Genomic DNA, 230,686 nt, shown 5'->3' with positions numbered 1-230,686 from the left:
CACATTGCGCCCGTGTGGTACTTCACTCCCTTCTACGCCATTTTGCGTGCGGTACCTGACAAGTTGCTGGGTGTCATCATGATGGGGCTCTCCATCGTAGTGCTGTTCCTGCTGCCCTGGCTGGATCGTTGCAAGGTGCGCTCCGTTCGCTATCGCAGCACGCTGCACAAGCTGAATATTGCCCAGTTCGTGGTCTGCTTCGTCATTCTCGGTATCCTCGGTGTCTTGCCATCGACCCCGACCTTGACCCTGGTTGCCCAGTTCTGCTCGCTGGGGTATTTCGGGTTCTTTGTTCTGCTGTTCTTCTACAGCAAGAATGAGCGTACCAAGCCGCTGCCGGAGAGGGTGACATTCAAATGAAAAGAATAATATTTGCAGTGCTGGCCCTGCTGCCCAGCCTGGCGCTTGCTGCAGGCGGTACTTTCCCGCTGGACAAGGCCGACTATGACCTGAGTGACAAGGCGTCTCTGCAGCGCGGTGCCACGACTTTCATGAACTACTGTGCCGGTTGTCACTCTACCCAGTACCAGCGCTACAACCGCGTTGCGCAAGACCTGGAGATTCCTGATGAGCTGATGAGGGAAAATCTTATCTTCACGGGAGCCAAAATCGGCGATCTGATGAAAATCTCCATGTCGGAGAAGGATGCGGCCAAGTGGTTTGGTGCACCGCCTCCCGATCTGACCCTGGTAGCGAGGGTGCGCGGGGCTGACTGGGTTTATACCTATTTGCGCTCTTTCTACGTGGATGAGACTCGTCCGTTTGGCGTGAACAACGCTGTTTTCCCGTCCGTGGGCATGCCTCACGTACTGGAGCCGCTGCAAGGCACACCCCGTGCCGAGTTTGCGACCCACACTGTGGATGGGGTGGACGTACAGCAGGTTGTCAGTGTCAAATCTGACGGCAACGGTGAAATGAATAACGAAGAGTATGATCAGACGGTACTGGATCTGGTAAACTTCTTGGTCTACTCGGCTGAACCGGTACAACAGGAGCGCGAACGCATGGGCTTCTGGGTACTTGGATTCATCGTAATCTTCTTCATCTTCACTGTGCTGTTGAAGAAGGAATTCTGGCGCGACGTTCACTAAGCGACCAGATCCGGGTAATATAATGCACGGCAATGAAGACCAAGATGCTTCATTGCCGTTTCTGCTTTTTAATGACGGGAGGGTTCAATGGCTGTAGCTGCCAATAAGCGTTCGGTAATGACGCTGTTTTCCGGTGCCAACGATATGTTCAGCCATCAGGTGCGTATTGTCCTGGCGGAGAAGGGTGTTAGCGTAGATATTTGCCAGGTTGACCCAAGCAACTTGCCGGATGAGCTGGCCGAGCTGAACCCGTACAACACTGTACCGACTCTGGTCGATCGTGAGCTGGCACTGTACACCTCACGCATCATCATGGAGTATCTGGACGAGCGCTTCCCGCACCCGCCCCTGATGCCGGTTTACCCGGTTGCCCGTGGTAACAGCCGTCTGATGATGCATCGCATCGAGCTGGACTGGTACTCCCTGGCCGACAAGATCATGGCAGGTACCGATGTCGATGCGGCGCGTGCCGAATTGCGTGACAACCTGCTGGCCATCGCGCCGATCTTCGGTGAAATGCCGTATTTCATGAGCGAAGAGTTCGGTCTGGTCGATTGCTACATGGCACCGCTGTTGTGGCGTCTGCCCAGTCTGGGGATCGATTTCGCCGGTCGTGGTGCCAAAGAGCTGAAAGCCTACATGGTTCGTCTGTTCGAGCGTGAATCTTTCCAGGCTTCATTGACTGAAGCTGAACGTGAGATCCGCGCTGGCGTATGAGCATGGAACCAACAATGACACCCAGTCGCCCGTATCTGTTACGGGCGTTCTTTGACTGGTTGCTGGATAACGAGCTGACACCGCATCTGGTGGTCAACGTCAATATCCCCCATGTGATGGTGCCGATGCAGTTTGTTCAGGATGGACAGATAGTCCTGAACATAGCGCCGCGTGCTGTGGGGCAGTTCCACATGGACAATGAAGCAGTCAGCTTCAGTGCCCGTTTTGGCGGTGTCTCCCAGCAGGTTTATATCCCTATGGCCGCCATACTGGCGATTCATGCCAGGGAGAACGGCGTGGGTACCATGTTCCCGCCCGAGCCAGGTTACGACCTCTGGCTGGAGCAGGCCGAAGCACCGGTGGAGCCCGAGCCGGAACCACCGCGGCCGACCGGTCGGCCGACGCTGAAAGTCATCAAATAAAAAAACGCAGCCAACTGGCTGCGTTTTTTTATATCTGTTTGCTACCTGCGTGTCAGTTCTGGGCGAACTCGAACGCTTTGATCACGCGCTTCACACCACTGACGTGACGGGCTATTTCAACGGCGTGGTCTCCTTCCTGGCGAGTCACCAGGCCAATCAGGAACACCTCGCCGTTCTCGGTGACCACCTTGACCTTGGCGCTGTCGAAGTTCTTGGCCCCCAGCATGTCTGCACGGACCTTGGAGGTGATCCAGGAGTCATTGCTGCGTACCCCTATGCTGACTGGCTGGCCGAGTCGCAGCTCATTGTAGACGTGCCGTACGCCATCGATGCGGGCAACTATTTTGCCAGCCTCGAGCTTGTAAGCGTCAGAAGGTGTCTGGCCGACCAGCAGTACGCGACCGTTGTTGCTGTAGACGCTGATCTTGCTGGCTGCACTCAAGGGTTTGTTGTCGGCCAACAGATTGGCAGCTTTCAGTTCGATGGCTTGATCATCCCACTGGGCACCCAGAGTGCGGCGATCGCCGGAAGCCTTGGCAGTGCCTGCGGCACCGCCTACCACCACGGCTGCGCAGCCTTGCAGCAGCAGGGTGCCAGCCAACAGGCCGAGCAGGAGAGTTTGCTTCTTCATGGTTTCAATCTTCCTGTTGCGGGAAAAGTGTCTGGTCGATGAGATCACACAGGCAGTGCAGGGTCAACAGGTTAACCTCCAGAATACGGGGGCGTCGAGCGGATGGTACCCGGATCTCCACATCGTTGGGACCGAGCAGTCCGGCGATTTCCCCACCGTCTCCCCCGCCGAGTACCACTATGGTCATATCCCGTGAAAGAGCGGCCTCTGCGGCCTTGATCAGGCTGCGGCTGTTGCCTGTCGTGGTGATGACCACCAGGATGTCGCCGGCTTGCCCCAGGGCTCTGATCTGTTTGGCATAGACCTCTTCGAAGCCATGATCGGTGGCGATGGCGCTGATGGTGGCCATGTCTGGGGTCAGTGCCATGCCCGGCAGGGAAGGGCGTTCGGTCTCGTAACAGTTGACCAGCTCGGAGATGAACAGCTGGGCCAACGCCGCAGAGGGACCATTACCGCATGCCATCACCTTGTGGCCATTGAGCAGACAGATGGTCAGCATCTGGGCCGCAGTATGGATAGCGTCCGGCAGTGCCTCGGCGGCGGCAATTTTGGTCTGGATGCTTTCGGTGTAGTTTTCTTTGATGCGGTCAGTCATAGGGTCCTCTTAAAATGCGTTCTGGATCCAGTTTGGCTGGTCATCCTCAAACGCGATCACATCGAATCGGCAGGCCTGACTGGCCTCGTTGATGGCATGTTGCGTTAAATAGTGGCGCGCTGCCAGCACGATCTTGTGCTGTTTGCGCCGGGTGACAGAGCTGGCGGCCCCGCCATGGCTGGCATGAGCGCGGTATCTGACCTCAACAAACACCAGGGTATTCCCCTGGCGCATGATGAGATCGATTTCGCCGCCGCGGCAGCGGTAGTTGCGCGTCACGGGTTGCAGGCCGCGAGCCTGCAACCAGCGTTCCGCTACTTGCTCAAAGTATTGTCCCTTGCTCGTCGGTGACGGAAACAGGTTCTGCCACTGCTGACTCATACGTGCCAATAGATCCTTCATTGGGGGCTCCCTCAAGCTGAGGTGCTGCACTGTCGCTGACCAGTGCACCATTCTGGTAGGTGGCCCAATCCAGTACCCGCACAATGTTGCCATTGGCATCCACGCTCAGCTGTCCGCTCATGCCTGGTTGCTGCATGACATTGACCTTGCGCATCTGCGGCAGGTTTTCTGCCAGGCTGACGGCATCGTAGCCCAGTGCGAACAGGCGCATCAGATCACCCTGGGTCTGCGGCCAGAGCAGTGCGATCTGCTCCCGTTGCTGCTCGTAGCCACCCAGCAGCAGCGGCATGTCTGAAATGTGCATACCATTGAGCTCGGAGGCGACCTCTGTGGTAGCGCTGTCGTAGCTGCGTGAGCTGCTGTAGATGGGCAGGCTGCCCATGGGATTGACCGAGATGTCCACGTAGGGCTTGATCATCCGGGTCTCCAGGCTATTGGCGACCACGTAGACCACATCTATGCTGCGTGGCGCGGCTGCCGATAGTTGTACCACCTCCCCGGCCCGTGTGGTCGAGCGACCACTCAGAGCATTCTTGACCATGCCCTGCACTTCGTTACGAGCACCAAAGGTGGCCACGACCGGCTTGTCCTGACTCACTGTGGCCCACGCCTGCTCGAATGCCTTGATACTGCTGTAGCCAATTCGGCCCTGGGCAGCGATCAGCAGCGGTTTTCGGTAACCCTGACCGTAGAGATATTGCGCGGCCTGGGCTGCATCGGCAGCGGCAGAGAGCGAGAAGTAGAAGGTGCTGTCGTTGACGATAGGTTTGTCCAACTCGTTCAGCGCCAGCACGGGCACGGTCGGATTGGCCTTGAGCAGCTCCTCGACTCTGTCCTTGAGCAGCGGGCCAATGATCATGTTGGCCCCTTCCTGAATGGCTTGCTTGTAGAGTTCGCCCATCGCCTTGGTCTGGGTGTCGTAGAAGTTCAGGGTAAATTGGCTCTGATTCTCCTTGTAAGACATCAACATACCGTTGCGAATGGCGGCGCCCTGCGGCTCGAGATTGCCCGAGAGCGGCAGGAACACGGCGATCTGCTGCAGCGCATTGATGTGGCTGGTGGCGAGATCCCCCAGACCGGCTGGCATGTCTTTCTGGGCCGGGTGGTCAGGGAAAGCCTGTTTCCATCCTGCCAGCTGACGGGCCAGCTGACTGGGCTGGGCACCGAACTCGTTAACCAGTGCCGCCAGTCGCAGCCAACCTGTGGTCACGTCAGGGGCCGGCGCCTCTTCCAGTGCCTGCAAGGTGGAGGGTGTCATGCTCTTTAGCAGAGACCAGATTTGCTGATGGTTGGTCGCCAGCTCATTCTGGGCCAGATAGGGCTCCATCAAGATCAGCGACTTGGCTGCACCAAACTTGTTGTTGATATCCAGCTGCAGCACTACCCGCTGGCGATACCAATTTTTCTGCGTATCGGCATCCAGCGGCACGTCCGGTTTACCCTCCAGCAGGATCAGCGCCTGGTTGGCGTTGCCCTGGGCGAGCAACAGATGTGCCTGCAACAGTTGCAGCTGCGCTTTCTGCTCCGCGCTCTGGGCCTGCTTCTGTAGTTGCTGGTATAGCGCCGATGCCGGCTTGGCCTGGCCGAGTGCCAAATAGCTGCGTGCCGCCATCACCTGCCAGGTAAAGGCTTCGGCAGGTTTGACAGGATCCACCTGCTCCAGATACCACTGGGCATTTTTGGTCAGATCCGAGAAGGCCGATGGCATACCTGGCTGCCCGGAAGGTTGATTGGGCCCCGACGCACAGGCGGCGAGCAGTGCTGCCGCGAGTATGATGCCGAAGAGTCGTGATACACTTAGCTGCTTTGTAACCCGGTTCAAGTTCATTCCCCGACCAGTGTTGAAGTTCCCCATAGTGTAAACGGGCCAATATGGCGACACAATTGTCGGGACACTCGGAGATCCCATGAGTGACATCCCAACCCTGTATATAGTCCCCACTCCGATCGGTAATCTGGCGGACATTACCCAGCGTGCATTGGACATTTTACGCCGTGTCGATCTGGTGGCTGCCGAGGATACGCGTCATACCGGTATCCTGCTGAGCCACTACCAAATCTCGGTACCCACCTTCGCGCTGCACGATCATAACGAGCAGCAGAAAGCCGATGTGCTGATCGGCCGGATCAAGGAAGGCAAGACCGTCGCTCTGGTCTCCGATGCGGGGACTCCGCTCATCAGCGACCCAGGCTACCACTTGGTCACCCGCTGTCGCGAAGCAGGCGTCAAGGTGGTACCACTGCCTGGTCCTTGTGCCGCCATCACGGCCCTGAGCGCAGCCGGTTTGCCGACCGACCGCTTCGCCTTCGAAGGATTTTTGCCCGCCAAAAGCAAAGGGCGTGATGATCGATTGCAGGCTGTGATCGAAGACACCCGCTCACTGGTATTTTATGAATCCCCACGTCGGGTGCAGGACACGGTAGAAGCGATTGCTCGCATTCTGGGGGAGCGTCAGGTGGTGGTGTGTCGCGAATTGACCAAGACCTTCGAATCCATCCATGGTCTGCCCGCGTCCGAGATGCTGACCTGGCTTGGTCAGGATGATAACCGCTGCCGTGGCGAGATAGTGCTGGTGGTAGCGGGAGCCAGCAAAACGGAAGAAGAGCTGCCCGCCGAGGCGATCCGTACCCTGGGGTTGCTGGTGACCGAGTTGCCACTGAAAAAAGCGGCTGCGCTCACCGCAGAAATCCATGGTGTGAAGAAAAATGCCCTCTACAAGTACGGATTAGAGCACTATTAATTGCTGTAAACGGGAATTGCCGGTTTACCCCGTGCGTATCGCAAGGCTATAATCCGCGCCTCGGAGTTGGCTGGGCAATCGCTGCTTCGTCGTTGTGTCCCTCGGGACAGACGGGCGGAGGGGAGGAAAGTCCGGGCTTCATAGGGCAGGGTGCCAGGTAACGCCTGGGGGGCGTGAGCCTACGACCAGTGCAACAGAGAGCAAACCGCCGATGGCCCGCAAGGGATCAGGTAAGGGTGAAAGGGTGCGGTAAGAGCGCACCGCGCGTCTGGTAACAGTTCGTGGCACGGTAAACTCCACCCGAAGCAAGACCAAATAGGCCCCTATTGGCGCGGCCCGCGTTGGGGGCGGGTAGGTTGCTTGAGCCAGCGAGCGATTGCTGGCCTAGAGGAATGATTGCTACCCGGGGCAACCCGGTACAGAACCCGGCTTACAGGCCGACTCCGACCTCATTCCGAAGAGCCCCGCGATTTATCGTGGGGCTCTTTTTTATTTTCGGAGAAATATTGCCCTGTTTGAGCCGTGATATTTGTTGATAAATGATTCTTCACCAAAATTGTTATTTATAAATCATATGGTTATGGTTCATCTGTGTGCAGCGTGAGCGTTGTTTGTCGTTGGGCCAACGAGAGATGACACTGGAGTGTCTTATTCGTTCGACTTGTTTATTTTTTAATTGATTTCAATTAATCATATCGCTGTTAACACAAATAACCTGTGGAAAATCAACTCATTTAATCCTTAGTGACCAAACGCTGCGTCAATATGTTCCCCATGCCCGATATCCTCGCTTGAAAAGCCCTCAGCACGTCCTTAAACTTCAAGGTGGGGAAAAGTGGATCAAAGTGGTTTTTATCGGGCGATTTGCCCCCTTAACTCATTTTCAGGGACTGCAATTTGTTGCGTGGTGCACATGCCATCAGCCTGGACAGTAAAGGGCGACTGGCGATTCCGACCAAGTACCGTGATTGGCTACGCGACGAAAGCGACGGCCAGCTGGTCTGCACCATAGATATTGCCCATCCTTGTCTGCTGCTTTACCCCCTGAACGAATGGGAAGAGATCGAGCGCAAGCTCAAGATGCTTTCCAGCATGAATCCCGTAGAACGCCGCTTGCAGCGGTTGTTGCTCGGCCATGCGACCGAATGCGAGCTGGACGGCAATGGCCGTCTGCTGCTGAGCCAGCCACTGCGCAGCCACGCAGGGCTGGACAAGAAGATCATGCTGGTGGGCCAGCTCAACAAGTTTGAGCTGTGGGATGAAGCCCGCTGGCAACAACAGGTCAATGATGACATTCAGGGCCTGCCTGAGGATGACTGGGCAAGCTCGCCACGACTACAGGATTTTTCTTTATAAATGACCCAAGCCGCTGAACACATCACAGTGCTGTTGCACGAAGCCGTTGAAGGGCTGGCCATCAAGCCGGACGGCATCTACGTGGACGGTACTTTTGGCCGGGGTGGTCACTCTCGTCTCATTCTCCAGCACCTTGGCCCCTACGGCCGGCTGATCGCCATCGATCGGGATCCCCAGGCCATTGCAGAGGCGGCCAAGATCCAGGATCCCCGTTTTGAAATCGTGCATGGTCCCTTCTCCGGTATCGTCTCCTATCTGGATGAGCGCGGTTTGCTGGGCAAAGTGGATGGCTTCCTGCTGGATCTCGGTGTCTCTTCACCCCAGCTGGATGATGCCGAACGTGGTTTCAGTTTCATGAAGGACGGCCCGCTCGACATGCGCATGGATCCCACCTCCGGCCAGAGTGCCGCGCAGTGGCTGGCCCGTGCCGATGTAGATGACATTGCCTGGGTCTTGAAGACCTTCGGTGAGGAGCGCTTTGCCAAGAAAATAGCCCGCGCCATCGTCCACGATCGGGTCACCGAGCCCTACGTACGCACCCGCCAGCTGGCTGAGATGATTGCCCGGGTCAATCCGAGCAAGGAGAAGGGCAAGCACGCTGCCACACGCAGCTTCCAGGCGATCCGTATCTATATCAACAGCGAACTGGACGAGATAGAGACAGCGCTGGACGGTGCACTGCAGGCGTTGGCGCCAGAAGGGCGCCTCTCCGTCATCAGCTTCCACTCGCTGGAAGACCGGCTGGTGAAACACTTTATCCGCAAACACGAGAAAGGCCCCGAAGTGCCGCGCGGTATCCCTTTGACCGAAGCTCAACTGGCCGGTGGTCGCAAATTGAAATCGGTCGGCAAGGCGCTCAAGCCTTCCGAGCATGAAGTCACCGAAAACAGCCGATCCCGCAGCTCTGTGCTGCGGGTCGCCCAGCGTCTGGCGGAGTAAGCCATGAGCGAGGTGCGTGTGCATCTGGCCAAAGAGATCCTCGCTGATCTCTGGCGGCACAAGTTGCCGGTTGTACTGGCCTTTGCCGTGCTGATCACCGCCTTTGGCGTGATCCTGGTGACCAACATGACTCGCGGTCTGACAGCCAAGCAGAACGATCTGATGGCCGAGGAGGATCGACTCAACATCGAATGGCGCCACCTGCTGCTAGAACAGGGCACCCTGGCTGAGCATTCCCGAGTGGCGAGTCTGGCCATGGACAAGTTGCAGATGGCTCGCCCGCTGGTGACCACCGAGAAGGTAATTACACAACCATGAAACGCAAGGCATCTGCCAAGACTCCACCCAAAGCCAAAGCGCCGTCACTCTATCCGTGGCGCTTTCGCACGCTGGTGTTCTTTATCGGCATTGCGTTTGCCGGCCTGATCCTGCGGCTGGCCTGGATCCAGGTAATTGATCCGGATCGACTGCGCCAGGAAGGGGATATGCGTTCCCTGCGAACCACCTCCACCCAGGCTGTGCGTGGCATGATCACGGATCGCAACGGCGAACAGCTGGCGGTGTCAGTACCGGTAGAAGCGGTCTGGGCCGACCCCAAAACCGTGCACGAATCTGGCGCCATCCATAATGAGCGCGCCTGGCTCGCGCTCTCTGCCGTGCTCAAGCTCGACATCAATACCCTCAAGCACCGCATCTCCAACCCGAGCAAGCGCTTCGTCTACCTGCAGCGGCAGGTGACACCGGCAGTGGCGGAATACATCAAGGGCCTCAAGCTGGGCGGCATTTATCTGCGTCCCGAGGCGCGTCGCTTCTATCCGACCGGCGAGATCAGCGCCCATCTGGTGGGGGTAACCAACATAGATGGCAGTGGCATCGAGGGGATCGAACGCAGCTACAACGAGTGGTTGACGGCGACGCCGGGCGAGATGCGGGTGCGCAAAGACCGCCAGGGCAGAGTCATAGAGCGACTCGGGCTGGTCAAAGAGGGCAAGAACGCCAACGATCTGCAGCTGAGCATCGATCAGCGGGTACAGGCGCTCGCCTATCGAGCCCTCAAGCATGCCACCGACGAGAACAAGGCGACGTCCGGCTCCATGGTGATGCTGGATATCAAGACCGGCGAGGTACTCGCCATGGTCAACACCCCCTCCTACAACCCGAACAACCGCGGTCAGTACCAGAGTTTTCGGGTGCGCAATCGGGTAGTGACAGATACCTATGAGCCGGGGTCGACCATCAAGCCCCTGATCCTGTTGAGCGCCCTGCAGGCGGGTGTCACCAGCTGGAAGGACATTATCCCGGGTGGGCCCCTGTTTATCGGGGCCAAGCAGATCCGCGACGTGAGTATCCACAAAGCGACCAACCTGTATGACATATTGCGCTACTCCTCCAACATCGGCATGTCGCGCATCGCGCTGCGGATGCCGGCGCAGGAGATGATCAATACCCTCAGCATGGTCGGCTTCGGCATGGACACGGGCAGTGGTCTGATGGGCGAGAGCAGCGGCATGCTGCCCCAGCGCCGCCGCTGGTCCGATATCGAGCGGGCAACCCTCTCTTTTGGCTATGGTCTGCGGGTCACCCCGCTGCAACTGGCGTCTGCCTATGCCACCCTGGCCAACAAGGGCAAGCGGGTGCCGCTTTCCATCGTCAAGGTAACCACGCCGCCCAAGGGTGAACAGGTCATCGACCACAACAATGCCACCGCCATGCTGCAGGCGCTGGAGTATGTGGTCAGCAATGCCATTCCGAAAGCACAGATCCCTGGCTATCGGGTTGGCGGCAAGAGTGGTACCGCCAAAGTCGCCGTCGCCGGCGGTTACGGCAAGGACTACATGGCCTGGTTTGCCGGTTTCGCCCCGGCCAGCAATCCCCGTTTTGTCATGGTGGTGGTGATCAACGAGCCAAAGGGCAGCGCTTACTATGGCGGTGCCGTGGCGACGCCACCGTTTGCCGAGGCCATGGGTGGTGTGCTGCAACTTTTCAATATTCGTCCCGATGCGATACCGCCTTCGGTACCGCCCAAGCTTGCCCGTACGGAGGCCACCCATGCTGCGCCACGTACTTGATCTGCTGCATTCCTTGTTTGTTCCTGTTGTTCTCGGGGCCTTTTCCATGTCGCTTTACCGTTTGAGCACCCGCCTTCTCGCCTGTACGGAGGCTTCCCATGTTGCACCGCGCACTTGATTCACTGCTGCGCCCCTTCGGCATCAGTGCTCCGGCGCTCAGCCTCACCGATATCCAGCTGGACAGTCGGCGGGTCGGGCCAGGCTGTCTCTTTATCGCTATCCGCGGGCATCAGATGGATGGCAGACGGTTTATCGAACAGGCGGTGGCTCAGGGAGCGACCGCCATCGTGTTTGAGGAGGACGGGGAATTTGTCGCGCCACTTCTGACCATTCCCTGCATCGGGATCCGTGATCTGCCTGCCAGGCTCTCCGAGCTGGCTGGCTATTTTTACGGGCAACCAGCCAGCAAGCTGGATCTGGTGGGCATCACTGGTACCAACGGCAAGAGCACCACTGCGCTGCTGGTTGCCAACTGGCGCACCCTGCTGGGTGGCAAGGCCGGCGTGATGGGCACCATAGGCAATGGTCTGTTCGGTGAGCTGGTTGAAGCAGAAAACACTACCGGCAGTGCAGTGCAGGTGCAGGCCAATCTTGCGAGCCTGCAACAGCAGGGCGCGGATCTAGTAGCGATGGAGGTGTCCAGCCATGGTCTGGTACAGCATCGCGTTGCGGCGCTGCCGTTTGCTGCCGCCGTTTTCACCAACCTGAGCCGGGATCATCTGGACTACCACGGCACAATGGAAGCCTATGGCGCCGCCAAGGAAGAGCTGCTCAAACTGGTCGATGAACCCTGCGCCGTCATCAATGCCGATGACCGGCTGGGGCGCCAGTGGCTGGCGGCCTATCCCGCTGCGGTGGCATTCAGCGTAAACGGCCCGATTGCAGACCATCCGGGTCGACAGCTGACGGCGCAGGATCCCCACTTCCACCAACAAGGTTTTCGCACACAGATTAACTCCAGTTGGGGGAATGGTGTATTATCCGCCCCCTTGCTCGGGCGCTTCAACGTCAGCAATGTGCTGGCCGCCATGGGTGCCATGCTGGTGCTCGGTTATGACTTCAACGTGCTGCTGGCAACCGCGCCTCAATTGCAGCCGGTGACCGGTCGCATGGAGTGCTTCGGTGGCGGCAATGCACCGCTCGCCGTGGTCGATTATGCCCATACCCCGGACGCGCTGGAGAAGGCGTTGCAGGCTCTGCGGGTGCACTGCGAAGGTCAGCTCTGGTGTCTGGTAGGGTGCGGTGGCGACCGGGATCGCGGCAAGCGCCCCATGATGGCTGCCATGGCAGAGCAGCATGCGGATCGCGTGATCCTCACCGACGACAACCCCCGTACCGAGGAGCCGGCCCAGATCATGGCGGACATGGTGGCGGGCCTTCGCGATCCTGCTGCCGTGCAGATTGAGCACGACAGGGTCAAGGCGATTGCACTGGCCCTCGGTCAGGCGAGCAAACAGGACATCATCCTGGTGGCCGGTAAGGGCCACGAGGATTATCAGATCATTGGAACCGACAAGCGGCACTACAGCGACCGGGAAACCGTCGCCGCCGCCTTGCACACATTATTGGAGTCATTCACATGATGACCCTCAGGCTTGCCGACCTGGCACAGGTGCTCGATGCGCGTCTGATCGGTGAAGACGGCGAGATCACGACTGTCAGTACCGACACCCGCACCTTGGGGAAGGGCGCCTTGTTTGTTGCGCTGCGCGGTGAGCGTTTTGATGCCCACGATTTTTGCGATCAGGCCGTTGCCGCAGGGGCGTCTGCCCTGCTGGTGGAGCGCGAGCTGCCATTGGCCATTCCACAGCTTGTCGTGACCGACAGTCTCAAGGGGCTGGGGCATATCGGCAAGCTGGTGCGTGAGCGCATCAATCCGAAAGTGCTGGCCATTACCGGTAGCTGTGGCAAGACAACGGTGAAAGAGATGGCGACCGCCATCTTGCGCCACGAAGGGGAAGTGCTGGCCACCGCCGGCAACTTCAACAATGAAGTGGGCGTGCCGCTGACCCTGTTGCGGCTCGAACCGCAGCACCAGTTTGCGGTGATGGAGCTGGGTGCGAACCACCCGGGCGAGATCGCCTGGACCACGTCGCTGGCCCGACCCGATGCCGCCCTCATCAATAACGTGGCGGCGGCCCATCTGGAGGGCTTCGGCTCCCTTGAGGGTGTCTTTCACGCCAAGAGCGAGATTTTTGAAGGTCTGAGCGAGCAGGGAACCGCCATCGTCAACGCCGATAGCGCCTTCTGGCCCAAGTGGCAGGCAGCCGGGATCCACTGTGCCTTCTCCATCGAGGATCAGAATCAGCCTTTCCATGCCCGTGGCATCGCGCTCAACGGGCAGGGCTGCGCCGAATTCGTGATGGTGACGCCGAACGGGGAATTGAGCCTGACTCTGGCCATTCCAGGTCGCCACAACGTGGCCAATGCCCTGGCTGCTGCCGCAGGCTGTCTGGCACTTGGTGCCTCGCTTGCCTCCGTCAAGGCGGGGCTGGAGCAGATGGCGCCGGTCAAGGGACGCTTTTGCGTACAGCGCTGGGGTGGGCTCACTCTGGTGGATGACACCTATAACGCCAGCGTGGAGTCCGTACTGGCGGGCATCGATGCCCTGACTGCCATGGGTGGCTACAAGGTGCTGGTATTCGGTGACATGAAGGAGTTGGGTGAGGAGTCTGCCGAGCAACACGCCCGGGTCGGACGCCATGCCAGTGAGTGCGGTCTGGACGCCGTGCTGACAGTAGGGGAACAGAGTCGCCACACCGCAGATGCCGCGGCTGGTCGACATTTCGATAACAAGGCGTCGTTGTTTGAAGTGCTTGCGCAAATGATAAATACACATCAAGAAATTTCGATTCTGGTCAAAGGTGCCCGCGGCTCCCGCATGGAAGATATCGTCAAGATGGTCGTTGACCGTCAGGAGTCAGCCACATGCTAGTCTGGCTGGCGGAACTGCTCACCCCGCACTTCACCTTCTTCAACGTCTTCTCCTACCTGACGTTTCGCGCCATTTTGTCGATCATCACGGGTCTGGTGGTGGCGCTCTGGATGGGGCCTCACCTCATCCGTCGTCTGCAGATCCTGAAATTCGGCCAGGTGATCCGCAACGACGGCCCCGAATCCCATCTGAGCAAACGGGGTACCCCGACCATGGGGGGGCTGATGATCATCGCAGCCATCTTCATCTCTGTGCTGCTCTGGAGCCGTCTCGACAACCCCTATGTCTGGCTGGTGCTGTTCGTGCTCGGTGCCTACGGTGCCATCGGCTTTGCCGATGACTACCTCAAGGTGGTGCGCAAGAATACCGACGGCCTGATCGCCCGCTGGAAGTACTTCTGGCAATCCGCCGTTGCGCTGTTGGTGGCTGTGTTCCTCTATACCACGGCCACCCATGACGGCCAGACCCAGCTGGTGGTGCCCTTCCTCAAGGATGTGATGCCGCAGCTGGGGCTGATGTTCATAGTGCTGACCTACTTCGTCATCGTCGGCACCTCCAACGCGGTTAACCTGACCGACGGTCTGGATGGTCTGGCCATCATGCCGACCGTGATGGTGGCAGGGGGCTTTGCCCTGATCGCCTGGGCGACCGGCAACGTCAACTTCGCCAACTACCTGCATATTCCCTACGTGCCCTATACCTCCGAGCTGGTGATCGTTTGCACCGCCATCGTCGGGGCGGGTCTGGGCTTTCTCTGGTTCAATACCTATCCGGCCCAGGTCTTCATGGGGGATGTCGGTTCCCTGGCCCTCGGCGGCGCGCTTGGCACCATAGCCGTGCTGGTGCGCCAGGAGTTTCTGCTGGTGATCATGGGGGGGGTCTTCGTGATGGAGACTGTCTCCGTGATCCTGCAGGTGGGATCCTACAAGTTGCGCGGCGTGCGCATCTTCCGCATGGCGCCAATCCATCACCATTATGAGAAGAAAGGCTGGCCGGAGCCGCGCGTTATCGTGCGTTTCTGGATCATCACTCTCATGCTGGTGCTGCTTGGCCTCGCCACACTGAAGGTGAGGTAAGCCATGGTCATCATCATAGGACTCGGTAAAACCGGACTCTCCTGCGTCGATTACTTCCTCGGCCGTGGCGTCACGCCTCTGGTGATGGATACCCGCGCCAATCCACCTGGCAAGGATCAACTGCCCGCCGAGGTAGAACTGATCCATGGGCTGGATGGCGATCTGCTCAAGCAGGCGCACATGATAGTGGCGAGCCCGGGCATTGCCCTGGCCACTCCCGAACTGAAAGCTGCGGCCGAGTTCGGGGTGAGTATCGTTGGCGATATCGAGCTGTTCGTGCGCGAGACCCAGGTGCCGGTGATCGCCATCACGGGTTCCAACGGCAAGAGCACAGTCACCACACTGGTCGGCGAGATGATTGCCGAGGCCGGCCTCAAGGTTGGCGTCGGTGGCAACATAGGCACGCCAGCGCTGGAGCTGCTCAAGCAGCCGATGGATCTCTGCGTGCTGGAGCTTTCCAGCTTCCAGCTGGAGACCACCCACAGCCTGCGTGCCGCCGCCTCCGTGGTGCTGAACCTGTCTGAAGATCATATGGATCGTTATCAGGGGATGGCCGATTACCGCGCCGCCAAGATGGAGATCCACCAGCATTCCAAACACATTCTGGTCAACCGGGACGATGCCCAGACCCAGCCCGACGTGGGTCAGGTATGGCAGAGCTTCGGTCTCGACTGCAACGGCTATGGCCGCTGCCTGCTGGATGGCCGCCACTGGTTGACCCTGCACGGTGAGCCGCTGCTCCCCGTGGACGAAATGAAGATCGTCGGTGCCCACAATCAGGCGAATGCTCTGGCCGCCATGGCCCTGTGCGATGCGGTGGGCATTCCCCGCGAGCCGCAACTCGCCGTGCTGCGCCGTTTTGAAGGCCTGCCCCACCGCGCCCGCTTCGTGCGGGAGGTGAACGGAGTGCGCTGGATCAACGATTCCAAGGCCACCAATGTGGGCGCCACTCTGGCTGCCGTGGCCGGTGTGCGGGAAGCGGTCAAGGGACGCCTGTTGCTGCTGGCCGGTGGTCAGGGCAAGGGACAGGATTTTGGTCCGCTGCAGGCACTACTTGGCCACCAGATCGATCACATGTATTGCTTCGGTCAGGATGCCGACATACTGCTCGCCCTCGGTGAGCAAACCGAGCGGGTATCTGACCTCGATGCCGCCGTGGCCAAGGCCGCGGCCGATGCCAGACCGGGTGACTGGGTGTTGCTGGCGCCCGCCTGCGCCAGCCTGGATCAATTCAAGTCGTTCGAAGCCCGTGGTGATCACTTCACCAAAATGGTGCTGGCACTATGAGCGCCCTTCGCTCCGTCGCAGGATTGCTGCAACGCTGGTTGTTACCGGCGCGCCCTGCGGGTCTCTACGATCGGCAGCTGGTGGTGCTGGCGCTGGCATTGATGGCGGTGGGGCTGGTGATAGTGGCCTCGGCCTCGATCCCGGAGGGGATCGCCATCAACAACGATCCCTTCATGTTCGTGAAGCGTCACGGCCTGTTTCTGGTGATGGCCCTTGGCATCTCCTGGTTTGTGCTGCAAGTGCCCATGGCACGCTGGCAGCATTACAACGGTCCCATGCTGGTACTCGCCATCCTGATGCTGGTGCTGGTGTTGCTGGTGGGGCGTAGCGTCAACGGTTCTATCCGCTGGCTGCCCCTTGGCCCCTTCAACCTGCAACCGGCGGAGTTTGGCAAGCTGGCGCTGTTTGTCTATCTGGCGGGCTACCTGGTGCGCCGCCAGAGCGAGGTGCGCGAGCGCTTCATCGGCTTCATGAAGCCGATGGCCGTGCTGTTCGTGGTCGCTATTCTGCTGCTGGCCCAGCCTGATCTGGGTTCTGTGGTCGTGATGTTTGTCACCTCTCTGGGGATGTTGTTTCTGGCGGGGGCGCGCCTGGGCCAGTTCATCGGTCTTATCCTGGTAGGGGTGAGCGCCGTAGTGACTCTGGTTATCGCCGAGCCGTACCGGATGCGGCGGGTGACCTCCTTCCTCGACCCTTGGGCCGATCCGTTCGGCAGCGGTTACCAGCTGACCCAGTCGTTGATGGCGTTTGGTCGTGGCAGCTGGTTTGGTGAGGGGCTTGGCAACTCCATCCAGAAGATGGAATACCTGCCGGAAGCCCACACTGACTTCGTGTTTGCGATCCTGGGTGAAGAGCTGGGTTATGCCGGCGTGCTGGGCGCGCTGTTTCTCATTTTTGCGCTCTCGTTCAAGGCGCTCAAGCTGGGTCACCAGGCTCTGGTTGCCGAGCGCTTGTATGAAGGCTATCTGGCCATTGGCATCGGTATCTGGTTCAGCTTCCAGACCTTCGTCAACGTCGGCGCCGCCAGCGGTATGATGCCCACCAAGGGGCTGACCCTGCCGCTGGTCAGTTATGGCGGTTCCAGTCTCATCATCATGATGGTGGCGGTGAGCATGCTGGTTCGTATCGATTTCGAGTTGCGTCAGGCCAGTGCCCAGGCGCGCGTGCGGGAGGTTTCGTGAGCAAGACACTGCTGGTGATGGCAGGCGGTACTGGGGGCCATGTGTTCCCTGGCCTGGCCGTGGCCGATCGCCTCAAGGCCCAGGGCTGGACCATCCACTGGCTCGGCACCGCCGACCGTATGGAGGCCGAGCTGGTGCCCGCCCACGGTTATCCCATCTCCTTCATCGACATTCAGGGAGTGCGTGGCAACGGCATCAAGCGTCTGCTGGCTGCACCCTATCGCATCGTCAAATCGGTGCTGCAGGCTCGCCGCGTGCTCAAGACCATACGGCCCGACGTTGTGCTCGGCATGGGCGGCTTTGCCTCAGGCCCTGGCGGCGTGGCGGCCTGGCTGTCCGGTATTCCTCTGCTGCTGCACGAACAGAATGCGGCGGCCGGCCTGACCAACAAACTGCTGGCGCGCCTCGCCAAACGGGTGCTGATGGCCTTCCCGGGGGCATTTGCGCCGAGTCGTCGCACCGCTGTGGTGGGCAACCCGGTTCGACCCGAAGTGGTCGCCTTGCCGGATCCGCAGCGAAGCAGCAGCACAGAGCCGCTGCATCTGCTGATCGTCGGTGGCAGCCTGGGAGCCCGGGTGCTCAACGAACAGGTGCCAGCGTCGGTTGCGGCTGCCGGCGTGCCGATTGAAGTGCGTCACCAGTGTGGCAAGGGCAACCGTGAATCTGTCGCACAGGCGTATGCCAAACAGGGCGTCGAGGCCGAGGTGAGCGAGTTTATCAAGGACATGGCCGATGCCTATGCCTGGGCCGATCTGGTGGTGTGTCGCGCGGGGGCCCTGACCGTCTCCGAAGTGGCCGCTGCCGGCGTCGCCGCCATTTTTGTGCCACTGCCCCATGCGGTGGATGATCACCAGACCCGCAACGCCCTGACCCTGGTCGATGGTGGCGCTGCTGAATTCCTGCCCCAATCCGAGCTGACCACTGCCTCTCTGGCTGCGCGTCTCTCCTGGCTTGCCGGGCGCAGGGAAACCCTATTGAACATGGCCCAGGCCGCCCGTCGTGTTGCCATTACCGATGCCGCCGAGCGGGTTGCCGATGAATGCAAACGACTTGCAGCCGGGCAGAATGAGAGAGAACTATGACCAAGGTTGAACTGGCAAAACTGCGTACCATGATCCCTGAAATGCGTCGGGTGCGTCGCATCCACTTTATCGGCATAGGTGGCGCCGGTATGGGCGGGATCGCCGAGGTGCTTGCCAATGAAGGGTATCAGGTGACCGGTTCTGATCTGGCCCGAAATGCGGTGACTGAGCGACTGGCGTCGCTGGGTGCCCATATCTTCGTGGGGCACAGTGCCGAACACGTGAGCGAGGCGAGCGTGGTGGTGGTCTCTACCGCCATCAAGCAGGATAACCCCGAGTTGCTGGCTGCCCGCGAGTTGCGCATACCCGTGGTGCGCCGCGCCGAGATGCTGGCCGAGCTGATGCGTTTTCGTCATGGTATCGCCATAGCGGGGACGCATGGCAAGACCACCACCACCAGTCTGGTGGCGAGCATCTATGCCGAAGCGGACCGGGATCCGACCTTCGTCATTGGCGGTCTGCTCAACAGTGCCGGTACCAATGCGCGTCTGGGCAGCAGCCGTTACCTGATTGCAGAAGCGGACGAGAGCGATGCCTCCTTCCTGCATCTGCAGCCCATGGTTTCCATCGTGACCAACATCGAAGCGGATCACATGGAAACCTACGGTGGCGACTTTTCCAAGCTGAAGGCCACCTTCATCGACTTTTTGCACAACCTGCCGTTTTACGGTCTGGCCGTGGTGTGTGTGGATGACCCCGTGATCCGTGGCATGTTGCCCGAGATCGCTCGCCCGACCATCACCTACGGTCTGAGCGACGACGCCGATGTGCAGGTACTGGACTTCGTGCAGACCAGCAATCGCAGCTGTTTCCGGGTACGTCGCAAGGATGCAGGCGAGCTGGCAGTGACCTTGAACCTGCCTGGCATCCACAATGCGCTCAATGCTGCCGCAGCGATTGCTGTCGCTACCGAAGACGGGATCGGCGATGATGCCATCATATGTGCGCTGGCCAAGTTTGAAGGGGTAGGACGCCGCTTCCAGCAATATGGTGAATTCGAGACAGGTCGTGGCAAGGCCATGCTGGTGGATGACTATGGTCACCACCCGAGCGAAGTCAAGGTGACCATCAATGCCGCACGCGCCGGTTGGCCGGACAAGCGCCTGGTCATGGTGTTCCAGCCACACCGCTATACCCGTACCCGCGATCTCTATGAAGACTTCTCGGACGTGCTCTCCAAGGTGGATGTGCTGGTGATGCTGGAAGTCTATGCCGCCGGCGAAGAGCCAATCCCCGGGGCCGATGGTCGAGCCTTGTGCCGCTCCATCCGTTCCCGTGGCAGCCTGGAACCCATCTTTGCCGCTACTCCGGACGATGTTCCTGCGATACTGGCGGACCTGATTGGCGAGGGGGATCTGGTGCTGACCCAGGGGGCCGGGAACGTAGGTGCCTTGTCCCGTCGGCTCAGTGAGATGAAATTGAGCATCGACAGCATGAAATCCGGCGCCTGAGGGCCCAATGAGTATTTTGACCGCCAAGCCGGCGCCTATATAATGGCGAGCCGGTCTGCAAAGGGCCAAAGTGGCGCGTTAAACGGGGAAAGATCGGGTGGAGGCAAGTGCACAAGTGCGCACCAAGGGTGGCTTCATTGCAGGGGTGGCATTTTTCATCCTGGTCATGTGGGGTCTCTACCAGACTGCGTTGGATGTTAAAGGTTGGCTGACGGATGCCAACCGGTTGCCCATGAGCGAGCTCTTGCTGCAGGGGCAACACCAGTATTTGCAAACCGACGAGTTGCGTAGCGCCGTGCTGGATGGTGCCGAGCTGCGTAACTTCTTCGAGTTGGACGTTAACGAATTACAGGCGCGGTTGAACGCCTTGCCTTGGGTGGCCCAGGTCTCTGTACGCAAGAAGTGGCCAAACAAGATCAAGGTCTATCTCACCGAACAGGCGGTAGCGGCACGCTGGAATGGTAACCGCTTCGTCAACACCAAGGGTGAGGTGTTCAGTGCGCCGGACAGGGTGAAGACCCCCCTGATGCAGCTATCCGGGCCTGAAGACCAGGCCGCAAAGGTGCTGGAAGCCAGCCGTCAGTACGAGGCGCAGCTGGCGGCCAGAGGATACAAGTTGCTGGGGGTGAATCTGACTCCCCGCCATGCCTGGGAATTGACCCTGGATGGCAACATTCAGCTGTTTTTGGGGCGCGCGGATATTGCGCTCCGACTGCAGCGGTTTATCGATGCTTTTCCGGTCATCGAACCCCGTGAGCGGGTTGCTTATGTGGATCTTCGATATGACACCGGAATGGCAGTTGGCTGGAAGAAGAACGAAGAGAAAGTGAATGACCAAAACCGCAGATAGAAATCTGATTGTCGGACTGGATATCGGCACAACCAAGGTGGCGGTTCTGGTCGGCGAAGTGCTGCCAGACGGTGAGCTCAATGTCATCGGCATGGGCAGTCACGCCTCGCGTGGCATGGATAAGGGCGGGGTCAACGATCTCGATTCCGTGGTCAAATCCCTGCGTCGTGCGGTGGAAGAGGCAGAGATGATGGCCGACTGCCAGATCAGCTCTGTGTATCTGGGGCTGTCCGGCAAGCATATCGATTGCCGCAACGAAACCGGCATGGTGCCCATCTCCGATGAGGAGGTGACCCAGGAGGACGTGGACAACGTCATCCACACCGCCAAGTCGGTACGGTTGTCCGATGAGCTGCGGGTGCTGCATGTGCTGCCCCAGGAGTTTGCCATCGACTACCAGGAAGGGATCAAGAACCCGGTTGGTCTGTCCGGTGTGCGGATGGCGGCCAAGGTGCACCTGATCACCTGCCACAACGACATGGCCCGCAACATTGAAAAATGTGTGGAGAAGGTCGGTTTGCGAGTGGATCAGCTGATCTTCTCCGCGCTTGCTTCCAGCTATGCCGTGCTGACCGAAGACGAGAAAGAGCTGGGTGTCTGCGTGGTGGACATAGGTGGCGGTACCATGGACATGTCGCTGTTTACCGGCGGTGCCCTGCGCCACACCAAGGTGATCCCGTACGCCGGCAGCACAGTGACCAGCGATATCGCCTACGCCTTCGGCACACCGCCGCTTGACGCAGAAGCGATCAAGGTGCGCTATGGCTGTGCCCTCGGCCGTCTAGTCAGCAAGGAAGACAATATTGAAGTACCCAGTGTCGGCGGTCGTCCGGCGCGTAGCCTGCAACGGCAGACACTGGCTGAAGTGATTGAACCCCGTTACACCGAGTTGCTCTCCATGGTGAATGATGAGCTGGTGCGGGTACAAAGCGAGTTGAAAGCGCAGGGGGTCAAGCATCAGCTGGCAGCCGGTGTGGTCTTGACCGGCGGCGCTGCCCAGATCGAAGGCATTGTGGAGTGCGCAGAGCAGATCTTCCAAAGCCAGGTCCGGGTGGGAGAGCCCATGAATATACGGGGATTGAGTGATTATGTGCAGGCACCTGTGTACTCGACCGCGGTCGGGTTGCTGCAGTATGGCCGCACCCATCAATCTTCAGGCAGTAGCAAGGAATATGCCGCCAAGGCAAGCGTAGGTGGGCTGGTCAAACGGGTCAGCAACTGGTTGCGTGGCGAGTTCTAAAAGATTTTGCTGAGTCAGGCAAATAAAGCGGAGAGACAACATGTTTGAATTTATGGATAGCCACACTGACGAAGCCGTCATTAAAGTGATTGGTGTGGGTGGCGGCGGCGGTAACGCAGTCGAGCACATGGTTCGTCAAAACATCGAAGGTGTCGAATTCATTACCGTCAACACCGACGCCCAGGCTCTGCGTAACTCCAGCGCCAACACAACTCTGCAGATCGGTGGTGGCATCACCAAGGGTCTAGGTGCCGGAGCCAATCCGGAAGTGGGTCGTGATGCGGCCATGGAAGACAGGGAAGCGCTGCGTGAGCTGCTGACCGGTTCCGACATGGTGTTCATCGCCGCCGGCATGGGCGGTGGTACCGGTACCGGTGCTGCACCGATCGTGGCCGAAGTGGCCCGCGAGATGGGTATACTGACAGTTGCTGTCGTAACCAAGCCGTTCTCCTTCGAAGGGAAAAAACGGATGGGCTTCGCCGCCCACGGCATAGAAGAGCTGTCCAAGAATGTCGACTCCCTGATCACGATCCCCAACGACAAGTTGCTGAAGGTGCTGGGTCGTGGCATCTCCTTGCTGGACGCCTTCAAGGCAGCCAACGATGTGCTGCTGGGTGCGGTACAGGGGATCGCCGAGCTGATCACCCGTCCGGGCCTGATCAACGTCGACTTCGCGGACGTGCGTACCGTGATGCGTGAAATGGGTACCGCCATGATGGGTACCGGTTCCGCCTCCGGTGATGATCGTGCCGAAGAAGCGGCCGAGAAAGCCATCTCCAGCCCGCTGCTGGAAGACGTGGATCTGGCCGGTGCCCGTGGCATCCTGGTCAACATCACCGCCGGCATGGACATGACCATTGAAGAGTTCGAAACCGTGGGTAACGCGGTCAAGGCCTTCGCTTCCGAGAACGCCACTGTGGTGGTGGGCACCGTAATCGACCCGGAAATGCACGACGAACTGCGTGTGACCGTGGTGGCTACCGGTATCGGTGCCGAGCGCAAGCCCGACATCACGCTGGTCAAAAACAACATGGTACAAGAGCGTCCGGCCCGTCAGCCCCTGATCAGCGAAGCCCTGCAGTCTCGCGTGATGGAAGAGGCCCCGGCCAAGGTGGTCAACGCCGAGCCGCAAGCTCGTCGTGAACCGGATTATCTCGATATTCCTGCGTTCCTGCGCAAGCAAGCTGACTAAGCCTCTAATGGCACTAGTTTGTTTGTTGCTTAAGGAATGTGCTAAGATGGCCTGCCAACGACCATCTGGTCCGGAATATGAGCTGTTAAGCGGATACGCCCATGATTAGACAAAGAACCTTGAAAACGAGTGTCCAGGCCACTGGTGTTGGCCTGCATTCGGGCCGGAAAGTCACAATGACGTTCCGTCCGGCGCCTGTTAACACAGGGATCGTTTACTTGCGTACCGATCTTGATCCTGTGGTAGCGCTGCCAGCCAATGCCGATCAGGTGCGCGATACTGTGCTTTGTACCGCTTTGGTCAACGAAGCCGGTGTCCGTGTCTCTACCATTGAGCACCTCTCTGCCGCGCTGGCCGGGATGGGGATCGACAACCTCTATGTCGAGGTTGACGCACCCGAGATCCCGGTGATGGACGGCAGTGCGCACCCCTTTATCTACCTGCTGCAAGAAGTCGGTATCCGTGAGCAAAATGCTGCCAAGCAGTTTGTGCGGATCAAGCAGAGCATCCGGGTTGAAGACGGCGACAAGTGGGCGGAATTCCACCCCTATCGCAACGGCTTCAAAATGGATCTCGAGATCGATTTCCAGCATCCGGTATTTGAAGGACGCAATCAGCGTTGCGTGCTGGACTTCTCAGGTGCTTCTTTCGTGAAAGAGATCAGTCGTGCCCGTACTTTTGGCTTCATGCGTGACATCGAGTACCTGCGTTCCCAGAACCTGGCATTGGGCGGAAGCCTGGAAAATGCTGTTGTGCTGGATGACTACCGGGTACTGAACGAAGATGGCTTGCGTTATGAAGATGAATTCGTCAAACACAAGATGTTGGATGCTATCGGTGACCTTTATATGTGTAACCGCAGCATTATCGGCGAATTCCGTGCCTACAAGACCGGCCATGCTCTGAACAACAAGCTGCTGCGTGCCTTGCTGGCCAAGCAGGAGGCCTGGGAACTGGTGACCTTCGAGGGTGAGGGTGCCAAAGCGCCTATCGCTTACTACGATAACGGTCTGGTTCTGGCCTGATAGCTGTGCAACAGGACGTCGGTCATCTCTCCGCACCGACGTCCTGTCATTCATTTTTCCATCCTGATACCGATACCGATACCGATACCGATTATCTCCCGGTTTTATTTCCCGTGCAGGCTCCTGGCCTCACCTGACCGAGCAGACAGATTTCTATGAGCATTACCCTGATCCTCAACGGCAAGCAGCGACGCAAGTTGCATTTGCCCAAACAACGTCTGGCCTGGGTCGGCGGAATCCTCTTCTCTGTATTGGCCCTGGGTGGCGGCTGGCTCTGGCAGAGCTGGCACCAGAAAATGGATGCGCTCGAAGTGGCGCTGGCCATGGCCGAACAACAGACATCCACTCAAGGGGCAGATGAAGCCCGCGAACAGCTTGCCATGCTGGCCGCCCAGGTGGGCACCATGCAGGGGCAGTTGGGTCGTATCAATGCGCTCGGTGAACGCTTGACCGAGCAGGCAGACCTCGATCCCGAGGAGTTCAATTTCAAGGAACTGCCCCCTATGGGCGGTCCTTCCTATGATGTGGATCTGGAAGTCAACCTGAATGAATTGCAGGATTCCATGAAGCATCTCAGCCAGCAGCTCAGCAGTCGTGAAGAGCAGCTGTCGGTACTTGAATCTTTCATCATGAATCACCATATAGCCGATGCCGGTTTTATTTCAGGCTCGCCTGTCAAACAGGAGCGGGTCTGGATCTCGTCGGGCTTTGGTGGTCGGGTCGACCCGTTCAACGGTCGCGCCAAGATGCATAAAGGGGTCGATTTCCGTGGCAAGCCCGGTACCCCTATTTTGGCGACGGGCCCGGGCATTATCAGCTGGGCAGGCCGCCATCCGGAATTTGGCAACATGGTGGAAGTGAACCATGGCAATGGTTTGGTGACCCGCTATGCCCACAACTCCAAGTTGCTGGTTGAAGTTGGCACGCTAGTCGATCAGGGTCAGAAGATTGCCTTGATGGGACGCACCGGTCGCGCGACCGGGGTCCATTTGCATTACGAAGTATTGAAAGACGGTCGTCAGGTCAACCCCGCACGCTTTCTCAACGCCAGACGGGGTTAGGTTTTTTTCTCCAGGTTCCAGTGACGGAACACTTATATAACCAGAAATAGTTGGTACCCATGATTAGCACACTGCTTACCAAGATTATCGGCAGCCGGAACGACAGAACGCTCAAGGCTTTGCGCAAAATTGTAAAACAGATCAATGCGATGGAGCCTCAGTTCGAGGCTTTGTCCGATAGCGAGTTGCAGGCCAAGACAGCTGAATATCGTCAGCGTCTGGAGCAGGGTGAGACGCTGGATCAGTTGCTGCCGGAAGCGTTCGCGACCGTGCGCGAGGCCTCCAAGCGGGTGTTTGGCATGCGTCACTTCGACGTCCAGCTGATTGGCGGCATGGTGCTTGACTCCAACCGCATCGCTGAGATGAAAACCGGTGAGGGCAAGACGCTGACTGCTACCTTGCCGGCCTATCTGAATGCCCTGAGCGGTCGTGGTGTGCACGTGGTGACGGTGAACGACTATCTGGCCAAGCGTGATGCCGAGGCTAACCGCCCCCTGTTCACCTTCCTCGGCATGACGGTCGATTGCAACGTGCCTGGCATGGATGCGTCCCAGAAGCGTGACGCTTATGCTGCAGATATTACCTACGGTACCAACAACGAATTCGGTTTTGATTACCTGCGTGACAACATGGCGTTCTCGCCCGAGCAGCGTGTCCAGCGTCCGCTTAACTACGCGCTGGTGGATGAAGTCGACTCCGTGCTCATCGATGAAGCCCGTACCCCGCTGATTATCTCAGGCCCGGCCGAAGACAGTTCCGCCCTCTACATCCAGGTCAACAAGCTGATCCCGCAACTGATCAAGCAGGACAAGGAAGATACCGAAGAGTACACAGGCGAAGGTCACTACACGGTAGACGAGAAGAACCGTCAGGCCCTGCTGACCGAAAATGGTCAGATTTTCGTGGAAGAGCTGCTCAAGCGAGAAGGGCTGCTGGCCGAAGAGGACTCTCTGTTCTCCGCGACCAACATCAGCCTGCTGCACCACGTCAACGCCGGTCTGCGTGCCCACACTCTGTTTGAGCGCAACGTCGACTACATAGTGCAAAAAGACGAGATCGTCATCGTTGACGAACACACCGGCCGTACCATGCCGGGTCGTCGCTGGTCTGATGGCCTGCACCAGGCCGTCGAGGCGAAGGAAGGGGTCAAGATCCAGAACGAGAACCAGACTCTGGCCTCTATCACCTTCCAGAACTACTTCCGTCTCTATGACAAGCTGGCGGGCATGACGGGCACGGCAGATACTGAAGCCTTTGAATTCCAGCAGATTTATGGCCTGGATACAGTGGTTATCCCGACCAACAAGCCGATGGTGCGCAAAGACATGGGCGATCTGGTCTATCTGACCGCCCAGGAGAAATATGCCGCCATCGTCGAAGACATTCGCGGTTGCGTCTCCCGTGGTCAGCCGGTGCTGGTGGGTACTGTCTCCATCGAAAACTCCGAGCTGCTCTCCGGCATCCTGACCAAGGAGAATATTCCGCACAAGGTACTGAACGCCAAGTTCCACGCCATGGAAGCGGAAATCGTGGCTCAGGCAGGTCAGCTTGGCGCCGTTACTATCGCCACCAACATGGCCGGTCGTGGTACCGACATAGTGCTGGGTGGCAACTGGCAGGCCGAGATTGCCCAGCTGGATAACCCGACTGACGAGCAAATCGCCGAGCTGAAAGCGGCCTGGCAGGTGCGTCACGATGAAGTGCTGGCCGCAGGTGGTCTGCACATTATCGGTACCGAGCGTCACGAATCCCGTCGTATCGACAACCAGCTGCGCGGCCGTTCCGGTCGTCAGGGTGACCCGGGTTCCTCCCGTTTCTATCTCTCCATGGAAGATACCCTGATGCGGATCTTCGCCTCCGATCGCGTGACCGGTATGATGAAGAAGCTGGGCATGGAAGAGGGCGAGGCCATCGAGCACCCTTGGGTGACCAAGGCCATCGAAAATGCCCAGCGCAAGGTGGAAGGTCGCAACTTCGATATCCGCAAGAGCTTGCTCGAGTTTGATGACGTGGCCAACGACCAGCGCAAGGTGGTCTATGAGCAGCGCAACGAGCTGCTGGATACCAACGATATCTCCGAGACCATCCACGTCATCCGTGACGACGTCTATGGCGCCGTGATCGACGAATACATTCCGCCCCAGTCTCTGGAAGAGATGTGGGATGTGCCGGGTCTGGAAGCGCGTCTGAAAGCCGATTTCGGGCTGGATCTGCCGTTGCAGCAGTGGCTGGCGGAAGATGACAAGCTGTATGAAGAGAAGCTGCGCGAGCGCATTCTGGACGAAGCCACCAAACTCTATGCCCACAAGCAGGAACTGGTCGGTGTCGAGGTGCTGCGCAACTTCGAGAAGGCGGTGATGCTGCAAACCCTGGATGGCTTGTGGAAGGAGCATCTGGCGGCTATGGATCACCTGCGTCAGGGTATCCATCTGCGCGGCTACGCCCAGAAGAACCCCAAGCAGGAGTACAAGCGCGAGTCTTTCGATCTGTTCACCCAGATGCTGGAAACCCTCAAACGCGACGTGGTCAGCATACTGAGCCGTGTTCAGGTGCAGGAGCGTGACGTGGAAGCCCTGGAAGAGCAGCAGCGCCAGCAGTCCGAAGCCGCTCCCCGCACTTACACCCATGCCACCGCAGAGAGCCAGTTGGCCGATGAAGAGGCCGCTGCCGAAGAGGGTCACACCACCTTCGTGCGGGATGAGCAGAAGATCGGTCGCAACGATCCCTGCCCCTGCGGCTCCGGCAAAAAATACAAGCATTGCCACGGTCAGTTGACCTGATTGGATCAGGCGATGACAAGGCGGGCCCGGTGCCCGCCTTGTTTTTATGAAACAGGTGAAGACGATGAGGCGTTAGCCTCGGTTTGCAGGTTCGATTGGCGAAGTGTCTTTGGATACCGGGCATCATCGAGTGGTCCGATCAAGCCGAGGGCGCAGAGGTAACAAGATGGAACAGAAAAAACGGATCTGGGTGGCGGTTGGCGTCATCGAGAATGAGCAGGGCGATATCTTCATCGCCAAGCGTTCTTCAGACCGCCATCAGGGCGATCGCTGGGAGTTCCCGGGTGGCAAGGTAGAGGCGGGGGAAGACCTGCTCACCGCGCTGGACAGGGAGCTGTGGGAAGAGATCGGTATCCGGGTGCTGGATTGCGCTCCCTTCATGGAGCTGCATCATGACTACCCCGAGAAGCAGGTGCTGCTGGATATCTGGAAGGTGACCCGTTTTAGCGGTGAGCCGTTTGGCAAGGAGGGGCAGGAGTGCCTGTGGGTGCCGCTGGCATCACTGCATGAATACCAGTTTCCGGATGCCAACGATCCTATCGTGGGGCGGCTGCAAGCCTCTCTGGCGATCTGATTGACCATGGCTAAGTCATTGCTACGGATTTGACAGCAATTAAAAAAGGGCCTTGTCGGCCCTTTTTTGTGTGCGGCTCACTGCCACTGCTCACCTTCATCCGGGTAAGGCAGCAGGTCCGGGTTGATGGGGCCCGGGATTCGCTTTTCTTCATCCGCCCATTCGCCAAGATCGATAAGCTGGCAGCGTTTGCTGCAGAAGGGGCGGAACGGGCTCTGCGGCCCCCATTCCAATTCGGTTTTACACGTCGGGCACTTTACTTTGGTGACCATGGTTACTCCTTAGCAGCAGGCGAGCTGGAAGGGAACGTCGCCAATCTGTTGATCTGTAGTGGGCAGGAAGCGCAGCGCGAAACGGTTCTTGTGGCCGCTCAGCGTCGGATAGCACTGCTGGGCATCGGGCAGGCGGATGCGGATCAGTTCCGCATTCTCGGCAGTATCCTGGAAGAAACCATTGGTAGCGATCTCGTCGCTGAAGTTGCCGGATTCACGCCATAGCCGCAGCAATAGGGTAATGGCATTCATCAGCAGATTGATGTCGCTGAGCCAAAGTTGCATCTGCTGGTTGCGAACCATCGTCGGCGTACCCAACCAGTGGTGCAGTTGCGGTACATCGAAGGCGCACAGACCGCCCGGAATGGAGAAGCGCTGACGGATGGAGCCGAGCAGTCTATCCTCTTTCAGCCGAGCGCCGGGGCGTGAGGCACTGAGCAGGTTGCGAGAGAGCTGGGTGCTCTCCTGCTGCATCTGTTTGATCTGTTCCAGATCGACATCCGGCAGACTGGCCCAGTGGCTCAGACGCTGGCCGAGACGCTCCAGATCCTTGATGAGATCGGCTCGCAGGTCTCCGCGCTCCAGCAATTCTTGCAGATCGAACAGCCCCTTGAAGAAGGCGATATGTGCCCAGGACTGGTCACTGTCCAGATTGTCGCGGATCTGGGAAAAGAGAGACTCCAGACGAAGATAGGTCCGGCTTTTTTCATTGAGGGGAAAATCGTAAATCATGCCTAATCCTGGCCAGCCATAAACCGGCCTAGTGTACTCACACTTGACTGGCTTGTTGAGAGGCAAATGCCATATATGTCTCGTGCAGCGCTAAAATCCGGCGCTTTATGGTCTCGGCTGCGTCACTTTGGTTGTCCAGCACGTCATCGGCTGCCGCGAGCCGCTCGGCACGGCTTGCCTGTGCAGCCAGAATGGCCTCTGCTTGCGCCCGGCTAACGCCATCCCGGCGACAGGTCCGCTCAATCTGGGTTGCCTCATCCACATCGATCACCAGCACCCGGTTGGCCAGCTGGGTAAGTCGGTTCTCGATCAGCAGCGGCACCACCAGCAGGCAATAGGGCGAGCGTGCGTTGGCGCACTGGCGCAGCATCTCCTGGCGGATCAGCGGATGGAGCAGGCCGTTGAGCCATGCCTTGGCGTCAGGATCGCTGAATACCCGCTCCCGCAGGCGGCGCCGATCGAGCTGCCCCTGCGGATCCAGCATCTCGGGGCCAAACTGGGCGGCGATGGCGGCCAGTGCCGGTGTGCCGGGCTCCACGACTTCGCGAGCGATGACGTCCGCATCCACTATGTCTATGCCAAGCTCGGCAAACTGGTTGGCAATGGTGGTTTTGCCGCTGCCAATACCGCCTGTGATTGCAACGATATACATGGGTCAGTGCACCCTTTTTTCAGAGGACAGTGGAGAGATACCAGCGGGTGATGCTATCGCCCCAGAGCAATGCGATCCAGCCTGCGATGGCGAGATAAGGGCCAAAGGGGATGGGTTTGCTCTGGTGATGGTTGCGCAGCAAAATGAGGCCAATGCCGAAGATGGCGCCGACCAGAGAAGAGAGCAGCAGTACGATGGGCAGCGCCTGCCAGCCAAGCCAGGCTCCCAGCGCCGCCAGCAGTTTGAAGTCCCCATAGCCCATGCCCTCCTTGCCGGTAAGCAGCTTGAAGGCCCAGTAGAGGCTCCACAGCACCAGATAGCCTGCCATGGCGCCGATGACCGCATCGCCGAGGGGCACGTATCCGCCAAGCAGGTTGAACAGCAGCCCACCCCACAGCAGCGGCAAGGTGAGCTGGTCCGGCAGCAGCATCTTGTCCAGATCGATAAAGGTGAGTGCCACCAGCACCCAGGTCAGCAGGAGGGCAGCCAGCGTGTCCCAGCCAGGGGTGAGCGTCATGGCAACCACCACAGAGAGCAGAGCGGTCAGCAGCTCCACCAGCGGATAGCGAGCCGAAATGGCGGTCTGGCAGCCCCGGCAGCGACCTTTGAGCCAGAGCCAGCTCAGCAGGGGAATGTTTTCCAGGGCCGTTATGGGGTGATTACAGTGAGGGCAGCAGGAGCGCGGCACCATCAGATTGTAGCGCTCGTCAGCTTCTGGCTGCGGCGTGTCTGAACTGAAATAGCTGCGATATTCGGCCTGCCACTCCCGTTCCAGCATGATGGGCAGGCGGTGGATCACCACGTTGAGAAAGCTGCCGATCATCAGGGAGAAGAGAAATACCAGCGAGAAGTAGAGCCATGGCAAGCCGTGTGCCAGCTCGAGAAGAAGTGTCATAACCAACCGTCAGTGTTGAAAAACCATATATGTAGCGGCCGCAGGATACTTGCGGCGCAGCCTCGTAGGTTCGATTAGCGCAGCGTAATCGGACATAGGCGCCATCAGAGAGGCGTCTTTTGCCTCCTTAACCTACCACGTCACCCAGCTTGAAGATGGGCAGGTACATGGCAACGACCATGCCGCCGACCAGTACACCCAGCACCACCATGATGAGAGGCTCCAGCAGGCTGGTGAGGCCGTCGACCAAGTCATCGACCTCTTGCTCGAAGATGGTCGCGACCTTGGAGAGCATATCATCGATGGCGCCTGACTCCTCACCGATCATCACCATCTGGATCACCATGTCGGGGAAGAGATCCACGGTGCGCATCGCCACGTTGATCTGCATGCCGGCTACCACCTCGTTGCGAATGGCCATGACGGCGGTGCGATAGACATAGTTACCTGAGGCGCCTGCGGCCGAGATCAGTGCATCCACCAGGGGTATGCCCGCCGAGAAGGTGGTGGAGAGGGTGCGGGCGAAGCGGGCCATGGCCGCCTTGTGCAGTATCATGCCCACCACGGGAATGGTGAGGATGAACTTGTCTGTGTTGTCTTTGACCTTTTGGGACGCGCGCCAGGCTCTTACATAAAGGAAAATGCCAAGCCCTATTCCGCCAAATATCACATACCACCAATCCTGCATGAAGCGGGAGATGCCGATGACAAACTGGGTGAAGATGGGCAGCTCGGCGCCAAAGCTCTTGAAGATGTCCTCGAACTGCGGGATGACGAACAGCAGCAGTATGGAGGTGACGACGATGGCGACCAGGATGACCATGGCCGGATAGAACATCGCCTTCTTGATCTTGGACTTGAGCGCTTCCGACTTTTCTCTGTAGGTGGCGATGCGATCGTAGATGGTTTCCAGGGCGCCGGATTGCTCGCCTGCTTCCACCAGATCGCAATAGAGCGCATCAAAATGGCGAGGGTGGCGGCGCAGGGCATCTGACATCGGGGTGCCTGTCTCCACATCGGCAGCGATCTGGCCCATCAGCTCGCGCATGGCGGCTTTTTCATGGCTGCGGGCTATGATCTGCAGGCTCTGCACCAGAGGTACCCCGGCGGAGAGCATTGTGGTGATCTGACGTGAAACGATGGCGATATCCATCGGTTTGATCCTGGCGCCACCTTTGGAAAAAAGCCCCTGGCTCTTTTTGCTCACTCTGGTGACATTGACCCCCTGCTTGCGCAGTTCGGCCTTGACCGTATTGATGCTGTCGGCCTGTAGCTCGCCGGATACCTTCTGACCCTTGCGATTTACCCCGCTCCAGCGGAAGGCAAAGACTTTCTTGGGGGCATTCTGTTTTTGCGTTAGCGTTGCCATCACTGCATCCTGCAATTGGGCGCTGGCATCCGACTCTCTTGTTGCCTGGATGCCCTGGCCTGATGGGAATCGTCAAGGATGCCGGTTCGGCATCACCTGGATCAGTCTGTCTGATTGAACATGGTCTGTCAGTTGGTGGTCACCCGGTTGATCTCTGCCAGGCTGGTCACTCCCAAGCGGGCCTTCTCCAGGCCCGAGACACGCAGGGTTCGCATCCCCTCTTTTTGAGCAATCGCTGCAATTTGCAGGGAGTTGGCCCCTTGCATGATCAATTTTGCAATGTTTTCAGACATTAGCATGATTTCGTAGATACCGACCCGACCCTTGTAGCCCCCCGAGCACTCTTTGCAGCCTACCGGTTTGAACAGGCGCAAGCCGGCGGCCAACTGCTGCTGGGTGAAGCCCAGCTCCAGCAATTCAGCCTCGGGTACCACTTCCGGCGCCTTGCAGTGATCGCAGAGCTTGCGAGCGAGGCGTTGGGCCATGATGAGGGTTACCGAAGAGGCGATGTTGAAGGCCGGAACCCCCATGTTCATCATCCGGGTCAGGGTTTCGGCAGCCGAGTTGGTGTGCAGGGTGGAGAGCACCAGGTGGCCGGTCTGGGCGGCTTTGATGGCAATCTCGGCGGTTTCCAGATCCCGGATTTCCCCCACCATCACCACATCGGGGTCCTGGCGAAGAAAAGAGCGCAGGGCGCTGGCGAAGGTCAGCCCCGCCTTGGGATTGACTTGTACCTGGTTGACACCGGGCAGGTTGATCTCCACTGGATCTTCGGCAGTGGAGATGTTCACCTCTGTGGTGTTGAGAATATTGAGGCCGGTATAGAGAGAGACCGTCTTGCCAGAGCCGGTCGGGCCTGTCACCAGTATCATGCCCTGGGGCTTGGAGAGGGCCCGCAGATACTGTGCCTTCTGCCGGTCGTCGAAGCCGAGCTGTTCGATATTGAGCCGCGCTGCGGAAGAGTCCAGCAGACGGATAACGATCTTCTCGCCCCACATTGTGGGCAGTGTGTTGACCCGCATATCCATGGATTTGTTGCGCGACAGCTTGAGCTTGATGCGACCGTCCTGGGGCAGTCGTCGCTCGGCGATATCGAGTCGCGCCATCACCTTGAGGCGTGCCGAAAAGCGGTTGGCCAGATTGACCGGCGGCGTCGCTATCTCGTGCAGTATGCCGTCGATACGAAAGCGGATACGGTACTTGGTCTCATAGGGTTCGAAGTGCAGATCCGAGGCCCCGCGCTTGATGGCATCCATCATGATTTTGTTGATGTATTTGACGATGGGGGCATCGTCATCTGCGGTATTGACGCTCTCATCGAGGCGGGAGTTTTCGTCCGAGACTTCCAGCTCGGAGATCTCCGACTCGTCGATCTCCTCCATGCCGAGGGCATCCTGTTCGCTTTCCAGCAGCTTGCCGATGGCGGCGGTGAGCTTGTTCTCTTCCACCAGCAGGGCTTCGCTATGGAGCCCGAAGCTGAAGCCAAAATCCTCCAGTGCCGACACATTGGTCGGATCCGACATGGCAATATAGAGGGTATGGCCCTGGGTGTAGATGGGCAGCACATGGTGTTTTTCAATCAGCTTCTGATTGAGGTACTTCTGCGGGATCTCGGCCAGGTCGAAGGCGGCAAGATCCAGCAGAGGTACCCCATATTCCAGCTCGCAAAAATCCGCCAGCGCCTTGCTGTCGAGGATCTCGTTTTCAATCAGAAATGTCACGAAGGGTTTGCGCTGGGCCTTGGCTTGGCTCAGGTAACGCTGTGAGTCGGACTCACTGAGCAGGGATGAGGCGGCCAGGCTTAACGCCAGGCCGCTATTGGGGCTAGAGGTCATGTGCAATTAGCAGAAATTAGCCGGGCTGCATGTCCCAGTCCATGAAACAACACCACCGCTAATTGCCCCTACCAAGCTGTATGCTCCAGAAGGTGAAGCCATTGAGGTTGTAACTGTAATGCTGGTACTGGCACTGGTATTACCACTAAGCGTTAAAGTTACTCCTGCCGGAACTGCAAAGTTACTTGCAGCAGATAGATTGGAACATCCGTAGTTACCGGTAGTTTGCGCACAGATTTCAGCTTCCGTTTTTACTGGTCCTGTTGCCGAAACAGCTGCGGTAAATTTGGCCTTATTTGTATAATTCTGATACGCCGGTAGCGCGATGGCGGCCAGGATGGCGACGATCGCGACCACGATCATCAGTTCGATAAGGGTAAAGCCTGATTGCTTCTTCATGTCAAATATCCTTTTGTCCTTGGTTCCTGAGACGTGCTGGTGGAAAACTATCCACACGTCAGTATCTTATCCGAGCTGTTCGACTTGGCAACAGAGCGCATCGCCTTTGTTAACTAGTTTCCTGTCATTTGCGAAGAACTTGATATAAATCATGGATGAAGAGCCTCTACTGGCTCTTTTTTACTGGCGGGATGGGGTCCATCATCACACTCCTTTGCTGAGGGATCCTGCATAAAGAAAAGGCGCCCGTGGCGCCTTTTGCAAGTCCTTCATCTTCTTATATGTCAGCCGAGCCATGATGAGATCGCGAGTATTTCTCAGTTGGCTTTATCCAGCTAAATAAAGCGCATGGAGAGATCTAGTGCCCGCACATGCTTGGTCAGTGCCCCTACCGAGATAAAGTCGACGCCGGTGGCGGCATATTCTGCCAGCGTGTCCAGCGTCACATTGCCGGAGACCTCCAGCTTGGCACGGCTCTGATTGAGGGCCACGGCTTCGCGCATCATGGGCACATCGAAGTTGTCCAGCATCACTATATCGGCGTTGGCGGCCAGTGCCTGTGCCAGCTCGGCCAGGGATTCGACCTCCACCTCCACCGGTTTGCCCGGATTGAGGCGGCGGGCTTCGGTGATGGCTTCGCTTATGCCGCCGCAGGCAAGGATATGGTTCTCCTTGATGAGGTAGGCGTCGAACAGGCCGATTCTGTGGTTCTTGCCACCGCCACAAGTGACGGCGTATTTCTGGGCGGTGCGCAGCCCCGGCAGGGTTTTGCGGGTATCGAGCAGACGGCAGTCGGTGCCCGCCAGTTCGGCCACGTAGCGGGCGGTGAGTGTGGCAACACCCGAAAGGGTCTGCACGAAGTTCAATGCGTTGCGCTCGCCGGTCAGCAAGACGCGGGCCGGGCCGTGCAGGCGAAACAGCTCCTGATTGGGGGAGAGCAGTTCGCCATCTTGCACTTTCCACTCCACCTTGACCTCGCCGCCGAGCTGGGCGAACACTTCATCCACCCAGGGTTGGCCACAGAAGACGCCCGCCTCCCGGGTGATGACACGGGCGCTGGCAATGCGATCCGCCGGGATCAGCTGGGCCGTGATATCGGCGCTGGCATCAGGTTGATCGAGCGTGGTGAGGGCCTGACCTAGGTCTTCGAGTAGCGCGGCGCACACGGCGCGGCTGATATCCTGTTGAAACATGCCTTTATTCCTGCAAGGGTCTGAGAAGCAACTGCCTGTCTTTTTGGCGCAATTCCAGCCGGCCGAGGGCATTCATGCCCACCAGGATCTCGTCCCCGCCGGCCGCTGGATTGATAAAGATGGGCAAATCGTACAAGGTCAGCGGACCCATCGCCAGGGTTTCGATCTGACCGGTCTGAACCTGGATGATGCCGGCTGCCGTGTTGACACGGCTATGGCCGCTGGGGGTCAGCCCGATGCGCTCGGCCACATGCAGCGGCACTGTGACCCGGGTTGCGCCCGTGTCCAGCAGCAGTTGCACCGGTTGGCCGTTGATGGCACCCTCCAGACGATAATGGCCGCTGGCATCGGCTTTGAGCCGCAGCTCACCGCTGGCGGTCACGGTCGGTTGCGAGCTGTGGTGGAAATAGAGGGTCAGCAGCCCCATCAAAGAGAGCCAGGCCAGCAACCAGAAGCGGCGTGCCATAGGGTGCATATCCTTTCCTGCGTTGGGCAACAGAGGGCTCAGCCTATCACAGTTGCCTGGCTGGATTCAGGCGATTGCGGCGACCGTGAGAGGCGAATCATCCTGCTGCCCAGTCGCTCCTTGTCAAGTGCGCCATTCCATTGCAGAACGAGTAGATGATGACCCAGCCTAAAGCAGTTTTTTCCATTGATTCAGACGGTTGGTGTGAGCAGGCGCGCAAGGTGCCGTCACCGCACCACAACGAGCGAGCCAGTGTGGACGATATCTCCCTGCTGGTGGTACACGGTATCAGCCTGCCGCCAGGGGAGTTCGGCGGTCCCTGGATTGACGATCTCTTTCTGGGCCGGCTCGATCCGACTGCGCATCCCTATTTCGCCAGCATTCATCAGCTGCGGGTCTCGGCCCACTGCCTGATCCGGCGGGACGGTGAGCTGGTGCAATACGTACCGTTTGGCGCACGCGCCTGGCATGCCGGTATATCGAGCTGGGAGGGGAGAGAGGCCTGCAACGACTTTTCCATCGGCATCGAGCTGGAGGGAACCGACGAGCAGCCCTACAGCGATGCGCAATATGAGGTGCTGTCAGGGCTCAGTCGAACCATATCTCGCCATTATCCTGCCATTACTGCGCAACGGATTGTCGGTCATTGTGATATTGCCCCCGGGCGCAAGACGGATCCGGGTGACAGTTTCGAATGGCAGCGCTATCTGCAAATGCTCAACTTTAAGTAAATATTCTAAAGATAAGTTAGTGTTTTTAAAATCAATGGCTTGCATTTATGGCAGGCCATTTTTTCCTGCTGTTGATCAAATGTTGCCTGTGAGCCAGCTCAAAAATATTGGTCAGACCAATTTCTATGAGCTAAATCATAAATCCCTCTTTTTACCCCTTAAGTGGCAAGGTTGAACCTTGATTCAGATCATCTTTTGGGTGGACTTTTTCCAAGCCCTCTGCTAATTTTCGCCCCATTCATGAAATTGGTAATACCAATTTAACAAAGTAGCCTCATGCCCTATCTCAAGATTACTCAACCCAAGCTGGCCGACGCCATTGTCGCCGAGTTGGAACAGATGATTCTGGAAGGCAGTTTGCAACCGGGCCAGAAGTTGCCGCCCGAGCGTGAACTCGCCATCCAGTTTCAGGTATCGCGCCCCTCCCTGCGCGAAGCCATCCAGCGCCTGGAAGCCAGAGGACTCTTGTATCGCCGTCAGGGCGGTGGCACTTACGTACAAAATGCCTTGAGCAAGGGGATCGCCGATCCCCTGTTCGAGCTGCTCAGCACCCACCCGGAAGCCCAGTATGACCTGCTGGAGTTTCGTCACGCGCTGGAAGGCATCTGTGCCTACTATGCTGCGTTGCGGGGAACCGATGCCGACTTCGAGCGGATACGCAATGCGCAGTCCGCCATCGAGGAAGCCGGTCAGCAAGGTTCGCTGGTCACCGAATCTGCCGCCGTTACCCAGTTTTATCTGGCGGTGGCCGAGGCGTCCCACAATGTGGTGCTGCTGCACCTGTTGCGGGCCATGGGCCCCATGCTTGAGCAGAACATTTTACGTAATAACGAAATTTTGAATCGCCGTCCGGGAGTGGTAGCCAAGATACGTCGCCATCGTGCGCATCTGATCGAGGCTATCCTGTCGGGGGCTCCGGAGCGGGCCAGGGCTGCTTGTCATGAGCACCTGGCCTTTATCGAGGACACCTTGTTGGATATGCAGAGGGAAGACAGCCGGATCCAGCGATCCATGCGTCGGATCCGTCAGCAGGAAAACTAATCCCACAAGGCTTTATTGTCGAATGCTTGCGCCCTTCGCCGTGCAATGCCGTGCAATCACAACAAAATAGGAACCAGCCATGTCTGATATCCTGAAGAACGATGTGGACCCGATAGAAACGCTGGAGTGGCTTGCCTCTCTGGAATCCCTGCTGCGTGAAGAGGGTCCGCAACGCGCTCAGTTCATTCTTGAACAACTGGCCGAGAAAGCCCGCGTGAGCGGTGTGGACGTGGCTGCCAAGGCGAATCGCGACTACATCAACACCATCCCGTCCAGTGACGAACCGGCTTACCCGGGCGATCTGGAGATGGAACGTCGCATCCGCGCCATCATCCGCTGGAATGCCATGATGATAGTGCTGCGCGCCTCCAAGAAAGACCTGGACCTCGGTGGTCACATGTCTTCCTTCGCTTCCTCTGCGACCATCTACGAAGTTTGCTACAACCACTTCTTCCGCGCTCGCAGCGAGAAGGACGGTGGCGATCTGGTTTACTTCCAGGGTCACATCTCCCCGGGCATCTACGCCCGTGCGTTCGCTGAAGGTCGTCTGACCGAAGATCAGCTGGACAACTTCCGTCAAGAAGTGGACGGCAAGGGTATCCCTTCCTATCCGCACCCGAAACTGATGCCGGACTTCTGGCAGTTCCCGACCGTTTCCATGGGTCTGGGCCCCATCGCCGCCATCTATCAGGCTCGCTTCCTGAAGTACCTGACCGACCGTGGCATCAAGGATTGCTCCGAGCAGACCGTTTACGCCTTCCTGGGTGACGGCGAGATGGACGAGCCGGAAGCCAAGGGTGCCCTGACCGTTGCCGTGCGTGAAAAGCTCGACAATCTGGTCTTCGTGGTCAACTGCAACCTGCAGCGTCTGGATGGTCCGGTCGTAGGTAACGGCAAGGTCATCAACGAGCTGGAAGGCCTGTTCGCAGGTGCCGGCTGGGATGTCACCAAGGTTATCTGGGGTCGCAAGTGGGATGAGCTGCTGAAGAAAGACACGTCCGGCAAGCTGATCCAGCTGATGAACGAAACCGTGGACGGCGACTATCAGACCATGAAGTCCCGCGATGGCGGCTACGTGCGTGAGCACTTCTTCAACCGTTACCCGGAAACCGCCGCGCTGGTCAAAGACATGACCGACGAGGAGATCTTCGCCCTGAACCGCGGTGGTCACGACCCCCGTAAACTGTTTGCCGCTTTCTCCAAAGCTGCAGCGACCAAGGGCAAGCCGACTGTCATCCTGGCCAAGACCATCAAGGGTTACGGCATGGGCGAAGCGGCCGAAGGCAAGAACATTGCCCACCAGGTCAAGAAGATGGATCTGGGCTCTGTGCGTCACCTGCGCGATCGTTTCAGCCTGCCGGTCACCGACGAGCAGCTGGAAAACCTGCCGTACCTGAAGATCGAAGAGGGTACCGAAGAGCACAAATACCTGCACGCCCGCCGTGCCGCGCTTAAGGGCTATGTACCGACCCGTCTGCGTGAGACCACCACCAAGCTGGACATCCCGGCGCTGGAGACCTTTGGTCCCCTGCTGGGCGAGCAGGCTCGCGAGATCTCCACCACAATGGCGTTCGTGCGTTCCCTGAATGTGCTGCTGAAAGACAAGTCCATCGGCAAGCGCATAGTCCCGATCCTGGCTGACGAAGCCCGTACCTTCGGTATGGAAGGCCTGTTCCGCCAGATCGGTATCTATAGCCCGCACGGTCAGCAGTACACCCCGCAAGACCGCGACATCGTCTCCTACTACAAGGAAGACAAGCAGGGTCAGGTTCTGCAAGACGGTATCAACGAGCTGGGCGCCATGTCCTCCTGGCTGGCTGCTGCGACCTCTTACAGCACCAACGATTGCCCGATGATCCCGTTCTACATCTACTACTCCATGTTCGGCTTCCAGCGCGTCGGCGACATGGCGTGGGCAGCCGGTGACCAGCAAGCCCGTGGCTTCCTGCTGGGCGCGACCTCGGGTCGTACCACCCTTAACGGTGAAGGTCTGCAGCACGAAGATGGTCACAGCCATATCCTGGCGAACACCATCCCGAACTGCATCTCCTATGACCCGTCCTACGCCTATGAAGTAGCGGTTATCGTCCAGGACGGCCTGCGTCGCATGTACGGTGAGAAGCCGGAGAACGTCTTCTACTACATCACTACCCTGAACGAAAACTATGCCATGCCGGCCATGCCGGAAGGTGCAGAAGAGGGTATTCGCAAGGGTATCTACAAGCTGGAAACCGTTGCCGGCACCAAGGGCAAGGTACAGCTGCTGGGTTGTGGTTCCATCCTGGGTCATGTGCGCACCGCCGCCCAGATCCTGGCCAGCGAATACGGCGTGGGTTCCGACGTGTTCAGCGTCACCTCCTTCAACGAACTGGCCCGTGACGGTCAGGACGTGGATCGCTGGAACATGCTGCACCCGACCGCCGAGGCTCGCGTACCCTACATCGCGACCGTACTGGGTTCCGAAGCCACCATAGCTGCGACCGACTACATGAAGTCCTTCGCTGATCAGGTGCGTGCCTTCGTACCGACCGAGCACTACCGTGTGCTGGGTACCGACGGTTACGGCCGTTCCGACAGCCGTGCCAACCTGCGTCGTCACTTCGAAGTGAACGAATTCTACGTGGTAGTTGCTGCCCTGACCGAACTGGCCAAGCGCGGCGAGATCGACAAGCAGGTTGTGGCTGACGCCATCGCCAAGTACGGCATCGATGCCGACAAGGTCAACCCGCTGTACGCGTAAGAGGATCGAGTGCAGTGCCGGGACACATTGCCCAGCACTGCCTTGCAAAGGTTAACGCGACAGACGCGTAAGAGGATAAAGCACTATGTCCAAACAGATTATGGTTCCGGATATCGGCGCCGATGAAGTTGAAGTCACCGAGATCATGGTGGCCGTGGGTGACAAGGTCGAACTCGACCAGTCCCTGATTGCTGTGGAAGGTGACAAAGCCTCCATGGAAGTACCGGCACCGGCTGCCGGTATCGTCAAAGAGATCCTGATCAAGGTGGGTGACAAGGTTGCCACCGGTTCCCAGATCATGATCTTCGAAGCGGAAGGCGCTGCTGCGCCGGCGCCTGCCCAGGCTGCCGCCCCGGTTGCTCCCGCCGCCCCTGCTGCTGCCGTGCGCAAAGATGTGCACGTACCGGACATAGGTGACGACGAAGTGGACGTGACCGAAATCATGGTTGCCGTGGGCGACATGGTTGAAGCCGACCAGTCCATCATTGCCGTGGAAGGTGACAAGGCCTCCATGGAAGTGCCGGCGCCGTTCGCGGGTCGCGTGGTCGAGATCAAGGTTGCTGCTGGCGCCAAGGTGTCTACCGGTTCTCTGGTGATGGTATTTGAAGTGGCGGGCGCTGCTCCTGCCGCCGTTGCTGCGCCGGTTGAGACTGCTGCTCCCGTGGCTGCTGCCCCTGTGGCCGCCGCTGCCAAAGAGGTCAATGTACCTGACATCGGCGGTGACGAAGTCGAAGTGACCGAGATCATGATCGCCGTGGGTGACAAGGTCGAAGCCGACCAGTCCCTGATCGCCGTGGAAGGTGACAAGGCCTCCATGGAAGTGCCTGCACCGTTCGCCGGCATCGTCAAAGAGATCAAGGTGAAGGCGGGTGACAAGGTCTCCACCGGTTCCCTGATCATGGTATTCGAAGTGGCTGGTGCTGCTCCGGCCGCTGCCGCTCCGGTTGCCCAGGCCGCCGCCCCGGTCACTGCTGCCCCTGTTGCCGCTGCTCCGGCTCCGGTTGCCCAGGCTGCTGCCGCTTCCGACTTCGTTGCCAACGACGCCTACGTACATGCCGCCCCGGCCGTACGTCGCCTGGCCCGTGAGTTCGGTATCAACCTGGCCAAGGTGAAAGCCTCCGGTCGCAAGGGTCGCATCGTCAAAGAAGACGTGCAGGCCTATGTGAAGGATGCAGTCAAGCGTGCCGAGTCTGCCCCGGCAGCCGGTACCGGCACTGGCAACGGCATGAGTGTCCTGCCATGGCCCAAGGTTGACTTCAGCAAGTTCGGTCCGGTCGAAGAGCTGGAATTGACCCGGATCCAGAAGATCTCCGGTCCTGCCCTGCATCGCAACTGGGCCATGATCCCGCACGTCACCCAGTTCGACGAAGCCGATACCACGGATCTGGAAGCGTTCCGCAAAGAGCAGAACCTGCTGGCCGAGAAGCAGAAGCTGGACGTGAAGATCACCCCGCTGGTGTTCATCCTGAAAGCCGCCGCCAAGGCCCTGGAAGCACACCCACGCTTCTGCAGCGCCCTGTCCGAAGACGGCAGCAAGCTGATCATGAAGAAGTACATTCATATCGGTGTGGCGGTAGATACTCCGGGGGGCCTGGTGGTTCCTGTGGTGCGTGACGTCAACAAGAAGGGCATCTACGAGCTGTCCCGCGATCTGGCCGAGATCTCCAAGAAGGCTCGTGCCGGCAAGCTGACCGCTGCCGACATGCAGGGCGGTTGCTTCACCATCTCCAGCCTGGGTGGCATCGGCGGTACCAGCTTTACCCCGATCGTCAACGCGCCGGAAGTGGCTATCCTCGGTGTTTCCAAGTCCGAGATGAAGCCGAAGTGGAATGGCAAGGAATTCGTGCCTCGCCTGATGCTGCCGCTTGCCCTGAGCTATGACCACAGGGTCATAGACGGTGCTGACGGAGCCCGCTTCGTCACCACCTTGAGTGGCGTGTTGTCCGACATTCGTCGATTGGTCCTGTAAGTGAGAGGGCGGGCCCAGAGCCTGCCCTTTTTACTTCTCATTTCATTAACAGGATTGTAAACTTGCCCCGTTTTTTCACGGTTGCAGCCGCCTTGTTTGGCATTGAGTTGGCATAAGACTGCGCCGTCCGGGGATATATAAGAACGACAAAGAGGTCATGATGAGTAAAGAAATCAAAACTCAGGTCGTAGTACTGGGTGCTGGCCCTGCCGGTTATTCCGCTGCTTTCCGTGCCGCCGATCTGGGTCTGGATACCATTATCGTCGAGCGTTACTCCACCCTGGGTGGCGTCTGCCTGAACGTGGGTTGTATCCCGTCCAAGGCACTGCTGCACGTCGCCAAAGTCATTGAAGAAGCCAAGGCGCTGTCCGAACACGGCATCATCTTCGGTGCCCCGCAGACCGACATCGACAAGGTTCGCCTGTGGAAAGAGAAGGTCATCAACCAGCTGACCGGCGGTCTGGCTGGCATGGCCAAGATGCGTAAAGTTCAGGTGGTCAACGGTTTCGGCAAGTTTACCGGCCCGAACACCCTCGAAGTAGACGGTGCTGACGGCAAGACGACAGTGACCTTCGACAACGCCATCATAGCGGCCGGCTCCCGTCCGGTGAAACTGCCCTTCATCCCCCATGATGACCCGCGCGTATGGGATTCAACCGATGCGCTGGAACTGACTTCCGTACCAGGCAAGCTGCTGGTGATCGGTGGTGGCATCATAGGTCTGGAGATGGGTACCGTTTACTCTTCCCTGGGTTCCGAGATCGACGTGGTGGAATTTGCCGACCAGCTGGTACCGGCTGCCGACAAAGACATCGTCAAGATCTACACCAAGCGCGTTGCCAAGAAATTCAACATCATGCTGGAGACCAAGGTCACCGCAGTTGAAGCCCGTGCAGATGGCCTGTACGTCTCTTACGAAGGCAAGCACGCTCCCGCCGAGCCGGTACGTTACGACAACGTGCTGGTTGCCGTAGGCCGTGTGCCGAATGGCAAGCTGATGGATGCCGAGAAGGCCGGCGTTGCCGTGACCGAGCGCGGTTTCATCGAGGTGGACAAGCAGCTGCGTACCAACGTCGCTCACATCCACGCCATCGGTGACATCGTGGGTCAGCCGATGCTGGCGCACAAAGGTGTTCACGAAGGTCACGTTGCCGCCGAAGTGATCGCCGGCAAGAAGCACTACTTCGACCCGAAAGTGATCCCGTCCATCGCCTATACCGAGCCAGAGATGGCCTGGGTTGGCCTGACCGAGAAGGAAGCCAAGCAACAGGGGCTGAACTTCGAAGTTGCCACCTTCCCGTGGGCTGCGTCCGGCCGTGCCATTGCGTCTGATTGCTCCGACGGCATGACCAAGCTGATCTTCGACAAGGAGAGCGGCCGCGTCATCGGTGGTGCCATCGTGGGTACTAACGGTGGTGAACTGCTGGGTGAAATCGGTCTGGCCATCGAAATGGGTGCTGACGCCGAAGACATCGCCCTGACCATCCACGCTCACCCGACTTTGCACGAGTCAGTGGGTCTGGCTGCCGAAGTGTTCGAAGGCTCCATCACCGATCTGCCGAACGCCAAGGCCAAGAAGAAAAAGTAATTTTCTTCCCCGCTTGCCTGAAAAAGCCGCTCGAATGAGCGGCTTTTTGTTTTTCTCCGTACCGCTTTGATTTTTCTAAAGCTACTTATGCTAAAGGTAGGTTTTGGCGCTAATGAGAGAGAACCATGTTAGAGGCACCCATTCCACCCGATGAGGCATTGCGACTGGACACCCTGAGGCGGCTCTCTTTGCTTGATTCAGAGGCCGAGGAGCGGTTTGACCGGCTGACCCGCATTGCCCGACGGGTGTTTGATGTACCGATCGCGCTGGTGAGCCTGGTAGATGAAGAGCGCCAGTGGTTTAAATCCTGTATCGGATTAGAGGTCAGTGAGACCGCACGGGATATTTCATTCTGTGGTCACGCAATCATGGGCAATGAGACCTTCATCGTGCCGGATGCCTCGCAGGATCCCCGTTTTGCCGACAATCCGCTGGTGATGGGCGGGCCCTGCATCCGCTTCTATGCCGGACAGCCACTGCAGATCGCCAACGGCTGCAAGCTGGGGACGCTCTGCATCATCGATACGGTGCCGCGGGTCTTGAGTGACGAAGATGTGGGTCTGCTCAAGGATCTGGCGGCGATGGTGGTGCGGGAACTCGAAGCGGTGCAATTGGCCACCATTGATGAGCTGACCCGGATCTCCAATCGGCGAGGGTTCGCGATGCTGGCAGAGAAGAGCCTCTCGCTGGCAAGCCGCTTGCAGATGCCACTGGCGTTGCTCTATCTGGATCTCAATGGTTTCAAGCAGATTAACGATCGGTGGGGACACGCTGAAGGGGATCGGGCCCTGATTGTCTTTGCCGGCCTGCTCAAACAGGCTTTTCGCGGCGCCGATGTGTTTGCCCGGATGGGGGGCGATGAGTTCGCCGTTTTGCTGCCCAATGTGGTGGAAGCGCAGGCGCTACTGGCCTATGAGCGTTTCAACGCCATCTTGGCCGAGCACAATCGGCGCAGTGGTTGCGGTTATGCGCTGACCTGTAGCAGCGGGATCGTCTGTTATGACGGGGGCGGCGGTGTGTCGCTGGCTGAACTGCTTACCCGCGCGGATGAGCTGATGTATCAGCGCAAGCGGGATGGGAAGCGCTGACGATGCCGCAATACAAGCAACCAGCAGAAACAACAGAGAGCGCCGCGGCGCTCTCTGTTGTTTCTGGCTCAATGCAAAATGCCGGTCAGAGCCGGAAATTGCCCACCAGCTTGTCGAGCTCGCCGGAGAGCTGTTGCAGGCCGCGGCTGGCGTCGGTCAATTGGTGGGCTATATCGGCAGTTTCCATGGTGAGCTGGTTGATGTCCTCCACGTTGCGATTGAGCTCGCCGACCACGCTCGACTGTTCTTCGGTGGCGGTGGCGACCTGGATATTCATGTCGTTGATCTGGGTGATGTAAGCGGTGATCTGACCGAGTGCGCCATTGGCCTCGTCGGCCTGGGTCACTACCGCCAGGCTCTGGCTGCGGCCCTGAGTCATGGCGCTGACAGCGCGGGCACTCTGATCCTGCAGCCGGTTGATCATGCCCTGAATTTCGGCGGTGGAGGCGGCGGAGCGGTTGGCGAGGTTGCGCACCTCGTCGGCCACCACGGCGAAGCCGCGGCCCTGTTCACCGGCGCGGGCCGCCTCGATGGCGGCGTTGAGGGCCAGCAGGTTGGTTTGCTCCGAGATGCTGCGAATGGTCTCCAGAATGCTGCCGATGGAGTCGGTCTGCGTCGCCAGCGACTCTATCACGCCCGCCACCTGTGCAATCTCGTCGGAGAGACCGACTATGCCGTGGCGGGCCTGGGCCACCACGTCAGCGCCCGCTTCAGCCTGGTCGTTGGCCTGTCTGGCCACCTCGGCGGCTTGCGAGGCGTTGCCTGCAATCTCGCTCACGGTTGCCCCCATTTCGTGGATGGCGGTAGCCACCTGCACTGTGCGGTCACGCTGGGCGGTGCAGTTTTGCTGGGTCAGCTGCGCCTTGTTGGCCACTTCGTCGGCGGTGGCGGCGAGCTGGTGGGAGTTTCTGGCGACCTGCTCGATGGCGCTGTGGATCTTGCTGACGAAGTGGTTGAAGCTCTCCGTGATCTCCGCCAGCTCGTCATTGCCAGTGAGCTTGGCGCGGGAGTCCAGCGCCAGATGCTCGGCGGCATAGCCGATGTACTGTTGCAGGAAGCCGACCCGACGCTTGAGGTTGATCAGGATGAGCACCGAGACCAGCAGCGAGATGAGGATGGCGCCGCTGATGATGGTGATCATCTGCATTCGTCCGCTGGCATAGCTCTGCTCACCGCGCTGATGGCGCTGCTGTGCCTGCTGGATCAGGCCGTCGAGCAGGGCGTTGGCATCCTTGCGCATGGTGCCATAGGTGACAGTATAGCGATCCCGATAGATGCCTCTCGCCGCCTCCATGTCCCCTTTTTCCAGCGCCTGCAGCATGGGGTTCAGCTCGTTGCTCTCCATTCCTTCAAACTGGCTCAGCAGTTTTTGCGCATCCGCTCTGGCCGCCGGATCCGTCTGGGCGGTTACCGCCTGCTGCATGGCCTGACGCATCTCGGGAATGTCCTCGTCACGGGCATCTTTGACCCGGCTGAGTACGCCCCGTTCATCCTTGAGGGAGGTATCTTGCAGCAGCATCATGTCGATCCCCACCCGCATGCGGGGGATGCGTGATACCACTTCCGCCATGGCGCGCATGGGGGTGGCCGTGTTCTGGTAGAGCTCGGTGGATTGCTGCTGGATGGAGCCCATGCTTCGCAGGCTGGCGCCACCCACGAGCAAGAGGGCAAGACAGGGCACTGTGACAGCCAGGATCAGCTGCAATTTGAGCGTCAGTTTACCTTCTAGCAAGGGAGTGCTCCTTCATGGCTGGCCATGATGTGGTCGATGAGGGTTGTTGCCAGTATAGATATGAATTGGCCGCCTCCTGGGCAAAGGCACGGGGAATGGGCCGCAAGCCGCATAAAAAAGGAGCGCCATGGCGCTCCTTTTTAGGTGTGACTCCCGACGCCGCTTACAGGCGGAAGTTGCCGACCAGCTTGTCCAGCTCGCCGGAGAGTTGTTGCAGGCTGCGGCTCGACTCGGTCAGTTGGTGGGCTATGTCGGCCGTCTCCATGGTGAGCTGGTTGATGTCTTCCACGTTGCGATTGATCTCGCCCACCACGCTGGATTGCTCCTCGGTAGCGGTGGCGACCTGGATGTTCATGTCACTGATCTGGGTGATGTGGGCCGTGATATGACCAAGGGCGGCATTGGCTTCGTCAGCCTGAGCCACCACTTCCAGACTCTGGCTGCGGCCCTGGGCCATGGCACTGACTGCGCGGGCGCTTTGCTCCTGCAGCCGGTTGATCATGCCCTGGATCTCGGCGGTGGAGGCGGCGGAGCGGCTCGCCAGATTGCGTACCTCGTCGGCTACCACGGCAAAGCCCCGGCCCTGTTCACCGGCCCGTGCCGCTTCAATGGCTGCGTTCAGTGCCAGCAGATTGGTCTGCTCCGAGATGCTGCGGATGGTGTCGAGTATGCTGCCGATGGAGTCGGTCTGGTTGGCCAGGGATTCAATGACACCGGCGACCTGCTCAATCTCGCTGGAGAGGCCGACGATGCCGTGGCGGGCCTGGGCGACGACGACAGCACCCGCATCCGCCTGCTCGTTGGCCTGTCTGGCGACGTCCGCCGCCAGGGAGGCGTTGCCGGCGATCTCGCCTACCGTCGCCCCCATCTCGTGAATGGCGGTCGCCACCTGGACGGTACGGTCGCGCTGGGCGGTACAGTTGTGCTGGGTCAGCTGCGCCTTGCTGGCCACCTCGTTGGCGGTAGTGGCCAGTTGGCGGGAGTTGCTGGCGACCTGCTCGATGGAGCCGTGGATCTTGGCGACGAAGTTGTTGAAGCCGGTGGCAACCTGGGTCAGCTCGTCGTGGCCTTCTACCTTGAGGCGCTGGGTGAGATCGCCATCGCCACTGCCCAGTTCACGGAACAGGCGGGCCAGCTCGTTGAGCGGGCGGCTGACGGAACCGGCCAGCAGCATGCCGAGCAAGCCCATGCCGGCGGCGATGGCCAGGCTCACCAGCACAATGTGCAGTCGCGCCTTGTCCAGCTCTGCATAGATCTCGGCTTCCGGCACCTGGGCCACCAGATACCAGTCGAGCATGGGGATGTAGCTGGTGGCCAGTATCACAGCCTGGCCATCGACCTCGGCCTGGGTGGCGGCGAACGCTTGCTTGGTCAGAAGGTTGGTTGTGGTGTCGCTGGCCAGTTGGGTCAGGTTGTCCCGATCGATGCGGGCGGCATCCGGGTGCAGCTTCACCTTGCCGCTGCCATCTGTCATGAACACGAAGCCGCTGTCACCGATCCGGAAGTTGGCGAGCATGCTGACCATGCTGTCGAGGGATTTGGCGAGCCCCGCCAGACCGCGGCCGTTGAGCTGCTGGAAGTTGACGAACAGCTTCACCTCGCCATTGGTCTCGCGAAAGATGCTGAGCATCAGGTCTTGCGGGCTCTTGGTATAGCCGTAGAACCAGGCGTCCTGCTCAGGGGTCAGGTTGCGCAGGAAGCCATCCTGGTTGTAGTAGGCCGCGCTCTGCCGATCGGCGAAGGAGGCGGTCACCAAACCATACTGGGCCGTCATGTCTTTGAGCTGATCGATGAGGATGGACTCCTGCTCCCTGGGCATGCCGCGAGCGACCCAGTCCAGCACGAAGCGGTCATTGGCCAGCTGTCTGGCGGCATTGGCGACCGAAGTCAGATCTTTCTCGATCTCCTTGCCGATACGCTGGGTCAGGTTGGGCAGCTCCTGCTCGAACATGCGGGTTTCGATCAGTTGTTGCGCGGAGCGCTGGCTGAAGTAACCCACCAGCAGGCAGGAGAGCACCACGGCCAGGGTGACGGTGGCCAGAATTTTCTGTTTGAGTGTCAGGCGTGCAAGCATGGGAGTGACTCAGAAGTGTGGAGATGGGATTGAGCACATATTAACGGCAGTGTGGTGATGCCCTTGAGGGGCTAACCGGTTTTATTGATGGATTGCGTTTGCGCTCACTGGGGCGCGCTGGTGCAGCTCCGGTTTATCAACGAACAGCGCCTCCATCGCAGCCCTATATTGCTGTCGTGGCTGTTGCGGTTAGCTTTTCGCACTTTATAGTAAGCGTCACTGCTTACTTGGCTCGTACTGGATTCAATGGAAAATCATATGCGCATCTTTCGTCGGGGATGGACCCACCTGTTTCTGATTTTGCTGGCCAGCTTGCCACTCATGGCGGCGGCCCAGTCCGAACGGCCCAGGATTGCCCTGGTGCTGAGCGGTGGCGGTGCCAAGGGGTCGGCCCATATCGGCATCCTCAAGGTGCTGGAGGAGAAATGCATTCCGGTGGATATCATAGTGGGCACCAGCATGGGCTCCTACGTGGCGGGCATGTACGCCATGGGGCTCAGCGCCGAGGAGGTGGAGCGCACCACCCTGGCCATCGACTGGAACAAGGGATATCAGGACAAGGTCGGTCGGGACGAGCTATCCCTGCGCAAGAAGCAGCAGAGTGAGAAGTATCAGCTGCGCACCGATATCGGTGTCAACGGTGATTCGGTTCAGTTCCCGGATGGATTCTTCCAGGGGCAATCCATGGCCAGCCTGCTGCGCCATGCTACCTCCAACCTGCCGGTGCAGAAGAGCTTTGACGACTTGCCTATTCCCTATCGCGCCGTTGCCACTGATATGGAGACTGTGACGCCCTTCGTACTGGAGGGGGGCAGCCTTGCCAAGGCGATGCAGGCATCCATGTCCATTCCTGGCGCCCTCAAACCGGTGGAGTGGGAGGGGCATATCCTGGCGGACGGCGGCACAGTCAATAACATGCCGGTCGATGTCGCCAAGGAGATGGGGGCTGATGTGGTGATAGCGGTGGACATAGGCGCCAGGTTGCGCACCCGGGAATCCCTCAAGTCCGGCCTCGCCATGATAGACCAGCTCACCACCTACATGACCCAAGTCGGCACCGACAAGCAGAAGGCACTGCTGGGGCCGAAAGACATATTGCTGACCCCTGAATTTGGCAACATGGGCATTGCCGACTTTGCCCTGATGCCGGAAGGGATCAAGCAGGGGGAGGCGGTAGCCTACCGTGCCGCTACCCAGCTCGATGCGCTCTCTCTCTCTCCCAGGGAGTACGCCGCTTATCGCAACCAGAAGCTGAGCCGCCGTGCCGAGCGCAGCGGTCAGTCCGCCTACTACATCGACAAGGTGGAGATCCTCAACAAGTCACGCCTTTCCGACGAGACGGTGCGCGCCATGTTGAAGGTGAAACCCGACAAGATACAGACCAACGAAAGCCTGGAGGCGGGCATTCGCCGCCTCTACGCACTGGAGTCGTTTGACCGCATCACCTATGAGGTGGAAGAGCGCGACGGAGAGAACGTGCTGGTGGTTGATGCCAGCGAGAAAAACTGGGGGCCGGGCTACCTCAACTTCCAGTTTGGCTTCTCCGACGACTTCGAGAGCAGCTCCAACTACAACGTCGGCATGTCCTACACACTCACCAACTTGAATGAGTGGGGCGCCGAGTGGCTGACTGAGGCCTCCCTGGGCACCGCCAAGCACCTCAAGACCAACTTCTATTCGCCGCTGGAGCCTTCCCAGACCTTCTACGGCGAGGCCAGCTTTGCTTATGACAAGACCCAGCGCCGGATCTTTCTGCCAGAAGATACTGAGAGCACTCAAGGTCTGAGTTATGTTGACTCTGAATACGGCTTCACCAGCGCCGATCTGGCGGTGGGCTGGAACCGGCAGCCATGGAGCCGGATCTCCCTGGGACTGGAGGGAAAAGTGGGAGGCATCGATGTGCGCAACATTAACGATGCGAGTGTGGACGCCTCTTCCTGGGGGCCTTACGTCCGCTTCGAGCACGATACCCTCGACAGCCGTTACTTCCCCTATGAGGGCGCCTACTGGGACATCAAGGGGGGATACTCCACCGTCCGGTTGGATAATAACGAAGACATAGATGATCGCTATGAAGGGATCAATTATCACCTCTCTATGATCAAGCCCTGGTCCTGGGACAGGCACAGCCTGAACCTGCTGCTGGAAGGGGGCGGCTCCACCTCCCAGGAAGAGTATCCACTGTTCGTGCAGGATCTGGGCGGGCTGTTCCGTATGTCCGGTTTCCAGCGCTACCAGCTCAGCGGTCGCTACAGTCTGTTTGGCGGGCTGCGCTACATCTACCGGGTGGTCGACAACGACTTTGGTGCGCTGCGGGCGCCGCTCTATCTGGGGGGCTCCCTCGAGCAAGGAGGGGTGTGGGACAAGGGGGAAGACATCAGTATCGAGAGCTCCTTCACCGGAGGATCCGTCTACGTGGGGATAGAGAGCTTCCTCGGTCCCATCTTCCTCGGCTACGGCATGGCGGAGGGGGGCAACAACATGTTCTATCTGCAATTGGGCACTACATTCGAATAACGGCCAAATGATGCCTTTTTGTTAACTTATTTCTTGCCCGGCTTTTATGTGGCGACAAAATGTGAGCAAGTTTAATTGGTTAGCCTGGCTTGTTGAATATCTGTACAGGGTTTGGATTTTAATTACTCGTTAAAACTTATATAGTGAGGGGCACCCTACGGGTGTCCCGCAAGGACGATCGCCGCGAGCCTGGGCGAACCCCAAAAAAAGACCAAAGAGGAATTAGTCGTGCTTGAAACATACCGTAAACACGTCGCAGAACGTGCCGCCGAGGGCGTGGTTGCCAAACCTCTGGATGCAGAGCAGGTCGCCGCCCTGGTTGAACTGATCAAGAACCCGCCCGCTGGCGAAGAAGACTTTCTGAAAGAGCTGTTATCCTCCCGAATTCCACCAGGTGTTGATGAAGCGGCTTATGTCAAAGCCGGTTTCCTCACCGCCATCGCCAAGGGCGAAGCCCACTCTCCCATCCTGACCGCCGCACAAGCCGTTGAGCTGCTGGGCACCATGCAGGGTGGTTACAACATTCAGCCGCTGATCGACCTGCTGGATCATGCCACCCTGGCGCCACTTGCCGCCAAGGGCCTCTCCCACACCCTGCTGATGTTTGACTCCTTCCACGACGTGGAAGAGAAGGCCAAGGCGGGCAATGCCCACGCCAAGCAGGTGATGCAATCCTGGGCCGATGCCGAGTGGTTCCTCTCTCGCCCCGAGCTGGCCGAGAAGATCACTGTGACCGTATTCAAGGTGACCGGTGAAACCAACACCGATGATTTGTCCCCTGCGCCGGACGCCTGGTCCCGTCCCGATATTCCGCTCCATGCCCTGGCCATGCTGAAAAATGCCCGTCCCGGCATCACTCCGGACAATGACGGCACCGTCGGCCCCATCAAGACCATCGATGCCCTGAAAGAGAAGGGTTTCCCGCTGGCGTATGTCGGCGACGTGGTCGGTACCGGCTCTTCCCGTAAATCCGCCACCAACTCTGTGCTCTGGTTCATGGGTGACGACATTCCGTTCGTGCCGAACAAGCGCGCCGGCGGTGTCTGCCTCGGCGGCAAGATTGCACCCATCTTCTTCAACACCATGGAAGATGCGGGCGCCCTGCCCATCGAAGTGGATGTCTCCAAGTTGGAGATGGGCGATGTCATCGACATCTACCCCTTTGCCGGCAAGATCTGCAAGCACGGCACCGATCAGGTGCTGGCCCAGTTTGAACTGAAAACCGAGGTGCTGATCGACGAAGTGCGTGCCGGTGGCCGTATTCCGCTGATCATCGGTCGTGGCCTGACCGACAAGGCCCGCGAAGCCATGGGTCTGCCGTTCTCCACCGTATTCCGTCGTCCTGTGCCTGTGGCCGATACCGGCAAGGGTTACACCTTGGCCCAGAAGATGGTGGGCAAGGCGTGTGGCGTGCAGGGCATTCGCCCTGGTACCTACTGCGAGCCCAGAATGACCACGGTCGGCTCCCAGGACACCACGGGCCCCATGACCCGCGATGAGCTCAAGGATCTGGCCTGCCTCGGCTTCTCCGCCGATCTGACCATGCAGTCCTTCTGCCACACAGCCGCCTATCCCAAGCCCATCGACGTGCAGACTCACCACACTCTGCCGGACTTCATCATGAATCGCGGTGGTGTGAGCTTGCGTCCGGGTGATGGCGTCATCCACTCCTGGCTGAACCGCATGTTGCTGCCGGATACCGTAGGTACCGGTGGTGACTCCCACACCCGTTTCCCCATCGGTATCTCCTTCCCGGCGGGCTCCGGTCTGGTGGCCTTTGCCGCCGCGACCGGCGTGATGCCGCTGGACATGCCGGAATCCGTGCTGGTGCGCTTCAAGGGTGAGTTGCAACCGGGCATCACCTTGCGTGACCTGGTCCATGCCATCCCTTATGCCGCCATCCAGAAAGGGCTGCTGACCGTCGAGAAAGCGGGCAAGAAGAACATCTTCTCCGGCCGTATCCTCGAGATTGAAGGTTTGCCGACCCTGAAGGTGGAGCAGGCGTTCGAGCTGGCTGACGCCAGTGCCGAGCGTTCCGCGGCCGGTTGCACCATCAAGCTGGATCAGGCGCCGATCACCGAGTACCTCAAGTCCAACATCGTCATGCTGAAATGGATGTTGTCCGAAGGCTACGGCGACCCGCGCACCATCACCCGCCGTATCCGGGGGATGGAGGAGTGGCTGGCTAACCCTGTGTTGATGGAAGCGGACAAGGATGCCGAGTACGCCGAAATCATCGAGATCGATCTGGCCACCATCAAGGAGCCCATCCTGTGTGCACCGAACGATCCGGACGATGCCCGTTTGTTGAGCGACGTGGCTGGCAGCCAGATCGACGAAGTCTTCATCGGTTCCTGCATGACCAACATCGGCCACTTCCGTGCCGCCGGTAAATTGCTCGAGAAGTATCAGGGCGAACTGCCGACTCGCATGTGGATCGCACCGCCCACCAAGATGGACAAGGATCAGCTGACCGAAGAGGGCTACTACGGCATTTTCGGTCGCGTCGGTGCGCGTATCGAGATCCCGGGTTGTTCCCTCTGCATGGGCAACCAGGCGCGCGTGGCGGAAGGGGCTTCTGTGGTCTCTACCTCCACCCGTAACTTCCCGAACCGTCTGGGCAAGGGTGCCAACGTCTACCTGGCCTCTGCCGAGCTGGCTGCCGTTGCCGCCATCCTTGGCAAGATCCCGACCGTTGCCGAGTATCTGCAGTACGCCAAGACCCTGGATGCCACTGCGGCCGATACCTATCGCTACCTCAACTTCAACGAGATCGCCTCCTACACCAAGAAGGCCGATGCGGTGATCCTGCAACAAGCGGTATAAGATTCCGGCATTCGCCGTCATCTGATGCAAAAGAGCCCCGGCAGTGCCGGGGCTCTTTTTTTATTGGGTAACAGGGCTGCATACGATGCATACAGACACAAATATTTATTCAGGATAAGTGGTTCGGATGGCAAGCTGAGGTAAGCTGCACCCCTCCTTTTGTCCTGCATTGCCAGAGAGAAGAGAGGGAGATCCCCGCGGCAGTCACTGCGGGAAAACAGGGGAAAGGCCCGGTCAGCGCAGACTGGTGGGGCTTGTCGTCATAACCACATTGCCGTTTGCCTGATGCTCACCTGATTCGGGCTGGCGGGCCGTTTCTTTGGATGAATCGGTTATGCATTTTTTTTATATCGATCTCTCCCGCCGCTGGCTTCGGCTCTGCTGCGCTTTCATGGTCTTCATCCTGCCGCTGCTGGTGGGAGGATGGGCAACGCACAAAAACTACATGCAGGAGCTGGAATTCGGTTCCGCCGCCGCCGCCCACAAGGCGATGACGCTCATGGAAAACATGCTGGATCACGCCGAGCGGGCCAATCGTCAGGTGCTGCCGCTGGTGGGCGCGCCTTGTGACGAGATAGATTTTCAGCTGCGTGAGCAGGTCGCACTGGTGCCTTTTGTTCGCTCGGTCAATCTGATCAAGGAGGGGATGCTGTACTGCACCTCCCTGTTTGGCTCCGTGCGTGAGGTCGATGATGCCAGCCCCTATATAGCGCGCAAGTTGCTACTGATGCGTGGCAATCAGGTGCGGGCCAATCATCCCTTGCTGATAGTGCGCAGTGAGCAGGGAGGGCATGCGGCCTTGAGCGCCATCGATGGGGAATACCTGAGCGTCATGCTGACCCTGAGCCATCACGCCGGCAATCTCTTCATGCGGGTGGGCAGCACCTGGTTTGATGAGGCAGGCCACTATCTGGACAAGGCTCCCGACCTGCATGCTCTGGCCAGAACCGAGCTGACTTCACCGCACTACCCCTTCTCCATTCATGCCGGTTACGTAACCCTGGCTTACTGGTATTCGCTGTGGGATCACAAATCTCTGATCCTCTCTCTGCTATGCGGTCTCTCGTTAGCCTTTGCACTACTGGTATGGTGGCTGCTGGGCCGCCCGGGTTCCCCGGTCGGCGAGTTGCGCAGAGCGCTGCGGGCCAAGGAGTTCGAACCCTATCTGCAACCTCTGGTTACCACGAGTGACACCAGGTTGATGGGGGTGGAAGTGCTGATGCGCTGGCAGCATCCCAATTCAGGTCTTATCCGTCCCGACCTCTTTATTCCCCAGGCGGAGGAGTCCGGGCTGATAGTGCCCATGACGACCCTGATCATGAAGAAGGTGGCCCAGGTGTTGAGCCGGGAGCAGGCACACCTGCCCGATGGCTTTCACATCAGTTTCAATATCAGCGCGGCCCACTGTCGCGACCTGGCTTTGCTGCAGGAGTGCCGCACTTTTCTGGCGCAGTTTGCCCCCGGCAAGATAGTGCTGGTGCTGGAGCTGACCGAACGTGAGCTGCTGGTAGTGGATCCGAATACCCTCTCCCTGTTCCGGCAACTGGATCAGATGGGGGTCAAGCTGGCTATCGATGACTTCGGAACGGGTCACTCCAGCCTCTTCTATGTGCAGCAGTTCCACGTGGATTATCTGAAGATCGACCAATCCTTTATCGGCCGTATCGGTACAGAGTCGCTCTCCGAGCACATAGTGGCGAATGTCATCGACCTGGGCGCCAGACTGGGCTTGTTACTGATAGCGGAAGGGGTCGAGAGCGAATTGCAGGCCGCCTATCTGAGAGCCAAGGGAGTCGACTACCTGCAAGGCTACCTGTTTGGTCGCCCCATGCCGTTGCGTCAATTCTGCGAGGAGCGGCTACCGGGAGAGGCGAAGGCCCGGTTGCCAGAATCTGTACGGGGTATATCGAACGCGATCTGACTATGGGTCTCTTCACTGAGTCAGGGATGGCAGCCACTGTGCCACTGGATTGACCGGGTGTTTGGCGGCCTGCTGGTGGGGTTCGGTATGCTGCTGGCACTGACCCAGCAATCGCGCTGAGGGAGTGGGGGAGTCATCCCCCTTATCCACCCCCCGACTGTAGGGGCTTGTTTTTCATGCCTTGTGGTCCGCTTTTCGGTAGAATTGCCGCTCATTTAGAAGTCAGATGAGGCGCGGTATGACGGTCAAGTTCCAGGCATTTCACAGCATCAAGGCGATCAACAATCGGGAGGTGCTGTTCAACTGGTCCAGGACCAATCCCCTCGGTGCCCTGGATCAGGTGTGGCGCCCGAAGAACCGCGACGAGCTGCAGGCGCTGCTGCGTGAATACCCGGAGCGCAAGCTGCGACTGATCGGTTCAGGCCTCTCCTTCGAACCCATTCACAGCGTCTATGCCGAGGGCAGTCAGGCGCTGCTGGTGGATTTGTACCTGCTGCGCGGCCAGCTGGCGAAAACCGCCGATACCGTCACCTATCAGGCGGGTACGCCGCTCGATACCATCTACGCCGATCTCATCGCCATGGAGCGGATGCTGCCGGCATCCCCGGGCGTCATCGGCATCCAGACGCTGGGCGGTGCGCTCAGCACAGGCACCCACGGCCAGGGGCTGCACCAGTCCGCCCTGTGCGATGCCGTGGAGGCGATGACTGTGATGCTGGCCAATGGCGACATCATCCGAGTGGATCGCACCGATCCGCGCTTCGGTGCCTTCGTGATGGGCATGGGCATGCTCGGCATACTGCTCGACGTGCGCCTTCGCACCGTACCGAACCGCATCATGCGTTGCACCAAGTTCACCACCGACTATCCCTTCCTGCTGGCGCACAACGAGCGGCTCAATCGCGAGCACGGTTTTGTGAAGAGCTGGTGGTTCGCCTGGACCGGCGAGAGCCACATCTGGCTGGTGGATCCCGCTTCCGAGGAAGAGGTGGCCCGTTACCGCGCCGCCGGCAGCGAGCCGCTGCTGCTGGAGGGCGATATCGACGCCCGTATGAATGCCACCATAGATGCCACCCTGCAGAAGATGGCGAAAGACACCAAGGATGAGGCGCTGGCAGGGGAGCACTTCGAGACGGTGCGCCGTTTCAAGGATGCCTCCGATCTGGTGGGCAACGTCTACCAGATCCTCTGCAAGGGGATCCCCGCACCCCAGATCAACTGCGAGGTGGCGGTGCCGCTGCATCGCATGAACGAGGCGCTGGAGACCCTGCAAGCGTGGCAGCAGGCCAATCCCGGCGTGCTGCACTACCCCTTTATCCTGCGCTGCACCGGCCCCTCCGAGGCCTGGCTCAGCGCCGCCTACGATAAATCGGTCTGCTGGGTCGGTTTCCTGGTCTATCTGGCGGCAGATGGCACCTTCGTCAACGGCTCCATGGAGCAGATGCGCGAGCTGCAGCAACTGCTGGTGCCCCTCGGTGGCATTCCCCATTTTGGCAAGCATCTGGCGATGGATCTCTACAACTTCCCGGCCCTGTTGCCACGCTGGAACGACTTCCTGGCCCTCAAGGGCGAGCTCGACCCTCACGGCCGCTTTGAGAACCGCTGGCTCAGTGATCTGTTCGCCAACCGGTAAGGATTGAAAATGACCCATATGCAAGATACCCGCGCGCTCATCACCCTGCCGACCAGAGGGGTGTCATCGATATGACAGATATGCAAGACACCCGGATCCCTGTGACCCTGCTGACCGGCTTTCTCGGCAGCGGCAAGACCACCTTGCTCAACCACTGGGTCAAGCAGCCCGAGCTTGGCGAGTGCGCCGTGCTCATCAACGAATTCGGCTCTGTCGGGCTGGATCACCATCTGGTGCAGCAGGTAGACGAGCAGGTGGTGCTGCTCGATTCCGGCTGCATCTGCTGCTCGGTGCAGGGCTCCCTGGTGGAGGCGCTGCAGGGGCTCTTCATGCGCGCCATCCAGCGCAAGATCAAGCCGTTCAAAAGGCTCATCATAGAAACAACCGGTCTGGCCGATCCGGCGCCCGTGCTGTTTACCCTGCGCGAAGAGGGCTTTATCGCCCAGCGCTACCGCTTCGACGGCACAGTCACAGTCGTGGATGCTGGTCATATCGAGCAGCAGCTTATCCAACAGTATGAAGCGGTGAAACAGGTGGCGCTGGCGGATCTGCTGGTGGTGAGCAAGGGGGATCTGGTGGAGGACGAACAGCTGGCGCGGGTTGAGGCCCAGCTGGCCGCCCTCAATCCGGCGGCCCCCATCGAGCGGGTCACCAACGGCGAGCTGTCGCCTGCGGTGCTGGAAAAGCTGGGTGCCTACAACGAGGCGGCGGGGCGTGACGTGCGCCAGCTGCTGGCCTGGCTGCGCACCGAATCCCCCAAGCAGGGACTGGCTTCGCCGATGCAGCCGAAGATGAAGCCGTTCGCCGCCAAGGTGGGCACTGCCGCGCCTACTCACTTCGAGCACGGTAACATAGAGAGCTTCTCCCTGCGTATCGGCGAGCCGCTCAAGCCATCCCGCCTGCTGGCCGCCATCGATGCGGTGCAGGTCCAATATGGCGATGCCCTGCTGCGGCTCAAGGGGATCTTGCAGCTGGAGGGAGAGAGCCAGCCCGTGGTGATCCACGGCGTTCATGGCCAGCTCTATCCGCTGCAGGCATTGGGAGATTGGCCGGAGGGCAAGGCCCAGTCCCGGCTGGTGTTTATCGTGAAAAGTCAGGACAAGGCGGGGATAGAGCGGTTGTTCCTGGATACGCTCAAGGCCCCCGAGCCCAGTCTGGAAGAGCAGCTCAGAGCCATGCTCGGCCAGCCGGATGCCTGACAGGCTGATATGACCCGCTTTCGTGCGGGTCTTTTTTTATCTGAAGAGGAGGTGGCTGCTCATGCCCGATAGCACACACATGGTTACGCCTGCCCAACGCAAGTGGCTGCCGCCGCTGGCGGCGGTCGGCTTCTTCATGCAAACCCTGGATGGCACCATCCTCAATACGGCCCTGCCCAGCATGGCCGAAACCCTGGGGGAGAGCCCGCTGCAGATGCAGTCGGTGATCATCGCCTACATGCTGACGGTGGCGTTGCTCATTCCCGCCTCTGGCTGGTTGGCGGACAGGTTCGGCACTCGCCGTATTTATCTGGCGGCTATCCTGCTGTTTACCGTGGGGTCTCTGGCCTGCGCTGCCGCCAATACGCTGCCCATGCTGGTGGCCGCACGGGTGTTGCAGGGCATAGGCGGCGCCCTGCTGATGCCGGTGGGGCGCCTCGCCGTGCTGAGGGTCTACAGCAAACATGAGTTGCTGCGGGTGATGTCGTTCGTCACCATCCCCGGGCTGGTGGGGCCGCTGATAGGCCCTGCGCTGGGGGGCTGGCTGGTGGAAGTGGCGAGCTGGCACTGGGTGTTTCTCATCAACCTGCCGGTGGGAATACTCGGCTTTATCGCCAGCTGGCACTTCATGCCCGACCTGCGTCAAGGCACGGCCAAGTTCGACTGGCAGGGCTTCGTGCTGTTCAGCGCCGGCATGGTGCTGGTGTCGGTGGGCTTGCAGGGGCTGGGGGAGCACAGCATCTCCACCGGTTGGGCGCTGTTTGCGTTGCTGTCCGGTCTGGCCGCCATGGCGAGCTACTGGCTCTATGCCGCCAATGCCGAGCAACCGCTGTTCAGTCTGGCGCTGTTCAAGACATCCACCTTCGCCATCGGTGTCTGGGGCAACCTGTTTGCCCGCCTCGGCAGTGGCGCCATGCCCTTCCTCACGCCGCTCTTTCTGCAACTGGGGCTGGGGTTCTCGCCGAGCAAGGCGGGGATGACCATGATCCCCACAGTGCTCGGCGCCATGCTGACCAAGACGCTGGTGAACAAGTTGATTCCACGCATCGGTTATCGCCGCATTCTGATCGGCAACACACTGGCGCTGGGTGCCATGATCGCCAGTTTTGCCCTCATCGATAACCAGCTTCCCTATGGGGTGCTGCTGGGCTGGCTGATGGTGTTTGGCGCCATCAACTCATTGCAGTTTTCCGCCATGAATACCCTGACCCTGCAGGATTTGAGTCCGGAGCACGCCAGCAGCGGCAATGGACTGCTGTCGGTGGTGATGCAGCTCTCCATGAGCTTGGGGGTCGCCATCGCCGCCAGCCTGCTGGGGCTTTTCTCCGCCGGTTCGTCAGCCTCGGGTGGGCAGTGGCTGGCCGGTTTCCACCTCACCTATCTGTGCATCGGTCTCATGTCCATGCTGGCGGCGCTCATCTTTGCCCAACTGGCGCGGGACAAGGGGTGAGCGGGTTGTGCCGTCGGCAGTCAGGCTTGAATCGTGGTGAGATAGCTGACCTGGCAGGGTAACTGGGCCAGTACTCGGGGCAGATGCTCGGTCGCCAGGATAAAGGTCTGCTCCGGGTGGCCCGGCGTCCAGGTGAAGGCATCATGGGCCAGCAGGGCCGAGTCCACCAGCAAGGGAATATCAGCCCTCGGCAGGAAGGGGCAGACGGCTCCCGGCAGGCAGCCAATCTCTGCCTGCATCTCCTCGGCGGTGCAGATAGACGGCTTGGCACCGAGCGCGGCCTTGACCGCCTTGTTGTCGAGTCGCCCCTCTTGATGGGTCAGCAGCAGGGCAAAGCGGCCATCCTTGAATTTGAGAAACAGCGTCTTGCTGAACACCGCCTGCCAGCCAAAGCGGGCCCTGACTCTTTCGTCGGTGGCGTAGTCGAGGATGGGCTCGTACTGATAGCGCTGGTGAGGCAATGGGGCCAGTAGCTGGCAGTTGAAGTCGTGAATGGTATCGAGCGGCATAGGGGTCTCCTGTGGCGAGCCCTATCCTGCCAGCCATGGCGGGCCGGGCCCAATCACACTTTCTTATGGCGGATAAGCCGCCTTGCAAGATGCAACAAGGGCACCCTAGGGTGCCCTTGTTGATTCAGTGATGCTGCAGCTCGCGCGCTTCCCAGTGAAAGGGAATGGGGCTGAGTCGCTGGGATGCCTTGTCGTAACCTTGCCACAGCTCGTCCAGCGTGCGGCCATCGACCGGGTGGCGCAGGCTCGGTGCCAGCTCGGCCAGCGGCCAGAGGACGAAGGCATTGGTGAGGATCTCGCCACGGGGTAGCGCGACCGGTACATCGCAGACCAGATCGCCATAGAGCAGCAGATCCAGATCCAGGGTACGCGGGGCAAACTTCTTGGCATCCGGCTCGCGGCCGTGGGCAAACTCCATGGCACGCAGCCGTTGGCACAGGGTGGCCAGCGGCATATCTGTGTCGGTGCCGACTACCAGGTTGTAGAAGGGGCGACCGGCAAAGCCAACCGCCTCGCTCTCGAATACCCGGGAGACGGTGAGCTCGCCCAATTCGGCATGCAGGGCATCAAGACCGGCGCGGATATGGTGCTCCCGCTCGATATTGGAACCCAGGCTGATGTAGATACGGGTCATGCAGTGCTCCCTGTTATCTGGTTGGAGCCCGGGCTGATATAGATGGTGGTCATCAGCAGGCGCTCGCAGCCGGAGTGCGATGGCGCAGTATCTCTACCCCGACGCCAGCCGCATTGGGGACAGCACCCGGTTTGGTCAGGGTGACCTTGACCCATTGCACCCGCTCGTCGGCCAGTACCAGCATGGCGACCTGCTCGGCCATGGTTTCGACCAGCTCCACCACCTTGCTGGAGGCGTGATCACAGATCTTGCGAGAGAGGGTGGCGTAATCCAGTGCCAGATTGATATCGTCGGTTGCAGCGGCGGGACGGTTGTCAAACCCCATTTCGAGGTCGAAACAGAGCTTCTGGCGAATGCCCTTCTCCCACTCATATACACCGATGGTGGTCAAAACCTCGAGTCCGCGAATAAACACCTTGTCCATGACAGTACTTCTTCTTTACTCTTGATGGGCTGTGATGACAGCGCAGGGATGCAGGCTCGGCAAGCAGTTTGCCGCGCGGTCGGTTTGGGCGACACGCCTTTGGGCAACCCCAAGCCAGAGAATGTGGCCCGCATCATACCCCATTCATATCGTGGTAAAAACGACCAAGATGACGGCCCTGACGATTTTGATGATTATTCTGGCCTACCTGGGCGGCTCGCTGTCCAGTGCCGTGCTGGTTTCCCGCATCACGGGTCTGCCGGATCCACGGGATCATGGCTCCCATAATCCGGGAGCGACCAATGTGTTGCGTCTCGGCGGTCGAGTGGCTGCACTGGTGGTCTTGCTGCTCGATGTGCTCAAGGGCACGGCGCCTGTCTATCTTGCCTGGTATCTGCAAATCAAGCCCGTCTACCTCGGCTTTATCGGGGTTGCTGCCTGCCTGGGTCACATGTACCCCATCTTCTTCCACTTTCGGGGGGGCAAGGGGGTGGCGACGGCACTCGGCACCATGATGCCCATTGGCTTCACCATGGGGGGAGCCGTGATCGGCACCTGGCTGCTGGTATTGCTGGTGAGCGGCTACTCCTCGCTGGCCTCCATCATTACCGTGTTGCTTAGCCCACTCTTTACCTATCTGATCAAGCCGGAATACACACTGCCGGTTTCCCTGCTCTCCTGCCTCATCCTTATCCGCCATCACGAGAACATAGCCCGTCTGTTGAAGGGTGAAGAACCCAGAGTCTGGGGCCGCCAGGCACAGCGCCGACAGGAAGAAGTAGGGGAAATGGATGATGTTGCGCAAAAAAGAGACGAACGAGACAAAAAGTGAAATTTCCCGTTGACCACCTGCCTTAAAATCCGTTTAATAGCGCCCACGCCCAGATAGCTCAGTCGGTAGAGCAGGGGATTGAAAATCCCCGTGTCGGCGGTTCGATTCCGTCTCTGGGCACCAAATTTGGTGCCATGAAGTAAAAATTAGTTCATGCACAGTGGTTTAAGTGTGCCGGCTTAGCTCAGTAGGCAGAGCAACTGACTTGTAATCAGTAGGTCACCAGTTCGATTCCGGTAGCCGGCACCATTTATATATTGCCCAGATAGCTCAGTCGGTAGAGCAGGGGATTGAAAATCCCCGTGTCGGCGGTTCGATTCCGTCTCTGGGCACCAAGTACAATTCCTCCTTAGTTCAGTCGGTAGAACGGCGGACTGTTAATCCGTATGTCGCTGGTTCAAGTCCAGCAGGAGGAGCCAACACAAAAGCCCAGCAGCAATGCTGGGCTTTTTCTTTGCCTGTTTTTTACGGCCATAACTGTGCTCGTCTCGCTATCAATCCCCATGGTCAGCCAACAGATAGTTTGCCGGTGCCGGATCATGGTGTCGTGCTCATCATGCTCGCTATAGTGCTCACATCTTCGGATATGTGTAGCCGTAATTCCGCTCCCGGTAACGGGGTGGGGACGAGGGTGGAGGAGAAGAACTATGGGGATCCCCCAAGACAAGGCCGAGCTGCTGCTCGCCATCGACACGAATTTTGGCAAGTTGCTCAAGGCCTTGCAGGCGGTACCCGAGAACCGGGCACAGGAGCTGGTGATGGAAGGGCACAGCAAGGGCACCAGCATGAGCGTGGCCAACCTCATCGGCTGGAATGAGCTGGTGATCAAGTGGATAGAGCGGGATGCGGCGGGCTTGCCGGTAGATTTTCCCGAGACGGGTTTTAAGTGGAACGAGCTGGGCAGGCTGGCCCAAAAGTTCTATCGGGATTATGAGGGGCTGGCCTATCCGGCACTGCTGGCCCGGCTGATGGCGGCCAGGACCCGCATCGTCGAGCTGATCGTGACGCGCAGTGACGATGAGCTGTATGGTCGCCCCTGGTATGAGCAGTGGACCCTGGGGCGGATGATCCAGTTCAATACCGCCTCTCCCTACCACAATGCCAACGGGCGATTGCGCAAGTGGTTGAAGGGGAACTGCATTCGGGTATGAATGTTCCCGGTGTTGTAGATGGCGATGCTGCCCATCTCTGTATTTTCACTACTCATTCCTGTACGCATAACAAGTTCCGGTCCATATCTGGTCCGCTTGGCAACGCTATGTTTGGGGTGAATGGTGTCACTCAGATGAGTAGATGACAGCGTTCGCCGTCAGGTCATTTCTCCGGTCGCCAGCTCCGGTCTTTGCCGCTGAGTGCATCGGTTATGGTAAGACCGGAAGAAGACCGGAGAGACGCAATCAGAGGGATTGGCAGGCAAGAGTGAGTGTGGGCTGTAAGCCTGATGTCAAAATTCACCCCAGCAGAGTTGACTGGATATGTTCAGCGGTGGTCTGGGGAATATCCGGTCGCTTCAATTTTATTTTGGCGGCACCAATCCTACTTCAAACTCCCCAACTTCTGCGCCATCAATTCGAGGGGTTCCTTTTAGGTGAATACGGTACCCTTTGTAAATGCCATAAAAAATCAACGCGGCTATCAATGTAGCAATGTAAGCGATCAGGCCAACGCTCCCAACGACTGAGGCACATTTTGCAGTGCATATAGGAGTAATTGAAGATGTTGGTACTTCACTAATGTTCGAGCAGTTTTTAAGGTGCTTCCACAGCTTCGAGTCCACCTCAAGCTTATGGTCAATGAAGCGCACAATAACTTTGTTCTTACCTTTAATTAGTTCATCCAACCGGTTGTAGAAAGCATCGGTTTCCGAGCCTGTAAATCCAATTGTGTAACCGCCCACGAATAAGTAACTTTTTCAAAAGGATACCTTCGTGGGTAAGCAAATGGACCAAGACAAACTCAAAGCACTGGCCGCTGAGCTGGCCAAAGACATCANTTTCTGGCCTTGTAGCGAATGAACGAACTACTAACTAATTCAGTGATAGCGAAGCCAACAGGCAACTCGTTATTCACGTCAGCTTTCTCAGATTGAAGTAATTTGCCTGGCGGCCATAGCGCCGTGGAACCACCTGATCCCATGCCGAACTCAGAAGTGAAACGCGGTAGCGCCGATGGTAGTGTGGCATTCGCCATGCGAGAGTAGGACACTGCCAGGCACCCAATACAAGAAACCCCGCTCTATGAGCGGGGTTTTTTATTTCCTGAAATTCAAGGGCTTGGCTGTAATGGCTAGGTGATGCTTTCCTTCTGCCCCCTTACTCGTTCATTTTCCCCGTTCTGTTCCGGATGGCTGGGCCATTCAGCGTTATATATCCCCGTCCATGTCGCTTGCTGGGGCTAACGAAAGCCAGGATGTGGACTCTGCTCAATACCATCTCAGCCCGGGTTCCAATTCACACTAATGTGCACCAGGCTTTTCTGCTATTCCCTCCGTTGATAATCACTATTGCTGCTATGGGGGATGACAAGAGGCACGGGATCCATAGACTGTCTCTTTCACGAGCAAGGAGCTGTGTATGTTGGGGATCCACGATCTGGCGTTGTTTATCGTATCTGGTTTGTTGTTGAACATGATGCCCGGGCCTGATTCTCTGCTCATCATGCTGCGCAGCGGCTCTCAGGGCTGGCGGGCGGGTTCCGTGGCTGCGCTGGGGATTGGGACGGGCACCATGGTGCATGTGTTGGCGGCTGCACTAGGGTTGTCGGCTTTGCTGAGCACCTCGGCCGAGCTGTTCACCGTCATCAAGTTGATGGGGGCACTCTATCTGGTCTACCTGGGGCTTTCCATGTTCTGGCAAGGGGCCAAGACGCCTTCTGCTACCAACGCGGCTGTGCCCTTGCCTGTACTCTCCTATGGCCGGATCTTTCGGCAGGGGTTGCTGACCAATGTGCTCAATCCCAAGGTCGCGCTCTTCTTTCTCGCCTTTGTGCCCCAGTTTATCGCCCCGGATGCGCCACAGAAGGCGCTGGCCTTCATTCTGCTGGGCTGTATCTTCAACCTCAATGGCATGCTCTGGTGCCACCTGCTGGCCTTCTCGACGGCCTATGCGAGCCGCAGGGTGAGCTTGCCTGCCCGGCTGGGGCGCTGGCTCAACCGTCTGATGGGGGGCTTGTTCGTGGGGCTGGGCATCAAGCTTGCCAGCGAGTAAATGGCAGCCATAGAAAAAGGCGTATCCCATTGCTGGAATACGCCTTCGTCTGCACTGCAGCAGATCTGACCGAGATCAGTTCATGCCGTAGCGCTTGAGTTTCTTGCGCAGGGTGCCACGGTTGATGCCCATCATCACAGCGGCGCGGGTTTGGTTACCGCGGGTATATTGCATGATCACGTCCAGCATGGGAGCTTCGACTTCGGAGAGGACCATATCGTACAGATCAATCACTTCCTGACCGTTCAACTGGGCCAGGTAGTTACGCAGGGCCTGTTGCACAGAGTCACGCAGGGGGCGCTGGGTCGGCTCGGCAGCGTGATTGTGAGTAGTTGTTACCAATGCATCAGAAGTCAGGGTTTGTTCGAACATATTCGGTCGGCTCTTTAGTTATGCGTTAACCTAATCCATCGAAATACGCTTCGAGTGCCTCTAGTTGTGCGTCTGCACAATCCAGGGCATTGAAGTGCTTACGGAATTCTCGGCCCGTCTCTTCTTCATCCAGATACCAGCCCACGTGTTTACGGGCAATGCGCGCTCCCAGATATGCACCATAAAACTGGTGCAGGTTGGTTACATGCTCGTTCATCAGGGTGCGAACCTCTTCCCTTTCGGGAGGCGGCAGCTTGGTGCCCGTCTCAAGAAAATGACGGATTTCCCGGAAAATCCAGGGTCGTCCTTGCGCTGCACGGCCGATCATCACGGCATCAACGCCGGTATAGTCGAGGACATACCGGGCCTTCTCCGGGCTGTCTATGTCGCCATTGGCGACAACAGGAATCGATACGGCCTGCTTAATCGCCTTAATCGTGTCGTACTCAGCGTGACCCCGGTAGAGGCAGGCACGGGTACGACCATGCACGGCGAGGGCCGCGATACCGCAATCTTCGGCGATTCGGGCGATCTCCTCGCCATTGCGGTTATCCGGATCCCATCCTGTGCGGATCTTCAAGGTAACAGGCACATCCACTGCATCCACTACGGCCCGGCAGATAGTTCTGACCAGATCGGGATGGCGCAGCAGGGCGGAACCTGCCAACTTCTTGTTCACTTTTTTTGCTGGGCAACCCATGTTGATGTCGACGATCTGAGCGCCCTGCTCCACGTTGTAGCGGGCGGCAAACGCCATCATCTCTGGGTCGGCTCCGGCAATCTGGACCGATCGCAAGCCACCTTCTGCAGAGTGATCCATTCTCATCCTGGTTTTCTGGGTATCCCAGACATCCGGGTTGGCCAGCAGCATCTCGGAAACGGCCATGCCGGCACCCAATCGCAAACAAAGTTCACGAAATGGTCGGTCTGTTACACCGGCCATGGGCGCCACAATCAAGGGTGTTTCAAGCGTGTGGGGACCTATCTGCATTCCACGGTTACCATCGGCTTAGGGCGGCGTATATTACGCATTTTTTAGTCAGGAGAAAAGGTTAGTATTTGAGCGTCAGCCATTTTTTTCTGAAAAAAACGTCGCGCCAAGGCTTGCAAATTCAGGAGTGCTTGAAAATCAGGCATATTGTCGGGGTGGATCTGCGGGGTCAAATGAGTGGGTAGCTCGACGATTTGGCTGTCCCCCTCCCGTACTGGTTTGCGCTATTATACCGGCCTTGAATCGAGCAAAGGCTCCAAACAATTTCATTACAAACAGATTGGGGATGTATGACGTCAAGGTTCATCAAATCTCTCTGCCCATGCCTGCTTGGGGCCATGCTGGGCTCAGCCCAGGCACAGACGGTCAGTTTCAGCGAAGCCTGGAGTCGGGTTATCCAGCAGGATGACGGATTGGCGGCAGAACAGGCCGGTGTGGATAGAGCCAAGCAACTGCGCGAGGCTGCCAAGGCCATGTATCTGCCCAAGGTGGATGTGGGGGCCAGCTATACCCACCTCGATCAGCCGATGGAGCTCGACATGATGGATCTCAATCCTATCGCCAACCATCCGGAATTTGGCAAGGTGCTGGCCCCTGTCATGCAGGCGCTCAATCTCTCCGCCAGTGATTTCGTGACTCCCCTGACCAAGCAGAATGTGGTGACCAGTTCGGTCAAGATGCTGTGGCCACTGTTTACCGGTGGTCGCATCGATGCGGCGCAGGATATCCGTCAGGCTCAGGTGAGCGAAGCGCAGCAGCTGCTGGTGCTCAAGCAGCAATCCACCTTCGAGAGCCTCTCCCAGACCTATTTCGGCGTAGTGCTGGCCGCGCAGGTGGTGCAGACCAAGCAGGAGATAGAGCAGGGGCTGGCCCATCATCTGGATCATGCCAAGAAACTCGAAGCCCAGGGCCAGATCGCCAAGGTCGAGCGCCTCTCTGCCCAATCTGCCTATGACAGGGCGCGCATCGACACCCAGAAATCCCGCCGCACTCTGGAGATAGCTCAGCTGGCGCTGGGCCACATGCTCAAACTCAAGCAGGCCGAGCCCAACACCCAGCTCTTCATCAATGAGGGTATGCCGCAACTGGATGCCTTCGTGCAGGAGACCCTGGCGGTCCACCCTGGCCTCAAGCTGCTGGCCGCCAAGAAGGAGCAGGCTCAGGGTCTGATCAAGCTTGAGAAGGGCAAATATGCCCCCGAGCTGTTCCTGTTCGGTAACTACAACCTCTATGAAGATGACTCGCTGGCCTCTAAAACCACGCCTGACTGGCTGGTTGGCGTCGGGGTCAGTATGCCGCTGGTAAGTCGGGATGGGCGCTCTGAAACGGTGCAGGCGGCCAAGAGCGCCGAGTTGCAGGTCAATCTGCTGCAGGCCAAGACCCGCCAGGATCTGGAGTTGCTGGTCGAGAAGACCTGGCGCGAGGCGGCGCAGGGGCTGGAGGAGTATCAGGCACTCTCCTCTTCCCAGGCCCTGGCCGAGGAGAACGTACTGCTGCGGGACAAGGCATTCGGTCAGGGGCTGTCCACGTCGCTGGATGTGGTCGATGCCCGTAACCAGCTGGCGGGGGTCAAGACCCAACGCGCCGCCGCTGCCTATCAATATGTGATTTCGCTGGCTCGCCTGTTGGCACTCTCCGGTCAGATGAATAGTTTCAATCAATATCAGCATGGTCAGGCAATAAAGGTGAATTCATGAGTCATTCCCCCATCAAGAAGAAGATGAGCCAAGGCAAGCCGCTGTTGTTGCCACTGGCATTGGTGTTGCTTGCTCTCTGGCTGGGCTGGCGCTTCTGGCTTGCCTATCAGCCTGAGCCGGTTCGCTTGCAGGGCCAGATAGAGGCGCAGCAGTATTCGGTTTCTTCCAAGGTGGCGGGCCGGATCGACGAGGTGCTGGTGAAGAAGGGTGACGTGCTGGCCAAGGATCAGCTGGTATTCACCCTGGCCAGCCCCGAGATTGAGGCCAAGCTGAGCCAGGCCAAGGCGGGTCAGGCTGCGGCCGGGGCCATGGCCGAAGAAGCCGAGAAAGGGGCGCGTGCCCAGCAAATCGCTGCAGCCAAGGATCAGTGGCAAAAAGCCAAGGCGGCCGCCCAGCTGCGTGGCAAGACTTACGAGCGTATCGCCAGTCTGCACCGTGATGGGGTCATGCCGCTGCAAAAGCGCGATGAAGCCTGGACTGCCTGGCAGGCGGCCAAGTACAGCGAAGGCATGGCCTGGCAGCAATATCAAATGACCCTGGAAGGGGCACGGGAAGAGACCAAGGTGGCGGCCCGTGAGCAGGCCAATATGGCGGCAGGCTCGGTGGCGGAAGTGGAGGCTTATCTGGCCGATACCCGCATCGCCAGCCCCCACTCAGGTGAAGTGTCCCAGGTGTTGTTGCGTAGTGGCGAGCTGGCGCCGCAGGGATTCCCCGTGGTGACGCTGCTCGACATGGGGGATGCCTGGGCCCAGTTCCATGTGCGTGAAGACTTGCTGCCCCGCTTTGCGTTGGGTACCGAGTTTGACGCCACCATTCCTGGTCTGGGTGAGCAGACGGTCCGCTTCAAGGTCACTCATGTGGCCGTGATGGGGGATTTTGCCACCTGGCGTGCTACCGATACCCGTCAGGGCTTCGACATGAAGAGCTTCCAAGTGGAGGCGCGCCCCTTGCAGCCGGTTGACGGTCTGCGAGTTGGCATGAGTGTGCTGGTCGAACTCTGATGAGACATGAATGGCGGCGATTGTGGCAGGACCCCTTCGGTCGTGCCCTGATGAGCTGGGTTCCCCTCTTGCTGATGAGTATCCTCTGCTGGATCTTCTCGGCCGGGTTGGCGCGTGATCTCAAGGTTGGTCTTGTGGATCTGGATCGGAGTGTCCTCTCCCGCCAGCTGGCATTTTCGCTGGATGGTTCCGCCGGCCTGCGCCTCACGGGTCAGTTTGATTCCATCGATGAGGGGGCTCGCGCCCTACGAGGGGGGGAGATCTACGCCCTGGTGGTGATCCCTCATCATCTGGAGCGGGATGCCCGCCAGGGGACCCAGCCCCAGGTGACAGTGTTCAACAATGGCCAGTTCATCCTGATTGCCAAGCTGGTCAACTCGGCGCTGGCCCAGGTGGTCGGCACTCTCAATGGTCAGGTAGGCGTGCTCGCAGCCATGGCCGATGGCAAGGTACTATCCGGCGCCGTGGGGCAATCCGTGCCTATCAGCAGCCAGGTGACGGCGCTTTACAACATCAATTCCAGCTATGCCCAGTTTCTGCTGAGCGCCCTGCTGCCTGCGGTATGGCAGATACTGGTGGTGCTCTACGGGATCAATGCCCTGGCTCGCACCGATCGATTGGGGCTGGACTGGACCACTCAAGGGGTTTGGTTCGGCCTCTGGCGCATTTTGTTGCCTCATGTATTGATTGGGTGGGCTTGGGGCCTGGTGTGGAGCCTGCTGCTGTTCAAGGCGTTTAGTTATCCCATGCAAGGCAGCTGGCTGGTGCTGACACTGGGTCTTGGGCTCGCCTCGGCCGCCTGCGTCAGCATGGGGGCCTTCTTTTACGGGATGATTCGGGATCCGGCCCGTGCCTTGTCGCTGGCGGGCGCCTATACAGCGCCGGGATTTGCCTTTATGGGGGTGACTTTCCCGGTCAGTGCCATGGGTGATTTTGCCCAGTTCTGGCGAAGTCTGTTGCCCATCTCCCACTATGTGGAGCTGCAGATAGGGCAGACCAACTACGGTCAGCCGCTCGGTGCCGCCTTGCCCCAGTTCGGCGCCCTGCTGCTGTTTTTACTGCCGTTGTTGCTGGTTGCTCGTCGTTACAAGCAACAGGCCGATCTTGCTCGTCAGACAGCCTATAAGGAGCCGGAACAATGCTAGGTTTCTGGGATCTGTTGCGGCTGGAGCTGCGCACCCTGCTGGCCGACAGGGCCATCATGCTGACCCTGTTTGGCGGGGTACTCTTCTACTCCTTCCTCTATCCGCAACCTTACCTGCACCAGTTGCCGCGGGAAGAGGCGGTGGTGGTGGTCAACGAAGATGGCAGTCAGCTCTCTCGCCAGCTGGAGTTCATGGCCGATGCCACCCCCCAGGTGAAACTGGTGGCGCGGGCGGCCAGTCTGGATGAGGCGCGTCATCTGCTGCTGACGGGCAAGGGCCGCGGTATCCTGCACATCCCTCGCCATTTTTATCGGGATCTGATGCAGGGCAAGAGCGTCACTCTGGGTTTCGCCGGTGATGCCTCCTACTTCCTGGTTTACGGCACCATCGCCGAGGGCCTTGCCCAGGCCGGTGGCTCGCTCGCTGCGCAGGTGAAGGTCGCTCGGCTGCTGAGCCATGGCGAGGCCTTGCCCCAGGCCGCCACGGGCTGGAATGCAGTGGCACTCAACGTGCTGCCCGTTTTCAATCCCACTATGGGTTATGTGAACTATGTGGTGCCGGCGGTGTTCGTGCTGATCCTGCACCAGGTGTTGCTGATGGGGACGGGGATCTTGGGGGCGACCCAGAATCAACGCAGTGGGCGCGGTGAGCATGGTTATTGGCAGAGTGCCCCTGTGCTGGCCCTATTGCTGGCCAGAACCCTGGTGGTGGGCGGGCTCTTCGTGCTGCCCGTGGCCTACTTTTTCGGCTTCTGCTTCGATCACTACAACATAGTGCGTACCGCAGAGCCGGCCGCGCTGTGGTTGTTCACCCTGCCGTTCTTGCTGGCGACTACCTGGCTGGGGGTGCTGCTGGGCGCCCTGTTTACACGGCGGGATTTGCCAACCCAGGTGGTGCTGCTCTCCTCCATGCCGCTGGTCTTCCTGGCGGGTTTCATCTGGCCGCTGGAGCTGATCCCGACCCCGCTCAACTGGCTGGCCCAGTGGGTGCCGAGTACTCCGGCCATCGAGGGCTTCTTGCGTCTCAACCAGATGGGCGCCGATTTTGACCAGGTTTCCCGCTACTGGTGGCAGTTGTGGGGACTGGCATTGCTCAACGGCGGCCTCGCTTGCTGGGTGCTGGCATGGCGCCAGCGGTCCGTGCCTGCCGTCAATTGAACCCTGCCCGATATGGAAACGGTCAGCTGAGGCTGACCGTTTTTTTAATTGGCTGGCAGGATTAACCGCGTTGCAGTGTGGGGTCACTGATGGCGTAGATATTCCCTTGCGCCGTCCCATCGACAAGCAGGCGCAATCCGTGTGCGGCCACATCCTGACGTCGTACTAGGCCGTGCATCTCTTTCCCCTGACTCAGTTCCGCCTGTCCAGTGGCGTCACCGTCCTGCAAGCCCGCCGGGCGCAATATGGTCCAGCTCAGTGCGCTGCTTTGCAGCCAGCTCTCGGCCAGACTCTTCAAGCGCACCTCATGACCGAAGGCAGCCCGCGCCCGCTCTGGCAGGTATTGCCAGCTGTCGCCGCAACCGAGCGAGGTGACCAGCAGCAAGCGTGTCAGCCCGGCTTGTTCCATCTCGTCGATCATATGGCGATTACCCAAATAGTCGACGGGTTCCGGTTGGCGGAAACTGCCGAGGGTCGAGACTACCCCGGCCTCGTGGCCAGCCAGCCTGCAAGCTTGCGCCACTGCCTCCTGATCGAGGGCGTCACCTTCAACGACCTCGACCCCCAATGTACTCAGCTCTGCTGCCATCTCCGGGTTACGGACCAAGGCCACGACTCTGTGACCCTGGCTCAAGGCACAATGGGTGAAGGCGCGGCCCAGCCCGCGGCTGGCTCCGAAGATAAGTGTGGTTGGCATGGTTCTGCTCCCTTTGGCGAAAGGGTTAGCCTAGAGGGTTGGCATTGCTCTGTAAATGAGAGTTGTTTTTATTTGGTGGCGGGTAAGCAGGGAGGCACTGCGAGCCCGGCCAGCTGGCACGGGCTCGCGTGGAGATCAGCCGTTGTAGTGGCCTATGTTGGGGCGACGACTGGGGCCATGCAATGGGACATCAACTGGGTTGAACGCCTTGATCGCTTCAAAGGCGAAGTCACCGATGGCATGGTGCAGGCTCTGGGGGCTGTGGTTGGTGATGATGACGATGCTTTTGGAGAGGTTGCGCCGGCGGCGCAGCAGGTGGCCGAGGAAGCTGGACTGGCTCTCCGCCATCTTGGCACGATTGGCCGCGACTTCGTCGATGATCAGCAGGTCGACCTCTTCCAGGGCGCGGCGGTACTGATTGCGCTCCTCCTGATCCTGGATCACGTTGAAGAAGAGGCGATCTACTATGGAGGCCCACTGTTGAAAGATTACCGACTTCTGATGGCGTTCGATTAGTTCATGAGCCACGGCGCCTGCAAGAGTAGATTTCCCTGTGCCGAAATCACCGTATATTAAGATGCAACTCCCACCTTTCGATTCCCAGTGCTCAAATCCTGCAATGAATTGTCGAGCGCTATTTACACCATCATTCATAGCTGGATCTAAGGTATCTATTTTGTCAAAAACCCAGTCTGTATTTAGGTCTGCTGCTGCGATGAGCTTCTTGATCCTATCTTGGCGAGCCACCTTTTGCAGTTCGCGTACCTCGGCGTTGGCCTTGGTATCGTACTCTTTGCGCAGCGTCTCATAGTCGTACTGGCCGCCACCGGTCTGGGCCTGCAGACGGCGAATGCGCTCAAGCAGGCCGCCCACGTGCTGGCTCAGCTCCGGATCGTGAATTCGGTGATCCTGTTTGGCCTTTGCGATCTTCTGGCGCTTGGCCTCGATCTCTTCCAGCTCCTGGCGCAGGGGATCGTTCGGGTCAGTCATTGTGCACTCCTTCGAGGATGCTGATGATGTGATTCAGTATTTCACATGTTTACTGGCTTTTATCACAAGATATCTATTCTTCGTCCGTCTGATTTTTTGCTTCAGTTAGGCGCTTTACCTCTTCCATCATTTCTACCGCTCTTTTGCTCGGTCCGGTGTATACGGTGGCTGACGTGACCTGCTGGTAGCCTTTCGCTTCCATGGGTTGGCGACGGACGTAGCGGCGGGTCTTGAGGGCGCGAATGAACTTGAGCATCCATTGATGCTGGGAGTCGAACACCTCGGGGCGGCCCAGCCAGTAGGCGATGAACTCCCCCAGATCCTCTTCGTTGTAGCTGGCATCGATCACCCCGCACAGGCGGGCGAGGGCGGGCAGCTCTTCATCCGGTCGCCATTGCAGGTGCATCTGGAAGGGGCGCTCCGGCAGCGGGCTGCGCACCTTCTGGGTCAGCAGCGGCAGCTGGAACGGACACTGATGGTAGTGCTCACTGTCAGCCTGCGCCTCGACCTGCAGCAGGCCGGCTTCCATCAGCTCGTCGAACAGTTCGGTCAGCTGGCGGGCGTTGACCTGAAAACAGAAGCCGCTGGGATCGCTTGGATCAACCACTGCCAATGAGCGCCCAAGCTCGGGATAGTTGAGTCGGGCCAGCTGATTTTCCAGCACCAGTCTGCGCAGCTGCAAGGTATAGAGGCTGCGAGCCGGATGGGTCAATCTGGGATGGGCGAGGGCGCTGTATTCGGCTGGTGTCATGATGTTCTTCAGGGGCTGGCGTGGGAGGCATTATCCCCCATGGCGGGGCCTCATACAATTCGCGGCTGGCAAGAGGGGGATGGCTTGCCTGAATGTACCACTTGGTGGGTAGTCATGGCCATGAACCATGATCCCCTTCACGGACTTTACCACCCTGTTGGGGCAAGCTTGCCCACAGACTGCCCCATCGCAGCGAATGGACTCTGACTATGCCTTTGAGCGCTAAATACTGGTTACCCCTCTTTGCACCCCTGCTGATCCTGATGTTGCCTACCGCCAGCTTCGGCCTGGCTGGCTTCACAGTGATAGAGCAGCGGATCCTCGCCATCTTTGTGATGGCTACCCTCTGCTGGGTGCTGGAGCCGATCCCCATCTTTGCGACTTCGGTACTGATCATTGTGCTGGAGTTGCTGTTGGTGTCGGACAGCGGGATCAAGTGGTGGCAGCCTGCCTCCCCTTCTGCGGAGTTTGGCACCCTGCTCAGCCACAAGGAGATAATGAGTACCTTCGCTTCGCCCATTATCATGTTGTTTCTTGGTGGTTTTTTTCTGGCGATCGCGGCGACCAAGTATCGGCTGGATATGAACCTGGCGCGCGTCATGCTCAGGCCGTTCGGCCAGAATCCCAATAGGGTGCTGCTGGGGTTGATGGGGATCACCGCCACCTTCTCCATGTTTATGAGCAATACCGCCACCACCGCCATGATGCTCTCCATTCTGACCCCCGTACTGGCCTTGCTGGGGCCGCGTGATCCCGGTCGTATCGCCTTCACCCTTGCCATCCCGGTGGCGGCCAACCTGGGGGGGATTGGCACTCCCATCGGCACGCCACCCAATGCGGTGGCCCTCAAGTATCTGGTAGGAGACGATGCCATCAGTTTCGCCGCCTGGATGAGCTTTGGCGTGCCCTTCGTGCTGCTGATGCTGGGGTTTGGCTGGTTGCTGCTGATCAGACTGTTTCCCTGTGAGCAGGGTCGCATCGATCTCGAGATCAAGGGCCATTTTCTCAAGACGCCCAAGGCGCTGCTGGTCTATGCCACCTTCATCCTCACCATTGGCCTCTGGCTGACTGGCGATTGGCACGGTATCAACTCCTATACGGTCGGTCTGGTGCCGGTGGCTATCTTCCTGATAGGCCAGGTACTCACCAAGGACGATTTGAAAAAGGTCTCCTGGGACGTGCTCTGGCTGGTTTCCGGCGGTATTGCACTGGGGATGGGGCTGGAGAAGTCGGGATTGGCGGCCAGTCTGGTGCAGGCCATTCCATTCAGTCAGTGGCCACCCATGCTGATCATGGTGGGGGCGACGGGGCTCTGTCTGCTGATGGCCAATTTCATGAGCAATACTGCCTGTGCCAACCTGTTGCTACCCATGGTGGCCGCTCTCGGCTCCTCGCTGGATCTCGGCTCGGTCGGTGGCAGCATGGGCTTGATCCTGAGCGTGACCTTTGCCGCCAGCCTCGGGATGGCGCTCCCCATCAGCACACCCCCCAATGCGCTGGCTCATGCCAGCGGCAATGTGGATACTCGTCATATGGCGCTGGTGGGGGTCAGTTGCGGCGGCGTTGGCTTCTTGCTCTGCCTGGCCATGATAGCGCTGCTCAATGCCATAGGGTTTGTGCAATGAGCGAGCCCCATCCCCTTCATTTGCGTTACTTCAGCGATCCGCTGCGCCAGCGCACCCTGGCGGCGGGGGAGCAGTTGCTGGAGCAGGGAGAGCATAACGATCGGCTCTATTTGCTGCGCAGCGGGCGGGTAGAAGGCACCATCATGGCTGAGAGCGAGCGCCAGCGAGTGCCAATCATGATAGTGGAGGCGGGCAACTACCTCGGGGTGCATAGCTATTTCTCCCGGGGGGCCAGTTATTGCAGGCTGGTGGCGCAGGAGCCGTGCGAGCTGGCCTGGCTCGATCGCAATACCCTGCCGGTCGAGCCCGAGCGGTTCGGCTCGCTGGCCGATCAGTTCATGCCGGTCATCATGGCCGAGCTGGCCCAGCGCCAGCGCAAGGTCAATCATGCCTATCTGGAGCGGACTCGCACCCAGCTGAGACTGCTGGAGGCGGAAAAACTGAGTCTGCTTGGCCAGCTGGCGGCAGGCTTGGCCCACGAGCTCAATAACGCCATCGGGGTGGTGACACGCAATGGCAGCGGTCTGGTCGATTTTCTCGGCGACATGCTGCGGCAATATTATCCCAGAGAGTTTCGTCTGTTTCGCCAGGGACTGGAGGCGGGACAACTGAGCTCCAGCGCCGAAGTGAGGCGGGATGCCCGGCGGCTGGAGGAGCAGTTCAGGCTGGCCCCGGAGCAGGCCAAGCTCCTGGCGCGGATCCTCAATGGGGAACAGCCCACTCGGGCACGGATGCGGGATCTGCTGGGGGTAGCCAACTACTGGCAGCTTGGTCGCGATTGTCACGACATGCAGCTGGCGGTGAACCATGCGGCGGCGATCGTGCGTTCAGTCAAGCAGTTGGGGGGCGCCGATGGTGAGCGTCGTCACGGCGTGAAGGTGCGCGATACGCTTGAGCAGGCGCTGGCGTTACTGCAGAGCTCGTTGCGCCAGGTTCAGGTTGAACCTGTGCTGGAGGGAGATCCCCGACTCTGTGCCAACGAGGCCGAGCTGGTGCAGGTATGGGCCAATATTCTGAAAAACGCGCTGGATGCCCTGCAAGCGACCGCAGATCCGAAGATCTGGCTCCACTGCCGGACCCATGACGAGTGGATCGAGGTGACCCTGGCCAACAATGGCCCCGTGATACCGCCCGAGTTGCAACCCCGCATCTTCAAGCCCAATGTCACCACCAAGCGTGGCGGGCTTTCGTTCGGATTGGGGCTGGGGCTGGCCATTGCCGAACGGGTAGTGACCAGCTATGGCGGCGAGATTTCGCTTGTCAGCGAACCTGGCCTGACGGCATTCAAGGTGAGATTACCGAGGGAATATGGACAAGATGAATCTGATATGTGTGGATGATCAGCGGGAGGTGCTCAACGCCATCAGCCGCGATCTGGCGCCGTTGGCCAGCTGGCTCAGGGTGGAAGAGTGCGAATCGGCACAGGAGTGTCTGACCCTGATGGAGGAGCTGGATGCCGCCGGGGAGCAGATTGCGCTGGTGGTGTCGGATCATGTGATGCCGGGCCTGAGCGGAGTGGAGCTGCTGACCCGGATCGGGCTGGATGGGCGCTTTCCTCATACTCGCAAGATCCTGCTGACCGGACAGGCGACCCACAAGGACACCATAGCGGCCGTCAATCTGGCCCGCATCGATCACTACCTTGAGAAACCCTGGCAGGGCGCCGAGCTGCTGCGGGTGTGCCGCTGCCTGCTGACCGAATTCGTGTTGGCTGCCGGAATTGACTACCAATCGTTTATCAAACAACTGGATGCGGAGACGCTCTATAAGAAATGGGAATGATTGTCATAAATTGACGTCTTGGTGCACATGTCTCTGTCGATTTGGTCTAGGCTTATTCTTTAAATAACCAGTTGACTAATAAGAGCTTTGTCAAGATGTCAAAAGCCGGATTACGGATCTTGGTGGTGGAGGATGAAGCCGTTTTTCGCCACTCTCTGGTAACTTATCTCGAGCATGACGGGGCGTGCGTATTTCAGGCCGAAGACGGGATAGAAGGCCTCTCTGCCGCCGCGATTTATCACCCCGATGTGGTGCTGTGCGATCTGAACATGCCCAACATGGATGGGCATGAGGTCATCGCCTGCCTCTCTGCCCGCTATCCCCATATTCCCGTCATCGTCATCTCGGCCCAGAGCAAGATGGAGGCGGTCGAGCGTGCGCTGCGCGCCGGTGCCCGTGATTATCTCATCAAGCCGGTGTCTGATTATGGCCTGGTGCGCCACAGCATAGAACAGTGTTTGACGGCCAACTATGGTTATGGGCAGCAGCTGGAACTGATGGATCACATCGACTTCTTTCGTGATCACGACAAAGCCGCCACCCGCTTGCTGGCTTGGCTGAGGCCGCCATCACTGCAGGAGTGGGGTCCATGGCAAGTCACCTTCAAGGGGATGGGCAACCTGTTTATCCCGGATACCTTCAAGGTGGATGACAAGCTGCTGGTACTGGTGATGGAGCTGCCGATCCTCGGGGTGGATGCGGCTTTCTGCGGCGCCCTGGTGCGTTCCCTGATGAATGCCCCCTATCGCCAGTTCCAGCACAAGGAGAGCCTGCTGCTGACCCAGCCGCACCGGCTGCTCGACTACCTCAATCTGCAACTTATCGAATCCGGTCTGCGTCACGCCTTTGCCATGGCGGCTCTGCTGTTTGATCAGGAGGACGGGCTGGTATTTGCCAATGCCGGGCTGACTTCACCGCACTGGCTTATGCGAGCTGGTGGTTTGCCGCTCGGTCTGATGCGCAGCAGCCACTACCCATTGCACAAGCGCAGCTGGCACGAACCCTTTGACCTGCAGTTTCACAACGATAGCGGCAGTGCTCTCCATATGCAGGTACGCCATCACTGATGGCTGGTTTGTGGCAGACAAAGACAAACGGGGCGCCCAATGGGCGCCCCGTTTGTTTCTCACAACCCTGACCGGTTAGGCGGTGGCGGACTGCAGTTTCTTGTCGTGCTCTTCGGGCTCTTCTGCCGGACCTTCGGCGCCGTGCATCCAGTAGACCAGACGGTTGGCCATGGTCAGCAGGATCAGGGCACTGATCACGGCAGCGATGGCAATGCCGCCGAAGATGGCGATGGGGCCTGCTTCACCAACGAAGGAACCAATCAAGCCTGCAACATAGTTGGCCACAGCGATGAAGCCGAGCCAGGCACCCATCATCAGGGAGGCCAGACGCAGCGGAGCCAGCTTGGTCACCATGGACATACCGATCGGGGAGAGGCATAGCTCACCCAGGGTGTGGAACAGGTAGGCCCCGACCAGCCAGAACATGGAGGTTTTGACGCTCTGATCACCACCCTGTTCCAGCACGGCACCGATCATGAACAGGAAGCCCACGGCCAGGAACAGCAGACCCATGGCGAACTTCACCGGTGAGTTCGGTTCTTTGTTGCCAAGCTTGATCCAGATGGCGGCGACTATGGGGGCCAGCGTGATGATGAAGAAAGGATTCAGAGTTTGGAACCAGGCGGTCGGCACTTCAAAGCTGCCGATCATGCGGTCGGTATACTGCTGAGCATACAGGTTCATCAGACCACCGGCCTGCTCGAAGCCTGCCCAGAAGATGATGGTGAACAGACCCAGCACCAGGATCACCTTGATGCGATCCATTTCCTGCTTGGTCAGCGGTGCTTTCTGTTCCTTGTTGCGTTGTTCCGCTGCGCGCTGGGCAGCGGGCACGCGACCTATGTCACCCAGGAAGCGTTGCGCCATGGTGGCCTGTACGACCAGAGAGAGCAGCATGCCGATACCGGCGCTGACGAAGGCGGCTTGCCAGCCATAGGCAGTGGCAGCGGCGCCACAAATCACGCCAGCCAGCAGGGAACCCAGGTTGATGCCCATGTAGAAGATGGTAAAGGCGCCGTCACGACGGTGGTCACCTTCCTTGTAAAGGTCACCCACCATGGTGGAGATGTTCGGCTTGAACAGACCGTTACCCAGGATCAGCAAGCCAAGACCCGCGTAGAAAACACTGACGACCATGTCAGGAAACATGGCGTGTGGCAGAGCCAGGGTGAACTGACCCGCAGCCATAAGGACAGCACCGATCAGGATGGCGCGACGCTGGCCGAGGAAGGTATCAGCCAACCAGCCTCCAATCAGCGGAGTGATATAAACCAGGCCGGTATAGATGCCGTAGAGCTTGAGGGCATCAGCCTGAGTCCAGCCCATACCGCCGTTGGCAGTCATGTCTGTCAGATAGAGCACGAGCACGGCCCGCATGCCGTAATAGGAGAATCTCTCCCACAGTTCGGTACTAAAGAGCAAAAAAAGCCCTTTAGGGTGACCTAAAAAGGTCCCTTTGGACGGATTATTCATTGGAACTTCCACCTGTGTCTTATATTTTTTTAGGAGTTTTATGCAAGGGCTAGGAACAAGCCTTAATCCTTATAGAACAAGCGTGATTAAATTACAATATTATGATTTAGATTGTTTATAAAATGAAAAAGGGCATCGAACGATGCCCAGTTTTTTATTCTGTAGATAGGTTAAATATTCAGCGTTTACAACTGTTTGACAAACTGCTTCAGCCAGGCGGTGAATTCACCGTTCAGTTCCGGATGGCGTACCGCGTATTCCACATTGGCTTTCATGAAACCCATCTTGCTGCCGCAGTCGTGGCTGCGTCCTTTCATGAAATAGGCGTTGACCTGCTCATGTTCCATCAGCATGGCGATGGCATCGGTCAGCTGGATCTCGTCACCTGCACCGACGGGGGTGCGCTCCAGCAGCGGCCAGATGTTGGCTGACAGCACGTAGCGGCCGACCACGGCCAGATTGGAAGGCGCTTCGTCACGGGGCGGCTTCTCGACAATGGCCTGCATCGGCAGGGACATGCCCTCGGTCAGATCTTCCCCCTTGATATCGGCGATGCCGTACTTGTCCACTTCACTCTCTGGAACCGCCTCCACCATGATCTGGCTGATCTGATCCCCTTCGAACATGTGTACCATTTCGGCCAGGTTATCGCGCTTGAGGTTGCTGGCCATGTCATCGATCAGCACGTCCGGCAGCAGCACGGCGAAGGGGTTGTCGCCGATCAGCGGACGGGCACACAAGATGGCATGACCCAGACCTTTGGCCTCGCCCTGGCGCACATGCATGATGGTGACATCTTTGGGGCAGATGTGTTGCACCTCCTCCAGCAGCTGCCGCTTGACCCGCTTCTCCAGGGTGGCTTCCAGTTCGAAGCTCTTGTCGAAGTGGTTCTCGATGGAGTTCTTGCTCGAGTGGGTCACCAGGATGATCTCCTTGATGCCGGCAGCGATGGCTTCACGCACCACATACTGGATCAGCGGTTTGTCGACCACGGGCAGCATCTCTTTGGGGATGGCCTTGGTGGCAGGCAGCATACGGGTGCCCAAACCGGCAACGGGAAGAACGGCCTTGCGTACAACGAGCTGTGTCTTTTTCATGGAGAGAGTCCAGAGATACAAAGTGGCCCCATGATACCCGAAGAAAAATAGGGCAGCCACAGGCTGCCCTCATGATGGAAGGTGTCCAAACCGGCTATTTGACGATGATCATGTCCCGATTTGCTTCCAGGGTTGCCGGCCCTATGCCGCTGACATCCGCCAGTTGTTCAACCGTGGTGAACTTGCCCTGCTTCTCACGAAAATCGACGATGGCCTGCGCCTTCTTCTCCCCGATCCCCTTGAGGGCAGTTAACTCATTGATACTGGCCGTATTCAGGTTCACCTTACCACTCTCCTTGGCGGTGGTGACCGTGGTGGCTGGCTTGGCAGCCGGCTTGTCGGCGGCCAGCAAAGGCTGGCTCAACAGGGGCAGGCAGCTCAGCAGCAGGGTGGCGGTCAGGGTCTTGTAGTTCATTGCTTCATGTCCTTATGTTGCGTCGAATGACTATTGAGAATTAGCCGAGTCGCGCCACTTTTTGTCTGTCAGAAGTGACAGGTAATAACTCAGCTAAATCAGCTATAAGCCATACCAATCCAAAATAGGTACACTGTGTTAACCATTTGACCAGGATGTCTTTTCTATGTTTTTCCCTGCAATTTCCGAGCTGGAGCCCATCGCCCGTGCTGCCGGTGACATCATCATGGCCATCTACAGCCAGCCCTTTACGGTGGAGTACAAGGGGGACGAAAGCCCGCTGACCGCCGCCGACAAGGGGGCGCATGAGGTGATAGTGCAGGCGTTGGCAGGGCTTACCCCCGATATTCCCGTGCTCTCGGAGGAGTCCGGCCCAGAGGTGATGGGGTTGCGCCATGGCTGGTCCCGTTACTGGCTGGTGGATCCGCTGGACGGCACCAAGGAGTTTGTCTCCCGCAACGGCGAGTTCACCGTCAATATCGCGCTGATCGAGGATGGCAAGCCGCTGTGGGGTCTGGTCTATGCCCCCGTGCTGGACCGGCTTTGGTATGGCGGCAAGGGGATGGGAGCCTGGCGTGTGGCCGATGGCAAACGTGAAGCCATCCAGACCTTGCCTCATCAGGAAGGGTCGCCATGGCGGGTGGTGGGCAGTCGTAACCACCTGTCCCGGGAGACCCTCGATTATCTGGCGCGCTTTGGTGACATAGAGCGGGGCGAGATTGAGCTGGTTTCCATGGGCAGCTCTCTCAAGTTCTGCATCATTGCCGAAGGGGGGGCCGAGCTCTATCCACGCCTCGCACCTACTTGCGAGTGGGATACGGCAGCGGCGCAGGCCGTGCTGGAAGGGGCCGGGGGCAGCGTGACCCGGCTCGATGGATCACCCCTTGCCTACAACAAGCCAGATATTCTCAACCCCTGGTTTGTCGCGCGGGCCTGAGCGACCTTTAAACAGGGGCAGCACAAATGTGAAAAGGCCGGACAGTGTCCGGCCTTTTGCATTTTCGCCCACCACCTGAGCTCAAAACACCTTTTTGTAGGGCTTGATGGTGACCTTGGCATAGACACCGGCTGCCACATAGGGATCGTCATCTGCCCAAGCCTTGGCATCGGCCTGGCTGGGAAATTCAGCGATGACGGTACTGCCGGAGAAACCCGCATCGGCCGGATCGTCGGCATCTATGGTCGGGTTGGGACCTGCAGTCAGCAGTCGTCCCTCATCCTGCAGCGCCTGCAGGCGGGCCAGGTGGGCAGGACGGGCCTGTTTGCGCAGGGGCAGGCTGTTGGGAACATCCTCGGAGTAGATGAGATACCACATGAGACAATCCTTCTTCTTGATGGCGATTATTTTTTCAGTTCGCCTTTCTGCTCGGCCGGCAGGTGGCGGTAAAGGTAGACACCGCTCAGCAGCGTAAACACCAGCGTCATGCCGAGCAAGCCGAACACTTTGAAATTGACCCACATCTCTTGCGGCAGGTTGAAGGCCACATAGAGGTTGAGCAGGCCGCAGACGGTAAAGAAACCAACCCAGGCAAGATTGACTCTATCCCAGATGGCATCGGGGGCTTGCAGCTCCTTGGCCAGCATCTGCTTGATGAGGTTCTTGCCAAAGCCGTAGCGGCTGATGAGCAGGCCCAGTGCGAACAAGATGTTGATGACGGTGACTTTCCACTTGATGAAGGCGTCGTCATGGAAGAAGACGGTGAGGCCGCCGAAGAAACCGACCAAGAGGAAGGTAAAGAGCTGCATCTTCTCGACTTTGCGGTAACGCACCCAGCTATAGATGAGTTGCAGACCGGTCACGACGACCAGGGCGCCGGTGGCCGTGTAGATGTCGTAGAACTTGTAGACCGCGAAGAAAACGATAAGTGGAATAAATTCAATAAATTGCTTCATGTCTGGCTCATAGCCCTCAAAAATAGACCTCAAAATTTTGTCCAGTCTACCTGCAAGGTAGACAACGGCAAATGAATAAGACCGCTCATTTGGCGTCCAGTTCCCTGCTGCTTGCCTGGCCGAATAATTGCCGGGCAATGTCGGCGCTGAGGCGTTGTTGATCCGCCAGCAGCTCGCGAATATGGCGCTCCTCAATCAGCGGGTTGAGCAGCACGGCGCGCAGCAGGGTGAGTGGCTGGGAACCATAGCGCCCTACCGCTCGCTGGGTGCGGGAGACAAAGCTGTGCCCCTCGGCCCGCTGGGCTTTTTGCAGGGCGACGTTGAACTGGTTGATCTGGCCGTTGGCCGCCTCGTCGAGCGCTTTGCCCTGCAGATGGGGCGGAATGCAGCGGTAGGAGAGCAGGTTCATCACCGGGGCCGACATCAGCTCGAAGGCGGGATCCTTGTTGATGAGATCCGCCATCAGTCTGGCTCTGTCGTAGTTGGCCTCGATAAGCCGTGCGTAACCCTGCTGGCCAAACAGCTGGAAGGCCGCGTCCAGATAGAGGGCATTGGCGGGACGGGTGCCTTCCAGGGTAAAGCGGCCCTGATCAAAGGAGCTGGCACGGATGGCATAGGGCGCTTCTCGCTTGACCGTCATCATGAGGTCCGGCTGGCGGCAGAGCAGCATGCCGGTACCGAGTGGTACCAGCAGTTGCTTGTGCCCATCTAGGGTCACAGTATCGGCCAGTTCAATTCCTGCAAGCAGCCCCTGATAGCGGTGCGAAAACAGGGTCGGGCCGCCCCAGGCGGCATCCACGTGGAAGTGGATCTGCTCGCGGGCCGCAATAGCCGCCAGCTCGGGCAGGGGATCGATGGAGCCAAAATCGGTACTGCCTGCTACCCCGACCAGTGCCAGCACTTTTAACTTCTGCTCCTTGCACTGGATGAGTGCCTGCTCCAGTTCGGCCATGTCGAGCCGGTTCTGGTCGTCGGTCGCGAGCCGCCAGACGCTGTGCGCGCCCAGCCCCAGTAGATCCATCCCCTTGTCGAAGGAGTAGTGCATCAGCCGGGATCCCAGGATCACGGCGCCCCGATAGCCCTGCTCATAGAGGGCGAACAGGTTGTCGCCACAGGCGCGGTTGCGGGCCAGCCAGAGGGCGGTGACGTTGGCGATGGTGCCGCCGCTGGTCATGACGCCGAGGGCGGCATCCTTGGCATGCATCTGCTCGCCATAAAAAGCATCATCGGCGCGATAGATGAGACGGTGCAACTTGGCCAGCACCTCCCGCTCCAGAAAGCTGAGCAGGCGGGAAGACTCCATTTTCATCGGATTCTGGTTGAGCATCACCAGCAGGCGTGACAACTCGGCGGTAAAGGCGGGCAGTGGCGCCGTCATGTGCCCCATGTAGCGTGGGGAGGTCAGATGGGAGGCCCCTGGCACCAGGGTTGCCAATCGCGCCAGATAGTCATCCATCGAGATGCCGACAGTGGGCATCCGGGATTGATCGAGCTGGTGGGTGAAGTGGTCGTGCTGGTAGGGGGCCTGACTGTCATCCGAGTGATGGAAGGTCTCCAGCAGGGCCGTCATGGCCTGACCGAAGGCCGGATCCGGTAGTGCAAACAGTTCAGTCAACTTCATCAGGTTCTCCAGACCAGGTTGCCAGGGTGTCACCGGGAGGTGAGCAACCGTAGCAGCGACAGCGACGTGGGCATCGGCCGCAGAGCATACACCAAAGGTAAACGGGTGACAGCCATGAGCGCATCATGGGGATGGGCCCAATCAGATGATGCTCCATTTAAGCTAACACTTGTACTCTGAAATGGCGGCAGCTAGAGTGAGCCCAGTTTGGGCAGGAGTATGTTATGAGCAGTGTGACGGATTATTCTCCCCGCGAGGAGTTGGCCAATCGCCTCAGCCACGGCTTGGGGCTGGTGTTCGGGATCCTGGGCTTGATCCTGCTGTTGAACAAGGGTTGGGGGCAGGGCACCCAGGCGCTTATCAGCTATAGCCTCTATGGCGGCAGCCTGGTGCTGCTCTATCTTGCCTCGACCCTCTATCACAGCATGGCGGAGGGAAGTGCCAGACGTTGGTGCAAGGTGTTTGATCACTGCGCCATTTATCTGTTGATCGCTGGCACTTATACCCCTTTCCTGCTGGTGGCGCTCGATACCCCGCTGGCGCAGGGGCTGATGGTGGTGATCTGGGGGCTGGCACTGGCGGGGGTGGTGTTCAAGCTGTTCTTCATCCACCGATTCGAAAAATTGTCGCTGTTTACCTACCTGATGCTGGGCTGGTTGTCGCTGGTGGTCATCTATCAGCTTTACCTCCATCTAGAGGGCGAGGGCTTGTTGCTGCTCGGGCTCGGTGGTCTCATCTACAGCCTGGGGGTCATCTTCTACGTGGCCAAGCGCATTCCTTACAACCACGCCATCTGGCATCTGTTCGTGCTGGGTGGCAGTGTTTGTCACTTTATGGCCATTTATGGTTACATCGCTTGACTAGCCATTAATTGGTATTTTTGCCGTTCAGAAGGATAAAATCGTGCGGTATCACACAGTTGGCATCAGCGTTTGCTGACAAGCTAGGGACAGTTCAATTCGCAAAGGATGCACACGATGAGTGATATCGCGCTTTCCATCAGCATGTTGTCGCTGGTGGCGGTGCTGGGGCTCTGGCTGGGAAACTGGCGGGTCTATGGCGTTGGCTTGGGAATAGGAGGTGTGCTGTTCGGTGGCATCATAGTGGGCCACTTCGCGGGAGTGTCTGATCTGGCGCTCGATGAGCAAACCCTGCACTTCATTCAAGAGTTCGGTCTCATCCTGTTTGTCTACACCATCGGCATCCAGGTCGGTCCCGGCTTCTTCTCCTCCCTGCGCAGTTCCGGCCTCAAGCTGAACGGATTCGCTGCCTTGCTGGTGATCCTTGGCTGTGTGGTCGCGGCAGGGCTGCATCAACTGTTCGATGTACCCTTGCCGGTGATCCTCGGGGTCTTCTCCGGCGCCGTGACCAATACGCCCTCCCTTGGTGCGGGTCAGCAGATCCTGGCCGAACTGGGGGCCGCTCCCGGCGCGACCGGCTTGATGGGCATGGGCTATGCCGTTGCCTATCCGTTTGGCATCTGCGGCATCCTGCTGACCATGTGGCTGGTTCGTCTGTTTTTTCGCATCAAAATCGACGAAGAAGCGGACCAGTTCGAGCAACATGCAGGCAAGACCAAGGAGAGTTTGCAGACCATCAATATTGCGGTGCGCAACCCCAATATGCATGGCCTGATGCTCTGCGAGATCCCGAGTCTCGACGAGTCGGATGTGATCTGCTCCCGCCTCAAACGCGGTGAGGAACTGATGGTGCCGCGGTCGGATTCGCGCATCGAGCTCGGTGATTTGCTGCACCTGGTGGGTGATCGGCATGCGCTGCACAAGGTACTGCTGGTGTTGGGGGAAGAAGTGGAGACCTCGCTCTCGACTCGCGGCACCGATCTGCGGGTAGAGCGGGTGGTGGTCACCAACGAGCAGGTACTTGGCAAGAAGATCCGCGATCTCGACATCAAGCAGAAATACGACGTTGTCATCTCGCGCCTCAACCGGGCCGGTATCGAGCTGGTACCGACCAGCCAGACCAGCCTGCAGTTTGGTGACATCCTCAATCTTGTGGGTCGACTGGACGCCATAGAGGCGGTGACCAATGTGGTGGGCAACGTGCAGCAGAAGCTGCAGCAGGTGCAGATGCTGCCAGTGTTCATCGGCATCGGCCTGGGTGTATTGCTCGGCTCCATCCCCTTCTATCTGCCCGGGTTCCCGGCGGCGCTCAAGCTGGGTCTGGCGGGCGGTCCGCTGGTGGTGGCGCTGATCCTGTCGCGGATTGGCAGCATCGGCAAGCTCTACTGGTTTATGCCGCCGAGTGCCAACCTGGCGCTGCGGGAGATTGGCATAGTACTGTTTCTGGCGGTGGTGGGCTTCAAGTCCGGTGCCGGCTTTGTCGATACCCTGATCAACGGTGATGGCCCGGCCTGGATGATGTACGGCATGGCTATTACCCTGATCCCGCTGCTGGTGGTCGGGGTGCTGGCCCGTCTGTATGGCAAGATGAACTACCTCACCCTGTGCGGCTTGCTGGCGGGTTCCATGACGGATCCCCCCGCCCTGGCATTTGCCAACGGTATGCACCCTACCAGTGGTGCCAGTGCCCTGTCATACGCCACCGTCTATCCCCTGGTAATGTTTCTGCGGATAATTTCCCCCCAGTTGCTCGCCATCCTGCTGTGGGCGGGTGTCTGACCATGACCCGGACGGGAGCACAGTGATGTGCTCCCGTCATCAAAATGCAACACATTGATCATCTTGATTTTATTTTTACCTCCTCCGTCATTGACCCTTCTGTTTAACCGGCCGGTTTAGCCTCAAATCAGTCTATCCATTCGAATTTTCTAACTGGTTTCTGGCGTCATTCACGGGCACATTAGACGGTGGAATATTGCATGCCAATAGAGATTCAGGAGAGAACATGAGCAGCCATAAAATCGCATTGGAACAGGACGTCGTTGTTACCCAGTTGAAAGGCAACATTTACCTGGTCGCCGCAGATGGCAGCCAGAAGCAGCTTGCCGAAGGCGATATCCTGCCCAGGGATGCGGTGCTGATCACTCCTGAGGGCGCCAGTTTCAACGGCGGCAACCAGACTTTCACCCTGAGCCCGACCAACGAGCAGCAGGCTGAGGATGAAACGTCTCAGGCACCTTTGCTGGCCCAGAACCAGGATGTGGCCACAGGCACTCCTGATGAGATATCGGCTTTGCAACAAGCCATTTTGGGCGGGGCCGACCCGACCCAGGCGTTTGAAGCGGCTGCAGCCGGCGGTGCTCCTGCCGCAGGCGGTGGCAACATAGGTGGTGTGGCCGGTGCCAGTGGCAATGGCGGCTTCGTCACCATAGATCGTACCGGCGATGCCACCATAGCGGCGGCGGGATTTGATACTGCTAACCAGACGGATGCCGGTGTGACAGGCGATGCGGTCGCGGGTGAAGATGATCCTTTCGACCTGGTGCCGCCGGTGATCACCGTCTCTGCGCCAGACAATACCAATGACACCACCCCGACCTTGACTGGTACCACGGATGCGCCGGCAGGCAGCACTGTGACCCTGCTGGTCACGGATGCCAATGGCAATCAACAGACCCTGACCACAACCGTCAACCCGGACGGAACCTTCAGTGTGGATGTTGTCACCCCGCTGGCAGATGGCGCCTATACGGTCACCGCCAATGTCACCGATCCTGCCGGCAACACAGGCACAGCTACCGATGATGGCAGTGTGGACAGCACGGCTCCATCCATCACAGTGGATGCGCCCGACAACACCAATGACACAACCCCGACCATCACAGGAACCACGGATGCTACCCCTGGCAGCACAGTGACTCTGGTGGTCACGGATGCCAATGGCAACCAGCAGACCCTGACTGCGACTGTTCAGCCGGATGGGACTTACAGCACGGATGTGATCTCTCCCCTGCCGGAGGGTGGTTATGACGTGATCGCCAGCGTGACCGACTCTGCTGGTAACACAGGCACTGCCACCGATGATGGCAGCGTGGACAGCACGGCTCCATCCATCACAGTGGATGCGCCCGACAACACCAATGACACCACCCCGACCATCACAGGGACCACAGATGCTACCCCTGGCAGCACAGTGACTCTGGTGGTCACGGATGCCAATGGAAACCAGCAAACCCTGACTGCGACTGTTCAGCCGGATGGGACTTACAGCACGGATGTGATCTCTCCGCTGCCGGACGGTGACTATGACGTAACCGCCAGCGTGACCGACCCTGCTGGTAACACAGGCACCGCCACTGATGATGGCAGTGTGGATGTGACAGCACCAACGCTGGCCATCACCCTTGATGCCAACATCACCGACGACGACGTCATCAACGCCGCCGAAGCGGGTCAGCAGATCCCGGTCAGCGGCACCGTGACGGGCGAGTTCAAGGCAGGGGACATCGTCACCCTGACCGGTCAGCGGCACCGTGACGGGCGAGTTCAAGGCAGGGGACATCGTCACCCTGACCGTCAACGGCAAGCCGTTCACCGGTCCGGTGGATGCCGATGGCCGCTTCACCATCCTGGTGGCGGGCAGCGACCTGGCGGCCGACACCGACCGCACCATCGAGGCCAGCGTGACCAGCACCGACGCGGCGGGCAACAGCGCCACCGCGACCGACAGCGAAGGCTACGGGGTCGACACCACGGCCACCGGTGCGCCGACCGTCGTCATAGTGGATGACTCCAACAACGACCAGCTGCTGACCAAAGGAGAGATCGGCAATGATCAGATCCAGGTGCGGGCCGAGGTCAGCAATAGTGACCTGGTTGCGGGTGGCAAGGTCACCTTGACCATCAACAACGGTGGCACCGAGAGTTCGGTCGAGCTGAAGCTGGTCAATGGTGTGCTGATGTTGGCAAGCGGGCAGCCGGCAAACGGCTTTGTTTACAACAATGGCACCATTGGCTGGACGGAGACGACCCCGGCCAATGGCAAGGCGTTGTCGGTGACCGCGACCCAGACCGACAAGGCTGGCAATGAATCCCTGCCGGGCAGCGACATGGCAACCATTTTGAATGAAGCCCCTGAGACGGCGGACAAGCAAGCCAGTGGTCTGGAGGATGCTGCCAGTATCGCCATACCTGCGCTCTCTGGCAGTGACATCGATGGTACTGTCGTGAGCTTTACCATCAAGAGCTTGCCGGCCAATGGTGTCTTGCTGCTCGATGGCGTGCCAGTGACGGAAAATCAGAGTATTCAGGCTGTGGATGCTGGCAAACTGACCTTTGTACCGAGTGCCGACTGGAATGGTGACACCAGCTTCAGTTATGTGGCCGTGGACAATGAAGGGCTGGCCGACGCAACTCCTGCTACCGTGACTATCAGGGTAGAGGCGGTCAACGATCTGCCGACTCTGGGGATTTCCAATGGTGCGATTGTATCCGAGGAAGGCTTGCCCAACGGGATCATCGACATCAACGGCAACCCGGATACCACGGATGCCAAGAGCATGTCCGGTACCATTTCAGTGGGTGATGTGGACAGCAGCACGCTGACTGTGTCACTGGGTGGACCCGCAGGGCTCACATCCGGCGGCTCCGAAGTCAAGTGGAGCTGGGATGCGGGCAGCAAGACGCTGGTCGGTTATACCGGCACCCCGGGTAGCGACGGCTACAAGGCTGTGGTCGAGGTCAAGCTCACTGCACCGAATGCCAGCGGCAAGGGTGATTGGGCCTATGATTTGACCCTCAAGGCGCCGCTCGACCATCCCGTCAAGGATCAGGAGGATTCCCTGTCGTTCCAGCTGGACGTCAAGGTCTCCGATGGCAAGGGCACAACCACGGGCAAACTGGATGTCACCGTTGAGGATGACGCGCCAGTCGCGGGTGATGCTGCTGCCGTCTCCGTTACCAAGACAAATATTCCAGATGTGTTGACCGGGGTATTTGATCTGACCAAGTTCAGTGGCAACAAGGCCCTGGTGGATTTGGCTGGCTTTACCATCACAGCCAAGGGGTTCACCTCCGCAACCAACTCAACTCTGATCGATGCCAGTGTCAATGGTTCCAATGCCGGGCTGGGGGTGTCCAGCGTGGCCGGGCCGTACCACAACATTGCCAACGAGATAGACTTCCGTCACTTCGCGAACGGAACCTCTGCCTCCGAGCAGTTAATTGTGAAGCTGGATCCGGGCACGGTTGCCTATGGTGCCAACATCAAGTTCAGCCAGATGTTCGGTGGTGAGCTGGAAAGTGGCGTGGTCGAGTTCTACCGTGCTGGCGTGCTGATCGGTACCCAGACCTTCAGCTCCAATGCGACCAGTGGCGACTACGCCGAGAACTTCCAGGTGCAGCAAGGCGGCTTCGACACCATGGTGATCAAGGCCACCAATAACGGCAACACCAATACCTCGGACAACAGCGACCTGACGGTGAAGAGCATAGAGTTCATCGGCTCCTCTACCGCCCAGGCTATCGCTTACGGTTCAGGCACGGTGACACCGCAGTGGGGGGCTGATGGCAAGGGCCATATGCAGCTGCTCGGCTCCAACGAAACCGGGCTGACCACGGCAACCGGCAAGCTGATCACCACCTCCATGGAATCGGCCAATACCTTGATAGGTAAAGCCAGTGATGGCTCCCTGGTGTTCCGTCTGGAATTTACCCCGGCCACCGGCAAGTGGGAGTTCTTCCAGTACCAGAACATGTCCAGACCGCTTGGCGACGGTGATATCGACTTCCAGATCAAGGTAGTGGATGCGGATGGTGATTCCAGCCTGGGATCCTTTGCAACCAAGCCACTGGTGACGCCAGTCGTACAATCTGTCTCGAGCGGCAGCGCGGAGGAAGGCGGCAATCTTTCCCATACGGTGACCCTGTCTGACCAGACCCATGAGGCGACCCAGTATGACTTCGCCATTCAGGGCAGCGGTGCCAATCCGGCATCCAGCTCTGATTGGGGAATTGCACAATTCAGCAACGGGGTGACCTACAACAGCGCCACAGGCAAGATCACTGTGCCGGCCGGGGTATCCGGCTTTACCGTGACGCTGCCGACCGTGAACGATCGACTGGTTGAAACGACCGAAACGCTGACGGTGACAGTGGGCGGTCAGAACGGCACGGGCACCATCATCGACAACGACCGCGCGCCTGTGACCACGGGTGGGCACGGTGTCGGGACGGAAGATACGCCACTGGTACTGAAGTGGTCCCAGTTTGGTGCCAGCGATGATCAGGCTGCGTCTGATCTGAGCGTCGTGATCGGCACGCTGCCGCAAAATGGCAAGCTGGAGTATCTCAATGCCGCGGGTCAGTGGATTGCCGTCAAGGTTGGTGACCTCGTCTCTTACGATGACATCAATACTGGCCATCTGCGCTTTGTGCCAGGGCTCAACGAGTCCAGCACCAGTGCCGCCAATGGCAACGGCACGTCCATGGGCAACCAGCAAGGGGACTACGCCAGCTTCGGCTACCAGATCAGCGACGGTGCCAACCTGAGCAACTCAGGCAAGCTGGTGATCGACATCGCTGCCGTGGCTGACAAGCCGGTGGTGGATATCAGCCTGACCGGCAATGGCATACCGCTTTATACCCAGTACCCGTCGTCCGGCATCTCGACAGGCGCGTTCCAGAGCGGCAACTTCAACAAGGGCAGCTTCGGCATCACCAACAGCCTGACCGACAGCACTACCAGTCAGGACTCTGTGGTGGGCGGCAATGGCAATGACTACATCGTCAGCGTGAAGGGCGGCGGCGACTATTTCGTCGGCGGTCTGGGCAATGACGTGCTGGTCGGTGGCAACTCTGTCTCGGGCGATACCCTCGACGGCGGCGTAGGTAACGACATTCTGGTTGCCGGACTGGGTGGTGACACCCTGTATGGTGGCGCAGGTACAGACCTTGCCGTGCTGATGGGGTCGCGTGCCAACTATGTCATCGAGCGCAGAAGTGATGGCGGCTTCAACTTCCTGGTGAAGGAGAACGGCACCACCATCAGCAAGTCGCTGTACGACATTGAACTGGTTCAGTTTGATGACGGCATTTACCAGTTCAATCAGACTGACGGAACCTTGACGGCGGTACAGCCCAGTGTGGTGGACTACCCCCTCGAGATCAGTGCATCCCTTACCGACAGGGATGGCAGTGAACAGCTCGACAGTCTGGAGCTGAGCGGCATGCCGAGTGGTGCGACCCTGTATCAGGGTGGCACAGTGCTGGGAACGGCAGGTGCCGATGGCAAGCTGACCCTCAGTGGTCTCTGGAATCAGGGCGCGCTGGACGTCAAGCTGACCGGTCTGACCCTGCGGGTGCCGGGCAGCAATGCCGGTCAGTTCGACCTCAAGGTGGAGGCCATCGCCAAGGAGGTGGTGACCGACCAGACCAGTAGCGCATCGGATCAGGATTCGATCCGCATGAGCTACTTCCTCTCCACCGAAGGGGAGCCGGGCGATCAGAACCGTACCTACGGCAGCGAACACAATATAGTGGTGGGCGATCTCGACGGCAGCGTGGTGTTGCCTGGCCAGAACTACAACATTGCCTTTATGGTCGACAGCTCGGGCAGTATCGGCACCAGCGCCATGAACACCATCAAGAGCCAGCTGGCCCAGGTGTTTGCAACCCTCAAGACCAGTGCCGGTACTGAGGGGGCGGGCAAGGTCAACATCTTCCTGGTGGACTTCGACAGTCAGGCCAACAAGTCCATCAGCGTAGACTTGAAGGATCCCAATGTCCTGACCAAGTTGCAGGCTGTGCTCGACAGCATGGACGGCAGTTACTGGAACGGTGGGGCGACCAACTACGAGGATGCGCTCAAGACAACCTCCAACTGGTTCAACAGCGACACCGCCAAGAACAACACCAATGCGAAGAACCTGGCGTACTTCATTACCGATGGGGCACCAAACACCTATTACGGCTATGAAGATACCAACCCGATCGTGAATACGAAGACCAGCGAGCGTCTCGATTCGTTTGTCAACGTCAACAACTATGTGCCGGGTGAAGCCTTCTACGCCTACATCGGCGGCGCCAACCGGGTACTGATCGACGCGAGCGGCAATGTTCAGAAGTGGTCGCAGGGCAATAACAACAAGTGGAGCTCAACCTCCATCGGGACCTTGAAGGCACAGGGGGATGGTACCTTCGAGATCTCCACCCCCTATGACAGCAACTACTGGGCATTGCAAAACGCGCTGGCTGTGCTGCCGCTTCTGCTGGCCAATAACGTGACGCTTGAAGCGATCGGTATCGGCAGCAGCGTCTCCATCGATACCCTGAAGCTGTTTGACAGCGATCAGGTAGTGCAGTCCAACGTGTCCGCCAACGATCTGGCCGGCGCCATTCTGGGGACCTCCATCAACAACAAGCCGGGAAGTGACCGGATCGATGGCGGTGCCGGCGACGATATCCTGTTCGGCGATGCGGTTCACTTCGCCGGTATCAACGGGGAAGGCTATGCGGCCATCAAGCAGTATGTAGCCGGTAAGGTGGGTGCAGGTTCGGTGACGGATGCCCAGGTCCATGACTACATCAGCAGTCATGCCAGCGAGTTCGATCAGTCCTCCGCCAACGACAAGGGCGATGTGCTGTTCGGCGGAGAAGGCAACGACATACTGTTCGGTCAGGGTGGTGACGACTTCCTGTTCGGTGGTGCCGGCAACGACATACTGTTCGGCGGTAGTGGCAACGATACCCTGTATGGCGAGAGCGGTAACGATACCCTGTACGGCGGCAGCGGCAACGACACCCTGTATGGCGGTGCCGGCAATGACACCCTGAGCGGCGGTCTGGGCAATGACATTCTGGTCGGTGGCCTGGGCAACGATATTCTCAAGGGGGATGCCGGGGCCGATACCTTTATCTGGCTGCAGGGCGACACCACTGGCGGCACCATCGCCAAGGATTATGTGGTCGACTTCTCCAGAGCTGAAGGTGACAAGCTGGATCTGAGGGATCTGCTGGATCACGATGGTTCTCACAACCAGAACGATCTGAAGGGCCTGCTCTCAGTGTTCCAGGACAGCGAAGGAGTTCACTTGCAGGTCAAGGAGAGCAGTACGGCGTCCGTGACTCAGGAGATAGTGCTGATGAACCACACGTTTGACAGCCTCACCGGCAGTGCGGCGTCCACCTCTTCCCAGGTGATCGACTACATGCTGAGCAACAACATGCTGGATATCGACAAGTAATCCGGTTTGAAGTCTGTAAAAAGCGGCAGAGTAATCTGCCGCTTTTTTATGTCTGACCAACGGAAAGTGCATCCACTGGCGGTGATGGCAGGGGATTTGGCTGCGCATCGCAAAGGTCTGGCCTACACCCGCGGCCGAAAGGGCTGCGGGTCAGCCATTTGGCTGCTGACAAGTGTGAGGAGAGACCGGCTTTGAGCCGATTCTCGCTTTTTTTCATCAAGTTCCGTCATCATCTGGCCGACATAGGATAAGAATACGGGTCGTGTTGGGATTCTGACCCTTCTATACTATGTCGAGACTCGGGCAACGGACGTAAGGGCTTTATATGGCGAGCATATTGGATTCAGTGGATCAACGTACCCAGCTGGTAGGGGAGAACCGTCTGGAGTTGTTGATGTTCCGTTTGGGATCCCGACAACTGTTTGCTATCAACGTCTTCAAGGTGCGGGAAGTGGTCAAGCTGCCCCATCTCAACAAGATGCCGGGGGCGCACCACAACATCAGCGGGGTGGCCAACATCCGTGGCACCTCTATCCCCGTGATCAACCTGCGCAGCGCCATTGGCATGCGCGCCATGCCCATCGACAGCGAGTCCAACCTCATCATCACCGAATACAACCGCACCATTCAGGGCTTTCTGGTGGGGCAGGTAGCCCACATCGTCAACATGACCTGGAAGGATATTCTGCCACCGCCGCGCTCCGCCGGGCGGGCGAACTATCTGACGGCCATTACCCGGATACCCGAAGATGGCGTCGACCAGATTGTCGAGATCATCGACGTGGAGAAGGTGCTGGCCGAGATCATCACCTACGACATCCGCATCTCGGAAGAAGTGCTGGACCTGGCCATATTGCCGCAGATGAATGGCCGCAAGGTGCTCATCGTCGATGACTCCAGCACGGCCCGCAATCTGGTGCGAGAAACCCTTGCCCAGCTTGGCCTGGAGGTAATCGAATGCCAGGATGGCCTGGAGGCGCTCAATCTGCTCAAGGGGTGGTGTGATGCGGGCAAGAAGGTGACTGACGAAATCTTGCTGATGATCACGGATGCCGAGATGCCGGAGATGGATGGCTATCGGCTGACCCACGAGATCCGCAGCGATGCCCGCATGTCGGATCTCTTCATCACGCTCAATACCTCCCTGAGCGGCAATTTCAACGAGGCCATGGTCAAGAAGGTGGGGTGTGACCGCTTTATCTCCAAATTCCAGCCGGACCTGCTGGTCGGGGTGGCACAGGAGCGGCTGCGCCAGATACTGAAACGCTGATGGTCATGAAAACAAAGATCCCGCTTCGGCGGGATCTTTGTTTTGGGCCAAGAGGGCCCGATAGTGCGTATAGGGGGATACTGGGGGCATTATTGAGTCAAGAGGGGCTCGATAAAGCTGGCCACACGGTCGCGGATCAACGGCTGCGCCGCCGCCGTGGGGTGGATGCCATCGTTCATCATGAGTTCAGGGCGCAACGCAATATCATCCATGAAGAAGGGCATCAGTGGCAGCGCATTGGCGGCGGCCAGCTCCGGAAAGATCTGCTCGAACTGGCGCAGGTAGCGGGCCCCGTAATTGCGGGGCAGCTGGATTTGGGTCAGCACAGTCTTGATCTGCAGCTCCTTGGTCAAGGCCACCATCCTGGCCAGATTGTCACGGGTGATGGCGGGGGCGAACCCTCGCAAACCGTCGTTGCCACCCAGCTCAATCAGTACCCAGTCCGGTTGATGCTCCTTGAGCAGAGCGGGCAGGCGGGCCAGGGCCCCTTGTGTTGTTTCACCACTGATGCTGGCATTGATAAGCTGATGCTCGCCCCCTTGCTGCTGCCATTTCTGGTTGAGCAGGGCAGGCCAGCTCTGGTCCGCCGGCATCTGATAACCTGCACTCAGGCTGTCACCCAATACCATCAGGGTCTGTGCCTGTACCGATGAAACCAGGCAACATAAGGCGAACAGGAAACGCGTCATGAATTCAACTCCCATTATTGTCGTCAAGGGCCTGGGCAAAACCGTTAGCCTGGGCCAGGAAAGCCTCACCATCCTTGAAGGGATCGACCTGCAAGTCAATACCGGCGAGACACTGGCGCTGGTCGGTGCCTCAGGCTCGGGCAAGTCTACCCTGCTGGGGCTGCTGGCCGGCCTGGATCTGCCGAGCGAGGGGGATATCGAGATCCTCGGGCAGTCGCTGGTGCAACTGGACGAGGAGGGCCGTGCCCGCCTGCGAGCCGAGCAGGTCGGCTTTATCTTCCAGTCCTTCCTGCTGTTGCCTACCCTGAGTGCGCTTGAGAATGTCATGTTGCCAGCCGAATTGCGTGGCGAGACCCGCTGCGAGCCCAGAGCCCGCGAGCTGCTGGCGGCGGTGGGGCTCAGCGAGCGCCTTCACCATCTGCCACCGCGCCTCTCTGGCGGTGAGCAGCAGCGGGTTGCCATAGCGCGCGCCTTCATGACCCGTCCCAGCCTGCTGCTGGCGGATGAACCTACCGGCAATCTCGACAGCAAGACCGGCGAGACAGTGATCGAACTCTTGTTCCAGCTCAATCGTGAATATGGCACCACCCTGGTGGTGGTCACCCATGATCACGACTTGGCCCAGCGTTGCCAGCGGCAACTGGTGATGGCGGCAGGACGACTGGAGGTCGAACAACATGAGGTGCAGCGTGCATAAGAGAATGCCTGGATATGACAGCAAGGTTGGCCGATTGAACGGGAGTGGTGACGCATGATGCAGTGGCGATTGGGATTGCGCCTGTTGCGGCGAGAAGGCTTCAACGGCGAGTTGCGCTGGTTCGTGCTGGCGCTGGCGCTGAGCGTGGCCTGCGTGCTGAGCGTGGCCCTGGTGGCGGACAGACTGGATGCCGGACTCAAGGCATCGGGACGCGACTTTATCGGTGCCGACCGGGCGCTGCGCTCGGCCACACCTGCGCCAGCTGACTGGCTCAAGCAGGCAGAGAAAGCGGGCCTCTCCGTGCAGACGACGGTCAGCTTCAACAGCATGCTGTTCCATGGCGATGCGCTGCAACTGGCCTCCATTCGCGCCGTGCCGAGCGAGTTTCCCTTCTATGGCAAGCTGGAGCTGATTCCCCAGCGTGCACCGGCCCCGGGCGAGATCTGGCTCTCGGCCCGGGTGATGCAATTGCTGGAGGCAAAAATTGGGGATGAGCTGGAGGTAGGCAATACCCTCCTCAAGGTGGCAGGTGTGCTGGGCCAGGAGCCGGATCAGGGCTTCAGCCCCTTCCTGCTGGCGCCAAGGGCGCTGATCCACAGTGATGATATCGAGGCGACCGGCGCCCTGCTGCCGGGCAGCCGCCAGCAGTGGCGTTACCTGTTCAAAGGGGCGCGCGAGGACGTAGCCAGCTATGAGCGCTGGCTCAAACCCAAACTGAAAGCGGGACAAAAACTGATCAAGCCGGACGATCAGGGTTCCCAGGTGGGTCGCTCGCTGGCCAATGCCGAGCGCTTTTTCCGGCTTGCCTCCCTGGCCGGCGTGCTGCTGGGGGCGCTGGCCATGGGCATAGCGGTGCGCCACTTCGCCGAGCGGCAGACCAATATGGTGGCACTGCTCAAGACGCTGGGGGCGTCCCGTCGTTCGCTCTGGCAACTGATGGGCTCGCTGCTGCTGTCACTGACCCTGGTCGGTGCCCTGCTCGGTCTGGTGGCGGGCAGTGCCATGCAGTGGCTGACCCTGCATCTGCTGGGCAACCTGCTGCCGGCCGATCTGCCACCGCCGTCCTGGCGACCCTTTGCTCTCGGTCTGGCGGTCGCCTTCTTCATCACACTGTTGCTGGCCTTCGTGCCCTTCCTGCGCCTGCTGAAGGTACCGCCGCTGCGGGTGCTACGTCGTGAGCTGGAGGCTGGGATCCCGCCCTGGCTGGCGTTGCCGGTCGGTTTGCTGGGGCTGTTTGGTCTGGTGTGGGGCTTTACCGCGGATGCGACCCTGGCGTTGGGGCTGATCGGTGGCATGGGCCTGCTGATGGGGCTGCTGGCGCTGATCGCTTCCCTGCTGCTGCGGCTTGGTCGTCGGGTCAAGGGGCCCCATGCGCTGCGCCTTGCCATCAATCACCTCTCCCGCGAGCGTGGCAGCGGCCTGTTCCAGCTGGCTGGCTTTGCGCTGGCGCTCATGCTGTTTGGCCTGCTGTGGGCGGCACGGGTTGACCTGCTCGATGAGTTTTCCGCCCGCTTGCCGGTGGATGCGCCCAACCGCTTCCTGGTCAACGTGGCCGATCACGAGCGGGAAGGGATCCTCGCCGAGTTGCGCCAGGCGGGTGCCCTGACCTCGGATTTCTATCCCATGGTACGGGGCCGGCTGGTCAGCATCGCCAGCGAGGCGGTGCGAGACAACGACGAGGATGGGCGGGAAGGGGTGAACCGTGAACTCAACTTCACCACCACTGCCAGCCTGCCGCCAGACAATCGTCTGACCGATGGACGCTGGCTGGATGGGCCCGGCCAGGTGTCGGTGGACCAGGACCTGGCCAAGCGACTCGACATAGCGCTCGGCGATACTCTGGGCTTCACCATAGAGGGGCGCAGCTTCAAGGCGCAGGTCACCAGTTTGCGGGCCATCAAGTGGGACAACATGCGGCCCAATTTCTACATGATCTTCTCCCCTGACATGCTGGCCTCTTTCTCCCAGACCTGGCTTGGCAGCTATCGCCTGCCGGAGCAAGGCAGAGCGGCAGAGGTGGAGATCATCCGTCGTCATCCCACCGTGAGTCTCATCGATGTAGACGATCTGATAGTGCGGCTGACGGCTGTGTCTGATCAGGTGAGCCGGGCGCTCGGTCTGATGCTGGGTCTGGTGACGGTGGCTGCCCTGCTGGTGTTGCTGACCCAGACCCAGGCCAGCATGGCCCACCGCCGTCGCGAGCTGTTGCTGATGCGCACTCTGGGGGCCAGCAGCGACCTGCTCAAGAAGATGCTGCGCTGGGAGCTGGTTGCCAGTGGCCTGCTGGCGGGGCTGTGCGCCGCCATGGTGGTCGAACTCTGCTCCTTTGGCCTGCAATGGTGGTGGTTCGAGGGGCAGTGGCAGTTCCACTGGGCCATCTGGGGCGGTTTGCCCTTGCTGGGCGCCCTGCTGGTGACGCTGGCGGGGCAGGGAATGCAGCGTCAATTGCTGGCGGGCACCCTGAGCGATCGTCTGCGCGGGCTCGGTCAGGGGCTGCTCTAGTCTCTTGCTTTTTGCGCAAATGCAACAAGCCCGGCCACATGGCCGGGCTTGTTATTTTCGGCAATCATCTTGCCGGAACAGGTTCAGCGTGGCCGGTGCAGCAGGTTGGTGAGGGCCTGGGGCAGTTCGGGAAAGGTGAAGTGAAAACCGGCTTCTAGCAGGCGGGCCGGCAGCACTTTCTGGCCGGTGAGCAGCAGGTCGGCCGCCTCTCCCATCAGCAGTCGCAACGCCAGTGCGGGGACGAAGAAAAGATGCGGTCGGTGCAGAGTAGTTGCAAGGGTTTGGCTGAACTCGCGATTGCTGACGGGGTGGGGGGCCGTACCGTTGAAGATGCCGTCATACTCGTCGTGCTCCAGCAGGAACAGCATGGCGCGCACCAGATCCTGAATGTGGATCCAGCTCATGATCTGCTGGCCTGATCCCATGGGGCCGCCGAGGCCGAGCTGATAGGGGGGCAGCATCTTGGGCAGGGCGCCACCATCGGCACCGAGCACCAGGCCGATACGCACTATGCAGACCCGGGTATGGGCGCTGCGAGCCTCTTGCGCCAGGGTTTCCCATTGCTGACAGAGTTGATGGGTAAATTCGTCGTGGGGAGTCTTGCACTCTTCATCCAGCGGCGTCTCCCCCTGCCGCCCATACCAGCCGATGGCGGAGGCGTTGATCAACACCTTGGGCGGCGTGCTGGAGAGCTTGATGAGGTCGACCAGCTGTTCGGTCAGCAGCCAGCGGCTGTCACACAGCAGCTGTTTGCGTTGCTCGCTCCAGCGCCCGGCGGCGATGGGCTCCCCCGCCAGATTGATAACAGCATCCACGTCGTTGAGGTCGTCGAGCCGATCCAGATTGTCGAGCAGCTTGATGTCATGGCCGAGCAGGTCGTAGGCGCGGCTCCCCTGACGGGTCAACACCACTACCTCGTGCTGCACCTTGAGATGTGCCACCAGGCGGCGGCCGATAAAGCCGGTTCCTCCCGTGATCAATATTTTCATATCCATACTCCCTGACTCTGTTGGCTCTACTTTAGTGGGCCAGCACAACATGAACAAGCAACTGTTTTTGCAAAGATTATAATCGTCACACCCGCTCTGGTTGCCGAGGCATCAGCTGGCTCGATATGAGCCAGGGCCAGATTGGGGGGATTGGGTTCGTTCCGGCCCGGATGCCTTGCTCTATGTGGCTGCGAGCCCTGTTTTGATGGCGTATGGTGTCAATCAGGCCAAACCTGATTGCAGCCAATCGTATCAGAAGAGCTTGCTAGGTGAGCGGAGACCAGTAGACTTGCCCGCTTTTTTGTCGTTGCCGTGAGGATGATTATGCCTTTTCGTCGTTTGAGGTTGCGCCAGTTCTATACGAGGCTGGGAGTGTCCCTGCTGGCAGGCTTTCTGTCTGTGTTGCTGGGGGTGTTGATCATCTCATGGCAGACGTTTTCGGGGGTGAAGCAGGATGCCGAGGAGCGTCTCTTGCATGCACGACACATGTTTGACCGTACGCTGGACAATGCCCAGCAGGCGGCGTCCATGGTGCGAAGCAGCATGGATCGGCCTTGCGACGAAGTGGTGCAGGGGCTGAGGGATCAGGTGGCGACCGTGCCGGACATACGTACCGTCAACCTGGCCAAGGGGGAGCATATTTACTGCACCTCCCTCTACGGTTCCTACAGCGGCCTCTTCTCCCTGGCCGATTACGCAGAGGGTCAGCTCGACCTGCTGAGAGGCAACCCTGTGACGCCGGATCGCCCCCTTGTCGTCTATCGGCAGGCGGTGGGGGATAACAGCGTGCTGGTCGGGGTAGACGGCTACTATCTGCACAACATTCTCGACATGCTGAGCCGCAACTCGCCGCTGGCGCTGGTCATCGGCAGCCGGACCATGCAGGCCAACGGCCAGGTCAGCGAGGAGGTGCCATCCCGCACGGGCGGCTATCTGGAACAGGTGTCATCGAAGTATCCATTCAGGGTGGTCACCGATCTGTCCCACAATGAGTACGGCAGCCATGTCTGGAGTTACTCCAGGGCCAGCCTCATCATCTATCCCGTGCTGGGCATACTGGTGGGGGGCGGCGTGTTCTGGCTGACCGGCCGCTCTACCTCTCCTTCACAAGAATTGCGGCGGGCGCTGGCCCAGCGGGAATTCATACCCTATCTGCAACCCGTGGTGACGGGGGACGATGGACACTGGTGCGGCTGCGAGGTGCTGATGCGCTGGCAGCATCCCCGTCAGGGCATGATATCGCCGGATCGCTTCATTCCGCTGGCGGAAGACAGCGGCCTCATAGTCCCCATGACCCGTCTGCTGATGGCACAGGTGCGGGATCAGTTTGCCGGCAAGGCCCATACCCTGCCGAGGGGATTTCACTTTGGCTTCAACATCTGTGCCAGCCACTGCAAGGATCTGAGCCTGGTGGAGGATTGTCGCGACTTCATCGATGGGTTCAAGGCCAACCCCATCAAGCTGGTGCTGGAGCTGACCGAGCGGGAGCTGATAGTGGCGGATGAGGTGACCGACCGCTTGTTCGCCGAGCTGCACCAGCTCGGGGTCTTCATCGCCATCGACGATTTTGGTACCGGCCACTCCAGCCTGACCTACTTGCAGCAGTTCCAGGTGGATTTTCTCAAGATTGACCAGAGCTTCGTCGGCATGATCGGCTCGGATGCGCTCTCCAGTCATATCGTCGAGAACGTCATCGATCTGGCGACCCGGCTCGGCCTGATGCTGGTTGCCGAAGGGGTGGAAAACGAGGTTCAGGCCGCCTACCTGAGGGCGCGTCAGGTGACCTTCCTGCAGGGCTATTTCTATGGCCGGCCCATGCCGATGAAGGAGTTTGCCAAGCAGCTGACAGCCTGACAGGCCCGGTTTCTCCTGCGTGAGAAATAAAAAAACCAGCGACCTGGACAGATCGCTGGTTTTTCTTTATTCAGTCAGCAGCGCAGTCAGAGCATGCGGGCCAGGGCGCGGGTCAAGCGTTTGACCCCTTCCTCTATGGTGGCTTCATCCACGCAGGAGAAGCTCAGCCGCAAGGTGTTCTTGATCTCGGGGCGCACATAGAAGGGGGCGCCGGGTACAAAGGCGACCTTCTCCTTGATGGCCTCGTCGAACAGTGCCATGGCGCTGACACTGGCAGGCAGGGTCAGCCAGAGGAACATGCCCCCTTCCGGTCTGGTGTAGCTCACGCCGGGCGGGCAGTGACGAGCCAGTGCGGCCTCCATGGCGGCGCGCTGGCGGCCATAGACCTCCTTGATCTTCTCCAGATGGGCATCCAGCGAGTTGTCGATCAGGAAACGATGCAGCACCTGCTGGCTGAAGGCGTTGCTGTGCAGGTCGGTGGCCTGCTTGGCGATGGTGACCTTCTGGCGCAGCCAGTCCGGCACCAGCATCCAGCCCAGACGGAAGGCGGGCACCACCGTCTTGGAGAAGGAGCCGAGCAGCACAGTATTGTTCGGAGCCAGCTTGGCGATGGGGGGCAGGTGCTCCCCTTCGAAGCGCAGCTCGCCATAGGGGTCGTCTTCCACCATCAGCAGCTCGTGGCTGACCAGTCGCTCGGCCAGTGCCTCGCGGTTGGCGCGGCTGTAGGAGACACCGCTCGGGTTCTGGAAGTTGGGCACGCCGTAGAGCAGTTTTGCGTTGGAGCCGCTGGCCAGCAGCGCATCCAGCGCCACCAGATCCAGACCCTCTTCCCCCAGCGTAATGGGCTGGAATGCCGGTTGATAGACGGAGAACGCCTGAATGGCGCCAAGGTAGCCGGGCTCTTCAATGATGAGATCCTGCCCCTCGTCGATCAGCACCTTGCCCAGCAGATCCAGCGCCTGCTGGGAGCCGCTGGTGATAAGGATATTGTCCGGGTTGACGCTCATGCCATGGCGCGCCAGATAGCGGTCTGCAATGTACTGGCGCAGCGGGGCGAAGCCCTCGGTGGCGGCATATTGCAGGGCGGCGGCGCCTTGCTCGCGCAGCACGTCCTGGCAGGCCTGATCGATGGCCTTGACCGGAAACAGGTGCGGATTGGGCAGGCCACCGGCAAAGGAGATGATCTCGGGATTGGCCGCGACCTTGAGGATCTCGCGGATAAATGAAGGCTCTACCTTCTCGAAGCGCTGGGCAAAAAACGGTTGCATAGGGTTCTCTCTGGCATGGTGAGCGGTCGCTCCATTCGACCGCCAAGTTATCCGTTTGTATCAGATTTAAAAAATGAGGCAATGGCTGCAACAAAAATCGATAAAAAAGGGCAGGTTTGGCACCTGCCCGAATTTTATCGGCCGGGGGCAGCCGTTGAGCGTAAAAAGCCCTGAATTGGTCCCAGGCCAACGCGCGTCATTGACGGCTTGTTGGCGTTACAGGCCCGGTTCCTTGAGGAAGCGGATCATCAGATCCGTGTTGGCGCTGAGCTGCTGCTCCACCCGGCCCGGGAACAGCTCGGCCATCTTGTCGAGACGGTCGTACTGGGTATGCCAGATCTTGCCCCACTGGGTCTCGCTGTCCCGATCGCAGGCGCTCTTGGTGGCATCGTCGTAGCAGTCCCACAGCGCCGGATTGGTGGTCTGGGAGTAGCCGTCATAGCCATCTGCCCCGTTGATGGTGAAGTTGGTGGCCTCCACGTAGGCGATGGGCACCCCCAGACAGGCGAAGGGTGCATGATCCGACCAGCTGCCGGTCTCCCCTTCCGGATAGCCGGCGTAGCTGGGGTGGATGGCGAACGGGGTATCAGTCTGTTTGGAGATGGCCAGCAGACGGTCACGGACCTTGGGATCGAAGCTGTAGCGGCTTGGCTCGGCACAGTTGTATTCGGCCACATCCGAGTGAGCAGAGTGAACATAGACGATGTCGCCGCCGGCTATGGTGTCGTAGTTCACCATGGCCACCAATTGGGCGATGGCGGCGCTGTCGAGGCTGGCGACATAGGCTTTGGAGCCGTTGAGGCCGTTCTCTTCCGCGCCGAAGAAGGCGAAGCGTACCGTGTAGGGCAGGGTCTGTCCCTTGAGCTCCTCGGCGACCGCCAGCAGCGCCGCGACACCGGCGCCGTTGTCGGTGGCGCCTTCAGAGCCATGCTTGTCACCCGTGCTGTCGTAGTGGGCGCCGATCAGGATCACCTTGTCGCTCTGGCCCTTCAGCTCGGCGACAAGATTCTGGGAGGCCTTGCTGGCCCCACTCTTGGTGTAGGTGAACGGCTGCTTCTGCACATCGTAACCCCAGCCTGTCAGATGATCCTGGATCCAGGCTGCGGCGCGGGTCTCGGCCTCAGTGCCTGTGGGTCTGGCTCCTATCCCCTCGGCGCTCGAGCTCAGTTGCACCAGATACTCATAGGCTTGCTCGGCGGCGCTGGGCGCCTGTGAATCATTGCTGGAGGTGTTGCACCCGGCCAGCAGGGCTGCGATGGCAAACGCCAATGCTGTGTGTTTCATACTGCAATCCTTTGTTGTGTATGGTTTTATTTTCGCAGGCAAGCATGCGCCCGGCGCCCGGCAGATTCTGTGAAGGGGGTGGCATTTGTCAATCGTGGTGGCGGAATTGGTCAGCGATGGGGGATTTGTTTCGCGAAACACTTGCGCCTTGGGCCTATCTTGGGATAATTCGCTACCCTGTTTCGCGGATTGATGAAATAACGCGCCATTCATCCATGTGATCCGTGACCCTGGGCAATGAAATAACGAGTAATCCATTCATGTCGTCTGTGACCCAGACCGATGCAATAACGAGCAATTTGATTATGTCTGTGACCCAAGATGTATTTAACGAAGACGGCAAGTTCATGCGCAAGATCCGCAGCTTTGTCCGTCGCGAAGGCCGCCTGACCAAAGGGCAGGAGAAGGCCCTGGAAGAACTCTGGCCGGTCATGGGTATCGATTTCGCGCCAGCACCGCTCGATCTGGTCACCCTGTTTGGCCGCGAGGCCCCTGTGGTGCTGGAAATCGGCTTTGGCATGGGCGCCTCCCTGGTGGAGATGGCCAAGAATGCCCCCGAGAAAAACTTCATCGGCATAGAGGTACACTCGCCGGGTGTGGGTGCCTGCCTCGGCACCGCCCAGGAAGCGGGCGTCACCAATCTCAAGGTCATCTGCCACGATGCGGTCGAGGTGCTGGAGCACATGATCCCGAACGGTTCGCTGGCCTGCCTGCAACTCTTCTTCCCGGATCCCTGGCACAAGAGTCGTCACCACAAACGCCGTATCGTGCAGCCGGCATTTGCCCAGGATATCCGCCAGAAGCTGGCCATAGGTGGCGTGTTCCACATGGCCACCGACTGGGAAAACTATGCCGAACACATGCTGGAAGTGATGAGCGTCGCCGAGGGTTACGAGAATACCTCCACCACCGGCAACTGGGTGCCTCGTCCCGACTGGCGTCCGCTGACCAAATTCGAACAACGGGGCCATCGTCTGGGCCACGGGGTTTGGGATCTGATTTTCAAACGCGTTAACTAATTTAACGAGTCAACTAACCTAAGGAGCTATCATGGCCAATCGTAGCCGCCGTCTGCGTAAGAAACTGCGAGTCGACGAATTCCAGGAAATGGGATTCGACATCAGTTTCAATTTCCCGGTCGGCACTGCCGAAGAGACCATCGATGCGGTAGTCGATGCGATGATCGATGAGGTTGTTGAACCCCGTAGACTGGCGTTCGCCGGTTCAGGCCACCTGGCCTGGGAAGGGATGATCTGCACTCAGCAACTGGGCAAATGTACCGAAGAAGACCGCGCCGTTCTCAAATCCTGGCTGGAAGGCAAGGGGATGGAAGCCGTGGTGGTCACCGAACTGTTTGACCTCTGGTACGGTGAACCGGCCTGATAACCGCTTGCCTGTTGCGGGCGACCTGTTATGGGTACCCTGTGTCGGGTACATAGACAAATCCCGCCATTGGCGGGATTTTTGTCAGTGGGGATGGGATCTCCACAGCCCCTAGTTATGGAATCGCTTATGGTGTTGTCATCCGAATTACTGGCCAGCATTCTGGCCGAGGTGCGCCCGCTGCTCGGGCAAGGCAAGGTGGCCGACTATATTCCGGCCCTGGCCCAGGTGCCGGCCGATCGGCTCGGCATGGCGGTCTGTACCGTGGAGGGGGAGCTGTTCACCGCCGGTGACGCCTTCGAGCCCTTCTCCATCCAGAGTATCTCCAAGGCTCTGAGCCTGACGCTGGCGCTCACTCTCTATCAGGAGGAGGAGATTTGGGCCCGGGTGGGTAAGGAGCCCTCCGGCCAGCCGTTCAACTCGCTGGTGCAGCTGGAGTTCGAGCAGGGCATACCTCGCAACCCCTTTATCAATGCCGGTGCCCTGGTGGTGAGCGATCTGCTTGAGACCCGGCTCACGGCCCCGCGCCAACGTACTCTGGAGCTGGTGCGGCGCCTCAGTGGCAACCCGGCCATCATGGCGGATCAGGTGGTGGCCCGCTCCGAATATCAGCACTCCGCCCGCAACGCCGCCATCGCCTATCTGATGAAGGCTTATGGCAACTTCGAAAACGAAGTGGACAAGGTGCTGCAAAGCTACTTCAATGCCTGCGCCATCCGCATGAGCTGTGTCGATCTGGCGCGGGCATTCATCTATCTGGCCAACCGCGGCGTGCCGCTGGGGGCCGGTGAACCGCTGCTGCCGGCCCGCACCACCAAGCAGGTCAATGCCCTGCTCGCCACCTGTGGTCTCTACGACGAGGCCGGTGATTTTGCCTATCGGGTCGGTATGCCGGGCAAATCCGGGGTCGGCGGTGGCATCATAGCCCTCATTCCGGGGGAGCTGTCTGTCTGCGTCTGGTCGCCCGAGCTCAACAAGGCTGGTAACTCGCTGGCGGGCACGGCGGCACTGGAGCTGCTGGCCGAGCGTCTGGGCCGCTCCATTTTTTAACCTTGTTTACCATGAATCGAGAAAACATCATGAAAGCATATATTGGTCTGTTGCGGACCAGTCTGACGGCCCTGTTGCTTTGGTGCGCGCTGCCCGCCTTTGCAGCCGAACTGCCACCCCTCTCACTGGCGGATGCCAAGGCCAAACATGCCGTGATTCTGGATACCCGTGCCAGCCACTTCTATCAGGGCTGGCCCATGGAAGGGGAGAAGCAGGGTGGCCACGTTGCTGGCGCCGAAAATCTCTCGGCCGACTGGAAATACAGTGATGACGAATGGCCCAAGGCACTGGAGATCAAGGGCTTGAAAGCCGATCGTCCGGTGGCGCTCTATGGCGAGCCGCGGGAAGTGGCCGAGGTGGCCCGTCTGCTGCGCAAGCAGGGCATCAAGCAGCTGTTCGAGCTGCAAGCGTGGAAAGCCGCCCCCCGCGAGTATCTGGCGCGCTGGCAGCAGCTGGTCTATCCGCGCTGGCTGGCGGACCTGCAGGAAGGCAAACCCGTGGTTGCCGCCCCCAAAGGGGAGTGGAAGCTGTTCGAAGTGGATTGGGGTTCACCCAAGGCCTATCTCATCAGTCACATACCCGGGGCTGGCTATATCGATACCAACCGCCTGGAAGAGGAGCCGTTGTGGAACAAGGTCTCTGACGAGGCGCTCAAGGCGCTGCTGCTGGAAAATGGCATCCGTCACGACACCACCGTCATCCTCTATGGTCGCAACACAATGGCGGCAGCCCGCGCGGCGCACCTGATGATGTATGCCGGCGTGGCCGATGTGCGCCTGCTGGATGGCGGCCTCGATGCCTGGTTCGTGCAGCACCTGCGCACCGAAACCGGCCTGCCCAACAAGTTCGAGCCGGTGAAAGAGTTTGGCGTGGCCATTCCGGCCCACCCCGAGTACTACACCACACTCGATCAGGCCAAGGCGTTGCTCAAGCAGCCCGACAGTGCCCTGGTCAGCGTGCGCACCTGGGACGAGTTTGTCGGCAATACCTCAGGTTACAGCTACATCAAGCCGAAAGGCGACATTCCGGGGGCCAAGTGGGGGCGTGGTGGCGTGGATGCCAACAGCATGAGTGACTTCCACAACCCGGACGGCACCATGAAACCGGCCCGCGAGATCCTCACCATGTGGGATGAGTGGAATATCGAGCCGACCCAGCAGGCCGCCTTCTACTGCGGTACCGGCTGGCGCGCCTCCGAAGCCTTCTTCTACGCCTGGTTGATGGACTGGAAGCGGATCAGTGTCTATGACGGTGGCTGGTACGAGTGGAGTGCAGACCCTGCGAACCCCACAGTGACCGGTGAGCGTCAGCCCGCCAAGTCATGAACAGGCAGTCACAAGAGGCCGGACAGATGTCCGGCCTTTTTCATATGTGCCGCTGGCATCAAGTTCAACGTCGATGCCAAGTCACTGATTTTTGATGTAGATCCCGTTCTGTCAATCCACTCTGTGGGGGCGGTGAGGTTGCGCTAGGCTTCAGTCACCACCCTCGTGGTGAGGGTGAAGAGGGAGACGAGACAGGCGATGAAACAACTGATGATGATCCTGGTGTGTGCACTGGGACTCGTGGCGTGCAGTTCCCAATACATCATGAGTACCAAGGATGGGAAGATGATCACCACCGACAGCAAGCCCAAGCTGGATGAGAGCACCGGCATGTACCGCTATTACGATGCCGAAGGGCGGGAGGTGATGATCAAGCAGGATGATGTCACCCAAATCATGGAGCGTTGAGGCTCCACCAAAGAGCAAGGGCTGCCTGCGGGCAGCCCTTGTTGTTTCTCGTGTCAGTTGATCTCGGCCACCTGGCGGTTGACCTGACCGACAAACAGCTGATGGAAGCGGGAGTGGGAGTTGGCCAGCAGGCTGACCGGCGAGCCCTGTTCCACCACGGTTCCCGCTTCCATTACCACCACCTTGTCCACCGACAGCAGCGGCTCCAGATGGTGGGCGATGACCAGATAAGTGGCCTCCGGCCGATAGCGATAGAGCAGCTCCGCCATCTTGCGCATGCCGCCGTGATCGAGATCCGAGGTGGCCTCGTCCAGCACTATGAGCGGGCGACGTGACAGCAGTATGCGGGCGATCACCAGCAGCTGGGTCTCGCCAGCCGAGAGTTGCAGCTTGTCGAGGTCCTCGTCCAGCCTGCCAGCGCAGCGCTCGGCCAGACCGACCCGGGCCAGTGCCAACTCCAGCGCCTCGTCATCCTGCTCGGTGAGCGGCGCCAGGTTGGCGCGCAAGGTACCGAAGAAGGTGAGGGGCGTCTGGGAGACGGTGTCGTAGAGATCCCGCACCGCCTCCGGTGCAAGCCGGGACAGCGGTTGATCGCCGTAGTAAATCTCTCCCTGTGAGACAGGATACATGGCTTGCAGCACACCGAGCAGCGAGCTCTTGCCCGCACCGGTACGACCGCAAACCCCCACCTTCTCGCCGGGGACCAACTCGAAGTTCACCTTGTGCAGGGCCCACTGGCTCGCCTCCGGATAGCGCAATCCCAGGTTGTCGAAGCGCACCCCGGGATGGGGCGTCACCAGCGCTTCCCCCTGCTGGCGCTCGCTCTCGATTTCGCTGTATTCGCGCACCCGCTCCACCGCATTCATCACCTGCTCCACTTCGGCGAAGGTGCGAATGAGGGAGTTGAGCATGGCCGAGGCGGTAAAGGCGTAGGTGATGGCGACGGCCCCCAGCAGCGAGCTGTTGCCAAAGGCCACCATCAACGCCACGGCGCCCACCAGCACGGCGGAGAGCAGGGTCTGGTGCATGCCGAGCCAGCGGTTGATGGAAGTGGTGGTGTACCAGCTGCGCAGGTTGTTGTCATAGTGCAGCAGCACCTGATCCAGCGCGAAGCGCTCGGCTCCGGCCAGACGCAGGGCGGGGGCTCCGCGAATGGTCTCGCTGATGCTGATGTAGAGCGGCGAGCGCAGCACGGATGCCTGACGCCGCAGCTTGAGCTGCACCGCCCGGTAGCGCCGTTGCAGCACATAGAGCGCCCAGCCCACCAGGGGGGCGATGAGCAGCAGCAGCGGCATGTTGACGCCTATCACCACCACCTGCAGCAGCACTGAGATGAGCATGCCGAACAGCCCCATCAGCATGGACAGCAGTATCTCTTGCGCCTCCCCCAGATCCCGGTCGAAGCGGTTGAGGATGCGTCCCTGCGGCACCTTGTCGAAGAAGGCCATGGGGGCGCGGCTGATGCGACTCAGCATGCCGTCGAACAGGGTCCAGGCCAGCTTGAGCCCCAGCTTGTAGTTGATGACCCGCACCACCATGATGCAGACCAGTGATCCTGCCCCCAGCAGCACATAGATGCCGAGCAGTGAACTCACCTCTGTGAGCCCGGCCTTGCCGCCGAGCCAGAGATCCGAGGCGATGCGCAGCCCCTCCTGCCCCAGGGTGAGCAGCAGGGCGATCAGGATGGCGCCCGGGGCGGCGAGACGCTGCCACATGAAACCAAACAGCCCCCAGTCCACCTTGCCTTCCACCACCTTCTCTTCGCTGAACTGTTCAGCCTCCTGCGGTGCCACCATGGGGGCGGGAAGCGGGTGCTGAATGAGATCCGCCAGCTGGCGGGCATCGAGCTCAACCAGTCGGCCCTGCTCGATGCGGATCACCCGATCGCAGTGGGCCAGCACGTCCGGGTCGTGGCTCACCAGCAGTCGGGTCGGGCCCGGTTTGAAGGCGAGCCCTTGCTCCAGCACCTGGGCCGAGACGATGGGGTCCAGTGCCGAGAGGGGGTTGTCCAGCAGCAGAATATCGGCCTGGGCATAGAGGGCGCGGGCCAGAGCGACTCGCTGCTGCTGACCGCCGGAGAGGCGGGTACCCAGCTCGCCCACCAGGGTCTGATCGCCATGGCTGAGCAGGCCGAGGTCGGCGCCGAGGGCGCAGGCTCCCAGCACCCAGCGATAGCGTTCACCGTGCCAGGGCTGACCGAACAAGATGTTGTTGCGAATGGTGTCGTTCATCAACCAGGGCTTGTGGCCCAGGTGGGCGACCCGGCCGTGACGGCGGATCTCCCCCTCGAAGCTGTCATCGAAGCCGGCGATGAGGTGCAGCAGGCAGCTCTTGCCTGAACCGGTGGGGCCCGTGATCCCCACCAGTTCCCCCGGCTGTATGATGAGGCTGGCCCCTTGCAGTACCGATTTCTGCTGGTGCAGGGCAGTGACCGCATCGACCCGCAGGCTGCCGACGGGCAGGCTGGCATCGGTGAGATCCCTGTGCTGCTCCGGGCTGTTGAGGAACTCGCACAGCCGGTTGAAGCCGGTGTTGAAGTTGATCAGGGTGCGGATGAGATAGGGCAGCCGCATCATGGGGATCCGCAGCACGGTGAACAGGGCTATGGTGGTGAACACCTGGGGCAGGGTCAGGCTCTGGCCCGATACCAGATAGGTGGTGAAGGTGGCGAGCGTCACCAGCAGCGGCGTGCTCAGCATCAGGCTGTCGTTGATGGCATCGAGCTTGAGCACCCGACCGAGTACCCCCAGCTCCTGCTGGCGCTTGGCGTTGGCCGCTCGGGTGAAGAAGGCGCCTAGCCCGTTCTGGCGCACCAGTCGCAGCTTCTTGATGTATTCCGCCAGTATGCCGTTGCGCTCGTCCTGCTGACGCTTGAGCTGTTGCTCCTGCTGGTTCATCCGCCGCACCACCCGGGTGGAGATGAGCAGCAGCAGGGTGAGCACCGCAAAACCCACCAGACCGGCGCTGCCCACCTGCCACACCAGCAGGGCTATGGTGCCGAGCAGTTGCAGTGCCATGGTGAGCGGCATAGCGGGGTCGGCCAGGATCCAGGTTATGTCCCACACATCCCGGTTGATGAGGTTCTGCACCCGACCGCCGGCCCTGTCGTCGAAGCTCTTGCCCCCCAGCTTCATCACCTTGGCCAGCAGGGCTTCGGCCAGCAGGCGGCGAATGGGGACGTGCATCTTGAGCGCCAGTTGCAACGAGTGCTCCGCCAGCATGCCGGCGGCGAGCACAGAGGCAAACAGGGCGAAAGCCAGCAGCAATTTTTGCTCCGTGGGGGCGCCCGCACCGAGCTGGGTCATGCTGTGGTTGAGCAGCCAGGGGCTGGCCAGGGTCGCCAGCATGCCGAGCAGCTGCAACAGGGTGAGCAGGCCAATCCGCCCCTTGTAATGGCGCCAGATAAAGGCGGTGATGGGCCAGGGGCGTACCGGCTGGGTGGCGGTGAGCTGAAGGAAGGCATCGGCCCTGCCATCCCGTCTGTCTTCCGGCAGCAGGGGATAGAGATCGTCGAGGCCGACCTGGGGTTCGGTCAGCCCCTTGCGTTGCAGCGGGCCCGTCCAGTGATAGAAGAGGCGGCTCAGCCAGCCGGCCGAGATTTCCGGGTGATCCAATGGGTGTCCTTATTATTGTGCTGCTTCCAAAGGGTGGGGCGACTCATGGGTCGCCCTCGATATTATGTGTATCGCAACGGGCTCGTCGCCCGGCCGGGATCAGCGCTCCCGGTTCAGCCGGATGAGGCGGTCCAGTATCAGCTCGCCATCGACTCGCAGGCCGTTGTGTTCATATTCGTTGGTGATCCAGGCGCGGCTGTTGCCGAGGCCCTTGAGGGTCTCGCGGCTGTAGTCGAACTCCACATACATGTCTTCGGCATAGACGGCACAGGCCACGGGCACAGTGTTGCGGGCCAGCTGCGCGGGATCATAGAGGGGGCCCCAATCGGCCTTTTTGGCCAGCAGGTGGGCCGCTTCCTTGAGTGGTATCAGCTCACGGAACTGCTCGAACATCCATGGGAAGATCATCTCGCCGGTGAAGGCGAAATCCTTGCCGGGTGCCCAGGCCAGGGCCGGATATTCGGCTCTGACCCGCTCGGCCGCCCAGTTGCTGGCGACCCCTTCGGCGTAGATGGACTCATGCAGTATGGCGAACACAGGGTTGGTGTTGAACGGCTGCATGGCTTGCAGCTGATAGAGGAAGGCGGGGTTGAGCCGCTCGCCGATGAAGGCATCTTCCAGCAGGTAGTAGAGCTCCTCGAAGGCACCGCTGGCGCCGAGATCCAGCCCCTGCTGCTGCAACTGCTCCACCGTCAAGCGCTGGCCGTTGGGCAGGCGCACCTCGTGGCTGTGCAGGTGGTTTGCCAGCCGGTTGGCGATGCCCTGGGCATGGGGGAAACGGGCGAAGAAGGCGCGGTTCTTGTCCGCCACCCGTTGATAGGTGGCGCGATAGACCTCGTCTGCACTGCGGCCTATGGGGGCCACGCCGCCTGTGAGGTAGACCTCGTGCAGACTGTCCGGGAACAGGGAAAGGTAGGTGAGGCTGCAAAAGCCGCCGAAGCTCTGGCCGAGCAGGCTCCAGGGGCGAGCAGGACTCAGGATGGCGCGAACATATTCCGCATCCCGCACTATGCTGTCGGCGCGAAACAGTCTGAGGTAGTCGGCCTGCTCCTGGGCGCTGCGCTGGGCCAGCGCATCGGCACTGATGGGGGTTGAGTGGCCGGTGCCACGCTGATCGAGCAGCAATACCCGAAACTCCTGCAGGGCCCGCTTGAGCCAGCCACTATTGGCGGTCGGACGCGGGGCACCAAAGCCGGGCCCCCCTTGCAGGAACAGCAGCCAGGGCAGCTCATCGTGCAGCTTGTCCTGGCGGCAGAGGGTGCGACCAAACAGGATGAGCGTCTCCTCATCGTTCGGCTGCTGGTGATCAAGGGGCACGGTGAAGAAGTGTGGCTCGCAATGGATGCCGTCCAGCACGTAACGCAAGGGGTTGCTCATCTGACGTTCTCCCTGAACGAGGTGATTTTTTGGTGGGAGCCATATCATAACCATGGCCCCCGGCCCGGTCACGCCGGTTTTTGAAAGGGGTGGCAAGACGGGTAATTTCCCTCATGTTGTTCGCGATCCTGTGCCCGCAGTCAGCCCCCCATTTTCTTGCTCATGAAATCTTCATCCTCTATGCCTATCGCTCCCCTTCTATCAAGGTGACATTCGGTGTCGGCATAGACAAAAAACCACCGCCACACCCTGTTGTTGTGACCTCCAGATGACCGTTTTCATGGTTGGGGGGGCAACTGATTGAAATGGGTTTGGTTGTTTTTTGCTCTGATAAGTAACCTTTTAGAAACAAATTGATTTGATATCTAAATTAAATTCACGCTTTTCATTATTGTTTATCTATTTGTTTTTTAATGGTGTTTTTGTTTATCTCTGCATTTTGTTTTTTGTTTCACTCATTTTTGTGTGGTTGATCCTTCCTGCTCTAATCTTTATGGTTGTTGCTGGTTGAACAATCAATTAACAAAAACATGCCCATAGTCGGAGTCTCTGAAAAGCGTCGTCAGCAACTGATCCAGGCCACCATCTCTTCGGTGGACGAGTTCGGTTTGCAACACACCACCATCCATCGCATCAGTACCCTGGCCGGCATGTCTTCCGGCATCATCAGCCACTATTTTGGTGGCAAGCAGGGTCTGATTGAAGCGGCCATGCGAGACCTGCAAGCCGCGCTTGGTCAGGCGCTGCGGGAGCGGCTCGTACCCGGTATGTCGCCACAAGCACGACTGATGGCGGTAGTGGAGGCCAATTTCACCCCTTTGCAGTGTTCCCGGGCCGTGGCGCGCACCTGGCTTGCTTTCTGGTCTCAGGCCAGCCATGAACCGGGCCTGGCCCGCCTTCAGCGGATCAATCAGCGGCGATTGCTGAGCAATCTGGCCTGCTCCTTCGGCTTGTGCCTGACCCGGCAAGAGGCACTGGCTGCCGCACAACAGAGCGCCGCCATGATAGATGGCTTCTGGCTACGCAGTGCTTTGAGCCCCAGCCCTGAACCCGATTTCAGCCGCGCCGAGCGGCTTTGCAAACTCTTTATCCAGCAACGACTGACCCCAGCGGAGTGAATTCATGTCTTTGAAGCGTTATCAGAATTTTGTCGACGGCCGTTATCTGGCCAATGCCTCGGGCGAGTACTTCGAGGTGATCAATCCGGCTAGCGGGGCCGTCATCTACGAGGTCGAGGTGGCCGATGAGGCAGTGCAAACTGCGGCCATTGCGAGTGCCCAGAAGGGTTTTGCGCTCTGGTCGGCCATGAGTGGGGTCGAGCGTGGCCGGATCCTGTTGCGGGCCGTGGCTTTGCTGCGTGAGCGTAACGATATCCTTGCCGCCATCGAGGTAGCCGACACCGGCAAGCCCTGGCAGGAAGCCTCTGTGGTGGATGTGGTGACTGGCGCCGACAGCATTGAGTTCTTCGCCGGCCTGGCCGCTGCCATCGAGGGTAATCAGCAGCAGCTGGGGGCTGATTTTTACTACAGCCGCCGCGAACCCCTCGGCGTCTGTGCCGGGATCGGCGCCTGGAACTACCCGCTGCAAATTGCCTGCTGGAAGGCGGCCCCCGCGCTGGCCTGCGGCAACAGCATGATCTTCAAACCCTCGGAAGAGACGCCCCTCGGTGCCCTCAAGCTGGCGGAGATCTTCATCGAGGCCGGCATGCCCGCTGGCGTCTTCAATGTGGTGCAAGGGGATGGCCGGGTCGGTGCCTGGCTGAGTCAGGCGCCCGAGGTGGCCAAGATCTCCTTCACCGGCGAGGTGGGCACCGGCAAGAAGGTGATGCGCGCTGCTGCTGAGACCCTCAAGGGGGTGACCATGGAGCTGGGGGGCAAGTCCCCCCTCATCATCTTCGACGATGCGGATCTGGAAGAGGCGGTCAGCGCCGCCATGGTGGCGAACTTCTATACCCAGGGCGAGGTGTGCACCAATGGCACCCGCGTCTATGTGCAACAGGGGATCTACCCCGCCTTCATGGCGCGGCTGCTGGCCCGAACCCGGGACAATATCCGGATCGGCGACCCCATGGATCCCGCCACCAACTTCGGTGCCCTCATCTCTCGTGAGCATCAGCGCAAGGTGCTCGACTATATCCGCATCGGCCAGGAAGAGGGGGCCACACTGCGCTGTGGCGGGGAGGCGCTGCGGCCGGCCATGGCACCGGATGGCTTCTTCGTCGCCCCCACCATCTTCAGCGAATGCCGGGACGAGATGCGGATCTGCCGGGAAGAGATCTTTGGTCCCGTTATGTCGGTACTCACCTTCGATGAGGAGGAAGAGGTGGTACGGCGAGCCAACGACACTGCACTGGGGCTGGCGGCCGGTGTCTTCACCCGGGATATTCGTCGCGCCCATCGGGTGGTGCACCAGTTGCAGGCCGGGATCTGCTGGATCAACAGCTATGGCGCCTCCCCGGCCGAGATGCCGGTGGGCGGCTTCAAGCAGTCCGGCATAGGGCGGGAGAACGGCCTGGCGACTCTGCAGCACTACACCCAGCTCAAGTCCGTCTATGTCGGCATGCAAGCGATCCAGAGCCCGTTTTAAGGAGGCACCATGACGCAATTCGATTACATCATAGTGGGGGCGGGCAGCGCTGGCTGCGTGCTGGCCAACCGCCTGAGCGAGAATGGTCAGCACAGGGTGCTGCTGCTGGAGACGGGGGGCAGCGACAAGAGCATCTTCATCCAGATGCCGACCGCTCTCTCCATCCCCATGAACACCAAAAAGTATGCCTGGCAGTTCGAGACCGAGCCCGAGCCCCATCTGGACGGGCGGCGCATGCACTGCCCACGGGGCAAGGTGCTGGGAGGATCTTCCTCCATCAATGGCATGGTCTATGTGCGCGGCCACGCCGGTGACTTTGACGAGTGGCAGCAGGCCGGGGCGCAGGGTTGGGATTACGCCAACTGCCTTCCCTACTTCAAGCGGGCCGAGCAGTGGGCCTTCGGTGGGGATGAGTATCGCGGCGCTGAGGGACCCCTTGGGGTCAACAATGGCAACCAGATGCAAAACCCCCTCTATCAGGCTTTCGTCGATGCCGGTGTGGAAGCTGGCTACGACGGGACGGCGGATTACAACGGCCGCCAGCAGGAGGGGTTCGGCCCCATGCACATGACGGTCAGGCAGGGGGTTCGCAGCTCCAGTGCCAATGCCTATCTCAGACCCGCCATGGGGCGGGCCAACCTCACAGTGCTGACCGGTGCCCTGGTCCACAAGGTGTTGCTCGAGGGCAAACAGGCGGTCGGGGTGCGCTTCGAACGCAAGGGCAAGACGGAGGAGGTGAGGGCCGGCAAGGAGGTGATCCTGAGTGCAGGCCCTATCGGCTCACCTCATCTGCTGCAACTCTCCGGCATCGGCGATCCCGATACCCTGAGGGCGGCAGGGATAGGGGTACTGCACCCTCTGCCCGGGGTGGGCGAAAACCTGCAGGACCATCTGGAGTTCTACTTCCAGTTTCGCTGTCAGCAACCCATCACCCTCAATGGCAAACTGGGTCTGTGGGACAAATTCCTCATCGGCAGCCGCTGGCTGCTGCGCAAGGATGGCCTGGGGGCGACCAATCACTTCGAGTCTTGTGGCTTCATCCGCTCCAAGGCGGGGGTGCCCTGGCCGGATCTGCAATACCACTTCCTGCCTGCCGCCATGCGTTATGACGGCAAGGAGGCGTTTGCGGGCCATGGCTTCCAGGTTCACATAGGCCACAACAAGCCCCGCAGTCGCGGCCAGGTGCAGGTGCGCTCGGCCGACCCCCGTCAGGCCCCCGCCATCCGCTTCAACTATCTCTCCCATCCGGATGATGTCGAAGGATTTCGCGCCTGCGTGCGACTGACCCGGGAGATCATCGGTCAGCCGGCCCTGGATACCTATCGGGGAGAGGAGATACAGCCAGGGGTGTCGGTACAAAGCGACGAGCAGATAGATGCCTTCGTGCGCAGTGCCGTGGAGAGCGCCTACCACCCCTCCTGCTCCTGCAAGATGGGGACGGACTCCCTGGCGGTGGTGGATCCCGAGACCCGGGTTCATGGCCTGCAGGGGCTGCGGGTGGTGGATTCTTCCATCTTCCCGACCATTCCCAATGGCAACCTCAATGCCCCCACCCTGATGGTGGCCGAGCGCGCCGCCGACCTGATCCTGGGCAAGGTGCCACTGACGGCGCACCCGGTCGAGGTGGGGCTGGCCGACCACTGGCAGGAGAAGCAGCGTCCGCGGGAGCCAGTGCGTTCCCTGGCTTGAGCCTGTTGGTTTAATAAATAGAGATGCCACTACCCGGATGGCAGTTCGTCAGACCTTAGCTATCGCCCGATCGCACTTGATACCGGCGATAGCTAAGCCCTGATCCCGTGTCCATTTCCCCTCGCCACTGCGGGGTTGGGGGAGTCATGTCCGCAGGAAGCCGAACTGCCTCTTGAACACCACAATGCAATGACAAGGAGCACTTATGTTTGGTCACGAAAGGGATATCGCAGGAGGTCAGTCATGACAGTCTGGCTCAGTGCAGGAATACTGTTTACCTTTGCCGCTATCGCCTTTGTGCTCTATCGCTGGGGCAATATTCGTTGTATCGGTACCACGCCGGTGCGCACCTTTACCTTCGTCGCCATCCTGTTCACCTCCGGCCTGGATGTGGGGCTCATCATGTTCCCGCTCACCGAGTTTGCCGGTTATGCCGATCTGCAGGCGAGCCCGGAATATGGCTTCACCAATCCGCTTGCCATTGAATTCGGTTACTGGGGATTTCTTATCTGGGGTTTCTACTTTCTGACCTGTTTCTATTTCTGCGTGATAGAACCCAGAGTGAAGTTCTTTGAGCTGGCGCCGGTGAAGTTCCTCAACAACCTGGTGATCATAGGCACCTGTGCCTTCACCGCCTATCTGCTGCTGAGCAACCTGCCCTGGTATCTGCCCCAGATCGGGGATGGCGAGAGCCTGGTGGCGAGTTTTTACCTGATAGTGCTGCTGGTGATTGCGCTCTCCATCTATTCGAGCACCAGCCTGAAGTTCGTCAGGATCCTGAGTCTGGGCACGACGACCTGCTTCATCTCCCTGATCGCCCTGATGTGGGGCGCCGCCTTTCTCACGCCGGCGGGATCCCTGGCCGATTTTGCCGCGACGCTGGCACTGGTGGGAGGATACTTTGGTCACATAGAGCGCTTCGTGCTGCCCCTCAATGATTACCACGCCTTTTACCTCTATTGGTGGTTCTCCTGGAGCATCATGATCGGTCAGTTCACCGCCCGCTTCGTCGGTGGCCTGCGTACCTGGCAACTGCTGGGGGCCATGCTGGTGTTCCCCTCCCTGGCCATCGCCGTCTGGTTCGCCGTGCTCTACTACTACCACGAGCAGGGGCTCTCGACCGCCGGCTTCTTCAACTGGGCCATGGTAGCCGTGGGGATCACCATGGTGATCAACTCCCTCGACTCCCTGATCCGCCTCTATACCGACAACCTGGGGTTGACGACCCAGCGGCTCGGCCAGTGGCGTTACTTCGGGCTCAACCTGCTGATGCTGGCCGGCTTGACCCTGCTGTTCAAGCTCGACTTCCTGCAGATCCAGTGGGTCGGTGCCCTGGTGATCGGCCTCTTCTTCGCCTGTTTCGGCTACATCATCAGGTACAAGCTGAAGGCGGTGAGCAGCATAGAGGGCGCGCCAAAGGAGAATCGCCTCGACTACGGCAAGATAGAGCTGGCCGGATAAGAGGGGGAGCCTGGGGCGCAGAGTCGGTGTGCTTCAAGGCTGGATCCGCCGGTCAAACAGAGCCGAGACCTTGCTGCCTGTCACCTCCTTGTGAGCCAGGCATACGATCGCCCGCACATCCGCGTGTCAGCATGCTCATGAAACGGGACAGGGAGGGTCTCTTTGATGAATTTATTATCGAGGCAAAGGTTGACGATAAAGGGAGGCTGACACAAAGATGGCTCGCCTGCCGATGTGCGCAGGGATCAGTGCTGGAACAGGGTGAGGTGGACTCGGTGAAGCCATCGTGGATACGACGTCGGAAAAAAGAGAAAGGGGTGAACCCGGAAGGCGTGCTGCAAACAGGGCTCTTGCTGTTTAGCGCAGCCTGTGGGGCTACCCTGCTGTTGGCAGCCTGCAACGGCAGCTGAAAGGCATAAAAAAAGCCCGCTCGATGAGCGGGCTCTTCAAATTTGGCTCCTCCTGCTGGACTTGAACCAGCGACATACGGATTAACAGTCCGCCGTTCTACCGACTGAACTAAGGAGGAATTATTGGTGCCCAGAGACGGAATCGAACCGCCGACACGGGGATTTTCAATCCCCTGCTCTACCGACTGAGCTATCTGGGCAACGGCGCGCATTAAACCCTTTATACGCAGATGTGTCAACCACAGGGGGCAGATTGAGGTACCGTTCGCTCGATAACCGAGCAACTTTCCCTCCTGTCAGCGGTTTTTACCCTCAATTCTGCCTTGTTGTGCTGTTTTTCGTTGTGGGCAATGAAAAAGGGGGCCTGAGCCCCCTGGGTGCATTGGATGACTCAGTGACGGCTGACGATGATCCGCCCTGTGCTCATGTCGCGGGCCTGACCGGTGACGCTGATCTTGAGACCATGCTCGGGCAGCAGGCGACCCGCATCCGGGATCTCCTTGCTCTGGTAGCTGCGGGAATCCTTGAACACCCGGTTCGGGGTGACCCAGAAATCGCGCAGCAGGGAGCCGCTCGGGTGCTTGAGGTTGAGCGGTTGCTGGAAGCCCAGGCTGAAGGCGGCATCGTGGATCTGGTAGCGGGTGCCGGCGACGGCGCCGTCACTCCACTTCAGAGTGCGTTGGTCTGCATCAACGACGCCGAGGAAGCCCTCACCCGGGTGGACGCCTACCCAGTTGTTGTCCTGGCTGTTGTCCACGTACCAGAGCAACATACCCGGCTCGTAGCGCATCAGCTGGTCAGACACATTGATGTGGGCCAGCCCCTTGTCGACCCCTGCATGGTTGCGCCACTCGGCCAGATAGTAGTGATCCTTGGCCTCGTTGCCGTTGCTCTTCACAAACCCGGCCAGGGTAAAAGCAGAGTTGCCTTCAGCCCCATCGCTCACCAGCGTATCCCCGTCGGCCAGGATCAGGATCTCGTCCACGAAGAGGCCGTTCTCGGCCACGCCGCCATCGCTCAGGTATTGCAGGGTCAGGGTTATCTTCTGACCGGCCCAGGGGCTCAAGTCAAATTCGGCATCGGTCCAGCCATTGGAGTTGCCCGTGATGCCGACGCCAAAGCCGATCCCGTTCGGATCGTCGCTGGTGGTCAGGTTGCCGGGGATGGGCTGACCGTTGACCAGCACCCGCCCATAGTCAAACCCCTCTTCAATCTGGTACCAGGCCTTGAACGCCAGACTGGCGCTCTGCTTGCCGGTCAAGTCCAGGGTGAGGTTCATGCGGTTGTCGAGGTTGTTGGCCTTGCCACCGTGGTATTCGTATTGGCCGGCATAAGGCGGATTGAGCGGTATCTGCTTGGCGGGCAGATTGATGCGTACCACGTCGTCGTTGCGGCCCTTGTCGTTGGCTTGATCCAGCATGTAGACGTTGCCGCGGGGGCTGAGGTCGGCGAGCTGCACATTGCTGCCGTGCAACCAGTTGCCGCCGAGGGAGGCCTGCAGGAACTCCTTGGCCCAGGCGGAGAAACCGGTCGGCTCTGTGCCGCCTATCACGCCGGCCCAGGAGCCGGATGACATGATGGACCAGGTGGCCACAGGTTCACCCTTGCCTGTGTACTTGGTGTCGTACTCGTCCGGCAGTCCCAGATCGTGGCCATATTCATGGGCACAGACCCCGGCCGCCGCATCGATGGGCTGGATGGTGTAGTCGTAGGCGGCAAACTGGCCGCCGAAGTTGCCGTTCGGGCTGCTGGTGCCGGGGATGGGGAAGGGGGCACCCAGGTTCCAGCGATGGGCCCAGATGGCATCCTCGCCAAGATCGCCACCACCGGCCTCTTCCCCCACGCTGGAGTGGAAGATCATCAGGTGGTCGATGAGACCGTCCGGCTCGTTCCGGTTGCCGTTGCCGTTGAGATCGTAACGATCCTCCTGGTCAAACTGGGCCAGATCGATGGAGGGGTCATTGGCCACCTGGATCAACGCCTCCTTCACCAGGTCCCGAATGGTGTTGGGGGTGGCATTGGCGCCGTAGTAGGCGGCATTTTTGTCGGCGGTATACCAGCCCGCCACCTGACCGCGCACGCTGTAGCTCTTGCCGGATTGCTGCTCGTAGAACTGGCGCATGGAGATGAAGGTTTCACCGTTCGGGCCCTTGTAGCCCTTACCGGAGAACAGCAGGTCGTTGTAGTGCTCGGGTGTGTAGTCCGGGTAGTACATCTTGGTGAGATCCGGGGTGACGCTGTTCTTCGGGTAGTCGGGAAAGTCCACCAGGATGGCGAGGATCTTGTCCTTGCGCATCTTGCCGTTGTAGTGCTCCTTCTCGATGGACTTGAGCAGCAGGGTGGGCACACGGTCGCCGGGACGGGCCGTGCCGTTCAGGCGGATCTTCTTGAGAATGGTCTCTCGCATCTTGCCCTCTTTCACCGCCAGGGTGCCGCTGTGGCCCTGGTAGGCTCGCGACTTTTCGCGATAAAAACGGGCGAGGGCGGCCTGCTCCATCTCGGGGGAGGCCAGGGTGGGGATGCGGCCGCTTTTCTTCAGCATATCCAGCACCTTCACCTCGTCGGCCAGGGGGGCATCGAACGGGCCATGTACCGGGGCGGCCATGGCGTGGTTTCCAATCATAAGGGTTGAGCCGATGATCAGGCTCATTATTGTTTTTTTAGGCATTCTATGTGCTCCTTCACATGATAAAAGGGAGCCTTGCTGGCTCCTCTTTCCGTACGGGCCCTGTTGCGCCCGCGTCCCTTGATACACCCCTTGAGTGACCCTTGTCACCGTGTGAAAACTGGTGGATAGTGCTGATTTCACAGTGCTTTTCGATGGGGTTGTGCGTATCGTCAATCCAGATGTGAAGTTCCGTATGGGACATTTCACGAGAAGCGGCAGATTACACTTTATTAACCTTTTATGATGGCACCCCATTTGGGGTGGCCCCGGGTGAGCCGCTATCTTGGCTTGTGCATTGAGCCGGATGCACTCTGCGGGTATGCTTTGCCGCAACTATGCCGCTCCGGGTGAATGTGAGCCGAAGCAGGCACCCGATTGCCGACGGCATGTGACACTAACAAAGTAGTAGCTGGGGTTAATATGAGTCTTGATATGCAAGAGTGGCGTGCAGAGACCACCGCCATCGTCAACGAGTTGCTGGCCGATGGCAGCAACCCGGATCTGGAATATGACATTGAGCACCACTTCGCCTGTCAGGATTTCGATCAGCTGGAGAAAGCGGCCGTCGACCTGTTCAAGGCCGGTTTTGAAGTGACTGACGCGGAAGAGATGGAGCTGGATGACGGCGCCCCCATCTTCTGTTTTGATGCCACCATAGAGCGCAAGCTGGACATAGAGACCATAGTGGCCGACATCGAGAAAATGTTGCCGATCCTCAAAAAGTACGGCGTGGATTACGACGGCTGGGGCACTTACTTCCAGGAGTAAGGACGACAGCGGGTGTCGGCGCTGTGCCGGACAACAAAAAGGCCACTTTCGAGTGGCCTTTGTTTTGTCTGCGATCAGCTGCCGGGCAACTGATAGTTGCGGGCAAACTCGTCGGGTGGCAGCGGGCGGCTGAACAGGTAGCCTTGCAGCCGATCGCAACCGGCTTGTACCAGCCAGGCTTGCTGCTCGGGGGTTTCAACCCCTTCGGCGGTGATCCTGATCCCAAGCTCGTGGCCCAAGCCGATGACGGAGCGCACTATGGCGGTGGTGGCCTGGTTGGTGGCCAGCCCCTGGGTGAAGCTGCGGTCCAGCTTGAGGGTAGCCACCTGCAGCCGTGGCAGGTAGGCGAGCGAGCAGTAACCTGTGCCGAAGTCATCGATGGCGAGCTGGAAACCTGCCTCAATCAGATTGGCGAGGTTGCTCTCAATCTCGTCGGCGTTCTCCATCAGCACCCCTTCGGTGATCTCCAGCTCCAGTTGCCAGGGGGCGAGCCCGTGACGCTCTATGCAGGCGAAGATCTGCGGGCAGAGGTCGGGGTCACGAAATTGCAGCGGTGACAGATTGATTGAGAGCACCAGATCCGGCGCCGCACCCTGCCAGCGGGCCAGTTGGGCACAGCCCTGTTCCAGCATGCGCTGACCGAGCTGGCCGATGAGCCCCAGCTCCTCTGCCAGCGGGATGAATTCATCTGGCGAGATCATGCCGAGTTCGGGGTGGGGCCAGCGGCAGAGCAGTTCAGCCCCGTGCAACTGATTGTTGCGGGTGCTGATGATGGGCTGATAGACGGCGGTGAGTTGCCCCGACTTGATGGCCAGCGGCAGCTGGGCCGCGATCAGCTGACGGCGTTTGAGTTTGGCGTCTAGCTCGGGATCGAACAGGGTACAGTGCTGCTGCTGACGCTTGCCCTGGGCCAGCGCGGCCTCGGCATGGCTCAACAGCCGTTCGGCGTCGTTGGCCCTGCCGTGGGCAATGCCAAGGAACACAGGGATCTGGATCCTGTGTTCTTCGATCTGGTAGGGCACCATCAGCTCGTTTTGCAGGCGGCGACTCCAGTCCGCCAGCGGTTCGCTCAGCTCGGGCAGCAGCATGGCAAAGTCGTCGGCGGCGACCCGGCACACCAGTGACTGGGGCGGCGCCAGCTGTTGCAGACGACGAGCCACCTGGCTCAGCAGGCGATCGGCGACCCGGATGCCGAAGCGGTCATTGATCTCGCGAAAGTGTTGCAGGTCGACCAGCAGCAGGCTGGCCTTGCGGGCCCCGAGGTGGCGACTGGTCTGCAGAAAATGGGAGAGTTTGAGCAGGCCGGTCAGGCTGTCGTAGTGCTGCTCCTGCTGCAACTGGGCCTGGGTGGTCCGCAGTCCGGTGATGTCACGGCTCAAGGTCAGGATGCCGAGGGAGTTGCCCTCGTCGTCCGGCACATCGACCCGGGTTATCTCCAGGTGGCGGCCCTGACCGTTGGCATCCACCAGGCAGTATTCGCCCCGCCCCATGGGCAACTCGGTGGAGAGTCTGTGTGCGACACGCTGGCCGAGCGCCTCGCTCGCCGCCATGCCCATGAAGTCGAGAAAGGCCTGGTTGCAGTCGATGAGCAGTCCCTGATGGTCTTCCAGCCGGATGGGATCCGGGATGGCGTCAAGCAGCCGGCGCTGCAGCAGCTGCTGCTGGCGAAAGGTCTGCTCCAGCTCCTTGCGCTGGCCAATCTCGTTGACCATGCCAAACAGCGCCACCGGCTTGCCTTGCTCGTCATAGAGGGGGATCTTGTGGATCTCCATCCAACGGGTGCTGTCGCCACTGTTGCAGTGCAGCTGCTGATAGAGCAGAGGATTGCCCTCTGCCAGCAGGCGATCATCCTCTTCCCGAAAGATGTTGCCCCATGGCATCTCTATGTCCGTCTTGCCGATGAGATCTTCTGTTTGCTGCAGACCGGCCTGCTCCACAAACGTGCGGTTGGCAAACAGGTAGCGCCCGTCCGTATCCCGACAGAAGATATTCATGGGCAACTGATCGATGATCTGCTGTAACAGCGTCAGGGTGAGCAAGGAATTCACGCAGGCACTCACGGGGGTAATTTCGAGCAAATCTATGATAGCAGACGGGTTTTGTAAAGCTTGGGTTAACGAGGATGCATTTCTGCCGATCTCTGCTGACAGTCTGTGTCGTCAACGCCATAATAGCCGCCGGTTGGCCGATGGCCGAATAATATGGATGAGAGAAGCAGCATGAAAAAGATATTGGGGATCGCCCTGGCCCTGCTGATGGCCGGGTGTGCCAGCGACAACAATGGTGGTGAGCAGTACCGCTATAACCCACCGGTTGCCAAGGCGACCAACAACACCCAGGAGATGCAGATCCCGGTGGATCTGGTGTGGGCGCGCGCCGAGAAGTGGTTTGCCGATCACGGTCTCAACATCGAGAACAGCCAGCGTGGATCGGGTCTGATGACGGCCAACGTCGAAAACTCCGCCGATGGTCTGGAGTGGCTGGATTGCGGCACCATGGGTTCCAAAGTGGCGCTGGGCAACCCCAATCTGCAGATCAATCTGATCATCACCCAGAGCGGCAACAACAGCGTGGCGACCGTCAACGTCAAGGGCAATACCCAGCTCTACTTCGTTGAGTCGTCCGGTGAGCGTGTTGCAGCCCCTTCCATCACGCCTGTCTGTGTCTCCCAGGGGCGCCTGGAACAGAGTCTGTTTGCCACTCTGGGCAACTGATCCGCCTCTGTCAGCCGCCTGCTTGTATGGTGGCCAGCATCAAACACCCCCTTGCTTGCAGCGGGGTGTTTGTTTTTGGGCGGTCAGCGTGCCTTGAATAGAGGGTATATACCGCCGTCAGCGCATTTCAGGTTCTGACACCCGGGTGCCCCTGTGTTGCCGCCAGACATAAAGAAAAACGCCCCCGGCAGGGGCCGGGGGCGTTCGGAGCGTCAGCACGACTGGCTGGCGACTAGAGGGCGCTGTCGCCGTGAAAGAGTGCCTGCTCGCCGGATTTGAGCACATAGCCTTTCCAGGGGAAGAGCTGGTAGGCACCTCCCTGCCAGGACCAGTTGCCCTCATCCCCTTGTCGGGTCAGCAAGGTCTGCTCACCGTTTGGCAGAGTCAGTTCGGCCTTGCTCTGGTCGGCATTGAACAGCACGAAGGCGCTGCCGGTCTCATCCGATTTGAGGGATTGCAGTCTCACTGCCTGCTCAAACAGGCGCACGCACTGGTTGGTCAGCGCTGACCATTGATAACCGGCGCTGGCACGACAGCCGTGGATATCCTGATCATTGCCGACCATATGCTGGGTCGGGGTACTGCAAGCCGCCAGCAGCAGGGAGGCGGCCATCAGAGTCAGAGTGCGCATGCTTACTCCTGCTTGTCTTCGAGCTTGCCTTCGAGATTGTCCCGTTCGATGACGATGTTGGAGAAACCCAGCTCCTTGAAGTAGTTCTCCTGGTAATCCTTCACGCTCTTCTTGTCGCGGCGGCAGACTTGGGCCAGCTGGGCCTCCATGGCATGGAAGCTGGAGAGATCCAGCCCTTCGGCGGCGGCAATGGCATCGTAGATGCTGCGAAACTTGTCGTTCGCATAGCCGAGCTCTTTGGTCTGCTTTTTGTAGGTGTAGGTAATCTTAAACGCCATCTGGCCCTTCCTTCTTCAATTTGGCTTGCTTGCGCTGGACATAGAGGTAGAGGCTTTCGACCTTCTCCCGTGCCCAGGGGGTCTTGCGCAAGAACTTCAAGCTGGATTTGATACTGGGGTCGTCGGTGAAGCAGCGGATGTTTATCTGCTGTCCGAGCTCTGCCCAGCCATAGTGCTCGACCAGGGCGGTGACGATCGCCTCCAGGGTCAGCCCGTGCAGCGGGTTTTTTGCTTGCGAGGAGCCTGGTTGGTCACTCATGCGTCGGCCGCCAGCTTGGCAAAGGGTTGACCCATGCGAGTGGTGACGCCATTGGCCAGATGGGGCTCAAAACCGGCCAGCATGCCGGGGCCAAACAGGCAGACCACGGTACTGCCGAGCTTGAACAGGCCCATCTCGGCCCCTTTTTGCAGTGTGATGGCCTCATCACCGCTGTAATCCCAACGCACCACTTCTTTCTGCCTGGTCGGCGCTATATTGCCGGCCCAGATGGTTTCGATACTGGCGACTATGGTGGCGCCGACCAGCACCAGCGCCATGGGGCCATGGGGGGTGCGGAAGGTGGCGACCACACGTTCGTTGCGAGCGAACAGGTTGGGCACATTCTCGGCGGTGAGCGGGTTGACGGAGAAGAGATCCCCCGGCACGAACACCATGCTCTCCAGTACGCCGTCCAGCGGCATATGGATGCGGTGGTAATCCTTGGGTGCCAGATAGATGGTGGCGAAATCACCGTCCTTGAACGGCGCCACCAGATCCTCGAAGCCACCCAGCAGTTCACGAGCGCTGTAGTCGTGGCCCTTGGCCTGGATGATGCGCCCCTGATGGATGGGGCCGAGTTGGCTGACGGTGCCGTCCACCGGCAGGGCCAGGGTCATGGCATCCTCGACCAGCGGACGGATCCCCGGCTTGAGCTCGCGGGTGAAGAAGGCGTTGAAGCTCGCGTAGTGGGCCGGATCTTCGTGCAGCGCTTCGCTCATGTCGACGCCGTACTGCTTGATAAAGGCCTCTATCACCCGGGTGGTGAGGTTGCCCGCTTCTGCTGCAGCCAGCTTGCCCACCAGACGGGAGAGGGCGTGCTTGGGCAAACAGTATTGACCGGCAATTTTCAGGTTGTCAGTGATGCTCATGATCTTGATCTGGTCTTTATGGAAAGAGGGTTGAATAGGTCACGTCCGGGCTTGTTGCCGACCGTGGCGGGCTTCCTGCATGGTTTCCAGGATGCGGTGATAGTTGTGGAAGCGATCGGCACTGATGTCGCCACGGTCGACCGCCGCACGCAGTGCGCAGCCTGGGTCGTCCTTGTGGGTGCAGTCGCGGAATCGGCAACCACCCAGGTAGTCACGAAACTCGATGAAGCACCAGGTGATGCGATCGGCTTCCAGATGCCAGAGTGCGAACTCGCGGATCCCGGGGGAGTCGATGAGATCGCCGCCGCTCGGGAAGTGATAGAGTCGCGCTGTGGTAGTGGTGTGCGTACCTAGCCCCGAGTTTTCGGAGATCTCGCCGGTCAGCACATCCAGCCCCGGCATCAGGGCGTTGGTCAGGGATGATTTGCCCACCCCGGACTGGCCGACGAAGATGCTGATCTTGCCTTCGAACTGGGCCTTGAGCTCATCGAGGCCTTCGCCGCTCTCACAGCTCACCAGGATCACCTGATAGCCCAGCTTGCGATAGGGGTCGAGTTGTCGTTCGACACGGATGCGGGCAGCCTCATCGAGCATGTCGACTTTGTTCAGCACTATGAGTGGCTGTATCTCCACATCCTCGGCGGCGACCAGATAACGGTCGACAATGTTGGTGGAGAACTCGGGCATCACCGCCGAGACGATGATGATCTGGTCGATGTTGGCGGCGATGGGTTTGACCCCGTCGTAGAAATCCGGCCGGGTCAACACTGAGTGGCGCGGATGCACCGCCTCGATGACGCCCGCTGTCGCGGTATTGAGGCCGGGCCGCCAGACCACCTTGTCGCCGCACACCAGGCTGCTGATGCTGCTGCGACGCAGGTTGCTGCGGTGGATGGTGCCGTCAGTCGCTTCTACGTCAGCATGCTGACCGAAACGGCTGATCACCACTCCTTCAATGGCCGGGCCAAACAGGGTGTCATCCACGACAGTGGTGTGATCTTTTTGCAACCGCCGCTCGCGGTTGGCCTGGACGCGCCTTTGTTGACCCAGATTGAGTTTTGCTTTCTTTGCCACTCGATTCGCCAGTTTATGAACAGATTCAAAGCCAGTATGATACATGCAAATTGGCAAAATTCCGCCATTCCTCCCAATAGAGAGAATAATCATGACAGTCAGCGCGCAGAACCTGGTATGGATCGACATGGAGATGACGGGTCTGGACCCCGAAGAGAACGTGGTACTGGAGATCGCCACCATAGTCACCGACAAGGATCTGAACGTGCTGGCAGAAGGGCCTGTCATCGCCATCCACCAAAGCGATGAAGAGCTGGCCAAGATGGACGACTGGAACGTCAACACCCATACCAAGAGCGGACTGGTGGCCCGGGTCAAGGAGAGTCAGTATGACGAAGCCAGGGCCGTGGCCGAGACCCTCGATTTCATTCGCCAGTGGGTACCGGAGCGCACCAGCCCGCTGTGCGGCAACAGCATAGGCCAGGATCGCCGCTTCATGGTCAAGCACATGAGCGAGCTGGAAGCCTTCTTCCATTACCGCAACGTTGACGTCAGCACCATCAAGGAGCTGGTACGTCGCTGGCAGCCCGAGCTGCTGGATCAGTTCACCAAGAGTGGCTCCCACATGGCGCTGGACGATATTCGTGAATCCATCGCCGAGCTGCGCTTCTACCGTAGTCACGTCTTCAAGATCTGATTGCCTGGCATGGGGTTGCCATCGATTGGTTGCTAAAATCGACAGTTCGGCCAGCTTTTGAGCGAACGCGCGCAACCAGACGAAAAAGCCCTTGCAATTGGAAAGACTGCTCTTATAATTCGGCTCCCGTGCAGTAGCGCAAGCAACCAAATGCTGCACGATTTGTTTTGATGCCATTTTATGGTGTGTGCGGGAATAGCTCAGTTGGTAGAGCACGACCTTGCCAAGGTCGGGGTCGCGAGTTCGAGTCTCGTTTCCCGCTCCAAATTGTGATGATGAAACTGGTTCAATCCAGCCCGATGCGGGAATAGCTCAGTTGGTAGAGCACGACCTTGCCAAGGTCGGGGTCGCGAGTTCGAGTCTCGTTTCCCGCTCCAATCATCTTCACAGACCAGATAATGACAACGCTGTTGCGGGAATAGCTCAGTTGGTAGAGCACGACCTTGCCAAGGTCGGGGTCGCGAGTTCGAGTCTCGTTTCCCGCTCCAAAATGTGATGATGAAACTGGTTCAATCCAGCCCGATGCGGGAATAGCTCAGTTGGTAGAGCACGACCTTGCCAAGGTCGGGGTCGCGAGTTCGAGTCTCGTTTCCCGCTCCAAAATGTGATGATGAAACTGGTTCAATCCAGCCCGATGCGGGAATAGCTCAGTTGGTAGAGCACGACCTTGCCAAGGTCGGGGTCGCGAGTTCGAGTCTCGTTTCCCGCTCCAAAATGTGATGATGAAACTGGTTCAATCCAGCCCGATGCGGGAATAGCTCAGTTGGTAGAGCACGACCTTGCCAAGGTCGGGGTCGCGAGTTCGAGTCTCGTTTCCCGCTCCAATCATCTTCACCAGCGCAAAACGACCATTTATGTTGCGGGAATAGCTCAGTTGGTAGAGCACGACCTTGCCAAGGTCGGGGTCGCGAGTTCGAGTCTCGTTTCCCGCTCCAACACATTTGCAAGTAACATCCTGTTGCGGGAATAGCTCAGTTGGTAGAGCACGACCTTGCCAAGGTCGGGGTCGCGAGTTCGAGTCTCGTTTCCCGCTCCAATTTCTCTTCAAGTGCCCTCTCTGTACGTCATCGAGTACTGAACCAATCGCAGTCGGTAGAGCACGATTCATGCTTGCCAAGGCTGGGGTCACGAGTTCGAATCTCGTTTCCCGCTCCAATTTCTCTTCGTAGTACCAGCATTCCTTTTAATCCTTCAAAAATGACTCCCGTATCGCGCTGCGATGCGTTTGTGTTCCTGCTTTTCAGCTCTATCCCTCTGTTTGCCAAACTTGCTTAGCCTGATACCAAGACGCTGCCCTGGTGGCCTGATGGTTGAGGAGCGACAAGGGGGAAATGGCGGGCAAGCGCAGTCACAAGCCGGAGAGGGTCTGGTCACAAGCGGGCGATGAACAATGGTGGAGTGGTAAACGGCAGGCAAAAAAATAGGAGGAGCAGGTCTCCTCCTACAGGCTCACTGGCGTGGCTTAAAGCAGAGTAACGTTCTCAGCCTGAGGACCTTTTTGGCCCTGAGTCACAGTGAACTGGACTTTTTGACCTTCAGCCAGGGTCTTGAAACCTGTGCTCTGGATGGAGGAGAAGTGAACGAAAACGTCCGGTCCCTGGGATTGCTCGATGAAGCCAAAACCCTTGGTTTCGTTAAACCATTTTACTTGGCCGGTGCGAATGTCAGACATGTGGTAAGTCCTATCTATAACGAAATGAAACTAAGCCTTGTTGGGCAGCATTTGCCTAGGAATCAGGGGTTGAAGCATGACTGACCACGTCAATTTGTCCCAGTAGCATGTAGAACAATCCCTGTCTAAAGCACAAACGATTGTACGTGAGAGCAGATCCTTGTCAATTTTGCGCTTTTCATTTTTTGAGCAAGCTAAAAATATTGTGAAGTCAGCGGCTTATTTCACGGTGCTGGATCAAAAAGCGGGAGGCTCATGGCCTCCCGTTTTGTCACTCCTTGAGGGCGAACCCTTGGCCCTGCCGGTCATACCGATAGATGGCCTGACCGTAGGAGCGGATCTCCACCCGCTGGATGCGGCGGTTGTCATCCACCAGAATGAACACCGACTTGCCCGATTGCAGCCGGGTCAAAGGGCGGTCCGGCCCTTCGATGGCAATCAGGCGACTGAGCTCGGCGCCTGGCAGCTCGAACTTGCGCCAGATGGAGTAGAGGGTTTCACCGGCTTGCACATCGTGCTGTAGCCAGCTGCCATCTACTTTCTCTTCGACCGGTTTGGCGGCCGAGGTGCCATTGCCAGTAGTCAGCGCTTCGGCTGGCACGGCCAGCGGTACGGCGAGCGAACCGGACGGGGCGGTTGTCGGCATGGCAGGCGCAGGCTCCCAGGCCAGCAACAGCAGCCAGATGGGCACCAGCACCAGCAGGCCTATGGTATGTTTGCGGGGCAGCGGGTTGGCCAGCTTGAATTTGCCCGCGCTGGCCTCCTGGCCGCGTTGGCCAAGGCCACGCATCCCTTGGCCGATGCGCTGGCGCAGGGGCAGGGTAGCGGCATTGATACGATGGAGCAGGGATCCTTGTGATTCGTCTTGTCGACGCTGCTGGGCTCGTCTGTTATGGCCACGTGGGCGACGGTCCGGGGTGGGCACGGCATTTACCTCTCACTACATTGCCTGCCATCAGGCAAATTCGTTGCCTATGGTAAACGGACTCGCCCCCGAGGGGGAGAGTCCGAGAGAGGAAAATTGTCAGCTGAGACGAAATTGTCCCAGTAATTGCTGCAAACGCTCGGCTGCCTGACGCAATGCCTGGCTGGCTTTGGCCGTTTCGGTCGCATCCTGAGCGATGTCATTGGCCAGTGCGTTGGTTTTTGACAGATTGCCGGACACCGTCTCGGAGACGGAGCTCTGTTCCTCGGCGGCGGAGGCGATCTGATAGGTCATGTCGTTGATGGTAGAGATAGCCTGATAGATGCTGGCGAGCGCCTCTTCCGCCAGATCCGCCTCGCCCACCGCCTGATGGGTCAGCTGCTGGCTCTGATTGATGGCGCTGACTGCATTGGCCGAGCTGAGACGGATCTTCTCGAGCAGTTCCTGGGTGTTCTGCACCGCCTGCTGGGTGTTGCCCGCCAGCTTGCGCACCTCGTCGGCCACCACCGCAAAACCTCGGCCCTGTTCGCCTGCCCGTGCTGCCTCTATGGCGGCGTTGAGCGCGAGCAGGTTGGTCTGATCGGCAATGCCCTGGATCACAGTGAGTATGTTGGTGATCTGCTCGCTGTCGTGAGCCAGCCCCTCGACCACTTCGGCGCCTTTGCCTGCTTCGGCCGCCACCTTGTGCATTGACTGGATCACCTGCTGGAAGCGTACCTTGCCCTGATCCGCCGCGCTCTGGGCCTGCTTGGCCGAGTCTGCGGTGTTGTTGGCGTGGGTGGCCACTTCCTGGCTGACATAGGACATCTCCTGTACTGCGGTCAGCATCTGCTCCATCTCCGCCTGGTGATGCTGCAAGTTGGTGTCGGTCTGCCCTGCGATGCGGTCGGTATCACCGGCGTGGCGGTTCACCTCGCTGGCGGTTTTCAGCACATCCCCCAGCAGCACCTGCAACTTGTCGATGAAGCGGTTGATGCCCTTGGCGAGATCCCCCAGCTCGTCGACGGAGCGGGTGGTGAGACGCTTGGTGAGATCCCCCTCGCCATCGGCGATATCGTCCACCAGGCTGACCATCTGGCGGATGGGGCCCGTGATACTGCGCGCTATCATCAGCATGGTAGCCAGTGCCAGCACCAGTACGACAAGGGCACCCACCAGTTGCTGGGTCATGGCAGCCTGACTCATGTCGCTTAGCTGGCTTTCCAGCTGATCGGCGCCCGCCAGTACCACCTTGTAGGGCAGGGTGACTATGATGGCCCAGTTGCGGCTCATGCCTGGTACCATGATGGGCACAGAGATACGAAATGATTCGTCCAGCTCCTGACGCTGCACTTCCGGTTTCAGATATTGCTGCCACTGGTTGCCAAGCAGCTTGTCGGCCCGGCTGCCAAGCAGGCTGGCGTCACCGCTGGTGCCTGTGATGACGCCGGCGGCGCTGACGATCAGGGTCTCGCCCTTGCCGTCATAGATGTTGCTGTTGAGGGACTGGGCCTGACGGCTGATGGAGTCCACAGCCAGATCCAGCGCGGCGATCCCCTTGAACTTGCCTGCCACCATGATGGGGGTGGTGATGGTGCTCACCAGCACCTGCTGGCCGTTGATGTCCACCTTGAAGGGGTCGATGAGGCAGGAGCGTCCTTCCCGTTTTGGGCAGGAGTAGTAGTCGTTGGCCGGGTTGCCGAATTCATCCGGATCGGTCTTTTCGATGGAAAGCAGCAGGTCTGTGCCTATCTGGTCCTTGTCACGATAGAAGTAGGGCACGAAGCGGCCCTGGCTGTCGCTACCCAGCGGGCTTTGACCGGCGAAGGCGGCGTCCTGGCCGTCGAAACCGTTCGGCTCGAATCCCGCGAAGGCGCCATATAATTGTGGTTCGAGCGCGAGCTGCGCCTTGAGTAGATCCGTGGCCTGCTGGCGATCCAGCGGCAGCTTGCCCTCTTGTTGCAAGGCGAGGGCACTGGCCATCTGCTGGGTATAGGAGAGCCCCTTTTGCAGCAGCTGTGTGATGGTGGCGGCCTCGGCCCGTGCGTTGGCACTCACCTTTTGCCAGGCTTCTTGCTGCAGGGCGGCGCGACTGGAGCTGATGGTCAGCTGTTGGGTCTGTTGACCAGAATACTGGTTGAGCAGGATCAGTATGACCAGGGCTGCGGTCATGGCGATCCCGGCCATGACCAGAATTCGATTCTGGATAGAACGGAACTGCATCGTCTCTTCCTTGTGTCGTGAGAAGTAGTGTGAGAGTTGTTTGGATATCGGCCGGAGGAGGCAGCTCTCCAACACTCCCCATAGCAAATCGGAAATGCCGCTTCGGTTTTGCGATCCCCCTCAAATATCAGGCTGCAGGCGGCCGGGCAGCAAATTTAACCCCCTACTTTAGCCCGCAACGGCCTCATGGTTTTCCCATCCGGGATTCTGAGTGCTAAAATGCGACGGTTTTTTCTAACGAATTGGCCCAAGGCCCTCTACACAAGGCTTAAAGATGAAAGTCAAAACCCGTTTTGCTCCCAGCCCGACCGGCTTTTTGCATGTCGGCGGTGCCCGTACCGCACTCTATTCCTGGTTGTTTGCAAAGAGCCAGGGCGGTGAGTTCGTGCTGCGTATTGAGGATACCGATCTGGAACGTTCCACTCAGGAGGCGATCGACGCCATCATTGAGGGCATGGAATGGCTGGAGCTGAACTGGGATGAGGGCCCCTACTACCAGACCAAGCGTTTCGACCGCTACAACGGCATCATCGACGAGATGCTGACCGATGGCCGTGCCTACAAGTGCTACTGCTCCCGTGAGCGCCTGGACGCGCTGCGCGAAGGTCAGATGGCCAACGGCGAGAAGCCCCGCTATGACGGCAAGTGCCGTGATGCGGCTCACGATCACCCGGCCGATGCGCCGCACGTTATTCGCTTCCGCAACCCGACCGAAGGTTCAGTCGTATTCGATGACCACGTCCGTGGCCGCATCGAGTTCGCCAACACCGAGCTCGACGATCTCATCATCCGCCGTACCGATGGCGCGCCGACCTACAACTTCTGCGTGGTGGTCGATGACTGGGACATGGAGATCACCCACGTGGTGCGTGGCGAAGACCACATCAACAACACCCCGCGCCAGATCAACATCTATAAGGCGCTGAACGCGCCCGTGCCGGAGTTTGCCCACGTCTCCATGATCCTGGGCGACGACGGTGCCAAGCTCTCCAAGCGCCACGGCGCTGTGTCCGTGATGCAGTACCGCGACGACGGCTACCTGCCGGAAGCGCTGCTGAACTATCTGGTGCGTCTGGGCTGGTCCCACGGCGATCAGGAGATCTTCACCCTGGACGAGATGATCAAGCTGTTCAGCCTGGATGCCATCTCCAAATCCGCCTCCGCCTTCAACACCGACAAGCTGTTGTGGCTGAACAACCACTACATGCGCAGCCTGGATCCGGCCTATGTGGCCAAGCATCTGGCCTGGCACATGGAAAACCAGAAGATTGACACCAGCAAGGGCCCATCACTGCCAGAGGTTGTCACTCTGCTGGCCGAGCGCTGCAATACCCTGGTGGAGATGGCCGCCCAGAGCCGCTATCTGTTCGAAGAGTACGAAGCGATCGACGAAGCGGCTGCCAAGAAGCACCTGCGCGGCGTCGCTGCCGAGCCGCTGGCGCTGGCCAAGGCCAAGCTGGCTGCGCTGGATAACTGGACCACCGAAGCGCTGCACGAGCTGATTGAAGCCACTGCCGCCGAGCTGGGTCAGGGCATGGGCAAGGTCGGCATGCCGCTGCGCGTGGCCGTGACCGGCCTGGGTCAGTCCCCCGGCATCGACGCCGTGATGGCGCTGGTGGGTAAAGAGCGTGTGCTGGCTCGCATCGATCGCGCGTTGGCGTATATCGAAGCCCGCATGGCCGCCGAGTAAGTCGCCTGCTGCCGCGACTGGTGGCAGCCGGATAGATTGCCTTCCACTGACAATAAAGGGCTCCCGCAAGGGAGCCTCTGTTTTTCGCGGTTAACCAGATTTGTGACATAAAACAGCGAGATAGCGGCAAGGTTGCCGGTAAAAACAGCTAACTGCTTGAATTTTGACTAAACGCTCCAGCCGGTGTTATTTTTGGGTTGACAGCAAAGCGGGTGATGCCTATCATGCGCCTCCGTTGCCGGAGATAACTTCGTCAGCGCCGAGGTGAGTTGGGGTTATAGCTCAGCTGGGAGAGCGCTTGCATGGCATGCAAGAGGTCCGCGGTTCGATCCCGCGTAGCTCCACCAAATTCTCCTCGAACAATCTGGAATCAAAGGGGTTATAGCTCAGCTGGGAGAGCGCTTGCATGGCATGCAAGAGGTCCGCGGTTCGATCCCGCGTAGCTCCACCAGGTTCCTGATTGAAGATGAAATACCCAGGGCAGTGCGGTGTGTATCACCCAGGCCGACCTTTGTGGGGTTATAGCTCAGCTGGGAGAGCGCTTGCATGGCATGCAAGAGGTCCGCGGTTCGATCCCGCGTAGCTCCACCACTATTTGCGACAGATGGCCGCCAGAACCATCTGTTGAGTACGAAATTCCGGGGTTATAGCTCAGCTGGGAGAGCGCTTGCATGGCATGCAAGAGGTCCGCGGTTCGATCCCGCGTAGCTCCACCACTATTTACGACAGATGGCCGCCAGAACCATTTGTTGAGTACAAAATTTGGGGTTATAGCTCAGCTGGGAGAGCGCTTGCATGGCATGCAAGAGGTCCGCGGTTCGATCCCGCGTAGCTCCACCACATTCTTGTGACAAGAAGCCAAAAGGCCACCGTTATCGCGGTGGCCTTTTTGTTTTGGCTCATTTTGTGTCCGGCCGTCTCCTGTTCGTAAAAAAGCCCGCATCGCAGCGGGCTTTTGGCGTGATGGCAAAGCTGCATCAGCGGCGACGACGCCAGGCCAGGGGCAGCAAGGCCAGCAACAGGGCGCCCATGGCACCACCACCGCCGTTGCTCTCTTCCTTCAGCTTGAGGTCGACGATGATGGGATCATGGTCGGAGGCGCTGAACGGATTGTCGGACTTGATCATGTCACCGGTGAAGCCACGGCCATATTCGAACAGGTTGCTCTCGAACGAATTGATGTGCCAGTCGGCGACCGCGATTACCTTGCTGGCCAGTGCCGGGTTGGCGAGGGCATAGTCCAGAGTACCGAGTTCGGCCTCGTAGCTGTAGGAGATAGCCTTCTCCTTGTTGAACCTGACATTCATGTCGATCAGGCCATAGCTCTTGCTCACTTCGCTGCCGGTCTGCTCATAGACTTGCTCGCCGAGGAAGGTCCGGGAGGCCGAGACTATCTTGCGCTGACCCTCGGTCGGCACATAGTCGGTCAGCACCCGGATCGCATCTTCCCTGGCGTAGGAGTTGAGGTCACCCACCAACATGACCATACCCGACAGCGTGCTCACCGCGTCGCCCAGCACCTTGGCGGCAGTGACCCGGAACTCGGTACACTTGCCCTGCAGATCGGCCGGCTCCTTGCCGTCCAGGTTCTCCAGGCAGCCGGACCCCTTGGATTTGAGGTGGTTGACCACCAGGGTCAGCAGCTCCTTGCTGCCCTCGACGGTGAAGCTCTGCACCAGGGAGTCACGCTGGGAGGCCTGTTTCTCGACTCCTTTCGCATCCTGGTATTTTTGTACCGGCAGCGTGATGACGCTGGCATCCCCCTGCGGGGTCAGCTTGGCGGGTCGGTAGATCATGGCCACCATGATGGCGTCGCCGCCGAAGAAGCGCTCGTCGCCAAGCAGCGCCTTGGGTAGGGCCACGAAGGCGTACTGTTTGTCGGCTTCCTTCTGCTGGGCGTTGAGGCTTTGCACCAGATCACTGATGGCGGAGTGGCTGTCAAAGCCGTTGTTCTCCATCTCCATCAGGCCGAGCAGATCGGCATCCATCTCAGTGATGGCGTTGACTATCTTGGCGCGCTGTTTCTGGAAGTCCTCCAGGTTTTTGGCGCCGCGGTTGCAGCCCTTGGCGCTGTCCGCATCCGCCTGATCCTTGCACAGCACATTGAGGGCCCCCCCCACGCTGGAGTGGCTGGTGAAGTAGTTGAGCACGTTGAAGCTGCCGATACGCAAGTCGGTGCCATCGGCACGGGCCGGTGCGCTCTGGCGATCGTTATCGCCGGTGCGCAGCAGATCGCCGGCGGTGATCACCTGATCCTGCGGCACTATCAACCGGTATTCGTTGTAGCTGTAACCCACCAGCGCATCCAGATTGACCGGGGCATCGCCGATGCGCAGATAACCCTGCTCCGGATCCCAGCCCGGCAACCAGGGCAGTTTGCCATCGGTGGCCTTGAAGTCAGACTCGAGGAATACCCGGTTGCGGGCATTGGCCCTGGCCAGCGCCTTGGCTTCCTTGCTGTCGGCGGCATGCAGCTGGGTCGGCTTCATCAGCGGTGCCTGGTGTGACAGCACCAGATTGTTGCGTTTGGCGGCGTAGTCATAGCTGAAGTTGCGGCTTACCTTGAGCGCGCTGTCAGCATCGAGGCGTACCCGCATTCCTTCGTGACGCTCCAGCGCCCGGGCCAGGGTCTCGTTTTCCAGTACCCGCAGCGGCACGGCGGCAGGCACAGAGCCCTGAGCGAGAACCTGCAGACGCGGGGCGCCGCTGTCAACGACCGGCTTGAGCTGGGTGTGGTTGTAGTACTCCTCGACCTTGGCCTCCAGGCAGACTTCGGCGCCCGGCTTGATGTCCGGGTACTTGCTGGCGAAGTTCTTGTCGTTGAGGTAGACGAAGATGCCATCCGAGGTCTGGGGATTGTCATCCCCTTGCAGATCCTGCAGGTAGAAACCCTTGTTGAGATTCTCACCAAGTGCCGTGACCACCGCCTTGACCGTGACGCTCTGGGCGCTTTCGAACTTGCCATCGGGGATGAGGGGACTCTTGCCACCAATGCCCTGAATGACGGGGATGGGGGTGAGGGCACTGTCAGCCGGGCAGCTGAAGCTGGCGGCATGGACGGACGGGGACGCGAGCGCAAGCCCCACGGCCAGCGACAGCAGGGTACGTGTTCCTTTCATAACGGTTCCTTTTTTATTTTTTGCCAGTGTTTCCATAGCCTTGGCACCTTGACCAAGGGCGCGCATTGTCACATTTCTGGCACGTCATACCAGTGAGCCAACGCACATTACCGGGATGCAAATGAGGGCAGTGCTGGTTTTTTTGACCTGACTAACGTTATGAAATTAATGATAAAATCATTAATTCACTGTTCTCGGGAAAGTGTGATCTGGCTTGCATCCACATATTTTTCTTCGAGAATGAAGATTGAGACTCTGCTGGTTGATTCCTATACTCGGCTTGTTCCTCACGGAACCCAGGTAAAGGGCAAACCGGTCGAAATGCCGGGACGCAATGCCTCCGGTCTCCAGATCAGTCGATCCAGATAGCGGGGCTTCCCAGGGTGAAGGTGGTGTTTGTGGCACGTCCATTGCCAGTTGTCTGCTCCCATCACGCCGGTTGCGCTTGTTCTTTGCCCTGGTGACCAATGCCAAGACAAAACAAGGAAGATAACAATATGCAACAGACCTTAAGGCCCAGCAGGCTTGCCATGCTGGTGGCCCTGGCTGCCATGCCCGCTTGGGCACAAGCCGCTTATCCCGCCTATCAGGCCGGCACCGCTTACAAGGCTGGCGATGTGGTCAGCAACGCAGGCGCTCTCTACGAATGCAAAGAATTTCCCTACTCCGGCTGGTGCGGGGCATCCCCCTATCACTATGCCCCCGGTGTGGGTGCAGTCTGGGCCGATGCCTGGACGCTGTTCAATGACGGCGGCACGACTCCGGGCCTTGGGCTTGCAATCAGTTCGCCCGCGCTTGGTAGCGTTTTCAACGAAGGTGTACCCGTGGCCCTGGCGGTCACCCTGAGCGGCAACAGCAGCGCCCTGGTCAAGGTCGAGTATCTGATCGATGGTCAGCCGGTGGCGGTGAGCAGCGGGGCCCCCTGGTCGGCCAGCTGGGTCGCTACCGGTGTCGGCCCCCATCAACTCAAATCTCGTGGGCTGGACAAGGATGGCGCCGTGCTGAGCGAGGCGGATGCCAGCTTCAGCGTCAACGCCGTGGTTGCGCCAGAGGCGCCCAGGGTGAGCATCAGCAGCCCGGCCAACGGCGCCAAGGTAACCCTGGGGCGCAGCGTGGCGGTCAGTGGCAATGTCACCGATGCCAACAATGACGTGGCCAGGGTCGAGCTCTATGTGGATGGCAAGAAAGTCGGTGAAGACGTCAGCGCCCCCTGGCAGGTGAGCTGGACGCCCCAGAGCAAGGGGGCTGCCGCCCTCAAGCTGGTGGCGACCGACAAGGAAAATCTGGTGGGCGAGTCTGCCCTGGTCGATGTGCAGGTGGAAGAGGCGGCGCTACCGCCCACCGGTGGCAACCTCTCTTGTGACATTCGCCAGATCTATCGCCCGGACGGTTACGAGTGCATGGGGGATGACCACGCCCGCCGGGTGATCGGTTACTTCACCTCTTGGCGCACTGGCAAGAATGGCCTGCCCGCCTACCTGGTGAACGACATTCCCTGGGACAAGCTCACCCACATCAACTACGCCTTCGCGGCTGTGGACGAGCAGAGTCACCAGATCAAGGTGGATGATGCAGCCACCAAGCTGACCTGGGATGGTGTGCCGGGCGCCGAGATGGATCCCGAATTCGCCTATCAGGGCCACTTCAACCTGATCTCCAAGTACAAGAAGCAGTATCCGGACGTGAAGACCCTTATTTCGGTAGGGGGCTGGGCCGATACCCGCGGCTTCTACACCGCCACTACCAAGGGCGACTGCTCGGTCAATACAGCCGGCATCAACGCCTTTGCCGATTCGGCGGTGAGCTTCATCCGACAGTACGGTTTCGATGGGGTAGATGTGGACTACGAGTACCCCACCTCCATGAAGGATGCAGGCAACCCCAACGACTTCCCGCTCTCCAACCAGTGCCGTGCCAAGCTGTTTGCCAACTACGAGGTGCTGATGAAAACCCTGCGGGCGCGGCTCGACAATGCCGGTACCGAGGATGGACGCAAGTACATGCTGACCATAGCCTCACCGGCGTCAGCCTACCTGCTGCGCGGCATGGAGAACTTCCAGGTCACCCAGTATCTGGATTACGTCAACCTGATGACCTATGACTTCCACGGTGCCTGGAACCACTTTGTTGGTCACAACGCGGCCCTGTTCGACAACAATGCCGATCCCGAACTCTCCCACTGGGGCGTATACAATCAGGCCCAGTTTGGCGGTATCGGTTACCTCAACGCCGCCTGGTCTGCCCACTACTTCCGTGGTGCGCTGGCGGCCGGCAAGATCAACGTGGGTGTGCCCTATTACACCCGCGGCTGGCAGGGGGTGAGCGGTGGCAGTCACGGTCTGGGTGGCAAGGCGGCCCTGCCGAGCCAGAACGAGTGCCAGCCGGGCACCGGTGGCAGTACGATTCCGTGCGGCAATGGTGCGGTCGGCATCGACAACATCTGGCACGATCTGGACAAGAACGGCAAGGAGATCGGCGGTGGCGCCGTGCCCATGTGGCATGCCAAGAACCTGGAGCACGCGGCTAGCCTGGGCATCACCACGCTGCCGAGTTACGGCACTGCCTGGGGTCTGGACCCCAACAACCCGGCCCACGTGATGCAGGGCAAGTATGTGCGTTACTACGATGACAAGGCCCATGCGCCCTGGCTCTGGAACGAGGAGAAGAAGGTGTTCCTCTCCACCGAAGATGAAGAGTCCATGGGTCACAAGCTGGACTACATCATCAAGCGCGGGTTGGGTGGCGTCATGTTCTGGGAGATGGCGGGGGACTACGCCTTCGATCCGGCCAAGAACGAGTACGGCATGGGCAGCACGCTGACTACGCTTGCCTACGAGAAGTTTGCCAAGGCAACTCCCTACAACAACAAGCAGAATGATCTGGCTGCACCGAGTGCCCAGCTCGACATCCAGGTCAGCCTCTCCGGCTTCAAGGAAGGAGACTCCAACTACCCGATCAACCCGAAACTCAAGCTGGTCAACAAGTCGACCCAGACCATTCCGGGCGGCGCTCGCATCGAGTTTCTGATGCCGACGTCCACCTCTGACACCATCACGGATCAGAGTGGCATGGGGCTGAAAGTGGTCGAGAGCGGTGGCAACGACAACTCGGAGGGCATTGCCAACGAGAAGGACTTCCACAAGGTCGCCATGAACCTGCCGAGCTGGCAGACACTGGCGCCGGGCGCTGAAGTTGAAGTTGCCATGACCTACTACCTGCCCGCCGCCGGCGTGCCGAGCGGCATGCGTATCATCAGCGGCAGCCAGACCATAGGTCTCAAGGCCGAGTTCCCGACCCTGCCAGAGGCCGTACTGGGCTCGGGCGGTGGCGAGAACCCGGGCGGCACCAGCTGCAGCAGCCAGAACGTCAATCCGACGGCCTACAAGGCCTACCCGACCTGGCCGCAGGGTGATCACGCAGGTGGTGGCGATCGCCTCACCCATAACAAGGTGGTGTGGCAGGCCAACTGGTGGACCAGCAGCGAGCCCAAGGCAACCGATGGCAGTTGGAAGCAGGTATGCAGTTACTGATGGCGCAACGGAGCGGGCACGGCCGACACCCCACAGGTGAGGTAATGCCCGTATCCATGAATGACCCAATCCGGAGCCCAGGCTCCGGATTTTTTATGACGGCAGATATAAAGAGGAGGTCGCAGGTATAAAAAAGACCGCTCCGAAGAGCGGCCAATTGCCACCAAGGCAAGCGGTGGGGCGAACCCCTTGTGGTATGAAACGGGGGCGGGGAGGGCGCCCGCACCCGTTTCGCGTCATTGAGCCTTGACCTCGACCCGGGAGTGAATGGCCTGAGCCTGTGCGCTTACTGCGTGACTGCCTCTCCCTCTTGCTCCTTGAGGAAGCTGATCCAGGGGGCAGCGCGACCGCTGACGTTGCCATTCTGTGCTGCCTGGGTGAAGGCACTCAGTGCCTCCTTCGGCTTTTTCTGCTCAAAATAGGCGACCCCGGTCAGGAACTTGAGATCCGCCCGCTGTTCGCCACTGGCATTGGCGGCTGGCTTGGCGGCCAGGGCCACCAGATCCTGATAGCGTTTGCTCTGGATCATCATGCGCGCCATCTTGAGCTGCAGCTCGGCACTGGGGGCCATCTGGTAGGATTTGGCCAGGGTATCGATGGCCGGATCCAGCTCCTTGGCCTGATGCCAGTAGTTGGCCAGTGTCTTGTAGTTGGCTGCACTGCTCTCTATGCTCCCCTCCTTCATCGCCTTCTCCATCACGCGTGCCGCGCGGTGGGGAATGCCGGCGAAGGCCAGGTAGTTGGCGAGGCGCTGCAATTCGGCTGACTCGGTCAGCATGCCGAGGTTGTAGGCCGATTCGAGCGCCGCCAGCGCCTTGGCATCGTTGCCCGCCTGCATGTGCATGGCGGAGAGCTGGGTCCAGTACTTCTTCTTCTCCGGGAACTTGTCCACCAGAGCGGTCAGCACCTCTGTGGCCGGCTTGTACTGTTTCAGCTCGTAGTGCGCAGCCATCTTGAGCAGATACCAGGACTCCGGCGCCTTGCCCGCCGACAGCTTGATGGCCTGATCCACCGCAGGGATGGCCTCTCGATACTGCTTGAGCTGCACATGTGCGTTGGCCAGGGTGATGTAGGCGTGCGGGGTCGGTTTCTCATCCTTGCCCAGACTCGCAAACCACTGGTTCATGGTGCTGATGGAACCCTTGAAGTTCCCCTCCGCCATATAGAGCTGGGCCAGGTTGTAGCGCACCTGTTGTGCCACGGGTTGTGGCAGGCCGCCGGTGGCGATGGCCTCGGCGAAGTACTTGGTCGCCTGACCGTATTTTTCCTGCTGTGCGGCCACGAAGCCGAGGGTCTGCAGTATCACCCCCTTGTCGTAGACGCGCTCGCCGGCACCGGACAGCGCCTCCTGCAGCTTGGCATTGGCCTCGCCGTATTTCTTCTCTGTGATCAACGCCTGCGCCTTGTTGACCGCGCGATAGGCGCGATCCGACAGGGCTGGTTGCTCGGCGGCCCAGCTGGCGGTGCTGAGCAGCACCGCCATGGCAACCGGGGCGAGGATCAGGGTGTGTAACTTTTTCATCGCCACCTTCCTTAGTTGGTCGCAAACTCGATTTCTTGCTGCATGCGACTGGCTTGCGGCTTGCCGTCCACCATGGCCGGCTTGAAGGTCCATTTGGTGATGGTCTTGCGCGCGGCCTTGCCGAGGTCATAGCTGCGCGGCTCTTCCTTCACGATGCGGATATTGCTGACGGTGCCGCGTTCGGTCACGGTGAACTCCACCAGTACCTTGCCGGAGGCGAGCCCGGCCAGCGCCGCCTTGCGGGGCATCATGGGTTCGAAGGTCGCCAGTGGAATGGCACCGTTGTTGCCACCCATACCGCCACCACCGCCGCCCGTGCTGTAGGCACCGAGGGCGTTGCCGCCCCCTATGTTGACCGGCAGGTCGAGTTTGGGCATGTCCATGGGCGAGCTTTCCATCTTGGGCCTGTCCGTACTGGCCACTTCCATCTCGGGAGGGGGGGGCGGGCGTTTCGGCGGCGGCGGCTTGGGCAGCTCCCGTTGTTTCTCTTGCAGTGTCTCCTGCGGCTTGAGGCGGATGAAGTCGACCATGCTGACGTCTTCTTTTTCCTGCAGCTCGCGCCTGTCCTGGTTGACCAGCTTGTTCATGCCCCAAAAGAGGCCGAACACCACCAGGAAGGCGGCGGCAAAGGATATCAGGTATCTCATAGGTGACCCCTGGCATCAGCCGTCTTTGTTGGCGGCAATGGAGATGTTCTGTACTCCCGCCATGCGGATCTGATCCATCACCTGCACCACGACACCGGAGCGGGATTCAACATCGGCTTGAATGACTACGGCGCCTTCCGGGTTTTCCGCTCTCAGTCGTTCTATGTTGGCGCGAACTGCGCCCACTTCGACCATGCGTTTGTCGACCCAGACCTGACCGTTTTCACGGACTGCGACCATGATGTTGCCTTTTTTCACTGTCTCGGCGGTATTGGCGCTCGGGCGGTTGATCTCAACCCCGGCTTCCTTGACGAACGAGGTGGTGACGATGAAGAAGATCAGCATGATGAACACTATGTCCAGCATGGGGGTCATATCGATCGCCGCCTCGTCTGCGCTGCTTGCGCTGTGACGCTTTCTCATAGCAAAAACTCCTTGCTTGTATCGGGCGGGGAGAGACTCCCCGCCAGCTATCTGTCCCTGACTTATCCGTGTTTCAGGCTGTCTTCCAGCTTGTCGACAGCGAGTCGGCCCCTGTGCTCAAGGCGACTGGCGAAGAACAAGCCCGAGAGGGAGGCGACCATGCCTGCCATGGTCGGAATGGTTGCCTTGGAGATACCGGATGCCATCGCTCTGGGGGAGCCGGTGCCAGTGATGGCCAGGGTGTCAAACACCTGCACCATGCCGACCACGGTTCCCAGCAGCCCCATCAGGGGACAGAGAGCGATCAACACCTTGATGACCGGCATCCCCTTGTCCACGGCCAGCGCCACCCGGGAGACCAGCTCACGCCGGATCTGCTTGGCAGACCAGGAGAGATGATCCTGGCGTGCCTGCCAGGTTTGGTGTGTCCCTTTCGCCTGCTGCGGGTAGACAGTCAGAAAATAGATCCAACGTTCCAGCAGCAGGGCCCACATCAGCAGAGTGAGGAAGAAGATGGCAACCAGCACATCTCCTCCCATTCCCAGGAAGCGGCGAATGGACTCCGCTTCTTCTATCAACCAGAACCACATGGGAGACTCCTTACGCTGCGGCTTTGGAGGCGTGCAGGCTTTCCTGATAACGGGCGACGAAACCGGCGCTCTGCTCTTCCAGGATCTGGATCAGGCGGCGGCTCTGGGTCTGTACCAGGGTATAGAGGAACAGCATGGGCACGGCGACGACCAGACCTTGCATTGTGGTGACCAGCGCCTCTGAAATACCCCCCGCCATCAGCTTGGGATCGCCGGTACCGAACAGGGTGATGGCCTGGAAGGTGGCAATCATGCCGACCACTGTACCCAGCAGGCCCAGCAGCGGCGCCACCGAGGCGATCAGCTTGATGATGCCGACCCCTTTCTCGAGCTTGGGCACGTTGCGCAGTATGATTTCATCCAGTTTGGATTCCAGATCCTCTATGTTGTCACCGCGGTGGGTCTCATAGGCCGTCAGCATGTCAGCCAGCGGGTTGCCCTTGATCACCTTGTCGGACTTGAGCTGCTTGCGCATGGCGCCGCCGATCAGGGAGAGACGAGCACCGCAGAACAGGGCGAGCAGCACGCCGATGGCACCCAGCGCCAGGATCACATAGCCTACTGCGCCACCCTGATCGATACGCTCGCCCAGTGTCGGTGATTGCACCAGCAGAGAGAGGATCACACCCCGTGACGGGTCAATATAGATGGGTTTTAGGCCATCGCCGCCCTGTTCAAAGTCAGCGATCGGTGAGGTGATCTTGCTGTCAGGTTGACGGGAGAGCTGCTCGAACTTGCCGGTTTCCGGCACAAAGTTCAGGTACTTGCCTTCCAGAACTGTGTTGAACTCACCGATCTGGGTGACTGTCTTGTCTGCCTGGTTGCCTTCGCCATACACAACCGTTGCCGGTATATGGCTCACCTTGCCACCATCGACCATGCGGCTGAGGGTCGCGGTCCAGAAGGCTTCCAGCTCTTCGCTGGAGGGCAACTCCTTGCTCTCTGCCAATTTGGTCAGCAGTTCGGATTGCTCCGGATGCAGGATCCGCATGGGCGATGCATGGAAAATGCCCTTGAACTCACCGGCAAACTGGCGCACTACCCCGAACATCTCACCCATGTTGCCAGAACGCTGGCGCAGGGTGTCGGTCAGTTCGGTCAGCTGCTTGTCATTGGCATCGAAGGTGGCCTTGAGCTGCTCGCCCTTGGCGGTTTCGGCGGCGAGCTCGGCCTTGGCCTTGGCCAGCAACGCAGTCTGCTGGTTCTTGTCGGCCAGGAAGCGGGCTTCCCGTTCCTTGTTGAGCTGGGATTCGCTCAGGCTGGAGGCCTTGACCTGGTTCAGCAGGGCGTTCAGGTCCACCGGTTTCTCGGCGGCAGTCACCGGCAGGGTGAACAGGGTAGCTCCCGCAATCAGGGAGGCAATGGCGAGTTTGATTCCTTTCATGATGCTTTCTCCGCAGTTTGTACCGGCAGCTTGATCAGCGCGGGCGGTGCCTGCTTCTTGGCGATACGCAAGCCCTGTTCGACTGCACTGCGATACTCTTGTGGCAAGGCTTCCCACTGGCGGGTCTGCTTGTTCCAGACTCCTGTTTCCATGCCGTCCGGGGACTGGTAGAGCAGGGCGATGCGGCCCACCCGCAGGAATTCGTAGGTTTTCTCGCCGCCATCCTTGTCCAGACTGGCCTTGTAGGCCTCTATGGTGCGGCTGAAGCCCTCCTCGATCTGGTAGGCCTCCAGGATCTTGCGGTACTTCTCGGAGATGGTGACATCGGCCCGGTTCATCAGGTCGGTCAGGGCCGCCACGCGGTCCTCCCGTTCGACCTTCTGGAACGGCAGATCCAGCGATACAAACTGCTCGAGGGAGTCGATCATCTTGAGCATCAAGGGCACCACTTCGGTGCTGGTCTGATCGATCTGGGCAATCTGGCGCTGCATCGAGGCCAGCTCGCTGGCCTGGGAATCGACCATCTTGCCCACTTGTTCGTTGTAAGCGCGCAGGCTGTCCGCCTGGCGCAAGGCTGCCTTGTACTGAGCCAGGGCAGACTCGGCAGATTCGGCGTAGGTGTCGATCTTCTGCTGGGAAACTTTGGATGCATTGTCGGTGGCGGCTTGAGCGTCCACTGCCTGACCGGCAGAGGCGGCACTCAGATTGAAGCTGGTCAGCAAGGCAGCGGATACCAGGCTGCCGAGGAGCGCTTTCTTCATTTTAATAGTCCTTGTCTTCATAGGATTACCCTATCTCCGTAACTTCCTTGGACGTTGGGCAAAGCCGGCCCGACCGGGCCGGCTTGAGTCGTATATCAACGGGGTTGATCAGAACTTCTGGGTGTAGTCGAGGTAGTAGATGCGACCATCGATGCTGTACACGTCTTCGTCATAGGTGAAACCATCGCTTTCCAGTGACGGGGCCGCGTTGAACATGTTCTTCACGCCAACCTGGATCTTGCCATCCCAGGGGGCTTCCACGCCGACGTTCAGGTTCCAGGTAGTCTGGGACGCAATGTGACCCACTTCAGCACCGGTATCGGCGATGTAGTCCTGGCTCTGGGAGTCGATGTAGCTGGCACTCAGGTAGGTATCCATGTTCCACCACTGGGGCACATTGACACCGACACCCGTGTTGAAGCGCAGCTGTGGCTTGCCGTTTTGCCCGATCTTGTCGATGACAGGGCCACCGGAATACAGACCTTCCTTGTACTCCAGGATATAGGTACCACCGAAGTCATAACGCACTGTCGCCATGTTCAGGTCGTACTTGTAGTCCGCCTTGAAGTCCAGGCCGCTGGTGTTCAGCTCGCCCAGGTTGACCATGGGAGCCGTGCCCTGTTTGATTTTGCCCTGGCTGTTACGCACTATGTTGCTGGAGCTGCCGTTGTTCAGCTCGTCATAGATGATGGACTGAAGTGAGTTCAGCTGGATCAGATCGGTGATCTTGATGGTGTAGTAGTCCAGCGACAGATTCAGATCATCCAGCGGGCTGTAGGCCACACCGAAGTTCCAGGTGTCGGCAGTCTCTTCTTTCAGATTCTCATTGGCAGTACGGATGGTTGTGTATTGCTGGTTCGGGCATGCTGCAGCCGAGATACCGTTTGCTGCGCAATAGACATAATCCTTGGCCCAGTCGGCAGACTCGGAGTCTGCAGAGTAGAGGTCGCTCAGGCTGGGAGCACGGAACGACCGGGACCAGGAGGTACGCAGCATCAGGTTGTCCAGCGGCTGGTAGCGCAGGCTGGCCTTGGGCGAGAAGGCGCTGCCAAAGTCACTGTACTTGTCATAACGACCGGCGACGTTAAGCTCAACCTCGTCCGTGATGGGGACCAGTGACTCGATATAGGCAGCGGTCACATCCCTTACTCCACCGGAGGAGTTGCCCGCTGAACCTATGACGTTGCCAGCTTCTGACTGGGCATCGTACTTGTCGACGTAGACCCAGTCATTGTACTCGGCCCCAGCGTACCAGCTGACAGGCCCGGCCGGCAGTTCGCCCATGTCCCACTGGACACCGGCATACCACTGGTAGAAGTCCATGGTGGAGCGGCGGCTGGTGTCGGCGGCCATGGAGGCAGTGGTGGAGGCATCAAACTCGCCGCCGACGAACTTGCCATCTTCGACCGCCTTCTGGGCGGCGGACTTCAGTACATAACCGGTGCCATTCTCCTTGTTGTCGGTCTTGGAGTACATGTAACCGGCGTTCCACTGCATGTCACCGACGCTTTCGGTGGCTAGGGTGCCTTCAAAACCCAGGTTCATGCTGCCAGTGGTGTCTGTAACCAGATTGTCACGGGTACCGACGTTGCTGAAGCGATAGTAGGCATAGGCCGCCTCGCCCAGACCCTGAGTGGCTGCGGCATCCAGGCCGTTGTCGGTAAAGAACTGGGCGTTTTTCGGGTTGGCAGGATCTATGGTAAAAACCCCTGCCGCGGGTGCAAAGCGACCGAAACTCTCGACCCGGGAGCCGATGATCTGGGGCACGAAGTCGACGTTGTCGTTGATATGATAACGACCATTCAAATAGAGAGTGTCACGGCTGCGGGAGGCAGTAGTGGCAGCAACCTGACCGTAGTTGAAGTTGCAACCGCCTCCAAAATTGGTGAAGGGCTCCTTGCAGGTGCCGTTTGCATTGGTTGCACCCGCCAGCGGGCCATATTTCCAGATGGGGTCGCCATTGCCATCCAGGCCAGTAATCCCTTCCACGTTGCGTCCATAGGCGCTGGGAGAGTCGTTGCCCTGCTTGGAGAGATAGTCGCGATCACGGCTGTAAATGACGTCTTTTTTGTCGTGCTCATAGACCGCCATCAGGGAGCCTTTTTCACCGGCGACACCGGCGACGATGGAGCCACTCTTCTCATCCCCCCCTTCTTCAGTCGGGCTGCCGATGCGGCCCTGGAAGGTCAAGCCCTCATACCCTTCCTTGAGCACCACGTTGATGACACCGCCGATGGCATCGGAACCATAGATGGCTGAGCCGCCATCCAGGTTCACTTCCACCCGTTCAACCGCCGCCATGGGGATGGTATTGAGGTTGATGGCTGTGCCACCCATGGTGGGAGAGCCCGCTACCCGCTTGCCATTCAACAGGATCAGGGTGCGCTCCGAACCAAGGCCGCGCAGGCCTACGCTGGCCTGGGATTGGAAAGAGCTGCCGGAGGAGGGGGATACACCACCGAAGGAGTTGTAGGAGGCTTGTTTCAGGTAGTCAGCCACTGTCTGCTGACCAGATTGCTCAATCTGGGCTTTGCTGACGGAGACAACAGGGGTGGCACCTTCCACATCGACGCGGGAGATACGTGAGCCGGTCACCTTGATTTTTTGCAGCTTTTCGACGTTTTGGCCTTCTTCGGCCAAGACAGGGGTGGTCATAACTGCCGCGCTCGCCAAGGCAAACGCTACGGCAGCAGAGAGTCTGCTTTTCCTAAGCATCGCTTATATCCTTCCTGGTTGTTTTTTGTTTGCTTCCATACCGCCCTCGTTGGAGCGATGCGTAAGGCTTATCAATCTTTGGCTGGTGACGTCAATGGAGCAGGGGAAAAGCAGAGAGCTGAGTGCAAGCTGAGTGCAATAAGAGGAGTGTGTTATTTGTGTGGCGCTTTCTCAGTGAATAATTCTATGAATAACAGTCAAAGCAATGTGAAAATTTTGTTAAATGCCTTTTGTGTCGCCTAACTAAAAAGTGATGAACTTATTATTAATGCTGATGTCTCTTTGTATCTTGTTTTGTGAAAATGAGAAAAAAAAGGAGGAAACACTGTTTTAGTGGCGATAGATACCATTGGTAGTTACCCGTAGAACAATATAGAGGTGTTGTGTTGATATCGTTTTCAGTTCGGTGGGCTGGAAGATAAAGCCATTTAAATTCATGTGGTTGGATTTTCTTTAATAGCAGTTAAACAACTGTTTATTGTTTTTAAAATTTAATTGATAGCCAGCGTTTTGTTTTGATTTTTCTTTTTTAAATAAAAAACGTCATTTTCTTGCGGCTTTTACACCAAGTGGCCATTTCCATCGTTTTTACCCTTTCTTGTACTTGATTTTTGTTGCAGAGCTTTTACAGTGACCGAGCGGATTGTCTGCCAATAAACAGACTATCCAGTGAGTAATGCCAGGAAGGACAGGCAGGTCATCGGAATTGACTAGCCACACAAGAACAACAAGGACGAGGTTTCACCATGCTGTCGTATTTCTTACGTCGGATGCTTTTGATCATCCCGACGTTTCTCGGTATCACCCTGCTCGTCTTCTCCATCACCCGTTTCGTGCCGGGCGGCCCGGTCGAACGCATGCTGTTGCAGGCTCAGGTCTCACAGAATGAGACCGGGCGATCCAGTGGCAGCAAGGGGGCTCAGGCGCTCTCCGATGAACAGATCGAGGAGTTGAAGGCATTTTACGGGCTGGACAAGCCCATGCTGGTCGCTTATTGGGAGTGGCTGCAGAAGCTGGCTGTGCTGGATCTGGGGGAGTCGACCCGCTACTACGAGCCAGTATGGGATCTGATAAAGGACAAGCTTCCCGTGACGGCCTTTTTCGGGTTGGCGACCTTTCTGCTCAGCTATGCGGTATCAATACCGCTCGGGGTTGCCAAAGCCCTCAGGCATAACAGCCGCTTTGACTCTTTAAGCTCAATGCTCATCTACATGGCCTATGCGCTGCCCGCCTACGTGGTGGGGATCTTCCTCATCACAGTGTTCGCCTTCCATCTGGAGTGGCTGCCCATGGGCGGTTTTCCGGGGGACGACTTTGAATCCATGGAGAGCAGCTGGGATCAGGTCAGCACCGTCTTTGCCCATGCCCTGCTGCCGCTCATCGCCTACGCCATCGGGGATTTCGCCATCCTGACCATGACCATGAAAAACAGCCTGATGGAGAATCTGTCGGCGGATTATGTGCGTACCGCCGTGGCCAAGGGGTTGCCGTTTCGCAAGGCGGTCACCGACCACGCCATGCGCAACAGCCTGATCCCGATTGCCAGCCATCTTGGCAGCGTGCTGACTGTTTTCTTCGGCGGCTCCTTCCTCATCGAGACCATCTTTAACATCGACGGCATAGGCCTGCTTGGCTACGAGGCGATCGTCGAGCGTGATTACCCCACCGTCATGGGCATTCTGGCCATCACCTCCATGTTGATGCTGGTGGGCAATATCGTTTCCGATATCTGTGTCGCTTTTGTTGACCCCCGCGTGCGGTTTGGAGAATGAACATGAACCAGAACTCTCTTGTCATGCCGATGCTGATATCACGCCATGTCGTTTCCGATATCTGTGTGGCCCTTGTTGACCCCCGCGTGCGGTTTGGAGAGTGAACATGAACCAGAACTCTCTTGTCATGCCAATGCTGATATCACGCCATGTCGTTTCCGATATCTGTGTCGCTTTTGTTGACCCCCGCGTGCGGTTTGGAGAATAACCATGAATCTCAACCCGGTTACGCTGAAAAAACTCAAGCGCTTCAAGTCGATCAAGCGCGGTTTCTACTCATTTGTCATTTTCACTGCCCTGGTGGTGCTCTCCCTGCTGGCGGAGCTGCTGGTCAACAGCCGGGCGCTGATGGTGAGCTATCAGGGTCAGCTCCATTTTCCCACTTACGGTGATGTGATCCCGGGCCAGCACTTCGGGCTCGATTACGAGTACGAGACCAATTACCGCCAGCTCAAGGCCAAGTTCGCAGCACAAGGCAAAGGCGACTGGGTACTGCTGCCGCTGGTGCCCTGGAACCCTTATGAACAGGACTTCAAGGAGGATGCCTATCCCCCTTACGCGCCCAGTGTGGCGGAGCACCACTTCCTCGGCACCGACACCAGCGGTCGCGACGTGCTGGCGCGGCTGGTGTACGGTTTTCGCATCGCCATCGGCTTTGCCTTTATCGCCCTGGCGGCCAGTTACGCCATAGGGGTGACCATAGGCTGCATGATGGGGTTCCTCGGCGGGCGCTTTGATCTCATCCTGCAACGCTTCATCGAGATCTGGTCCCAGGTGCCGTTTCTCTACGTCATCATGATACTGGTGTCGCTGGCCAAGCCCAACTTCGGCCTCTTTGTCGGCATCAACGTGCTGTTCGGCTGGATGGGGATCACCTGGTACATGCGCACCCTCACCTACAAGGAACGGGCGCGAGACTATGTGATGGCGGCGCGGGCGCAAGGGGCCACCACCAAACGCATCATCTTCAACCACATACTGCCCAATACCCTGATGATGATCGTCACCCTGGCGCCGTTTGCCGTGGTGGGCAACATCTCCACCCTGACGGCGCTGGACTATCTGGGCTTTGGTCTGGCGCCGCCGACCCCGAGCTGGGGGGAATTGCTCTCCCAGGGCATCAACAATCTGGATGCCATCTGGATTGTCAGCTCAGTGGTGGCGGCGGTGAGTCTGGTGCTGATCATGGTCTCCTTTATCGGCGAGGCGATCCGCGAGGCGTTTGACCCGCGCAAATTTACCCGTTATCAGTGAGGAAGCGGCGCCACACCGCGTTGGTATACGCTGGCTACAAACAGTAATTAATGAAGGGCGGGCTGCCACCACAGGTGGTCCCGGGAGCAAGGGATAAACCCGTTATCAATCAAGACCCCCAGTGCAGGGGCTAGACTTGGAAGTCAAACATGAACAATAAAATCAAATGGATAGGTGCTCTTTTTCTACTGGTAAACGGATCCTGGGTCTGGGCCGCCAATCTGCCCGCGGATCTCAAATGGGAGACCAACGATACTGACCCGACATTCGCGTCTCCCAAGGCGTTGCCTGGTGGTGATATCACCATGTTTGTCGACAGCTTTCCCCTGACGTTTCGCACCGTGGGGCCGGACTCCAATGGTTCGTTCCGCTCCTATATTCTGGATAACCAGCTGCGACTCATCAGTTTTCACCCCAACACCGGCAACCCCATACCATCGTTGGCGACCCATTGGGCCATAGCACCGGACAGCCAGACCGTCTATTTCAAGCTGGATCCCCGGGCCAAGTGGTCCGATGGCAAGCCGGTCACTGCCGATGATTACACCTTCGGCTACGAGATGATGCGCTCCAAACACATCAAGGGGCCCTGGTTCAACAACTACTACACCACGGAAGTGGTGGCGGTAGACAAGATTGATGCCCACACCATTCTGGTCAAGGCGGGCAGCCGCAAGGCCAAGCTGGACCTGCTCAACACTACCGAGCTGTGGCCCCAGCCCAAACATTATTACAAGCTCGATCCCAACTGGGTGAAAAAGTACAACTGGGCGGTGGTCCCGACCACGGGTCCCTATGTGATGAGCGAGGTCAAGAAGGGCAAGTCCATCACCTTCAGCAAGCAGCAAGACTGGTGGGCCAAAGACGATCGTTACAACCAGCACAGATTCAATATCGACACCATCAAGGTGCAGGTGATCCGGGATCACAACATAGCGTTTCGCCACTTCCTGAAGGGGGAGCTCGATACTTTCGAGATGATCCTGCCCAACTGGTGGCATGAAAAAGCGGTCACGCCGGAATACAAGAAAGGGTATGTGCAGAAGGTGATGGCCATGACCGACACCAAGCAGGGGGGGCAGGGGGTACACCTCAATGTCAGTAACCCCAAACTGTCGGACGTGAATGTGCGCCTTGGCATTCAGCATGCCATGAACCTCGACAAGATGATCGAGACGGTACTGCGTGGCGACTATGACAGGGCGACCACTTTCGGCTCGGGTTTCGGTGACTTTACCGACATGTCACTGCCAAGCCGGGCTTATGACATCACCAAGGCACGGGAGTACTTCGCCAAGGGCGGCTATGGCAAGCAGGGGCCGGACGGCATCTTGCAAAACGACAAGGGCGAGCGGCTGACCCTGGCGCTCACTTACACCACCCAGGAGCACTCCAAGCGACTGACTGTGCTCAAAGAGGAAGCCAAGAAGGCGGGCCTGGATCTGGAGCTCAATCTGGTGGATGGCGCCACCGGCTTCAAGGTGATGCTGGAGAAGAAACACGAGGCAGCCTGGCTCGGTTGGGGCGGCGGCGGTCTCTATCCCCAGTATTGGGAATCCTTCCATTCGGCCAACGCCAACAAGCCCCAGACCAACAACTTGTTCAACGTGGCTGACAAGGAGCTCGACACTCTGATCGACGCTTACAACATAGAGTTCGACATGGCCAAACGGGCCAAGCTCTCACAACAAATCCAGCAGCGTATCTATGATCTCGCCATCTTCGTGCCCGGGGTGCAGCTCAACTATGTGCGGGCCAGCAGCTGGCGCCATGTGATGCTGCCCGAGGTGCCTGCCACCAGAAATACCCCGGATCTGCTCTACTGGCCCATGGATGGCTACCCCCACAGCAGCGGCGGCCTGCTCTGGCTCGATCCCAAGGTGAAGGAAGAGACCCAACAAGCCAAGGAGGCAGGAGAGGCGCTGGCGCCCATCAACCTGCTCGACAAGACCTATGCACATCATTGATGCCATTGAGAAGGGAGCGGCTGTTATGCCAACCATACAGGCTCCCATCCTCGACGTCCGAGATAATGGGGTGAAGTTCACCGTTGATAACGGCCAGAGCAGCGCCTCTATTCTCGAGGTACGTGATCTTGAGGTGGAGTTCGCCGTCGACGACGGCAAGATAAAAGTACTCGACGGGGTCAGCTTCTCTGTGGCCCCGGGCCAGACCCTGGGGATAGTTGGCGAGTCCGGTTGCGGCAAGAGCGTCACCTCCCTCGCCATCATGGGGCTCTTGCCCAAGCCCCATGGTCAGGTGGTGGCGGGTTCCATCCGTTTTCAGGGAGAGGAGTTGCTCACCCTGGCGCCGGATCAGATGTACAAGGTTCGCGGCAACCGTATTTCGATGATCTTCCAAGAGCCGATGACGGCGCTCAACCCGGTGCAGACGGTCGGTGATCAGCTGATGGAGGTGTTTCGCCTTCACAGGCCAGAGTACAGCAAGGTCCAGCGCAAGGAGGCGGCTATCGCCATGCTGCAGAAGGTGGGCATACCTGAGCCAACCCAGCGCTTTGCCGTCTACCCTCACAATCTGTCGGGTGGCATGCGCCAGCGGGTAATGATTGCCATGGCGCTCTCTTGCGAGCCGGACCTGCTCATCTGTGACGAGCCCACCACGGCGCTGGATGTGACCATCCAGGCCCAGATCCTGGAGCTGATGAAAGAGCTGCAGGCCCAGACGGGCATGGCCATCATCTTCATCACTCACGACCTTGGTGTGGTGGCCGAGCTCTGTGACGAGGTGGTGGTGATGTATGCCGGCCGGGCGGTGGAGCAGGCGGATGTCTTTGAGCTGTTTGACAGTCCGCGCCATCCCTATACTCATGGTCTGATGAGCTCGATCCCTCGGCTGGAAGATGTGCCCAAGAGCCTGCTAAAGACCATCAAGGGTCAGGTGCCCGCCCTGCACGAGATGCCGGCCGGGTGTCGTTTTTCCAATCGCTGCCCCCATGCCACCGAGCTCTGTGTGATCGCCATTCCGGCGACCGAACAGCTCAATCCCCATCACGGGGTTGCTTGTCACCATTGGAAGGAGCTGGCCGTATGAACACGCTTTTATCCGTGCGGGATTTGAAACAGCACTTCCGGCTGGGCGGTGGCTTTTTGCGAAAGCACTACACCGTTTATGCGGTGGATGGCATCAGTTTCGATCTGAAACAGGGGGAGACGCTTGGGCTGGTAGGGGAGTCAGGTTGTGGCAAGTCCACCCTGGGGCGTTCCCTGCTCAAGCTGTTCGAGCCGACTGCCGGCACCATCAGTTTCGAGGGGCGGGATATCACCCAGCTCTCGCCCAGAGAGATGCGTTTCCTGCGCCAGGAGATGCAGATGGTGTTTCAGGATCCTGCAGAATCCCTCAATAGCCGCCATACGGTTGGCCAGATCCTGGAAGAGCCCTTCATCATCCACAGCAAGGGCGACAGCCAGCAGCGGCGAGAGTGGGTATTGGCGCTGCTGGACAAGGTCGGTTTGCCGAAAAGTGCGGTGGATCGCTACCCGCACGAGTTCTCCGGCGGCCAGCGTCAGCGCATCGGCATCGCCCGCGCCATCGCCCTCAAGCCCAAGCTGCTGGTGTGCGACGAGGCCGTATCGGCCCTCGATGTGTCGGTGCAGTCCCAAATCGTCAACCTGCTGCTCAACCTGCAGCGGGAGATGAACCTCGCCATCATCTTCATCGCTCACGACCTGTCGGTGGTGAAGCACATCTCGGATCGCATTGCCGTCATGTATTTAGGAAGGATTGTCGAGCTGGCGGATGCGCAAACCCTCTACCTGTCCCCTCGCCATCCCTATACCCAGGCGCTGATCTCGGCCATTCCGGTACCGGATCCGCGCCGTCGCAACCAGCGCATCCTGCTGACCGGCGATGTACCTTCTCCCATATCGCCGCCCAGCGGTTGCCACTTTCATCAACGTTGCCCCCATGCCACGGATCTGTGCCGCAATACGGCACCGAGCCTGCAGATTTGTGATGGGGATGCCCATGAGGTAGCTTGCCACACCCCCTTGCCGGTGGCTGAGGTGGTGCCGTTGGGAAAGGCGGTGTGATGTCGCTGCTGGCGTCACAGCCAGAGGGCAGGGAAGAGAAGCAATAAAAAAATGGGGCCTGTGGGCCCCATCTTCATGGTTGGAGTTCAGGTTTGGCCGTGGAACATCTGGCCAAGGCAGGACAGCGGCCCCGACATGGGGTGGCTGTTGTACGGATTATAATGTGTGTAATTTTACTACTTTTAATGTACTTCCCTGATGCATCAGGCACCGTAACGGAAGTAATACTCACGGGTTGACGGGGCGTAGGTGTCTTTCTCTACGGCGCCTTTTTTGCTGGTTGCACCCTTAAGGTGGAACAATACTGCCAGGTTCTCAAACATATATTCACCTCATCGCTCTGTTATCTAATTGTTGTTTGTGACCTGAGTCACAATTTGATCCTATGGCCTTATGTGATATGGATCAACTTTTTGAGTGGTAAAGTTACATAAATCATGGAAAAGGTTTTCAAACCCAGTTCTGTTCATGGAGACGGTTTCAGAGACATGCATCGCAGGATGGCGGTATTGGGATGCTCAAACAGATGAAGGGCGGGTGGATCAAAGAAGGGGGCCTGCAGATGCGCCGATCCGACTCTTCGGGAGTGTGCTGGCACGGCTCTGCAGGTGACGGTTGCAAAAAAATACCCCGCACTGGGCGGGGCATAAATCATAGTGCTAGCGGACTAGCCTATTCTGCGAAAGATCAGAGGCCGACTCCCGCTGATGAGCTTGCAGGTTTACTTGGCCGGGATCTGTTCCAGCACATGGACCAGCAGCTGCCAGAAGCGCTCGACGGCCGGGATATGTACCTTCTCGTCCGGTGAGTGGGCGCCACGAATGGTCGGGCCGAAGGAGACCATGTCCCAGTCCGGGTAGGCACTCTTGAACAGGCCGCACTCCAGGCCAGCGTGGATCACCATGACGTTGGGCATCTCGCCGAACAGGGTCTGGTAGCTGTTGCGTACCAGTGCCATGACGGGGGAGTCCACATCTGGCGCCCAGCCAGGATAAGCACCAGTAAATTCACAGCTGGCACCGGCCAGATTGAACAGGGAGCGAGTCATCTGTTCGACGCTCTCGCGACCGGAGTCGATGAGGGAGCGGATCAGGCACTGCACATAGACTTCACCTTCGAGCGTCTTGATGACGCCGAGGTTGGTGGAGGTCTCGGTGACGCCCGGGATGGCATCGCTCATGCGGATAACGCCGTTCGGGCAGGCCATCAGGGCGTCCAGCAGACGGGCCTGCAGGGTCTCGCTCATCAGTCTGGCCGGCTTGTCCTGAGCCGTGAGCAGCACTGTCAGGTTGGCTTCGGTGGCGGTCAGTTCGCTTTGGTAGATACCGGCGTAGCGATCGACCAGGGCCTTGAATTCATTGACGTGAGCAGTGGGCACCAGCAGCTTGGCACGGGCTTCACGCGGGATGGCGTTGCGCAGGGTGCCGCCGTGGATCTCGGCCAGACGCACCCCCAGTGGCTCGGCAGCCTTGAGCAGGCGTACCAGCAGCTTGTTGGCGTTGCCACGACCGCGGTGGATGTCAACGCCGGAGTGACCGCCACGCAGCCCCTTCACCTGCAGTTCAAACCCTTCACTTTCGGTAGTGGCTACCAGCTCCAGCGGGAAGCGAATATTGGCATCCACGCCACCGGCGCAGCCCATGTAGACCTCGCCATCCTCTTCCGAGTCGGTGTTGAGCAGAATTTCGCCTTCCAGCCAGCCTGCTTCCAGTCCGAATGCCCCCGTCATGCCGGTCTCTTCGTCCGTGGTCAGCAGCACTTCCAGCGGACCATGCTTGAGGCTCTTGTCGGCCAGCACGGCTAGGCAGCCTGCCATGCCCATGCCGTTGTCGGCACCGAGGGTGGTACCGCGGGCCGTCACCCAGTCACCATCTATATAGGCATCGATGGGATCTTGGGTAAAATCATGCTGGGTGTCGGCGTTGGCCTGGGGCACCATGTCGATATGGGCCTGCAGCACCACACCCTTGCGGTTTTCCATCCCGGGGGTGGCCGGTTTCTTGATGATGATGTTGCCCACGGCATCTTGCTTGACTGCCAGACCTTCCTCTTGGGCCCACTGCATTATCCAGGCGCTTAAGCGGGCTTCGTGCTTGGAAGGGTGGGGAATGGAGCAGATCTGCTCGAAGAAATGCCAAATCAGTTTGGGAGAGAGAGAACTAAGCTGTGCCACGTCGGGACTCCTTACCAGCAAGGAAAATGATTGGGCCCCATCAACGGGCCGGGGAAGAGGATAACGATAATACAGTCAATCACACAAAAATGTGAGCGAACAGCGCAAATTGCGGGCGGCTTGTGCTGGCAATCTGGCGCTTCACAGCGTGCAGCCGATGTGTGAGTGACCAGACCCAGCACAAAAGAAATTATGTGACGCATATCACAAAAACATTGTGTTTATGGCGCCGGCTGGTAAATTAGTGACCGTGGTTCGCCACCCGTCAGGATGACGAGGAGTGCCTCCAGGGAACCGAAGCAAAGCAAGTGCGCCTCCATGGAACCGAGTATCTGTTCAAGGATTTGAGCCCGCATTAAAGGTACGTAACTTGTTAAGCAATCAGGAGTTTTACTATGTCCGGCAGCAATTCAACCTATTGGTTTGCCCAATCACTTTATACCCAGGGTTATAGCTACCCGAATCCCTTCGCTTACCGCTAAGCCAGGGGCGCCCCACAGGGGCAACACGCAAGATGCAGCAGCAGGTGAGCGAGGAATCTATCCTCCCCCTGCTATTTTTTTATCTGCAATTGGCGCCAGCGTCTGGTTATGCAGCTCGTGTGGCAGGCCAAAGCCGGATGGCGCGAGCGGGATGATGCAGTTTTTTTCCTGCATTTCGCATACGTTTGCCAGTCAATTTATCCGCAAACGGTGCTATCATTCCGGCCCAACAGCCTGTCTGGGGTCTTTCCTCCAAACGACATGGCCGCCAGCTATGCCCATCCCGCTTTCATTGAATCCGTTTTTGCTGCCGAGGTTCCAGCCCTGAGGCAGCCAACGTGCAAGCCGAATTCGGGAGACAGAGGCGCCAGCATTAACTCAGCCGCGCGTGAACGCGAGGCGATTATTTTTTAAGTAATTGTTTTATATAACTCTTCGAGATCGATAACATGCCGAAAAAATTCTACGTCTCATGGGATAACCTGCAACGTGAAGCGCGCCGTCTGGCCCGTCGTCAACTGCCTGTCAGCCAGTGGAAAGGGATCATAGCGGTTAGCCGTGGTGGTCTGGTGCCCGCCGCGCTGATGGCTCGCGAACTTGGCATCCGTAATGTCGAAACCCTGTGCATCTCCAGCTATGACCACAACAACCAGCGTGATCTGGTGGTGGTGAAGGCTGCCACCACCGCAGGTGATGGTGAAGGCTGGCTGGTGGTGGACGATCTGGTGGATACCGGTGGCACTGCCAAGGCAATCCGCGATCTTTATCCCAAAGCCAAGTTCATCACCATCTTCGCCAAGCCGATGGGTGAGCCGCTGGTGGATGATTTCGAGGTCGCCATTCCGCAAGACACCTGGATTGAGCAGCCATGGGATATGGCGCTGGAATTCGCCCATCCAATCTGCGACGAAGAGTAATCACCATACAGGGCTCCCATCCGGAGCCCTGTTTTTTTGTGGTGTAACTGGCTGCCTGGCGTGAAAAGTGGTTAAGATGGGACCACTGCCTGACAGTATGAGTAATTGATTTGGACTTGAATGATGACCTTAACCTGACCGAAAAGCTTTTCACCCGGGTAAAGAAGGTGCTGGAGACGTCTGAAATCTCCAACAGCAGCCCGGTGGAAGAGCAAGATGCCAATCTGGACGAAACCTTTATCGACGGTTCCATGTCGTCACACTGGTATCGTCTGCTGCGCCGACCCACCTGGGCCTGGCAGGGGGCGGATCCGGTCGAAGTGGAACAGATCCTGGCCTGCATCGCCATGGGAAAGGGTGAGCGCACCCACGAGCGTTACCTGGATACCATCAAGGGATATGTGCCCGGAAACTGGATCTACGAGTGGAGTCTGCTGGCTGGCAGTTACTTCAAGCAGGGGCGGGCACTCGCGGAGCAAGGTGACTCGGCGGCAGCTCTCAAAGATCTGCTCAAGGCGGTACGTTACTACTCCATCGCCAGCTATCCCCATTTCAAGAATGACGAGCTGGCCGATCAGGCTCAGCTGCTCTGCAACATGGCTTACCGCGAGGCGGGCCGTCTGTTCAAGGTCCCCCTCAAAGAGATACAGGTGCCATTTCGTGGCAAGAGCATTCAGGGCTATCTGCATCTGCCGACCATCGACAAACCCGTGCCCCTGGTCATCGTCAGCGGTGGCATAGACTCCTTGCAGGTCGATTTCCTCAGCCTTTACCTCAAGTATCTGGAACCCAACGGCATCGGCATGTTGTCGCTGGATATGCCGGGCATCGGCTATGCCGAACACTGGCCGCTGGTGCAGGACACCAGTCGCCTGCATCAGGCAGTGTTGAACCATCTTTCCGAGGTTGCCTGGGTCGATCATCAGCGCATTGCCATGGTAGGCTTTCGTCTGGCGGGCAATGTGGCGGCACGGCTGGCCTTCATCGAACCGTTCAAACTCAGAACCGTCGTCTGCATCGGTGCCGGCGTCAATCAGGTGTTCACCAATCAGGAGATGTTTGCCCGCTGCCCGCGCATGATGCGCGACGGACTGGCGAACCGCCTTGGGGCCGATGCGGCTCAGTGGGACTTGCTGCGCACCAAGTGCCAGGTATTTTCACTCAAGACGCAAGGATTACTGGGGACTCGCACTTCCGTGCCGATATTAAGTATCGGACACAAGAAGGATTTTATTTGCCCCGAGCAAGATGTACGGGCGCTGGCAGCCGCCAGCCACAATGGCAAGGCGGTGGTGTTCGACAAACAACCCTTGCTGGAGGTGTACGACGAGGCGTTGAAAGAGATGATCGACTGGCTTAAAAAACACCTATGTACATGATTTAGCGCTAAAAACATAACGTCACCCAGGTGATGTGGCTTGTTCAACAGGGAGGTTAACATGTCAGAAAGAGTGACTTACAAGCGACTGCTGAGGCAGTTTGCCGCTATCGGCCCCTATTTACGTGAGGACCTGTGTGAAGAGGGCCGTTACCGTTTCGACTGTCTTTCCGTCTGTGTCAGTGCCAAGCCGGCACCGGACAAGCGGGAGTTCTGGGGCTGGTGGCTGGTGCTGGAACAGCAGGATCGCAGCTTCAGTTATCACTATCAGGTCGGTTTCTACAATGCAGAAGGGGAGTGGATCAACAAGCCGCTGCCCAAGAAGCACCAGGCAGAAGTCGAGCGAACCCTCAACCGCTTCTACAAGCTCATCAGTGACAAGCTCACCTTGCTGGAGTGCCAGCTTTCCCCTGCCGAGCAGGTGACCAACGAGCTGGCGGTCACCGCCGCCTGATGATCTTGTGCCCTGCGAGTTGTCCATTCACTCGCAGGGCCATCTTTCCACCCTGCTTTCCTCCACTCACACTCTCTCCTGAGTCTTGGCTTATTTCGTTGCAAGGCAAGCCTGCCTGGCTCCTTCCTTTATCCGAACACAGCTCGCGGGCTTTCGCGGGCTTAATTGCCTTGCAGGGCAACAGGGCCGTGGGTATAAAGGGATTCCTAATTTTTCAGCCTTCTTGCTCCCATGGAAAACAGAACCATAGTCGTCAAACTGGGCACCAGCGTGCTCACAGGGGGATCTTCCCAGCTTAACCGTGCCCACATGGTGGAGCTGGTCAGACAGTGTGCCGCCTTGCATCGTCACGGCCATAGAGTCGTGGTGGTCACCTCGGGGGCCATTGCCGCCGGGCGTGAACATCTGGGCCACCCACCGCTGGCGCCCACCCTGCCCAACAAGCAGATGCTGGCGGCGGTAGGCCAGACCCAGCTCATCCGGGTATGGCAGGACTTGTTCAACCTCTATGGGCTGCATATCGGTCAGATGTTGCTGACCCGTGCCGATCTGGAGGACAGGGAACGCTACCTCAACGCTCGCGATACGCTGCGTACCCTGCTCGATCATCGCATCATTCCCGTCATCAACGAGAACGACGCCGTGGCAACCGCCGAGATCAAGGTGGGGGACAACGATAACCTCTCGGCTCGTGCCGCCATCCTGGCTGATGCCGATCTGCTGATCCTGCTGACCGATCAGACAGGCTTGTTTACCGCCGATCCGCGCAGCAACCCTGATGCACAATTAATAGAAGAGGTGCAGACCATAGACGATACCCTGCGCAAGTTGGCGGGTGGCAGTGTCGGCGGGCTCGGCACTGGCGGCATGGCAACCAAGCTGCAGGCGGCCGATGTGGCGCGCCGTGCCGGGGTCAAGGTGGTGATCGCCACCGGCCAGATGCCCGAAGTGATCGGTCGTCTCGCCAGAGGTGAGCGTATCGGTACTTTGTTCCCGGCGCTCGCTTCCCCGCTGGAGGGACGCAAGAGCTGGATTTTGGCCGGCCCGCCCCCGCACGGTGAAGTCCAGGTCGATCAAGGCGCTGTTGCCGCCATGCAGGACAAAGGCTCCAGCCTGCTGCCCAAGGGCATAGTCTCCGTGAAGGGCGACTTCGTCCGTGGCGACGTGGTGCGCATTCTCGATCCCAAAGGCGTCGAGCTGGCGCGGGGCATCTGTCGCTATGATCACGTCGAGCTCAACAAGCTGCGCGGCGTGCATTCGGACAGCATCGAGCAGGTATTGGGTTACGGCTATGGGGCCGTGGCCATTCACAGAGATGATATGGTACTGCTCTAAGGCCGTTCGATAGAACGGGATAAATGGTCCATTCGCAGAGACGATATGGTACTGCTCCAGGGTGGTACCCAGAGTCGAGAGACAAAGGGATTAGGTTATGAGTCTGGAAAAAATGGGGCAGGCGGCCCGTGAAGCCGCCTATCAGCTGGCGACCATCAGTACGGCGCAGAAAAACCGGGCGCTGGCTGCCATTGCCGACGAGCTGGAAGCACGCAGCAGCCAGATCCTGGCTGCCAACGAGAAAGATATTGCGGCGGGCCGCGAGGCAGGCCTCACCGAGGCCATGCTGGATCGCTTGCTGCTCAACCCGGCACGCCTTGCCGGGATAGTGGCCGATGTGCGCAAGGTGATCACCCTGGATGATCCGGTCGGTGCCGAGATAGATTGCCGGGTGCTGGAAAACGGCCTGCGCCTCTCCCGCCGTCGGGTGCCCATCGGCGTCATCGGCGTCATTTACGAGGCGCGCCCCAATGTGACCATAGATATCGCCAGTCTCTGCCTCAAGACAGGCAATGCCAGCATACTGCGTGGCGGTCGCGAGACCTTCCACTCCAATCTGGAACTGGTGCGGGTGATCCAGGCCGCGCTGGCTGCGTCCGGCTTGCCTGCCGAAGCGGTACAGTACATCGACAATCCGGATCGGGCGCTGGTGGGCGAGCTGCTGCGTCTCGATCGCTATGTGGACATGATCATCCCCCGTGGCGGCGCCGGGTTGCACAAGATGTGCAAGGAGAACAGCTCCATCCCCGTTATCATCGGTGGTTTTGGCATCAGCCATGTCTTCGTGGACGAGAGTGCCGATCCGGTGCGCTCATTGGCGGTCATCGAAAATGCCAAGGTGCAGCGCCCCTCGGCCTGCAATGCCCTCGATACCCTGCTGGTGCATGAGAAAATTGCGGCGAGCTTCTTGCCGCAGCTGGTCCACCTGATGAACGAGCGCCAGGTGACCCTGGTGGCCGATCCCAACGCCATGTTACTGCTGGCTGGTGCCGACAACCTGTGCGAAGCAGGCCCGGAAGACTTCGATACCGAGTGGCTGGGGTTGACCCTGGGGATCAAGCTGGTGGCGGACGTGAACGAGGCGCTGGCCCATATGCGCGAGCACAATGCCGGTCACTCCGATGCCATCCTCACCAATGATCTCGCCAATGCGGAGCGTTTCGTGAACGGCGCCGGTTCGGCTGCTGTCTACGTCAACGCCTCCACCCGTTTCACCGATGGTGGCCAGTTTGGCCTGGGTGCCGAGGTGGCGGTGTCGACCCAGATGCTGCATGCCCGCGGCCCCATGGGGTTGACCGAGCTGACCAGCTACAAATGGGTAGGATTGGCGGACTATCTGATCCGCGCCTGATAGCACAGCCAGAACGCACTGCATGATGCCGACCATGGTCGGCATTTTTGTGCTTTTTTCTTGCGCCCCATCAGGGGCTTGCATATAACTATCCAGCAGGCTGTGGCGATATTTTGCACACTGCGCTACCAACAAAAACGGGAGCAGATTCAAGGATGAAGCAAACAGATTGGATAAAGCGATTTGGTACGCTCTGGTTGAGCTTGCCGCTCCTGTTCGGAGCGATCTGTTTCAGTGCCAGCAGCCATGCCAGTTGGGATCAGGATCTCTATCGTCAGCTTGGGTTGGCAGGCAAGCTCGACAAGCAGGTGTTTCGCAAGGCCATCGACAGTTACCAGAGCGTGCGCCACAAGCGCAAACCCATCCTCACCATCATCGATTACACCAAGCCCTCGACCCAGCGCCGACTGTTCGTGATCGACGTGAAACGCCACAAGTTGCTCTACCACACCTGGGTCAGCCATGGTCGCAATTCAGGTGAGCTGGCCGCTCGCCAGTTTTCCAATCAGCTGAATTCCAGGCAGAGTTCCCTCGGTGTCTATCGCACCGCCGAGACCTATCAGGGAAAGCACGGCTATTCACTGCGTCTCGATGGCCTGAGTCCGGGCAAGAACTGCAATGCCCGCAAGCGGGCAATTGTGGTGCATGGGGCCAGCTATGCCAGCCCGCAGCATCTGCGCAAATATGACAAACTGGGTCGCAGTTGGGGCTGCCCTGCGCTGCCCAAGGAGCTGTCCAGAGCCATCATAGACACCATCAAGGGTGGCAGCGTCATCTACGCCCACGGTTGAGCGCGTTTCTGAAAGAGATAAGGCCAGCAGAGTGCTGGCCTTGGTTCGTTGATTGGCGATGGAAGGGTTAGCGGACAACCAGCACGGGGCAGGGGGCGTGGCGCACTACTGACTCGGCGACACTGCCCACCAGCAGGTGGCTGAGGCCGGAACGGCCATGGCTGCCCATGACCACGAGATCAACCTTGTCCTCTTTTGCCTGAATGACGATTTCGTCGGCGGCGCGGCCGAAGCGTACTTCGAAGCTGGCTGCAATGGGCAGGGTGGCAACCAGCTCTTTCAACTGGGTCTTGGCCTGGCGTTCCATTTCGTGGGTGATCTCGACAGCGGTCATGTGCAGGATTTTGTAGCTGTCGAAACCATGCAATTGATCCACCACATGGATCAGCTTGAGCTCGGCCTGATGGCTCTGGGCCATGAACACCGCATAGTCGAGCACTGACTGGGACATCTGGGAAAAATCGACGGGGCAGAGCAGGGTTTTGATGGATGGCATATGAAGGCTCCCCTATGGTTGGGTTACTAATGAATCTTATTGTCAATAATACCCATTCAGAGGGCAATAACCCTCGACTCGCTCGCAAAACAGGGAAAAAGAGGTGATTCGGTTCGAGATCCCCATATCATGTGGTATGGCTTTGGTGTACTCATCGCGCAGGCTGATCCGTCCGATGAGCGCATCGCCACCGAGGAAATGGTGAATCATGGTTCGTCTGCTGCTTTCGTTGCTGTTTCTCTTGTTCTGCTTGCCTGGCAGGGCCGACCCTTTGCATGTCTATTGCGATGACTGGCCCGGTTTCTGCCAGCCCGATGGGCGGGGCATCTATCTGGATATCGTCGGTGCCATCTATCAGCCCCATGGCTATGAGGTCGTCCCGCACATAGTGCCCTACAAGCGGGCGTTGGCGGTGGTGGCGCAGAAGAGGGGCGACATGGCGATGGGGGTCTATCGGGACGAGGTCAACGGCGTACGCCAGCCGGACTATCCCGCCTCTGCCGACGATCTGACTGTGCTCATGCTCAAGAAGTGGCAACCCCAGTGGCTGGGTGAAAACAGTCTGAAAGGGCAGGGGGTGCTGTGGCTGAGGGGCTGGGCCTTCGACAAGTACATCCCGGTCTCCATGCGCTGGTACGAGATTGACAGCCACGACATGGCGTTGCAACTGCTGGCCAAGGAGCGTTACCGCTACTACCTGACCGCCGGTGTGCTCTATTCAGCCGACGCCATTCCCGCCAACATGAATCGAACCTTCCTGCGCTGGATCCCGACCTACCCCATCTTTGCCGATACCGAGCGGGGGGCCCGCCTGCAGCAACTCTGGGATCAGGGCATGGTGCGCCTGATCCGCAGCGGCACCCTGGCCGAGATCTATCGACGTTATCAACTCCATGATTACTATCGCGGTTTTATCAAGGAGCTGGAGCAGCGGGTGCAGAAGTAACCCTGTTATGGCTGAGGTGCGTCTTGCCCGGCCCTCAGGCGCTTGGCCAGCCGGTCATAGAGGATCACATTGACCGAGGCGGCCAGGTTCATGCAGCCCTGGGTCGGGACATAGATCACCTCCTTCACCGCCGCGAAGCGGGCGGGATCCAGGGTGCCATCCTCGGGACCGAAGATGTAGAAGGCTCGTTCAGGGTGGACATAATCCGGCAACGATGTGGCCCCCTCGATCAGATCCACCAGCACAGGGGTGCAGCCGGTCGGCACAAAGTCCAGCAGCGCCTCGACCCCGAGCAGGGGAATCTTGTCCACCATCTGCTTGGTATCGGTAGCAAAACGGCGTGCCAGCTCGAAGCGGTTGCCCGTGTAGTAGACCTCGTCCGCCCCGTAGCAACCGGCGGCACGCATCACGGCCCCCACGTTCTCCGGTGACTTGGGATTGACCAGTCCGATGCAGCAATACGGGGATGCTTCTTCTGTTGGTGACTGTGGATTGGTTTGTCCCTCACAGCCGTAATCCGACTCTTTCATCTCTCTCTCCTCTGTGGCGGCCGCATTATACCCCTGGCTCGTACTTTGCCCATGGAATGCGTGCCAATGCTTGCAGGAGGGCTTCTGCATCTTGCCTGGCGGGGCCCAACAAGGGGGCAGCTGCACCGTCCCGGCGCAACCTTGCCTGGGTGGTCGCAGTGGCACTGGGGCTGACATCTTGGCGCAGGGTTTGCAGTTATCTGTCATGACAAGATGATTTCGGCTTATCTGGACAAAGGCGTCCGTCCCCATCAGGGGCGGACGCCTTTTTTGTGGGCCACGGCAAGGAGGCGACCCGCGACTGGACGGGCTGCCTGGCGACAAGGAGCGAGGGAATGAACACCACCTGTGCCTATTGTGGAGTAGGGTGCGGCATCCGGCTGAGCCGGGAGGGCGCGAGCTGGCAGCTGAAGGGGGATGAACAGCATCCGGCCAACGCGGGGGCCCTCTGCGTCAAGGGGGCCAGTCTGCTGGAGAGTCTGGATTTTCCCGACCGCCTGCTCTATCCGCGCTGGCAGGGGCAGCGCATCGGCTGGGACCAGGCGCTCGATACCCTGGCCAGTCGTTTTACCGCCATATTGGCCGAATCCGGGCCTGCGGCCATCGGCATCTACCTCTCGGGGCAGCTCACTACCGAGGATTACTACGTCGCCAACAAATTGATGAAGGGCTATCTGGGCAGTGCCAACGTGGATACCAACTCCCGGCTCTGCATGTCATCGGCGGTGGTGGCTCATCAGCGCGCCTTCGGCGAGGATCTGGTGCCCGCCTGCTACGAGGATCTGGAGCTCGCGGATCTGGTGGTGATCACGGGGGCCAACACCGCCTGGACCCACCCTGTGCTGTTTCGCCGCCTGCAACAGGCTCGGGCGCGGCGGCCCGAGCTCAAGCTGGTGGTGCTGGATCCCCGTCGCACCATGACGGCGGAGCAGGGGGATCTGCATCTGGCCCTCAAGCCCGGCAGTGATGTGGCGCTGTGGAATGGCCTCTGCCGCTATCTGCTCGATCACGATGGCTGGGACAAGGATTACGTGGCGCGCCATGTGAGCGGCTTTGCCGAGCTGGCTGCGGCACTGGACGACCCAGCCTGGCAGCTGGAGGCGGTAGCCCGAAGTTGCGATCTGGCGCCAGGGGATCTGCTCGGCTTCTACCAGCTGTTTGCCCGCACCCCCAGGACAGTCACCCTCTTTTGTCAGGGGATCAACCAGTCCAATCAGGGGGTGGACAAGGTCAATGCCATCATCAACGCCCACTTGCTGTGCGGGCGCATCGGCAAGCCGGGGGCTGCCCCCTTCTCCATGACGGGGCAACCGAATGCCATGGGCGGGCGTGAGGTGGGCGGGCTGGCAACCCAGCTGGCGGCCCACATGGGCTTTGGCGAGGTCGAGCGCGCCCGGGTGCAGCGCTTCTGGCAGAGCCCGACCATGGTGAGTGGGCCGGGTCACAAGGCAGTGGCCTTGTTCGAGGCGGTGGCGCGAGGGGAGATACGCGCGCTCTGGGTGCTCGGCACCAACCCGGCTGTCTCCCTGCCCGATGGCAACCGGGTGCGTGACGCATTGGCCCGCTGCGAGCTGCTGGTGGTCTCCGAGGTGACGGCGGACACGGACACGGCACGGCTGGCCCACCTGCTGCTGCCCGCCGCCGCCTGGGGGGAGAAAAGCGGCACAGTCACCAACTCCGAGCGCACCATCAGCCGCCAGCGCGCCTTCCTGCCTCTGCCGGGGGAGGCCAGGCCCGACTGGTGGGCGCTGACCCAACTGGCCCGCCGGCTCGGCTTTGGCGAGGGCTTTGCCTATGAGGATGAGCACGACATCTTCAGCGAACACGCAGCCCTGTCGGGGTTTGAGAACGAGGGGACCCGCCAGTTCGACATCTCGGGGCTGGCCCGCCTCAGTCGGGCCGAGTTCGAGGTGCTGGAGCCCCTGAGCTGGCCGGTCAACGCCGCCTGGCCCAGTGGCCGCGCCCGCCTGTTCGAGGATGGGGTCTTCTCCACGCCGGATGGGCGGGCCCGTCTGCTGCCGCTGGCCCAGCACTTTCCCCCCGAACCTGTCGTCGTCGCTGCGCCGGCGGGGGCCATCCCCTCGCGGCTCCACTCGTTGTTGCTCGGCTCTTTGTTACTTAACACGGGCCGGCTGCGGGATCAGTGGCACACCATGACTCGCACCGGCCATGTGCCCCGCCTGCAGGAAGCCGAACCCTGGCCCAAGCTGCGGGTTGGCGCCGCCAGCCTGCTGGCGCTCGGGCTGGCCGAGGGGGATCTGGTGCGATTGAGCAATGATCTCGGTGAAGCGCGACTACTCGTCGGGGTGGACGAGGGGTTGAGGGAAGGGGACGCTTTCCTGCCCATGCACTGGACCGACAGCCAGTGCAGCCAGGGGGCGGTCAACCGCCTCATCGCCGCCGTGGTGGATCCCCTCTCGGGTCAGCCCATGTTCAAGCAGGGGCGGGTGATGGTCGAGCCGCAGCCGACCCGCTGGCAAGGGCTCTGGCTGGGTCAGCAGCCCTGGGGGGAGGCGGTGGACTGGTGGGCCAGGCGCCCCCTGCCCGAAGGCAACTGCACCCTGCTGGCCTCCTGGTCGGAGGGGCCGCAGGCGCTGTGGCAGCGGCTGGGAGCGGCGGGCCGCTGGCTGCGGCTGCCGCTCAAACAGGGCTGGCTTGCGGTTGCGCTGGCGCAGGATCGCATCGACGGCCTGCTGCTGGTGGGGGAGCGGCGCCCTGACATCAAGGTCGATCTGCTGGCCAGCCTGCTCGGTACGCCCTTGCAGGCGGGGGCCCTGAGCCAGACCCTGAGCGCGGCCCTGGCCGGAGATAGTCGACTGGTCTGCTCCTGTCTGCAGGTGTCGGAGCAGCGCATCGTCGACGCCATCACCCGGCAGGGGGTGAGCGAGCTGGCGGGGCTGCAGGCCTTGCTCGGCTGTGGCAGCAATTGCGGCACCTGTCTGCCAGAGATCGACAAGCTGTTGATCAAGCATGTTTATATAGCCTCCGTCTGAGGACGTGAGCGGCAACACAAGGAGTCTGTGATGAGCCAAATCAGTCTGGTAGGGGCCGGTCCCGGCCCGCTCGAATTGTTGACCCTGCGCGCCCTGCAACGGCTGGAGGCGGCGGAGGTGGTGATCTATGACCGCCTGGTGGGGAGCGAGATCCTGGCCCGCATTCCCCAGGGGGCGGCCCGCTTCGACGTGGGCAAGCGCTGCGGCGAGCCGAGTCCGAGCCAGGATCAGATCAACGCTCTGCTGTTGGCGCTGGCCCGCACCGGCAAGCGGGTGGTGCGGCTCAAGGGAGGGGATCCTCTGGTGTTTGGTCGGGGCGGGGAGGAGGCGCTGCACCTGGCCCGCCACGGTATCGCCGCCGAGCTGGTGCCCGGCATCACGGCGGCGCTGGGTTGCGCCGCCAGCTGCCAGATCCCCCTGACCCACAGGGGGCTGGCCCGCTCCCTGACCCTGGTGACGGGTCATCTGATGGCGGAGGGCGACTATCAGGGTTGGCAGGGGCTGACCCGGGCCGGCCACACCCTGGTATTTTACATGGGGCTGGAGCGGGCGGCCCGGATCCGGCAGGGATTGCTGGCGGCCGGTGCCTCGCCGGATCTGCCGGTGGCGCTGGTGGTGGCCGGTTGCAGCCCGCAGCAGCAGGTGCATGAGACCCGGCTGGCCATGCTGGCAGAGGCTGCCGTGACACTGGCCGGACAGAGTCCCGTGCTGATGATCATGGGGGAGGTGGTGAGCCTGCGCAGCGAGCTGAACGCCCTGCTGAACCAGGCGCTGGATCGGGTTGCCTGAGTGCCTACCTCCACTACCTCCAGATAGATAAAAAGGGGGTAGATTCAAATAGTTGGCCTTCATGTTGCGTCATCTGTGGTGGACACGCAGCGACAGACAAGCTGCGACAGCCGTTGGCAAGGAGCGCCATGACTACTCTTCCCCCAGGGGGCCGTGCCGGCCCCCCTTCCCGCCTGATGATCCACGCCGATGAGCCGGGTCAGGCCAACCGTCTGGCCCTGCTGGTCAGCCACTACGGCCATCAGCCGCAGATCCTGGACAGTCGCCAACTGCTGAGCCCGAACGGGCAGGGGGATGCCCTGCTCATCAGCAGTCGCCAGTTTGGCGCCGAGGTGCGACTCGGTCTTTCTCTCTGGCCCGGGTTGCCACGCCTGCTGTTTTGCGAACGGATCGGCCCTGAGCCCCAGGTCACCTTGTTGCAGCAGGGGGTGCTGCTGGTGCCCCACCCGTGTGGCGAGCGGGAGCCGGTCGAGCAGTGGCTGCGGCTGGCCCGCAGCCAGCTGGCCATGGTGCAGGCGCTGGCGCAGACCGAGAGTGAACTGCGCCAACAGCTGGTGGATCGGCGGCTGGTCGAGCAGGCCAAGGGGCGACTGATGCGTCATCAGGGGCTGGACGAGGAGCAGGCCTACCGCCTGATGCGCAGCACTGCCATGAACCGGCACCTGAGCCTGGGGGAGCTGGCTCGGCAACTGCTGCTGGCCCTGCCTGCCTGAGCGCCCCCGTGGCCAACCGTTTTGGTGCAACTGCGCCTAATTGAGGCAAACGAGGGGAGAAACAGGGAGGAAAGAGGCAGGATAGGGCCAGTTTCTGTGGCTTGGCCAATTTGGCACGGAAAGTGAATTAGTCAACATACAAGGAGTGATGGTGCCCATGGGCCCGTCACTCGCAACAGGGCAAAGAGGCCTCACCGATCCCGGATCGGTGAGGCTTTTTTTTTGGTCGCAACCCTGCAACGGCGCAGGGGAGTGGCCGCCCATGACTGTGATGTGAGCGAGGAAGGCGAATGAACAAGAGACAAGGATGTGCGGGTCTGCTGCTGGCCCTGCTGTCACTGCCGACGCTGGCGGCAGTGGGGGCTCCCGAGCAGGAGGAGCTCAAACTGGGCTTCATCAAGCTGACCGACATGGCACCGCTGGCGGTGGCCTATGAGCGCGGTTATTTCGAGGATGAGGGGCTCTACGTCACTCTGGAGGCCCAGGCGAACTGGAAGGTGCTGCTGGATCGGGTGATCGACGGCGAGCTGGACGGTGCCCAGATGCTGGCGGGTCAGCCGCTGGCCGCCCATGTCGGCATAGGCACTCAGGCCGAGCTGGTGACTGCGTTCGCCATGGATCTCAACGGCAATGCAATCACGGTCGCCAACCCTGTGTGGGCTGCCATGCAACCCCACCTGCCCAAGGCGGTGGTGGGTCAGGTGCCGGCCCCGGTGAGCGCTGCTGCGCTCAAACCCGTGGTGGCTCAATACCGGCAGGCGGGCAAGTCGTTCAACATGGGAATGGTGTTCCCCGTCTCCCCCCACAACTACGAGCTCAGATACTGGCTAGCGGCTGGCGGGCTGAACCCCGGCTTCTATGCTCCCGCCCTCGGCGACAGCTCGGGTCAGCGCCAGGCGGACGTACTGCTGTCGGTCACACCTCCACCCCAGATGCCCGCCACCCTGGAGGCGGGTACCATAGCGGGCTACAGCGTGGGAGAACCCTGGAACCAGCAGGCGGTTGCCATGGGCATAGGGGTGCCCGTCATCACTGACTACGAGATCTGGCGCAACAACCCGGAGAAGGTGTTCGGCGTTACCCGCCAGTGGGCCGAGCGCCATCCCAACACCCACATACGGTTGGTGAAGGCGCTGCTGCGGGCGGCCTGGTGGCTGGATGCCGAGCAGAACGGCAACCGGCGCGAGGCGGCCAAGCTGCTGGCGCGGCCGGGGTACGTGGGGGCCGACGAGGAGGTGATCGCCAACTCCATGGTGGGCACCTTCGAGTACGGGAAAGGGGACAAGCGCAGCCTGCCGGACTTTAACGTCTTCTTCCGCCACCACGCCACCTATCCCTACTACTCGGATGCCATCTGGTACCTGACCCAGATGCGGCGCTGGGGCCAGATCCCGACGGCCAGGCCGGATGCCTGGTTCGAGCAGGTCGCCAAGGCAGTTTATCAACCCGAGGTCTACCGCCAGGCGGCCGAGGCGCTGATCGCAGAGGGCAAGTTCAAGGCGCAGGACTTCCCCGATTTTGCCAGCGAGCAGGGCTATCGCGGCCCGCAGGATGGTTTCATCGACGGCCTCATCTACGACGGACGCCATCCCAATACCTACCTGCAACAGTTTGCCATCGGCCTCAAGGGCGATGAGCGGGTGCAATGAACAAGGAGTTCCCGATGAAACGACACAAGTGGCCACTCATCAATTGGAAAGCCATCAACTGGAAAGTCATGGTGCAGCCCCTGCTTGGCGTGCTGCTGTTCCTCGGTCTCTGGCAGTGGGGGGCGAGTCAGGTACAGACCAGTCTGGGCACCCTGCCGGGGCCGCTTGCGACCGCCAGCCAGCTCTGGTCCCTGGGGCAGGAGCATGTGCAGGAGCGAGAGAAGGCGAGCGCCTTCCTCGAGCGCCAGCAGCTACGCAATGCCGAGCGGCTGGCGGCGGATCCGGCTGCCGAGGTGAGGCTGCGCCCCTATACCGGGCGCCCCACCTTCTTCGATCAGATTGCCACCAGCCTGCTCACTGTGCTGTGCGGCTTCGGGCTGGCCAGCCTGATCGCCATCCCGTGCGGCGTGCTTCTCGGCATGAATCAGGGGCTCTACCGCGCCGCCAATCCGGTGATCCAGCTGCTCAAACCCGTGTCGCCCCTGGCCTGGCTGCCGCTCATTACCCTGGTGGTGAGCGCGCTCTACACCAGCTCTGTGCCCTGGCTCGCCAAGTCTTTCGTCACCTCGGCGCTGACGGTGACCCTCTGCTCCCTCTGGCCGACCCTGATCAACACGGCGGTCGGGGTGGCGGGGCTGGACAGGGATCTGCACAACGTCAGCCGGGTGTTGCGGCTCTCTTTCCTGACCCATGTGCGCCGCATAGTGCTGCCCTCGGCCCTGCCCATGATCTTCACCGGGCTGCGGTTGTCCCTCGGGGTGGCCTGGATGGTGCTGATCGCGGCCGAGATGCTGGCCCAGAACCCGGGGCTCGGCAAGTTCGTGTGGGATGAGTTCCAGAGCGGCGGCTCGGCCTCTCTGGCCCGCATCATGGTGGCCGTGGTCACCATAGGCCTCATCGGCTGCGGCCTGGACAGGGGCATGCTGGCCCTGCAGCAGTGGCTCTCCTGGGACAAGCGCCAGGTATTGCGCTAGGGCCGCCCAGGCCTGGCAGCAGTGGTTTTGCTTCAGGACAAGCGCCAGGTGCTGCGTTAATCACATTTCTATTCAGGCAGGAGAAGAGCCAATGAAGAGTTATCTGGAGATAAGCGACGTCGGCATCTCGTTCGAGACGGAGCAGGGCAGCTTCGAGGCCCTCAGCCGGGTTAACCTGCGCATCGAGAAGGGGGAGTTCGTCTCCCTCATAGGCCACTCCGGTTGCGGCAAGAGCACTGTGCTCAACCTGGTGGCCGGGCTGTTGGAGCCGACCCTTGGCGGCATCATCCTCGATGGTCGTGAGGTGGCAGGGCCTGGGCCCGAGCGGGCCATGGTGTTCCAGAACCACGCCCTGCTGCCCTGGCTCAGCGTCCAGCAGAACGTGGCGCTGGCGGTGGGGCAGGTTGAGCCGAACCGGCGGGCGGTGGCGGAGCGGGTCGATTACTACCTCTCCCTGGTGCAGATGGATCACGCCAGCCAGAAGATGCCCCACGAGCTGTCGGGCGGCATGAAGCAGCGGGTCGGCATCGCCCGCGCCTTGTCGCTCTCCCCCAAGGTGTTGCTGATGGACGAGCCGTTCGGCGCCCTGGATGCCCTGACCCGGGCCCATTTGCAGGACGCGCTGATGGCCATTCAGGCCGAGCTTGGCAATACCGTCATCATGATCACCCACGACGTGGACGAGGCTGTGCTGCTCTCCGATCGCATTGTCATGATGACCAACGGCCCCAGTGCCACGGTCGGGGAGATCCTGACCGTGGACTTGCCAAGGCCCAGAGACAGGGTCGCCCTGGCGGACGATGGTCACTATCACAAGCTGCGCCAGCAGGTGCTGCGCTTCCTCTATGAGAAGCAGCGCAAGGTGACCCCGCTCAAGGCGGCCGACCCGGTGCGCAGCAAGCTGCGCGCCTGAGCACTATCGGATTCAAGGAAGAGAGATATGGCTAACAAAGAGAAACTGCTGGTGGTGGGCAACGGTATGGATGATGAGATGGACCACCACTTGGTCGAATCGCCCGAGAGAGGTGAGAAACAACGTCTGCTGGTGATCGGCAACGGCATGGTGGGCCACCACTTTATCGAGCAGCTGGTGGCGGCCGATGGCCTTAACCGGTTCGAGGTGACGGTATTCGGGGCCGAGCCGGACTCTGCCTACGACAGGGTGCATCTGTCCGAGGTGTTCGGCGGCAAGGCGCCCGAGGCGCTGCAACTGGCGGATCCCGCCTGGTATGAGGCGCAGGGCATCGAGCTGCGGCTGGGGGCTGAAGTGGAGGCGTTGGACAGAGCCGTTCGCACCTTGACGCTCGCCAACGGTGAGCAATTCCTTTACGACCGGCTGGTGCTGGCGACCGGCTCAGTGCCCTTCGTGCCGCCCATTTCCGGATACCAGCGGGCGGGTTGCTTCGTCTATCGCACCCTGAGGGATCTCGCCGCCATCCGCGATGCCTGCGCCCAGGCCCGCAGCGGCGTGGTGATCGGCGGCGGCCTGCTGGGGCTGGAAGCGGCCAACGCCCTGCGCCTGCTCGGCCTCAAGACCCAGGTGGTGGAGTTTGCCCCGCGGCTGATGCCGGTACAGCTCGATGACAACGGCGGCGCCGTGCTGCGGGACAAGATCCGGGCGCTCGGAGTCGAGGTGCTGGTGGAGAAGGCCACAGAGTGCATCGAGGATGGGGAACAGGCCCGTCACCGGCTGAAGTTCAAGGATGGCAGCCATCTGGAGGCGGACGTGATCCTGTTCTCGGCGGGTATCCGCCCCGCCGACGGTTTGGCCCGTCAATCTGGGCTGAGCGTTGGCGAGCGCGGCGGCATCTGCATCGACGAGGGTTGCCACAGCTCGGATCCCGCCATCCTCGCCATCGGCGAATGCGCGCTCTGGCAGGGGCGTATCTTCGGTCTGGTGGCCCCCGGTTACCAGATGGCTCGCGCCGCTGTGGCCAGCCTGTGCGGCGGCGAGACCCGTTTCGCCGGGGCCGACATGTCCACCAAGCTCAAGCTGATGGGGGTGGATGTGGGCTCCATCGGCGACGCCCACGCCAGCACGACCGGGGCTCAGGAACTGCTGTTGCTGGACAGGGTCAACGGCATCTACAAGAAGCTGGTGACCGACGGCGAAGGGAGCCGCCTGCTCGGCGCCATCCTGGTGGGGGATGGCAGCGATTATGAGCGGCTGCTGCAGTACTACCAGAACGGAGTGGCGCTGCCCCAGGCGCCCCTCTCCCTGCTGGTGGGGGAGACGGGCGCTGCCCCCGCGCCCCTGGTGTTGCCGGACAGCGCCATCCTCTGCTCCTGCCACAACGTCAGCAAGGGCGCAGTGGTGGCCGCCGTCAAGGCGGGCAACCACGAGCTGGGGGCTGTGAAAAGCTGCACCAAAGCGGGTACCGGCTGCGGCGGCTGCGGCAACCTGCTCAAGCAGGTGGTGGAGCAGACGCTGAGCGAGATCGGGGTCGAGGCGGACAAGGGGCTGTGCGAGCACTTCGCCTACGGTCGCCAGGAGCTTTATCACCTGGCCCGGGTCGGCGAGATCAAGAGCTTCGAGGCGCTGCGGGACAAGCACGGCCAGGGTCTGGGGTGCGACATCTGCAAGCCGACGGTCGCCTCCATACTGGCATCGCTCTGGAACGAGCATGTGCTGGAGAAGCCCCACCGTGGCCTGCAGGACACCAACGACGCCTTCCTTGCCAACCTGCAAAAGGACGGCACCTACTCAGTAGTGCCGCGCATCCCGGGTGGGGAGATCACCCCGGACGGCCTCATCACCATAGGGGAGGTGGCGCGCAAGTACGGCCTCTACACCAAGATCACCGGCGGCCAGCGCATCGATCTGTTCGGTGCTCGGGTCGACCAGCTGCCCGCCATCTGGGGCGAGCTGGTGGCGGCGGGCTTCGAGACAGGCCAGGCCTACGGCAAGTCGGTGCGCACCGTGAAGTCTTGTGTCGGCTCCACCTGGTGTCGCTACGGGGTGCAGGACTCCATGAGCCTGACCCAGACCCTGGAGCACCGCTACAAGGGGCTGCGGGCCCCCCACAAGCTGAAGTTTGCCGTCTCCGGCTGCACCCGGGAGTGCGCCGAGGCCCAGAGCAAGGACATAGGCGTCATCGCCACCGAGCGGGGCTGGAACCTCTATGTGTGCGGCAACGGCGGCATGCGGCCGCGCCACGCCGACCTCTTTGCCACCGACCTCGACGAGCAGACCCTGATCCGCTACATAGACCGGCTGCTGATGTTCTACGTGCGCACAGGGGATCGGCTGCAGCGCACCTCGGTCTGGATGGAGAGCATGGAGGGGGGGCTCGACTACCTCAAGTCGGTGATCATGGACGACCGGCTCGGCATCGGCGCCGAGCTGGAGGCCATGATGGACGGCATAGTCGGCAGCTGGCAGTGCGAGTGGAAGAGCACACTGGCGGATCCGGACAAGCTGAAGTTGTTCGAGGCCTTCGTCAACCAGCCGGAGGGGAGCACGCCCCCCAGACGGGAGGAGCGGGGCCAATGGGTGCCGGCGATCAATATCAAGGAGGTGATATGAGCGATGCCAACGAGAATGCAGGGCAGGAGACGCTGGGTGAACGGCAACAAAGGGCAGAGATGCACGGCATCAGGGATGCGCTATTGCAGAGCGAGCATGGTGAGTGGCGGCGGGTATGTGCGATCTCGGCCCTGCCGGAGCAGTCGGGGCGCAGCGCCTGGCTGGACGGTCGCTCCCTGGCGCTGTTTCGGCTCGGTGAGCGGATCTATGCGCTGGATGACCTGGATCCCCTGGCCGGTGTGGCCGTGTTGAGTCGGGGTTTGGTGGGGGATTGTGGTGGCGAGCCAGTGGTCGCCTCGCCCCTCTACAAGCAGCGGTATGCTCTGGCCGATGGCCGCTGTCTGGATGATCCGGCGCTGAAGGTGGCCTGCTGGCCCGTGATGCAGAGTGCCGGTGGAGTCTGGGTGCTGCTTGACTGAAGCGTGGGGGTCTGGTTCCACGCTGAATCACCGGGCTTGCCCGGTGATTTTTTGTGGCTGACCCGACATTTCTTGCACGAGAGGATGGCGGGAAAACGTTTTTCATAAATAATAGACAAACGTTTGTAACTGGATGTTTGTCTATGACTGAGCGTGAACAAGAGATCCTCGCCCTGCTGCGCCAGGATCCCATGATTGCCCAGCAGGAGCTGGCGGACAGGCTCGGCATCAGCCGCTCGGCGCTGGCGAGCCATATCTCCAGCCTGATGCGACAGGGCTATGTGCAGGGGCGGGGCTATGTGCTGCGGGAAGGCCCCTACGCCGTGGTGATCGGCGGCGCCAATATGGATATCTGCGGCTGCAGTCATGACAACCTGCGCATCGGCGATTCCAACCCCGGCAAGGTGCGCACCTCCGCCGGCGGTGTGGGGCGCAACATAGCCGAGAACCTGGCACGGCTTGGCACCGACACCCGGCTGCTGACCGCGGTGGGCAACGATCAGTACGGTCATCATCTGCTGGAAGTGAGCCAGCGCGCCGGCGTTGACGTGCGCCAGGTGCTGGTGCTGGAGGGGCAGGCTACCTCCTGTTACCTCAGCCTGCACGATGGCAGCGGCGAGATGAGCTGCGCCGTCAACGACATGGCGATCATCGACCAGCTCACACCGGCCCGGCTTACCCCGCTCACCGGTTTCCTTGGCGCGGCTCGGCTCTGGGTGCTCGACACCAACCTCGCCACCCACACCCTGGACTGGCTGTTCGAGCGCCAGGGTGAGCACATCATCTTCGTCGACACCGTCTCTGTGGCCAAGGTGGAGAAGATCCGCCCCTGGCTGCACCGGATCCACACCCTCAAGCCCAACCGCACCGAGGCGGAGCAGCTGTGCGGCTTCACCATAGCCGGGCCCGATACCTGGCCCATGGCGGCAGCCTGGTTCCACCGCGCCGGGGTGCAGCGGCTGTTCCTGAGCCTCGGCGATCAGGGGATTTTCTATAGCGACGGGGAGTGCCAGGGCCATCTGCCCGTGCTCGGCAGCCCTGTCGTCAACGTGACCGGCGGTGGCGATGCCTTCATGGCAGGGCTGGCCCACGCCTGGTTGCAGGAGAGCGACATGACCGACACCACCCGCTTCGCCCTCGGCTGCGCCGCCCTCACCGTCAATTGTTCCGATACCGTCTTTTCCGGCCTATCCAAGGCCGCCGTTGAACGCATGCTGGAGGAGTACCCATGTTGAACGCTTACCTCGATATCCAACCTGAAGTCGCCGCTGCCCTGGCCGCCGGCAAGCCTGTCGTTGCCCTGGAGTCCACCATCATCTCCCACGGCATGCCCTATCCGCAGAACGTGGAGACGGCGCGCCAAGTAGAGCAGGTGGTGCGCGACAACGGCGCCGTACCGGCCACCATCGCCATTCTGGATGGCCGCCTCAAGGTGGGGCTGGATGCGGGGGCGCTGGAGGCACTGGGCCGGGCCGGTCACGACGCCACCAAGTGCAGCCGACGGGATATCCCCTTCGTGCTGGCGAACAAGGGGCTGGGCGCGACCACGGTCGCCTCTACCATGATCATTGCCGCCATGGCCGGTATCCGGGTGTTTGCCACCGGCGGTATCGGCGGCGTGCATCGCGGCGCCCAGGAGACCTTCGACATCTCGGCGGATCTGCAGGAATTTGCCCAGACCCCGGTGGCCGTGGTGTGTGCCGGTGCGAAGTCGATCCTCGACATCGGCCTGACCCTGGAGTACCTGGAGACTCAGGGTGTACCCGTCATCGGTTATCAGACCGAGGAACTGCCCGCCTTCTACACCCGCGAAAGCGGCTTCAAGGTGGATTACCGCCTCGACACTCCGGCGGCCATTGCCGAGGCGCTGCGTCTCAAGTGGGAGCTGGGGCTGGCAGGTGGTGCCGTGGTCACCAACCCCATCCCGACCCAGTTTGCCATGCCCAAGGCCGACATAGACGCCGCGATCAAACAGGCGTTGCAAGAGGCGGACGAGCAGGGAGTCAAGGGCAAGGCATCCACCCCCTTCCTGCTGGCGCGGGTGTGCGAGCTGACCGGCGGCAACTCGCTGGCGGCGAATATCCAGCTGGTGCTGAACAACGCCGCCCTAGGGGCGCGTATTGCCGCCAGCCTGTAACTGTTGGCCTGGGTGCGAGAGCTGACCGGCGGTGACTCCCTGGCCGTTAATATCCAGCTAGTGCTGAACAACGCCGCCCTAGGGGCGCGTATTGCCGCCAGCCTGTAACGACTCGCGGTCAATGCAAAAGAGGGCCCCTTGGCCCTCTTTTCTATTTCGGCTCTGTGATCGCCCGGGTGGATTATTGCAATACCAGCCGACCATGCAGCGGCTGCACTGGCCTGTTGTTGGGGTGGTGCATCACAGTCTTGAAGGCGTCGATCTGGGCCTGGCTCACCTGCACCGGCTGCTTCATTACCAGCCAGCGCACCCCTTCCGAGCAGGGCGGTGTGGTCAGCGAACCGCTGAAGCGGTAGTAGTCGCGATTGGCTGGCAGCAACTGCTCGGCCGAAAGCGGCGCCTTGAGGGCGTGGATCTCGCCCGTTTTCGCTGGCAACTGATCCCAGGCCCGGGTCAGCGCCGGATTGGCCTTGCCCGCTTCAAACATCACGGCCAGCACGGCGATCTCGCCCTTGGCATTGGTGTGCACCAGGTGCCCTTCCAGCGGATAGGATTTGCCCTTGATGAGGTTTTCACTGGGAGCATGAAAGTGGAACTGCTTGAGCTCGAAGCGCATGCCATCGAGCATCAAGGTACTGCCCGGGGCATAGCCGACTTGTACTGTATGGCCATTGTTGACCAGGGTTTTACCGCCCGCCAGATAGTGGAACTGCAGTGGAGCCAGCTTGGCGTCGACCAGACCGTCGAGGTCTATCGGCGACTGGTTGCTGCCTGCACACTGGCCAAATTCCGGCGTCAGTTTGGCCCATTGTGCCGGCCCTGCCTCACCGCTGTACTCCCAGTGCGGGGTGGCAGCGAAGACGGCGGGGCAGAGCAACAGAGAGCAGGCCAACAGAGACTTTCTCATCATACATCCTTATCTTGATTGAAAAGCACAGCCATCCGCTTCCTTAATAAGTGAAGGAACAGTGGATGGCATTATCTAAAATGCGGGATACAGAATGTTAGACAGTATTTTTATTATTAACAGCCGTATGACAGATCATATTTATGATGCATATAAAATGGATCTAATTGACAGGTGGCTGCCACTGCATATTGAATAATCGCTTTATTCAATGACAGCAATCTAATTAATCAGCTGTTGTTGTGGATGAATTTGTTCATAATTCACTCATCGAAATTCAGCTCTTTTTTGCCTCGCAAGTCCCCGCCACCAGTCCGTCTGAAATATAATAATTCATTGTTTTTATTGTGGTTTTTGTTGGTCTCATTTGATCTTGAGCAAATAACGCACAAGCGTTCCCGGTCAGGCTGAGGTTGCTGTTATGCACAGCCACAAGGGAGAGAGAAAAATGAATAAACATTATTTGTTGCTGGCGTTGGGCTTGTCGGGGACGGGGTGGGCAGCCGAACCGATCCAACCCGTCGAGGCAGTCAAGGTGGGATCGCCAGAGAAAGTCGAGCTGGGCAAGATGCTGTTCTTCGAGCCGAGGCTCTCCAAATCCGGCGCCATCTCCTGCAACTCCTGCCATAACCTGGCGACCGGCGGGGTGGACAATCAGGTCAGCTCCCTCGGTCACAAGTGGAAGGAGGGACCGATCAACTCCCCCACAGTGCTCAACTCCAGCCTCAACTTCGTGCAGTTCTGGGATGGCCGCGCCAAGGATCTAAAGGCGCAGGCGGCAGGCCCCATCGAAAATCCGCTGGAGATGGCCTTCACCCACAAGCTGGCGGTGGATACCCTGCATACCCTGCCCGAATATCGCAGCCGTTTCAGCGCCGTCTACGGCAAGGCGAACTTTGGCATCGATGAGGTGACAGACGCCATCGCCGCCTTCGAAGAGACCCTGGTCACCCCCAACGCGCCGTTCGATCGCTGGTTGAAGGGAGACGGCAAGGCGCTGACGGCGCAGCAGTTGAAGGGCTATCAGCTGTTCAAGGAGAAGGGCTGCACCGCCTGCCACAACGGGGTGGCCATCGGTGGCAACTCCTATCAGAAGATGGGGCTGGTCAAGCCGTTCAAGACCGACAATCCGGCTCAGGGCCGTGGTGGCGTGACCGGCGAGAAGCAGTTCATCGGCTGGTTCAAGGTGCCGACCCTGCGCAACATAGAGCTGACCTACCCCTACTTCCACGATGGTTCAGTCTGGGATCTGAAGGAGGCGGTGCAGATAATGGCGGACATCCAGCTGGGCCAGGCGTTGAGCGAGCAGGAGGCCGACGACATGACCGCCTACCTCAAGAGCCTGACCGGCGAGCAGCCCCGGATAGTGCTGCCGATCCTGCCGCCCTCCCAAGCCGATACACCCAGGCCTCAGGTCAAGAGCTGACCGGGTCGTGAGTCTGAATCCAGGCGGGGCTGATGCCCCGCTTTTTCATGGCCCTATCTCTCTGATAACACAGCCAAAGTACCGTATTCAGCATAATGACAAGGGGATGACAATCCCCCAGCTGGCGACGGGGATTTCACCGATTTGCAGCCCTCTTCACAATTTCAACACGCTCACAATCCGTTCGATTGCCTAACTCATCCGACCTGGTGTCAAATCACTCCGCCCAATACAAGGAGTGGCATAATAATGAATAATATCAATAAATTAGTTCTGGCTATCGGATTCACTCTCACCACCTTCCCGGCCCTGGCGGCAGGCTTCCAGTGCAAGGATCACGTCAAACTCGGGGTCCCGAGTCAATCCAGTCAGCTGTTGTGCCGGGACGGTTATGCCGCCGGATACAACTATGACACCAAGGTCGCAGACTGGGTCTCTTACCGTATGACGGCGGCCAGCGCCCAGGGTCAGGTGCCGCGCAAGGATGCCTTCGCCGAAGACAGGGAGGTGCCGGTGCAGTTCCGCGCCACCCTGGCGGACTACAAGGGGTCGGGCTACGACAGGGGTCATCAGGCGCCCGCGGCGGACATGCGCTCCACCGCCGCTACCATGAAGCAGAGCTTCCTGCTGACCAACATGACGCCGCAGTTGCCGGCGCTCAATCAGGGGGCCTGGCGCATTCTGGAAGAGAAGACCCGCCAGTGGGCCATCGCCTATCAGGATGTTCAGGTGATCACTGGCCCCATCTTCACCAACTCCGATGCTGCCATTGGCAATGGTGTGACTGTGCCCCACGCCTACTACCGGGTGGTGATGGATGTGGCCAACCAGGAGGCGATCGCCTTCGTTCTGCCGCAACAGAACGTATCGGCCAGCCGGCTTGCGGATTACATAGTGACTGTGGATGCGGTGGAAGAGCAGACCGGACTGGATCTTTTCACTGAGCTGCCGGATGAACAGGAAGAGGCCATGGAGTCCCGGCTGATGGCCATGTGGGGCAACTGACTCGCGGTAACGACAACAGGGGCCTGGGCCCCTGTTGTCAGTCGTTTGCACTGTCTCTCATTAGCTGGGATCAGTCACCACCCAAGGCTCAGGTTGGCGATCCATATTTAGGTGAGCCATTACAGGGCAGATAAAGTGGAGTAGATGCCCTGGTCGTGCAGCTGTGTCCTGGGCCTGTACAGCCTGGGTTTGGTCTTGATGAATTAAGATGCCTCCCATTTTTAGGGAGGCATAATGTCTGTTCCATCTGCTGTTTTCTCTGCTCAACCCCACCTGCGCCGCGGCTTCAATGCGATCTTGCTGTCTACCCTTTTATTGGCGCTGCCTGCGCCGGCCATGGCCGATGATGACTTTCGGCTGGGCAAGACTCTCTTGCTGGGAGTGGGCGACCATGCCGCCATTATTCCCATCATCGTCTGCCGACCTGCCAAGTCCATCATGGTCAAGGCAGGACGGGAATTGACCCTTAACCGGGTCAAGGTGTTTTATGGCAACGACAGCAGCAAGACCCTCACTTTTGACAAGGATCTGAAAGCGGATCAGGAATCGGACTGGAAATCCCTCGGCAGCCGCCTTTGCATCAAGCGGATCGAGGTCTATGGCAATTCTGAGGGGAGCAAGGCCGGGGTCAAGGTATACGGCCGCAAATAAGAGATGGACGGGGGTTCACATCCCCCGTCCATTTACCTATTTCTTGGGGCGAAACGGCTTGATCACTGCTTCATCGCACTCGAGATAGGGTCCATCCATCAGGTCGATGCAGTAGGGGATGGCGGGGAAGACCGCATCCAGGCACTCACGGATGGACTTGGGCTTGCCCGGCAGGTTGACGATGAGCGAACTGCCGCGCAGGCCTGCGGTCTGGCGCGACAAAATGGCGGTTGGTACGAACTTGAGGGACTCGGCCCGCATCAGCTCGCCAAAGCCCGGCATCATGCGATCGCACACCGCCTCCGTGGCCTCGGGGGTCACATCCCGTTTGGCGGGGCCGGTACCGCCCGTGGTGACGATGAGGCAGCACTGCTCCTGGTCTGCCAGCCGGATCAGGGTCGCTTCAATCTGATCCTGTTCATCCGGGATCACCTGATAGACGGGTTCCCATTCAGAGGTCAGATACGCGCCCAGCGTCTCTATGATGGCCTTGCCGGAGAGGTCTTCGTAGATGCCTGCACTGGCGCGATCGCTGACGGTGACGATGCCGATTTTTGCCTTGCTCATGGTCTGCTCTTGGTTGCGCTGAATAAGTGGCAAATAAAATAACATAATCAGTGAGATATGTTAAACGAGGCCAGACATTGGCGAGTGTGGTGATCAACATCGAGTGCCGAATGAAAAGCAATATTGCAGGTTCCCTTTCAATAAGACATAAGGCCAGGGTGTCGTCGCCATAAAAATGTATAAACAGGTCCAGTGAAAATATTCAGGAATAATCGGTTGATCCATAACGAATAAGCCGGTGGCAGCTTGCCGCTGCCGTCATTTTTTGGCGCAATCGGGTTCGAAAGAGGGCTGTATGGATTGAACCAGGCGGGTAATCGTCTTATATAACTTCTTATACGGTTGGTTGAATTATGAGCTGATCGTTGTTGTTTGAGTATCACCATGCAGCGGCTGGCCGCGGGAGGGCATATGGAGTTGCCTGATTTTGATACCTTGAGACGGTTGGCTGTGGCGGAGCCCGAGCGGCTCGACGAGTTGCTGCGCCAGCAGATAGAGGGCTTGATCGACCGGGTCAGCCCAGAGCAGCAACAGCGGCTGCGCGGCCTGCAGTTTCGCATCGACTGCCAGCGTCAATTGGCCAAGAACAACATGGACAGCTGTATTCGTATTGCGGCCATGATGCACGATTCCTTTTATTCCATGCGCAGCGAGATGATCCAGCTCAATGCCAATCTCTATGCCGATCAGGCGCCCGTCTATAGGGAAAATAATGTTGTTTCTTTCTTTGACTATTACCACAAGAAGAAATAACGCCCTTCATTAATAATTCAGTTAAATGTTATTTTAGATAATATATTCGTTACCAGGTGAGGCTCGCTTGGTGACGTTAATTTATCTGGAGTTATTTGTAATCCATTTGATGTATTTTAGTGGCGTCGGCTGTTGTATTAAAAATTGATTATTGCCGTGATCGGTGTGGATGAATGGCGCCGACAGTTAGGCTAATATGGCGATACTTTAAATTTGCTACGACTCGAAGGGATTATGAGAAGTATCACACCAAGGCGGGTGCTGTCGCGGGATCAACAGACAGAGATCACCCGCATCATCGTCAAGGCGGGTCAGATGCTGGCCCAGTTCGGGGCGGAGAGCCGCATCATAGAGCAGACCACGGTCCGGCTCGGCATGGCGCTTGGGCTGGAGAGCGTCGAGATGGCTATCTCCTCCAGTGCCATAGTGCTCACCAGCCTCTATCAGGGCAGTTGTGTCACCACTACCCGCCGGGTGCGGGAACACGGTATCAACATGCAGGTGGTATGCGAGATCCAGCGTATCTGCATCATGGCGGAGAAGGAGCTGATAGGGGCACGAGAGGTGCGTCTGCGGCTCGACGGCATAGTGCCGTTTCATTACCACCCCTGGCTGGTGGTCCCCATGGTGGGGCTCTCCTGCGGCGCCTTCAGCCTGTTGTTTGGCGGTGACTGGCCCATCTTCATGGTGACCTGTCTCTCCGCTGCCGTGGCGATGCGGGTGCGCCAGCTGATCGCCCGCCATCACCACAGCCCGCTCATCAACTTTGCCGCGACCGGTTTTATCGCCACCTTGCTCTCTTCCAGCGCCACCTTCTTCAACTGGGGCGCCCAGCCCTATCTCGCCATGGCAGCCAGCGTGCTCTTGCTGGTGCCGGGTTTCCCGCTCATCAATGCTGTTTCCGACATGGTGAAGGGTTACTTCAACATGGGGCTTGCGCGCTGGGGCACGGCAACTCTGCTTACCATCAGCGCCGCTATTGGCATCATTCTGGCCATGTCGGTCACTGGTATCTGGGGGTGGAAGGTATGAAGGACTTTGACTCTGTATTGGCCAGCAGGAACGGACTTGACCTGCTGACCATCAGCGGGCGGATCAACATCGGCATCATTCTGGCCATGTCGGTGACCGGTATCTGGGGGTGGAAAGTATGATGGATCTGATCTGGCTACTGGCCAAAGATGCCTTCTGGTCTTCCATTCCGGCCGTGGGGTTTGCCATGTTGTTCAACGTGCCGCCGCGTATGTTGAAGTACTGTGCCATGGGCGGTGCCCTGGCCCACAGCTTGCGTACCCTGCTCATCCATTACGGCATGCCCATCGAGTGGGCGACCCTGGCGGCGGCGACCACGGTCGGCTTTGTCTGTGTCTACTGGTCCCGTCGCCTGCTGGCGCCACGGCCCGTGTTCAGCGTCGCCTCCATTATTCCCATGATCCCCGGCAGCTATGCGTTCAAGACCATGATTGCCGTGGTGGAGCTCAATATCTCGGGGGTGACCATGGAGCTTATCCAGAGTGCGGTGGAGAATGGCCTCAAGGCACTGTTCATCGTGGGGGCCCTCAGTTTCGGCCTAGCGATTCCTTCCTTGGTCGTGTATCGTAACCGCCCCATTATATGAATGGTGAAGTGAGAGATTGATACCGTGAAGATTTCCATGATTGCCGCCGTGGCTCAAGACCGTGTGATCGGCAAGGACAACCAGATGCCTTGGCATATGCCGGCCGATCTGGCCCACTTCAAGCGGATCACCCTCGGCAAGCCTGTGCTGATGGGACGCAAGACCTTCGAATCCATAGGTCGCCCACTACCCGGGCGCCGTAATCTGGTGATCAGCCGTAATCCGGAGTATCGGGTTGATGGTGTTGAAGTGATTGATTCTGTTAAGGCAGCGTTAGAACTATTGAGTCATGGCGAAGCGGTGGAAGAGCTGATGGTGATCGGTGGTGGTCATCTTTTTGAACAGCTCTTGCCGAAGGCTGAACGTCTCTATCTGACCCAGATTGAACTTGAAGTTGAGGGCGATGCCCATTTCCCAGTGTTGGATCATACCGACTGGGAGCTACTGGAAGCAGAGTCTCATTCAGCTGATGAGCGGAACGCGTATCCCTACCGCTTCGAAACCTGGCAGCGGCGCTGAGATCTCCGGGTCACCGTTGAAAATGAAAGGCCCCCAGTGCTGCACAAGGGGCCTTTTTCCTTGCTGCAACTGGGCAGCCCGAGAGACATCCCATCTGTCAGGGCTGCACTTGGCTCTTCCTCCTTGCTCCTCTTTCTGCCTCTTTTCTCCCCAATCAAATCATTAGGGTTGTAATGATTTTGCAGGTTTTCCTGCGAGGGGATCACTGCATCCGAGAATCGCACCATAACAGCCCGACTCCATTAGATTTTTCCTAACAAGGGTGATTAACATATTAGTCATCTAATCAAAAAAGCATGCTGGCATGGGTCATGCTTGTCGATTTGCAGGCTTTTATTGTCAAAAATAAACCATTAAAATCAATAAATTATGTTTTCATTGTTTTGTTCGGACTCTTATGGTTCTTTCGTTTTTGGCGGAAATTGCTTAGTGTAGTAAGTAATTGGTTAGCGTTCGGCGGGTTAATTATCAAGATGCCGACAATAAAAATAGGACAGTATGACAGTCAAACTCGAAGTCAAATCACTCTATAAAATCTTCGGAGAACAGCCGGAGAAAGTCTTCAAATTGCTGGAGAAAGGGCACGACCGCGCCAGCATTTTGAAAAAGACGGGTCAAACCCTGGGTGTGCATGGGGTGGATCTCGCCATCCACGAGGGAGAAATCTTTGTGGTAATGGGCTTGTCCGGTTCGGGCAAATCTACCCTGGTGCGTCTCTTCAACCGTCTTATCGAGCCGACCCGTGGTCAGGTGTTGATCGACGGTGAGGACATCGCCGCCATCTCGGACAGCGAGCTGCGTCAGGTCAGGCGCAAGAAGATCAGCATGGTGTTCCAATCTTTCGCCCTCATGCCTCATCTGAGCGTGCTGGAAAACGCCGCCTTTGGTCTGGAGCTGGCCGGTGTGCCGCTTCTCGAACGCCAGGAAAGTGCCCGCCAGGCACTCAATCAGGTGGGTCTGGGCCAGTGGGTGGACTCCTTCCCCGATGCCCTCTCCGGTGGCATGAAGCAAAGGGTTGGTCTGGCCCGCGCACTGGCCAATGACCCCGACATACTGTTGATGGATGAGGCTTTTTCCGCGCTGGATCCGCTGATCCGCACCGAGATGCAGGATGAACTGCTCAAGCTGCAGGCCAGCCATCAGCGCACCATCGTCTTTATCTCCCACGATCTGGATGAAGCGATGCGCATCGGTGATCGCATCGCCATCATGCAGGACGGTCAGGTGATCCAGATCGGGACACCCGACGAGATCCTGAGCCAACCGGCCAACGATTATGTGCGTGCCTTCTTTCGCGGCGTGGATCTGGCCAATGTGTTCAGTGCCCGCGATATCGTCAGCCGCAAGCAGATGCCGCTTATCAAGAAGCACACCACGGATGGCCCGGCTAATGCCCTGCGTCAACTCAAGGAGCAGGATCGCGAATTTGGTTATGTGGTGGATCGCAGTCGTCATTTTGTCGGCGTGGTATCCCTCGCGTCTCTTGCGCGCACAGTGGCCAGCAAGGGGAGTCTTGAACAGGCCTTACTGGATGAAGTGACGCCGTTATTGGCGGATACCCCGCTGCATGAGTTGATCAGTCTGGTGGCGGCTGCACCTTGTCAGGTGCCGGTCATTGAGGAGGATGGAACCTATCTGGGTCTTATCTCAAAGGCGAATCTACTCAACACTCTGGACAGGAGTACACCGGCATGAAGCAACTAATTTCTCTCTGTCTGGCGGCCCTGCTGCTGGCAAGCAATCCGGCCTGGGCTGAAGAGGTAACCGCCAATGCTCAGGATAGTGTGGTCAGCAGCGAGGTAACGGATGCAGCATCAGATCCTTGGGGCAGTACAACCGAGACTGCGGTAGCCAGCAATGATTGGCAGACCGAGATCGTCTCGAAGGCGGAAGAGCCCGCTTTTGACCCTTTGGATCCTTTCCAGCATGCCTGGGTACCACTCGACCGTTGGGTTGAACAGGGTATTGGCGCGTTGGTGAGCAACTTCCGCCCCCTGTTCCAGATCATCCGGGCTCCGGTCGAAGTGACGCTAAATGCGCTGACCAGCGCGCTGCAGAGTATTCCTTCTTCCATCATGGTTGGTCTCTTGACTCTGGTGGCCTGGCAACTGGTCAGTGGGCGAATGGCGTTGGGAACACTGGTCTCGCTGATTGGTATAGGTCTCATTGGTGCCTGGTCTGATGCCATGGTGACCCTGTCGCTGGTACTGACCTCGCTCTTCTTCTGCATTTTGATCGGGCTGCCGGTGGGCATTTTGCTGGCTCGTAGCGAAAAAGCAACAGCCTGGACCCGGCCGCTGCTGGATGCCATGCAAACTACCCCGGCTTTCGTCTACCTCATTCCCATCGTTATGTTGTTCGGCATTGGTAATGTGCCCGGGGTCGTCGTCACCATTATTTTCGCGCTGCCGCCGATGATCAGGTTGACCATTTTGGGTATTCGTCAGGTACCTGAGGACCTTGTTGAAGCTGGTCACTCATTTGGTGCCAGTCCCTCCCAACTGTTGTTCAAGGTGCAACTGCCGCTTGCCATGCCCACCATCATGGCCGGGGTCAATCAGTCGCTGATGCTCTCCCTCTCCATGGTGGTCATTGCGTCCATGATAGCCGTGGGTGGTCTGGGCCAGATGGTACTGCGCGGCATTGGTCGTCTCGACATGGGGATGGCTTCGGTGGGGGGGCTTGGCATAGTCCTGCTTGCCATAGTGCTGGATCGTATGACTCAGGCGATGGGTCAGTCCAATTCCGGGCATGTCGGCCGCTGGTATCAGCATGGCCCGATTGCCTTGCTGCTCGCACCGTTCGGGCAGCGCAACAAGACTCACACTAAAGGAGAAAATGTATGAAAACCATCACCAAGGGATTGACGCTGGGTACTCTGTTGCTGAGCACGGCCGCCATGGCCGGCGTGACAGTTCAACCCATCCAGAGCACTGTGCCGGAGGAGGCGTTTCAGACCCTGCTGGTGAGCAAGCTGCTGGGTGAGCTGGGCTATGACGTCAAATCTGCCAAAGAGGCGGATTACAATGTGGGTTATGCCTCGGTCGCCAGCGGCGATGCGACCTTTCTCACGTTCAACTGGAATCCGCTCCACAAAGACAAGTATGAAAAGGCCGGGGATGATGCCAAGTTCTACCGCAAGGGAACTTATGTAACCGGCGCGGCCCAGGGCTATCTCATCGACAAGGTCACTGCCGACAAATACGGCATCACCAACATAGCCCAGTTGAAGGATCCCAAGCTGGCTGCACTGTTTGACAGCGATGGTGATGGCAAGGCTGACCTGGCTGGTTGCAACCCGGGCTGGGGCTGCGAGATGGTGATCAATCATCAGCTCAAGACTTACGGTCTGGATCAGACTGTGACTCATCAACAGGGGAATTACTCGGCCATCATTGCTGACACCATCACTCGTTACAAGGAACACAAACCGGTGTTTTACTACACTTGGACGCCTTACTGGGTAAGCGGCGAGCTGGTGCCGGGCAAGGATGTGGTATGGCTGGAAGTGCCTTATACCGCTTTGCCAGAGGGGCGTAAGGGTGACACCAAGTTAGCGAATGGCAAAAACTATGGTTTTGAGATGAATACCATGCACATAGTCGCCAACAAGGCGTTCGCCGAGGCAAACCCTGCTGCCGCCAAGCTGTTTGCCGAAATGAAGCTGCCCATCAATGACATCAACGTGCAAAACGGTTTGATGAAGCAGGGGCAGAACAAGCCGGCAGATATTGAGCGTCATGCAAATGCCTGGATCAAGGGACACGAAGCCCTGGTCAACGACTGGTTGACTCAGGCTCGCGCCGCCAAGTAAGCGGATAATCAGGGCGCGCCTTCATGCACTGAATATCACCCATAAAAGCGCCCGGCAGTTGCCGGGCGCTTTTTTATTGTCAGAATCCTGAAGAGGGATCAGATACCTGAGCCGTCGTGCTCGCCGCTCTCTTCGTGCAGGCCGCACTCGCGCTTGAGGCCGAAGAAGCGGGTCTGCTCTTCGCTCATGCCCGGCTCCCACTTGGTGGTGGTGTGCACGTCGCCGACCGAGAGGTAGCCTTGCTCCCACAGTGGGTGGTAGGGCAGGTCGAACTCCTTGAAGTAGTAGAAGACGTCCTTGTTGCTCCAGTCGATGACAGGCAGGAACTTGAAGCGGCCGCGCTGTATGGCCAGCACTGGCAGCTTGCCACGGCTGCCCGCCTGCTCCCGGCGCAGGCCGGAAAACCAGGTCTGGGCCCCCAGCTCGCTCAGTGCGCGGTCCATGGGTTCCACCTTGTTGAGCTGGTTGTAGCGGGTGATCCCCTCCACCCCCTGCTCCCACAGCAGGCCGAAGCGTGCCTCCTGCCAGGCCGGTGACAGTTCTGCCCTGTATATCTTCAGATTGAGCGCCAGCTGTTCGGTCAGCTCATCGATAAAGCGGTAGGTCTCGGGGAAGAGATAGCCGGTATCGGTGAGTACCACGGGTACGTCGTTGCGCTCACTGCTCACCAGGTGCAGCATCAGCGCGGCCTGAATGCCGAAGCTGGATGACAATACATGTTCCCCCGGCAGATTGGCCAGTGCCCAGCGCACCCGCTCGGGGGCGCTCATGGTGTCCAGCTCCCGGTTGAGGGGGGCCAGCGCCTCGGTCTGTTCTTCACGGCCGAGGGTCAGCAGGGCTTGCAGGTCAAGACGGCCATTTTCAGTAACATCAAGCGGCATAGAAGTCCCTCGCTGAGTCGATAACGGGCGCAATCACCCCAACCCGGATCACGAAGTCACCGAAGCACTCCGCCGCCGTGCGTTCTGCCGCCCAGCGGCCGATCAGCCGATCCAGCTCGGCCAGGATCTGCGGCTCAGTGATGTTCTCCTGATAGAGGCGCGGGATGCGGGTCCCCTCCAGGTTGCCACCCAGGTGCAGGTTGTAGCGGCCCGGTGCCTTGCCCACCAGACCCACTTCCGCCAGCATGGCGCGGCCGCAGCCGTTGGGGCAGCCGGTGACCCGGAAGATGATGGCGTCATCCGCCAGCCCGTGCTTGGTGAGCAAGCCTTCGATGTCGGTGACAAACGCCGGCAGCATACGCTCGGCCTCGGCCATCGCCAGCGGGCAGGTGGGCAGGGCCACGCAGGCCATGGACTGCTTGCGCTGCTCGCTCACGCCGTCATCCAGCAGGCCGTATTGACGAGCCAGGGCTTCGATGCGCGTCTTCTCGCCAGCGGGGACGCCGGCGATGATGAGGTTCTGGTTGGCGGTCAGGCGGAAATCCCCCAGGTGGATCTTGGCGATTTCCAGCATGCCGGTCTTGAGCGGCTTGCCCGGGAAGTCCAGCAAACGGCCATTCTCGATAAAGAGGGTCAGGTGGTGCTTGCCATCGATCCCTTCGACCCAGCCGAAGCGATCGCCACGGCTGGTGAACTCATAGGGACGACTCTCGGCGAAGGGGATACCTGCGCGGTTCTCTACCTCGGCCTTGAACGCCTCGACACCGACCCGTTCGAGGGTGTACTTGGTCTTGGCGTTCTTGCGGTTGACCCGGTTGCCCCAGTCACGCTGGGTGCTGACCACGGCCGCCGCCACCTCCAATACGTGGGAGAGGGGAATAAAGCCAAAATCACTCGCCTTGCGCGGGTAGGTGCTGGTGTCGCCGTGAGTCATGGCGAGACCGCCGCCCACCAGCACGTTGAAGCCCACCAGCTTGCCGCCTTCGGCAATGGCCACGAAGTTGAGATCGTTGGCGTGAATATCCACGTCGTTGTGGGGCGGGATCACCACTGTGGTCTTGAATTTGCGCGGCAGGTAGTTGGAACCCAGGATCGGCTCCTCGTCCCCACCCAGCCTCTCGCCATCCAGCCAGATCTCGACATAGGCGCGGGTCTTGGGCAGCAGGTGCTCGGAGATTTTTGTGGCCCACTCGTAGGCTTCCTGATGCAGCTCGGACTCCACCGGATTGCTGGTGCAGAGCACGTTGCGGTTAACGTCGCCTGCGGTGGCGATGGAATCTATGCCGGTGCTATTGAGGGTCTGGTGCATCAGCTTGATGTCGCGCTTCAATACCCCGTGGAACTGGAAGGTCTGACGAGTGGTCAGGCGGATGCTGCCATACAGGCTGTGCTCCTCGGCGAACTTGTCGATCACCTGCCATTGGGCTGGGGTGATGATGCCGCCCGGCAGACGGGCGCGCAGCATGACGTTGTGCAGGGGCTCCAGCTTCTGGGCGGTACGCTCCGGGCGTATGTCTCTGTCATCCTGCTGATACATGCCGTGGAAGCGGATCAGCTGGAAGTTGTCGCCGTTGAAGCCGCCGGTGAGCGGGTCTTGCAGATCCTGCTCTATGGTGCCGCGCAGAAAGTTGCTCTCGCGCTTGAGGCGCTCGTTGTCGGCCAGCGGTCCTTCGACCGGCCCCGCTTTCTGTTCCGAGATTGTTTGCTTGCTCATCAATAGACATCCCTTTGATAACGTTTGGCACGACGCAATTCGCTCAAATACTCTTCTGCTTCCTCACGGCTCTTGTGACCGTGTTCTGCAATCACATCCAGCAGGGCTTCCTGCACATCTTTCGCCATGTGGTTGGCATCGCCGCACACATAGAAGTGAGCACCTGCTTCCAGCCACTGGTAGAGCTCCAGACCCGCTTCACGCAGTCTGTCCTGCACATAAATCTTGTTGGCCTGATCCCGGCTGAAGGCCAGCGAGATCTTCGACAGCAGGCCCGATTTCACATAGCGCTGCCACTCCACCTGATAGAGAAAGTCCTGGGTGAAGTGGGGATTGCCGAAGAAGAGCCAGTTCTTGCCCTCGGCCCCTTGAGTCTCGCGCTCCTGCATAAAGGCGCGGAACGGGGCTATGCCGGTGCCCGGTCCCACCATGATGACGGGGGTATCGGGATTGGCCGGCAGGCGGAAGTTGTCATTGTGCTCCACAAACACCCGTACCTCGGCATCTTCGGCCAGCCTGTCCGCCAAATAGGAGGAGGCGGCGCCACTGCGCACTGTGCCATCTTCTTGCGGGTAGCGCACCACGCCAACGGTGAGATGCACCTCCTCTTCCACTTCGCTCTGGGCAGAGGCGATGGAGTAGAGGCGAGGGGTGAGGGGGCGCAGCAGGCCAGTCAACTGCTCCGCGCTGAGTTCGGTCGGGAAGCGCTTGAGCACATCCACCACTTGGGCAGAGGCCACCAGGGCATTGACCTGGGCCTTGTCACCGGCCAGGTCTTTGAGCGCGGCATTCCCCGAGATCTCTGCCAACCCCGTGATAAAGCCGCCGTGCAACCGGGTCAGTTCCAGATTGCGGGTGAGCACCTCGCGCAGGCTGCCATGGGCGGTGGCTTCGTCACCACTGCGTCCGGACAGGGCCAGCACTTCCCCCACCAGGTCGGCGTCGTTGTCGAACCAGACCCCGAGGGCATCCCCAGGCTGATAGGTTAGCCCAGACTCTTCGAGGCTGATCTCGATATGGCGGATATCCTTGGTGGAATCGCGGCCGGTGATCTTCTGATTCACCGACAGGCGGGCCGGGAAGGGATTGGCCTTGTCGTACTGGCTGTGACCGACAGCCGCTTGCACCGCCCCCGCCACGCTGCTTGTTGCGACCCCGGCAGAAAGCGTGGCGGCAATGGCATTGACCGCCTGCTCGCCCCAGGCCTTGGCGGCATCCTGATAGTCCACATCCAGGCTGGCAAGCTCATGAATGCGATCGGCGCCCGCCTTGGTCAGCAGGCTGTCAAAGTCCTGACCTGTCTGGCAGAAAAATTCGTAGGAGCTGTCACCCAGCCCCAGCACGGCGAACTTGAGCCCCTCGAGTTTGCCAACCTTGCCCTTCTTGAGCTGCTCGAACAGATCGACGGCACTCTCCGGTGGTTCACCCTCCCCGTAAGTGCTCACTACCACCAGCAGGTGGGTCTCTTTCTTGAGCTGCTTGGGTTTGTAATCTGCCATGGAGGTGAGGGTCACCGGCAAGCCGCGGGCCTCGGCCTGCGCCTTGATGGCACTGGCCACGCCTTTGGCATTGCCGGTCTGGGATCCGTAGAGAATGGTCAGGCTGCCGCCGGGCGCTGTCACGGCATCCGTTGCCGCCACTGGCTGGCTGCCGGATTGGGAGAGACCGTAGAGATAGCCGCTCACCCAGACCAGTTGTTGGGTATTGAGGGTTGATAATGCCTGGTTCAGCTGACGTTGTTGTTCATCAGAGAGGGGGGCCAGATTGGTCAGGGAGTCCTTCAATTGCATCACACGCGTCTTCCATGGTCTGATTTTTGGTCAGGTTAAGGGGTGTGATGGATAACAACAAAGAATAAAAATGTCTTTTTTATTCTATTAATGCATTAAAACCCCAAGGGATCCTGTCTTGAGCCTGCTCGGGCTGCGCCCTGCTTCATGGTATAAACGGCGAAGAATGAGCCCCGTCGTGACGTCACAGGAAAAACGAATGCCGACTATCAGACTGTTTCATGTCAATGCCTTCAGCCAGCAGCCCTTTGGCGGTAACCCGGCCGTAGTGGTGCTGGGGCCGGCCCAGCCTGATGCGCGACTGCAGGCCATGGCGGCCGAGTTCAACCTGTCGGAGACCGCCTTTCTCACACCGGCAGGGGCGGCGTGCTATCAGCTACGCTGGTTTACCCCTCAGGTCGAGGTGGATCTCTGTGGTCACGGCACGCTCGCCGCCGCCCACGTGCTGTGGCAGACGGGGGAAGTGGCCCCTCAGGAGGTCATCCGCTTCGAGACCCGCAGCGGCGTCTTGCTGGCCCGGCGCGAGGGGGAATGGATCCAGCTCGACTTCCCGCGGATCCCGCTCACACCACTGGTGCTGGACCCGGCTTACGGGGCTGCGCTCGGCTGTACGCCGCGGCAGACCCTGGCGGCCGGTGCCAAGTTCCTGCTGGAGCTTGGAAGCGAAGAGGAGGTGAGGGGGCTAGTACCGGATTTTCATGCCCTGCGTGCCCTGCCTGGGCGGGGACTGATGGTGACGGCCCCGTCCAGCCGTGCAGGCGATGACTTCGTCTCCCGCTATTTCGCTCCCTGGGTCGGGGTGGATGAGGATCCCGTCACCGGCTCCAACCACTGCGCTCTGGTGCCCTTCTGGGCCGAGCGACTGGGCAAGAGAGAGCTGCGGGCTCGCCAGATCTCGGCGCGCTGTGGGGAGCTGAAGCTTGTCCTGCAGGGGGAGCGCGTGTTGATGTCGGGTCAGGCGTTGACCCTCTGGCAGGGAGAGTGGCTGCTGCCATCCACTCTGTAAGGTACAAGCGTGTGCCCCTCTATGGTCGCCATAATGTTCGCCATAAAAAACGCCCCGCAGTTGCGGGGCGTTTCGTTGCCATCGAGTCACAGGCCTGGCCTGCACTCTGAGCTTATTTCTGTTGCGGGCGCAGGGCCGGGAACAGGATGACGTCACGGATGGTGTGGCTGTTGGTGAACAGCATCACCAGACGGTCGATACCAATGCCCTGACCGGCAGTGGGCGGCAGGCCGTGTTCCAGCGCGGTCACGAAGTCGGCGTCGTAGAACATGGCTTCGTCGTCACCAGCTTCTTTCTGGTTCACCTGATCCTGGAAGCGCTTGGCCTGGTCTTCCGCATCGTTCAGCTCGGAGAAGCCGTTGGCCAGCTCGCGGCCACCGATGAAGAATTCGAAGCGGTCGGTCACGTCCGGGTTCACGTCGTTGCGGCGCGCCAGCGGAGAAACGGCTGCCGGGTACTCGGTGATGAAGGTGGGTTGCAGCAGCATGTGCTCTACTGTCTCTTCGAAGATGGCGGTGATCACGTGGCCCAGCTCCCAGCCCTTCATCAGCTCGATGTGCAGACGCTTGGCAACCGCCTTGGCGCTCTCCAGGGTAGCCAGATCCGCCGGGGTCACATCCGGGTTGTACTTCAGGATGGAGTCCACCATGGTGAGGCGCTGGAACGGCTGACCGAAATCGATGGTCAGACCCTCTTCACCCTCTTTGGCGTAACGGATCTTGGTGTCACCCAGAATGTCCTGCGCCAGGGTGCGCAGCAGCTCCTCGGTCAGGTCCATCAGATCGATGTAGTCGGCATAGGCCATGTAGAACTCGATCATGGTGAACTCGGGGTTGTGACGCACCGAGATACCTTCGTTACGGAAGTTGCGGTTGATCTCGTACACGCGCTCGAAACCACCGACCACCAGACGCTTCAGGTAAAGCTCGGGGGCGATACGCAGGTACATGTCGATGTCCAGAGCATTGTGGTGAGTGACGAACGGACGCGCGGAGGCGCCACCCGGGATGACCTGCATCATGGGGGTTTCCACTTCCATGAAGCGCTTGTCGTTGAAGAACTTGCGGATGCCGGCAACCACTTTGGTGCGGATCATGAAGGTCTTGCGGGACTCTTCATTGGCGATCAGGTCCAGGTAACGCTGGCGGCAGCGTGCTTCCTGGTCGGTCAGGCCCTTGTGCTTCTCGGGCAGCGGACGCAGTGCCTTGGTCAGCAGGCGGATGGTGGAGACGTGTACCGAGAGTTCACCTGTGTTGGTACGGAACAGGGTCCCTTCCACGCCGACTATGTCACCCAGATCCCACTTCTTGAACTGCTCGTTGTAGAAGCCTTCCGGCAGATCGTCACGGGTCACGTAGATCTGGATCTTGCCAGCCATGTCCTGCAGGGTGGCGAAAGACGCCTTGCCCATGATCCGGCGGGTCATGATGCGACCGGCAATCTTCACCTGTTTACCCAAGGCCACCAGCTCTTCGGCGCTCTTGTCGCCAAATTCGGCATGCAGATCGCCAGAAAGGCTGTCACGACGGAAGTCGTTGGGGAAGGGGTTGCCCTGGGCGCGCAAGGCGGCCAGCTTGGAACGACGCTCCGTCATCTCGTTGTTCAGTTCGAGAGTGTGGTCGACTTCCGGAGTTGTGGTTTGTTCAGACATGGTGATTCCTGCTGTTCTGTTTTTACAGGCCTGATTTCAGGCTAGCTTCGATAAACTTGTCCAGGTCGCCGTCGAGTACCGCTTGGGTATTGCGGGTTTCGACGCCGGTGCGCAGATCCTTGATGCGTGCATCATCCAGCACATAGGAACGGATCTGGCTGCCCCAGCCGATATCGGACTTGGTCTCTTCGAGGGCTTGCTTCTCAGCGTTCTGCTTCTGAATTTCCAGCTCGTAGAGCTTGGCTTTCAGCTGCTTCATACACTGATCTTTGTTTTTGTGCTGGGAACGATCGTTCTGGCACTGTACCACGACACCGGTCGGGATGTGGGTGATACGTACCGCGGATTCGGTCCGGTTGACGTGCTGACCACCGGCGCCGGAAGCGCGGTAGACGTCGATCCGCAGGTCGGCCGGGTTGATCTCGATGTCGATGTCATCATCGATCTCGGGATAGACGAATACGGAACAGAATGAAGTGTGGCGACGGCCACCCGAGTCGAACGGTGACTTGCGAACCAGACGGTGGACGCCGGTTTCGGTACGCAACCAGCCGAAGGCATACTCGCCGGTGAACTTGACGGTGGCGGACTTGATGCCGGCCACGTCGCCGTCAGAGAGCTCGATAAGCTCCGGCTTGTAACCGTGGGCATCGCCCCAGCGCAGGTACATGCGCAGCACCATGTTGGCCCAATCCTGGGCTTCGGTACCACCTGAGCCGGACTGGATGTCGATGTAGCAATCGGAGCCGTCGTGCTGACCGGAGAACATGCGACGGAATTCGAGGTCCACCAGCTTGGTTTCAAGTACATCGGCTTCGGCCACGGCTTCGTTGAAGGTATCTTCGTCTTCCCCTTCCACCGCCAGGCTCACCAGCATCTCGACGTCTTCGGCACCCTGGGTCAGGGTGTCAATGGTGCCGACCACGTTCTCCAGGGAGACGCGCTCCTTGCCCAGCGCTTGTGCGCGCTCGGGCTCATTCCATACGTCCGGCTGTTCCAGCTCGGCGTTGACCTCTTCTAGACGCTCTTTCTTGGCGTCATAGTCAAAGGTACCCCCTAAGAAGCTCTGTCCTCTCAGACAGCTCCTTAAGTTTGTTTAATACAGGATTGACTTCAAACATCGTGAAAACTCTCGGGGTCGATGTGATTTAAAAACGGGATATTCTAGCCAATTGTGGAAGGAATAAACAGGGTCGCCTCTTCTTGTGCGCATCTGGTAGTCAATTTCTGGTGCAGTTTTCCCCAACTCGGTGGAAAATATCGTCCGCAGACTCATTTGCAGGTTCAGTTTTCGCCTGCCGGGTCGCTAATAACTACGCAGTGCTGTGCACTCTTTTGGGAAATCCGGTTCCTGACCTCATAAGAAGAAATCATGATGAAAAACCTATCACTCAAGCAGAAGATACTGTTGTCGGTGGTGATCGCCTTGTCATTGGTGATCCTGCTGCTCTCCTGGCAGAGCTATACCAGCCAGAAGTCCCTGTTGCTGCAAGGCAGTCAGGAACAGGTGCAACGATTGGGCAGCCAGCAGGCCGCCAGCGTCAGTGACTGGCTCTCCGCCCGTCGCGACGTGATCCAGGCCCTTGGCAACAAGGCCAGTGCAGACCCCCTCAATGCCCTGCAACAGGCGCAAGTGTCGGGTCGCTTCCAGCTCACCTACTTCGGTGAGGGCAATGGCAAGATGAACGACTCGGATCCTTCCATCAACCGTAGCGGTTATGATCCGCGCTCCCGTGGCTGGTATCAGGAAGCCATGAGCAAGGGCGGCCTCATTGTGACCAAACCCTATCTGGACGTTGCCTACAACATCATGGTGGTGACCCTGGCCCAACCGGCTCAGGGCGGCGTGGTCGGTGGTGACCTCTCCATCGCATCCCTGGTAGAAGACATCACCAAGATGAAGCTGCCCGCCGACGGTTTTGCCATCATGATGCACAAGGATGGTACCGTCATCGCGTACAAGGACGCGGCAAAGGCGATGAAGCCGGCCACCGAGATCGACAACGATCTGACCAATGCCCTCATCGATCAGAGCAAGGCTGGCAATACCCTGATCCCTGCCTATTTTGACAGCGAAGGCCGTGACAAGCTGCTGATGGCGGTAGACATCCCGGATACCGACTGGGAACTGGTGCTGGTGCTGGACAAGGCTACCCTGGAGGCGCCGCTCTCCTCCTTGCTGATGACCCAGCTCGGTCTGGCCCTGCTGGTGCTGGTGGGCAGCATTCTCGCCATCTCCTGGCTGGTCAGCCTGTTGCTCGGCCCGCTCACCAAAGTCTCCCAGGCCCTGGCCCGCATCGCCGACGGTAACGGTGATTTGACCCAGCGCATCAAGATCGACGCCAACGACGAGGTGGGCCAGCTGGCCAACAGCTTCAACCGTTTCGTCGGCAGTCAGCATCAGCTGATCGCCAACATCCGCAAGCTGGCCAACGAGCTGAACGCCGACGCCGAGCGCAGTCTGGTGACCAACCAGGCCTCGGTGGACGAGCTGCAGCGCCAGCAACAGGAAGTGACCATGGTTGCCACTGCCGTCACCGAGATGGCGAGCGCCACCATGGAGATCGCCGGCAATGCCGAGAACACGGCCGCCGCCGCCCAGCAATCCGCCCAGAGCAGTGAACAGGGCAAGATGCTGGTGAACCAGACCCGCCAGTCCATCAACGGTCTGGCCGAAGAGGTGGGGCAGGCGACCGCCGTGATCGGCGAGCTGAGCCGTCACGCCCAGGCCATTTCCGGTATCCTCTCCACCATTCAGGGCATTGCCGAGCAGACCAACCTGCTGGCGCTGAACGCGGCCATCGAAGCGGCCCGCGCCGGTGAACAGGGTCGTGGTTTCGCCGTTGTGGCGGACGAAGTACGAGTACTGTCCCGTCGTACCCAGGATTCCACCCAGGAGATCCAGTCCACTATCGAGACGTTGCAACAGACCACTGCCCGTGCGGTCAGCCTGATGCAGACCAGCCAGGGCCTGGCCGACAACAGTGTGAAAGACGCCGATGCCGCCGCTGCCGCGCTGGAAGAGATCACCCAGGCCGTCTCGCTTATCTCCGACATGGCGGGTCAGATCGCCACCGCCGCCGAGGAGCAGACCCAGGTGACTGGCGAGATCACCCAGAACACCACCGCCATCAAGGATGTGAGTGACGAGATCACTGCCGCCGCCATGCGCGATCTGGATCAGGCCCATCGCCTCAAGGGTCGTGCTACCGACCTGAACCAGCAGGTGTCGACCTTTATCCTGTAAGACTCAGGGTTGCAGCCTGTCCGGACTGAAATGAAAAAGCCCCGCACTCGGCCGAGTGCGGGGCTTTTATTTTGTGGTTGTGGCGTGCTTACAGGAAAGGCAGGGCCATAAACAACTTGATCACCATGGCGTTGATGATGTCGATGAAGAAGGCACCCACCATGGGCACCACCAGAAACGCCAGGTGGGACGGGCCGAAGCGCTGGGTAATGGCCTGCATGTTGGCAATGGCGGTCGGGGTAGCCCCCAGGCCGAAGCCGCAGTGGCCTGCCGCCAGCACGGCCGCGTCATAGTTGCTGCCCATGACCCTGAAGGTGACGAAGATGGCGTAGAGCGCCATCGCCAGCGTCTGGGCGACCAGCAAAATGAAGATGGGCAGGGCCAGACTTGCCAGATCCCACAGCTTCAGGCTCATCAGCGCCATGGCCAGGAACAGCGACAGGCTGACGTTGCCGAGCAAAGAGACTTCCCGATCGCTCACTTCGTGCCAGTTCAGCAGGGTCAGCAGGTTGCGCAGCAGCACACCGACAAACAGCACGCAGACGAAGACCGGCAGCTCGAAGGCGCCGCCCTTGAGGTAGGCGGAGAGCATTTCGCCCCCTTTCAGGCTGATGGCGATCAGTGCCAGGGTCTCGATCAGGCTGAAGGTGGTGAGCGGACGTTCCATGTCGGGCATCTCGAAGCCCCGTGGTGCGTCGTCCTTGTTGTGCTCCTCGCCGGGCACCTGCACTTTTTTCACCAGATAGCGTGCCACCGGGCCACCGATGAGGCCCCCCAGTACCAGGCCGAAAGTGGCGCAGGCGATGGCAAGCTCGGCGGCGGATTGCACCCCGTACTTCTCGGAGAAGGTGGCGCTCCAGGCCGCACCGGTACCATGGCCGCCGGAGAGGGTAATGGAACCGGCCAGCAGTCCCATGTGCGGGTCCAGACCGAGCAGGGTCGCCAGACCCACCCCCAGGCTGTTTTGCACCAGCAGCAGGCCGGTCACCACCATCAGGAAGGTGATCACCGCCTTGCCGCCGCGCTTGAGGCTGGCAAGATCGGCGGAGAGACCGATGGAGGCGAAGAAGGCCAGCATCAGCGGAGTTTGCAGGCTGGTATCAAATTGCAGTTCCACCTGCAGGGTGGAGCGCAGCAACAGCAACACCAGGGCGACCACCAGGCCGCCGGCAACCGGTTTGGGGATGTTGAAGGTGCGCAGCAACCCGACGCGGGTCACCAGCACACGGCCGAACAGCAACACCAGAGTGGCCGCGACCAGGGTGGCGTAGGAATCAAGTTGTAACATTCAGTACTCCCATGTTGATTGGCTGTGTCTTTCGCTGATGAAGACTCAGAGATTCAGCCGGGATAAAAATCAGGGTGGCTCAGGTGCCAACAAAGAAGGGGCTGCAAGCCCCGGTCCCATGCAGAAATGGGATCGATGCGGGCCTGAATTGATCAGGCATCCAGATGAGATTTACGAAAAATCCGCCGGATAGTAGCAAAAAACACCACTTAAATCCATATTTGTCATATAAGTAGCCTTGGTGTGTGTTTGTTGCAACATTTAACACTGTTGGGATGGGCGTCATATTATGGGCGGCATCTGCTATTTCGCGGCTGTCATTTGGGGCGCCAGTCTCTATAATTCGCCGGTTTCCAGCCCACAAGAGGAAACCGGTCAGGTGTGACGTCGTCGGTTTATTCCTTTATTAATTTGCCAGTTTCCGGTCCATCAAGAGGAGAGGGTGTGAAGAAGTCCATCTACATTGCCTACACAGGCGGTACCATAGGGATGCAGCGTTCCGACCACGGTTATGTGCCGATGGCGGGCTTTATGGAAGACTGTCTGGCGCGGATGCCCGAGTTTCATCGACCCGAGATGCCGGATTACCATATCCACGAATATGACCCCCTTATCGATTCCTCCGACATGACGCCTGCGGACTGGCAGCGGATCGCCGAGGACATTAAAGGCAACTACGAGAAATACGACGGTTTCGTGATCCTGCACGGCACAGACACTATGTCGTTCACCGCATCGGCGCTCTCCTTCATGCTCGAAGATCTGCACAAGCCGGTCATCATCACCGGCTCCCAGATCCCGCTCGCCGAGCTGCGCTCCGATGGTCAGCAGAACCTGCTCAATGCCCTCTATATCGCTGCCAACTACCCGATCCACGAGGTGACGCTGTTCTTCAACAACCAGCTCTATCGTGGCAACCGCAGCAAGAAGGTGCACGCCGATGGCTTCCACGCCTTCGATTCGCCGAACTATCCGCCGCTGCTCAACGCCGGCATCGCCATCTCGCTGGAAGCGGGTGAGCTGGGGGAGCCGTCCGATCGTCCGCTGGTGCTGCACGACATTACCCCCCAACCCATCGGCGTGGTGACCCTCTATCCGGGGATCTCCAGCGAGGTGATCGCCAACATATTGCAGCAACCGGTGAAGGCGCTGATCCTGCTCTCGTTTGGCGTGGGCAATGCGCCGCAGAATCCGGCCATGCTGGCGCTGCTCTCCGAGGCATCTGCCCGCGGCGTTATCATAGTCAACTTGAGCCAGTGCCTGCACGGCAAGGTCAACATGGGGGGCTATGCCACCGGCAATGCGCTCTCCCGTGCCGGGGTTATCTCGGGGTTTGACATGACTGCCGAGGCGGCGCTCACCAAGCTGCACTTCCTGCTGAGCCTGGACTTGCCTGCACCCCGCATCCGCGAGCTGATGCAACAGTCCCTGCGCGGCGAGCTGACGCCCTGAGAAACTGTCCACGATTTTGCTGCGAAGCCGTGATCAAGGCTCATGTGCTGCTCGCTTGTTTGTGAACAAGAGGGCTCATGTATGCCTATACACTCCGGTTCCTGCGCTGCTCTTCACCTTGCTGACGCCTTCTCGCGACAGGTCGTGAACAGCTTCTGGCCTCCTCACCATGAGGAGGAGAGGAAAATAAAGAGGGGAGCCATTATGGCTCCCCTCTTTGCTATGGCGTGCGAGCCAGGGCTCGCGACAAGGCTCAGTGACTGAGGTCGATCCGCACTATCTCTTCCTCGTCACGGTACTGACGCTTGAGCTCGCTCTTGCTCTTCATCACTATCTCGCCGTCCCGGCCTATGTTCATGTGCTCGGGATTGTCGAGGTGCATCGCCTGCCAGGCCATCACGGCCTGCAGGGAGGTGGCCTTCTGCTCGTCGCTCAGGGGTTTGCCATCGGGCCATTTGCCCAGCTCGACCGCTGTCTTGAGCCGCTCGTACACTTCTTTGGGCATCTGTCTGATGGCCTGTTGAAACTCACCCTGTTGAAACGACATCCGGCTTCTCCTTGAAAATTGAGCCATGAACCCAGGTTCTTAGACGGGCAGATCCTGGCGGGCTATGCAGGTAGACCCTATCGGTCTATGCAGGCAGATCCTGGCGGACTACGCCAGCCATCTGCTCCATCACCCGTACTACCTGACAACTGTATCCGAACTCGTTGTCATACCATACGTAGAGGACGCAGTGATCTTCCTCGGCGATGGTGGCCTGGGAATCCACTATGCCTGCGAAGCGGGAACCCACCATGTCGGAGGAGACCAGCTCTGTACTGGCGCTAAAATCGATCTGGCGATGCAGGGCCGAGCTTAGCGCCATCTGCTGCAGATAGGCATTGAGACTCTCCCTGTCGGTGCTCTGCTCCAGTGAGAGGTTGATGATGGCCAGCGACACGTTGGGGGTGGGCACCCGAATGGCGTTGCCGGTCAGCTTGCCCTTGAGCTCCGGCAGTGCCTTGGCCACCGCCTTGGCGGCCCCCGTGCTGGTCATCACCATGTTGAGGGCTGCGCTGCGACCGCGACGCTCGCCCTTGTGATAGTTGTCTATCAGGTTCTGATCGTTGGTGTAGGAGTGGACAGTCTCCACGTGGCCGTGGCGGATGCCGTACTTGTCCTGCATCACCTTGAGCACAGGTGTGATGGCGTTGGTGGTGCAAGAGGCGGCAGAGATGATCTTGTCATCCGGCCCGATCACTTCATGATTGACCCCGAACACCACGTTCTTCATGTCGCCCTTGCCCGGTGCCGTCAGCAGCACACGGGCGGCGCCGCGCGCCTTCAAGTGTTCGCTCAAACCGGCGTCGTCGCGCCAGACACCCGTGTTGTCGACGATGAGTGCATTGTGAATGTCATATGCCGTGTAGTCGATGTCGCTCGGACTGCTGGCGTAGATCACCTGAATGAAGGTGCCGTTGGCGATGATGGCACTGCGATCACTGTCCACCTCGATGGAACCGTTGAAGGGGCCATGTACCGAGTCACGGCGCAGCAGACTGGCGCGTTTCTCCAGATCTCCCTCACGGCCACCACGCACCACTATGGCTCGCAGACGCAGTGAGTTGGCGGCGCCGGTACGCTCTATGAGCAGGCGGGCCAGCAGGCGGCCGATACGACCAAAACCGTAGAGCACCACGTCCGTCGGTTGCGGGATGTCACACCGCCCCAGTGCTGGCGCCAACTTGGCACGCAGGTAATCGTCAATGCCTGCTTCGTCCTGGTGATCCTGCCAGTAGCCGACGGCCAGCTTGCCAAGATCGATCTCGGCGGCGGTGGGGTTCAAGGCCAGGATGGCCTGGAGCAGGGGGAAGCTTTGCTGGATCGGAAGCGGGGTGCCCTGATGACGGCGGACGACCCTGTGGGCTTTGAGGATATCGATGGTGGAGGCGTTTTGCAGCGGGCGTCCGTAGAGGGTGATCTCGATCCCTTGTTGTCGGTAGAGGCGACCTATCAAGGGTTGCATGGCTTCGGCGAGCTCCTGGCTCTCCTGCCACGCCTGCAAGTAGTGCTCGTGGGTCATTAACCAGATCCTTTATTTCACGTTGTTGGGGCAAATAGAAATTCGTCGAATGCAGATCAGTGTAGGGGTGTATATTTCGTTATATCATTCTGCAATCGCGGCCTTATACGGCGCGCGCATTGTAATGGATATGTAGCCGGTTTGCTAGCCAGAGGTGGCTGCACAAGGCTCCCATTGTTACCAACCAGATGTGAACTATGACCCCTTTTCCACTGCGTTCCGTACTGCTCGGCCTCTCCTGCGGCCTGACTCTGATGGCCTGCAACGATGACAGGATCCACAACATCTGTGCCAATCATCCCGAGCTGTGTCAGGACCTGGTGGACGATGGCTGGTGCCGCTACGAGCGGACCGACATCATCCGCAGCCGCTTCTATCTGCAAGAAGAGGGGACGGACAGGCGCAAGTACGAGCTGATGCGCAATCTGGAGCGTTATCTCAAGTGTGCGGAGCGGTCGACCAACATAGAGTACAAGACGGCGAGGGAGCAGAAGAGCCCCAGAGTGGAAGGCATGCTGGCGGCCGGTGATCAGCTGGCCGAGCTCGATGCGGCGACCCGCAACTCGCAGGATCCCTACCTGCTGCTCTGGCACTGGACCAACAACACCAACGAGCAGGCCCGTGAGCAATTCATGGCGCTGGAGGGGCAGCCAGTACTCAAAGAGCCCGAGCTGCAGCTGGCACTGGGGGGCATGTATGCCAAGAGTGCCCCACAGAAAGCCATCACTCTCATGCACCATGCCCTCTCCCTCTATGGAGAAGGGGACAAGGTCAACAGCCGGATCCTCACCTCTCTGAGCACCCTCTACATGGGCCAGAAGGAGTACGGTCTGGCGTATCTGTGGGGCAAGGTGAGCGAGTCATTTCAGGATACGCCCGACGTTTCGGCCAAGCGTTTGGGCCTTTATCATGCGTTGAGCAAGGCAGATCAGGAGGCCTGGGACAGCCAGGCCGCCGCCATAGTCGAGCAGCTAAAAAGCGGGACTTATCGTCCCTGAGCCCTGATGAACCAGATAAAACACCTGGCCAGTGACTGGCCTCATCCCTTCGACATCCAGCTGAAGCACGGCCAGGTAGCCATTGATGGCCGCCGGCTGGAGCGCGTGACTGTCAGGGCCATAGTCCTGCGTGGCGATCGGCTGCTGCTGGTGCACTCCCGGGTCAACGGCGATCTCATGTTTCCCGGTGGCGGCATTGAAGAAGGGGAGTGCCACGGCACTGCCCTGGCTCGCGAGCTGCGGGAAGAGTGTGGTGCCGAGCTGGTGGAGGTCGGCGCCCTGCTCGGCCAGACGCGGGAGTACCGCGCCGCCCGGGAGGCCGACTATGACGCCTATTGCATCCGCTCTTTCTATTACCTGTGTCGTGTCGGTGAGGGGTGGAGTGAACCTCGTCCCCAACCTTACGAGGTGCGGCTCGGTTTCACCCCTGGCTGGTTCGAGCTGGATGATGCGCTGCAAACCAACAAGACCCAGCTGGCGGGTCCTTGTCCCCAGTGGACGGCGCGGGAGACCCGGGTACTGGCCGAGTTGCATCATTGGCACGAGTCCGGCCTGCTGGTGTGAATCAGGTCCCTTGAGCCAGATGCAAAAAAACGCCCGAAGGCGTTTTTTTATTGCGAGTGCCCGATTACTGCACACAGACAGGGCAGAAGGCATAAGTGCCTTGGGGGTCGTTGAAGCGGGTCAGCGGATCCAGGCCGCGGTTCACCTCCACCAACGCCTTGCCAAATCCGGCCGGCAACCAGCTTTGCAGGTGCGGGGCCAGCGCCTGGGCGCTGCTGTCGAACAGCTGGCGCAGGAACTTGTCTTTGGCTGACTCCTCTTTTTCTATGGGAGTGACCTGCCACTCCTTGAGGTTGGCAAGGGTGGCAGCCGCCTTGATGGCGGCTTCCTGATTACCGAACTCATCCACCAGACCCAGCGCCTTGGCATCCTGACCGGTCCAGACCCGGCCTTCGGCGGCTTTTTCCGCCTCTTGCGGGCTCAGGCCACGGCCCTTGCTCACCAGACCGACGAAGCGCTGATAGGTATCTTCCACGCTCAGCTGAATGGCTTGCCCGACGTGATCAGGCAGGGCGCGGGTCAGGCCGACACCGACATAATCCGTGGTGCCCACCCCATCCGTGTGCACCCCGTACTGGGAGAGCGCCTTGTCGATGGTGGCGAACATGCCAAACACCCCGATGGAGCCGGTGAGGGTGGTAGGGGAGGCGAAGATCTTGTCCGCATCGGCTGAGATCCAGTAGCCACCCGAGGCGGCGTAGCTGCCCATGGAGATCACCACAGGTTTGCCGGACTGTTTCAGCGCCAGCAGTTCGGCGCGGATCTGCTCGGCGGCGAAGGCGCTGCCACCCGGGCTGTCGACCCGCAGCACCACGGCTTTCACCTTGTCGTCACGGCGGGCATCGGCCAGCAGCTCCGACAGGCTGTCGCCACCTATGGTACCGGCCGACTGCACGCCATCCATGATGGCGCCGCTGGCGACAATGAGACCCACCTCATCCTTGCCACTCTGGGGATATTGCTCGGGGGCCGCCGCTAGGTACTCTTTCAGGCCAACCCCTTTCCAGCCGTGATCCTTGCTTTCACCCACTTCTTTGATGACTGCCTGGGTCATCTCGTCACGGGTGGCGAGCTGATCCACCAGACCATTGTCGAGGGCGTAGCTGGCAGCGTTGCCGCCGGCCTTGCGCAGCAGCTCGAGGAAACGATCTTTGCCCGGGGCGACGGCCTCGGGTTCTATCTCCCGCTGCTCGGCCACATCTGTCACATAGGATTGCCACAGCTGATCCAGCCAGCGCTGGTTCGCCTCCTTGCTTTCGGGTGACATATCATTGCGGGTATAAGGTTCGACGAAGGATTTGTAGGTGCCGACCTTGAACACATGGGGGGTAATGTTGAGCTTCTCCAGCGCCGACTTGAAGTAGGTCTGGTAGACACCGAGCCCCTCGATCAGCACGGCGCCGCTCTGATTGAGCAGTACATGATCGGCGTGAGCGGCCAGCAGATACTGACCCTGATTGTAGTAGTCGGCCATAGCGATGACAGGTTTGCCACTCTCCCGGAAGGAGTCGATGGCGCCAGCCACTTCCTGCAGCTTGGACAAGCTGGTGCCCTGTAGCCCCTGTGGCTTGATCACCAGCGCCTTGATGCGATAGTCATCTTTGGCACTGCGGATGGCCCAAAGCAGATCGGAGAGGACGATCTCGCTCGGTTGGTCGTCGCTGTTATCCATCTGGCGCAGCAACTGCACTGTGGGATCTGTCTGGGAGCGCTGTTCCACCAGCACGCCGTTGAGATTGAGAGTCAGGGCCCCTTCGATGGGCGCCTGTGGAGCCTCTTTTTGGCTGAAGCTAAAGACGATGACCAGCACCAGAATGAGAAACAGCAGATTGACCAGCATCAGCCGGGTGAAGTTGAGCAGGCGCCAGAGACTGCGAAACAGCCAACCCAGACCTTTGAAAATAGACATAGTCGCGTTATCGCCCTGTTAATGGGTAGAGAAGGGTCATTATTAACCAGTTGGCCGGTGAATTGCCATTTCCGCTTTGGTCCGATCATGGTGCGATCGCCTTCTCTTGCTTCGGGATACGCCTGTTCGCCGAAAAAATGTCCAAACATTTGTTTGAAAAAGCATTTTTGATTCTTTACTCTAGCTGCAATTTGATAACAAAAAATTAACTGGAGGCATTGTGAGCCTTTATCCTACGTTGCTGACGCCCCTTGACCTCGGGTTTACCCAGTTGAAGAACCGGGTACTGATGGGTTCCATGCATACCGGCCTCGAAGAGGAGAAGGGTGGCTTTGACAAGCTGGCCGCCTTCTATGCCGAGCGCGCCCGTGGCGGTGTCGGCCTCATCGTCACCGGTGGCATAGCCCCCAATCTGCGTGGGCGGCTGGTGCCCCACGGCTCACAGCTGAGCTTCCCCTGGCAAGTCGCCAAGCACAAGAAGGTGACTCAGGCGGTGCATCAGGAGGGGGGCAAGATAGCGCTGCAGATCCTCCATGCCGGCCGCTATGCCTACCATCCCTTCAGTCTGGCGCCGAGCGCCCTCAAGGCGCCCATATCCCCGTTCAAGCCGCGCGCCATGAGCGAGCGGCAGATCCGCGGCACCATTCGTGACTTTGCCTCCACCGCGCAGCTGGCCAGGGCGGCCGGTTACGACGGCGTCGAAGTGATGGGGTCGGAAGGCTATCTCATCAACCAGTTCATCTGCGAGCGCACCAACAAGCGCACCGATGGCTGGGGCGGCAGCAATGAAAACCGGATGCGCTTCCCGGTGGAGATAGTGCGGGCCATCCGCGAGCGGGTCGGCACGGATTTCATCATCATCTTCCGTCTCTCCATGCTGGATCTGGTGGAGCAGGGGTCGACGCTGGAGGAGGTAGTAGCCCTTGGCAAGGCGCTGGAGCAGGTCGGCGTGACCCTGATCAACACCGGCATTGGCTGGCACGAGGCGCGCATTCCCACCATAGCCACCAGCGTGCCGCGCGGTGCCTTCAGCTGGGTGACCGCCGAGCTGAAAAAGCACCTCACAGTGCCGCTTATCACCACCAACCGGATCAATACCCCGGAAGTGGCCGAGCGCATTCTGGCTGGCGGCGAAGCGGACATGGTCTCCATGGCGCGCCCCTTCTTGGCTGACCCTGAATTTGTCATCAAGGCCGCCGAGAACCGGGCGGACGAGATCAACACCTGCATCGCCTGCAACCAGGCCTGCCTGGATCACGTGTTCAAGCAAAAACGCGCCTCCTGCCTCGTCAATCCCCGCGCTTGTTTCGAGACCGAGCTGACGTTTGGCCGCGTGCCTCAGCCCAAGAAGCTGGCGGTGGTGGGGGCGGGTCCGGCCGGGCTGGCGTTCGCCTGTTATGCCGCCGAGCGTGGCCATCAGGTGAGCCTGTTCGATCAGGCGAGCGAGATTGGTGGTCAGTTCAACTTTGCCAAGCAGATCCCGGGCAAGGAGGAGTTTCACGAGACTCTGCGTTACTTTGCCAGGCGGTTGGAGAAGTGCGGCGTCGAGCTCTACCTCGGCCAGCGCCAGAGCGCCGAGAGTCTGCTCGGCGGCGGCTTTGACGAAGTGATCCTCGCCACCGGCATACGCCCGCGTACCCCTAACATACCAGGCATAGAGCATCCCAAGGTGCTCAATTACATCGACGTGCTGCGGGATCACAAACCGGTCGGCCAGAAAGTGGCGGTGATCGGTGCCGGTGGCATCGGCTTTGATGTGGCCGAGTACCTTGTGGAGAAGAAGGCTGATAGTGGTACAGATGGACATCGCGATCACTGGCTCAAGGAGTGGGGCATCGACAAGCAACTTGGTGAGCGCGGTGGCCTGATCACGCCGGAGATCGATGCCCCCGAACGCCAGATCTGGCTGCTCCAGCGCAAGGAGAGCAAGGTGGGCGACGGTCTGGGCAAGACCACCGGCTGGATCCACAGAACCGTGCTCAAGAACCGCAAGGTGCATATGCTTTCCGGCGTCCAGTACCTTGGCATCGACGATGAAGGTTTGCATATCCAGATAGGTGAAGCCAAACAGTGCCTGCCGGTGGATCAGGTGATCATCTGCGCAGGGCAAGAGCCCCTCAAGGAGCTGCAGGCCGGTTTGCAGGCGGCAGGCAAGCCGGTACACATCATAGGTGGCGCCGACGTGGCCGCCGAGCTGGATGCCAAGCGGGCGATCCGCCAGGGGGCCGAGCTGGCCGCCGTTATCTAGTTGCTTCGCCCTGGCCCGCTATCGGTCTGATATTGCGATAAACCCCTGAGGCTCAGGGGTTTTCTTCATTGTGCGCTGTGCTAAGGTAGCGCCATCACAGCCCCTGACAAGGATTTGCCCATGGATGCCCTCACTCTGTTGCTCAACCGCCACTCCTGTGGCCGCCTGACCACACCCGCCCCAAGCGGTGAGGTGCTCGACAATATCCTCAAGGCGGGCTTGCGCGCGCCGGATCACGGCACCCTGACTCCCTGGCAGTTCATCCTGTTTGAAGGGGAGGGGCGTGAGCGGCTGGGGGCTCTGCTGGCCGAGGCGGCCAGTGCCCGTGGTGAAGATGAAGAGAGCATCAAAAAGTGCCAGGAGGCGCCGCTGCGTGCGCCGCTGGTGGTCGCGGTCGCTACTCGTTATCAGCGTCACCCCAAGGTGCCGAAACTGGAGCAGGAGCTCTCCGCCGGTTGCGCCCTGATGGCGATGCAGATGGCGGCGCAAGCCCAGGGTTTCAACGGCATCTGGCGATCCGGCTGGTTCATCTTCGATGAGTTGATCAACAAAGGGCTGGCACTGGCACCAGAGGATCAACTGGTGGGCTTTCTCTACCTCGGCACCCCCATGCTGGAGGCGCGCAAGTTGCGCGAACTGCCGCCAGGCGAGTTTGTTCGGCGCTTCTAAGCTGCTTGAGTTTCAGCCAAAGCCCTGAGTTTTCAGGGCTTTTTTTATCTCGATCGATCACGAACCTGAGGCTGTACTGATAAATAAATACTTGCCAAGAGGGTGATGGGGATTGGCAGGGAATTTTTTAAATAGTGAGAGGCTGTTCTCAATCCTGGTTGATTACGCTATGTAAAACGTTTGCGCCTCGTTAATATCCCTGTGCCAGTTTAGAAGGTGACCCCTTCTAATTTTCTGCGATGAGAGTCGCAATTCCGTAGCACCTTTTTACAGCCCAACGTCTTCATGACATTGGGCTTTATTTTTATGGGCAAGATTTTTGTGGCTCCAATTGAGATTTGGATCGCGATCAAGGTTCACGCTTTTCCTTATAAAATCGGGGTCAGGATCGCGCTTCGCTGGCAGATAATAACAAGAGAGTGGGTTATTCCCATTGAGGTAGCCCACTCTGCATTTCTTGCCAGCCGGAGGCTTTATGTGGTTCAACAGCAAACTAAAAATGGAAAATCAGCAGCTGCAGGAGGCCCTGAGTCTCAAGGAGGAGCAACACCAGCAGGCGCTGGCCGAGCTGCGCGCCACCATAGGTGAGTATGAGCAGATGCAGCGCAATAGCAGGGAGAGTAGTGACCTCTTCAACCAGGTGATCTCGTGCCAGAACAAGGGGGGCGAGATGCTGCAGAGCGTGCGTGAAGCGCTGGCGGGCAGTGCCGAACATCTGATGGAAGAGAAGAGAGCTCTCTCGGAGCTGGATCAACTGTTCGCCCTGACCCGCAGTGCCATCGGCCGCCTCTCCGAGCGGGCCCATGTCATCACAGGTGAAGCCGAGCGTAGCCTCAAGGCAGTCAACCAGCTCGATGCCACCACGTCGGCCATCAACCAGTTTGTTGCGGCCATACAGGGTATTTCGGAACAGACCAATCTGCTGGCCCTCAACGCAGCCATAGAAGCAGCCCGAGCCGGAGAAGCTGGCCGCGGCTTTGCCGTCGTAGCCGACGAGGTGCGGCAATTGGCCAGCAAGGCCCACGAAGCCAGTCGCCAGATTGAGGGGCTGGTCAAACAGATTGTCGGTCAGGCGCAGGATATCAAGCTCATCATCGATGACAATCAGGCCAGCGCCGCCGAAGTGGCGACCTCTTCATCCCAGATCGATGCAGTTGTGGCCCAGGTGCTGGCTCAATCCGGCAGGATGCAGCAGGTGATCCACAGTGCTGCCACCACCTCTTTTCTCAATACTACCAAGCTCGATCATGCGGTCTGGAAGAACACCATCTATCGCCTTATTGATCAGCAGCACTTCCATGAGCCGGTCAATGGTCATACCGAATGTCGGCTGGGCAGGTGGTATTTCGAGGGGCAAGGCGCCGAGCTCTTTGCCCAGCAGCCCGGGTTTCGCGAGCTGGATGGGCCACACAAACGGGTACACGAGAGTGGCAAGGCAGCCCTTCATGCTCGCCAGCAGGGCAATATCAAGGAGATGGTCGAGCAGCTCAAGACAATGGAAAGCGCCAGCATGCAGGTGGTGCACTGTATCGACCGCTTGCTGGGAAGTGCCTGAGCCCGTGCGTCAGGGTCAGCGCTTGTTTGCATGAGCGCGGGGCGTCTCAGCGGCTGACAGGCAGGATCCGCGCCGGGTTGCCCACTACCCGGGCGCCGGCAGGCACGTTTTTGGTGACGACGGCCCCCGCGCCGACGATGGCCTCCCGCCCGATGGTGACACCGGGCAGCAGTATGGCGCCGCCGCCAATCCAGACTTTGTCTTCTATGGTCACCGGCAGCGCCGTCTCCACCCCCTGGATGCGCTCATCTGTGGCCAGCGCGTGGGCAGCTGTGTAGACCTGTACGTTCGGCCCTATCATGACGTTGGCGCCGATGCGGATCGGTGCGTTGTCCAGAAACGTGGCCCCCATGTTGACGTAGGATCCCGCCCCCAGGCTGATATGACGGCCATAGGTGCAGTAAAACGGCGGGCAGATAAAGGCGTTCTCCGTCAGCTCGCCGACTATCTCCTGCAACAGCGCCAGCTGTTCATCCTCCTCTTCCGCTCGATTGAAGCCGCGATAGCGGCGCGCCGTCTCACGGCGCAGGACATCCAGCTCCGGTGCCATGCAGTTGTAGGGTTGGCTGCTGATCATCTTCTGATATTCGGTCATGGTGGGGCCTCTAGGATGTGAAGGGGAGAGGATAAGCCATCGGGAGGCGGAGAAGCGTGAACCGCTTCCCAGAGCAGGACAAAGGTAAAACAACAAGGGCACCCATCGGTGCCCTTGTTGTATGAGGTGGTTGCCATCAGCCGTGCTTGCGACCGGAGAGGCGGCACCACTCTTCCTTCACCGCAGTCGGGTCCATGTCGAACCACTGGCCGTAAATGGTTTCCAGCTCCGGGGCCTGGCTCTCCAGCACACCGGAGAGCGCCATCAGGCTGCCCGGCTTGCCGTGGCCGGCGATGAGCGGTGCCAGCTCGCGCAGCGGGCCGGCCAGTATGTTGGCCACCACCACGTCTGCTTCTACGTCTTGCGGCTGATCCGCTGGCAGATAGAGTTCGATCTGGCCGGCGACGCCGTTGCGCTCCGCGTTGTCATGGCTGGCCTGAATGGCCTGCGGGTCTATGTCGATGCCGATGACGCGGGCGGCGCCCAGTTTCAGGGCGGCAATGCCGAGGATGCCGGAGCCACAACCAAAGTCGACCACGGTTTTGCCGGCCAGATCCAGCCCGTCCAGCCACTGCAGGCAGAGCGCCGTGGTGGGATGGGTACCGGTACCAAATGCCAGACCCGGATCCAGCATGACGTTGACCGCATCGGGGTTTGGCACATCGCGCCAGCTCGGGCAGATCCAGAGCCGTTCGCCAAACTGCATGGGGTGGAAGTGATCCATCCACTCGCGCACCCAGTCCTTGTCTTCCAGCTGCTCGACCTTGTAGCCCACGTCTTCCCCGAAGATCTGCTGGAAGAAGGCGATGGTGGGGGCCGGATCGGTTTCGGCATCGAACAAGCCCATCACTTCGGTCTCGCCCCAGAGCGGGGTTTCACCGGGCAGCGGCTCGTAGACGGGGACATCCTGGGCATCCATAAAGGTCACGGCCTGGGCTCCACGCCCCAGCAGCATGTTGCTCACCTTGTCTGCCGTCTTGGCAGTGGCGTTGATTCGAATTTGTATCCAGGGCATGGCGTCGACTCTTCATAAATGTGAAACCGCGAGATTCTACCATCATGGGGTAGTGCTGTCGTGGTTTGCCCATGATGTGGAAGGGCAATCAGGTCTCTAGCTGTGTAAACCCACCAGGTTGTTCACAGATTGAAGACGGCTGATGGGGGGCTTATAGCCCAGACTTGCATGAGGACGATGCCAGTTGTACTCATGCAGCCACGGTTGCAGGTGTTCTGCCCGTTGCGCTGACGAGTCATAGCTCCGTGCATAAGCCCATTCACGCAGCGCTGTCTGAATGANGCCCCGATAGAAAGCTTCTGGGGGTCTCTTAAAAATGAACTGGTTCATCACCATAGATTCAAGACGAGAGCGGAGGCCAAGGCAGCGATTCAGGAATACATAGAGATTTTTTACAACCGCCAACGTCGGCATTCACGACTTGGCAATGTCAGCCCGGCGGAGTTTAACAAGAGGTATAGGAAAACTACTCAGGCTGCTTGATCCGGGACTGTCCGATCTTGTCAGGACACCTCAAGGATGGGCTGACGCCGTTTTGGCGCATTCATGCTGCTGTTGGTACGCTAGATGCAAAGACTAATATGTCCTGCATAAGGATATGTGTGTGATTGTTACCCCAATGTTCAGGTATTCAGGCCATTTCTCGCGAAATGGCCTCTTTTTTGGCTGATTATCGGACGTTGGCCTGCCACAGGCGGTCATGAGTGCCGCTGATTGTGCCCGTTTGGGGCATCTCCTTGGTGAACTTATCCCATCATGGTGCGTTTGAGGGCTTAGTTGGCAAAGCCGCTCATGTCGATCACCAGCTTGCCCACCATGCGGCCGGCTTCCACCTCCGCATGGGCCTGGGCCAGGGTGACCGGGGTCAGCTCGGACAGGGTGCGGGTGAGTGTGCTCTTGAGCACCCCTTGGTCGATGAGGGAGGCAACCTGGCCAAGCAGCTTGTGTTGCTCGATCATGTCCGGGGTCTGGAACAGGGATCGGGTAAACATGAATTCCTGACTGAAGGTGGCACTTTTGCTCTTGAGCAGGGAGAGATCCCAGGGCTCGCTGGATTCGGCGATGGTGCAGATGTGGCCGAACGGGCGAATGAGGCTGGCCATGGCATCCCAGTGCTGCTCGGTAGCATTGGTGCAGAAGATGGCGTCGAGCTGGGTAATGCCCAGAGCGGTGAGCTCTGCCTGCAGCTTGTGATGGCTTACCACCTGATGGGCGCCCATTTCCAGACACCATTCACGGCTTTCCGGTCGGGAGGCTGTGGCAATCACTTCCATATTGGTGAGCTGGCGAGCCAGCTGAATGGCGATGGAGCCTACCCCACCTGCCCCGCCAATGATCAGCAGCTTGCCTGTGCTCTCGCGGTGAAGGCCGATGCGCTCGAACAGTGTCTCCCAGGCGGTGATGGCGGTGAGCGGCAGGGCGGCGGCTTCCAGGTCGGTCAGACTGGTGGGGGCAAGAGCGGCGATGCGCTCATCCACCAGTTGCAGGGCGCTGTTGCTGCCCGGGCGGCTGATGTCGCCGGCATACCAGACTCTGTCGCCCGCCTTGAACAGGCTCACTTCGCTACCGACGGCAACGACCTCACCGACTGCATCCCAGCCCAGTACACGCGGGCTGGCTTCAATCCTGGCCTTGGGGGCGCGCACCTTGGTATCCACTGGATTGATGGAGGTGGCTGTCACTTTCACCAGCAGATCCCGCGGGCCCGGTATCGGATCGGGCAGGTTGGCAGTGATAAAGCAGTCGGGGTGATCGCTGGGCAGGTAGTGAGTCAGGGCAATGGCTTTCATGGCAGTTCCTTTCAAATCGGATGGATTGGGATTGCCAGCCACTCTAGTCTGGTTAATTATTCTTATTAAGGTGGGTAATTGGTAAAGACTGTTTGAATATATGAACAATGTCGATCTGGAGTTGATGGGGCTGTTCGCTACCGTGGTGGAGCAGGGCAGTTTTACCGGTGCCGCCGAGGCGCTCGGCATGCCCAAGTCCTCGGTGAGCCAGAAGATCTCGCGGCTCGAAACCCAGCTCGGGGTGCGACTGCTGCAGCGTACCACTCGCAGGCTCAGCCTGACCCCGCAGGGTGAGATTTACGTGGAGCAATGTCAGGCGCTGCTGGCGCTGGCCCGTAGTGCCAATCTGGCGATGGCGCGGCTGCGCGCCGCCCCCGCCGGTCGGGTAAGGATCACGGCGCCCGAGGCGACCGGCACCCTGCTGCTTGGCAGGATCCTGGCGGAATTTCGTGCCCTCTATCCCGAGGTGGTGCTGGAGCTGACCCTCTGCGACGATCAACTGGATCTGGTAGGAGAGGGTTATGATCTGGCGCTGCGGGCGGCGCCGCTGAAAGATTCCAGTCTCATTTGCAAGCGCATTGGTCAGGTGCCGCGCCATCTGGTGGCGGCTCCCGGTTATCTGGCGGCTCATGGCGCGCCGCAGCAGTTGTCCGAGTTGGGGCTTCACCCCTGTCTGGTGCACTCGGCATTGCCTGTGTGGCCACTGCAGGAGGGGGGCTGGCGGCCGCAAGGGGCCTGCATCAGCAACAGCTTGCTGGCGCTGCGGGAGCTGGCATTGCATGAAGGCGGGATTGCCCTGTTGCCACACCATGTCTGTCAGGAGGGTCTGGCGACGGGACGGTTGCAGAAATTGCTGCCGGATCACCCCATACCGCCCAATCCCTTCTATCTCATCTACCCGAGCCGGGAACATCTGGCGCCTGCCTTGCGCTCGCTGATGGACTTCGTCGCAGAGCGCTTGCCGTTCGCCTGAGCCTACCAGTTGCCTGGGCTGGCAGACTCCTGATTGGGTTTAAGGCCGAGCGGTACCGACTGACGCTCCGCCAGCATGCGGATCTGCCCCTCAATCAGGCTGGCGTTGGGGCCCAGCACCAGTACCAGTTGATGGCCGTTGAGCTGGATCCAGGAGAGGCAACCCAGCCCCGGCAGGCGGGACTGATCCACCAGCGCTATGTCGCACACCCGCAGACTGAGGCGGGTCAGGCAGACGCTCATGGCTTGCAGATTGTCCATGCCCCCCAGCGCCTTGAGGTACTGGATCGCCAGCATCTGGGGATCCGAGGGGGCGACACTGGCCAAGCGTGGGTGCTCATTGGCGATGGGCTTGCTCGGCAGGCTCAGAGGCGCTCGTTCCAGCAGCTGATAGAACAGCAGTGTGTAGGCGACGAAGAAGAGGATGCCGACCGGAATGAGCCAGAAGCTGTGCTCGCCGGACTGATAGCTCAACACCAGATCCAGCAGACCGGCGGAGAAGTAGCTGCCCACCTGGATGCCAAGCCCGCTGCAGATGGCCAGCGACAACCCGGTCAGCAGGGCATGGGCCAGAAACAACCAGGGAGCGGTGAAGGCGAACAGGAACTCGATGGGCTCAGTGATCCCCAATAGTGCAGAGGTGAGCGCCAGGGTGAGCAGCAGTCCACCCTGCGGCAGTCGCTGCATGCGCTGGCGGTGCAGCCAGATGGCAAAGCAGGCGCCCGGCAGGCCGAACATTATGATGGGATAGAGGCCGGCTACATAGCCTTCATGCAGCGGCTGGGCGGTGGCCAGCGCTTGCAGGTTGCTCTCGCCAAGGCCGATGAGACTGCCCAGCACCTGATGCAGGCCAAGGGGGATCAGCAGCCGGTTGAGGGTGCCGTAACAGAAGGCGCCCAGTGGGGTGGTGAGCAGTTCCGAGGCCAGCAGCGTGATGCCCTGCTCCAGCAGCGGCCAGAACAGGGAGAGGGGAAACGCCAGCAACAGGCAGGCGATCGCCGAGATGCACAGGCAGGCGAAATCCCCCTGCGCTATCTGCAGCCAGCCAGGTATGGTGCGCCGTTTCACCCAGGGGTAGATGATGGCGGTGGTGAGCCCCGCCAGCAGGCCGCAGATCATGTCTGCATGCAGGCCGGGGGCCAGTGTGCCCAGCGCGGAGCTCAGCAGCAGGAAGTTGACCGCCCCGGCCAGCGCCTGAGTGCCCTCTCCTTGTCGGCTCAGGCCGAAGGCGATGGCCACCGCGTAGATGAGCGGCATCTGGCTGAACAGGGCGCGCCCCGTGAGGGAGAGCACAGCCTGATCCAGTACATCCGGTTGACCGAGCCGGTAGAGCAGCGCAGCCAGTGGCAGTATGGAGACCGGCAACAACAGGGCGTAACCGAGTCGTTGCAGGGCCTGGATCAGGGTCTGTCTGGCGTTCTGTACTGGCATAAAGGTGCTGAGTTTTGTGACTTGGCGCACAGTTTACCCGTAAAACACCTATTTGGGGATAGTTTTGGAACCCTTTATTAATCTCTTTGTTACTGCTGTTCGAATAATCGCCGAACCCCCTGACTGGGAGGCGGAGTCAGCAGGCTGACCAGCACAAAGGCAACCAGTCCCAGCCCCAGACTCGGTACTATGGCATGCAGTCCGGCCAGTTTTATCCCCCACTGGCTCAGTAAGCCATAGCAGACGATGCCGGATACCATGCTGGCCAGGGCGCCCGGCCCGTTGGCCCTTGACCAGTAAAGGCCGAGTACCAGCGGCCACAGGAACACGGCCTGCAGGCCACCGAAGGCGAGCAGGTTGAGCCAGATGATCATCTCGGGGGGCTGCAGCGCCGCCAGCAATACGAGCGTGCCCAGGATCAGGGTGCAGAGCAGGGAGAGACGAGGAATGCGCACCTCCAGTTTCTCCTGCTTGGGATTGAGGTAGTTGAGGTAGAGATCCTTCACCAGAGTGGCGGAGGCCTGGATCAGCTGGGAGTCGATGGTGGACATGATGGCCGCCATCGGTGCCGCCAGAAACACCCCGGCCAGCCAGGGCGGCAGCACTTCCATCATCAGGGAGGGCATGATCTTGTCCGGGCTGTCCATGCCGGGCAGAATGGCGCGGCCCAGGGCACCGGCCAGGTGCATGCCGAACATCAGCAGGGCACTGACCACTGTGCCGATGAGAATGCCGCGATGGAGCGCCTTGCTGTCCCGATAGCCGAAGCAGCGCAGGGCCGAGTGGGGCAGCCCCACCACTCCGACGCAGACCAGGATCCAGAAGCTCAGCATAAAGGGTTGGGTCAGCATGTCGCCGGCCCCCGTCGGGCTCACCAGTTTGGGGTCGATCTCCCTGAGCTGGTGGATGAGGCTGGGCAATCCATCCCCGGCAATCAGGATCCCAGCCAGCAAGGCGCCGGTGCCGATCAGCATGATGATCCCCTGCAGGGCGTCGGTCATCACCACGGCACGAAAGCCGCCGATGATGGTGTAGAGCAGCACGCAACTGGCAAACAGCATCAGCCCCTGCTGGTAGGAGAGGCCGGTGGCCGTCTCCAGCAGGCGGGCACCGCCGATGAACTGCACCACCATGGTGGCGATAAAGGCGAGGATGATAGTAACGGATCCGAGAATGACAACTGCCTTGCTCTGGTAGCGGGCCCACATCATGTCATTGATGGTCACCGCATTGACCCGGCGGGCAATGATGGCGAACTTCTTGCCGAGCACCCCCAGGGTAAGCCAGACGGTGGGCAGCTGGATCATCGCCAGCAACACCCAGCCAAGGCCAATCTTGTAGGCGGCACCCGGCCCGCCGATGAAGGACGATGCCGAGGTATAGGTAGCCACCAGCGTCATGGCGAGCACCAGACCGCCCATGCTGCGGTTGCCGATGAAGTACTCCTGCACGAAGTCGCCGCCGGTGCGATGGCGACTGGCCCAGAAACCGATCCCCAGCACCAGCACCAGATAGATGACCAGGGGCAGCATCAACTCAAGATTCATGGGGAGGCTCCTTGGCACTGCGGGGAGGCGTATCGAGGGGAATATCCACAAACAGGCGATCCACCATCAGGCCGCACAACACAATGAACAGCAGCGGCATCACCATGCAGCTGAGCAGGAACCAGAGTGGCATGTCCCAGTATTCGATCTCTTCCGGGATGAAATACGCAGTGCCATACCAGGCAAAGAAATAGAGCAGGGTCAGCAGCAGGCAGAGGGCTGCTTCCCGACGAGCGAGCGCGAAACGATTCACCTTGGCCTCCGACAATTTTGAGGGGCGCAAGAATAACAAAAAAGGGCCATGTCGCCATGGCCCTTTTTCAACAGAGGCTCCTTGCGGAGCTGACTTCTATCGGAAGTTTGGATCCTTACAGACCCAGCTTCTTGTGCAGGTAGTGGATATTGGTGCCACCGTGCTGGAAGTTTTCGTCCTTCATGATCTCTTTTTGCAGGGAGACGTTGGTCTTGATCCCTTCTACCACCAGCTCGTCCAGCGCCTGACGCATGCGGGCGATGGCGACGTCACGGTTCTCGCCGTAACAGATCAGCTTGCCGATCATGGAGTCGTAGTAAGGCGGTACCTTGTAACCGGCGTAGATGTGGGAATCCCAACGTACGCCCAGACCACCCGGCGCATGGAAGCGCTGGATCAGGCCGGGAGACGGCATGAAAGTAGCCGGGTCTTCGGCGTTGATCCGGCATTCGATGGCATGGCCACGGATGCGGATGTCCTGCTGGGTGATCGACAGGGGCTGGCCGGCGGCGATGCGCAACTGCTCCTTGATCAGATCCACGCTGGTGACCATCTCGGTGACCGGATGCTCAACCTGGATACGGGTGTTCATCTCGATGAAATAGAACTCGCCGTTTTCGTACAGGAACTCGAAGGTCCCAGCACCGCGGTAGCCGATCTCGATGCAGGCGCGCACGCAGCGCTCGCCGATGAACTTGCGCATCTCTTCGGTGATGCCCGGTGCCGGTGCCTCTTCGACCACTTTCTGGTGGCGACGCTGCATGGAGCAGTCACGCTCGCCCAGATAGAGGGCGTTGCCCTGGCCGTCTGCCAATATCTGAATTTCGATATGGCGCGGGTTCTCCAGGTACTTCTCCATGTAGACCATGTCGTTCTTGAAGAACTGGCCTGCTTCGGATTTGGTCAGGGCGATGGCGGCAGCCAGCTCGGCTTCATTGCGCACCACGCGCATGCCGCGACCACCACCGCCACCGGCGGCCTTGATGATCACCGGATAACCGATGCGCTTGGCGATGGCGGCGTTGTGCTTGGCATCGCTGTCGACCGGGCCGTCAGAGCCAGGCACGCAAGGTACGCCCGCTTTTTTCATCGCCTCGATGGCGGAGACCTTGTCACCCATCAGGCGAATGGTCTCGGCGCGCGGGCCGATGAAGATGAAACCGGATTTTTCGACCACTTCGGCGAAATCGGCGTTCTCGGAGAGGAAGCCGTAACCTGGGTGGATGGCAACGGCACCCGTGACCTCGGCGGCGGCTATGATGGCCGGTACATTGAGGTAGGATTCACCGCTGGCAGGCTTGCCGATGCAGATGGTTTCGTCGGCCAGGAGCACATGTTTGAGCTCCCGATCGGCGGTGGAGTGAACGGCCACTGTCTTGATCCCGAGCTCTTTGCAAGCGCGCAGGATCCGCAGGGCAATTTCACCGCGGTTGGCGATGACTACTTTGTCCAACATGGGTGGCAACTTCCCTTATTCGATGATGAACAGCGGCTCGTCAAATTCGACGGCCTGACCATTTTCAACCAGGATCGCTTTGATCACGCCGGTCTTGTCAGACTCTATTTGGTTCATCATTTTCATGGCTTCGACGATGCACAGGGTATCGCCGACATTGACGTGCTGACCGACTTCCGCGAACGGCTTGGCTTCCGGGCTGGAGGAGCGATAGAAGGAGCCAACCATGGGGGAGCGCATCAGGTGACCACTCGGGGTGGCTGCATCTGCGGTCGGTGCGACGGCGGCGGCTGCCGGTGCGGCGGCAGGGGCCATGGCCGGCTGCATCATCATCTGCGGCATGGCGGTGGTCACCTGACCGGAGAAGTTGCGGCTGATGCGAACGGACTCTTCACCTTCGGAGATCTCCAGTTCGGCAATGCCGGACTCTTCAACCAGTTCAATCAGCTTCTTGATTTTGCGGATATCCATTAGCATTCTCTTTCTTCTTTATCTGATCAGTGATTATCAAGCCGCGCGCAACTGATGCACGGCCGCGGTTAAAGCGAATTGGTAGCCATCTGCACCCAGCCCGCAGATTACTCCTTTAGCGACATCAGACAGATAGGAGTGATGACGGAAAGGCTCCCTGGCATGGACGTTTGACAGGTGCACCTCGATAAAGGGGATGGCGACACCCAGCAGCGCATCGCGGATGGCAACACTGGTGTGGGTGAAGGCGGCTGGATTGATGATGATATAATCCACCTGGCCCATGGCCTGGTGGATGCGGCTGACCAACTCATGTTCGGCGTTGGATTGCAGGTGTTCCAGTGTGACGCCGAGTTCGCTGGCGTTGTGCTTCAGATCGGCGACGATCTCATCGAGCGTCTTGCTGCCGTAGATGCCCGGTTCCCGTTTGCCCAGCAGGTTCAGGTTTGGCCCGTTGAGCAGGAGAATACGGTGATTTTGCGACATATTGAGTACATCCTCGATGATAATGCTGCTATCTACCAGCTATCTTGTGGACTACCAGAAATCTAGCCATTTTCTGCGCAATTCGGTGTGCACTGGCACACAGATTTCGCAATTATATTGATTTCGTGAAAATTAGCAGCATTTTACTGGTCTAATCTCTACATCTGTCTGTTTTTTGCACTAAGTGGTGAGCTGTTCAATTGCTCAGTAGCAGAGACGACAAAGCCGGCACAGGGCCGGCTCTGGAGGCAGATAACGGGCTACATCAGGCCGCTTCCGACTTCTCGCGGATGAGTTTATCCACGACCCCGGGATCCGCCAGAGTGGAGATATCCCCCAGGCTGTCGGTCTCGCCTGTCGCGATCTTGCGCTGCATTATGGAACGCATGATCAGGCCGCTTCCGACTTCTCGCGGATGAGTTTATCCACGACCCCGGGATCCGCCAGGGTGGAGATATCCCCCAGGCTGTCGGTCTCGCCTGTCGCGATCTTGCGCAGGATACGGCGCATGATCTTGCCGGAACGGGTCTTGGGCAGCCCCTCCGCCCAGTGGATCACATCCGGGGTGGCGATGGCACCGATCTCCTTGCGTACCCACTCCTTCACTTCTTTGTGCAGCTCGCGGCTCGGCTCTTCCCCGGCGATCAGGGTGACATAGGCATAGATGCCCTGACCCTTGATCTCGTGGGGCACCCCCACCACCGCCGCTTCGGCGATCTTGGGATGGGCGACCAGCGCCGACTCTATTTCGGCGGTCCCCATGCGGTGGCCGGAGACGTTGAGTACATCATCCACCCGTCCCGTGATCCAGTAGTAACCATCTTCATCGCGACGGGCGCCGTCGCCGGTGAAGTAACGACCCGGGAAGGTGGAGAAATAGGTCTGCTCGAAGCGCTCATGATCGCCAAACACGGTGCGCATCTGACCCGGCCAGGAGTCGGTGATCACCAGGTTGCCCTCTGTGGCACCCTCCAGCGGCTCGCCCATGTTGTCCACCAGCGCTGGCTGCACGCCGAAGAAGGGACGGGTAGCCGATCCCGGTTTCAGGTCGGTGACGCCGGGCAGCGGGCTGATGAGGATGCCGCCGGTCTCGGTCTGCCACCAGGTATCGACGATGGGGCAGCGTTCCTCGCCTATGGTGCGGTAGTACCACTCCCAGGCTTCCGGGTTGATGGGCTCGCCCACTGAACCCATGATGCGCAGGCTCTGGCGGGAGGTGCCCTCTACCGCATCACGGCCCTTGGCCATGAGGGCGCGGATCGCCGTCGGGGCCGTGTAGAGGATGGTGACCTGGTGCTTGTCCACCACCTGGCTCATGCGGTTGGTGGCCGGGTAGTTGGGCACCCCTTCGAACATGATGGTGGTGGCGCCGTTGGCGAGCGGCCCGTAGACCAGATAGGAGTGGCCCGTGACCCAGCCCACGTCGGCGGTACACCAGTAGATGTCCTCCTCGTGGTAGTCGAACACGTACTTGAAGGTGAGGGTGGCGTAGACCAGATAGCCGCCGGTGGTGTGCAACACTCCCTTGGGCTTGCCGGTGGAACCGGAGGTGTAGAGGACGAACAGGGGATCTTCGGCGTTCATTGCCTCGGGTGGGCAGTCGCTGCTGGCGGCGGCAGTTGCCTCATGCCACCAGATGTCCCTGTGGTTGTGCCAGGCAACATTGCCACCGGTGCGCTTGAGTACTATCACCTTGCTGACCCGGGTATCCGGATTGGTGAGCGCTTCATCCACATTTTTCTTGAGCGGGACAGGGCGGCCGCCACGCAGCCCCTCGTCGGCCGTGATGACGATGGAGGAGCCTGAGTCA

General features: G+C 59.5%; 191 protein-coding genes, 19 tRNA genes, 1 rRNA gene, 1 other RNA gene, 4 pseudogenes and 1 riboswitch (2 of these 217 running past the window's edge). Of the genes and pseudogenes, 134 read left to right on the top strand and 82 right to left on the bottom strand.

Annotation, left to right across the window (positions count from 1 at the left end; translation table 11 throughout):
* The 4 genes from AACX78_RS19345 to AACX78_RS19330 form a co-directional block, all read left to right on the top strand.
* On the top strand, positions 1–360 hold the end of the coding sequence (locus AACX78_RS19345) for a cytochrome b (RefSeq protein WP_059112781.1). Its footprint begins 858 nt before the window's first position; 360 of the gene's 1,218 nt are visible here — the last part of the coding sequence; its start codon lies off the left edge, out of view; the stop codon is at positions 358–360.
* Complete coding sequence (locus AACX78_RS19340) at positions 357–1,091, top strand: cytochrome c1 (protein ID WP_059112782.1); 735 nt, start codon at positions 357–359, stop codon at positions 1,089–1,091. The genes AACX78_RS19345 and AACX78_RS19340 overlap by 4 nt, the downstream gene beginning before the upstream one ends.
* Positions 1,092–1,178: 87 nt before the next feature.
* Positions 1,179–1,808 (top strand): stringent starvation protein SspA, encoded by a 630-nt coding sequence (gene sspA / locus AACX78_RS19335; RefSeq protein ID WP_005314352.1) that lies wholly within the window; start codon positions 1,179–1,181, stop codon positions 1,806–1,808.
* Positions 1,805–2,230: a ClpXP protease specificity-enhancing factor gene (locus tag AACX78_RS19330; RefSeq protein WP_201302899.1), complete on the top strand. Its 426-nt coding sequence runs from the start codon at positions 1,805–1,807 to the stop codon at positions 2,228–2,230. Before sspA ends, AACX78_RS19330 begins: the two co-directional genes overlap by 4 nt.
* Positions 2,231–2,282: 52 nt before the next feature.
* On the opposite strand, the gene dolP is transcribed toward AACX78_RS19330, so the two are convergent.
* The 4 genes from dolP to AACX78_RS19310 are packed head-to-tail and all read right to left on the bottom strand — an operon-like array spanning position 2,283 to position 5,566.
* The gene (dolP, locus tag AACX78_RS19325) at positions 2,283–2,861 is read right to left on the bottom strand and encodes a division/outer membrane stress-associated lipid-binding lipoprotein (protein WP_021140321.1); all 579 of its coding nucleotides are present in this window, start codon (positions 2,859–2,861) and stop codon (positions 2,283–2,285) included.
* 4 nt (positions 2,862–2,865) lie between these two features.
* The gene (locus AACX78_RS19320) at positions 2,866–3,456 is read right to left on the bottom strand and encodes an SIS domain-containing protein (RefSeq protein WP_005314325.1); all 591 of its coding nucleotides are present in this window, start codon (positions 3,454–3,456) and stop codon (positions 2,866–2,868) included.
* A gap of 9 nt (positions 3,457–3,465) precedes the next feature.
* On the bottom strand, positions 3,466–3,837 hold the full coding sequence (locus AACX78_RS19315) for a YraN family protein (RefSeq protein ID WP_201302898.1): 372 nt from the start codon (positions 3,835–3,837) through the stop codon (positions 3,466–3,468).
* The gene (locus tag AACX78_RS19310) at positions 3,779–5,566 is read right to left on the bottom strand and encodes a penicillin-binding protein activator (protein ID WP_236556359.1); all 1,788 of its coding nucleotides are present in this window, start codon (positions 5,564–5,566) and stop codon (positions 3,779–3,781) included. The genes AACX78_RS19315 and AACX78_RS19310 overlap by 59 nt, the downstream gene beginning before the upstream one ends.
* Before the next feature lie 199 nt (positions 5,567–5,765).
* On the opposite strand from AACX78_RS19310, the gene rsmI reads away from it, so the two are divergent.
* The 20 genes from rsmI (at position 5,766) to mutT (ending at position 28,697) form a co-directional block, all read left to right on the top strand.
* Positions 5,766–6,599, top strand: coding sequence for a 16S rRNA (cytidine(1402)-2'-O)-methyltransferase (gene rsmI, locus AACX78_RS19305; RefSeq protein WP_159167135.1), 834 nt, complete (start codon positions 5,766–5,768; stop codon positions 6,597–6,599).
* 62 nt (positions 6,600–6,661) lie between these two features.
* Positions 6,662–7,048, top strand: an RNA gene (gene rnpB / locus AACX78_RS19300) — RNase P RNA component class A.
* Positions 7,049–7,496: 448 nt separating this feature from the next.
* Complete coding sequence (mraZ, locus tag AACX78_RS19295) at positions 7,497–7,955, top strand: division/cell wall cluster transcriptional repressor MraZ (protein WP_021140324.1); 459 nt, start codon at positions 7,497–7,499, stop codon at positions 7,953–7,955.
* Positions 7,956–8,894 (top strand): 16S rRNA (cytosine(1402)-N(4))-methyltransferase RsmH, encoded by a 939-nt coding sequence (gene rsmH / locus AACX78_RS19290; RefSeq protein ID WP_159167134.1) that lies wholly within the window; start codon positions 7,956–7,958, stop codon positions 8,892–8,894.
* A gap of 3 nt (positions 8,895–8,897) precedes the next feature.
* The gene (gene ftsL, locus AACX78_RS19285; RefSeq protein ID WP_005314205.1) at positions 8,898–9,212 is read left to right on the top strand and encodes a cell division protein FtsL; all 315 of its coding nucleotides are present in this window, start codon (positions 8,898–8,900) and stop codon (positions 9,210–9,212) included.
* A complete protein-coding gene (locus AACX78_RS19280) occupies positions 9,209–10,963 on the top strand; it encodes a peptidoglycan glycosyltransferase FtsI (protein WP_005314203.1) in 1,755 nt (584 codons plus the stop codon). The genes ftsL and AACX78_RS19280 overlap by 4 nt, the downstream gene beginning before the upstream one ends.
* A gap of 98 nt (positions 10,964–11,061) precedes the next feature.
* Positions 11,062–12,546, top strand: a complete 1,485-nt coding sequence (gene murE, locus AACX78_RS19275; RefSeq protein WP_159167133.1) for a UDP-N-acetylmuramoyl-L-alanyl-D-glutamate--2,6-diaminopimelate ligase — start codon at positions 11,062–11,064, stop codon at positions 12,544–12,546.
* Positions 12,543–13,898, top strand: a complete 1,356-nt coding sequence (gene murF, locus AACX78_RS19270) for a UDP-N-acetylmuramoyl-tripeptide--D-alanyl-D-alanine ligase (RefSeq protein WP_021140328.1) — start codon at positions 12,543–12,545, stop codon at positions 13,896–13,898. The genes murE and murF overlap by 4 nt, the downstream gene beginning before the upstream one ends.
* Entirely contained in the window at positions 13,892–14,974 is a 1,083-nt protein-coding gene (gene mraY / locus AACX78_RS19265; RefSeq protein ID WP_005314196.1) for a phospho-N-acetylmuramoyl-pentapeptide-transferase, read from the top strand. The genes murF and mraY overlap by 7 nt, the downstream gene beginning before the upstream one ends.
* Positions 14,975–14,977: 3 nt before the next feature.
* The gene (murD, locus tag AACX78_RS19260; RefSeq protein WP_021140329.1) at positions 14,978–16,261 is read left to right on the top strand and encodes a UDP-N-acetylmuramoyl-L-alanine--D-glutamate ligase; all 1,284 of its coding nucleotides are present in this window, start codon (positions 14,978–14,980) and stop codon (positions 16,259–16,261) included.
* Entirely contained in the window at positions 16,258–17,442 is a 1,185-nt protein-coding gene (ftsW, locus tag AACX78_RS19255) for a cell division protein FtsW (RefSeq protein WP_005314192.1), read from the top strand. Before murD ends, ftsW begins: the two co-directional genes overlap by 4 nt.
* On the top strand, positions 17,439–18,524 hold the full coding sequence (gene murG / locus AACX78_RS19250; protein WP_159167132.1) for an undecaprenyldiphospho-muramoylpentapeptide beta-N-acetylglucosaminyltransferase: 1,086 nt from the start codon (positions 17,439–17,441) through the stop codon (positions 18,522–18,524). The genes ftsW and murG overlap by 4 nt, the downstream gene beginning before the upstream one ends.
* Positions 18,521–19,975, top strand: coding sequence for a UDP-N-acetylmuramate--L-alanine ligase (gene murC, locus AACX78_RS19245; RefSeq protein ID WP_058394594.1), 1,455 nt, complete (start codon positions 18,521–18,523; stop codon positions 19,973–19,975). The genes murG and murC overlap by 4 nt, the downstream gene beginning before the upstream one ends.
* A gap of 97 nt (positions 19,976–20,072) precedes the next feature.
* Complete coding sequence (locus AACX78_RS19240) at positions 20,073–20,825, top strand: cell division protein FtsQ/DivIB (protein ID WP_201302897.1); 753 nt, start codon at positions 20,073–20,075, stop codon at positions 20,823–20,825.
* Complete coding sequence (ftsA, locus tag AACX78_RS19235) at positions 20,806–22,065, top strand: cell division protein FtsA (RefSeq protein WP_005314183.1); 1,260 nt, start codon at positions 20,806–20,808, stop codon at positions 22,063–22,065. The genes AACX78_RS19240 and ftsA overlap by 20 nt, the downstream gene beginning before the upstream one ends.
* Positions 22,066–22,105: 40 nt before the next feature.
* Entirely contained in the window at positions 22,106–23,257 is a 1,152-nt protein-coding gene (ftsZ, locus tag AACX78_RS19230) for a cell division protein FtsZ (RefSeq protein ID WP_005305686.1), read from the top strand.
* 101 nt (positions 23,258–23,358) lie between these two features.
* Positions 23,359–24,282 (top strand): UDP-3-O-acyl-N-acetylglucosamine deacetylase, encoded by a 924-nt coding sequence (gene lpxC / locus AACX78_RS19225; RefSeq protein WP_017412296.1) that lies wholly within the window; start codon positions 23,359–23,361, stop codon positions 24,280–24,282.
* Between the two features lie 155 nt (positions 24,283–24,437).
* Positions 24,438–25,343, top strand: a complete 906-nt coding sequence (locus tag AACX78_RS19220) for a M23 family metallopeptidase (protein WP_021140334.1) — start codon at positions 24,438–24,440, stop codon at positions 25,341–25,343.
* 59 nt (positions 25,344–25,402) lie between these two features.
* Positions 25,403–28,123 carry a preprotein translocase subunit SecA gene (gene secA, locus AACX78_RS19215; protein WP_021140335.1) on the top strand — a complete coding sequence of 907 codons (2,721 nt, stop codon included), beginning with the start codon at positions 25,403–25,405 and terminating at the stop codon, positions 28,121–28,123.
* A 166-nt stretch (positions 28,124–28,289) separates the two neighbouring features.
* Positions 28,290–28,697, top strand: coding sequence for an 8-oxo-dGTP diphosphatase MutT (mutT, locus tag AACX78_RS19210; protein WP_159167131.1), 408 nt, complete (start codon positions 28,290–28,292; stop codon positions 28,695–28,697).
* A gap of 77 nt (positions 28,698–28,774) precedes the next feature.
* On the opposite strand, the gene yacG is transcribed toward mutT, so the two are convergent.
* The 9 genes from yacG to AACX78_RS19165 all read right to left on the bottom strand — a co-directional run bounded on the left by yacG (position 28,775) and on the right by AACX78_RS19165 (position 36,519).
* A complete protein-coding gene (yacG, locus tag AACX78_RS19205) occupies positions 28,775–28,969 on the bottom strand; it encodes a DNA gyrase inhibitor YacG (RefSeq protein ID WP_005314167.1) in 195 nt (64 codons plus the stop codon).
* 9 nt (positions 28,970–28,978) lie between these two features.
* Complete coding sequence (zapD, locus tag AACX78_RS19200) at positions 28,979–29,701, bottom strand: cell division protein ZapD (RefSeq protein ID WP_201302896.1); 723 nt, start codon at positions 29,699–29,701, stop codon at positions 28,979–28,981.
* Between the two features lie 37 nt (positions 29,702–29,738).
* Positions 29,739–30,353, bottom strand: a complete 615-nt coding sequence (coaE, locus tag AACX78_RS19195) for a dephospho-CoA kinase (protein WP_159167129.1) — start codon at positions 30,351–30,353, stop codon at positions 29,739–29,741.
* Positions 30,354–30,372: 19 nt separating this feature from the next.
* The gene (locus AACX78_RS19190) at positions 30,373–31,248 is read right to left on the bottom strand and encodes a prepilin peptidase (protein ID WP_159167128.1); all 876 of its coding nucleotides are present in this window, start codon (positions 31,246–31,248) and stop codon (positions 30,373–30,375) included.
* A gap of 127 nt (positions 31,249–31,375) precedes the next feature.
* A complete protein-coding gene (locus tag AACX78_RS19185) occupies positions 31,376–32,617 on the bottom strand; it encodes a type II secretion system F family protein (RefSeq protein WP_021140339.1) in 1,242 nt (413 codons plus the stop codon).
* A gap of 128 nt (positions 32,618–32,745) precedes the next feature.
* On the bottom strand, positions 32,746–34,452 hold the full coding sequence (gene tapB / locus AACX78_RS19180; protein ID WP_159167127.1) for a PilB family type IVa pilus assembly ATPase TapB: 1,707 nt from the start codon (positions 34,450–34,452) through the stop codon (positions 32,746–32,748).
* Between the two features lie 6 nt (positions 34,453–34,458).
* Positions 34,459–34,851, bottom strand: a complete 393-nt coding sequence (locus AACX78_RS19175; RefSeq protein WP_083195368.1) for a pilin — start codon at positions 34,849–34,851, stop codon at positions 34,459–34,461.
* A gap of 335 nt (positions 34,852–35,186) precedes the next feature.
* Positions 35,187–36,044, bottom strand: a complete 858-nt coding sequence (nadC, locus tag AACX78_RS19170) for a carboxylating nicotinate-nucleotide diphosphorylase (protein WP_159167126.1) — start codon at positions 36,042–36,044, stop codon at positions 35,187–35,189.
* 4 nt (positions 36,045–36,048) lie between these two features.
* Positions 36,049–36,519 carry a retropepsin-like aspartic protease family protein gene (locus AACX78_RS19165; RefSeq protein ID WP_201302895.1) on the bottom strand — a complete coding sequence of 157 codons (471 nt, stop codon included), beginning with the start codon at positions 36,517–36,519 and terminating at the stop codon, positions 36,049–36,051.
* A 149-nt stretch (positions 36,520–36,668) separates the two neighbouring features.
* On the opposite strand from AACX78_RS19165, the gene ampD reads away from it, so the two are divergent.
* The 6 genes from ampD to AACX78_RS19135 all read left to right on the top strand — a co-directional run bounded on the left by ampD (position 36,669) and on the right by AACX78_RS19135 (position 45,667).
* The gene (gene ampD / locus AACX78_RS19160; RefSeq protein WP_159167125.1) at positions 36,669–37,241 is read left to right on the top strand and encodes a 1,6-anhydro-N-acetylmuramyl-L-alanine amidase AmpD; all 573 of its coding nucleotides are present in this window, start codon (positions 36,669–36,671) and stop codon (positions 37,239–37,241) included.
* A gap of 276 nt (positions 37,242–37,517) precedes the next feature.
* Complete coding sequence (pdhR, locus tag AACX78_RS19155; RefSeq protein ID WP_005314150.1) at positions 37,518–38,282, top strand: pyruvate dehydrogenase complex transcriptional repressor PdhR; 765 nt, start codon at positions 37,518–37,520, stop codon at positions 38,280–38,282.
* 79 nt (positions 38,283–38,361) lie between these two features.
* Entirely contained in the window at positions 38,362–41,022 is a 2,661-nt protein-coding gene (gene aceE / locus AACX78_RS19150) for a pyruvate dehydrogenase (acetyl-transferring), homodimeric type (protein ID WP_005314149.1), read from the top strand.
* 85 nt (positions 41,023–41,107) lie between these two features.
* Entirely contained in the window at positions 41,108–42,991 is a 1,884-nt protein-coding gene (gene aceF / locus AACX78_RS19145) for a pyruvate dehydrogenase complex dihydrolipoyllysine-residue acetyltransferase (protein ID WP_159167124.1), read from the top strand.
* Positions 42,992–43,151: 160 nt separating this feature from the next.
* Positions 43,152–44,579, top strand: a complete 1,428-nt coding sequence (gene lpdA / locus AACX78_RS19140; protein WP_058394581.1) for a dihydrolipoyl dehydrogenase — start codon at positions 43,152–43,154, stop codon at positions 44,577–44,579.
* A 125-nt stretch (positions 44,580–44,704) separates the two neighbouring features.
* A complete protein-coding gene (locus AACX78_RS19135) occupies positions 44,705–45,667 on the top strand; it encodes a GGDEF domain-containing protein (RefSeq protein ID WP_159167123.1) in 963 nt (320 codons plus the stop codon).
* 85 nt (positions 45,668–45,752) lie between these two features.
* Here the strand turns inward: AACX78_RS19135 and AACX78_RS19130 are convergent, their stop codons facing one another.
* A complete protein-coding gene (locus AACX78_RS19130) occupies positions 45,753–47,399 on the bottom strand; it encodes a methyl-accepting chemotaxis protein (RefSeq protein WP_159167122.1) in 1,647 nt (548 codons plus the stop codon).
* Positions 47,400–47,562: 163 nt separating this feature from the next.
* Positions 47,563–49,473, bottom strand: a complete 1,911-nt coding sequence (locus AACX78_RS19125; RefSeq protein WP_159167121.1) for a methyl-accepting chemotaxis protein — start codon at positions 49,471–49,473, stop codon at positions 47,563–47,565.
* Between the two features lie 258 nt (positions 49,474–49,731).
* Between AACX78_RS19125 and AACX78_RS19120 the strand changes: the two genes are divergently transcribed.
* From AACX78_RS19120 to mdtD, 7 genes and pseudogenes are all read left to right on the top strand, one after another.
* Positions 49,732–51,990, top strand: a complete 2,259-nt coding sequence (locus tag AACX78_RS19120) for a patatin-like phospholipase family protein (protein WP_159167120.1) — start codon at positions 49,732–49,734, stop codon at positions 51,988–51,990.
* 228 nt (positions 51,991–52,218) lie between these two features.
* The gene (gene acnB, locus AACX78_RS19115; RefSeq protein WP_159167119.1) at positions 52,219–54,816 is read left to right on the top strand and encodes a bifunctional aconitate hydratase 2/2-methylisocitrate dehydratase; all 2,598 of its coding nucleotides are present in this window, start codon (positions 52,219–52,221) and stop codon (positions 54,814–54,816) included.
* Between the two features lie 334 nt (positions 54,817–55,150).
* Positions 55,151–56,737 (top strand): EAL domain-containing protein, encoded by a 1,587-nt coding sequence (locus AACX78_RS19110; RefSeq protein ID WP_159167118.1) that lies wholly within the window; start codon positions 55,151–55,153, stop codon positions 56,735–56,737.
* Positions 56,738–56,779: 42 nt separating this feature from the next.
* Positions 56,780–56,857: pseudogene (locus tag AACX78_RS19105) on the top strand (LysE family translocator); the annotation flags it as partial.
* A 118-nt stretch (positions 56,858–56,975) separates the two neighbouring features.
* Positions 56,976–58,370: a D-arabinono-1,4-lactone oxidase gene (locus AACX78_RS19100; RefSeq protein WP_159167117.1), complete on the top strand. Its 1,395-nt coding sequence runs from the start codon at positions 56,976–56,978 to the stop codon at positions 58,368–58,370.
* A 71-nt stretch (positions 58,371–58,441) separates the two neighbouring features.
* Positions 58,442–59,569 carry a CobW family GTP-binding protein gene (locus AACX78_RS19095; protein WP_201302894.1) on the top strand — a complete coding sequence of 376 codons (1,128 nt, stop codon included), beginning with the start codon at positions 58,442–58,444 and terminating at the stop codon, positions 59,567–59,569.
* Between the two features lie 61 nt (positions 59,570–59,630).
* On the top strand, positions 59,631–61,019 hold the full coding sequence (mdtD, locus tag AACX78_RS19090; RefSeq protein WP_159167116.1) for a multidrug transporter subunit MdtD: 1,389 nt from the start codon (positions 59,631–59,633) through the stop codon (positions 61,017–61,019).
* 20 nt (positions 61,020–61,039) lie between these two features.
* Here the strand turns inward: mdtD and AACX78_RS19085 are convergent, their stop codons facing one another.
* The 3 genes from AACX78_RS19085 to folB all read right to left on the bottom strand — a co-directional run bounded on the left by AACX78_RS19085 (position 61,040) and on the right by folB (position 62,586).
* Positions 61,040–61,528, bottom strand: a complete 489-nt coding sequence (locus tag AACX78_RS19085) for a YbaK/EbsC family protein (protein ID WP_159167115.1) — start codon at positions 61,526–61,528, stop codon at positions 61,040–61,042.
* Between the two features lie 124 nt (positions 61,529–61,652).
* Complete coding sequence (gene folK, locus AACX78_RS19080) at positions 61,653–62,162, bottom strand: 2-amino-4-hydroxy-6-hydroxymethyldihydropteridine diphosphokinase (RefSeq protein WP_159167114.1); 510 nt, start codon at positions 62,160–62,162, stop codon at positions 61,653–61,655.
* A gap of 52 nt (positions 62,163–62,214) precedes the next feature.
* A complete protein-coding gene (folB, locus tag AACX78_RS19075) occupies positions 62,215–62,586 on the bottom strand; it encodes a dihydroneopterin aldolase (protein ID WP_059113476.1) in 372 nt (123 codons plus the stop codon).
* Between the two features lie 169 nt (positions 62,587–62,755).
* On the opposite strand from folB, the gene plsY reads away from it, so the two are divergent.
* The 6 genes from plsY to AACX78_RS19045 all read left to right on the top strand — a co-directional run bounded on the left by plsY (position 62,756) and on the right by AACX78_RS19045 (position 64,569).
* Positions 62,756–63,418 carry a glycerol-3-phosphate 1-O-acyltransferase PlsY gene (gene plsY / locus AACX78_RS19070; RefSeq protein WP_059169255.1) on the top strand — a complete coding sequence of 221 codons (663 nt, stop codon included), beginning with the start codon at positions 62,756–62,758 and terminating at the stop codon, positions 63,416–63,418.
* Positions 63,419–63,465: 47 nt separating this feature from the next.
* Positions 63,466–63,541, top strand: a tRNA-Phe gene (locus AACX78_RS19065).
* A gap of 50 nt (positions 63,542–63,591) precedes the next feature.
* Positions 63,592–63,667 (top strand) — tRNA-Thr (locus tag AACX78_RS19060).
* A gap of 10 nt (positions 63,668–63,677) precedes the next feature.
* A tRNA-Phe gene (locus AACX78_RS19055) sits at positions 63,678–63,753 on the top strand.
* Between the two features lie 8 nt (positions 63,754–63,761).
* Positions 63,762–63,837, top strand: a tRNA-Asn gene (locus AACX78_RS19050).
* Positions 63,838–64,065: 228 nt separating this feature from the next.
* Entirely contained in the window at positions 64,066–64,569 is a 504-nt protein-coding gene (locus AACX78_RS19045) for a ClbS/DfsB family four-helix bundle protein (protein ID WP_159167113.1), read from the top strand.
* Between the two features lie 365 nt (positions 64,570–64,934).
* On the opposite strand, the gene AACX78_RS19040 is transcribed toward AACX78_RS19045, so the two are convergent.
* Complete coding sequence (locus AACX78_RS19040) at positions 64,935–65,315, bottom strand: hypothetical protein (protein WP_159167112.1); 381 nt, start codon at positions 65,313–65,315, stop codon at positions 64,935–64,937.
* 201 nt (positions 65,316–65,516) lie between these two features.
* Between AACX78_RS19040 and rrf the strand changes: the two genes are divergently transcribed.
* Positions 65,517–65,631, top strand: a 5S ribosomal RNA gene (rrf, locus tag AACX78_RS19035).
* A 360-nt stretch (positions 65,632–65,991) separates the two neighbouring features.
* Positions 65,992–66,624: a LysE family translocator gene (locus tag AACX78_RS19030; protein WP_159167111.1), complete on the top strand. Its 633-nt coding sequence runs from the start codon at positions 65,992–65,994 to the stop codon at positions 66,622–66,624.
* Between the two features lie 75 nt (positions 66,625–66,699).
* Here AACX78_RS19030 and fis read toward each other — a convergent pair whose 3' ends face one another.
* Together fis and dusB are read right to left on the bottom strand one after the other, a co-directional pair.
* Entirely contained in the window at positions 66,700–66,996 is a 297-nt protein-coding gene (gene fis, locus AACX78_RS19025) for a DNA-binding transcriptional regulator Fis (RefSeq protein ID WP_005309538.1), read from the bottom strand.
* Between the two features lie 25 nt (positions 66,997–67,021).
* Positions 67,022–67,987, bottom strand: a complete 966-nt coding sequence (gene dusB, locus AACX78_RS19020) for a tRNA dihydrouridine synthase DusB (RefSeq protein WP_005318109.1) — start codon at positions 67,985–67,987, stop codon at positions 67,022–67,024.
* Positions 67,988–68,277: 290 nt separating this feature from the next.
* Here dusB and AACX78_RS19015 point away from each other — a divergent pair, with 290 nt between their 5' ends.
* From AACX78_RS19015 to AACX78_RS19000, 4 genes are read left to right on the top strand one after another with little or no spacing between them, the layout of a single operon-like run.
* The gene (locus AACX78_RS19015) at positions 68,278–69,684 is read left to right on the top strand and encodes a TolC family protein (protein ID WP_236556358.1); all 1,407 of its coding nucleotides are present in this window, start codon (positions 68,278–68,280) and stop codon (positions 69,682–69,684) included.
* A complete protein-coding gene (locus AACX78_RS19010) occupies positions 69,681–70,685 on the top strand; it encodes an HlyD family secretion protein (protein WP_081097909.1) in 1,005 nt (334 codons plus the stop codon). Before AACX78_RS19015 ends, AACX78_RS19010 begins: the two co-directional genes overlap by 4 nt.
* Positions 70,685–71,830 (top strand): ABC transporter permease, encoded by a 1,146-nt coding sequence (locus tag AACX78_RS19005; RefSeq protein ID WP_159167110.1) that lies wholly within the window; start codon positions 70,685–70,687, stop codon positions 71,828–71,830. Before AACX78_RS19010 ends, AACX78_RS19005 begins: the two co-directional genes overlap by 1 nt.
* The gene (locus AACX78_RS19000) at positions 71,824–72,987 is read left to right on the top strand and encodes an ABC transporter permease (protein ID WP_159167109.1); all 1,164 of its coding nucleotides are present in this window, start codon (positions 71,824–71,826) and stop codon (positions 72,985–72,987) included. The genes AACX78_RS19005 and AACX78_RS19000 overlap by 7 nt, the downstream gene beginning before the upstream one ends.
* Positions 72,988–73,048: 61 nt before the next feature.
* Here the strand turns inward: AACX78_RS19000 and AACX78_RS18995 are convergent, their stop codons facing one another.
* The 3 genes from AACX78_RS18995 to AACX78_RS18985 form a co-directional block, all read right to left on the bottom strand.
* Positions 73,049–73,684 carry an NAD(P)-dependent oxidoreductase gene (locus AACX78_RS18995; RefSeq protein ID WP_159167108.1) on the bottom strand — a complete coding sequence of 212 codons (636 nt, stop codon included), beginning with the start codon at positions 73,682–73,684 and terminating at the stop codon, positions 73,049–73,051.
* 135 nt (positions 73,685–73,819) lie between these two features.
* Complete coding sequence (locus AACX78_RS18990; protein WP_159167107.1) at positions 73,820–74,674, bottom strand: DnaA ATPase domain-containing protein; 855 nt, start codon at positions 74,672–74,674, stop codon at positions 73,820–73,822.
* A 73-nt stretch (positions 74,675–74,747) separates the two neighbouring features.
* Entirely contained in the window at positions 74,748–75,425 is a 678-nt protein-coding gene (locus AACX78_RS18985; RefSeq protein ID WP_159167106.1) for a DnaT-like ssDNA-binding domain-containing protein, read from the bottom strand.
* A 209-nt stretch (positions 75,426–75,634) separates the two neighbouring features.
* Here AACX78_RS18985 and AACX78_RS18980 point away from each other — a divergent pair, with 209 nt between their 5' ends.
* From AACX78_RS18980 to AACX78_RS18965, 4 genes are all read left to right on the top strand, one after another.
* Positions 75,635–77,050: an SLC13 family permease gene (locus AACX78_RS18980; protein WP_159167105.1), complete on the top strand. Its 1,416-nt coding sequence runs from the start codon at positions 75,635–75,637 to the stop codon at positions 77,048–77,050.
* Positions 77,047–78,390 (top strand): ATP-binding protein, encoded by a 1,344-nt coding sequence (locus AACX78_RS18975; protein ID WP_059114093.1) that lies wholly within the window; start codon positions 77,047–77,049, stop codon positions 78,388–78,390. The genes AACX78_RS18980 and AACX78_RS18975 overlap by 4 nt, the downstream gene beginning before the upstream one ends.
* Positions 78,368–78,832 (top strand): response regulator, encoded by a 465-nt coding sequence (locus tag AACX78_RS18970; protein WP_197665895.1) that lies wholly within the window; start codon positions 78,368–78,370, stop codon positions 78,830–78,832. The genes AACX78_RS18975 and AACX78_RS18970 overlap by 23 nt, the downstream gene beginning before the upstream one ends.
* A gap of 95 nt (positions 78,833–78,927) precedes the next feature.
* On the top strand, positions 78,928–79,899 hold the full coding sequence (locus AACX78_RS18965; RefSeq protein ID WP_159167104.1) for a response regulator: 972 nt from the start codon (positions 78,928–78,930) through the stop codon (positions 79,897–79,899).
* A gap of 75 nt (positions 79,900–79,974) precedes the next feature.
* On the opposite strand, the gene AACX78_RS18960 is transcribed toward AACX78_RS18965, so the two are convergent.
* From AACX78_RS18960 to AACX78_RS18950, 3 genes are all read right to left on the bottom strand, one after another.
* Positions 79,975–81,372: a peptide MFS transporter gene (locus tag AACX78_RS18960; protein WP_159167103.1), complete on the bottom strand. Its 1,398-nt coding sequence runs from the start codon at positions 81,370–81,372 to the stop codon at positions 79,975–79,977.
* Between the two features lie 185 nt (positions 81,373–81,557).
* Positions 81,558–82,469, bottom strand: a complete 912-nt coding sequence (galU, locus tag AACX78_RS18955; protein WP_021140626.1) for a UTP--glucose-1-phosphate uridylyltransferase GalU — start codon at positions 82,467–82,469, stop codon at positions 81,558–81,560.
* A 94-nt stretch (positions 82,470–82,563) separates the two neighbouring features.
* A complete protein-coding gene (locus AACX78_RS18950) occupies positions 82,564–82,884 on the bottom strand; it encodes a ComEA family DNA-binding protein (RefSeq protein WP_021140625.1) in 321 nt (106 codons plus the stop codon).
* A 166-nt stretch (positions 82,885–83,050) separates the two neighbouring features.
* Between AACX78_RS18950 and cysQ the strand changes: the two genes are divergently transcribed.
* Positions 83,051–83,821 (top strand): 3'(2'),5'-bisphosphate nucleotidase CysQ, encoded by a 771-nt coding sequence (cysQ, locus tag AACX78_RS18945; protein ID WP_125602467.1) that lies wholly within the window; start codon positions 83,051–83,053, stop codon positions 83,819–83,821.
* Between the two features lie 81 nt (positions 83,822–83,902).
* Here cysQ and AACX78_RS18940 read toward each other — a convergent pair whose 3' ends face one another.
* The 3 genes from AACX78_RS18940 to AACX78_RS18930 form a co-directional block, all read right to left on the bottom strand.
* Positions 83,903–84,199, bottom strand: coding sequence for a YciI family protein (locus tag AACX78_RS18940; protein WP_159167102.1), 297 nt, complete (start codon positions 84,197–84,199; stop codon positions 83,903–83,905).
* 26 nt (positions 84,200–84,225) lie between these two features.
* Complete coding sequence (locus tag AACX78_RS18935; protein ID WP_005318063.1) at positions 84,226–84,777, bottom strand: septation protein A; 552 nt, start codon at positions 84,775–84,777, stop codon at positions 84,226–84,228.
* An 85-nt stretch (positions 84,778–84,862) separates the two neighbouring features.
* Positions 84,863–86,398 carry an aminotransferase class V-fold PLP-dependent enzyme gene (locus AACX78_RS18930; protein WP_159167101.1) on the bottom strand — a complete coding sequence of 512 codons (1,536 nt, stop codon included), beginning with the start codon at positions 86,396–86,398 and terminating at the stop codon, positions 84,863–84,865.
* A gap of 224 nt (positions 86,399–86,622) precedes the next feature.
* On the opposite strand from AACX78_RS18930, the gene trhA reads away from it, so the two are divergent.
* The 6 genes and pseudogenes from trhA (at position 86,623) to AACX78_RS18905 (ending at position 97,770) form a co-directional block, all read left to right on the top strand.
* Positions 86,623–87,258 carry a PAQR family membrane homeostasis protein TrhA gene (trhA, locus tag AACX78_RS18925; RefSeq protein ID WP_021140622.1) on the top strand — a complete coding sequence of 212 codons (636 nt, stop codon included), beginning with the start codon at positions 86,623–86,625 and terminating at the stop codon, positions 87,256–87,258.
* 117 nt (positions 87,259–87,375) lie between these two features.
* Positions 87,376–89,037, top strand: coding sequence for a putative transporter (locus AACX78_RS18920; RefSeq protein ID WP_099994230.1), 1,662 nt, complete (start codon positions 87,376–87,378; stop codon positions 89,035–89,037).
* A 226-nt stretch (positions 89,038–89,263) separates the two neighbouring features.
* Positions 89,264–90,325: pseudogene (locus AACX78_RS18915) on the top strand (retention module-containing protein); the annotation flags it as partial.
* On the top strand, positions 90,302–91,048 hold the full coding sequence (locus AACX78_RS22190; protein ID WP_445206870.1) for an Ig-like domain-containing protein: 747 nt from the start codon (positions 90,302–90,304) through the stop codon (positions 91,046–91,048). The pseudogene AACX78_RS18915 and the gene AACX78_RS22190, both read left to right, overlap by 24 nt.
* 169 nt (positions 91,049–91,217) lie before the next feature.
* Positions 91,218–96,500: a type I secretion C-terminal target domain-containing protein gene (locus AACX78_RS18910; protein WP_445206869.1), complete on the top strand. Its 5,283-nt coding sequence runs from the start codon at positions 91,218–91,220 to the stop codon at positions 96,498–96,500.
* Between the two features lie 325 nt (positions 96,501–96,825).
* A complete protein-coding gene (locus AACX78_RS18905; protein ID WP_111588370.1) occupies positions 96,826–97,770 on the top strand; it encodes a chemotaxis protein CheV in 945 nt (314 codons plus the stop codon).
* A gap of 89 nt (positions 97,771–97,859) precedes the next feature.
* Here AACX78_RS18905 and AACX78_RS18900 read toward each other — a convergent pair whose 3' ends face one another.
* Positions 97,860–98,459 carry an arylesterase gene (locus AACX78_RS18900; RefSeq protein WP_111588371.1) on the bottom strand — a complete coding sequence of 200 codons (600 nt, stop codon included), beginning with the start codon at positions 98,457–98,459 and terminating at the stop codon, positions 97,860–97,862.
* Between AACX78_RS18900 and AACX78_RS18895 the strand changes: the two genes are divergently transcribed.
* Positions 98,458–99,156 carry an ABC transporter ATP-binding protein gene (locus tag AACX78_RS18895; protein WP_005318003.1) on the top strand — a complete coding sequence of 233 codons (699 nt, stop codon included), beginning with the start codon at positions 98,458–98,460 and terminating at the stop codon, positions 99,154–99,156. The genes AACX78_RS18900 and AACX78_RS18895 overlap by 2 nt on opposite strands.
* 54 nt (positions 99,157–99,210) lie before the next feature.
* Positions 99,211–101,658, top strand: a complete 2,448-nt coding sequence (locus AACX78_RS18890; protein ID WP_159167099.1) for an ABC transporter permease — start codon at positions 99,211–99,213, stop codon at positions 101,656–101,658.
* Positions 101,659–101,741: 83 nt separating this feature from the next.
* Here AACX78_RS18890 and AACX78_RS18885 read toward each other — a convergent pair whose 3' ends face one another.
* Positions 101,742–102,647 carry a TIGR01777 family oxidoreductase gene (locus AACX78_RS18885; RefSeq protein WP_005317998.1) on the bottom strand — a complete coding sequence of 302 codons (906 nt, stop codon included), beginning with the start codon at positions 102,645–102,647 and terminating at the stop codon, positions 101,742–101,744.
* Between the two features lie 324 nt (positions 102,648–102,971).
* On the opposite strand from AACX78_RS18885, the gene AACX78_RS18880 reads away from it, so the two are divergent.
* Positions 102,972–104,501, top strand: a complete 1,530-nt coding sequence (locus AACX78_RS18880; protein WP_159167098.1) for an EAL domain-containing protein — start codon at positions 102,972–102,974, stop codon at positions 104,499–104,501.
* Positions 104,502–104,587: 86 nt separating this feature from the next.
* Here AACX78_RS18880 and AACX78_RS18875 read toward each other — a convergent pair whose 3' ends face one another.
* Both AACX78_RS18875 and AACX78_RS18870 read right to left on the bottom strand, forming a co-directional pair.
* Positions 104,588–105,769 carry an aminotransferase-like domain-containing protein gene (locus AACX78_RS18875; protein ID WP_059113151.1) on the bottom strand — a complete coding sequence of 394 codons (1,182 nt, stop codon included), beginning with the start codon at positions 105,767–105,769 and terminating at the stop codon, positions 104,588–104,590.
* Positions 105,770–105,985: 216 nt separating this feature from the next.
* Complete coding sequence (locus AACX78_RS18870; RefSeq protein ID WP_159167097.1) at positions 105,986–107,053, bottom strand: M28 family metallopeptidase; 1,068 nt, start codon at positions 107,051–107,053, stop codon at positions 105,986–105,988.
* 305 nt (positions 107,054–107,358) lie between these two features.
* Here AACX78_RS18870 and trmB point away from each other — a divergent pair, with 305 nt between their 5' ends.
* The 5 genes from trmB to AACX78_RS18845 all read left to right on the top strand — a co-directional run bounded on the left by trmB (position 107,359) and on the right by AACX78_RS18845 (position 111,219).
* Positions 107,359–108,072 (top strand): tRNA (guanosine(46)-N7)-methyltransferase TrmB, encoded by a 714-nt coding sequence (gene trmB / locus AACX78_RS18865; RefSeq protein ID WP_159167096.1) that lies wholly within the window; start codon positions 107,359–107,361, stop codon positions 108,070–108,072.
* Between the two features lie 31 nt (positions 108,073–108,103).
* Positions 108,104–108,436 carry a YggL family protein gene (locus AACX78_RS18860; RefSeq protein ID WP_005317987.1) on the top strand — a complete coding sequence of 111 codons (333 nt, stop codon included), beginning with the start codon at positions 108,104–108,106 and terminating at the stop codon, positions 108,434–108,436.
* Positions 108,437–108,565: 129 nt separating this feature from the next.
* Positions 108,566–109,486, top strand: coding sequence for a glutaminase B (glsB, locus tag AACX78_RS18855; RefSeq protein ID WP_021139658.1), 921 nt, complete (start codon positions 108,566–108,568; stop codon positions 109,484–109,486).
* 29 nt (positions 109,487–109,515) lie between these two features.
* A complete protein-coding gene (locus AACX78_RS18850) occupies positions 109,516–110,811 on the top strand; it encodes a sulfurtransferase (RefSeq protein ID WP_159167095.1) in 1,296 nt (431 codons plus the stop codon).
* A gap of 198 nt (positions 110,812–111,009) precedes the next feature.
* Entirely contained in the window at positions 111,010–111,219 is a 210-nt protein-coding gene (locus tag AACX78_RS18845) for a YgdI/YgdR family lipoprotein (protein ID WP_021139660.1), read from the top strand.
* 53 nt (positions 111,220–111,272) lie between these two features.
* On the opposite strand, the gene AACX78_RS18840 is transcribed toward AACX78_RS18845, so the two are convergent.
* Positions 111,273–114,833 carry an ATP-binding cassette domain-containing protein gene (locus AACX78_RS18840; protein WP_159167094.1) on the bottom strand — a complete coding sequence of 1,187 codons (3,561 nt, stop codon included), beginning with the start codon at positions 114,831–114,833 and terminating at the stop codon, positions 111,273–111,275.
* 99 nt (positions 114,834–114,932) lie between these two features.
* Positions 114,933–116,210, bottom strand: coding sequence for an alpha/beta hydrolase (locus tag AACX78_RS18835; protein ID WP_159167093.1), 1,278 nt, complete (start codon positions 116,208–116,210; stop codon positions 114,933–114,935).
* A gap of 530 nt (positions 116,211–116,740) precedes the next feature.
* On the opposite strand from AACX78_RS18835, the gene betI reads away from it, so the two are divergent.
* From betI to AACX78_RS18815, 4 genes are all read left to right on the top strand, one after another.
* A complete protein-coding gene (betI, locus tag AACX78_RS18830; protein ID WP_159167092.1) occupies positions 116,741–117,328 on the top strand; it encodes a transcriptional regulator BetI in 588 nt (195 codons plus the stop codon).
* Between the two features lie 4 nt (positions 117,329–117,332).
* A complete protein-coding gene (gene betB, locus AACX78_RS18825) occupies positions 117,333–118,796 on the top strand; it encodes a betaine-aldehyde dehydrogenase (RefSeq protein WP_159167091.1) in 1,464 nt (487 codons plus the stop codon).
* Between the two features lie 9 nt (positions 118,797–118,805).
* Complete coding sequence (gene betA, locus AACX78_RS18820) at positions 118,806–120,485, top strand: choline dehydrogenase (protein WP_159167090.1); 1,680 nt, start codon at positions 118,806–118,808, stop codon at positions 120,483–120,485.
* 243 nt (positions 120,486–120,728) lie between these two features.
* Positions 120,729–121,946 carry a BCCT family transporter gene (locus AACX78_RS18815; RefSeq protein WP_159167089.1) on the top strand — a complete coding sequence of 406 codons (1,218 nt, stop codon included), beginning with the start codon at positions 120,729–120,731 and terminating at the stop codon, positions 121,944–121,946.
* 453 nt (positions 121,947–122,399) lie between these two features.
* Here AACX78_RS18815 and AACX78_RS18810 read toward each other — a convergent pair.
* From AACX78_RS18810 to AACX78_RS18800, 3 genes are all read right to left on the bottom strand, one after another.
* Positions 122,400–122,475, bottom strand: a tRNA-Asn gene (locus tag AACX78_RS18810).
* A gap of 5 nt (positions 122,476–122,480) precedes the next feature.
* Positions 122,481–122,556: transfer RNA gene (locus AACX78_RS18805), tRNA-Phe, on the bottom strand.
* 191 nt (positions 122,557–122,747) lie between these two features.
* Positions 122,748–125,024 carry an immune inhibitor A domain-containing protein gene (locus tag AACX78_RS18800; protein ID WP_159167088.1) on the bottom strand — a complete coding sequence of 759 codons (2,277 nt, stop codon included), beginning with the start codon at positions 125,022–125,024 and terminating at the stop codon, positions 122,748–122,750.
* Positions 125,025–125,444: 420 nt separating this feature from the next.
* On the opposite strand from AACX78_RS18800, the gene rraB reads away from it, so the two are divergent.
* Positions 125,445–125,792, top strand: coding sequence for a ribonuclease E inhibitor RraB (rraB, locus tag AACX78_RS18795; RefSeq protein ID WP_011898395.1), 348 nt, complete (start codon positions 125,445–125,447; stop codon positions 125,790–125,792).
* Positions 125,793–125,866: 74 nt separating this feature from the next.
* Here the strand turns inward: rraB and AACX78_RS18790 are convergent, their stop codons facing one another.
* Positions 125,867–127,840 (bottom strand): sensor domain-containing protein, encoded by a 1,974-nt coding sequence (locus AACX78_RS18790; RefSeq protein ID WP_058393663.1) that lies wholly within the window; start codon positions 127,838–127,840, stop codon positions 125,867–125,869.
* Between the two features lie 171 nt (positions 127,841–128,011).
* On the opposite strand from AACX78_RS18790, the gene AACX78_RS18785 reads away from it, so the two are divergent.
* Positions 128,012–128,506, top strand: a complete 495-nt coding sequence (locus AACX78_RS18785; protein WP_005317941.1) for a hypothetical protein — start codon at positions 128,012–128,014, stop codon at positions 128,504–128,506.
* A 232-nt stretch (positions 128,507–128,738) separates the two neighbouring features.
* On the opposite strand, the gene AACX78_RS18780 is transcribed toward AACX78_RS18785, so the two are convergent.
* Genes AACX78_RS18780 through rsgA form a run of 5 tightly spaced genes read right to left on the bottom strand, consistent with a single transcriptional unit; the run spans position 128,739 to position 131,617 of the window.
* The gene (locus AACX78_RS18780) at positions 128,739–129,137 is read right to left on the bottom strand and encodes a hypothetical protein (RefSeq protein ID WP_005317936.1); all 399 of its coding nucleotides are present in this window, start codon (positions 129,135–129,137) and stop codon (positions 128,739–128,741) included.
* 2 nt (positions 129,138–129,139) lie between these two features.
* Positions 129,140–129,415 (bottom strand): DUF2960 domain-containing protein, encoded by a 276-nt coding sequence (locus tag AACX78_RS18775; protein WP_021140745.1) that lies wholly within the window; start codon positions 129,413–129,415, stop codon positions 129,140–129,142.
* A complete protein-coding gene (locus AACX78_RS18770; RefSeq protein WP_005317929.1) occupies positions 129,405–129,674 on the bottom strand; it encodes a VF530 family protein in 270 nt (89 codons plus the stop codon). Before AACX78_RS18770 ends, AACX78_RS18775 begins: the two co-directional genes overlap by 11 nt.
* Positions 129,671–130,543 (bottom strand): archaetidylserine decarboxylase, encoded by an 873-nt coding sequence (gene asd / locus AACX78_RS18765; RefSeq protein ID WP_021140743.1) that lies wholly within the window; start codon positions 130,541–130,543, stop codon positions 129,671–129,673. Before asd ends, AACX78_RS18770 begins: the two co-directional genes overlap by 4 nt.
* 39 nt (positions 130,544–130,582) lie before the next feature.
* A complete protein-coding gene (gene rsgA, locus AACX78_RS18760; RefSeq protein WP_021140742.1) occupies positions 130,583–131,617 on the bottom strand; it encodes a small ribosomal subunit biogenesis GTPase RsgA in 1,035 nt (344 codons plus the stop codon).
* A gap of 91 nt (positions 131,618–131,708) precedes the next feature.
* On the opposite strand from rsgA, the gene orn reads away from it, so the two are divergent.
* From orn to AACX78_RS18715, 9 genes are all read left to right on the top strand, one after another.
* Positions 131,709–132,254, top strand: a complete 546-nt coding sequence (gene orn / locus AACX78_RS18755) for an oligoribonuclease (RefSeq protein ID WP_159167087.1) — start codon at positions 131,709–131,711, stop codon at positions 132,252–132,254.
* A 189-nt stretch (positions 132,255–132,443) separates the two neighbouring features.
* Positions 132,444–132,519 (top strand) — tRNA-Gly (locus AACX78_RS18750).
* 36 nt (positions 132,520–132,555) lie between these two features.
* Positions 132,556–132,631, top strand: a tRNA-Gly gene (locus AACX78_RS18745).
* A 35-nt stretch (positions 132,632–132,666) separates the two neighbouring features.
* Positions 132,667–132,742 (top strand) — tRNA-Gly (locus tag AACX78_RS18740).
* A gap of 36 nt (positions 132,743–132,778) precedes the next feature.
* Positions 132,779–132,854 (top strand) — tRNA-Gly (locus tag AACX78_RS18735).
* 36 nt (positions 132,855–132,890) lie between these two features.
* Positions 132,891–132,966 (top strand) — tRNA-Gly (locus AACX78_RS18730).
* A gap of 36 nt (positions 132,967–133,002) precedes the next feature.
* Positions 133,003–133,078 (top strand) — tRNA-Gly (locus AACX78_RS18725).
* Between the two features lie 35 nt (positions 133,079–133,113).
* A tRNA-Gly gene (locus tag AACX78_RS18720) sits at positions 133,114–133,189 on the top strand.
* 25 nt (positions 133,190–133,214) lie between these two features.
* Positions 133,215–133,290 (top strand) — tRNA-Gly (locus AACX78_RS18715).
* Positions 133,291–133,716: 426 nt separating this feature from the next.
* Here AACX78_RS18715 and AACX78_RS18710 read toward each other — a convergent pair.
* From AACX78_RS18710 to AACX78_RS18700, 3 genes are all read right to left on the bottom strand, one after another.
* A complete protein-coding gene (locus tag AACX78_RS18710; RefSeq protein ID WP_005317918.1) occupies positions 133,717–133,926 on the bottom strand; it encodes a cold-shock protein in 210 nt (69 codons plus the stop codon).
* Positions 133,927–134,197: 271 nt separating this feature from the next.
* Positions 134,198–134,851: a LysM-like peptidoglycan-binding domain-containing protein gene (locus tag AACX78_RS18705; protein ID WP_017411852.1), complete on the bottom strand. Its 654-nt coding sequence runs from the start codon at positions 134,849–134,851 to the stop codon at positions 134,198–134,200.
* A gap of 99 nt (positions 134,852–134,950) precedes the next feature.
* The gene (locus tag AACX78_RS18700; RefSeq protein WP_159167086.1) at positions 134,951–137,053 is read right to left on the bottom strand and encodes a methyl-accepting chemotaxis protein; all 2,103 of its coding nucleotides are present in this window, start codon (positions 137,051–137,053) and stop codon (positions 134,951–134,953) included.
* A 274-nt stretch (positions 137,054–137,327) separates the two neighbouring features.
* On the opposite strand from AACX78_RS18700, the gene gltX reads away from it, so the two are divergent.
* The 6 genes from gltX (at position 137,328) to AACX78_RS18670 (ending at position 139,583) form a co-directional block, all read left to right on the top strand.
* Positions 137,328–138,743 carry a glutamate--tRNA ligase gene (gene gltX / locus AACX78_RS18695; RefSeq protein WP_159167085.1) on the top strand — a complete coding sequence of 472 codons (1,416 nt, stop codon included), beginning with the start codon at positions 137,328–137,330 and terminating at the stop codon, positions 138,741–138,743.
* Between the two features lie 271 nt (positions 138,744–139,014).
* Positions 139,015–139,090 (top strand) — tRNA-Ala (locus AACX78_RS18690).
* A gap of 28 nt (positions 139,091–139,118) precedes the next feature.
* Positions 139,119–139,194 (top strand) — tRNA-Ala (locus tag AACX78_RS18685).
* Between the two features lie 64 nt (positions 139,195–139,258).
* Positions 139,259–139,334 (top strand) — tRNA-Ala (locus AACX78_RS18680).
* A gap of 49 nt (positions 139,335–139,383) precedes the next feature.
* Positions 139,384–139,459 (top strand) — tRNA-Ala (locus AACX78_RS18675).
* Between the two features lie 48 nt (positions 139,460–139,507).
* Positions 139,508–139,583 (top strand) — tRNA-Ala (locus tag AACX78_RS18670).
* A gap of 137 nt (positions 139,584–139,720) precedes the next feature.
* On the opposite strand, the gene AACX78_RS18665 is transcribed toward AACX78_RS18670, so the two are convergent.
* Positions 139,721–141,862, bottom strand: a complete 2,142-nt coding sequence (locus tag AACX78_RS18665; RefSeq protein ID WP_159167084.1) for an ExeM/NucH family extracellular endonuclease — start codon at positions 141,860–141,862, stop codon at positions 139,721–139,723.
* Positions 141,863–142,158: 296 nt separating this feature from the next.
* Positions 142,159–142,244: riboswitch (cyclic di-GMP riboswitch) on the top strand.
* A 115-nt stretch (positions 142,245–142,359) separates the two neighbouring features.
* Between AACX78_RS18665 and AACX78_RS18660 the strand changes: the two genes are divergently transcribed.
* Positions 142,360–145,392, top strand: a complete 3,033-nt coding sequence (locus AACX78_RS18660) for a glycosyl hydrolase family 18 protein (protein WP_407704505.1) — start codon at positions 142,360–142,362, stop codon at positions 145,390–145,392.
* Between the two features lie 286 nt (positions 145,393–145,678).
* Here AACX78_RS18660 and AACX78_RS18655 read toward each other — a convergent pair whose 3' ends face one another.
* The 7 genes from AACX78_RS18655 to AACX78_RS18625 form a co-directional block, all read right to left on the bottom strand.
* The gene (locus AACX78_RS18655) at positions 145,679–146,914 is read right to left on the bottom strand and encodes a tetratricopeptide repeat protein (protein ID WP_159167083.1); all 1,236 of its coding nucleotides are present in this window, start codon (positions 146,912–146,914) and stop codon (positions 145,679–145,681) included.
* An 11-nt stretch (positions 146,915–146,925) separates the two neighbouring features.
* A complete protein-coding gene (locus AACX78_RS18650; RefSeq protein ID WP_021139803.1) occupies positions 146,926–147,561 on the bottom strand; it encodes an energy transducer TonB in 636 nt (211 codons plus the stop codon).
* Between the two features lie 15 nt (positions 147,562–147,576).
* The gene (locus tag AACX78_RS18645; protein WP_021139802.1) at positions 147,577–147,984 is read right to left on the bottom strand and encodes an ExbD/TolR family protein; all 408 of its coding nucleotides are present in this window, start codon (positions 147,982–147,984) and stop codon (positions 147,577–147,579) included.
* A 62-nt stretch (positions 147,985–148,046) separates the two neighbouring features.
* Positions 148,047–148,574, bottom strand: a complete 528-nt coding sequence (locus AACX78_RS18640) for a MotA/TolQ/ExbB proton channel family protein (RefSeq protein WP_159167082.1) — start codon at positions 148,572–148,574, stop codon at positions 148,047–148,049.
* 10 nt (positions 148,575–148,584) lie between these two features.
* The gene (locus AACX78_RS18635; protein WP_159167081.1) at positions 148,585–149,958 is read right to left on the bottom strand and encodes a MotA/TolQ/ExbB proton channel family protein; all 1,374 of its coding nucleotides are present in this window, start codon (positions 149,956–149,958) and stop codon (positions 148,585–148,587) included.
* On the bottom strand, positions 149,955–150,719 hold the full coding sequence (locus AACX78_RS18630; protein WP_111588389.1) for a DUF3450 domain-containing protein: 765 nt from the start codon (positions 150,717–150,719) through the stop codon (positions 149,955–149,957). The genes AACX78_RS18635 and AACX78_RS18630 overlap by 4 nt, the downstream gene beginning before the upstream one ends.
* Before the next feature lie 108 nt (positions 150,720–150,827).
* A complete protein-coding gene (locus AACX78_RS18625; RefSeq protein ID WP_159167080.1) occupies positions 150,828–153,434 on the bottom strand; it encodes a TonB-dependent receptor plug domain-containing protein in 2,607 nt (868 codons plus the stop codon).
* Positions 153,435–154,180: 746 nt separating this feature from the next.
* Here AACX78_RS18625 and AACX78_RS18620 point away from each other — a divergent pair.
* From AACX78_RS18620 to AACX78_RS18600, 5 genes are all read left to right on the top strand, one after another.
* Positions 154,181–155,206, top strand: a complete 1,026-nt coding sequence (locus AACX78_RS18620) for an ABC transporter permease subunit (protein WP_081097883.1) — start codon at positions 154,181–154,183, stop codon at positions 155,204–155,206.
* 210 nt (positions 155,207–155,416) lie between these two features.
* Entirely contained in the window at positions 155,417–156,460 is a 1,044-nt protein-coding gene (locus AACX78_RS18615) for an ABC transporter permease (protein ID WP_159167079.1), read from the top strand.
* Between the two features lie 149 nt (positions 156,461–156,609).
* Positions 156,610–158,427, top strand: a complete 1,818-nt coding sequence (locus AACX78_RS18610) for an extracellular solute-binding protein (protein ID WP_059113177.1) — start codon at positions 156,610–156,612, stop codon at positions 158,425–158,427.
* A 25-nt stretch (positions 158,428–158,452) separates the two neighbouring features.
* Entirely contained in the window at positions 158,453–159,511 is a 1,059-nt protein-coding gene (locus tag AACX78_RS18605; RefSeq protein WP_159167078.1) for an ABC transporter ATP-binding protein, read from the top strand.
* Complete coding sequence (locus AACX78_RS18600; RefSeq protein ID WP_159167077.1) at positions 159,508–160,509, top strand: ABC transporter ATP-binding protein; 1,002 nt, start codon at positions 159,508–159,510, stop codon at positions 160,507–160,509. The genes AACX78_RS18605 and AACX78_RS18600 overlap by 4 nt, the downstream gene beginning before the upstream one ends.
* 721 nt (positions 160,510–161,230) lie before the next feature.
* Here the strand turns inward: AACX78_RS18600 and AACX78_RS18595 are convergent.
* The gene (locus tag AACX78_RS18595) at positions 161,231–162,682 is read right to left on the bottom strand and encodes an aminoacyl-histidine dipeptidase (RefSeq protein WP_159167076.1); all 1,452 of its coding nucleotides are present in this window, start codon (positions 162,680–162,682) and stop codon (positions 161,231–161,233) included.
* A 931-nt stretch (positions 162,683–163,613) separates the two neighbouring features.
* Here AACX78_RS18595 and gpt point away from each other — a divergent pair.
* The 6 genes from gpt (at position 163,614) to AACX78_RS18565 (ending at position 169,390) form a co-directional block, all read left to right on the top strand.
* Positions 163,614–164,081 (top strand): xanthine phosphoribosyltransferase, encoded by a 468-nt coding sequence (gpt, locus tag AACX78_RS18590; protein WP_005317860.1) that lies wholly within the window; start codon positions 163,614–163,616, stop codon positions 164,079–164,081.
* A gap of 110 nt (positions 164,082–164,191) precedes the next feature.
* The gene (frsA, locus tag AACX78_RS18585; protein WP_159167075.1) at positions 164,192–165,460 is read left to right on the top strand and encodes an esterase FrsA; all 1,269 of its coding nucleotides are present in this window, start codon (positions 164,192–164,194) and stop codon (positions 165,458–165,460) included.
* A gap of 60 nt (positions 165,461–165,520) precedes the next feature.
* Positions 165,521–165,913 (top strand): sigma factor-binding protein Crl, encoded by a 393-nt coding sequence (gene crl / locus AACX78_RS18580; protein ID WP_059111349.1) that lies wholly within the window; start codon positions 165,521–165,523, stop codon positions 165,911–165,913.
* 231 nt (positions 165,914–166,144) lie between these two features.
* Positions 166,145–167,248 (top strand): glutamate 5-kinase, encoded by a 1,104-nt coding sequence (proB, locus tag AACX78_RS18575; RefSeq protein WP_011898405.1) that lies wholly within the window; start codon positions 166,145–166,147, stop codon positions 167,246–167,248.
* 97 nt (positions 167,249–167,345) lie between these two features.
* Positions 167,346–168,599, top strand: a complete 1,254-nt coding sequence (locus AACX78_RS18570; protein WP_159167074.1) for a glutamate-5-semialdehyde dehydrogenase — start codon at positions 167,346–167,348, stop codon at positions 168,597–168,599.
* Between the two features lie 155 nt (positions 168,600–168,754).
* The gene (locus AACX78_RS18565) at positions 168,755–169,390 is read left to right on the top strand and encodes a murein L,D-transpeptidase catalytic domain family protein (RefSeq protein ID WP_159167073.1); all 636 of its coding nucleotides are present in this window, start codon (positions 168,755–168,757) and stop codon (positions 169,388–169,390) included.
* A 67-nt stretch (positions 169,391–169,457) separates the two neighbouring features.
* Here the strand turns inward: AACX78_RS18565 and AACX78_RS18560 are convergent, their stop codons facing one another.
* Positions 169,458–169,886, bottom strand: a complete 429-nt coding sequence (locus AACX78_RS18560; RefSeq protein ID WP_111588397.1) for a universal stress protein — start codon at positions 169,884–169,886, stop codon at positions 169,458–169,460.
* A 208-nt stretch (positions 169,887–170,094) separates the two neighbouring features.
* On the opposite strand from AACX78_RS18560, the gene AACX78_RS18555 reads away from it, so the two are divergent.
* Entirely contained in the window at positions 170,095–170,832 is a 738-nt protein-coding gene (locus tag AACX78_RS18555) for a substrate-binding periplasmic protein (RefSeq protein WP_159167072.1), read from the top strand.
* A gap of 5 nt (positions 170,833–170,837) precedes the next feature.
* On the opposite strand, the gene AACX78_RS18550 is transcribed toward AACX78_RS18555, so the two are convergent.
* A complete protein-coding gene (locus tag AACX78_RS18550; RefSeq protein ID WP_125607103.1) occupies positions 170,838–171,362 on the bottom strand; it encodes an RNA methyltransferase in 525 nt (174 codons plus the stop codon).
* Positions 171,363–171,697: 335 nt separating this feature from the next.
* Here AACX78_RS18550 and AACX78_RS18545 point away from each other — a divergent pair, with 335 nt between their 5' ends.
* From AACX78_RS18545 to AACX78_RS22185, 11 genes are all read left to right on the top strand, one after another.
* The gene (locus tag AACX78_RS18545; RefSeq protein WP_159167071.1) at positions 171,698–174,355 is read left to right on the top strand and encodes a nitrate reductase; all 2,658 of its coding nucleotides are present in this window, start codon (positions 171,698–171,700) and stop codon (positions 174,353–174,355) included.
* 30 nt (positions 174,356–174,385) lie between these two features.
* Positions 174,386–175,144: a uroporphyrinogen-III C-methyltransferase gene (cobA, locus tag AACX78_RS18540; RefSeq protein WP_159167070.1), complete on the top strand. Its 759-nt coding sequence runs from the start codon at positions 174,386–174,388 to the stop codon at positions 175,142–175,144.
* A 128-nt stretch (positions 175,145–175,272) separates the two neighbouring features.
* On the top strand, positions 175,273–175,857 hold the full coding sequence (locus AACX78_RS18535) for an ANTAR domain-containing response regulator (RefSeq protein WP_058393688.1): 585 nt from the start codon (positions 175,273–175,275) through the stop codon (positions 175,855–175,857).
* Positions 175,858–176,147: 290 nt separating this feature from the next.
* A complete protein-coding gene (locus AACX78_RS18530; RefSeq protein ID WP_236556356.1) occupies positions 176,148–177,506 on the top strand; it encodes a CmpA/NrtA family ABC transporter substrate-binding protein in 1,359 nt (452 codons plus the stop codon).
* A gap of 14 nt (positions 177,507–177,520) precedes the next feature.
* Entirely contained in the window at positions 177,521–178,480 is a 960-nt protein-coding gene (locus AACX78_RS18525) for an ABC transporter permease (protein ID WP_159167069.1), read from the top strand.
* Positions 178,481–178,571: 91 nt separating this feature from the next.
* On the top strand, positions 178,572–179,393 hold the full coding sequence (locus tag AACX78_RS18520; protein ID WP_159167068.1) for an ABC transporter ATP-binding protein: 822 nt from the start codon (positions 178,572–178,574) through the stop codon (positions 179,391–179,393).
* Between the two features lie 78 nt (positions 179,394–179,471).
* Positions 179,472–182,006: a nitrite reductase large subunit NirB gene (gene nirB, locus AACX78_RS18515; protein WP_407704535.1), complete on the top strand. Its 2,535-nt coding sequence runs from the start codon at positions 179,472–179,474 to the stop codon at positions 182,004–182,006.
* Positions 182,003–182,425, top strand: a complete 423-nt coding sequence (nirD, locus tag AACX78_RS18510; protein WP_236556355.1) for a nitrite reductase small subunit NirD — start codon at positions 182,003–182,005, stop codon at positions 182,423–182,425. The genes nirB and nirD overlap by 4 nt, the downstream gene beginning before the upstream one ends.
* A gap of 143 nt (positions 182,426–182,568) precedes the next feature.
* Positions 182,569–183,660 carry a PfkB family carbohydrate kinase gene (locus AACX78_RS18505; RefSeq protein ID WP_111588405.1) on the top strand — a complete coding sequence of 364 codons (1,092 nt, stop codon included), beginning with the start codon at positions 182,569–182,571 and terminating at the stop codon, positions 183,658–183,660.
* Positions 183,654–184,562 (top strand): pseudouridine-5'-phosphate glycosidase, encoded by a 909-nt coding sequence (locus tag AACX78_RS18500; RefSeq protein ID WP_005317829.1) that lies wholly within the window; start codon positions 183,654–183,656, stop codon positions 184,560–184,562. Before AACX78_RS18505 ends, AACX78_RS18500 begins: the two co-directional genes overlap by 7 nt.
* A 12-nt stretch (positions 184,563–184,574) precedes the next feature.
* Positions 184,575–184,670: a pseudouridine-5'-phosphate glycosidase gene (locus AACX78_RS22185; protein WP_272947553.1), complete on the top strand. Its 96-nt coding sequence runs from the start codon at positions 184,575–184,577 to the stop codon at positions 184,668–184,670.
* 73 nt (positions 184,671–184,743) lie between these two features.
* Here AACX78_RS22185 and AACX78_RS18495 read toward each other — a convergent pair whose 3' ends face one another.
* Entirely contained in the window at positions 184,744–185,469 is a 726-nt protein-coding gene (locus AACX78_RS18495) for a carbonic anhydrase (RefSeq protein ID WP_159167065.1), read from the bottom strand.
* Between the two features lie 448 nt (positions 185,470–185,917).
* On the opposite strand from AACX78_RS18495, the gene AACX78_RS18490 reads away from it, so the two are divergent.
* The 3 genes from AACX78_RS18490 (at position 185,918) to AACX78_RS18480 (ending at position 188,551) form a co-directional block, all read left to right on the top strand.
* Entirely contained in the window at positions 185,918–186,895 is a 978-nt protein-coding gene (locus tag AACX78_RS18490) for a cytochrome-c peroxidase (RefSeq protein WP_159167064.1), read from the top strand.
* 249 nt (positions 186,896–187,144) lie between these two features.
* Positions 187,145–187,900 (top strand): DNA/RNA non-specific endonuclease, encoded by a 756-nt coding sequence (locus AACX78_RS18485; protein WP_058393696.1) that lies wholly within the window; start codon positions 187,145–187,147, stop codon positions 187,898–187,900.
* Positions 187,901–188,134: 234 nt separating this feature from the next.
* Complete coding sequence (locus tag AACX78_RS18480; protein ID WP_159167063.1) at positions 188,135–188,551, top strand: DUF2541 family protein; 417 nt, start codon at positions 188,135–188,137, stop codon at positions 188,549–188,551.
* Positions 188,552–188,587: 36 nt separating this feature from the next.
* Here AACX78_RS18480 and mog read toward each other — a convergent pair whose 3' ends face one another.
* Positions 188,588–189,118, bottom strand: coding sequence for a molybdopterin adenylyltransferase (mog, locus tag AACX78_RS18475; protein WP_021140759.1), 531 nt, complete (start codon positions 189,116–189,118; stop codon positions 188,588–188,590).
* A 411-nt stretch (positions 189,119–189,529) separates the two neighbouring features.
* On the opposite strand from mog, the gene AACX78_RS18470 reads away from it, so the two are divergent.
* From AACX78_RS18470 to proX, 8 genes are all read left to right on the top strand, one after another.
* Entirely contained in the window at positions 189,530–189,871 is a 342-nt protein-coding gene (locus AACX78_RS18470) for a DUF3135 domain-containing protein (protein ID WP_021140758.1), read from the top strand.
* A gap of 234 nt (positions 189,872–190,105) precedes the next feature.
* Positions 190,106–190,903, top strand: a complete 798-nt coding sequence (locus AACX78_RS18465) for a threonine/serine exporter family protein (RefSeq protein ID WP_011898413.1) — start codon at positions 190,106–190,108, stop codon at positions 190,901–190,903.
* Complete coding sequence (locus AACX78_RS18460; protein ID WP_265342333.1) at positions 190,900–191,025, top strand: hypothetical protein; 126 nt, start codon at positions 190,900–190,902, stop codon at positions 191,023–191,025. Before AACX78_RS18465 ends, AACX78_RS18460 begins: the two co-directional genes overlap by 4 nt.
* The gene (locus tag AACX78_RS18455; protein WP_005317742.1) at positions 191,022–191,489 is read left to right on the top strand and encodes a threonine/serine exporter family protein; all 468 of its coding nucleotides are present in this window, start codon (positions 191,022–191,024) and stop codon (positions 191,487–191,489) included. Before AACX78_RS18460 ends, AACX78_RS18455 begins: the two co-directional genes overlap by 4 nt.
* 24 nt (positions 191,490–191,513) lie before the next feature.
* Positions 191,514–192,008: a type 3 dihydrofolate reductase gene (gene folA, locus AACX78_RS18450; protein ID WP_159167062.1), complete on the top strand. Its 495-nt coding sequence runs from the start codon at positions 191,514–191,516 to the stop codon at positions 192,006–192,008.
* A 498-nt stretch (positions 192,009–192,506) separates the two neighbouring features.
* Entirely contained in the window at positions 192,507–193,703 is a 1,197-nt protein-coding gene (gene proV, locus AACX78_RS18445; protein WP_111588425.1) for a glycine betaine/L-proline ABC transporter ATP-binding protein ProV, read from the top strand.
* Positions 193,700–194,854, top strand: a complete 1,155-nt coding sequence (gene proW / locus AACX78_RS18440) for a glycine betaine/L-proline ABC transporter permease ProW (protein WP_159167061.1) — start codon at positions 193,700–193,702, stop codon at positions 194,852–194,854. Before proV ends, proW begins: the two co-directional genes overlap by 4 nt.
* The gene (gene proX / locus AACX78_RS18435; RefSeq protein ID WP_159167060.1) at positions 194,851–195,822 is read left to right on the top strand and encodes a glycine betaine/L-proline ABC transporter substrate-binding protein ProX; all 972 of its coding nucleotides are present in this window, start codon (positions 194,851–194,853) and stop codon (positions 195,820–195,822) included. The genes proW and proX overlap by 4 nt, the downstream gene beginning before the upstream one ends.
* A gap of 98 nt (positions 195,823–195,920) precedes the next feature.
* On the opposite strand, the gene AACX78_RS18430 is transcribed toward proX, so the two are convergent.
* Genes AACX78_RS18430 through AACX78_RS18420 form a run of 3 tightly spaced genes read right to left on the bottom strand, consistent with a single transcriptional unit; the run spans position 195,921 to position 200,207 of the window.
* Positions 195,921–196,703 (bottom strand): phosphoadenylyl-sulfate reductase, encoded by a 783-nt coding sequence (locus tag AACX78_RS18430; protein ID WP_159167059.1) that lies wholly within the window; start codon positions 196,701–196,703, stop codon positions 195,921–195,923.
* Positions 196,693–198,417: an assimilatory sulfite reductase (NADPH) hemoprotein subunit gene (cysI, locus tag AACX78_RS18425; RefSeq protein ID WP_159167058.1), complete on the bottom strand. Its 1,725-nt coding sequence runs from the start codon at positions 198,415–198,417 to the stop codon at positions 196,693–196,695. Before cysI ends, AACX78_RS18430 begins: the two co-directional genes overlap by 11 nt.
* Entirely contained in the window at positions 198,417–200,207 is a 1,791-nt protein-coding gene (locus AACX78_RS18420) for an assimilatory sulfite reductase (NADPH) flavoprotein subunit (RefSeq protein ID WP_201302957.1), read from the bottom strand. Before AACX78_RS18420 ends, cysI begins: the two co-directional genes overlap by 1 nt.
* 199 nt (positions 200,208–200,406) lie before the next feature.
* Between AACX78_RS18420 and AACX78_RS18415 the strand changes: the two genes are divergently transcribed.
* Positions 200,407–201,213 (top strand): PhzF family phenazine biosynthesis protein, encoded by an 807-nt coding sequence (locus tag AACX78_RS18415; protein WP_159167056.1) that lies wholly within the window; start codon positions 200,407–200,409, stop codon positions 201,211–201,213.
* A gap of 112 nt (positions 201,214–201,325) precedes the next feature.
* On the opposite strand, the gene lysS is transcribed toward AACX78_RS18415, so the two are convergent.
* Both lysS and prfB read right to left on the bottom strand, forming a co-directional pair.
* Entirely contained in the window at positions 201,326–202,864 is a 1,539-nt protein-coding gene (lysS, locus tag AACX78_RS18410; RefSeq protein WP_087755024.1) for a lysine--tRNA ligase, read from the bottom strand.
* A gap of 22 nt (positions 202,865–202,886) precedes the next feature.
* Positions 202,887–203,985, bottom strand: a protein-coding gene (gene prfB, locus AACX78_RS18405; protein ID WP_096118696.1) for a peptide chain release factor 2 whose coding sequence is annotated in 2 segments (ribosomal slippage) — positions 202,887–203,909 and positions 203,911–203,985 — 1,098 coding nt in all. Because the reading frame shifts where the segments join, the coding sequence is not laid out codon by codon here.
* Positions 203,986–204,239: 254 nt separating this feature from the next.
* On the opposite strand from prfB, the gene AACX78_RS18400 reads away from it, so the two are divergent.
* Positions 204,240–206,111, top strand: coding sequence for a methyl-accepting chemotaxis protein (locus AACX78_RS18400; protein ID WP_159167562.1), 1,872 nt, complete (start codon positions 204,240–204,242; stop codon positions 206,109–206,111).
* Positions 206,112–206,199: 88 nt separating this feature from the next.
* On the opposite strand, the gene gltS is transcribed toward AACX78_RS18400, so the two are convergent.
* The gene (gene gltS / locus AACX78_RS18395) at positions 206,200–207,399 is read right to left on the bottom strand and encodes a sodium/glutamate symporter (protein ID WP_159167055.1); all 1,200 of its coding nucleotides are present in this window, start codon (positions 207,397–207,399) and stop codon (positions 206,200–206,202) included.
* A 444-nt stretch (positions 207,400–207,843) separates the two neighbouring features.
* Here gltS and ansA point away from each other — a divergent pair, with 444 nt between their 5' ends.
* Positions 207,844–208,851, top strand: coding sequence for an asparaginase (ansA, locus tag AACX78_RS18390; RefSeq protein WP_021138095.1), 1,008 nt, complete (start codon positions 207,844–207,846; stop codon positions 208,849–208,851).
* Positions 208,852–209,104: 253 nt separating this feature from the next.
* On the opposite strand, the gene AACX78_RS18385 is transcribed toward ansA, so the two are convergent.
* Together AACX78_RS18385 and AACX78_RS18380 are read right to left on the bottom strand one after the other, a co-directional pair.
* Positions 209,105–209,398: a YeaC family protein gene (locus tag AACX78_RS18385; protein ID WP_005317709.1), complete on the bottom strand. Its 294-nt coding sequence runs from the start codon at positions 209,396–209,398 to the stop codon at positions 209,105–209,107.
* A gap of 85 nt (positions 209,399–209,483) precedes the next feature.
* The gene (locus AACX78_RS18380; protein ID WP_159167054.1) at positions 209,484–210,917 is read right to left on the bottom strand and encodes a glyceraldehyde-3-phosphate dehydrogenase; all 1,434 of its coding nucleotides are present in this window, start codon (positions 210,915–210,917) and stop codon (positions 209,484–209,486) included.
* Between the two features lie 197 nt (positions 210,918–211,114).
* On the opposite strand from AACX78_RS18380, the gene AACX78_RS18375 reads away from it, so the two are divergent.
* Both AACX78_RS18375 and AACX78_RS18370 read left to right on the top strand, forming a co-directional pair.
* Positions 211,115–211,915 carry a DUF2989 domain-containing protein gene (locus AACX78_RS18375; RefSeq protein ID WP_159167053.1) on the top strand — a complete coding sequence of 267 codons (801 nt, stop codon included), beginning with the start codon at positions 211,115–211,117 and terminating at the stop codon, positions 211,913–211,915.
* A gap of 6 nt (positions 211,916–211,921) precedes the next feature.
* Positions 211,922–212,479: an NUDIX domain-containing protein gene (locus tag AACX78_RS18370; RefSeq protein WP_159167052.1), complete on the top strand. Its 558-nt coding sequence runs from the start codon at positions 211,922–211,924 to the stop codon at positions 212,477–212,479.
* A 64-nt stretch (positions 212,480–212,543) separates the two neighbouring features.
* Here AACX78_RS18370 and sppA read toward each other — a convergent pair whose 3' ends face one another.
* A complete protein-coding gene (gene sppA, locus AACX78_RS18365; RefSeq protein ID WP_159167051.1) occupies positions 212,544–214,388 on the bottom strand; it encodes a signal peptide peptidase SppA in 1,845 nt (614 codons plus the stop codon).
* Positions 214,389–214,608: 220 nt separating this feature from the next.
* On the opposite strand from sppA, the gene AACX78_RS18360 reads away from it, so the two are divergent.
* The 3 genes from AACX78_RS18360 to AACX78_RS18350 all read left to right on the top strand — a co-directional run bounded on the left by AACX78_RS18360 (position 214,609) and on the right by AACX78_RS18350 (position 218,860).
* Complete coding sequence (locus AACX78_RS18360; RefSeq protein WP_159167050.1) at positions 214,609–216,636, top strand: NADPH-dependent 2,4-dienoyl-CoA reductase; 2,028 nt, start codon at positions 214,609–214,611, stop codon at positions 216,634–216,636.
* 120 nt (positions 216,637–216,756) lie between these two features.
* Positions 216,757–217,305, top strand: coding sequence for an NAD(P)H nitroreductase (locus AACX78_RS18355; RefSeq protein WP_159167049.1), 549 nt, complete (start codon positions 216,757–216,759; stop codon positions 217,303–217,305).
* 499 nt (positions 217,306–217,804) lie between these two features.
* Positions 217,805–218,860, top strand: a complete 1,056-nt coding sequence (locus tag AACX78_RS18350; RefSeq protein ID WP_265342332.1) for a methyl-accepting chemotaxis protein — start codon at positions 217,805–217,807, stop codon at positions 218,858–218,860.
* Positions 218,861–218,906: 46 nt separating this feature from the next.
* Here AACX78_RS18350 and AACX78_RS18345 read toward each other — a convergent pair whose 3' ends face one another.
* From AACX78_RS18345 to AACX78_RS18335, 3 genes and pseudogenes are all read right to left on the bottom strand, one after another.
* Complete coding sequence (locus AACX78_RS18345; RefSeq protein ID WP_159167047.1) at positions 218,907–219,455, bottom strand: sugar O-acetyltransferase; 549 nt, start codon at positions 219,453–219,455, stop codon at positions 218,907–218,909.
* Between the two features lie 136 nt (positions 219,456–219,591).
* A complete protein-coding gene (gene prmA / locus AACX78_RS18340) occupies positions 219,592–220,470 on the bottom strand; it encodes a 50S ribosomal protein L11 methyltransferase (RefSeq protein ID WP_005317670.1) in 879 nt (292 codons plus the stop codon).
* Between the two features lie 96 nt (positions 220,471–220,566).
* Positions 220,567–220,749: pseudogene (locus AACX78_RS18335) on the bottom strand (integrase core domain-containing protein); the annotation flags it as partial.
* Here AACX78_RS18335 and AACX78_RS18330 point away from each other — a divergent pair.
* Positions 220,741–220,953: pseudogene (locus tag AACX78_RS18330) on the top strand (IS3 family transposase); the annotation flags it as partial. The pseudogenes AACX78_RS18335 and AACX78_RS18330 overlap by 9 nt on opposite strands.
* Before the next feature lie 290 nt (positions 220,954–221,243).
* Here AACX78_RS18330 and AACX78_RS18325 read toward each other — a convergent pair.
* A complete protein-coding gene (locus tag AACX78_RS18325; protein WP_159167046.1) occupies positions 221,244–222,260 on the bottom strand; it encodes a zinc-binding alcohol dehydrogenase family protein in 1,017 nt (338 codons plus the stop codon).
* 100 nt (positions 222,261–222,360) lie between these two features.
* Between AACX78_RS18325 and AACX78_RS18320 the strand changes: the two genes are divergently transcribed.
* Positions 222,361–223,233 carry a LysR family transcriptional regulator gene (locus tag AACX78_RS18320; RefSeq protein WP_201302893.1) on the top strand — a complete coding sequence of 291 codons (873 nt, stop codon included), beginning with the start codon at positions 222,361–222,363 and terminating at the stop codon, positions 223,231–223,233.
* 2 nt (positions 223,234–223,235) lie between these two features.
* Here AACX78_RS18320 and AACX78_RS18315 read toward each other — a convergent pair whose 3' ends face one another.
* The 8 genes from AACX78_RS18315 to acs form a co-directional block, all read right to left on the bottom strand.
* Complete coding sequence (locus AACX78_RS18315; protein ID WP_159167045.1) at positions 223,236–224,663, bottom strand: PTS transporter subunit EIIC; 1,428 nt, start codon at positions 224,661–224,663, stop codon at positions 223,236–223,238.
* 89 nt (positions 224,664–224,752) lie between these two features.
* Positions 224,753–226,210, bottom strand: coding sequence for a sodium/pantothenate symporter (gene panF, locus AACX78_RS18310; RefSeq protein WP_159167044.1), 1,458 nt, complete (start codon positions 226,208–226,210; stop codon positions 224,753–224,755).
* Positions 226,200–226,463, bottom strand: a complete 264-nt coding sequence (locus AACX78_RS18305) for a YhdT family protein (protein ID WP_021138114.1) — start codon at positions 226,461–226,463, stop codon at positions 226,200–226,202. Before AACX78_RS18305 ends, panF begins: the two co-directional genes overlap by 11 nt.
* A gap of 115 nt (positions 226,464–226,578) precedes the next feature.
* Positions 226,579–227,919 carry an acetyl-CoA carboxylase biotin carboxylase subunit gene (gene accC, locus AACX78_RS18300; protein WP_005317655.1) on the bottom strand — a complete coding sequence of 447 codons (1,341 nt, stop codon included), beginning with the start codon at positions 227,917–227,919 and terminating at the stop codon, positions 226,579–226,581.
* A gap of 15 nt (positions 227,920–227,934) precedes the next feature.
* Positions 227,935–228,390, bottom strand: coding sequence for an acetyl-CoA carboxylase biotin carboxyl carrier protein (gene accB, locus AACX78_RS18295; protein ID WP_034283807.1), 456 nt, complete (start codon positions 228,388–228,390; stop codon positions 227,935–227,937).
* A gap of 36 nt (positions 228,391–228,426) precedes the next feature.
* On the bottom strand, positions 228,427–228,876 hold the full coding sequence (aroQ, locus tag AACX78_RS18290) for a type II 3-dehydroquinate dehydratase (protein WP_021138116.1): 450 nt from the start codon (positions 228,874–228,876) through the stop codon (positions 228,427–228,429).
* 265 nt (positions 228,877–229,141) lie between these two features.
* On the bottom strand, positions 229,142–229,264 hold the full coding sequence (locus AACX78_RS18285) for a hypothetical protein (RefSeq protein ID WP_262108529.1): 123 nt from the start codon (positions 229,262–229,264) through the stop codon (positions 229,142–229,144).
* Between the two features lie 2 nt (positions 229,265–229,266).
* On the bottom strand, positions 229,267–230,686 hold the 3' portion of the coding sequence (gene acs / locus AACX78_RS18280; protein ID WP_058393738.1) for an acetate--CoA ligase. It continues 527 nt past the right edge of the window; the window shows 1,420 of its 1,947 coding nt (coding positions 528–1,947); the start codon falls outside the window, past its right edge; its stop codon occupies positions 229,267–229,269.

Origin of the sequence: Aeromonas sp. 9A (assembly GCF_963900955.1) — a bacterium.
GTDB classification, from domain to species: domain Bacteria; phylum Pseudomonadota; class Gammaproteobacteria; order Enterobacterales; family Aeromonadaceae; genus Aeromonas; species Aeromonas salmonicida.
This window is presented reverse-complemented; position numbering and strand designations above follow the sequence as displayed.

Bases quoted from the DNA above. Each gene is read 5' to 3' on its own strand.
- AACX78_RS19340 (WP_059112782.1), top strand. From the start codon at position 357: ATGAAAAGAATAATATTTGCAGTGCTGGCCCTGCTGCCCAGCCTGGCG.
- sspA (WP_005314352.1), top strand. From the start codon at position 1,179: ATGGCTGTAGCTGCCAATAAGCGTTCGGTAATGACGCTGTTTTCCGGT.
- AACX78_RS19330 (WP_201302899.1), top strand. From the start codon at position 1,805: ATGAGCATGGAACCAACAATGACACCCAGTCGCCCGTATCTGTTACGG.
- dolP (WP_021140321.1), bottom strand. From the start codon at position 2,861: ATGAAGAAGCAAACTCTCCTGCTCGGCCTGTTGGCTGGCACCCTGCTG.
- AACX78_RS19320 (WP_005314325.1), bottom strand. From the start codon at position 3,456: ATGACTGACCGCATCAAAGAAAACTACACCGAAAGCATCCAGACCAAA.
- AACX78_RS19315 (WP_201302898.1), bottom strand. From the start codon at position 3,837: ATGAGTCAGCAGTGGCAGAACCTGTTTCCGTCACCGACGAGCAAGGGA.
- AACX78_RS19310 (WP_236556359.1), bottom strand. From the start codon at position 5,566: ATGCCATCGGCCTTCTCGGATCTGACCAAAAATGCCCAGTGGTATCTG.
- rsmI (WP_159167135.1), top strand. From the start codon at position 5,766: ATGAGTGACATCCCAACCCTGTATATAGTCCCCACTCCGATCGGTAAT.
- rsmH (WP_159167134.1), top strand. From the start codon at position 7,956: ATGACCCAAGCCGCTGAACACATCACAGTGCTGTTGCACGAAGCCGTT.
- ftsL (WP_005314205.1), top strand. From the start codon at position 8,898: ATGAGCGAGGTGCGTGTGCATCTGGCCAAAGAGATCCTCGCTGATCTC.
- AACX78_RS19280 (WP_005314203.1), top strand. From the start codon at position 9,209: ATGAAACGCAAGGCATCTGCCAAGACTCCACCCAAAGCCAAAGCGCCG.
- murE (WP_159167133.1), top strand. From the start codon at position 11,062: ATGTTGCACCGCGCACTTGATTCACTGCTGCGCCCCTTCGGCATCAGT.
- murF (WP_021140328.1), top strand. From the start codon at position 12,543: ATGATGACCCTCAGGCTTGCCGACCTGGCACAGGTGCTCGATGCGCGT.
- mraY (WP_005314196.1), top strand. From the start codon at position 13,892: ATGCTAGTCTGGCTGGCGGAACTGCTCACCCCGCACTTCACCTTCTTC.
- murD (WP_021140329.1), top strand. From the start codon at position 14,978: ATGGTCATCATCATAGGACTCGGTAAAACCGGACTCTCCTGCGTCGAT.
- ftsW (WP_005314192.1), top strand. From the start codon at position 16,258: ATGAGCGCCCTTCGCTCCGTCGCAGGATTGCTGCAACGCTGGTTGTTA.
- murC (WP_058394594.1), top strand. From the start codon at position 18,521: ATGACCAAGGTTGAACTGGCAAAACTGCGTACCATGATCCCTGAAATG.
- ftsA (WP_005314183.1), top strand. From the start codon at position 20,806: ATGACCAAAACCGCAGATAGAAATCTGATTGTCGGACTGGATATCGGC.
- ftsZ (WP_005305686.1), top strand. From the start codon at position 22,106: ATGTTTGAATTTATGGATAGCCACACTGACGAAGCCGTCATTAAAGTG.
- lpxC (WP_017412296.1), top strand. From the start codon at position 23,359: ATGATTAGACAAAGAACCTTGAAAACGAGTGTCCAGGCCACTGGTGTT.
- AACX78_RS19220 (WP_021140334.1), top strand. From the start codon at position 24,438: ATGAGCATTACCCTGATCCTCAACGGCAAGCAGCGACGCAAGTTGCAT.
- secA (WP_021140335.1), top strand. From the start codon at position 25,403: ATGATTAGCACACTGCTTACCAAGATTATCGGCAGCCGGAACGACAGA.
- mutT (WP_159167131.1), top strand. From the start codon at position 28,290: ATGGAACAGAAAAAACGGATCTGGGTGGCGGTTGGCGTCATCGAGAAT.
- yacG (WP_005314167.1), bottom strand. From the start codon at position 28,969: ATGGTCACCAAAGTAAAGTGCCCGACGTGTAAAACCGAATTGGAATGG.
- zapD (WP_201302896.1), bottom strand. From the start codon at position 29,701: ATGATTTACGATTTTCCCCTCAATGAAAAAAGCCGGACCTATCTTCGT.
- coaE (WP_159167129.1), bottom strand. From the start codon at position 30,353: ATGTATATCGTTGCAATCACAGGCGGTATTGGCAGCGGCAAAACCACC.
- AACX78_RS19190 (WP_159167128.1), bottom strand. From the start codon at position 31,248: ATGACACTTCTTCTCGAGCTGGCACACGGCTTGCCATGGCTCTACTTC.
- AACX78_RS19185 (WP_021140339.1), bottom strand. From the start codon at position 32,617: ATGGCAACGCTAACGCAAAAACAGAATGCCCCCAAGAAAGTCTTTGCC.
- tapB (WP_159167127.1), bottom strand. From the start codon at position 34,452: ATGACCTCTAGCCCCAATAGCGGCCTGGCGTTAAGCCTGGCCGCCTCA.
- AACX78_RS19175 (WP_083195368.1), bottom strand. From the start codon at position 34,851: ATGAAGAAGCAATCAGGCTTTACCCTTATCGAACTGATGATCGTGGTC.
- nadC (WP_159167126.1), bottom strand. From the start codon at position 36,044: ATGTTTCAACAGGATATCAGCCGCGCCGTGTGCGCCGCGCTACTCGAA.
- AACX78_RS19165 (WP_201302895.1), bottom strand. From the start codon at position 36,519: ATGCACCCTATGGCACGCCGCTTCTGGTTGCTGGCCTGGCTCTCTTTG.
- ampD (WP_159167125.1), top strand. From the start codon at position 36,669: ATGACCCAGCCTAAAGCAGTTTTTTCCATTGATTCAGACGGTTGGTGT.
- pdhR (WP_005314150.1), top strand. From the start codon at position 37,518: ATGCCCTATCTCAAGATTACTCAACCCAAGCTGGCCGACGCCATTGTC.
- aceE (WP_005314149.1), top strand. From the start codon at position 38,362: ATGTCTGATATCCTGAAGAACGATGTGGACCCGATAGAAACGCTGGAG.
- aceF (WP_159167124.1), top strand. From the start codon at position 41,108: ATGTCCAAACAGATTATGGTTCCGGATATCGGCGCCGATGAAGTTGAA.
- lpdA (WP_058394581.1), top strand. From the start codon at position 43,152: ATGAGTAAAGAAATCAAAACTCAGGTCGTAGTACTGGGTGCTGGCCCT.
- AACX78_RS19135 (WP_159167123.1), top strand. From the start codon at position 44,705: ATGTTAGAGGCACCCATTCCACCCGATGAGGCATTGCGACTGGACACC.
- AACX78_RS19125 (WP_159167121.1), bottom strand. From the start codon at position 49,473: ATGCTTGCACGCCTGACACTCAAACAGAAAATTCTGGCCACCGTCACC.
- AACX78_RS19120 (WP_159167120.1), top strand. From the start codon at position 49,732: ATGCGCATCTTTCGTCGGGGATGGACCCACCTGTTTCTGATTTTGCTG.
- AACX78_RS19110 (WP_159167118.1), top strand. From the start codon at position 55,151: ATGCATTTTTTTTATATCGATCTCTCCCGCCGCTGGCTTCGGCTCTGC.
- AACX78_RS19100 (WP_159167117.1), top strand. From the start codon at position 56,976: ATGACGGTCAAGTTCCAGGCATTTCACAGCATCAAGGCGATCAACAAT.
- AACX78_RS19095 (WP_201302894.1), top strand. From the start codon at position 58,442: ATGACAGATATGCAAGACACCCGGATCCCTGTGACCCTGCTGACCGGC.
- mdtD (WP_159167116.1), top strand. From the start codon at position 59,631: ATGCCCGATAGCACACACATGGTTACGCCTGCCCAACGCAAGTGGCTG.
- AACX78_RS19085 (WP_159167115.1), bottom strand. From the start codon at position 61,528: ATGCCGCTCGATACCATTCACGACTTCAACTGCCAGCTACTGGCCCCA.
- folK (WP_159167114.1), bottom strand. From the start codon at position 62,162: ATGACCCGTATCTACATCAGCCTGGGTTCCAATATCGAGCGGGAGCAC.
- folB (WP_059113476.1), bottom strand. From the start codon at position 62,586: ATGGACAAGGTGTTTATTCGCGGACTCGAGGTTTTGACCACCATCGGT.
- plsY (WP_059169255.1), top strand. From the start codon at position 62,756: ATGACGGCCCTGACGATTTTGATGATTATTCTGGCCTACCTGGGCGGC.
- AACX78_RS19045 (WP_159167113.1), top strand. From the start codon at position 64,066: ATGGGGATCCCCCAAGACAAGGCCGAGCTGCTGCTCGCCATCGACACG.
- AACX78_RS19030 (WP_159167111.1), top strand. From the start codon at position 65,992: ATGTTGGGGATCCACGATCTGGCGTTGTTTATCGTATCTGGTTTGTTG.
- fis (WP_005309538.1), bottom strand. From the start codon at position 66,996: ATGTTCGAACAAACCCTGACTTCTGATGCATTGGTAACAACTACTCAC.
- dusB (WP_005318109.1), bottom strand. From the start codon at position 67,987: ATGCAGATAGGTCCCCACACGCTTGAAACACCCTTGATTGTGGCGCCC.
- AACX78_RS19015 (WP_236556358.1), top strand. From the start codon at position 68,278: ATGACGTCAAGGTTCATCAAATCTCTCTGCCCATGCCTGCTTGGGGCC.
- AACX78_RS19010 (WP_081097909.1), top strand. From the start codon at position 69,681: ATGAGTCATTCCCCCATCAAGAAGAAGATGAGCCAAGGCAAGCCGCTG.
- AACX78_RS19005 (WP_159167110.1), top strand. From the start codon at position 70,685: ATGAGACATGAATGGCGGCGATTGTGGCAGGACCCCTTCGGTCGTGCC.
- AACX78_RS19000 (WP_159167109.1), top strand. From the start codon at position 71,824: ATGCTAGGTTTCTGGGATCTGTTGCGGCTGGAGCTGCGCACCCTGCTG.
- AACX78_RS18995 (WP_159167108.1), bottom strand. From the start codon at position 73,684: ATGCCAACCACACTTATCTTCGGAGCCAGCCGCGGGCTGGGCCGCGCC.
- AACX78_RS18990 (WP_159167107.1), bottom strand. From the start codon at position 74,674: ATGACTGACCCGAACGATCCCCTGCGCCAGGAGCTGGAAGAGATCGAG.
- AACX78_RS18985 (WP_159167106.1), bottom strand. From the start codon at position 75,425: ATGACACCAGCCGAATACAGCGCCCTCGCCCATCCCAGATTGACCCAT.
- AACX78_RS18980 (WP_159167105.1), top strand. From the start codon at position 75,635: ATGCCTTTGAGCGCTAAATACTGGTTACCCCTCTTTGCACCCCTGCTG.
- AACX78_RS18975 (WP_059114093.1), top strand. From the start codon at position 77,047: ATGAGCGAGCCCCATCCCCTTCATTTGCGTTACTTCAGCGATCCGCTG.
- AACX78_RS18970 (WP_197665895.1), top strand. From the start codon at position 78,368: ATGAATCTGATATGTGTGGATGATCAGCGGGAGGTGCTCAACGCCATC.
- AACX78_RS18965 (WP_159167104.1), top strand. From the start codon at position 78,928: ATGTCAAAAGCCGGATTACGGATCTTGGTGGTGGAGGATGAAGCCGTT.
- AACX78_RS18960 (WP_159167103.1), bottom strand. From the start codon at position 81,372: ATGAATAATCCGTCCAAAGGGACCTTTTTAGGTCACCCTAAAGGGCTT.
- galU (WP_021140626.1), bottom strand. From the start codon at position 82,469: ATGAAAAAGACACAGCTCGTTGTACGCAAGGCCGTTCTTCCCGTTGCC.
- AACX78_RS18950 (WP_021140625.1), bottom strand. From the start codon at position 82,884: ATGAACTACAAGACCCTGACCGCCACCCTGCTGCTGAGCTGCCTGCCC.
- cysQ (WP_125602467.1), top strand. From the start codon at position 83,051: ATGTTTTTCCCTGCAATTTCCGAGCTGGAGCCCATCGCCCGTGCTGCC.
- AACX78_RS18940 (WP_159167102.1), bottom strand. From the start codon at position 84,199: ATGTGGTATCTCATCTACTCCGAGGATGTTCCCAACAGCCTGCCCCTG.
- AACX78_RS18935 (WP_005318063.1), bottom strand. From the start codon at position 84,777: ATGAAGCAATTTATTGAATTTATTCCACTTATCGTTTTCTTCGCGGTC.
- AACX78_RS18930 (WP_159167101.1), bottom strand. From the start codon at position 86,398: ATGAAGTTGACTGAACTGTTTGCACTACCGGATCCGGCCTTCGGTCAG.
- trhA (WP_021140622.1), top strand. From the start codon at position 86,623: ATGAGCAGTGTGACGGATTATTCTCCCCGCGAGGAGTTGGCCAATCGC.
- AACX78_RS18920 (WP_099994230.1), top strand. From the start codon at position 87,376: ATGAGTGATATCGCGCTTTCCATCAGCATGTTGTCGCTGGTGGCGGTG.
- AACX78_RS18910 (WP_445206869.1), top strand. From the start codon at position 91,218: ATGTTGGCAAGCGGGCAGCCGGCAAACGGCTTTGTTTACAACAATGGC.
- AACX78_RS18905 (WP_111588370.1), top strand. From the start codon at position 96,826: ATGGCGAGCATATTGGATTCAGTGGATCAACGTACCCAGCTGGTAGGG.
- AACX78_RS18895 (WP_005318003.1), top strand. From the start codon at position 98,458: ATGAATTCAACTCCCATTATTGTCGTCAAGGGCCTGGGCAAAACCGTT.
- AACX78_RS18900 (WP_111588371.1), bottom strand. From the start codon at position 98,459: ATGACGCGTTTCCTGTTCGCCTTATGTTGCCTGGTTTCATCGGTACAG.
- AACX78_RS18890 (WP_159167099.1), top strand. From the start codon at position 99,211: ATGATGCAGTGGCGATTGGGATTGCGCCTGTTGCGGCGAGAAGGCTTC.
- AACX78_RS18885 (WP_005317998.1), bottom strand. From the start codon at position 102,647: ATGAAAATATTGATCACGGGAGGAACCGGCTTTATCGGCCGCCGCCTG.
- AACX78_RS18880 (WP_159167098.1), top strand. From the start codon at position 102,972: ATGCCTTTTCGTCGTTTGAGGTTGCGCCAGTTCTATACGAGGCTGGGA.
- AACX78_RS18875 (WP_059113151.1), bottom strand. From the start codon at position 105,769: ATGCAACCGTTTTTTGCCCAGCGCTTCGAGAAGGTAGAGCCTTCATTT.
- AACX78_RS18870 (WP_159167097.1), bottom strand. From the start codon at position 107,053: ATGAAACACACAGCATTGGCGTTTGCCATCGCAGCCCTGCTGGCCGGG.
- trmB (WP_159167096.1), top strand. From the start codon at position 107,359: ATGTCTGTGACCCAAGATGTATTTAACGAAGACGGCAAGTTCATGCGC.
- AACX78_RS18860 (WP_005317987.1), top strand. From the start codon at position 108,104: ATGGCCAATCGTAGCCGCCGTCTGCGTAAGAAACTGCGAGTCGACGAA.
- glsB (WP_021139658.1), top strand. From the start codon at position 108,566: ATGGTGTTGTCATCCGAATTACTGGCCAGCATTCTGGCCGAGGTGCGC.
- AACX78_RS18850 (WP_159167095.1), top strand. From the start codon at position 109,516: ATGAAAGCATATATTGGTCTGTTGCGGACCAGTCTGACGGCCCTGTTG.
- AACX78_RS18845 (WP_021139660.1), top strand. From the start codon at position 111,010: ATGAAACAACTGATGATGATCCTGGTGTGTGCACTGGGACTCGTGGCG.
- AACX78_RS18835 (WP_159167093.1), bottom strand. From the start codon at position 116,210: ATGAGCAACCCCTTGCGTTACGTGCTGGACGGCATCCATTGCGAGCCA.
- betI (WP_159167092.1), top strand. From the start codon at position 116,741: ATGCCCATAGTCGGAGTCTCTGAAAAGCGTCGTCAGCAACTGATCCAG.
- betB (WP_159167091.1), top strand. From the start codon at position 117,333: ATGTCTTTGAAGCGTTATCAGAATTTTGTCGACGGCCGTTATCTGGCC.
- betA (WP_159167090.1), top strand. From the start codon at position 118,806: ATGACGCAATTCGATTACATCATAGTGGGGGCGGGCAGCGCTGGCTGC.
- AACX78_RS18815 (WP_159167089.1), top strand. From the start codon at position 120,729: ATGACAGTCTGGCTCAGTGCAGGAATACTGTTTACCTTTGCCGCTATC.
- AACX78_RS18800 (WP_159167088.1), bottom strand. From the start codon at position 125,024: ATGCCTAAAAAAACAATAATGAGCCTGATCATCGGCTCAACCCTTATG.
- rraB (WP_011898395.1), top strand. From the start codon at position 125,445: ATGAGTCTTGATATGCAAGAGTGGCGTGCAGAGACCACCGCCATCGTC.
- AACX78_RS18785 (WP_005317941.1), top strand. From the start codon at position 128,012: ATGAAAAAGATATTGGGGATCGCCCTGGCCCTGCTGATGGCCGGGTGT.
- AACX78_RS18780 (WP_005317936.1), bottom strand. From the start codon at position 129,137: ATGCGCACTCTGACTCTGATGGCCGCCTCCCTGCTGCTGGCGGCTTGC.
- AACX78_RS18775 (WP_021140745.1), bottom strand. From the start codon at position 129,415: ATGGCGTTTAAGATTACCTACACCTACAAAAAGCAGACCAAAGAGCTC.
- AACX78_RS18770 (WP_005317929.1), bottom strand. From the start codon at position 129,674: ATGAGTGACCAACCAGGCTCCTCGCAAGCAAAAAACCCGCTGCACGGG.
- asd (WP_021140743.1), bottom strand. From the start codon at position 130,543: ATGAGCATCACTGACAACCTGAAAATTGCCGGTCAATACTGTTTGCCC.
- orn (WP_159167087.1), top strand. From the start codon at position 131,709: ATGACAGTCAGCGCGCAGAACCTGGTATGGATCGACATGGAGATGACG.
- AACX78_RS18710 (WP_005317918.1), bottom strand. From the start codon at position 133,926: ATGTCTGACATTCGCACCGGCCAAGTAAAATGGTTTAACGAAACCAAG.
- AACX78_RS18700 (WP_159167086.1), bottom strand. From the start codon at position 137,053: ATGCAGTTCCGTTCTATCCAGAATCGAATTCTGGTCATGGCCGGGATC.
- gltX (WP_159167085.1), top strand. From the start codon at position 137,328: ATGAAAGTCAAAACCCGTTTTGCTCCCAGCCCGACCGGCTTTTTGCAT.
- AACX78_RS18665 (WP_159167084.1), bottom strand. From the start codon at position 141,862: ATGAAAGGAACACGTACCCTGCTGTCGCTGGCCGTGGGGCTTGCGCTC.
- AACX78_RS18660 (WP_407704505.1), top strand. From the start codon at position 142,360: ATGCAACAGACCTTAAGGCCCAGCAGGCTTGCCATGCTGGTGGCCCTG.
- AACX78_RS18655 (WP_159167083.1), bottom strand. From the start codon at position 146,914: ATGAAAAAGTTACACACCCTGATCCTCGCCCCGGTTGCCATGGCGGTG.
- AACX78_RS18650 (WP_021139803.1), bottom strand. From the start codon at position 147,561: ATGAGATACCTGATATCCTTTGCCGCCGCCTTCCTGGTGGTGTTCGGC.
- AACX78_RS18645 (WP_021139802.1), bottom strand. From the start codon at position 147,984: ATGAGAAAGCGTCACAGCGCAAGCAGCGCAGACGAGGCGGCGATCGAT.
- AACX78_RS18640 (WP_159167082.1), bottom strand. From the start codon at position 148,574: ATGTGGTTCTGGTTGATAGAAGAAGCGGAGTCCATTCGCCGCTTCCTG.
- AACX78_RS18635 (WP_159167081.1), bottom strand. From the start codon at position 149,958: ATGAAAGGAATCAAACTCGCCATTGCCTCCCTGATTGCGGGAGCTACC.
- AACX78_RS18630 (WP_111588389.1), bottom strand. From the start codon at position 150,719: ATGAAGAAAGCGCTCCTCGGCAGCCTGGTATCCGCTGCCTTGCTGACC.
- AACX78_RS18625 (WP_159167080.1), bottom strand. From the start codon at position 153,434: ATGCTTAGGAAAAGCAGACTCTCTGCTGCCGTAGCGTTTGCCTTGGCG.
- AACX78_RS18620 (WP_081097883.1), top strand. From the start codon at position 154,181: ATGCTGTCGTATTTCTTACGTCGGATGCTTTTGATCATCCCGACGTTT.
- AACX78_RS18615 (WP_159167079.1), top strand. From the start codon at position 155,417: ATGAATCTCAACCCGGTTACGCTGAAAAAACTCAAGCGCTTCAAGTCG.
- AACX78_RS18610 (WP_059113177.1), top strand. From the start codon at position 156,610: ATGAACAATAAAATCAAATGGATAGGTGCTCTTTTTCTACTGGTAAAC.
- AACX78_RS18605 (WP_159167078.1), top strand. From the start codon at position 158,453: ATGCCAACCATACAGGCTCCCATCCTCGACGTCCGAGATAATGGGGTG.
- AACX78_RS18600 (WP_159167077.1), top strand. From the start codon at position 159,508: ATGAACACGCTTTTATCCGTGCGGGATTTGAAACAGCACTTCCGGCTG.
- gpt (WP_005317860.1), top strand. From the start codon at position 163,614: ATGCCGAAAAAATTCTACGTCTCATGGGATAACCTGCAACGTGAAGCG.
- crl (WP_059111349.1), top strand. From the start codon at position 165,521: ATGTCAGAAAGAGTGACTTACAAGCGACTGCTGAGGCAGTTTGCCGCT.
- proB (WP_011898405.1), top strand. From the start codon at position 166,145: ATGGAAAACAGAACCATAGTCGTCAAACTGGGCACCAGCGTGCTCACA.
- AACX78_RS18570 (WP_159167074.1), top strand. From the start codon at position 167,346: ATGAGTCTGGAAAAAATGGGGCAGGCGGCCCGTGAAGCCGCCTATCAG.
- AACX78_RS18565 (WP_159167073.1), top strand. From the start codon at position 168,755: ATGAAGCAAACAGATTGGATAAAGCGATTTGGTACGCTCTGGTTGAGC.
- AACX78_RS18560 (WP_111588397.1), bottom strand. From the start codon at position 169,886: ATGCCATCCATCAAAACCCTGCTCTGCCCCGTCGATTTTTCCCAGATG.
- AACX78_RS18555 (WP_159167072.1), top strand. From the start codon at position 170,095: ATGGTTCGTCTGCTGCTTTCGTTGCTGTTTCTCTTGTTCTGCTTGCCT.
- AACX78_RS18550 (WP_125607103.1), bottom strand. From the start codon at position 171,362: ATGAAAGAGTCGGATTACGGCTGTGAGGGACAAACCAATCCACAGTCA.
- AACX78_RS18545 (WP_159167071.1), top strand. From the start codon at position 171,698: ATGAACACCACCTGTGCCTATTGTGGAGTAGGGTGCGGCATCCGGCTG.
- cobA (WP_159167070.1), top strand. From the start codon at position 174,386: ATGAGCCAAATCAGTCTGGTAGGGGCCGGTCCCGGCCCGCTCGAATTG.
- AACX78_RS18535 (WP_058393688.1), top strand. From the start codon at position 175,273: ATGACTACTCTTCCCCCAGGGGGCCGTGCCGGCCCCCCTTCCCGCCTG.
- AACX78_RS18530 (WP_236556356.1), top strand. From the start codon at position 176,148: ATGAACAAGAGACAAGGATGTGCGGGTCTGCTGCTGGCCCTGCTGTCA.
- AACX78_RS18525 (WP_159167069.1), top strand. From the start codon at position 177,521: ATGAAACGACACAAGTGGCCACTCATCAATTGGAAAGCCATCAACTGG.
- AACX78_RS18520 (WP_159167068.1), top strand. From the start codon at position 178,572: ATGAAGAGTTATCTGGAGATAAGCGACGTCGGCATCTCGTTCGAGACG.
- nirB (WP_407704535.1), top strand. From the start codon at position 179,472: ATGGACCACCACTTGGTCGAATCGCCCGAGAGAGGTGAGAAACAACGT.
- nirD (WP_236556355.1), top strand. From the start codon at position 182,003: ATGAGCGATGCCAACGAGAATGCAGGGCAGGAGACGCTGGGTGAACGG.
- AACX78_RS18505 (WP_111588405.1), top strand. From the start codon at position 182,569: ATGACTGAGCGTGAACAAGAGATCCTCGCCCTGCTGCGCCAGGATCCC.
- AACX78_RS18500 (WP_005317829.1), top strand. From the start codon at position 183,654: ATGTTGAACGCTTACCTCGATATCCAACCTGAAGTCGCCGCTGCCCTG.
- AACX78_RS18495 (WP_159167065.1), bottom strand. From the start codon at position 185,469: ATGAGAAAGTCTCTGTTGGCCTGCTCTCTGTTGCTCTGCCCCGCCGTC.
- AACX78_RS18490 (WP_159167064.1), top strand. From the start codon at position 185,918: ATGAATAAACATTATTTGTTGCTGGCGTTGGGCTTGTCGGGGACGGGG.
- AACX78_RS18485 (WP_058393696.1), top strand. From the start codon at position 187,145: ATGAATAATATCAATAAATTAGTTCTGGCTATCGGATTCACTCTCACC.
- AACX78_RS18480 (WP_159167063.1), top strand. From the start codon at position 188,135: ATGTCTGTTCCATCTGCTGTTTTCTCTGCTCAACCCCACCTGCGCCGC.
- mog (WP_021140759.1), bottom strand. From the start codon at position 189,118: ATGAGCAAGGCAAAAATCGGCATCGTCACCGTCAGCGATCGCGCCAGT.
- AACX78_RS18470 (WP_021140758.1), top strand. From the start codon at position 189,530: ATGGAGTTGCCTGATTTTGATACCTTGAGACGGTTGGCTGTGGCGGAG.
- AACX78_RS18465 (WP_011898413.1), top strand. From the start codon at position 190,106: ATGAGAAGTATCACACCAAGGCGGGTGCTGTCGCGGGATCAACAGACA.
- AACX78_RS18460 (WP_265342333.1), top strand. From the start codon at position 190,900: ATGAAGGACTTTGACTCTGTATTGGCCAGCAGGAACGGACTTGACCTG.
- AACX78_RS18455 (WP_005317742.1), top strand. From the start codon at position 191,022: ATGATGGATCTGATCTGGCTACTGGCCAAAGATGCCTTCTGGTCTTCC.
- proV (WP_111588425.1), top strand. From the start codon at position 192,507: ATGACAGTCAAACTCGAAGTCAAATCACTCTATAAAATCTTCGGAGAA.
- proW (WP_159167061.1), top strand. From the start codon at position 193,700: ATGAAGCAACTAATTTCTCTCTGTCTGGCGGCCCTGCTGCTGGCAAGC.
- proX (WP_159167060.1), top strand. From the start codon at position 194,851: ATGAAAACCATCACCAAGGGATTGACGCTGGGTACTCTGTTGCTGAGC.
- AACX78_RS18430 (WP_159167059.1), bottom strand. From the start codon at position 196,703: ATGCCGCTTGATGTTACTGAAAATGGCCGTCTTGACCTGCAAGCCCTG.
- cysI (WP_159167058.1), bottom strand. From the start codon at position 198,417: ATGAGCAAGCAAACAATCTCGGAACAGAAAGCGGGGCCGGTCGAAGGA.
- AACX78_RS18420 (WP_201302957.1), bottom strand. From the start codon at position 200,207: ATGCAATTGAAGGACTCCCTGACCAATCTGGCCCCCCTCTCTGATGAA.
- AACX78_RS18415 (WP_159167056.1), top strand. From the start codon at position 200,407: ATGCCGACTATCAGACTGTTTCATGTCAATGCCTTCAGCCAGCAGCCC.
- lysS (WP_087755024.1), bottom strand. From the start codon at position 202,864: ATGTCTGAACAAACCACAACTCCGGAAGTCGACCACACTCTCGAACTG.
- AACX78_RS18400 (WP_159167562.1), top strand. From the start codon at position 204,240: ATGAAAAACCTATCACTCAAGCAGAAGATACTGTTGTCGGTGGTGATC.
- gltS (WP_159167055.1), bottom strand. From the start codon at position 207,399: ATGTTACAACTTGATTCCTACGCCACCCTGGTCGCGGCCACTCTGGTG.
- AACX78_RS18385 (WP_005317709.1), bottom strand. From the start codon at position 209,398: ATGTCGTTTCAACAGGGTGAGTTTCAACAGGCCATCAGACAGATGCCC.
- AACX78_RS18380 (WP_159167054.1), bottom strand. From the start codon at position 210,917: ATGACCCACGAGCACTACTTGCAGGCGTGGCAGGAGAGCCAGGAGCTC.
- AACX78_RS18375 (WP_159167053.1), top strand. From the start codon at position 211,115: ATGACCCCTTTTCCACTGCGTTCCGTACTGCTCGGCCTCTCCTGCGGC.
- AACX78_RS18370 (WP_159167052.1), top strand. From the start codon at position 211,922: ATGAACCAGATAAAACACCTGGCCAGTGACTGGCCTCATCCCTTCGAC.
- sppA (WP_159167051.1), bottom strand. From the start codon at position 214,388: ATGTCTATTTTCAAAGGTCTGGGTTGGCTGTTTCGCAGTCTCTGGCGC.
- AACX78_RS18355 (WP_159167049.1), top strand. From the start codon at position 216,757: ATGGATGCCCTCACTCTGTTGCTCAACCGCCACTCCTGTGGCCGCCTG.
- AACX78_RS18350 (WP_265342332.1), top strand. From the start codon at position 217,805: ATGGAAAATCAGCAGCTGCAGGAGGCCCTGAGTCTCAAGGAGGAGCAA.
- AACX78_RS18345 (WP_159167047.1), bottom strand. From the start codon at position 219,455: ATGACCGAATATCAGAAGATGATCAGCAGCCAACCCTACAACTGCATG.
- prmA (WP_005317670.1), bottom strand. From the start codon at position 220,470: ATGCCCTGGATACAAATTCGAATCAACGCCACTGCCAAGACGGCAGAC.
- AACX78_RS18325 (WP_159167046.1), bottom strand. From the start codon at position 222,260: ATGAAAGCCATTGCCCTGACTCACTACCTGCCCAGCGATCACCCCGAC.
- AACX78_RS18320 (WP_201302893.1), top strand. From the start codon at position 222,361: ATGAACAATGTCGATCTGGAGTTGATGGGGCTGTTCGCTACCGTGGTG.
- AACX78_RS18315 (WP_159167045.1), bottom strand. From the start codon at position 224,663: ATGCCAGTACAGAACGCCAGACAGACCCTGATCCAGGCCCTGCAACGA.
- panF (WP_159167044.1), bottom strand. From the start codon at position 226,210: ATGAATCTTGAGTTGATGCTGCCCCTGGTCATCTATCTGGTGCTGGTG.
- accC (WP_005317655.1), bottom strand. From the start codon at position 227,919: ATGTTGGACAAAGTAGTCATCGCCAACCGCGGTGAAATTGCCCTGCGG.
- accB (WP_034283807.1), bottom strand. From the start codon at position 228,390: ATGGATATCCGCAAAATCAAGAAGCTGATTGAACTGGTTGAAGAGTCC.
- aroQ (WP_021138116.1), bottom strand. From the start codon at position 228,876: ATGTCGCAAAATCACCGTATTCTCCTGCTCAACGGGCCAAACCTGAAC.
- AACX78_RS18285 (WP_262108529.1), bottom strand. From the start codon at position 229,264: ATGCGTTCCATAATGCAGCGCAAGATCGCGACAGGCGAGACCGACAGC.